Annotated in this window: 175 protein-coding genes, 1 other RNA gene, 1 pseudogene and 1 riboswitch; of the genes and pseudogenes, 128 read left to right on the top strand and 49 right to left on the bottom strand. The window is 69.1% G+C overall.

All coding sequences use genetic code 11. The features are described 5' to 3' along the window. From HYV14_03925 to HYV14_03875, 11 genes are all read left to right on the top strand, one after another. Positions 1-609: serine/threonine-protein phosphatase (locus HYV14_03925; GenBank protein MBI2385145.1), on the top strand; the 609-nt coding region annotated here is incomplete at its 5' end. A gap of 23 nt (positions 610-632) precedes the next feature. After that, entirely contained in the window at positions 633-1,346 is a 714-nt protein-coding gene (locus tag HYV14_03920; GenBank protein ID MBI2385144.1) for an FHA domain-containing protein, read from the top strand. A gap of 15 nt (positions 1,347-1,361) precedes the next feature. Beyond that, entirely contained in the window at positions 1,362-2,837 is a 1,476-nt protein-coding gene (locus tag HYV14_03915) for a trypsin-like peptidase domain-containing protein (protein MBI2385143.1), read from the top strand. A gap of 57 nt (positions 2,838-2,894) precedes the next feature. Next, positions 2,895-4,364 carry a hypothetical protein gene (locus tag HYV14_03910; GenBank protein MBI2385142.1) on the top strand — a complete coding sequence of 490 codons (1,470 nt, stop codon included), beginning with the start codon at positions 2,895-2,897 and terminating at the stop codon, positions 4,362-4,364. Next, positions 4,345-4,842 (top strand): hypothetical protein, encoded by a 498-nt coding sequence (locus tag HYV14_03905; GenBank protein MBI2385141.1) that lies wholly within the window; start codon positions 4,345-4,347, stop codon positions 4,840-4,842. The genes HYV14_03910 and HYV14_03905 overlap by 20 nt, the downstream gene beginning before the upstream one ends. A 110-nt stretch (positions 4,843-4,952) precedes the next feature. After that, positions 4,953-5,492, top strand: a complete 540-nt coding sequence (locus HYV14_03900) for a hypothetical protein (protein MBI2385140.1) — start codon at positions 4,953-4,955, stop codon at positions 5,490-5,492. A gap of 135 nt (positions 5,493-5,627) precedes the next feature. Further along, positions 5,628-7,502, top strand: coding sequence for a 2-oxoacid:acceptor oxidoreductase subunit alpha (locus HYV14_03895; GenBank protein ID MBI2385139.1), 1,875 nt, complete (start codon positions 5,628-5,630; stop codon positions 7,500-7,502). Position 7,503: 1 nt separating this feature from the next. Then, the gene (locus HYV14_03890) at positions 7,504-8,547 is read left to right on the top strand and encodes a 2-oxoacid:ferredoxin oxidoreductase subunit beta (GenBank protein ID MBI2385138.1); all 1,044 of its coding nucleotides are present in this window, start codon (positions 7,504-7,506) and stop codon (positions 8,545-8,547) included. A gap of 13 nt (positions 8,548-8,560) precedes the next feature. Then, positions 8,561-9,718 carry an ADP-forming succinate--CoA ligase subunit beta gene (gene sucC / locus HYV14_03885; GenBank protein MBI2385137.1) on the top strand — a complete coding sequence of 386 codons (1,158 nt, stop codon included), beginning with the start codon at positions 8,561-8,563 and terminating at the stop codon, positions 9,716-9,718. A gap of 1 nt (position 9,719) precedes the next feature. Next, the gene (gene sucD, locus HYV14_03880; GenBank protein MBI2385136.1) at positions 9,720-10,616 is read left to right on the top strand and encodes a succinate--CoA ligase subunit alpha; all 897 of its coding nucleotides are present in this window, start codon (positions 9,720-9,722) and stop codon (positions 10,614-10,616) included. Between the two features lies 1 nt (position 10,617). Beyond that, positions 10,618-11,661, top strand: coding sequence for a 3-deoxy-7-phosphoheptulonate synthase (locus tag HYV14_03875; protein MBI2385135.1), 1,044 nt, complete (start codon positions 10,618-10,620; stop codon positions 11,659-11,661). A 138-nt stretch (positions 11,662-11,799) separates the two neighbouring features. On the opposite strand, the gene pheA is transcribed toward HYV14_03875, so the two are convergent. From pheA to HYV14_03855, 4 genes are read right to left on the bottom strand one after another with little or no spacing between them, the layout of a single operon-like run. Next, positions 11,800-12,618: a prephenate dehydratase gene (gene pheA / locus HYV14_03870; protein MBI2385134.1), complete on the bottom strand. Its 819-nt coding sequence runs from the start codon at positions 12,616-12,618 to the stop codon at positions 11,800-11,802. Beyond that, positions 12,615-13,337, bottom strand: a complete 723-nt coding sequence (locus HYV14_03865; GenBank protein MBI2385133.1) for a prephenate dehydrogenase/arogenate dehydrogenase family protein — start codon at positions 13,335-13,337, stop codon at positions 12,615-12,617. Before HYV14_03865 ends, pheA begins: the two co-directional genes overlap by 4 nt. 2 nt (positions 13,338-13,339) lie before the next feature. Next, on the bottom strand, positions 13,340-14,485 hold the full coding sequence (locus HYV14_03860; GenBank protein MBI2385132.1) for a pyridoxal phosphate-dependent aminotransferase: 1,146 nt from the start codon (positions 14,483-14,485) through the stop codon (positions 13,340-13,342). Then, complete coding sequence (locus HYV14_03855; protein MBI2385131.1) at positions 14,472-14,759, bottom strand: chorismate mutase; 288 nt, start codon at positions 14,757-14,759, stop codon at positions 14,472-14,474. The genes HYV14_03860 and HYV14_03855 overlap by 14 nt, the downstream gene beginning before the upstream one ends. 129 nt (positions 14,760-14,888) lie before the next feature. Between HYV14_03855 and HYV14_03850 the strand changes: the two genes are divergently transcribed. Beyond that, a complete protein-coding gene (locus HYV14_03850) occupies positions 14,889-15,452 on the top strand; it encodes an HAD family hydrolase (GenBank protein ID MBI2385130.1) in 564 nt (187 codons plus the stop codon). A gap of 13 nt (positions 15,453-15,465) precedes the next feature. Here the strand turns inward: HYV14_03850 and HYV14_03845 are convergent, their stop codons facing one another. Both HYV14_03845 and HYV14_03840 read right to left on the bottom strand, forming a co-directional pair. Beyond that, positions 15,466-16,269: a hypothetical protein gene (locus HYV14_03845; GenBank protein ID MBI2385129.1), complete on the bottom strand. Its 804-nt coding sequence runs from the start codon at positions 16,267-16,269 to the stop codon at positions 15,466-15,468. After that, positions 16,263-17,159 (bottom strand): hypothetical protein, encoded by an 897-nt coding sequence (locus HYV14_03840; GenBank protein MBI2385128.1) that lies wholly within the window; start codon positions 17,157-17,159, stop codon positions 16,263-16,265. The genes HYV14_03845 and HYV14_03840 overlap by 7 nt, the downstream gene beginning before the upstream one ends. Positions 17,160-17,326: 167 nt before the next feature. On the opposite strand from HYV14_03840, the gene HYV14_03835 reads away from it, so the two are divergent. Beyond that, entirely contained in the window at positions 17,327-18,229 is a 903-nt protein-coding gene (locus tag HYV14_03835) for a CBS domain-containing protein (GenBank protein ID MBI2385127.1), read from the top strand. Here the strand turns inward: HYV14_03835 and HYV14_03830 are convergent. From HYV14_03830 to HYV14_03820, 3 genes are all read right to left on the bottom strand, one after another. Next, positions 18,226-19,101 carry a DMT family transporter gene (locus HYV14_03830; protein ID MBI2385126.1) on the bottom strand — a complete coding sequence of 292 codons (876 nt, stop codon included), beginning with the start codon at positions 19,099-19,101 and terminating at the stop codon, positions 18,226-18,228. The genes HYV14_03835 and HYV14_03830 overlap by 4 nt on opposite strands. Positions 19,102-19,107: 6 nt before the next feature. Continuing rightward, positions 19,108-19,761, bottom strand: coding sequence for a hypothetical protein (locus HYV14_03825; protein MBI2385125.1), 654 nt, complete (start codon positions 19,759-19,761; stop codon positions 19,108-19,110). Between the two features lie 83 nt (positions 19,762-19,844). Next, on the bottom strand, positions 19,845-22,064 hold the full coding sequence (locus tag HYV14_03820; protein ID MBI2385124.1) for a M48 family metalloprotease: 2,220 nt from the start codon (positions 22,062-22,064) through the stop codon (positions 19,845-19,847). Between the two features lie 236 nt (positions 22,065-22,300). Then, a riboswitch (cyclic di-GMP riboswitch) is annotated at positions 22,301-22,380 on the top strand. A 106-nt stretch (positions 22,381-22,486) separates the two neighbouring features. Here HYV14_03820 and HYV14_03815 point away from each other — a divergent pair. The 10 genes from HYV14_03815 (at position 22,487) to HYV14_03770 (ending at position 33,929) form a co-directional block, all read left to right on the top strand. Then, a complete protein-coding gene (locus tag HYV14_03815) occupies positions 22,487-23,998 on the top strand; it encodes a PorV/PorQ family protein (protein ID MBI2385123.1) in 1,512 nt (503 codons plus the stop codon). Positions 23,999-24,203: 205 nt separating this feature from the next. Further along, the gene (locus tag HYV14_03810) at positions 24,204-26,240 is read left to right on the top strand and encodes a tetratricopeptide repeat protein (protein ID MBI2385122.1); all 2,037 of its coding nucleotides are present in this window, start codon (positions 24,204-24,206) and stop codon (positions 26,238-26,240) included. 24 nt (positions 26,241-26,264) lie between these two features. Beyond that, positions 26,265-28,661 (top strand): hypothetical protein, encoded by a 2,397-nt coding sequence (locus HYV14_03805; GenBank protein MBI2385121.1) that lies wholly within the window; start codon positions 26,265-26,267, stop codon positions 28,659-28,661. Further along, on the top strand, positions 28,645-28,875 hold the full coding sequence (locus HYV14_03800; GenBank protein ID MBI2385120.1) for a flagellar FlbD family protein: 231 nt from the start codon (positions 28,645-28,647) through the stop codon (positions 28,873-28,875). The genes HYV14_03805 and HYV14_03800 overlap by 17 nt, the downstream gene beginning before the upstream one ends. A gap of 15 nt (positions 28,876-28,890) precedes the next feature. Beyond that, the gene (locus HYV14_03795) at positions 28,891-29,712 is read left to right on the top strand and encodes a MotA/TolQ/ExbB proton channel family protein (GenBank protein ID MBI2385119.1); all 822 of its coding nucleotides are present in this window, start codon (positions 28,891-28,893) and stop codon (positions 29,710-29,712) included. 12 nt (positions 29,713-29,724) lie between these two features. Then, positions 29,725-30,504, top strand: coding sequence for a flagellar motor protein MotB (locus HYV14_03790; GenBank protein MBI2385118.1), 780 nt, complete (start codon positions 29,725-29,727; stop codon positions 30,502-30,504). An 11-nt stretch (positions 30,505-30,515) separates the two neighbouring features. Beyond that, positions 30,516-31,223: a hypothetical protein gene (locus HYV14_03785; protein MBI2385117.1), complete on the top strand. Its 708-nt coding sequence runs from the start codon at positions 30,516-30,518 to the stop codon at positions 31,221-31,223. Continuing rightward, positions 31,220-32,404, top strand: coding sequence for an aminotransferase class V-fold PLP-dependent enzyme (locus HYV14_03780; protein ID MBI2385116.1), 1,185 nt, complete (start codon positions 31,220-31,222; stop codon positions 32,402-32,404). Before HYV14_03785 ends, HYV14_03780 begins: the two co-directional genes overlap by 4 nt. Positions 32,405-32,427: 23 nt before the next feature. Further along, the gene (gene mnmA, locus HYV14_03775; protein ID MBI2385115.1) at positions 32,428-33,468 is read left to right on the top strand and encodes a tRNA 2-thiouridine(34) synthase MnmA; all 1,041 of its coding nucleotides are present in this window, start codon (positions 32,428-32,430) and stop codon (positions 33,466-33,468) included. Further along, positions 33,465-33,929 carry a hypothetical protein gene (locus HYV14_03770; protein ID MBI2385114.1) on the top strand — a complete coding sequence of 155 codons (465 nt, stop codon included), beginning with the start codon at positions 33,465-33,467 and terminating at the stop codon, positions 33,927-33,929. The genes mnmA and HYV14_03770 overlap by 4 nt, the downstream gene beginning before the upstream one ends. On the opposite strand, the gene HYV14_03765 is transcribed toward HYV14_03770, so the two are convergent. Both HYV14_03765 and HYV14_03760 read right to left on the bottom strand, forming a co-directional pair. Further along, positions 33,926-35,269: an FAD-dependent oxidoreductase gene (locus tag HYV14_03765; GenBank protein MBI2385113.1), complete on the bottom strand. Its 1,344-nt coding sequence runs from the start codon at positions 35,267-35,269 to the stop codon at positions 33,926-33,928. The two genes, HYV14_03770 and HYV14_03765, sit on opposite strands and share 4 nt — an antisense overlap. Beyond that, positions 35,266-36,669, bottom strand: coding sequence for an MBL fold metallo-hydrolase (locus HYV14_03760; protein MBI2385112.1), 1,404 nt, complete (start codon positions 36,667-36,669; stop codon positions 35,266-35,268). The genes HYV14_03765 and HYV14_03760 overlap by 4 nt, the downstream gene beginning before the upstream one ends. Positions 36,670-36,703: 34 nt before the next feature. Between HYV14_03760 and HYV14_03755 the strand changes: the two genes are divergently transcribed. After that, entirely contained in the window at positions 36,704-39,007 is a 2,304-nt protein-coding gene (locus HYV14_03755) for a PBP1A family penicillin-binding protein (protein MBI2385111.1), read from the top strand. 35 nt (positions 39,008-39,042) lie between these two features. On the opposite strand, the gene alr is transcribed toward HYV14_03755, so the two are convergent. Then, complete coding sequence (gene alr / locus HYV14_03750; protein ID MBI2385110.1) at positions 39,043-40,107, bottom strand: alanine racemase; 1,065 nt, start codon at positions 40,105-40,107, stop codon at positions 39,043-39,045. A gap of 161 nt (positions 40,108-40,268) precedes the next feature. On the opposite strand from alr, the gene hemC reads away from it, so the two are divergent. From hemC to HYV14_03720, 6 genes are all read left to right on the top strand, one after another. Continuing rightward, on the top strand, positions 40,269-41,177 hold the full coding sequence (gene hemC, locus HYV14_03745) for a hydroxymethylbilane synthase (protein MBI2385109.1): 909 nt from the start codon (positions 40,269-40,271) through the stop codon (positions 41,175-41,177). Next, positions 41,174-44,239: a DEAD/DEAH box helicase gene (locus HYV14_03740; GenBank protein ID MBI2385108.1), complete on the top strand. Its 3,066-nt coding sequence runs from the start codon at positions 41,174-41,176 to the stop codon at positions 44,237-44,239. The genes hemC and HYV14_03740 overlap by 4 nt, the downstream gene beginning before the upstream one ends. Positions 44,240-44,309: 70 nt before the next feature. Further along, positions 44,310-45,035 (top strand): hypothetical protein, encoded by a 726-nt coding sequence (locus HYV14_03735; protein ID MBI2385107.1) that lies wholly within the window; start codon positions 44,310-44,312, stop codon positions 45,033-45,035. 35 nt (positions 45,036-45,070) lie between these two features. Further along, positions 45,071-45,892, top strand: a complete 822-nt coding sequence (locus tag HYV14_03730; GenBank protein ID MBI2385106.1) for a peptidylprolyl isomerase — start codon at positions 45,071-45,073, stop codon at positions 45,890-45,892. Next, positions 45,876-46,985, top strand: coding sequence for a peptidylprolyl isomerase (locus HYV14_03725; GenBank protein MBI2385105.1), 1,110 nt, complete (start codon positions 45,876-45,878; stop codon positions 46,983-46,985). The genes HYV14_03730 and HYV14_03725 overlap by 17 nt, the downstream gene beginning before the upstream one ends. Next, positions 46,957-47,892 carry a 4-hydroxythreonine-4-phosphate dehydrogenase PdxA gene (locus HYV14_03720; GenBank protein ID MBI2385104.1) on the top strand — a complete coding sequence of 312 codons (936 nt, stop codon included), beginning with the start codon at positions 46,957-46,959 and terminating at the stop codon, positions 47,890-47,892. The genes HYV14_03725 and HYV14_03720 overlap by 29 nt, the downstream gene beginning before the upstream one ends. Here HYV14_03720 and HYV14_03715 read toward each other — a convergent pair. After that, a complete protein-coding gene (locus tag HYV14_03715; GenBank protein ID MBI2385103.1) occupies positions 47,889-48,275 on the bottom strand; it encodes a hypothetical protein in 387 nt (128 codons plus the stop codon). The genes HYV14_03720 and HYV14_03715 overlap by 4 nt on opposite strands. A 76-nt stretch (positions 48,276-48,351) precedes the next feature. Between HYV14_03715 and HYV14_03710 the strand changes: the two genes are divergently transcribed. The 12 genes from HYV14_03710 (at position 48,352) to HYV14_03655 (ending at position 63,503) form a co-directional block, all read left to right on the top strand. Continuing rightward, a complete protein-coding gene (locus HYV14_03710; GenBank protein ID MBI2385102.1) occupies positions 48,352-50,733 on the top strand; it encodes a protein kinase in 2,382 nt (793 codons plus the stop codon). 140 nt (positions 50,734-50,873) lie between these two features. Next, on the top strand, positions 50,874-53,627 hold the full coding sequence (locus HYV14_03705; GenBank protein ID MBI2385101.1) for a protein kinase: 2,754 nt from the start codon (positions 50,874-50,876) through the stop codon (positions 53,625-53,627). 8 nt (positions 53,628-53,635) lie between these two features. Continuing rightward, positions 53,636-55,930: a protein kinase gene (locus HYV14_03700; GenBank protein ID MBI2385100.1), complete on the top strand. Its 2,295-nt coding sequence runs from the start codon at positions 53,636-53,638 to the stop codon at positions 55,928-55,930. Between the two features lie 5 nt (positions 55,931-55,935). Further along, complete coding sequence (locus HYV14_03695; protein ID MBI2385099.1) at positions 55,936-56,322, top strand: protein kinase; 387 nt, start codon at positions 55,936-55,938, stop codon at positions 56,320-56,322. A 71-nt stretch (positions 56,323-56,393) separates the two neighbouring features. Further along, complete coding sequence (locus HYV14_03690) at positions 56,394-57,587, top strand: N-acetylmuramoyl-L-alanine amidase (protein MBI2385098.1); 1,194 nt, start codon at positions 56,394-56,396, stop codon at positions 57,585-57,587. 47 nt (positions 57,588-57,634) lie between these two features. Further along, positions 57,635-57,992, top strand: a transfer-messenger RNA (tmRNA) gene (gene ssrA / locus HYV14_03685). Positions 57,993-57,997: 5 nt separating this feature from the next. Then, positions 57,998-59,314: a sensor domain-containing diguanylate cyclase gene (locus HYV14_03680; protein MBI2385097.1), complete on the top strand. Its 1,317-nt coding sequence runs from the start codon at positions 57,998-58,000 to the stop codon at positions 59,312-59,314. After that, positions 59,311-60,615 carry a GGDEF domain-containing protein gene (locus HYV14_03675; GenBank protein MBI2385096.1) on the top strand — a complete coding sequence of 435 codons (1,305 nt, stop codon included), beginning with the start codon at positions 59,311-59,313 and terminating at the stop codon, positions 60,613-60,615. The genes HYV14_03680 and HYV14_03675 overlap by 4 nt, the downstream gene beginning before the upstream one ends. Positions 60,616-60,624: 9 nt before the next feature. After that, entirely contained in the window at positions 60,625-61,662 is a 1,038-nt protein-coding gene (gene sppA, locus HYV14_03670; protein MBI2385095.1) for a signal peptide peptidase SppA, read from the top strand. 1 nt (position 61,663) lies between these two features. Further along, positions 61,664-62,239 carry a hypothetical protein gene (locus tag HYV14_03665; protein MBI2385094.1) on the top strand — a complete coding sequence of 192 codons (576 nt, stop codon included), beginning with the start codon at positions 61,664-61,666 and terminating at the stop codon, positions 62,237-62,239. After that, on the top strand, positions 62,239-62,967 hold the full coding sequence (locus tag HYV14_03660; protein ID MBI2385093.1) for an NAD(P)H-hydrate epimerase: 729 nt from the start codon (positions 62,239-62,241) through the stop codon (positions 62,965-62,967). Before HYV14_03665 ends, HYV14_03660 begins: the two co-directional genes overlap by 1 nt. A gap of 86 nt (positions 62,968-63,053) precedes the next feature. Further along, complete coding sequence (locus HYV14_03655) at positions 63,054-63,503, top strand: peptidylprolyl isomerase (GenBank protein MBI2385092.1); 450 nt, start codon at positions 63,054-63,056, stop codon at positions 63,501-63,503. On the opposite strand, the gene HYV14_03650 is transcribed toward HYV14_03655, so the two are convergent. Further along, on the bottom strand, positions 63,500-64,393 hold the full coding sequence (locus HYV14_03650) for an RDD family protein (GenBank protein MBI2385091.1): 894 nt from the start codon (positions 64,391-64,393) through the stop codon (positions 63,500-63,502). The genes HYV14_03655 and HYV14_03650 overlap by 4 nt on opposite strands. Before the next feature lie 43 nt (positions 64,394-64,436). After that, positions 64,437-65,195 (bottom strand): tRNA lysidine(34) synthetase TilS, encoded by a 759-nt coding sequence (tilS, locus tag HYV14_03645; GenBank protein ID MBI2385090.1) that lies wholly within the window; start codon positions 65,193-65,195, stop codon positions 64,437-64,439. A 63-nt stretch (positions 65,196-65,258) separates the two neighbouring features. Between tilS and HYV14_03640 the strand changes: the two genes are divergently transcribed. From HYV14_03640 to HYV14_03625, 4 genes and pseudogenes are all read left to right on the top strand, one after another. Further along, positions 65,259-66,455: a hypothetical protein gene (locus HYV14_03640; protein MBI2385089.1), complete on the top strand. Its 1,197-nt coding sequence runs from the start codon at positions 65,259-65,261 to the stop codon at positions 66,453-66,455. A 21-nt stretch (positions 66,456-66,476) separates the two neighbouring features. Next, complete coding sequence (locus tag HYV14_03635) at positions 66,477-67,979, top strand: hypothetical protein (protein MBI2385088.1); 1,503 nt, start codon at positions 66,477-66,479, stop codon at positions 67,977-67,979. Continuing rightward, positions 67,976-68,185 carry a hypothetical protein gene (locus HYV14_03630; protein MBI2385087.1) on the top strand — a complete coding sequence of 70 codons (210 nt, stop codon included), beginning with the start codon at positions 67,976-67,978 and terminating at the stop codon, positions 68,183-68,185. Before HYV14_03635 ends, HYV14_03630 begins: the two co-directional genes overlap by 4 nt. Before the next feature lie 30 nt (positions 68,186-68,215). Next, positions 68,216-68,701 (top strand): annotated as a pseudogene (locus HYV14_03625) (N-acetyltransferase). A gap of 1,036 nt (positions 68,702-69,737) precedes the next feature. Here HYV14_03625 and HYV14_03620 read toward each other — a convergent pair. Beyond that, a complete protein-coding gene (locus HYV14_03620) occupies positions 69,738-71,312 on the bottom strand; it encodes a hypothetical protein (GenBank protein MBI2385086.1) in 1,575 nt (524 codons plus the stop codon). A 109-nt stretch (positions 71,313-71,421) separates the two neighbouring features. On the opposite strand from HYV14_03620, the gene HYV14_03615 reads away from it, so the two are divergent. The 6 genes from HYV14_03615 to HYV14_03590 all read left to right on the top strand — a co-directional run bounded on the left by HYV14_03615 (position 71,422) and on the right by HYV14_03590 (position 76,122). Continuing rightward, on the top strand, positions 71,422-71,937 hold the full coding sequence (locus HYV14_03615) for a DUF2267 domain-containing protein (protein MBI2385085.1): 516 nt from the start codon (positions 71,422-71,424) through the stop codon (positions 71,935-71,937). A gap of 70 nt (positions 71,938-72,007) precedes the next feature. After that, on the top strand, positions 72,008-72,382 hold the full coding sequence (locus tag HYV14_03610; protein ID MBI2385084.1) for a response regulator: 375 nt from the start codon (positions 72,008-72,010) through the stop codon (positions 72,380-72,382). 7 nt (positions 72,383-72,389) lie between these two features. Next, positions 72,390-73,694 (top strand): FAD-dependent monooxygenase, encoded by a 1,305-nt coding sequence (locus HYV14_03605; GenBank protein ID MBI2385083.1) that lies wholly within the window; start codon positions 72,390-72,392, stop codon positions 73,692-73,694. Then, positions 73,694-74,011, top strand: a complete 318-nt coding sequence (locus HYV14_03600) for a 4Fe-4S dicluster domain-containing protein (GenBank protein MBI2385082.1) — start codon at positions 73,694-73,696, stop codon at positions 74,009-74,011. The genes HYV14_03605 and HYV14_03600 overlap by 1 nt, the downstream gene beginning before the upstream one ends. A gap of 63 nt (positions 74,012-74,074) precedes the next feature. After that, on the top strand, positions 74,075-75,565 hold the full coding sequence (locus tag HYV14_03595; protein ID MBI2385081.1) for a hypothetical protein: 1,491 nt from the start codon (positions 74,075-74,077) through the stop codon (positions 75,563-75,565). Beyond that, a complete protein-coding gene (locus tag HYV14_03590; protein ID MBI2385080.1) occupies positions 75,562-76,122 on the top strand; it encodes a hypothetical protein in 561 nt (186 codons plus the stop codon). The genes HYV14_03595 and HYV14_03590 overlap by 4 nt, the downstream gene beginning before the upstream one ends. A gap of 7 nt (positions 76,123-76,129) precedes the next feature. Here HYV14_03590 and HYV14_03585 read toward each other — a convergent pair whose 3' ends face one another. Genes HYV14_03585 through HYV14_03555 form a run of 7 tightly spaced genes read right to left on the bottom strand, consistent with a single transcriptional unit; the run spans position 76,130 to position 81,274 of the window. Further along, positions 76,130-76,315 carry a hypothetical protein gene (locus HYV14_03585; protein MBI2385079.1) on the bottom strand — a complete coding sequence of 62 codons (186 nt, stop codon included), beginning with the start codon at positions 76,313-76,315 and terminating at the stop codon, positions 76,130-76,132. A 2-nt stretch (positions 76,316-76,317) separates the two neighbouring features. Beyond that, positions 76,318-77,727, bottom strand: a complete 1,410-nt coding sequence (locus tag HYV14_03580; GenBank protein MBI2385078.1) for a BamA/TamA family outer membrane protein — start codon at positions 77,725-77,727, stop codon at positions 76,318-76,320. Between the two features lie 17 nt (positions 77,728-77,744). Further along, positions 77,745-78,776: a tRNA epoxyqueuosine(34) reductase QueG gene (gene queG, locus HYV14_03575; GenBank protein MBI2385077.1), complete on the bottom strand. Its 1,032-nt coding sequence runs from the start codon at positions 78,774-78,776 to the stop codon at positions 77,745-77,747. Further along, positions 78,773-79,243, bottom strand: a complete 471-nt coding sequence (gene greA, locus HYV14_03570) for a transcription elongation factor GreA (GenBank protein MBI2385076.1) — start codon at positions 79,241-79,243, stop codon at positions 78,773-78,775. Before greA ends, queG begins: the two co-directional genes overlap by 4 nt. A gap of 26 nt (positions 79,244-79,269) precedes the next feature. Beyond that, positions 79,270-79,797, bottom strand: a complete 528-nt coding sequence (locus tag HYV14_03565; GenBank protein MBI2385075.1) for a biotin--[acetyl-CoA-carboxylase] ligase — start codon at positions 79,795-79,797, stop codon at positions 79,270-79,272. Between the two features lie 23 nt (positions 79,798-79,820). Next, the gene (gene nadC / locus HYV14_03560) at positions 79,821-80,663 is read right to left on the bottom strand and encodes a carboxylating nicotinate-nucleotide diphosphorylase (GenBank protein ID MBI2385074.1); all 843 of its coding nucleotides are present in this window, start codon (positions 80,661-80,663) and stop codon (positions 79,821-79,823) included. Beyond that, positions 80,660-81,274 (bottom strand): DUF502 domain-containing protein, encoded by a 615-nt coding sequence (locus HYV14_03555; protein ID MBI2385073.1) that lies wholly within the window; start codon positions 81,272-81,274, stop codon positions 80,660-80,662. Before HYV14_03555 ends, nadC begins: the two co-directional genes overlap by 4 nt. Before the next feature lie 40 nt (positions 81,275-81,314). On the opposite strand from HYV14_03555, the gene HYV14_03550 reads away from it, so the two are divergent. Continuing rightward, positions 81,315-82,631 (top strand): ammonium transporter, encoded by a 1,317-nt coding sequence (locus HYV14_03550; protein MBI2385072.1) that lies wholly within the window; start codon positions 81,315-81,317, stop codon positions 82,629-82,631. Positions 82,632-82,979: 348 nt separating this feature from the next. Here the strand turns inward: HYV14_03550 and uvrB are convergent, their stop codons facing one another. The 5 genes from uvrB to glgX are packed head-to-tail and all read right to left on the bottom strand — an operon-like array spanning position 82,980 to position 92,338. Then, entirely contained in the window at positions 82,980-84,995 is a 2,016-nt protein-coding gene (uvrB, locus tag HYV14_03545) for an excinuclease ABC subunit UvrB (GenBank protein MBI2385071.1), read from the bottom strand. 9 nt (positions 84,996-85,004) lie between these two features. Further along, positions 85,005-85,433 carry a hypothetical protein gene (locus HYV14_03540; protein ID MBI2385070.1) on the bottom strand — a complete coding sequence of 143 codons (429 nt, stop codon included), beginning with the start codon at positions 85,431-85,433 and terminating at the stop codon, positions 85,005-85,007. A gap of 35 nt (positions 85,434-85,468) precedes the next feature. Continuing rightward, complete coding sequence (gene treZ / locus HYV14_03535) at positions 85,469-87,367, bottom strand: malto-oligosyltrehalose trehalohydrolase (GenBank protein MBI2385069.1); 1,899 nt, start codon at positions 87,365-87,367, stop codon at positions 85,469-85,471. Further along, positions 87,357-90,173, bottom strand: a complete 2,817-nt coding sequence (treY, locus tag HYV14_03530) for a malto-oligosyltrehalose synthase (protein ID MBI2385068.1) — start codon at positions 90,171-90,173, stop codon at positions 87,357-87,359. Before treY ends, treZ begins: the two co-directional genes overlap by 11 nt. Then, entirely contained in the window at positions 90,170-92,338 is a 2,169-nt protein-coding gene (glgX, locus tag HYV14_03525) for a glycogen debranching protein GlgX (protein ID MBI2385067.1), read from the bottom strand. The genes treY and glgX overlap by 4 nt, the downstream gene beginning before the upstream one ends. Positions 92,339-92,685: 347 nt before the next feature. Between glgX and HYV14_03520 the strand changes: the two genes are divergently transcribed. Together HYV14_03520 and HYV14_03515 are read left to right on the top strand one after the other, a co-directional pair. Next, positions 92,686-92,910 carry a hypothetical protein gene (locus tag HYV14_03520; protein ID MBI2385066.1) on the top strand — a complete coding sequence of 75 codons (225 nt, stop codon included), beginning with the start codon at positions 92,686-92,688 and terminating at the stop codon, positions 92,908-92,910. A 75-nt stretch (positions 92,911-92,985) separates the two neighbouring features. Then, positions 92,986-94,383: a DEAD/DEAH box helicase gene (locus tag HYV14_03515; GenBank protein ID MBI2385065.1), complete on the top strand. Its 1,398-nt coding sequence runs from the start codon at positions 92,986-92,988 to the stop codon at positions 94,381-94,383. On the opposite strand, the gene HYV14_03510 is transcribed toward HYV14_03515, so the two are convergent. Beyond that, entirely contained in the window at positions 94,377-94,697 is a 321-nt protein-coding gene (locus HYV14_03510; GenBank protein ID MBI2385064.1) for a hypothetical protein, read from the bottom strand. The two genes, HYV14_03515 and HYV14_03510, sit on opposite strands and share 7 nt — an antisense overlap. Before the next feature lie 86 nt (positions 94,698-94,783). Continuing rightward, a complete protein-coding gene (locus tag HYV14_03505) occupies positions 94,784-95,575 on the bottom strand; it encodes a hypothetical protein (GenBank protein MBI2385063.1) in 792 nt (263 codons plus the stop codon). A gap of 72 nt (positions 95,576-95,647) precedes the next feature. Here HYV14_03505 and HYV14_03500 point away from each other — a divergent pair, with 72 nt between their 5' ends. The 7 genes from HYV14_03500 (at position 95,648) to HYV14_03470 (ending at position 103,786) form a co-directional block, all read left to right on the top strand. Then, positions 95,648-96,577: an aldo/keto reductase gene (locus HYV14_03500; protein ID MBI2385062.1), complete on the top strand. Its 930-nt coding sequence runs from the start codon at positions 95,648-95,650 to the stop codon at positions 96,575-96,577. Further along, on the top strand, positions 96,562-97,752 hold the full coding sequence (locus tag HYV14_03495; GenBank protein MBI2385061.1) for an MFS transporter: 1,191 nt from the start codon (positions 96,562-96,564) through the stop codon (positions 97,750-97,752). The genes HYV14_03500 and HYV14_03495 overlap by 16 nt, the downstream gene beginning before the upstream one ends. 94 nt (positions 97,753-97,846) lie before the next feature. Next, positions 97,847-98,173 carry a hypothetical protein gene (locus HYV14_03490; GenBank protein ID MBI2385060.1) on the top strand — a complete coding sequence of 109 codons (327 nt, stop codon included), beginning with the start codon at positions 97,847-97,849 and terminating at the stop codon, positions 98,171-98,173. A 47-nt stretch (positions 98,174-98,220) separates the two neighbouring features. Beyond that, positions 98,221-101,340 carry a hypothetical protein gene (locus tag HYV14_03485; protein MBI2385059.1) on the top strand — a complete coding sequence of 1,040 codons (3,120 nt, stop codon included), beginning with the start codon at positions 98,221-98,223 and terminating at the stop codon, positions 101,338-101,340. Positions 101,341-101,589: 249 nt separating this feature from the next. Next, the gene (locus tag HYV14_03480) at positions 101,590-102,243 is read left to right on the top strand and encodes a hypothetical protein (GenBank protein MBI2385058.1); all 654 of its coding nucleotides are present in this window, start codon (positions 101,590-101,592) and stop codon (positions 102,241-102,243) included. Further along, positions 102,240-103,373 carry a CCA tRNA nucleotidyltransferase gene (locus tag HYV14_03475; GenBank protein MBI2385057.1) on the top strand — a complete coding sequence of 378 codons (1,134 nt, stop codon included), beginning with the start codon at positions 102,240-102,242 and terminating at the stop codon, positions 103,371-103,373. Before HYV14_03480 ends, HYV14_03475 begins: the two co-directional genes overlap by 4 nt. Before the next feature lie 266 nt (positions 103,374-103,639). Beyond that, positions 103,640-103,786, top strand: a complete 147-nt coding sequence (locus HYV14_03470) for a hypothetical protein (GenBank protein MBI2385056.1) — start codon at positions 103,640-103,642, stop codon at positions 103,784-103,786. Between the two features lie 40 nt (positions 103,787-103,826). On the opposite strand, the gene HYV14_03465 is transcribed toward HYV14_03470, so the two are convergent. From HYV14_03465 to HYV14_03455, 3 genes are all read right to left on the bottom strand, one after another. Next, complete coding sequence (locus tag HYV14_03465) at positions 103,827-104,936, bottom strand: galactose oxidase (GenBank protein ID MBI2385055.1); 1,110 nt, start codon at positions 104,934-104,936, stop codon at positions 103,827-103,829. Positions 104,937-105,112: 176 nt separating this feature from the next. Further along, the gene (locus tag HYV14_03460) at positions 105,113-106,045 is read right to left on the bottom strand and encodes a hypothetical protein (GenBank protein ID MBI2385054.1); all 933 of its coding nucleotides are present in this window, start codon (positions 106,043-106,045) and stop codon (positions 105,113-105,115) included. Between the two features lie 273 nt (positions 106,046-106,318). After that, positions 106,319-106,498, bottom strand: coding sequence for a hypothetical protein (locus HYV14_03455; GenBank protein MBI2385053.1), 180 nt, complete (start codon positions 106,496-106,498; stop codon positions 106,319-106,321). Positions 106,499-106,778: 280 nt separating this feature from the next. On the opposite strand from HYV14_03455, the gene trpS reads away from it, so the two are divergent. The 37 genes from trpS (at position 106,779) to HYV14_03270 (ending at position 150,163) form a co-directional block, all read left to right on the top strand. After that, positions 106,779-107,879, top strand: coding sequence for a tryptophan--tRNA ligase (gene trpS, locus HYV14_03450; GenBank protein MBI2385052.1), 1,101 nt, complete (start codon positions 106,779-106,781; stop codon positions 107,877-107,879). Further along, on the top strand, positions 107,880-108,737 hold the full coding sequence (locus tag HYV14_03445; GenBank protein ID MBI2385051.1) for a segregation/condensation protein A: 858 nt from the start codon (positions 107,880-107,882) through the stop codon (positions 108,735-108,737). Then, positions 108,724-109,635, top strand: a complete 912-nt coding sequence (gene scpB, locus HYV14_03440; GenBank protein MBI2385050.1) for an SMC-Scp complex subunit ScpB — start codon at positions 108,724-108,726, stop codon at positions 109,633-109,635. The genes HYV14_03445 and scpB overlap by 14 nt, the downstream gene beginning before the upstream one ends. Before the next feature lies 1 nt (position 109,636). Continuing rightward, complete coding sequence (locus tag HYV14_03435) at positions 109,637-111,079, top strand: glycogen synthase (protein MBI2385049.1); 1,443 nt, start codon at positions 109,637-109,639, stop codon at positions 111,077-111,079. After that, complete coding sequence (locus tag HYV14_03430; GenBank protein ID MBI2385048.1) at positions 111,076-112,662, top strand: hypothetical protein; 1,587 nt, start codon at positions 111,076-111,078, stop codon at positions 112,660-112,662. The genes HYV14_03435 and HYV14_03430 overlap by 4 nt, the downstream gene beginning before the upstream one ends. 26 nt (positions 112,663-112,688) lie before the next feature. Beyond that, positions 112,689-113,930, top strand: a complete 1,242-nt coding sequence (locus HYV14_03425) for a hypothetical protein (protein ID MBI2385047.1) — start codon at positions 112,689-112,691, stop codon at positions 113,928-113,930. Positions 113,931-113,957: 27 nt separating this feature from the next. Beyond that, a complete protein-coding gene (locus tag HYV14_03420; protein ID MBI2385046.1) occupies positions 113,958-114,710 on the top strand; it encodes a hypothetical protein in 753 nt (250 codons plus the stop codon). Continuing rightward, on the top strand, positions 114,692-115,798 hold the full coding sequence (locus tag HYV14_03415) for a peptidoglycan DD-metalloendopeptidase family protein (GenBank protein ID MBI2385045.1): 1,107 nt from the start codon (positions 114,692-114,694) through the stop codon (positions 115,796-115,798). Before HYV14_03420 ends, HYV14_03415 begins: the two co-directional genes overlap by 19 nt. A 9-nt stretch (positions 115,799-115,807) precedes the next feature. After that, positions 115,808-117,085, top strand: a complete 1,278-nt coding sequence (locus HYV14_03410; protein MBI2385044.1) for a S41 family peptidase — start codon at positions 115,808-115,810, stop codon at positions 117,083-117,085. Then, positions 117,082-118,071: a tRNA (adenosine(37)-N6)-threonylcarbamoyltransferase complex transferase subunit TsaD gene (gene tsaD, locus HYV14_03405; GenBank protein ID MBI2385043.1), complete on the top strand. Its 990-nt coding sequence runs from the start codon at positions 117,082-117,084 to the stop codon at positions 118,069-118,071. The genes HYV14_03410 and tsaD overlap by 4 nt, the downstream gene beginning before the upstream one ends. After that, complete coding sequence (locus HYV14_03400) at positions 118,068-119,624, top strand: DUF2723 domain-containing protein (GenBank protein ID MBI2385042.1); 1,557 nt, start codon at positions 118,068-118,070, stop codon at positions 119,622-119,624. The genes tsaD and HYV14_03400 overlap by 4 nt, the downstream gene beginning before the upstream one ends. Before the next feature lie 71 nt (positions 119,625-119,695). After that, a complete protein-coding gene (locus HYV14_03395) occupies positions 119,696-121,051 on the top strand; it encodes a hypothetical protein (protein ID MBI2385041.1) in 1,356 nt (451 codons plus the stop codon). A gap of 55 nt (positions 121,052-121,106) precedes the next feature. Further along, complete coding sequence (locus HYV14_03390) at positions 121,107-122,912, top strand: hypothetical protein (protein MBI2385040.1); 1,806 nt, start codon at positions 121,107-121,109, stop codon at positions 122,910-122,912. Positions 122,913-122,990: 78 nt separating this feature from the next. After that, positions 122,991-126,410, top strand: a complete 3,420-nt coding sequence (locus HYV14_03385) for a hypothetical protein (protein ID MBI2385039.1) — start codon at positions 122,991-122,993, stop codon at positions 126,408-126,410. Beyond that, on the top strand, positions 126,407-127,390 hold the full coding sequence (locus HYV14_03380) for a PorV/PorQ family protein (protein MBI2385038.1): 984 nt from the start codon (positions 126,407-126,409) through the stop codon (positions 127,388-127,390). Before HYV14_03385 ends, HYV14_03380 begins: the two co-directional genes overlap by 4 nt. A gap of 59 nt (positions 127,391-127,449) precedes the next feature. Next, a complete protein-coding gene (locus HYV14_03375) occupies positions 127,450-127,632 on the top strand; it encodes a hypothetical protein (GenBank protein ID MBI2385037.1) in 183 nt (60 codons plus the stop codon). A 32-nt stretch (positions 127,633-127,664) separates the two neighbouring features. Next, positions 127,665-127,886: a hypothetical protein gene (locus tag HYV14_03370; protein MBI2385036.1), complete on the top strand. Its 222-nt coding sequence runs from the start codon at positions 127,665-127,667 to the stop codon at positions 127,884-127,886. A gap of 59 nt (positions 127,887-127,945) precedes the next feature. Continuing rightward, complete coding sequence (locus tag HYV14_03365; GenBank protein ID MBI2385035.1) at positions 127,946-128,386, top strand: pilus assembly protein; 441 nt, start codon at positions 127,946-127,948, stop codon at positions 128,384-128,386. A gap of 13 nt (positions 128,387-128,399) precedes the next feature. Next, positions 128,400-129,155, top strand: a complete 756-nt coding sequence (gene cpaB / locus HYV14_03360) for a Flp pilus assembly protein CpaB (protein MBI2385034.1) — start codon at positions 128,400-128,402, stop codon at positions 129,153-129,155. Between the two features lie 34 nt (positions 129,156-129,189). Continuing rightward, positions 129,190-129,933, top strand: a complete 744-nt coding sequence (locus tag HYV14_03355; GenBank protein MBI2385033.1) for a type II and III secretion system protein — start codon at positions 129,190-129,192, stop codon at positions 129,931-129,933. Between the two features lie 15 nt (positions 129,934-129,948). Further along, positions 129,949-132,285: a Flp pilus assembly complex ATPase component TadA gene (gene tadA / locus HYV14_03350; GenBank protein MBI2385032.1), complete on the top strand. Its 2,337-nt coding sequence runs from the start codon at positions 129,949-129,951 to the stop codon at positions 132,283-132,285. Between the two features lies 1 nt (position 132,286). Further along, the gene (locus HYV14_03345) at positions 132,287-133,822 is read left to right on the top strand and encodes a type II secretion system F family protein (GenBank protein ID MBI2385031.1); all 1,536 of its coding nucleotides are present in this window, start codon (positions 132,287-132,289) and stop codon (positions 133,820-133,822) included. 1 nt (position 133,823) lies between these two features. Then, complete coding sequence (locus HYV14_03340; GenBank protein ID MBI2385030.1) at positions 133,824-134,732, top strand: type II secretion system F family protein; 909 nt, start codon at positions 133,824-133,826, stop codon at positions 134,730-134,732. Next, on the top strand, positions 134,732-136,075 hold the full coding sequence (locus HYV14_03335; protein MBI2385029.1) for a tetratricopeptide repeat protein: 1,344 nt from the start codon (positions 134,732-134,734) through the stop codon (positions 136,073-136,075). The genes HYV14_03340 and HYV14_03335 overlap by 1 nt, the downstream gene beginning before the upstream one ends. Positions 136,076-136,109: 34 nt before the next feature. After that, positions 136,110-137,231, top strand: coding sequence for a hypothetical protein (locus HYV14_03330; protein ID MBI2385028.1), 1,122 nt, complete (start codon positions 136,110-136,112; stop codon positions 137,229-137,231). A gap of 872 nt (positions 137,232-138,103) precedes the next feature. After that, positions 138,104-138,532 carry a hypothetical protein gene (locus tag HYV14_03325; protein ID MBI2385027.1) on the top strand — a complete coding sequence of 143 codons (429 nt, stop codon included), beginning with the start codon at positions 138,104-138,106 and terminating at the stop codon, positions 138,530-138,532. 6 nt (positions 138,533-138,538) lie between these two features. Next, positions 138,539-139,336 carry a response regulator transcription factor gene (locus tag HYV14_03320; protein MBI2385026.1) on the top strand — a complete coding sequence of 266 codons (798 nt, stop codon included), beginning with the start codon at positions 138,539-138,541 and terminating at the stop codon, positions 139,334-139,336. A 1-nt stretch (position 139,337) separates the two neighbouring features. Continuing rightward, on the top strand, positions 139,338-139,724 hold the full coding sequence (locus HYV14_03315) for a response regulator transcription factor (protein MBI2385025.1): 387 nt from the start codon (positions 139,338-139,340) through the stop codon (positions 139,722-139,724). A gap of 70 nt (positions 139,725-139,794) precedes the next feature. Continuing rightward, a complete protein-coding gene (locus HYV14_03310) occupies positions 139,795-141,675 on the top strand; it encodes a HAMP domain-containing protein (protein ID MBI2385024.1) in 1,881 nt (626 codons plus the stop codon). A gap of 13 nt (positions 141,676-141,688) precedes the next feature. After that, on the top strand, positions 141,689-142,795 hold the full coding sequence (locus HYV14_03305; protein MBI2385023.1) for a response regulator: 1,107 nt from the start codon (positions 141,689-141,691) through the stop codon (positions 142,793-142,795). A gap of 78 nt (positions 142,796-142,873) precedes the next feature. After that, on the top strand, positions 142,874-143,554 hold the full coding sequence (locus HYV14_03300; protein MBI2385022.1) for a response regulator transcription factor: 681 nt from the start codon (positions 142,874-142,876) through the stop codon (positions 143,552-143,554). Between the two features lie 16 nt (positions 143,555-143,570). Further along, a complete protein-coding gene (locus tag HYV14_03295; protein MBI2385021.1) occupies positions 143,571-144,641 on the top strand; it encodes a DUF2332 family protein in 1,071 nt (356 codons plus the stop codon). Between the two features lie 56 nt (positions 144,642-144,697). Next, on the top strand, positions 144,698-145,813 hold the full coding sequence (locus tag HYV14_03290) for a hypothetical protein (protein ID MBI2385020.1): 1,116 nt from the start codon (positions 144,698-144,700) through the stop codon (positions 145,811-145,813). Beyond that, on the top strand, positions 145,810-146,304 hold the full coding sequence (locus HYV14_03285) for a pilus assembly protein (protein MBI2385019.1): 495 nt from the start codon (positions 145,810-145,812) through the stop codon (positions 146,302-146,304). Before HYV14_03290 ends, HYV14_03285 begins: the two co-directional genes overlap by 4 nt. Before the next feature lie 65 nt (positions 146,305-146,369). After that, on the top strand, positions 146,370-147,998 hold the full coding sequence (locus tag HYV14_03280; GenBank protein MBI2385018.1) for an AAA family ATPase: 1,629 nt from the start codon (positions 146,370-146,372) through the stop codon (positions 147,996-147,998). 147 nt (positions 147,999-148,145) lie between these two features. Then, positions 148,146-149,651, top strand: coding sequence for a hypothetical protein (locus HYV14_03275; GenBank protein ID MBI2385017.1), 1,506 nt, complete (start codon positions 148,146-148,148; stop codon positions 149,649-149,651). Then, the gene (locus tag HYV14_03270; protein MBI2385016.1) at positions 149,648-150,163 is read left to right on the top strand and encodes a hypothetical protein; all 516 of its coding nucleotides are present in this window, start codon (positions 149,648-149,650) and stop codon (positions 150,161-150,163) included. The genes HYV14_03275 and HYV14_03270 overlap by 4 nt, the downstream gene beginning before the upstream one ends. On the opposite strand, the gene HYV14_03265 is transcribed toward HYV14_03270, so the two are convergent. After that, on the bottom strand, positions 150,153-150,635 hold the full coding sequence (locus HYV14_03265; GenBank protein ID MBI2385015.1) for a hypothetical protein: 483 nt from the start codon (positions 150,633-150,635) through the stop codon (positions 150,153-150,155). The genes HYV14_03270 and HYV14_03265 overlap by 11 nt on opposite strands. A gap of 2 nt (positions 150,636-150,637) precedes the next feature. Next, a complete protein-coding gene (locus HYV14_03260; GenBank protein MBI2385014.1) occupies positions 150,638-151,288 on the bottom strand; it encodes a hypothetical protein in 651 nt (216 codons plus the stop codon). A 253-nt stretch (positions 151,289-151,541) separates the two neighbouring features. Here HYV14_03260 and HYV14_03255 point away from each other — a divergent pair, with 253 nt between their 5' ends. The 21 genes from HYV14_03255 (at position 151,542) to HYV14_03155 (ending at position 185,723) form a co-directional block, all read left to right on the top strand. Further along, entirely contained in the window at positions 151,542-153,512 is a 1,971-nt protein-coding gene (locus tag HYV14_03255; protein ID MBI2385013.1) for a protein kinase, read from the top strand. A gap of 154 nt (positions 153,513-153,666) precedes the next feature. After that, positions 153,667-154,674 carry a hypothetical protein gene (locus HYV14_03250; GenBank protein ID MBI2385012.1) on the top strand — a complete coding sequence of 336 codons (1,008 nt, stop codon included), beginning with the start codon at positions 153,667-153,669 and terminating at the stop codon, positions 154,672-154,674. Between the two features lie 39 nt (positions 154,675-154,713). Beyond that, positions 154,714-156,240: a hypothetical protein gene (locus tag HYV14_03245; GenBank protein ID MBI2385011.1), complete on the top strand. Its 1,527-nt coding sequence runs from the start codon at positions 154,714-154,716 to the stop codon at positions 156,238-156,240. A 190-nt stretch (positions 156,241-156,430) separates the two neighbouring features. Then, the gene (locus HYV14_03240) at positions 156,431-157,612 is read left to right on the top strand and encodes an ankyrin repeat domain-containing protein (GenBank protein MBI2385010.1); all 1,182 of its coding nucleotides are present in this window, start codon (positions 156,431-156,433) and stop codon (positions 157,610-157,612) included. 64 nt (positions 157,613-157,676) lie between these two features. After that, positions 157,677-159,368, top strand: coding sequence for a tetratricopeptide repeat protein (locus HYV14_03235; GenBank protein MBI2385009.1), 1,692 nt, complete (start codon positions 157,677-157,679; stop codon positions 159,366-159,368). Beyond that, positions 159,365-159,715 (top strand): hypothetical protein, encoded by a 351-nt coding sequence (locus HYV14_03230; protein ID MBI2385008.1) that lies wholly within the window; start codon positions 159,365-159,367, stop codon positions 159,713-159,715. The genes HYV14_03235 and HYV14_03230 overlap by 4 nt, the downstream gene beginning before the upstream one ends. A gap of 38 nt (positions 159,716-159,753) precedes the next feature. Continuing rightward, a complete protein-coding gene (locus HYV14_03225; protein MBI2385007.1) occupies positions 159,754-160,182 on the top strand; it encodes a hypothetical protein in 429 nt (142 codons plus the stop codon). Positions 160,183-160,357: 175 nt separating this feature from the next. Further along, positions 160,358-160,519 carry a hypothetical protein gene (locus tag HYV14_03220; GenBank protein ID MBI2385006.1) on the top strand — a complete coding sequence of 54 codons (162 nt, stop codon included), beginning with the start codon at positions 160,358-160,360 and terminating at the stop codon, positions 160,517-160,519. A 565-nt stretch (positions 160,520-161,084) separates the two neighbouring features. Next, positions 161,085-161,579 (top strand): hypothetical protein, encoded by a 495-nt coding sequence (locus HYV14_03215; GenBank protein MBI2385005.1) that lies wholly within the window; start codon positions 161,085-161,087, stop codon positions 161,577-161,579. A gap of 343 nt (positions 161,580-161,922) precedes the next feature. Then, positions 161,923-163,431, top strand: a complete 1,509-nt coding sequence (locus HYV14_03210; GenBank protein MBI2385004.1) for a hypothetical protein — start codon at positions 161,923-161,925, stop codon at positions 163,429-163,431. Between the two features lie 19 nt (positions 163,432-163,450). Beyond that, a complete protein-coding gene (locus HYV14_03205; protein ID MBI2385003.1) occupies positions 163,451-165,028 on the top strand; it encodes a hypothetical protein in 1,578 nt (525 codons plus the stop codon). A gap of 93 nt (positions 165,029-165,121) precedes the next feature. Further along, complete coding sequence (locus tag HYV14_03200) at positions 165,122-166,918, top strand: hypothetical protein (protein MBI2385002.1); 1,797 nt, start codon at positions 165,122-165,124, stop codon at positions 166,916-166,918. A 22-nt stretch (positions 166,919-166,940) separates the two neighbouring features. Next, positions 166,941-169,325: a hypothetical protein gene (locus HYV14_03195; GenBank protein MBI2385001.1), complete on the top strand. Its 2,385-nt coding sequence runs from the start codon at positions 166,941-166,943 to the stop codon at positions 169,323-169,325. Between the two features lie 73 nt (positions 169,326-169,398). Then, positions 169,399-172,014: a hypothetical protein gene (locus HYV14_03190; GenBank protein ID MBI2385000.1), complete on the top strand. Its 2,616-nt coding sequence runs from the start codon at positions 169,399-169,401 to the stop codon at positions 172,012-172,014. A gap of 124 nt (positions 172,015-172,138) precedes the next feature. Next, a complete protein-coding gene (locus HYV14_03185; GenBank protein ID MBI2384999.1) occupies positions 172,139-180,496 on the top strand; it encodes a hypothetical protein in 8,358 nt (2,785 codons plus the stop codon). Positions 180,497-180,549: 53 nt separating this feature from the next. Continuing rightward, entirely contained in the window at positions 180,550-180,945 is a 396-nt protein-coding gene (locus tag HYV14_03180; protein ID MBI2384998.1) for a peptide chain release factor-like protein, read from the top strand. Further along, positions 180,945-181,544, top strand: a complete 600-nt coding sequence (gene ysxC, locus HYV14_03175) for a ribosome biogenesis GTP-binding protein YsxC (protein MBI2384997.1) — start codon at positions 180,945-180,947, stop codon at positions 181,542-181,544. Before HYV14_03180 ends, ysxC begins: the two co-directional genes overlap by 1 nt. Positions 181,545-181,653: 109 nt before the next feature. Further along, entirely contained in the window at positions 181,654-183,720 is a 2,067-nt protein-coding gene (locus tag HYV14_03170; protein MBI2384996.1) for a S9 family peptidase, read from the top strand. Between the two features lie 34 nt (positions 183,721-183,754). Continuing rightward, entirely contained in the window at positions 183,755-184,777 is a 1,023-nt protein-coding gene (locus tag HYV14_03165) for an NAD-binding protein (protein ID MBI2384995.1), read from the top strand. Positions 184,778-184,836: 59 nt separating this feature from the next. Beyond that, positions 184,837-185,574, top strand: coding sequence for a hypothetical protein (locus HYV14_03160; GenBank protein MBI2384994.1), 738 nt, complete (start codon positions 184,837-184,839; stop codon positions 185,572-185,574). Next, positions 185,571-185,723, top strand: coding sequence for a hypothetical protein (locus HYV14_03155; protein ID MBI2384993.1), 153 nt, complete (start codon positions 185,571-185,573; stop codon positions 185,721-185,723). The genes HYV14_03160 and HYV14_03155 overlap by 4 nt, the downstream gene beginning before the upstream one ends. A 144-nt stretch (positions 185,724-185,867) precedes the next feature. Here HYV14_03155 and HYV14_03150 read toward each other — a convergent pair whose 3' ends face one another. After that, a complete protein-coding gene (locus HYV14_03150; GenBank protein ID MBI2384992.1) occupies positions 185,868-187,097 on the bottom strand; it encodes a hypothetical protein in 1,230 nt (409 codons plus the stop codon). 137 nt (positions 187,098-187,234) lie between these two features. Here HYV14_03150 and HYV14_03145 point away from each other — a divergent pair, with 137 nt between their 5' ends. The 5 genes from HYV14_03145 to HYV14_03125 all read left to right on the top strand — a co-directional run bounded on the left by HYV14_03145 (position 187,235) and on the right by HYV14_03125 (position 210,403). Beyond that, entirely contained in the window at positions 187,235-188,137 is a 903-nt protein-coding gene (locus HYV14_03145; GenBank protein MBI2384991.1) for a transposase, read from the top strand. A gap of 141 nt (positions 188,138-188,278) precedes the next feature. Further along, the gene (locus HYV14_03140; GenBank protein MBI2384990.1) at positions 188,279-205,219 is read left to right on the top strand and encodes a hypothetical protein; all 16,941 of its coding nucleotides are present in this window, start codon (positions 188,279-188,281) and stop codon (positions 205,217-205,219) included. Between the two features lie 347 nt (positions 205,220-205,566). Beyond that, positions 205,567-206,820 carry a hypothetical protein gene (locus HYV14_03135; protein ID MBI2384989.1) on the top strand — a complete coding sequence of 418 codons (1,254 nt, stop codon included), beginning with the start codon at positions 205,567-205,569 and terminating at the stop codon, positions 206,818-206,820. Positions 206,821-206,879: 59 nt separating this feature from the next. Beyond that, positions 206,880-209,036, top strand: coding sequence for a HAMP domain-containing protein (locus HYV14_03130; protein MBI2384988.1), 2,157 nt, complete (start codon positions 206,880-206,882; stop codon positions 209,034-209,036). Then, positions 209,033-210,403: a LysM peptidoglycan-binding domain-containing protein gene (locus HYV14_03125; protein ID MBI2384987.1), complete on the top strand. Its 1,371-nt coding sequence runs from the start codon at positions 209,033-209,035 to the stop codon at positions 210,401-210,403. Before HYV14_03130 ends, HYV14_03125 begins: the two co-directional genes overlap by 4 nt. 59 nt (positions 210,404-210,462) lie before the next feature. Here the strand turns inward: HYV14_03125 and HYV14_03120 are convergent, their stop codons facing one another. Together HYV14_03120 and HYV14_03115 are read right to left on the bottom strand one after the other, a co-directional pair. Continuing rightward, on the bottom strand, positions 210,463-212,124 hold the full coding sequence (locus HYV14_03120) for a hypothetical protein (GenBank protein MBI2384986.1): 1,662 nt from the start codon (positions 212,122-212,124) through the stop codon (positions 210,463-210,465). Further along, the gene (locus HYV14_03115; protein MBI2384985.1) at positions 212,121-212,570 is read right to left on the bottom strand and encodes a hypothetical protein; all 450 of its coding nucleotides are present in this window, start codon (positions 212,568-212,570) and stop codon (positions 212,121-212,123) included. The genes HYV14_03120 and HYV14_03115 overlap by 4 nt, the downstream gene beginning before the upstream one ends. A 144-nt stretch (positions 212,571-212,714) precedes the next feature. Between HYV14_03115 and HYV14_03110 the strand changes: the two genes are divergently transcribed. Then, entirely contained in the window at positions 212,715-214,022 is a 1,308-nt protein-coding gene (locus tag HYV14_03110) for a Glu/Leu/Phe/Val dehydrogenase (protein MBI2384984.1), read from the top strand. A gap of 55 nt (positions 214,023-214,077) precedes the next feature. Next, entirely contained in the window at positions 214,078-215,913 is a 1,836-nt protein-coding gene (locus HYV14_03105; GenBank protein MBI2384983.1) for a glycerate kinase, read from the top strand. A gap of 57 nt (positions 215,914-215,970) precedes the next feature. On the opposite strand, the gene HYV14_03100 is transcribed toward HYV14_03105, so the two are convergent. From HYV14_03100 to HYV14_03055, 10 genes are read right to left on the bottom strand one after another with little or no spacing between them, the layout of a single operon-like run. Then, complete coding sequence (locus HYV14_03100; GenBank protein ID MBI2384982.1) at positions 215,971-217,305, bottom strand: PDZ domain-containing protein; 1,335 nt, start codon at positions 217,303-217,305, stop codon at positions 215,971-215,973. Further along, entirely contained in the window at positions 217,302-219,479 is a 2,178-nt protein-coding gene (locus tag HYV14_03095; protein ID MBI2384981.1) for a hypothetical protein, read from the bottom strand. Before HYV14_03095 ends, HYV14_03100 begins: the two co-directional genes overlap by 4 nt. A 29-nt stretch (positions 219,480-219,508) precedes the next feature. Continuing rightward, entirely contained in the window at positions 219,509-220,093 is a 585-nt protein-coding gene (locus HYV14_03090; protein ID MBI2384980.1) for a hypothetical protein, read from the bottom strand. Positions 220,094-220,111: 18 nt separating this feature from the next. Then, complete coding sequence (locus HYV14_03085; GenBank protein MBI2384979.1) at positions 220,112-220,981, bottom strand: pantoate--beta-alanine ligase; 870 nt, start codon at positions 220,979-220,981, stop codon at positions 220,112-220,114. Beyond that, positions 220,915-221,793 (bottom strand): alpha/beta hydrolase, encoded by an 879-nt coding sequence (locus HYV14_03080; GenBank protein ID MBI2384978.1) that lies wholly within the window; start codon positions 221,791-221,793, stop codon positions 220,915-220,917. The genes HYV14_03085 and HYV14_03080 overlap by 67 nt, the downstream gene beginning before the upstream one ends. Then, positions 221,790-222,638 carry a 3-methyl-2-oxobutanoate hydroxymethyltransferase gene (panB, locus tag HYV14_03075; protein MBI2384977.1) on the bottom strand — a complete coding sequence of 283 codons (849 nt, stop codon included), beginning with the start codon at positions 222,636-222,638 and terminating at the stop codon, positions 221,790-221,792. The genes HYV14_03080 and panB overlap by 4 nt, the downstream gene beginning before the upstream one ends. Next, positions 222,628-223,125 carry a 2-amino-4-hydroxy-6-hydroxymethyldihydropteridine diphosphokinase gene (gene folK, locus HYV14_03070; GenBank protein ID MBI2384976.1) on the bottom strand — a complete coding sequence of 166 codons (498 nt, stop codon included), beginning with the start codon at positions 223,123-223,125 and terminating at the stop codon, positions 222,628-222,630. Before folK ends, panB begins: the two co-directional genes overlap by 11 nt. Next, complete coding sequence (locus tag HYV14_03065; GenBank protein MBI2384975.1) at positions 223,122-223,391, bottom strand: hypothetical protein; 270 nt, start codon at positions 223,389-223,391, stop codon at positions 223,122-223,124. The genes folK and HYV14_03065 overlap by 4 nt, the downstream gene beginning before the upstream one ends. Then, positions 223,388-224,080, bottom strand: a complete 693-nt coding sequence (gene dapB, locus HYV14_03060) for a 4-hydroxy-tetrahydrodipicolinate reductase (GenBank protein MBI2384974.1) — start codon at positions 224,078-224,080, stop codon at positions 223,388-223,390. Before dapB ends, HYV14_03065 begins: the two co-directional genes overlap by 4 nt. Positions 224,081-224,090: 10 nt before the next feature. Continuing rightward, entirely contained in the window at positions 224,091-225,437 is a 1,347-nt protein-coding gene (locus HYV14_03055) for a PAS domain S-box protein (protein MBI2384973.1), read from the bottom strand. A 124-nt stretch (positions 225,438-225,561) separates the two neighbouring features. On the opposite strand from HYV14_03055, the gene HYV14_03050 reads away from it, so the two are divergent. After that, positions 225,562-226,179: a superoxide dismutase gene (locus tag HYV14_03050; GenBank protein ID MBI2384972.1), complete on the top strand. Its 618-nt coding sequence runs from the start codon at positions 225,562-225,564 to the stop codon at positions 226,177-226,179. Between the two features lie 63 nt (positions 226,180-226,242). On the opposite strand, the gene HYV14_03045 is transcribed toward HYV14_03050, so the two are convergent. Continuing rightward, on the bottom strand, positions 226,243-227,034 hold the full coding sequence (locus HYV14_03045) for a hypothetical protein (protein MBI2384971.1): 792 nt from the start codon (positions 227,032-227,034) through the stop codon (positions 226,243-226,245). Positions 227,035-227,381 lie beyond the last annotated feature (347 nt).

Raw genomic sequence — 227,381 nt, 5'->3', positions numbered from 1 at the left:
ATCCCGGAGGGGGGCACCCCGGGGCTGACCCCGCGCTCCCGCCAGCTCGAGTTCTTCGTGAAGTCCGCCAACGAGATGATCTACGAGAAGGGCCGCGCCTTCCCGAAGGACGCGGGCATGGGCACGACAGTCGTGGCCGCCGTCGTCGACGCCAAATCCTTGACCGTCGCCCACGTCGGCGACAGCCGCCTCTACCTCTGGCGACGGGGCGAGCTGACCCAGCTCACCGAGGACCATTCGCTCGTCGGCGAGCAGGTCAAGCGCGGCCAGATCACGGCCGACCAGGCGGCGCGCTCGCCGCAGCAGAACATCCTGACCCGGGCCCTCGGCGCGGAGAAGGGCGTGCAGGTCGACGTCGCGGACCACCCGCTGCTGCCGGGGGACGTCGTGCTGCTCGCGACGGACGGCCTCTCCAAGATGGTCGTCGACGCGGACGTCGCCGCGGTGATCGCCGAGTCGCAGGACCCGCAGAAGATCGTCGAGACGCTGATCGCCAAGTCCCGGGCCGCGGGCGGCGTGGACAACATCGCGGTCGTGGTCGCCAAAGTCCCCGCCGAGGGCGGTGGCGGCGCGGTCAAGAATCTGGTGTCGCGCCTGTTCGGGCGCTGAGCTTTCACGAAAGGGAGATATTGATGCCGAAGCTGCTGCTGAAGTTCAACGCGGCCGTCATTAAGGAAGTCGCCATGGAGAAGGAGTCCGTCTCCATCGGCCGGAAGCCCGACAACGACATCGTCATCGACAACCCGGCGATCTCGGGCCATCACTGCAAGCTCACGATGGAAGGCGGCGGCTACTACGTCGAGGACCTCGAGTCCACCAACGGGACCTTCGTCAACGAGAAGCGCATCAAGAAGTCCGGCCTGCATCACAACGACGTCGTGGGCCTGGCCAAGCACGCGGTCGTCTTCCTGAACGAGGCCGAGGTGGCCGATGCCGGCGCGCCGAGCCCTTCCTCCGACGCGACGATGGTCCTCACCCCGCAGAAGCAGGCGGAGCTGGTCGCCGCCTCCTCCGCCGCGGCCAAGCCCGCCGGCGCGGAGAGGTCCGCGTGGCTGCGCGTCATCAAGGGCGCCGTGGACGCGGGCGAGTACGAACTCAAGGGGATGTCCACCTACATCGGCAAGTCCGACCGCGTGCAGGTCCAGATCAAAGGCTCGGGCCTGTTCGGCTCGGCCCCCGAGGTCGCGGCCTCCGTGCACCGCAAGCCCGAGGGCTACATGCTCGTCGCCGTCACCGAGGGCTACCCGGTCGTCAACGGCGCGAAGGTCGCCGGCTCCGTCGTCCTGAAGGAAGGCGACATGATCGACTGCGGCTCGACGACGATGGTCTTCGAGCTCCGCGACTGACGCGGGGCCGCGCCCATGAAGAGGCTCCAGGCGGTGTTGGCGCTCCTTCTTGCTGCGTCGATTCCGCTCCGGGCTGAGACCACGACCGATCCTCTCTGGTATCTACTTTCGACATACGCGCTGACCCCAGACGCCAAAGCGGTCGAATCTGCGAACGACGGCTCCGGAGACGCGAAGGGGCTGGCCTCCCTTCAGTCCGATCTTCTTCTCCTGTCCGATGGGCTAGAGTCCTTCCGCGACGAAGAACAAGCCAAGGAGACCCTCGCCCGTCTCGAGCCGCGCATGTCCCCGGAGTTAAAGCCCTTTTTCCGGGATCGATCATCGGGCCTCGACGCGCTCTACCGCACTTTGGCGGTCGCCGACTACACCTGGGCCGGGCGCTTTCAGGAGTCGTCCTGCGTTCCCTCCGAGAAACGAGCGTCGCTTCTGTCCAACCAGGATGGGCTGTTCTCCACTGCAGCCGGGGAAGCTTCACCTTGGCTGGTTTCCTTATTGGGACCAACCGCGGCCGGCAAAACCGCGGCTCAGGCGCTTGACCAAGCCTCGGCCAAGACGAGGCTTGCGCCGGCCGATTATGAGAAGAAGCGCGCCCGGGCCCGCAAGTTGACCTTGGCGCTCGCCTCGGAAAAGGCGGACGGCGCCGTGCGCGCCAGGCTCTATTGTGCCCGTGCCTCAATCTATGAAGAACTTGCCGCCCATCACCGCGCGATGGAATCGGGTCTGGTTCAGGCGGCACGTTCAGTCGCAAGCCGGCCTGAGGAGAGCGTTTTCGTCGTGGCGTGGAAGGATCATCGCGCCGCCGGGACTTTGCTCCAGACGAAGTCCGGGCCTGTTCTTCTCACCGATGCCTCCGTAGTCGCCGACACCGACCGCCCGTTCCTCTTCGCCTATTCCGGAAGCACCCGGCCAGTCGAGATAAAGGCCGTCGTCATCCGCCGCCAACCGTACCTCCGTTTGGCGGTTCTCGCTTTTTCCGAGGATCAGTCTCGTCCGGGACTCGCCTTGGCGGAGGCCGCTCCCGAGAAAGACGAACTCGTCACCGTGCTCGGCCATACGACGGTCGCGGGACTGTGGACCAAGACCTCCGGCCTCGTCACCAAAACCGGGGAGAGCAGCTTCCAGACCGACGCCGCGATTTCGCCCGAGTTGACGGGAGGTCCGGTCCTCAACGAGGCGGGTGGAGTCGCGGGCTTGCTCGTCCTGCGCCCGGCCGATACAGAGGAAGGCCGATGGCCGGTTGCCATACCGGCGCCTGTGCTCGCGCACTGGCTTAATACCCCCGAATCGGAAGCGACGGGAATCTCCCAGACTGAAGTCATCGAGGACGCCGGTACCGCCGCCGTCCTGAGTCGGACTCGTTCCGGCGCGTTGACGGAAGCCGGCCTTGGAGCCTGGAACATCCCCAGCCTGCCTCCGCCGCCGCGCGTCCCGAACGGCGTCTGCGTGCAGAACTGCGGCGGTTCGTCGTCTTACTCGGGAGGGACCGCATAAGATTCCAGCGGCGCCGGGGAACTCGGCCGCGCTCTCGGCGAAGCTATTGTTCCGCTCGTGAAGACCGTCGTATTCCAAGGCATTCCCGCGTTGTTCCGAAAGATTGGGACAGCGTTCTCGAAATCGAAGACCTCGCCGGCGGCGACGCGCAGCCGTACCGAGGCCCGCGAACTCCCGAAAGTGCAGCCGAAACCCAAAGAGCCTCCCACGCTCAGTAATCTGACCCTTGAGGCCACGCCCTTGGCCGTTGCTCCGGGCGATGAGGTGACCTTGACGGCGTTCGTGACTCTCAGCGAAGGAGAGGCCTCTAAGGAGGGCATCCTCGTCGGCTTCAAGGCGACGCCTGCGACCTTGCTTCGATTCAAGGGCAAGCCGGAAGCCAGGACGAACGCGGCGGGCAAGGCGACGATCGCCGCGATCGTTCGCCGGGATCGTGGGGTCAGGACGGTCAAGACCGGGGACACGAAGGCCGTGAGAGGAAAGTCCGACAGCGCGCAGAACGAATTGGACGCCGAAGTCCGCGCCATGAGCACCGAATCCTTTGAAGCAGCGGAATCCGATGTTGAGGCAAAGACGGACGAGAAGATCGACCTCGAGGCGCAGGCGACTGTCCGAAAATCGCTGACGGCAACGGCCTCCGTCGTCTTGTCGAATGCGCCGGCTATGCCCGAGTGCAAGTTTAGCCCGGTCTCGATTCCGGAAACAGTCGATGAAGATTCGTTTACGCTGAGCTTGCGTCTTACCTGCACCGATATCGAGGGTCAACCCGGAGTCAGACTCGATGGGCATGAATTGACTCTTACCCTCGGACAAGATCCGCAATATACGGCCACGCTTCGAACCGATGCCAAGGGCATCGCAACTGCGATCTTTCTGGCCGGTGATGCGGATCAATCACCATCGACCCCGTCCGTCGAGCGGGCGTCCGATTCCCATATCATTAATGCCGCCAATCCCGGCCCGGCCGTGCTTGACCGAGCGGAAAAGGCCGCCGTAAATCCTGAGACACAGAAGTATATTGTGAAAGGCCTAAGGGCATCGCGTTTTCCTGTCGTCGGGAAAATTGCACTTGCTGCAACTGGGATCGTTCTCGTTGGCGATGCCACTTTCAGTGCTTGGGTTGATTGGAAGGTAAGCAAGGATCAGGAGAAATATGAGAAAGGGAAAGCGGATTTCGCGGACCGGAGCTCCGGACCGGAATCCAGAGGAAACGAGGTTAGCATCCATATTCAGATGTATTCTCAGTCCGGAAAGGGAACTCGTCGATTTGAAGAGAAGAAAAATAATGTTAGTCGGGCGGTTGCCCAGGAAATGTTGACTCGGGTTAGAAAGCAAGCACAAAACAATCTTTCTCCAAAGGAGATGTTTGGCTTTTGGGGTTCACTCTCAGGTGCAAGCAGATATTTGGCGTTAATCGGACCCGGCATCATCGGGCGAAGCAAATCGTTCCCTTTTGGCGAGAAGGGGGAACACCGAATTGATGTTGAGATCAAAGGTAGGTATCCATATGAAGGGGCAAATGAGTAGTCCCGGTCCTCAGAATGCCAGCGCCGTCATCCGCTGGTTCGAGTCTGCGACTCCGATCTGTGGAGCCAATTTCGCTAAGAACGACATTCCCTCCGAATGGAAACCGCATCTCATATTTGCGGAGCCGATTTCGGAGATCGAATATCGTAAACACTTTACGGCCCACATGACGGTAAGGCTGGACCAATTCAACCTGGCCGAGGCGTCGAAAGGCTCGATTGAATCTGCCCAGGCTATAGGCAAGAAACTCATCGCATGGATGGGCCGGATCCCCGGGGTTCAGATATGGGATCTCGCGGCGGGCTTCGTTTCCCAGGAAGGTGCGAGCCCCGAAGTTGTAGGACACTGGATGTTTCGCTATCGAGTGAATGAATCTTGGGGCGTCTACAATGTGTGGATATTGCCGAGGGGAGCAGAGTCTGCGCTACTGATTGCGGCTATCGACGAACGGTATGAATCGCGGGCAATCACAGCGTAATCGACAATAACGACGCCCCGGAGGACCCCCTTCGCCTAGGGCCTCTTGCCGGGCCCCCGCTTACCCGTCCGTCCCTCCTTCGCGCGCCGCCTTCGGGCTATTCTACGGTCATGAAGCGCCTGTTGCTCGCCGGCCTGCTCGTCCTGCCTCTCGCGCTGTCGCGCACCGGCGCCCGCGCCGACCAGGACGACGCCTACGGCAGCCTCGTCAGCCTGGCCGACTCGGCGGCGAGCGACCGGGGCCCCGAGGCGGGCGCCGTCCCGCCCGACGCCCCCTCGATCGAGGAAGCCTCCTCCGCCCCGGCCCCATCCGTCGAAGGCCCCGCTCCCGAGGCCGCGCCGGCCCGGGGCGAGAAGCCCGCGAAGCCGGCTCCCGCTCCCGCCGCCAGGCGCGAGGCCCCTACTAAGGAAGACGACGCCCCGGCCGTGGCGGTCCCCGCCGCGGCGGCGCCCCGCGTGTGGACCCGCGTCTTCGCGTCCCTGCTGCCTCCCATGCGGCGCGCGTCCTCCTTCGAGGTCGCCCTGTCCACCTCTCCCCGGGGCGCCCGCCCCGAGACGGCCCGTCCGTCCACGCGCGCCTCCGCCGCTGGCTCCGCCCAGGGCCTCCTCGAGCTCGTCGCGGCGGCCACCGCCCCCAGCCTCCGGCCGTAATAATCGTCGTTTCGCGCGGCCCGCGGCGGGCGTCAAAAAGAATTGACTTAGATCAATACTCCGGTTGCCCTCCGGGGACTATAATAGGCGAAGCGGAGCCGCGTGGCCGCTACTTCGTCCGTCGGAGAATCCGAGATGAGCGACACCTCCACCCAGCCGAAGCCTTCCCACCTCCCGATCGAGGAGATCGAGTCCGCCGTGATCCGTTTCGCCGGGGACTCCGGTGACGGGATCCAGCTGACCGGCATGCAGTTCACCACCACCACCGCCTTCGCGGGCAACGACCTGTCCACCTTCCCCGACTTCCCCGCCGAGATCCGCGCCCCCGTGGGCACGACCGCCGGCGTCTCGGGCTTCCAGATCCAATTCTCGTCGCGCCAGGTGCTCACCCCCGGCGACGCGCCCGACGTGTTCGTGGCGATGAACCCGGCCGCGATGAAGGCCAACGTCAAGGACGTCAAGAAAGGCGGCATGATCATCGTCAACAAGGACACCTTCAACGCGGCCAACCTGAAGAAGGCCGGCTACGAGGAAGGCAAGAACCCGCTCGAGGACGGCAGCCTGTCCGACTTCCGCGTGATCCCCGTCGAGCTCGGCCGCCTGACGCGCAACGCCCTCGAGGGCATGGGCCTGTCGGCGACGGAGACCGAGCGCTGCAAGAACTTCTTCGCGCTCGGCATGATGTACTGGCTCTACGACCGCCCGATGGAGTCGACGCTGAAGTGGATCGAGGCCAAGTTCAAGAAGAACCCCAAGTTCGTCGAGGCCAACCACAAGGCGCTCCACGCCGGCAACGCGTACGCCGAGACCGCGGAGATCTTCGGCCACCACTTCCGCGTGCGCAAGGCGCCGATCAAGCCCGGCGTGTACCGCAACATCACCGGCAACGAGGCGACCGCGCTCGGCTTCGTCGCCGCCTCGAGCGTCTCGGGCCTGCCGCTGTGGCTCGGCTCGTACCCGATCACGCCCGCCTCCGACGTGCTCCACGAGCTGTCGAAGCACAAGAACTTCGGCGTGAAGACCTTCCAGGCCGAGGACGAGATCGCCGCGATCGGCAGCGCCATCGGCGCCGCGTTCGCAGGCAACCTCGCGCTGACGACCACGTCGGGCCCCGGAGTCGCGCTGAAGACCGAGGCGATCGGCCTGGCCGTCATGACCGAGCTGCCCGTCGTGATCCTGAACGTGCAGCGCGGCGGCCCGTCCACCGGCCTGCCGACGAAGACTGAGCAGGCCGACCTGTTCCAGGCCCTGTACGGCCGCAACGGCGAGAGCCCGGTGCCCGTGCTGGCGGCCGCGACCCCCGGCGACTGCTTCCTGATGGCCTTCGAGGCCTGCCGCCTCGCGGTCAAGTACATGACCCCGGTGTTCCTCCTCACCGACGGCTACCTCGCCAACGGCTCCGAGCCGTGGCTGATCCCGGACGCCGCGTCGCTGACCAAGTTCGGCCGGGAGCCGCTCCCCGCGCTCGGGGACTTCAAGCTGTACAAGCGCGACCCCGAGACGATGGCGCGGTCCTGGCCGATCCCCGGCGTGCCCGGCTACGAGCATCGCCTGGGCGGCATCGAGAAGCAGGACATCACGGGAAACATCTCCTACGATCCCGACAACCACGAGCGGATGGTCCGCCTGCGCGCCGCGAAGGTCAACAAGATCGCCCAGGACATCCCTCCGACCGAGATCCTCGGCGAGAAGAAGGGCAAGGTGCTGCTCGTCGGCTGGGGAGGGACCTACGGGGCCATCACGGCCGCGGTGCAGAACCTCCAGAAGCAGGGCAAGAGCGTCTCCTCCGTCCACATCCGCCACCTCAATCCGCTGCCGCCGGACCTCGGCGACATCATGGCGGGCTTCGAGCGCGTGATCGTGCCCGAGCTGAACATGGGCCAGCTGCTCAAGGTGCTGCGCGCGAAATACCTCGTCCCGGCGACGGGGCTCAACAAGATCAAGGGCCAGCCGTTCAAGGTCTCCGAGATCGAAGCCGGCGTCGAAGCGATCCTCAAGGGAGGCGAATAACATGCCGGCCGAATCAGACAACGAGATGGAGATGCTTCCCGCGGCGGGCCCCATCGTGCAGACCGCCAAGGACTTCAAGTCCGACCAGATGGTCCGCTGGTGCCCCGGCTGCGGCGACTTCGCGATCCTCGCGACCGTCCAGAAGATGCTCCCGACCTTGAACATCCCGAAGGAGAAGTACGTGTTCGTCTCGGGCATCGGCTGCTCGTCGCGCTTCCCGTACTACATGAACACCTACGGCTTCCACACGATCCACGGCCGCGCGCCGACGATCGCGACCGGCATCAAGTGCTCGAACCCCGAGATGCAGGTCTGGGTGGTGACCGGCGACGGCGACGGCCTGTCGATCGGAGGCAACCATCTCATCCACGCGCTGAGGCGCAACGTCGACATCAAGATCCTCCTGTTCAACAACAGGATCTACGGCCTGACCAAAGGCCAGTACTCGCCCACCTCCGAGCTCGGCAAGAAGACGAAGTCCTCGCCGATGGGCTCGATCGACGCTCCGATCAACCCGATCGCGCTGGCGCTCGCCTCCGAGGCGACCTTCGTCGCCCGCGCCGTCGACACGGACCTCCCGTTCCTCGGCGAGGTCCTGACCCGCGCCGCGCACCACAAGGGTTCCGTGTTCATCGAGATCTTCCAGAACTGCATCGTCTTCAACGACGGCGCGTTCGAGTCGGTGGCCGCGAAGGACATCCGCGACGAGAAGATGATGAAGGTGGCCCACGGCAAGCCGATGATCTTCGGCGCGAAGAAGGACAAGGGCATCGTCCTCAACGGCCTCGAGCCCGAGGTCGTCACCTTCGACCCGGCGAACCCGCCCAAGAACCTGCTCATCCACGACGAGAAGGCGCCGTCCGCGACGCTCGCCAACTTCCTCGCGCACATGGCCGAGCCGGTCCCGCAGGGCGTGTTCCGCGACGTCGAGCGGCCGATGCTCCATGAGCTGATGAACGGGCAGATCGACCAGGCCAGGAAGGAGAAGCCGGCCGATCTCCAGAAGCTGCTGACGGGCCCCGAGACCTGGACCGTCGCGGCGTGATAGAGGGAGAGCCATGAAACTTCTCGAGCATGAAGGAAAAGAGATCCTCAAGGCGCGCGGCGTGCCCGTGCCCCCGTTCGGCGGACTCATCAAGACCACGGCCCAGGTGCAGGCGGCGCTCAAGCGCGCCGGCAAGGCCCCGTGGGTCGTCAAGGCTCAGGTCCTGGCCGGCGGGCGCGGCAAGGCCGGCGGCATCAAGCTCGCCAAATCCCCGAAGGAGGCCAAGGACCTCTCCAAGGCCATGATCGGGATGAACCTGATCACGCACCAGACGCACGGCCAGGCGATCAAGGTCAAGGAGCTGCTCATCGAGGGCGGCGTCAAGATCGAGCGCGAGCTCTACTTCTCCATCGTCATGGACCGCAAGAACGCGGGCCCGACCATCATCGCCTCCGCGCAGGGCGGCATGGAGATCGAGACGCTCGCCGAGGAGCACCCCGAGGCGATCATCCGCATGCCCGTGGACCCCAACGTCGGCTTGCGCGACTTCGCGGCCCGCCGCCTCGCCTTCCAGCTCGACATCCCCGCGACCCACACCTCGGCCTTCGTCCGCGTGACGAAGACCTTGGTCAAGGCGTTCATCGAGCTCGACTGCTCGATGCTCGAGATCAACCCTCTGATCCTGACTCCTAAGGACGTGATGGCGCTCGACTGCAAGATGACGACGGACGACAACGCGTTCTTCCGTCATCCCGAGCTCGCGAAGTTCAAGGACCACGAGGCCTCCGCCCTGGAGAACGAGGCGAAGGCCGCCGACATCTCCTACGTCGGCCTCGACGGCACGATCGGCTGCATGGTCAACGGGGCGGGCCTCGCCATGGGCACGATGGACACCATCGCGCTCGCGGGCGGCAGCCCGGCGAACTTCCTCGACGTCGGCGGCGGGGCCAACGAGGAGCGCGTCAGCAAGGCGCTCAACATCATCCTGAAGGACAAGAAGGTCAAGGCGATCCTGATCAACATCTTCGGCGGCATCGTGAAGTGCGACATGATCGCGGCCGGCGTCGTCTCCGCGCTGAAGAAGATCAAGCTGAAAGTCCCGCTCGTCGTGCGCCTGCAGGGCACGAACGTCGAGGCCGGCAAGGAGATCCTCAAGAAGTCGGGCCTGCCGATCATCGCGGCCGACGACCTCTGGGACGCGGCGCAGAAAGCGGTGGAGGCCGCGAAATAAAATGGCCATCATCCTCGACAAAGACTCGAAGATCCTCGTGCAGGGCTTCACCGGCTCGCAGGGCACCTTCCACGCGAAGCAGTGCCTCGACTACGGCACGCAGATCGTCGCCGGCGTCACCCCCGGCCGCGGCGGCCAGACCCATCTCGACCGCCCCGTCTTCAACACGGTGCACGACGCGGTCCGCAACACGGGCGCGTTCGTCTCCCTGATCTTCGTCCCGGCCCCCTACGCCGCGGACTCGATCATGGAGGCCGTGGACGGCGGCTGCTCGACGGTCATCTGCATCACCGAGGGCATTCCGGTCCTGGACATGGCGAAGGTCAAGCGCTACATCCAGCAGGTGGAGCGCTCGGGCCGCGAGATCACCCTCATCGGGCCGAACTGCCCCGGCGTGATCACCCCCGGCCAGTGCAAGGCCGGCATCATGCCCGCCTTCATCCACAAGCCCGGCGGCATCGGCGTGGTGTCCCGCTCCGGGACCCTGACGTACGAGGCCGTCGACCAGCTCACCAAGCGCGGCTTCGGCCAGTCCACGGTCGTCGGCATCGGCGGAGACCCGATCAACGGCTCCAGCTTCTCCGACATCCTCGCCAAGTTCGAGGAGGACGAGGCCACCGACGCCGTCGTCATGATCGGCGAGATCGGCGGCTCGGCCGAGGAGGACGCGGCGCGCTTCTTCAAGGACAAGATGACCAAGCCCGTGTTCGGCTTCATCGCCGGCAAAGCCGCTCCCGAGGGCCGCCGCATGGGCCATGCGGGCGCGATCGTCGAGGGCGGGGCCGGCACGCACGCCTCGAAGATCAAGGCCATGCGCGAGGCCGGCATCACCGTCGTCGAGAACCTCTCCGGCATCGGCGAGGCCGTCGCGAAGTCCCGCAAGCCGCTGGCCGCCTAAGCTGGACAAGAAAAGGCTCGTCGACGCCAACGTCGCGGGGCACACGCTCCTGCCGCCTCCGCGCGAGGTGACGGGCCAGCTTCCCGCCTCCGAGGCGAGCCTCGAGACCGTCGCGGCCGGCCGCCGCGCGATCCTCGACATATTGGACGGGAAAGACGACCGTCTGCTGATGGTGGTCGGTCCATGCTCCATACACGATCCCAAGGCCGCCCTCGAGTACGCCGGCCGCCTAAAGGTTCTCGCCGACAAGGTCTCCGACCGCTTTCTCCTGTGCATGCGCGTCTACTTCGAGAAGCCGCGCACGACGATCGGCTGGAAGGGGCTCATCAACGACCCCGACATGAACGACTCTTTCCATATCGAGGCCGGGCTGAAGCTCGCGCGGCGCCTGCTGCTCAAGATCACCGAGCTCGGCCTGCCGACGGCCACCGAGGCGCTCGATCCGATCACCCCGCAGTACCTCGCCGACCTCGTCTGCTGGTACGCGATCGGGGCGCGCACGATCGAGTCGCAGACGCACCGCGAGATGGCCAGCGGCCTCTCCACGCCCATCGGCTTCAAGAACGGGACCGACGGCAACATCCAGGTCGCGCTCGACGCGATGAAGTCCGCGCTGATGCCGCACCACTTCCTCGGCGTGGACCCTGACGGCCGGATCTCCGTCTACCGAACGAAGGGCAATCGCTATGGCCACGTCGTCCTGCGCGGCGGCAAGTCGCCCAACTACGACGAGTCGAGCATCGCCCTGGTCCGCAAGGCCCTGCATGCGGCCAAGCTGCCCGAGCGGATAATGGTCGACTGCAGCCACGGCAACTCGAGCAAGGACCACCGCCGCCAGCCTGCCGTGTTCGCCGACTGCCTCGCGCAGCGCGCGCGCGGCGAGAACAGCCTCATCGGCGTCATGATCGAGAGCAACCTGAACGAGGGCAATCAGCCGATCCCGCGCGACCTCAAGCGCCTGGAGCACGGCGTGTCCGTGACGGACAAGTGCCTCGGCTGGGAGGCGACCGAGAAGATGATCCTCGCCGCCTACGAGTCGCGCTGACCGTTCGGCGAGTCGTGACTATCCCCAAGATTCACAGGCAAGCGGCCAAGAACTGTCGTCAACGACAGTTGCGGTCCAGGGTCCTTCGCCGCCCAGACTCCGCCAGGGCCCGGCTCTTCAACTGCTGCCGATACCCGGTCAGCGCGCGCCGAGCGGATAGCTGCCGAGGATCTTGATGTCCGCGGCGTCGGCGCCGAGCTCGGACAGCGCCTTCTTGACGGGCGCGTCCTCCATGCCGCCCACCAGGTCGACGAGGAAGACGTAGGCGAACGGGTCCGTCGCGACGGGCCGCGACTCGAGCTTGGTCAGGTTGACCCCGTTGTCGGCGAAGCGCTTCAGGCAGCCGAGCAAGGAGCCCGGGCGGTGCGCGGCCTTGAAGGCCACGCTCGTCTTCTCCATCTTGAGGCCGGGGGGGACCTTGTCCCGGCGCGCGAACACGCCGAAGCGCGTGATATTGTTGCTGGCCGACTGGATTTTCTCGGCGAGCACCTCGAGGCCGTAGATGGCGCCGCAGCGCCTGGGAGCGATCGCCGCCTCGCCCGGCCTCCCGTGCCCCGCGATCAGCTCGGCGGAGCCGGCCGTGTCGTACTCGGGGACCGCCTTGAAGCCGTGCGAGTTGAGGAACTCGCGGCATTGGGCCAGCGCGATCGGGTGGGAGTACACGCTCCAGACGTCGGCGAGCTTCACCCCCGGCTTGGCGAGCAGGCAGTGGTCGATCGGCAGGTAGACTTCGTCGATGATGAAGATGTCGTGCGCGAGGAAGAGGTCCAGGTTGACCCCGACCGGGCCCGCGATGCTGTTCTCGAGCGGAAGGATCCCGTACTCGGCGCGGCCGGAGTCCACGGCCTCGACGACCTGCTCGCTGTACGGGAAGCCGTCGGGCTCTCCCTCCGGAAAGCGCTTGAGCGCGGCCTCCTCCGAGTAGGCGCCGCGCACGCCCTGGAAGGCGATCCTCACCGGCGGACCCTCGCGTCGACGCGGCGCAGCGCGGCGAGGAAGCGGCGGCGCATCGCGGGCGCGTAGGCGTTGTAGCGGTTCATGTCGCGGAAGAGCTGGGCGGTGTCGTTCTGCACGGTCTGCAGGATGCGCAGGAGCCTCTTGTAGCCCTCGGTGTCGATGCCCGTGGGCCGGGCGCCGTAGTCGAGCAGGCCCCGGCCGATGAAATGGGTCAGCACCAGCGAGGTCGCCATCCGCCGGTCGTGCTCTCGCGGCGTCATCTCGACGAGCTCGAGCCCCTTGCGCTCGAACGCCCGCTTGACGCGGGCGTAGCGCTCGGCGCCGATGCGCACCTTGCACACCGCGATCTGCCGCCCGCGCAGGGACTCGGCGGCGCTGTCGGGGCCGAAGTTGGGGTGCGTCCCGAGGATCTCGACCGAGCGCGGCAGGAGCCGCTTCATCGCGCGCACGGGATGCTCCTTGACCGAGCAGACGTCGACGACCAGCGCGTCCGCGCGCAGCAGGCCGCGGATGCGCCTCAAGAGCGGCTCGAACGCCGCGATCGGCACGCAGGGGACGACCACTTCCTGGCGGCAGACCTCCGCCAGCGGAGCGGGCTCGGCGCCGAGGGCGCGGACCCGGCGGGACACGCGCCGCTTGTCGTAGACCTTGATCTCGTGCTCGCGGGCGAAGTGGCGCGTGAGCAGCGCTCCCAGGCGGCCGAAGCCGATGATCCCGATCCTCACAGCGCGGCCTCGATGCGGGCGAAGGCCTCGCGGAGCACGGGCTCGGGCGAGGTGAAGCTGAAGCGCAGGAAGCCCTCCATGCCGCAGGCCGAGCCCGGGACGACGGACACGCCGGCCTTCTCGAGCAGGTGCTCCGCGAGCGCCGCCGAGTCCTTGAAGCGCTTCCCGAGCAGGCGGCGCGCGTCGGCGAACACGAACAGGCCGCCGCGGGGCTTCACGCAGTCGAAGCGGCGAGAGGCCAGCGCGTAAGCGAGGTCCCGCCTCTTCTGGAAGACCGCGCGGCGGCGGTCGAGCTCGCCGGGTCCGAGGCCGAGCGCCGCGATCGCCCCGCGCTGCGCGAAGGTGCAGACGTTGCCGGTGACGTGCCCGTGCAGGCGCCGCGCCGCGCGCGCGATCGCGGGCGGCGCGGCCAGGAAGCCCACGCGGAAGCCGGTCATCGAGAAGCTCTTCGAGAAGGTCTGCACGGTGATCGTGCGGCCCGCCGCTCCCAGGGCCGCGACGCTCGCGTGCGCGGCGCCGTCGTAGACGAAGTCCTCGTACGCCTCGTCCGAGACTATCAGGAAATCGCGCTTGGCCGCCAGGCGCGCGAGGGCGCGCAGGGCCGCCGCGGGGTACACCGCGCCGGTCGGGTTGTTGGGCGAGTTGATGATGATCGCGCGGGTGCGGCGGGTGACCGCGCGCGCGACGGCGTCGAGATCGAGCTGGTGCGCCCGGGTCTCGACGAAGACCGGCTCGGCCCCCGCGAGGCGCACCGACTCGGGGAAGGTCACCCAATACGGGCGCGGGATCAGCACCTCGTCGCCGGGCCCGCAGATCGCCTGCAGCGCCTCGTACACGGCCTGCTTGGCGCCGTTCGTGACGACGACGTCCTCCGGCGCGACGGCGATGCCGTCGACCGCCCGGAGCTTGCGCGCGATCAGCTCGCGCAGCTCGGGCAGGCCGGCGGCGTCGCTGTAGCGCGTCTCGCCGCGGGCGAGGGCGCGGCGCGTGGCCTCGCGCACCGCGGGGGGGACGGGAAGGTCGGGCTCGCCCTCGAGGAGGCTCAGGACCTCCCGCCCTTGGGAGCGCAGCCGCGCCGCGGCGACGGAGAGGCGGAGCGTCGCCGATTCGGCGACCGCCTCCGCCCTCTTAGAAAGCCTCATGATACTGCGTCTCTTTGGAGTTCATCATGATCAGGCGGAACAGCACCTCGACGAACTCGTCGTTGAGCTTCTTCTTCCGGCCGAGCTTCTTGACCCGGTCGACCAGGGCCTGCTCGCGCTTGCGGTCGTAGATGGGGACGTCGAGCACCTTCTTGATGCGGGCCAGCCGGATCACCAGCTCGCGCCGCTCGCCGAGCAGGGCGATGATGCCGTTGTCGGCCGCGTCGATGCCGGTGCGGATCTCGTTCAAGTCGCTCTTGATGTCGCGCTTCATGCCGTCATTCTATTACATTGGCCGGCTCCGGGCGGGGACGCGGGAGGCAAGAAAATGTCACCGCACGGCAATGACGGCGCGCCCGATCCCGGCGCTATAATCGCGCTCAGGAGATCCAAGGAGCGCGACATGAACGATCGAGCGGTTTTTTTCGAGAAGGACGGGACTCTTGTCGAGGACGTGCGTCACGGGGCGGATCCCGCGAAGCTGAAGCTCCTGCCGGGCGCGACGGAGGCGCTCGCGCGCCTGAGGGAGGCGGGCTACCGTCTGTTCATCGTCTCGAACGAGCCCGGCGTCGCCCGCGGCAAGTTCCGCGAGGAGGCGCTGGCGCCCGTGGTGCGCCGGCTCGAGGAACTGCTGGCGGAGGAGGGGGCCGCGTTCGAGGGCTTCTACTACTGCCCTCACGACCCCGAGGGCCGCGTGCGGGCCTACGCCGTCGAGTGCCGCTGCCGCAAGCCGTCCCCGGGGCTCATCGAGGACGCCTGCCGCGAGCACGACATCGACCCGCTGCGCTCGTGGATGATCGGCGACGTCCTCGACGACGTCGAGGCCGGGCGGCGCGCGGGCTGCCGGACGGTCATGATCGACAACGGACACGAGACCGCCTGGCGCCGCGGCCCGAACCGGGCGCCGCACCTGACCGTGAAGAACATCGCGAAGGCGGCGGAACTGATCCTGCTCAGCCCCGCCTGAGCGGCCGCGGGCCTCAATCCGGCGGCGGCAGATCCTCCGGCGGGGGCGGCAGGCCGCGCGGAGGCGCGGGAGCGACGTCGCCCGCCGGAGGAGGCGTCGCGGCGGCGCCCGGCTTCACCGCGTCGAGCCTTCGGCCGTCGTAGTCGAAGAGGGCGACGGACCCGTTCTCCAGTTCGACGGCGATCGTCGGCGGCGCGTCCGGCGCGGCGCTCGAGAATCGGACCTTGCGCGCGCCCCTCCCGAGCAGACGCAGGTAGGAGGGCGGCTGCCTCGTCTTGTCGTAGAGGACGGCCTGGGCGTCGGGGCCCGACACCTCCACGAGACGGCGGCCGTCCGGGCTCGCCCAGGCGTTCGCCGCGCCGGCCGGCGCGGCGGCGGGCGCGGCGTACCCGGCCCGCCGCACCGCCTCGTACGGGAAATAGCCGTCGTCGAGGTAGACGTAGCGGACGCCGCCGGGGCCGGGCCACCACCAGAACCCGTCGTGCCAGTAGACCCAGCGGGAATAGCCGGCGTCCCACGTCCACCAGTAGCCGCCGAAGGGCCGCAGCCAGTAGTAGCCCGCGCCGAACGGATAGCCGTACCAATGCACGCGCCCGTCGAAATGGTGGAAGTGCCGCCGGGCGGGAGCCGGGACGGCCCCTTCGCGGCGGCGGATCGTGACCGGGCCGGACGCCGGGGCGGCGGCCGAGGGGCGGATCGGACGCCGCTCGTCGTCGCTCGGCGCGGCGCCCGTCTCGCGCTTCGGCCCGATCCCGACGGCGCCGAGCAGCGCCGTCAAAGCGAGCAGGGCCAGAGGGCGGGCTTCCGGTCTCACCATCGCAGGCTCCAACGGGCGGCGATCGTGAGGAGGTCCAGCCGCGAGGAAACGGAGGTCAGGCCCAGGTCCCGGCCCGATCTCGTCGCGCCGTAGGTCCGGCTCACGAGCCCCGTCCAGCCCGCCTCGAGCCCGAACACGCCCGGGCCGGCGAACTCCCAATCGAAGTCGATGCCGAGGCGCGCGGCGGCCGCGAACGCCCAGGCGGCCTCGTCCACGAGGCGGCGGGTCTCGTCGGTGTCGGTGTCGGACCACGCGAAGCCGGGGATCGGAGCGGCCTCGATCCTCGTCCAGGAGCGGCTCGCGCCGGCGCCGGCCAGGATATAGGGCCTCGCGGCGCCTCGATCGAGCAGGTGCCACCGGGCGACCGTCAGCATCAGGAGGTTGTCTCCGAGGACGGACGCGTTCGCGAGGGGAAGGAGGCCGGGCGAGTCCGTCGCCGCGCGGTGGAGATAGTCGAGGTCGAGCCCCGCCGAGAGCCGGCTCGTGTACGACCTCAGGTAGCGCACGCCGAACAGCGGTCCGACGTCGCCGTCGCTCGCCCTGCCGCCGCCGACGGCGGCGAAGTCCACGTCGCTGAGAGGCGCGGCGAGCCCCAAGCCGAACGAGAAGAGGTTCTTCTCGTCGGAGCGCCAGGGCTCCGGCGGGAAGGCGCTCGCCGGGGCCCTCGGCTTCTCCGGAGGAGGGGCCGCCGTCTCGTATTCGACGCTGCGCACCAGGTCGGCGTCGACGCGGCGCGGGCCGGCCGGAGTCTGGATCACGAGCTCCCGGGCGGTGGCGCTGATCACCGTCCCCTCGATCGTCGCGCCGTCCTTGAGGCGCACGACGGCCGCCCCGGCCGGCGCCGCCGTCGAGGCGAGGAGGATTAGGAGGAGCATGCGGGCCGCCTTCATGCGCCTAGTGTAGCGCCGCGGCCCGCGGGAGCCAATTGCGCGGGCGTCTAGGCCGCGTACAGCGTCTCTGACGGCCCGGGTTCGTCCTTCGGGGAAAAAAGGGTTACAGCGCGTTCATGGCTCCCGCCCCGGCGCGGCGTTTATACTGTACGCGAGCAGGGGGGCGCATGAAGATCAGGGAGATGATGACCGTCGACGTCGCGACGCTCGATCCGGAGGATACCATCGAGCAGGCGGCGCGCGTGATGCGCGACGCGAACGTGGGCTTCGCTCCGGTCGTCTCGAACCGGATGGTCCTCGGGGTGCTGACCGACCGGGACATCGTCCTGCGCGCGGCGGCCAAGGGCTACCACATGCGCCTGGCGAAGGTCCTGGACATCCTGACCCCCGGGGCGGTCCATTGCGCCGAGGACGACGACGTCCAGGACGCGGCCAATCTCATGGCGGAGAACCACGTCCGCCGCCTCATCGTGGTGAAGCCCGACAACACGCTCGCCGGGGTCGTCTCGCTCGCCGACATCGCCGAGCACGCGGGCGAGACGGCCAAGGTCGTCGGGGACATCCTGAGGTCGGCTCCGCCGACGGAGGCCGAGACCTCCCTGCGCGGCGCCGGCGTCAGCGAGACGGGCGAGACGCCGGCGGTCCGGACCGGGCCGCTCGGCTCGCTCGTACGCGGGGAGCTCTCCTCCATCGAGACCTACAAGCTGGCCCTCCGGAAGGTGGGCGGCGAGCCCGCGGGCGACGAGCTGCGGCGCATCGAGCGGGAGCACGAGGAGGCCGTCGATCTCCTGCTCGAGAGGCTGCGGCTGAGCGGCGAGCCGGAGCCGAAGAGCTCCGGCCTGCGCGGGAGATGGTCGAAGGCCTTCGAGACGGCCGCGCTGATCGTCGGCCGCAAGGCGGCGCTCCGGGCCTTGAAGCAGGAGGAGGCTCACGGCCTCCACGGCTATGAGAAGGCGCTCGAGGACGAGAGCCTCGATCCCGAGGTGAAGGAGCTGATCCGCGCCCGCCTCCTGCCGCGGGCGCGGTCGCACATCCCCGCGCTCGACCGCCTGCTCGCGGAATCCCGCTAGGCTTCGGCCAGGTCCTCGCGCGGTCCCGGCCTTCCCCGGGGGGAGCGGAGCAGGACGACGACGCCCGTCGCGATGAGCGCGAAGGCCGCGCCGAGCCGCGGCGAGAGCGGCTCGCCGAACAGCCAGAAGGCGCCGACCGCGGCCAGGATCGGCTCGACCAGCTTGGCGCAGCTGAGCGCGAGCACGCCGTAGGCGTTGAGCAGGTAGGTGAACAGGCCGTGGCCGCCGAGGCTGACCGCGAAGGCCAAGGTCGCGAGCGCCGCCCAGGTGGACGCGGGCCAGCCCGACCAGGCGCCGCCCCGCGCCGCGCCCGCGGCGAGGAACAGGAGCGCGGCGGTCGCGTAGGCCGCGAACAGGAAGCTGACCGTGTCGAGGCCGCGCCGGACGCGCCGGCCGGCGAGCACCCAGGCGGAGAAGAACATCGCCGAGAGCAGCGCGGAGAGGTCTCCCGCGAGGCCCGACCCGCCCATGCGCAGCGAGCCGCCGAACAGCAGGACGACGCCCGCCGCCGCGAGCGCGAAGGCGCCGAGCTCCCGGCGCCCGAGGGGCTCCTTGAAGAGAAGCCACGCCCCGAGCCCCGTCCACACCGGATGCGTCGAGAAGGCGAGCATGAGGTGGGCCACGCTCGTGTGCGACACGGCCCAGGTGAAGGTCCACAGATGGAGGAAGAACAAAGTCCCGGCGATCGCGATGGACCGGCTCACGGGAACGGTCATGGTCTTGCGGCGGCTCCAGGCCCACGGAGCCAGGACGGCGCAGGCGAGGAACAGGCGCCAGAAGCCGATGGCCTCGATCGGCGCGCGCGCGCCGCGGATCAGCAGGGCGGGAAGGGACAGGCACACCACCGCGATGACGAGAAGGAGGGGACGCACGGGGCGTTATTTGCCCTGGCTCTTCAGGTACTTCTGGACTTCGGGGTTGTCGACCCCGCCGGGCACGCCCTTGAGCATGTCGGCCATGTCGCCGCCGCCCTTGCCCGCCTGGGGGTCGGCGACGCCGGTCATCCCGGACGGGGCGCCGGTCGGCTTCGGCGACGCGCCCTTGAAGGAGCTGAAGCTCTTGGTGCCCTGGAGCTTGGGCATGTTGAACGCCTTCTTGCCGCCCTTCTGGGCGGCGGTCTTCGGAGCGGCCTCCGCGGCGGGCATGGACGCCGCGGAGGGCGGCGCGGGGGGCGGGGCCGCGGGCGGCGGCGCGGCCGCCTTGTCCTGGTAATAGCTGTTGTTCGTCCCGCCCTTCACGAAGTCGAGGGAGGAGCCGCCGCCGGGCGCCGGCGTCATCGTCATGCCGCCCGCGACGGGCAGCGACGACTGCGCCGGGTTGCCCGCCGCGGGCGGAGCGACGATGGTCACGGTCTGGGAGACGTTGACCTTCTCCTCGCCCTTCTCGCGCCGCTCGAACGTGACCGAGCTGTCGGGAGGCCGCGCGGTCTTCACCTCGTTCATGCGCATGTACAGCACGCCGAGGAGAGGCAGGATCAGGGAGGCGGCGCCGCCGGCCAGCAGCCAGAGGGTGCGCTTGCGGCGAGCGTCCATAACCTCCTGCTCGGGTGTGGGCATGTCTCCCCGAGTGTATCAGGCCCGTTATGGCTTGTCCAGGGGTTGTGACCGGCTTGCGGCTATCGGGGCTTCTCGATCATCCGGCCCAAGGTCTGGACGCGTTCCAGCGGGTCGGGGTGGGACAGCAGCAGCCGGTACAGCCAGCTGCCCTCGCGGTGCGGCATCTTATCGTCCTCGAGGCCGAGCAGCGCGAACTTGCGCAGGCCCGTGGCCAGGCCGCGAGGGTCGCCGGTGAGCTTCGCCGCGCCGGCGTCCGCCATGCGTTCGTTGGCCCGGGTCAGCCCCATGGCCCCGATCATCCAGAGCAGGGGCGTCCAATAGCCCAGCGCCATCTGCCACAGCGTGACCGCGCCGCCGGAGAGGAGCTGGAGGCAGGCGATGGAGGCGAACAGGGTCAGCATGTGGCGGTACTTCACGTGGCTGAGCTCGTGCGCCAGCACGCCGCTCATCTCGCGGACGGTCATGAGGCGCGTGATGTAGCCCTTGACCGCCACCACGGAGAGGAGCTGGACGCCGCCCGCGGCGAAGGCGTTGGGGTCGCCGGTGCTCGCGCCGGCGTACACGCGCGGCATCGGCACCTTCGCCCGCCGCGCGAGGTCCCGGACCGTCTCGACGTACGGGCCCGAGGAGACGCGCTTGACCCGCATGAAGAGGGCCGCGGCGAAGCCCGACAGGACGATCATCGGCGCCATGGTCATGAGCGAGCCCGTCAACGAGGCGCCCGCCGCCGCGAGGGCCGCGGGCACCGACAGCTTGAGCAGCGAGAGCAGAGCGAGGCTGCCCAGGACCAGGGCCCCGCCCCACCACGCGGCCTGGACGCGGGCGCGGCGGATCTCCCTCTCGGGGGTCGTGGCCTCCCCGGGGATCCGGTCGAGGCGCCAGCGCGTCAGGAGCTCCCGGACGGAGAACCCGGCGGCCGCCGGCGAGGCGCCCTTCGCCGTCATGCGCGTCAGGAAGCGGCGGCTGAGCCGGTAGGCGGCGACGGCGGCGAACAGCAGGGGGAAGGCGAGGAGGTCGGTGACGCCGCCGGTCAGGGAGATGAAGCGCATCATCGGGGAGAAGAGCATGGGCAGGAGCATGAGGCTGAACGGGATCTCCACGGGGAACTCCGGCGCGATCCGGACCTTGTTCCGCAGGCCCCAGGCCGTGTGCCCGGCGCCGTAGACGACGGGCAGGGCGGCCATGAAGGCGAGCGCTCCCAGCAGGGGGGCCAGGCTGACGAGCCCGGCGCCCTTGACCGCGGCACCCAAGAACGCGGCGGTCAGATCGAGCCCCGTCAGTCCGAGGGCGGTCACGGCCGCGGCGCCGGCGAACACGCCGAGGAGGCCGTCGGCGTAGCGCGTCAGCGGCGCGTGCGCCGGGTCGCCTCCGCGGGCCAGGGCGATCCGCGTCGCGACGAGGGCGGGGATCATCACGCCGCCCAGGCCCGCCAGGACCCAGAGGCCGACGGCCGGCGTGAAGCCGAACACCGCGGGAAGGAGCAGGCGCGCCGCATGGTCGGCGGCGAAGGTCGCGACGGCCGCCGTGACCGTCACGAGCGGCGCCGGGAGACGGCGCGACAGCGAACCGACGGAGGAAAGGGCGCGGTCCAGGACTCGGCCCAGGGCGAGCTTCGCCTCCTTGGCCTTGGTACGGAAAAAAGCGGGCTTGGGCTTGACGGGCGCGGGCGCCTGCGCGGAGGGAGGACCGTTCATCCGGTCCGGCCCGGCGCCGCCGGCTTTCGCAAGGACGGGGCTCGGGGACGAAGGCGCGGCCGGGACCGCGGCCTCGGAGGCCGGCGCGGGAAGGCCCTCGCTCCAAGCCCGGTCCGCGGTGGCCTTGAGATCCTCCTCCCGGGCCGCGCCGCCGGTCTCGATCCTCTCGAGCGCGATGGACACCTTGAGGACGCGATCGATGAGCTTCTGCTCGGCCGCGCGCTCCTTGAGGCCGGCGGTCCGCCGCTCGAGCTCCTTCGCGCTCGGTACGGCGGCCTTGAGCCGGACGGGGGACGGCGCCGCGGCGGCCGCGCGGACCGGCGCGGCGGGACGCGGCGCGGGGTCGATCGACGGCGCCGCCAAGGCCGGCGAGAGGGCCGGCGCGGAGAGCGGGGCGCCCGTGAGCGGGAGCGAGGCTCCGGACGGGAGGGCCGCCGAGGGGATGAGTGAGACCGCTCCGGCGGACGGCCCCGGCCGCGCGACGCGCACCGTCTGAGCGAAGGCTTCCTGGCCGGGGCAGGACAGGACGAGAACGGCGGCCATGACCGCGGCCGCGCTCCTGGTCAGCGCCCGAACTCGTGTCATCCTCGAAGGATAGGCTTCTCAATGACGGCATAAAAGGGTCCTTCGACCTAAAAGAAGGGGGCCATTCGACGACGGAGGGCGGGACCCTATAGTAAGTACGCTCATTCGCGGGTCTTGACAAAAGAAACAATTCCGTTACACTTCTGATGTAGCATCCTGTTTCGCGCTTCCGGACCGTTTTTGGATCAAGGGGGTTGGAGATCCAGCGGGCGGTCCGGTGCCCGTAGGCGCCCAACAGGCGATAACGGCAAACCCATCGCAAGGTGGGGGCGCAAAGCCATGACTCCCGGTCTTGGGGGAGTGTCAGGCTACCGAATAGTATGCCCGCTAAAATTGCGAGGGGCTGGTCCCCTGTGCGCTGCGCGCGCGCGTCGGTGCTTGTACAGACCTTGGCGCGCGCTTGCGTTTTTATGGGCCTCGTCTTGAGCGCCTCCGCCCAGTCCGGCGGCACCCCCGGCGCCTTCCTGAGCTACGGCGTCGGCGGCCGCGCCCTGGCGATGGGCGGCGCCTACTACGCGATCTCGGACGACGCGAGCGCCGCCTACTGGAACCCGGCCGGCCTGGCCCAGCTGCAGCGCAAAGAAGTCACCACGATGCAGGCGACGCTCTTCCAGCAGACCAAGCTCACGTACTTCAGCATGGCGTACCCCACCAAGAGCGGCTCGACCTTCGCTCTGAGCATGACCCAGCTCGCCAACCCCGGCTTCGAGCAGGTGGACCTGAAGCTCAACCCGAACACCAACGAGCCCGAGACGATCACGTCCGGCGGCTCCTTCGCCGACTCGCAGTCGGCCATGGGACTGTCCTGGGGCAAGGGCGTGACCGAGACCGTCAGCTTCGGCATGGGCGTCAAGCAGGTGACGCGCAAGCTCGGCGGGTCCTCGGACAACTTCAAGACGCTCGACATCGGCGCGATGAAGACGATGGGCTCGGCCTACCGCCTCGGCTTCGGCATGCAGAACGTCTTCGCGATGCGCACCGGCGACACCGACGACAAGCTGCCGGTCGTCATCAAGCTCGGCAACTCCCTGCGCCTGTTCAAGGAGCGCCTGACGCTCGCCGCCGACGTCAATAAGGTGCTCAACGGCGACACCGACATGCGCTTCGGCGGCGAGTACTGGGTGTCGCGCTGGTTCGCCTTCCGATTCGGCCTCCTCGGGCTGCCTAAGATACAGGAAACGGACTTCGGGTTCGGGTTGAACTTCAAGAGCTTCGCCCTGGACGTGGCGCAGGGCATCCACGACCTCGGCTCGTCGACCCGGTTCTCGATCACCTTCCGCTTCGGCCAGTCGCGCGGCGACCGCTCCACGGCGCAGGTCAAGAACTTCATCAAGCAGGGCATGGACGCCTTCCAGGAAGGCAACTTCGCCCTCGCGGCGCAGAAGTTCAACCAGGCCCAGGACGCGGCTCCGGGCAACAAGCAGGTCGCGACGATGATCGCGCGCCTGAACAACGTCACCGCCTTCGTGCCCCAGGCGAGCGGCGGCGAGGAGTACGTGACCTTCATCCGCCGCGGCGCCATCGCCTACGTGGACGGCCGCGACCTGAAGGTCTCCGTCAACTCCCTGCGCTACGCCTTCAACAAGAACCCCCGCGACGAGAAGCTCCTCGGCCTGCTGAACATGGTCGAGCGGGAGGCCGGCGCCGCCGATCCGACCCGCCGCCTCGAGGGCCCCGAGCAGTTCACGTTCATCGACCAGAAGGTCTTCGACGCCCGCCAGTCCATCTACGACGGCAAGTACGACGCCGCCGTCCGCCGCGCCCAGGACGTCCTCGACCTCGAGCCCAACAACGTGACGGCGCTCGAGATCATGGGCTCGGCGTTCTTCCTGATGGAGCAGAAGGACAAGGCGGTGGCGGTCTGGAAGCGCGTGCTCGAGATCGATCCGAACAACCGCTCCGTCCGCGAGTTCCTCCAGTCCATCCGGCAGTAACGGGAAACGGATGGAACCACAAAGACACCAAGACACAAAGAAAAACGAAAGATATGGTAACGGCATACGGCCTTTGCCGTTGAACTTCTCTTCCGTTGCCGTTCTTGGTGACTTGGTGTCTTTGTGGTTTATCCGTTCCGTTCGTAAATTCCGTTTGTTTTTATGCCTTGAATCTGTAACAGGCCCCCCTTACACTCATCATCGAATGCGTGCGTCTCTCCTCGCCGCGCTGCTCGCGCTGCTGTCGTCGGCTCCATTGCCGGCGGCGGCCGGCGTCGTGTCGCCCAACCTGGGCCTGCTCCAGGAGCAGAACCACATCAAGGCCGACGCGGAGACGAAGATCCAGCGCGACGTGCTCGACCCGATCCTCGGCAAGGGCAAGGCCGCCCCCTTCGTCGACGTGGAGATGGAGGTCAAGCTCGAGAGCGAGGAGTCGATGCGCTCGGGCATGGGCGTGTCGGAGAAGTACAAGGAGAAGGCCCCCGGCCCGAAGGGCGGCATGCAGACGACCTTCGTGCTGCCCGGCATCCCGAAGCCGAAGACGATCACGCAGGGCCCGGAGAGCCCGGACCGGCCCGAGGCGAGCCAGGCTCAGCAGGCGCAGCAGATGAAGGGCGTGCAGGAGGAGCGCTTCGCGGTCAAGCCCGTGTTCAAGCGCCTGCAGGTCACCGTGATCCACGACGACACCGTGCTCGACCCGGTCAAGGACGCGGCGCGCCTGTCGCAGGTGCGCGAGCGGATCGTCGACGCGATGGGCCAGTACCAGCTCACGCAGGACCGGGTCGTCTTCCGGCCGACGAAGTTCGACAAGCCGCCGCTCGTCGACTGGCGCGAGGACTTCAAGAAGCCGTCCGTCTATCTGCCCCTGCTTTATGCTCTCCTCCTCCTGCTGTTCCTGTGGTTCCTGTTCGGGCCGCTGAGCCGGTTCTTCCGGCAGTACGTCGCCGCGCTGCGCGAGGCGAAGAAGGGCGAGTTCGAGGTGCTCAACAAGGCCGAGGACAAGGGCAAGGACGGGGAGGACGAGAACGACGACACGCTGGAAGAGCTCACCAAGGGCGAGCTCGATATCATGCTGGGACGCAAGCCGCCAGAGCCGCCGCCTGCGACGCCGGAGGAGGACGAGGACGCCATGAAGAAGTTCGAGCCGTTCACGTACATCACCGAGGAGAACTTCAAGCGCCTCGCCAACCTCTTCCTCGTCCGCCAGGACGAGCCGTGGCTCGTCACCGTCGTGCTCAGCTACCTGAAGCCGGAGATCGCGCGCGCGACCCTGACTTTGCTGCCGGTCGAGCTCCAGGCCAAGATCGCCATCGAGTCCCTCAAGCTCCGCCAGGTCACCCGCGAGCAGCTGATGGCCATCGACGCGGACGTGAAGGAGTCGGTGGATTTCGTCGTCGGCGGCATGGAGCGGCTCACCCAGATGCTCGACGAGGCGGACACGCTCACGCGCGCGAACATCCTCGAGTACCTGAAGAACGAGAAGCCCGACGTGTACCAGCGCGTGCGCAAGTTCATCCTGACCTTCGAGGACGTCGTCGGCTTCCCGGACCGGGACATGCAGACGATCGTGCGCGAGCTGAAGACCGAGTCGATGGCCAAGGCCCTCCAGGGCGCGGCGCCGGACATCGTCAACAAGTTCCTGTCGAACATGTCGGCGGGCGCGGCCTCCCTGCTCAAGGAGTCCATCGAGTACGCGGCGGGCCTGACCCCGGCCCAGATCGAGGAGGAGCGCTCCAAGATCATGGACGTCGTCAAGGTCCTCGAGAAGGGGGGCAAGGTCAACGTGCGGCAGAGCCGCGGCGACGCCTTCTCCGGCTTCCACGAGGAGGTGGCCAGCGACAGCGGCGAGAAGTACGCGCCGCGCACGCGCGCGGCCGAGCAGGCCGTGGCGACCTTGCTGGGCTCCGGCGGCGGACCGGCGGGCCTTCCGGCGGCCGCGCCGCAGGCGGCCCTGCCCGCCCCGGCGCCGGCGGCCTCTCCGGCGCAGGCGGAGGCGGCCAAGCCCTATCTCGACGCCGGCATCCAGTACCACGACGCCGGGCGCTTTCAGGAGGCCGCGCAGTATCTCGAGTACGCGCTGGCCCAGGACGGGTCGCTGTGGCAGGGACGGCAGTACCTGGCCAACTGCTACGTGCAGCTCGGCCGCAACAAGGACGCGATCGCGCAATTCGAGCAGGTCCTGCTGGTGAACCCCGATCCGGGGCTGCGCCAGTGGGTGGACGGGATGAAGGGTTCGGCTTGACGAGCATCTTAAGGAGAGAACATCATGGCGCCTGACGACAAGTTTCCGCCGCCGCCGCCCCTGCCTCCGGGCAAGGGAGGCGCGCCCATGCCTCCGCCGCTGCCCGCCGCGGCCGGAAAGCCCCCGTCGCCCCCGCCGCTTCCTTCGCGGTCCGGCGCGCCGGCTCTTCCCGCCATGCCCGCCCTTCCCTCGTTCGGCGCTCCGACGAGCGCTCCGCCCGCGCCGCCTTCGTTCGGCGCCGCGCCGGCCCAGGCCGCCGCGCCCGACCGCTCCAAGGAGGCCGAGGCGAAGCTCGAGCGGATGAAGGACGAGTTCGAGGACAAGCTCGAGGCCCTCGAGAAGAAGCTCAGCGAGGAGCGCGAGAAGGCCCTGCTGATCCAGCTGAGGAGCCAGGAGGAGACGGTCACCGCCGCCAAGGTGGAGGTCTCCCTCAAGGAGCTCCAGGACAAGCTCCGCCGCGACCGCCGCGACCAGGAGAACGAGGAGAGCAAGCTCAAGCTCGAGCGCCGCGCCCAGGAACTCGAGGCGCGCCTCGCTCAGGAGCGCGAGACGTGGGTGACCACGCTGAAGAGCCAGCTCGCCTCCCGCGAGACGCAGGACAAGGAGGTCGAGACGCACTTCGCCGTGCGGCTTCAGGAGATGGAGCGCCGCTGGCTCGAGGAGAAGGCGCAGTGGCAGAAGACCGCGCTCGCCAAGGACGACGAGGTGCGCACGCTTCGCGCCCTCGCCGAGAAGCTCCGCGGCGCGGACACGGAGCTGGCGAAGGCCGTCGGCGCGCAGAAGCTCCTCGAGGAGCGCCTGACCGAGGTCCTGCAGGAGCGCGCGGAGGCCGTCTCCCGCCTTCAGGGCGCCACCGACCGCGAGAAGGAGGCCATCCAGCTCCGCGCCGACCTCACTCTCACGCGTCAGCAGGGCGCCCTGATGCAGGAGCGCCTCGAGCGCGACATCGCCATGCTCCGGCAGAGCAGCCGCGAGCGCGAGGAGCGCCTGATGGCCGACCAGGAGCGCCTTCAGCGCGACCTCGGCACGGTGAAGCAGAACCTCGAGGCCCAGCACGACGCCAACCTGCGCCGCGCGAAAGCCGAGAACGAGGCCGAGCTCTTCAAGTACAAGGACGTCGCCGAGAAGTCCACGGCGGAGTTGCAGCGCCTGCGGGCCGTCGCCGGGGCGCTCGAGCGCCAGGGCGCGTCCGCCCGCGCGCAGCTCGACGAGCTGCGCCGCGCCGCCGCGAGCTGGGAGAAGACCCAGGAGCGGTACAAGGCCGAGTTCGTCGTCCTCCAGCGCAAGTGGGTCGAGCGGGAGAAGGAGGTCCGCGCCGAGGCCACGCAGGCGTCCCTGCAGATGGTCGAGTCCGAGAAGACGCGCCTGCGCATCCAGGCGCAGGACGAGCTCAACCAGCGCGCGGCGAAGATCGCCGACCAGCTGCGGCTCGAGAACGAGTCCGAGCAGAAGCGCCTCGAGTCGCGCCTGCGCGCGGACCTCGAGCGCGAGCTCGCGGAGCGCCGTCAGGCCCTGACCGCCGAGTCCGACGGCGCGCGCGCCCTGGCCGACCAGGAGCTTTCGCGCCTGCGGCGCGAGCTCCAGCAGAAGGACGCCTCGTGGGGCGAGCGCCTGCTCGCCAAGGAGTCGGAGCTGATCACGCAGCGCAGCCGCGCCGACGAGATGAGCGGCCGCCTGTCCCGGGAGGAGGAGGCCCGGGGCGCGGCGCTGCGCGACAAGCTCGAGCTCGAGAAGCAGCTCGAGGGCCTGCGCGAGCAGCTCGGCGCCCAGCAGGCGTCCCTGCGCGCCATGCAGGACCGCCTCGCCTCGACCGAGTCGGACAAGAGCCGGCTCGAGACGGAGAAGACCGAGCTCGAGCGCCTGTCCACCGCCCAGGCGGCGCAGGTGCACGGCTCCCAGGAGGCCCTGGAGGCGACGCGCCTCCAGCTCGCCCGGGAGACGCAGGCCGCGAAGATCCTGCAGAACGCGCGGGAGCAGGCCGAGAAGTCGCTCGCCGCGCAGCGGGCGGAACTGACGCGCAGCCTGCACGCCCAGAAGGTCGAGTTCGACCGGCTCCTGCAGACGGAGAAGGAGCGGGCCGATGCGGCGGTCGCGAAGGCGGCGCAGGACCGGGACGCGGCCGTCTCGGCCGCCCGGGCCGACGCGCAGGCCGCGGCTCACGCCGCGGTCGCGGAGGCGCAGGCCCGCCTCGACCGCGAGGCCTCCGAGCTCCGTGAGGCCTTGAACGCCGAGGCGGCGGCCGCTCGCGCGGCGTCCGCGGCGGCGGCGGAGTCCGCCCGGCGCGCGGCCGAGCTGGAGACCGGGCTGGCCTCGGCGCGGGCCGAGTCCTCGGACCTGGCGGCCAAGCTCGAGGAGTGCCGCAAGGAGTCGTGGACCAAGAAGCTGTTCAAGAAGGAGGGCGACGGTGATCAAGCTCCATAAGCTCAACGGCCTCGAACTCGTCGTCAACGCCGAGCTCATCGAGACGCTCGAGCCGGGCCCCGAGACCGTCGTGCATCTCGCGACGGGCAACAAGCTCACCGTCACCGAAAAGGCTGACGAGATCATCGCGAAAGTGGTGGAATACAGAAAGGCCGTCAATTCCGCGGGGAAGCCCGTCAACCCCATCGCGGGCTACGAGCGGCAGAAGAGTTAAGGAGCCGAACTTTCAATGGATATCGCAACGATCGCGGGCATCTTCACCTTCTTCGGCCTGACCGTCTTCATGATCTTCCACAGCGAGGGCGTGGCCGGCTTCAAGCCGTTCATGAACCTCGAGGCGGTGTTCATCGTCATGGGCGGCACGGTCTGCGCCACCTTGGTCAACTACCCGCTCTCCCAGGTCATCGGCGTCGGCAAGATCATCAAGAAGACTCTGATGTCCCACGGCGACGACGACACCTCGGAGATCGTCGTGACCTTCGTCAACCTCTCGCAGAAGGCGAAGAAGGAGGGCTTCCTCGCGCTCCAGGGCGACCTCAAGGGCATCAAGAACGACTTCCTGCGCCGCGGCGTCCAGCTCGTCGTCGACGGCGCGGACCACGAGTTCATCCGCAACATGCTGGAGACCGAGATCGGCTTCATCCGGGAGAGGCATAAGGGAGGCGCCGAGATCCTGAACGCGCTCGGCACCTACGCGCCCGCCTTCGGCATCATCGGCACCGTGCTCGGCATGATCATGATGCTGTCCTCGATCGACGACGTCGCCCAGGTGCCGCGCCGCATGGCGCTCGCGCTGTCCGCGGCCTTCTTCGGCCTCGGCTCGGGCTACCTGATCTTCCTGCCGATGGGCGGCAAGCTGCGCGCCCGCTCCGAGGAGGAGCTGCTGATCAAGGAGATCGTCATCCGCGGCGTCCTGCTCCTGCAGAGCGGCGCGACCCCGTCCGTCGTCGAGGCCAACCTCAAGGCCTACCTGCCGCCTTCCCAGCGGCTCATCGTCAAGGGGCCGCCGGCCCCGGGGGCCCCGGGCGCCCCGGCCGCGCCGGCCGCCTAAGGAGAAGATTCGATGCCCATGCGCGCCCCGAAGGGGTTCATCGACATCAGCGACCCGAAGGTGTGCCAGGTCGGCCATCCCGCGCCGCCCTGGATGGCGAGCTACGCCGACCTGATGACCGAGCTCGTCTGCTTCTTCGTCATCCTTTACGCTCTCTCGGCGGCCTTGAACAAGGACGTGCAGAAGGCCGCGGCGGACGTCAAGGAGATGATGGACAAGGGCGAGATGAAGGGCGAGGTGAAGATCGACAAGGACGGGCTCAAGATCTCCATCGAGGAGCAGGGAGGCGCGGGCTTCTTCGGCGTCGGGGCGGCCGAACCGACCCCCGAGATCGACGAGAAGCTCGCGCTGCTGACGCCGGCTTTGGCCAAGCTCGCGCTCAGCCACGAGATCCTCGTGGAAGGCCACACCGACGGCCAGGCCATCCACAACGACTATTTCGACTCCAACTGGGAGCTGTCCACCGCGCGCGCGACGAGCGTCGCGCGCCTGCTCATCGAGAAGTACAAGATGCCCGCCGAGCACCTCGGCGCCGTGGGCTACGGCGGCAACCGTCCGATCGCCGCGAACGACACGCCGGAGGGGCGCGCCAAGAACCGCCGCGTCGTGATCTTCGTGAAGAGCACCTCGCTCAAGAAGGACCCCAAGGAGGCCGGCCCCGAGACGGCGGTCCTCGATAAAAAAGCGGTTCCGCCCATCGCGCCGCTCACGGTCCCGGCGGAGGTCCTCCGCAACACCGAGAATCCCGAATCTCCGTCGGCGGCGCCTCCCGCCAAGGGGGGCGCGGAATGATAGAATACGGCATGCTCAACCGCCGCTTCATCGCCGCCGGGCTCCTCGCGCTGCTGTTCTCCGCGTGCGGCCCCTCGAACAAGAACGTCGTCGTCGAGGACTTCGCCGAGGGCCGCATCGTGGACCTGTCCATCACCGAGAAGCTGACCGGCACCTCCGAGTTCCTCCTTTTCTCCACCGCCAAGAAGACCCAGTTCCTGGACGGCTACATCCAGGGCGTCATCACCGACTACCAGGACAACCCGGTGCAGGGCGTCGTCGTGCGCGCCGTCGCCTCCGGCGAGAACACTTTGGAGGAGGGCGAGGCGCGGCCCTCGGGCTTCGCGACGAGCTCCTTCGACCCGGGCGTCTCCGACACGAACGGCTTCTACCGCATCCGCTTCAGCCTGCCCATCCTCGGCAAGAAGGTGGACATCCGCGGCCGCATGCTGTACAACCCGGGCTGGGAGCAGGAGCGCGACAACCTCGGCAAGGCCTACGAGCCGCAGACCAAGCAGAGCCAGTACCGCCTCTACTACGACCGCAAGAGCGGCCGCATCATCTTCTCCGAAGGCGTGCGCAAGACGGTCGTCTCGGCCGTGACCTCCAAGGGAGCGCCGAAGGCTCCCGCCCTGCCCGGCACCGAGGCGCCCAAGCCCGTCGAGAAGGCGAAGCCCGCCGGCGAGCCGGCCGCGGGCGGCGCCGACGATCTCTTCAAAGGATTCGGCTTCGGACAGTGACGGTCTACCTCGACCACAGTCCGACCACCTACCTCGACCATAACGCGACGACGCCCGTCCGTCCCGAGGTCGTGGACGCGATGCTCCCCTGGCTGCGCGAGGGCTACGGCAACCCGAACTCGGTATACTCGCTCGGCCAGCGCGCGAGGGCCGCGGTGGAACGCGCGCGAGAACAGGTCGCGGCTCTCCTCGGCGCCGCCGACTCCTCCGAGATCGTCTTCACCTCCGGCGGCTCGGAGTCCGACGTGCTGGCCATCGCCGGCGGCGCGTGGCAGGCCCACGACGAGACCAAGGGCAAGCGCCGCAAGGTCGTCACCTCGAAGATCGAGCACGACGCGGTCCGCCTGCTGGCCGGCCAGCTGCGCCGCCGCGGCCTCGACGTGCTCGAGGCGGGCTGCGGCGCCGACGGCGTCGTGGACGCGGCCGGGATGAAGGCCATGCTCGACGACGCGACCGCGGTGTTCAGCCTGATGCACGCCAACAACGAGACCGGCGCCCTGCAGCCGGTGGCCGAGCTCGCCGCCTCCGCCCGGGCGGCCGGCGCCTTGGTCCACACGGACGCGGTGCAGTCGCTGGGCAAGATCGGTATCGACGCCAAGGCGCTCGGCGTCGACCTGCTCGCGGTCTCCGGCCACAAGGTCAACGCGCCCAAGGGCGTCGGGGCGCTGTACGTCCGGCGCGGGGTGCGCCTCGCTCCGCTCGTGACCGGCCACCAGGAGAAGAACCGCCGCGGCGGCACCGAGAACACGGCCTCGATCGTCGGCTTCGGCGTCGCCTGCGAGCTCGCGGCGCGCGAGCTGTCCGCCGCCGCCTCCCACGCCCTCGCCCTGCGCCGCCGCATCGAGGCGGGCGCGCTCCTCATCAAGGGCGCGCGCCTCAACGGTCCTCACGAGCTCCGCCTCCCGAACACCGTCCACCTCAGCTTCGACGGGATCGACGGTCACCACCTCGTCGTCGCGCTCGACCTCGAGGGCATCTGCGTCTCGAGCGGACCCGCCTGCTCCTCCGGCGCCTCGACCCCGTCCCACGTCCTGACCGCCATGGGCGTCCCACCCGAGGTCGCGACCGGCTCCATCCGGGTGTCCGTCGGCTGGGGCAGCACCGACGCCGACGCGGACCGCCTGCTCGCCGCCCTGCCCAAGGCCGTCGAGAAGCTCCGCGCCGTGGGGGCCCCCGCGTGAGCCGCCGGCGCGTGCTCGTCGCGATGAGCGGAGGCGTGGACTCCTCCGTCGCCGCCGCCTTCGTCCGCGAGCGCGGCGACGAGGCCGTGGGCGTCACGATGAAGATACTCGCGCGCACCGAGACCGGGTTCGGCTGCTGCGGCTCCCCGGCCGACGTCGACGACGCCAAGCGCGTGGCCGAGCGCCTGGGGATCGTCCACTACGTCTCCGACATGGCCGACATATTCGCCTCGAAGGTCATCCGCCCCTATCTCGACGCCTACCTCGGCGGCACGACCCCGAACCCGTGCGTGGAGTGCAACCGCTCGCTCAAGTTCGGCCATCTCCTCGCGCTGTCCGAGGCCTGGGGCTGCGACGCGGTCGCGACGGGGCATTACGCGCGCGTCGAGAACGGGCGGCTGATGAAGGCGCTCGACCCGGCGAAGGATCAGAGCTACTTCCTGTACTCCCTCGACGCGAAGGCGCTGTCGCGGGCGGAGTTCCCCGTCGGGTCTTTGACCAAGGACGCGGTCCGGGCGAAGGCGCGGGAGCTGGGACTGAAGACGGCCGATAAGGCCGAGAGCATGGAGACCTGCTTCGTGCCGAACCGCGACGTGCGGGGCTTCGTCGCCGCGCACGCGGACGCGACGGAACCGGGCATCGCCGCGGGGCCGATCCGCGACCGCGACGGGCGGGAGCTCGGACGCCATACCGGCTTGGCCTCGTACACGGTCGGTCAGCGCTCGGGGCTGGGGCTGAACGGCCCGGAGCCTCGCTACGTCGTTCGAATCGACGCCGCTTCGAACTCCGTCATCGTGGGCGGCGTCGACGAATTACAGTCTAGGGGCATCACGGTGGGAGCGCTGACTTTCAACGGCGAACGGAATGGGGGAACCTTCCGGGCGCATGTTCGAATACGGCATCGGCATACGCCCGCCGCGGCCTCGATCGAGCTTATGGATGACGGAACGGCAAAAATACATTTCGATGAGCCCCAGCGCGCGCCCGCTCCGGGACAATCTGCGGTGATCTACTCGGGCGACATGGTCGTCGGCGGCGGGACCATACTGCGAGGTGACCTGTGAAAAAGCTCCTGTTGACGGCGTTCGCGGCGATGCTGACGGCGGGCTGCGCGGGCATGTTCGGCGGCCGGGACGAGGCGGCGGACGATTTCGCCAAGGAGACCAGCGCCAACGAGGCGAAGGTCAAGGAAGACCGCGTGCGCTCGAGCCTCGCCCAGCTCGAGGCGCGGCTGTCGGACTACACGAAGACCGAGAAGAAGATCCCGGTCAAGCTCGAGAAGCTCGTGCCGAAGTACCTCGCCGAGATACCCTCGCTCGACCTCCCCGTCTGCGGGCGCGAGTCGAGCAAGGTCGAGGTGTACGGGCCCGAGATCCTGCGCGACGGGCAGGTGGACGGGTCCCGCCTGCGCGGCACCGGCCGCTGGGGCTACGTCTTCACCGACGACCGCATCGTGATCTTCGTGGACTGCCTCAAGCCCTCGCTGCGCGGCGTGCCCTGGTACCAGGAAAGAGGAGTCTACTAGGAGTAGCGGCGGCGGAACTCGGCTTCGTCGCCGATCGGCGTGAGGCCCGCGGCGCGCCGCGCGAGATGCGCGGCCATCCCCGCGCCGAGGTACGACAGCGCGTGGAGCTCGCGCAGCAAAGGCTTCGTGCGCAGGAACTTCTTGAGCCCCGGCGAGGGGCTGGGCCACTCCGGGATCTCCCCGACGGGCCTGCCGTCCAAGGTCAGCAGGTGGGTCCGGCACGGCCCGCCCGCGCCGATCTTCCGGCAGGCGGCGTCGACCGCGGTCTCGGCCATCACGCGGTAGTCCGACATCTTGCCGCCGCCGATCGTGAGGAAGCCCGCCACGCCGTCGCGCGTCTCGTGGTCGAAGACCTCGAAGTCGCGCGACAGCTGCTTCTCCGCGCCGGGCTGGCCCAGGATCGGGCGCGAGCCGACGGTGGTCGCGTCGTGCTTCTCCGGCCAGGACGCGAAGTAGCGCTTCACCGAGCGCGTCAGGTAGCCGATCTCCTCGTCCGTCGTGCGCGTCTGGTCCGGATCGAGCGGCCCGGGGATGTCGGTCGGCCCCACCCAGGTGCCGAGGGGGGAGGGCACGACGAAGACGTAGCGCGAGCGGTCCTCCGCCTCCAACAGAAGCCCCGCCGGAGTCAGCGCTTTTTCACGATAGATGAGGTGGGTCCCCTTCATCAGGCGCAGGGGCATGCGCACGCCGGCGAGGGTGGAGACCTTGTCGATCCAGGGGCCCGCGGCGTTGATCGTGATCTTGCCGCGCAGCTCGCGGCCGCCGGCGTTCACGCCGGCCACGCGCGAGCCGTCCTTGAGCACCGAGGTCACGGGCGTGTCGAGCATCACCTCGGCGCCGGCGGCCTTCGCCGACTCGAGCGTCCTGCGCGCGAGCGCCTCCGCGTCCACCCACCACTCGTCGAAGACCAGCGCGCCGCGCAGGCCCTCGGGTGCCAGGCCCGGGACGACGCGCAGGGTCGCCTCGGGGCTCAGGCGCATGTGCGGGCGGCCGTACTTCATCGGCTGGAAGCGGTCGTACTGCTCGAACAAGGTCTCGACCGTCTCGAGCCCGCGGCTGTGTCCTTTATAGACCGGCCAGACGATCGGCAGTCGGGTGAGCAGGTCGCCGGCGGTGCGCACGATGTGGCCGGAGTCCCAGCAGGAGGAATGCGTGGTGAGGCGGTCGTAGAGCAGGTAGCGCACGCCGCCGTGGATCAGGTGCGTGGAGGCGGAGGTGGTCCCGCCGCCGGGCCGGCCGCGCTCGAGAAGGCATACCCGCAGTCCCCTGAGAGCCGCGTCGCGGGCCACGCCCGCGCCGGTGACGCCGCCGCCGATGACGATGAGGTCGAATCCGCTCATTGCAGGTCGTACTCCTGGCCGTAATCAGGGCACTCGACGCGCGTGATGCCCTCGGCGCGCAGGAGCTCCGCGAGCGCGGCGCGGTCGGAGGGGTCGCCGTGGACCAGGAAGATCTTTCGCGGGCGCGGGTCGAGCGACTTCATGAACCACATCAGGTCCGACTGGTCCGCGTGAGCGGAGAACGTGTGCAGGGTCTCGATCCGGGCCCACACCGCGTGCTCGAGGCCGAAGATCTTGACCTTCTTGGCGCCGTCCTGAAGCCGGCGGCCGAGCGTGCCCTGGGCCTGGTAGCCGACCATGAGGACGGTGGTCGTGTCCTTGTCGAGGTTGTTGCGCAGATGATGGAGGATTCGCCCGCCCTCGCACATGCCCGAGGCCGACAGGATGATCATCGGGCCTTTCTCGTCGTTGAGCGCCTGGGACTCGAGCGCGGTGCGCACGTAGCGGATCGCCTTGAAGTCGAACGGGTCGCCTTCGCGCGCCACGTAGTCCTTGAACTCGGGGGAGAACGAGAAGCCGTCGAGGTGGCGGCTGAAGATCTCGGTGATGTTGAGCGCCATCGGGCTGTCGACGTAGACGGGGATCATCGGGATCTGGCCGCGGCGGATCATCTTCTCCAGGACGAAGACGATCTCCTGTGTGCGCTCGAGCGCGAAGCTCGGGATCAGGATCTTCCCTTTCTCGGCGACGGCCCGATCGACGACCGCCTTGACCAGCGACTCGACGCGGTCGACGGGGTCGTGGTTGCGGTCGCCGTAGGTGCTCTCGATGAGCAGGTAGTCCACGGTCTTGGGGACGTCGGGCGGGTCCATCAGCAGGCTCTTGCGGCGGCCCAGGTCGCCGGTGAAGAACACCCGGCGCACGCCCTTGGCGGTCCTCGCCTCGACCTCGATCATCGCCGAGCCGAGGACGTGCCCCGCGTTGTGGAAGCGGAAGCGGACCTTGTCGCTCAGCTCGACCCAGGTCATGTACGGCCGCGGAGTCAGCAGGGCCAGGCAGGCGTCGACGTCGGCCTCGGCGTACAGCGGCTCGATGGTCTCCTTGCTGCCCTCGCGCGCGCGGATCTTGTTGAAGAACTGCGCGTCGGACTCCTGCAGGCGCGCCGAGTCGCGGAGCATGATCGCGGCGATCTCGAGCGTGGCCTCCGTGCAGTAGATCAGGCCCGCGAACCCGCGCTTGACCAGGAGCGGCAGGCTCCCGCAATGGTCGACGTGCGCGTGCGAGAGCAGGACGGCGTCGACCTCCGCCGGGGAGAAGGGAATGTCCCGGTTCTTGGCGAGGGCCTCCTTGCGGTGCCCCTGGAACAGGCCGCAGTCGAGGAGGATCTCGAGGCCCTCGGCCTCGAGCAGATGCCGCGAGCCGGTCACCTCGCCGACGCCTCCGTGGAAGCCGATCTTCATAGCCAGAGTGTACGAAATGGTAGAATCGGGTTTCATGACCCGTGTCCGTTTCTACCTCCTCGCGGCCGTCGCGTTCCTCTCCGTCGGAGCCGGCTCCGTCGCCCTGCGCAAGCTCCTCGAGGGGATGCCCCCGATCCACACGCTCGAGGACTACACCCCCTCGCTGACCACTCGCGTCTACGACTCCAAGGGCACCGTGATCTCCGAGCTGTCCATCGAGAAGCGCGCCTTGCTGCCGCTGTCGAAGATCCCCGTGGACCTCCAGAACGCGGTCATCGCCGTCGAGGACGACGCCTTCTTCAAGCACTGGGGCATCTCTCCGAAGGGCATCCTGCGCTCCTCGGTGCGCAACCTCATCGCGCGCCGCGTGGTGCAGGGCGCCTCCACGATCACCCAGCAGCTCGCCAAGCAGATCTTCCTCAAGCCCGAGCGGAAGTTCACCCGCAAGATCCGCGAGGTCCTGCTCGCGCTGGAGATAGAGCGCAATTTCTCCAAGCCCGAGATCCTCCAGCTCTACCTCAACCAGGTGTATTTCGGCGAGGGCGCCTACGGGGCCCAGGCCGCGGCCCGCAACTACTTCGGCAAGGAGGTCTCGGAGATGACCTTGGCCGACTGCGCTCTGCTCGCCGGCCTCATCCGGGCGCCCCGGGCCAACTCCCCGTTCTTCAAGCCGGAGAACGCGCGCAAGCGCCGCTCCGTCGTGCTTCAGCGCATGCTCGACGAGAAGCTCGTCACCCTGGCCGAGGCGAACGCGGCCAACGCCCAGCCGATCCCGCTGGTCAAGCCGCTCGGATTCGACTCCCAGGCGCCGTTCTTCGTCGAGCACGTGCGGCGGCGCATCGAGCGTAAATACGGGACCGCGGCCGTCTGGCGCGGCGGCATGAAGGTGTACACGACGCTCGACCTCGACATGCAGAAGAAGGCCGAGGAGATCATGGAGCGGGCCCTGACCGAGTTCGACGCCAAGGCCCAGGTCGAGCACGAGAAGAAGCTCAAGGAGCTTCTCGCCGCCGGAGAGCCGCTGCCGCCCGAGATATCGACGGCGCCGCTCGCCAAGATCCAGGGCGCCTTCGTCGTCATCGACATCAAGACCGGCGCCGTGCGCGCGATGATCGGCGGGCGCGAGTCTCACTTCAACCGCGTCACCCAGGCCAAGCGCCAGCCCGGCTCCACCTTCAAGCCTTTCGTGTGGGCCGCCGCGCTCGGTTCCGGCATGTCCGCCGCCTCGATGATCGACGACACCCCGCTCGCGTTCTACTTCGACGGCCGCGACTGGCGCCTCCTCGAGGGCGCGACCGACCAGTACTCGATCAACCTCGCCACGCAGCCGTTCGCGGCCTCGCCCGACTTCAAGATCTGGGTCCCCAACAACTACGACGGCAAGTTTTTAGGCCGCATCACTTTGCGCAAGGCCCTCTCCCAGTCGCGCAACATCTCCTCGATCAACCTCATCACCCAGGTCGGCCCGCCGCTCGTCGTCGAGTTGGCCAAGCGCGCCGGCATCCGCTCCGAGCTCGAGCCGGCGCCCGCTCTCGGCCTCGGCGCCTCGGTCGTGACCCCGCTCGAGATGACCTCCGCCTTCGGCACCTTCGCCAACGGCGGCATCGCCGTCACGCCGTACACTCTCGAGCGGGCCGAGGACGCCAGCGGCCGGCAGCTCGAGAGCCACCTTCCCGCCGAGAAGGAGGCGATGACTCCCCAGCTCGCCTACCTCGTGACGAACCTGCTCAAGGGCGTCGTGCGCGGCGGCACCGGCGCCTACGCCAGCCGCCTCGGCCGCCCGCTCGGCGGCAAGACCGGCACCTCCAACGACAACCGCGACGCCTGGTTCATCGGCTTCACCCCCGACCTCGTCGCGGGCGCGTGGATGGGCTACGACGACTTCACCTCGCTCGGCCGCAAGGACTGGACCGGCGGTTCGACCGTCGTGCCGTGGTGGACCGAGATCATGGGCGAGATCCTGAAGGACTACCCCAAGCGCGACTTCCCGGCGCCGTCGGGCGTCGTCTTCGCGACGATCGACAAGACGCAGGGCCTCCTGTATCAGCCCGCCTGCCCGAAGGAGAACAAGCTCCTCGAGGCGTTCGCGAAGGGGACCGAGCCGACGGAATACTGCGACCCCAACCGCGTCGGCCCGGCGGTCATCGAGGTCTCCACCGACGCCTTGGGCGCGACCGCCATGCCGGACGGCGGCTACGGCACGGTCAGGCCGTCCAGCGGCGCCTTCGCCCCGTCGCCGGCGCCGAGCGACGACCCGGACGCGCCCGCGCCGCTTCCCACCGACGGCGAGCTCGAGCCCGCGCCGGCGTTCGGCGAGGACAACGACGACCTGCAGTAGGCCGGGCGGCTACCCTTGAGGATAGTCGCGAGGGGCTAGGTGTAGACGCGCGGAGCGCGCGCGGCCGTGCGGCGGATGGGGAGCTCGACCGCGTCGCCGGGCTTGAGGCCGGGAAGCCCGGTCGCGTCGACGAGGGTGTGCGAGATGCCGCAGCGGCCGACGAACGGCAGGTTCACGCCGTTGCGCTTTCCCCAGAACGACTGGCTCGCGCCCAACCCGATCAGGCGCTCGGCGGGCTGCATGGTGAGGCCGTCGGCGTAGCCGACCGGCAGGGCGGCGACGGTCATGCGGCGCGGCACGAGGTACTCGCTCGCGTAGCCGATCGAGGCGCCCTTGGCCGCCTCGCGCACGGAGATCACGCGCGCGAAGAAGCGCCACGGCATCTTGAGCGCGGCCGGCTTGGTCTTCGAGCGGTTGATGCCGTAGAGCAGGTTCCCCACGCAGGCCAGGTCGAAGCGGCGGTGGGGGAAGTCCATGAACACGGTCGAGTTCGCCGCGCGCAGGCGCAGCCCCGGGTCCAGGCGTTTGTACGGCGCCGTCAGGCGTTCGAAGGCGCCGAGCTTCTCCTCGGCTTCGACGGCGTTCTTGCCGGGCACGTAGCCGAGGTGCGCGGAGATGCCGTCCACGGTCAGGCCGCGGAGCTTGGCCAGCGCCGTCATGAGCGCGGGCAGCTCCTTCGGGGGCAGCCCCCAGCGCGCGAGGCCGAACTCCAGGTCCACCTGGAGACGGAGCTTCCCGCCTTTGGCGGCGCGGTGGAGCGCCTTGGCCTGGGCGAGGGACTCGATGACCGGGATCACGCCGAGCTTGAGGGCCTGGGCGGAGTCCTCGGGCAGCAGCGGCGCGAGCATCTGGATCGGCGCCTTGATGCCGGCGGCGCGCAGCTGCGCGGCCTCGCTCAGGTCGCGCACGCCGAGGCGCTCGGCTCCGGCCTTGAGGACCGTTCTGGAGACCTCGACGGCGCCGTGGCCGTAGCCGTCGGCCTTCACCGCGGCGACGAAGCCCGCGCCCCTGGGCAGCTGGGACTTGATCCACGCGGCGTTGCCGGCGATCACGCCGAGGTCGATCTCGACCCATTTCATCAAGGAGGGGGAGGGCATCACGGCTATCTTATAAAAAAACGGCCGGCTGACCCCCGCCGTCCACAAGCGACCCGAAAACTGTTGTTGACAACAGTTTTGGGGCAGGAAGTGTGGACGATGGGGATGGCTTCCGCGGAGACGGGGCCGATTCGGGGGGACTTAGAAATAAGTAGAATGAGCCTATGGCGACGACACTCAAAATGGGCACGCGCGGCTCACCCCTCGCGCTCGCGCAGTCGAGCGCCGCGGCGCGGCAGCTGGAGAAGCTCAATCCCGGCCTGACGGTCGAGACGGTCGTCATCAAGACCAGCGGCGACCTGTTCGGCGCGCCGTCGCCGGAGAAAGCCAAGCTCCTGCCCCAGGGCGCCAAAGGCCTGTGGATCAAGGAGCTGGAGGAGGCCCTGCTCGACGGGCGCGTGGACTTCGCCACCCACAGCTGCAAGGACCTTCCCGCGGTGCTCGCCCCCGGGCTGTCGATCTCGGCCTACCCCGAGCGCGAGGACCCGCGCGACGCCTTCGTCTCGCGTCCCGGCCTGGACTGGGCCGAGGTCAAGGCGGGGACGCGGATCGCGACCTCGTCGCTGCGGCGGCAGCTGATGCTGAGCGCCGCCAAGCCCGGCGTCTGCCTGCTCGCCCTGCGCGGCAACGTGGACACGCGCCTGCGCAAGCTGTCGGAGGGCGAGTACGACGCGATGGTCATCGCGCTCGCCGGCCTGCGCCGCATCGGCCGCGCGGACGTCCCGCACGAGGCGATGGACATCAAGATCATGCTGCCCGCTCCCGCGCAGGGCGCCCTCGCCCTCGAGGTGAAGACGGACCGCAAAGACGTCGCCCAGATCGTGGCCACGCTCGACCACGCGGCGACGCGGCGCTGCGTGGAGTACGAGCGCGCGTTCCTCGCCGCCGTCGGCGGCGGCTGCGGCTCGCCCGTGGCGGCGCACGCGCGGCTCCAGTCCGGCGGCGTCCTGCTCGAGGCGTTCTACGCGCACGAGGGCGAAAAGGCCGGCAAGCGCGTGGCGGGGCTGTGCTCCGACCCGGCCCGGCGTGAGGCGTTCGTGACGGACCTCGCCGCCCAAGCCAAGGCCCGGTGAAGAAGGTCGTCGGCGCGCCCGGCTCCGGGGCGCGCGCCTACCTCGCCCGGCTCATCCTTCAAGGCGAGCCGCCGGCCGGCGTCGAGGCGCCGAAGGGTCCCCTCGTCCTCGTCCTGCCCGACGCCGACGCCGTCGAGGACGTCGCCGACGCGGTCAAGGCCCTCGCGCCGCTGTTCGGCGGCAAGTCCGAGGCCGTCGCCGTGTTCGGCGACGACGCGCGCGAGCGCCTGGCCTCGCTCGAGCTCCTGCGCGGCGGCGCGCGCCTCGTGCTCGCCACGCCGGAGGGCCTCGGCGCGCCGGCGCCGGGACGCTCCGACTTCTCCGCCCGCACCGTGCGCTTCCGCGCCGGGGACCTGAGCCCGCGCGACAGCGCGATCGACGCCCTCGTCGCCGCCGGCTATCAGCGCGTCGAGTTCGTCGAGAGCCCCGGCGAGTTCGCCGTGCGCGGCGCCGTGCTCGACTTCCACGCGCTCGAGCCCGCGGTCGCCTACCGCGTGCTGTACGACGAGGACCGCGTGGCCTCGATCCGGCCGTTCGATCCGATCTCGCAGGAGCCGCAGGCCGTGATCGCCCAGGCGGTCGCCACGCCCGCCGAGGAGCCTCAGGAGGGCGCCCGCGTCGTGGACTGGCTGACGGAAGGGGCGCTGTGGCTGATCGGCGAGGGCGTCTCGGTCGAGGTCCCCGAGGGGACGCCCAGCCTCGGTCTCGCGCGCGGCGCCGCGACCGGCCCCGACGAGAAGGATTTCGGCGCCCGCGCCGTCGGCCCCTTCGGCGGCGACCCGAAGAACGCGTGGGCGGAGATGAAGCGCGACGCGGCGCGCGCGCAGAAGGTGGTCTTGTTCAGCCTCAACCACGGCGAGGACGCCCGCCTTCAGGAGATACTGTCCGAGGAGATTCCCGGCGTGCCGGTCCAGTTCCTGATCGGGCCGCTGCGCGAGGGGGTCCGGCGCCCCCTGTCCGAGCTGGCGGTGTACGCGACCTCCCAGATCTTCGAGCGCGACTGGCGCGGCGTCGGGCGCTGGAAGCGCTTCGCGGCCAAGGGCGCGGGCACGACGCGCTGGCGGGAGCTCAAGAACGGGGACTTCGTCGTCCACCAGGACTACGGCGTGGCGCGCTACCAGGGCCTCGAGCCGATCTCGGTGCCGGGCCACGGTCCGCAGGACTGCGTCAAGCTCGAGTACCGCGGCTCGGACCGCCTGTTCGTCCCGCTGACCGAGTTCGACCGCGTGCAGAAGTACGCCGGCGCCGAGGGCAAGCGCCCGCGGCTGTCTTCCTTGGATACTCGGACATGGGAAGAGGTCAAGAAGCAGGTCGCCGAGGGCGTCCGCGACCTCGCCGAGGAGCTGCTGCGCATGCAGGCCCGCCGCGCGGCGAAGCCCGGCTATGAGTTCCCGGGAGAGTCCATCATGGAGCGGGAGTTCGCGGACGGCTTCCCTTATGAGCCGACCGAGGACCAGGCCCGCGCGATCAAGGAGACCCTCGAGGACATGATGACGCCGCGGCCGATGGACCGCCTCGTCGTCGGCGACGTCGGCTTCGGCAAGACCGAGGTCGCGATGCGCGCCGCGTTCAAGTGCGCGATGGGCCTCAAGCAGTGCGCGGTGCTGGCGCCGACGACCGTCCTCGCCGACCAGCACTTCCGCACCTTCTCTCGCCGCATGGCCGGCTTCCCGGTGCGGCTGGCGATGATGACGCGCTTCCAGACCAAGGCCGAGCAGAAGGAGATATTGAAGGACCTCGCCGCGGGCAAGGTGGACGTGGTCATCGGCACCTCGCGCCTGCTCCAGAAGGACGTGCGCTTCCACGACATCGGCCTCATCGTCATCGACGAGGAGCACCGCTTCGGCGTCAGCGACAAGGAGAAGCTCAAGAAGATCCGCGAGAACGTCGACGTCCTGGCCCTGTCGGCCACTCCGATCCCCCGCTCCCTGCACCAATCCATGACGGGCCTGCGCCAGATCTCCTTGATCCAGAGCGCCCCGGCCGGCCGCCAGCCGATCGTGACCCGCGTCGGTCCCTGGGACGAGCGTGTGATCTCGACGGCCATCGCCGAGGAGCTCGCGCGCGGCGGCCAGGTGTACTACGTCCACAACCGCGTGCGCACCATGGCCGACACGCTCGAGCAGATCAAGACGCTGTCCGGCGGGGCGCGCGTCGCGATGGTCCACGGCCAGATGAAGGGCCCCGACATCGAGAAGGCGATGTGGGACCTGGCGCAGCGCAAGAGCGACGTCCTCGTCGCCTCGACCATCATCGAGTCCGGCCTCGACATCCCGAGCGTGAACACCCTATTAGTGGAGGACGCGCAGGACTTCGGTCTCGCCCAGCTGTACCAGCTGCGCGGCCGCATCGGGCGCGAGAAGAGCCGCGCGTTCTGCTACCTGTTCCATCCGCCCGACGCGGAGATGAAGGACCTGCCCGAGGACGCGATCAAGCGCCTGGACGCGCTGAAGGAGTTCGGGGCATTGGGAGCGGGCATCAAATTGGCCCTCCGGGACCTCGAGATCAGAGGCGCGGGGGACCTCCTGGGCGCCAAACAGCACGGCTTCATGAACGCCGTCGGCGCCGACTATTACGCGCAGCTGCTGGAGAGCGAGGTCTCGCGGCTGCGCGGCAAGCGGCTCGAGGAGGACGACCGGCCGGTCGAGGTGGACCTGCGCCTGCCGGCCTACATCCCGCAGGACTACCTGCCCGGCGAGATCGAGCGCCTGAAGATATATAAAAGAGCGCTTCGGGCGACGCCCGAAGAGGCCAAGGGCATCCTGGAGGAGCTCGAGCGCCTCTCCGGCCCCGCCCCGAAGCCGGTCGTGAACCTCTTCGCGATGCTGACCTTGCGCGCCGAGGCCCGCCGCGCCAAGGTGGCCGAGATCTCCGAGAAGGACGGCGCCGTCGAGCTGCGCTGGCGCGCCGACGCCCCTCCGCATCCCGACGCGCCCGCGCGCTGGCTCAAGGCCTTCGGCAAGCGCGTGTCGTTCATCCCCTCGTTCGAGGGGGACGCCGTGCGCCTGACGCTCGGCGAGCAGACCGCGATCGACGCCGTGCGCGCCTTCTTGAAGACGTAGCCCTGTCAAGGGGCGCCCCCTTGACAGACTATATCTCCGGGCTTATACTCCCGACGTCTCCCGGAGGCCCATGAAACCCCTCGCCCTCGCCGTTCTCTCCGTGCTCGTTTCCCTGCCCGGCGTCCTTCAAGCTCAGGTCACGAAGGACGCCTCGGACAGCCTCAAGGAGCTGAAGAAAAAATACGCGGCCGGCGGCCAAAAGCCCGACGCCCCTCCCGCCGCCGAGGCCCCTCCGAAGCCGGAGGATCCCGGGCTCAGAAACGGCTCCGTTCTCACCGGCAGGCCCATGCTGTACGCCCGCTACGCGAAAGGCCCGAACGGCTACTCGCTCAAGGAACTGACGGAGAACATGAACTGGACGGAAAAGAACCTCAGCGGCCTCGTGGACTACATCCACCCGTGGAAAAAGGGAGAGGTCGCGCCGGTCGGCCAGGAGAACGAGGAGGCCCATAAGTCCCTCGCGTCCGAGAGCGCCGCGGCGACCGAGCTGATCGCCGAGGCCGATGCCGCGCTGGCGAAGGGCATCCCGCGCGACCCCAAGGACCCGCGCGATCCGAGGCCGCGGAGATTCATCGGCTACGTCAGCCGAGCGTCGTACGCCCACCGCACCCCGACGCCGGCTCAGCGCCTGGAGGCCGTCGCGGGCGCCCAGACCAACGTGCTCGGGCACGCCGCCGCCCTGATCGCGTACAAGCGGCTCAACCCGCCGGACGCGGAGGGCGAGGCGAACACCGAGAGGTGGCTCGAGGGCGCCCGCAAGAGCCTGGCGGCCGCGGAGAAGAGCGCGCGCGAATAGCGACGTCTTTTGCGTCTAAATGATAAGATGGGTCCGTGGCTAAGCGGACCCGTTTTATCCTGCTCCTGGCTTTCTTCGCCGCCGCCTGCCGCGGCGAAAAGGACCCCGTCGTCGCGCGCGTGGGCAAGCTCAAGATCACCCAGAGCGAGTTCCAGCGCAAGATCGGCGAGGTGTCCCAGGGCTACCAGGACTACGTTTTGTCGCCGAGCGGCCGGCGACAATTCCTGGACGTCCTGATCCGCGAGAAGCTCGTGCTCGCCGCCGCCCAGCAGTCGGACGTGCCGCGCTCGGCGGAGTTCCGCGCCCAGCTCGAGAAGCTGCGTAAAGAGGAGGAGGAGCGCGTCCGCGAGGGCGGCGACTACCTCCTGACCTCGATGTGGATCGAGGACCTGCGCAAGCGCGGCGAGCTGAAGGTGGACGAGAGCGACGTCCGCGACTACCTGATCAAGCATCCCGTCGAGGTGGACATGCGCCACGTCCTGCTCGGCACGCCCGAGGCCGCCGCCGCCGTGGCCAAGCGCCTGCGCGGGGGGGCCAACTTCGTGAAGGTCGCCAAGGAGGAGTCGCTCGACGCCGCGACCGCCTCGGACGGCGGCAAGCTCCCGACCTCGCTGTACGGCGAGGTGATCCCCGAGCTCGAGGAGGTCGTCTTCCGCATGCGCGTCGGCGAGATCGGCGGCCCGCTGAAGAGCAAGTTCGGCTACCACGTCATGCGCAAGGACGGCGAGAAGAAGGTCTCCCTCGAGGAAGGCCGCGCCCGCGTGGCGCGCCTGCTCGAGAAGCAGAAGCTCGACGCGCACCTGCAGGCGATCCAGACGAAATTCCCGGTGGAGGTCGTTGATGAACAGTTCAGGTAGGACTTTCCTGTCTTTCGCCTTGCTGCTGAGCGCCTTCGTCCCGTCGGCCGGCGCCAAGCTCCTCGAAGACACCGTCGCGGTCGTCAACGGCAAGCCGATCCTCCTCTCCGAGTTCCAGAAGGAAGCCGCCACCGCCCAGGAATTCTGGACCAAGACCAACCCCGCCGCGATGGCCGACCCGGCCAACCTGCGCAAGCTCAAGGAGAGCACGCTCGAGCAGCTCATCGACCGCGAGCTCCTGATCCAGGAAGGCGCGCGTCTTAAGATCAAGGTCCGCGAGCGCGAGATCGACAACGCCGTCGACGAGATCAAGGCGCGCTTCAAGAAGGACGAGCGCGGCAACAACCTCTCCGAGGCCGAAGCCGAGGCCGCGTTCCAGGAGCAGCTCAAGGGCGAGGGCCTCGACTGGGGCAAGTTCCGCGAGCGCCTGTCCCACCAGATCCTGGCGCGCAAGACGATCGACGAGGCCGTGAAGGCCCGGATGGTCCCGCCCACCGAGGAGGAGACCAAGGCCTACTTCGCCAAGATCCTGACCTACCTCGACAGCAAGAGCACCGGCGCGCCCGCGGGCATGGGCGAGGAAGAGGGCATGGCCCTGCGCGAGGTCGCCGGCCAGGTCAAGGCCCTCAGCTCCGAGCGCGTGCGCGTGCAGCGCGTCCTCATCCGCCTGTCGCCGGGCGCCTCGGACAACGAGAAGAAGAGGGCGCAGAAGACCGCGGAGGCGGTGAAGAAGCGGCTCGACGCCGGCGAGGACTTCGCCACGGTGGCCAAGGAGGATTCCGAGGACCCCGAGAGCGCGGCGCGCGGCGGAGACCTCGGCTACGTCCTGCGCGGCGTGGCCCCGCCCGAGCTCGAGAAGGCGGCCTTCGTCCTCGGCGTGGGAGACACGAGCGGCCCGATCTACACCGAGTCGGGCTACAACGTCATCCGCGTCACCGAGAAGCGCGCGGCGGAGAAGCCCGAGTACGAGAAGTTCAAGGACGAGCTCGCGAACTTCCTCGGCGGCGCTTCCTTCCAGAAGAAGGTCGAGGACTTCGTGAAGGGCCTGCGCGACAAGGCCACGATTGAGCGCAATCTTCCCGCGACCCTCTAAGACCATCGCCTTCACCTGCGGCGATCCCGCGGGCGTCGGTCCCCGGGGCGCCTTGGCCTCTCTGCGCGCCGGGGCCCTCCCGGCCGGGGTGACGCCGGTCCTCGTCGGCGAGGCCTCCGTCTGGCGCCGGGCCGGCTGGCGCCCGTCCGACGGCCCCATCCGCGACACCTCCCTCGGCCTGCCCGCCCCTCGCGCGGGCCGTCCGACCCCGGCCGGCGGCAGGATCTCGGCCGCGTCCTTCGAGGAGGCGCTCCGGCTCGTCGCCCGGGGGCTCGCGGGAGGCGTCGTCACCGCCCCGATCTCGAAGACCTCCTGGTCCCAGGCCGGCTACCCGTGGCGGGACCACACCGAGCGCCTCGCCGACTTCGCGGGCAAGCCCGACGCGCAGATGGTCCTCGGCGTGCCCTCGCGCGGGCTATGGTGCGCGATCGCTACCCGTCATATCGCCCTGAAGGGAGTGCCGCGGGCGCTGAACGCGCGCGCGATCGCCGCGTGCGCCGAGACCCTCGGGGAGGCCCTGCGTCAGCTCGGGAAAAGGAAGCCCCGCATCGCCCTCTGCGCCCTCAATCCTCACGCGGGGGAGCACGGCCTGATCGGGACCGAGGAGCAGGAGCTGCTCGCCCCGCTCGCCGCTCGCCTCGATATCGACGGTCCGCTGCCCGCCGACTCGGCGTGGCGCCTGCACGTCGAAGGGGCCTACGACGGGCTCGTCTGCCTGTACCACGATCAGGCGCTGATCCCGCTCAAGGCGCTGGGGGGGCTGGCGGGCGTCAACTGGACCGTCGGGATCCCGTTCGTGCGGACCTCTCCCGCCCACGGCACCGCCTACGAGGCGGCGGCCGCGGGTCGCACGGACCCCGCGGCCGCCATCGAGTCGGCCCGGCTCGCGGCGCGGCTGCTGTCCTAGCCTTTCTTCGCCGTCATGCCTGAAACGAACTTGCGGCCGGCCAGTTGCCTCTCTTCGCTGCTGAGGTAGAGCGCGTCGTAGTTCGTCTTGGGGATGCTGACGCTGTTGAAGTCCGCCTTGAGCTTGCGGATGAAGGTGCGCGTCGCGATGAACGCGGCGATGCCGTTCTTCTTCTTTTGAGAAGCCAGGATATCGAGGCTGAACTCCTCGAGGTCCCCCGTGTAGCTGGTCGTGATGGGACCTTCCGCGTCGAGGGCGACGATGTCGGCCGACTCCGGGTTGACGCCGATCGAGCGCAGGAATTGTGCGGTCTCCGGGGTCATGGCGGACGCGCCGACGGCGAAGAATATGACGGCGAAGGCGGCAAGGGCGAGGGGCTTCATGTTCGATACCTCCAACACGCTCGCAGTATACCCCCGCCACCTTGACAAATCAAGGGGGGGCGATTACACTGGCGACATGAGTGCCCGGGCCTCCGTCCTCGCCGCCGCACTGCTGGCGATGCACTGCTTCGTGTCGACCGGCGTCAACGCGGAGGACCCCGACAAGCCCGAGCTGACCGTGGAAGAGCAGGATGCGATCGGCATGGTCGGCCCTAACATCCCCGGCTATCCCGACATCCTGTCCGATCCCGTCAGGCTCGCCGCGGCCCTCGAGGCGCAAAAGGGTCAGCAGCCGCGTATCCCGCCGGCGACCTTCGACCTCGCCAGCACCGCTTTGCTTCGCCTCGCGGAAAAGAACGGCATGGTGAAGCCGGATCCGAAAGTCACCCCAGCGCCGGTCAACGGCGACGTCCCGGCGAGGGCGGTCCCGACCGCGCCGGAACGCTATTATCGCGCCGTGGCGGCACATTCGCCCAACCGGCCGGAAGTTCACGTGGAACTGGGACAGTACTCCTATCAGCGGAAGGATTACGGCACCGCTCTCGGCGACTACGAAAATGCGATCAAGCTCGATCCGGCGAACGAGAAGGCCTGGCTCGGCTACGGCCACTCGGCCAACGAGCTCGGCGACTACCGACTCGCTTCGATGGCCGCCAAGCAGCTTTTGGCGCGGGATCCAGGCAACAAGGAAGCCCTGGGGCTGTATGCCTTTGCGACCGGCCGGGCTCCGACGGTGAACCTTCCTTCATCCATTTTTCAGGGTGGCGCGGGGGCCGCGGGCCTTCCGGATGCCGCCGCTGGCCTGCCTCCGCCCGCATCCGGCGGGGTCGCCGCCGGCGGCTACAACGCCCCGTCCCGGACGCCCGAGCAGGTCGCCGCGGCGGCGCGCGCGCAGGCGGCGGCGGCCGGCCCCGGCGCGGCGCAGCGCTCCGTCGCGATCACGAAGGACGCGGAGGCCGCGCTGCGCGTGAAGGACTACCCCACCGCCCATCAGCTCGCCAGCCAGGCGATCGGGATCTACGCGGACAACGTCAAGGCCCTCAACTTCCGCGCGATCGCCTCGAACCGGCTGCACCGCTACAACGACGCCGTGACCGACGCGAGCGCGGCGCTGGCCTTGGCCCCGGGCAACGCGGCCGTGCTCCAGACCCGCTCGTGGGCGTTCGCCAAGCAGGGGCTCTTCCAGGAGGCGCTCAAGGACGCCGAGGACACCTTGGCGCGCGATCCGTCGAACCCCTACGCCTACCAGAACAAGGCCATGGCGCTCGCGGGGATGAAGGACCGCGCCGGCGCCCTGGACGCGCTGCGCCGCTCGGCCGCGCTCGACCCGCGCTTTCAGAATCTGCTCGAGCGCGCCCTGCAGCTGCCCGAGGACCAGGACATGAGCCTGCTGTTCGACGACCAGTACACGGCCGCGGCGGCCGCCGCGCCCCCGCCTCCGCCCCGGACCGGCAAGCGCTTCGCGCGCCTGGCCATGCTCTCCGGCATGGGCGGCATCCTCATCGCCCTCGGGATCCTCCACGTCGTGTCGGCGAGCTGGCGCGAGAAGGTCCACATGACGATCCGCCGGGTGCTCGCGCCCTCGGAGGCGGTGGGCAGCGAGGAGGCGGCCGAGGCCGCTCCCGCCGGGGTCAACCCGGGCGCGGCCTTCTGGCTCCAGTACGAGCTCGTAAAGGAGATCGGCCTCGGCGGCATGGGGGTCGTCTACGAGGCGCTGGACCGCTCCCTCGAGCGGCGCGTCGCGGTCAAGAAGATGCGCGACGAGATCCGCATCGACCCGCACGAGCGCCGCCGCTTCGTCAACGAGGCCAAGCTCGTCGCCCAGCTGCGCCATCCGAACATCGTGGACATCTACGCGATCGTCGAGGAGGGGGCCGAGGTCTACCTCGTGTTCGAGTTCGTCTCGGGACGCACGCTCGGCGACCAGCTCAAGAGCGAGGGCCCGATGAGCCTCGAGGCGGCCCGCGGCGTACTGCACCACGTGGCCGAGGCCGTCGAGCACGCGCACGCCGCCCAAATCGTGCACCGCGACCTCAAGCCGTCGAATATCATGATCACCGACGACGGGCGCGTCAAGGTCATGGACTTCGGCGTCGCGCGCCAGGCCAAGGACGCGATCACGAAGATGTCGATGACCAACACCGTCGTCGGCACCCCGCCCTACATGGCGCCCGAGCAGCAGCAGGGCACCGTGCGCCGGGAGTCGGACGTGTACGCCCTCGGGGTCTGCCTGTACGAGATGCTGACCGGCCACCTGCCCTTCACGGGCGGGGGGGCGGCCATGCTGCTCAACAAGCTCAACGGCAAGCACATCCCGCCGAGCCAGCGCAATCCGGCCCTCCCGGAAGGGATGGACGCGGTCCTCGCCAAGGCGCTGACCCCCGATCCGGACAAGCGCTACCATACGCCGACGGAGCTCGTCGCCGCCCTGGACGCGGTCATCGCCTCACGCGTGTGATTTAACGCGTTTTACGAGGTAATCTCGACCCGTTTAAAGCTCGGTAAAACCGGGCGCTTCGCCTTGACAGGATTCGGAGGCCCCCTTACACTGACGGTATGCGAATCCCTCCGCTTTCTCTATTGGCTGCCCTTTTCTGGGTGGCGTCACTTTGCCCCGGCGCGCGTGCCGAATGCGGCGTTTGCGAGCAGCCGTACCACGATCACGCCAACAACAAAGTCCAGTGCGTGCCGATCCCGAACTGCAAGCCGACTGGCGTCGATGCCACCGGTACCGGCACGGGCACCGCTTCGGAGACGCCCGTGCAGGCGGCGATAGGCACCGGGAAGAAAGTGGTTGCCGGCTTCGGCGGCTCCGTCCAGACCCAGGCTGTTCAGGGCGCACAGGGCGGGACGGCCGCGACGGGGTTCGCGCAAGGCCTTACCGCGGGCGGCGGCGATGCGCTCGTGGGCGGCGACGGCGGCGACTTCAACGCCGCCGTGATGCTCACGCCCGAGGATGCGCTGAACCGGCTTCATGCGCGCCAGCAGATGTGGCAGAGCCAGTACGGGACCACGATGAACGGCAAGTACGAGGTCCTCATCCGGAGCGCGGCGCGCGATCTCGAGACGTGGACCCAGAAGCAGGGAGAGAACGGGATCGATCAGGGCACGTACATGCGGGCGATGGGCTTGCTGAACAGCCAGATCGGCCTGGCGTATTGGGCGGAGGTGCCCGGCATCGAGCCCGCGCAGCGCCAGGCCGAGATCGACCGGATCAGCGCGCGCGTCGGCCGTTTCCATGACGAGCTGCCGGCCGACGTGATGGAGGTCGTGCACAAGGCTTACGACGAGGGCGTCAAGGCGGCTTCGAACGTCCCGACGACGAAGCCCGGCCAGCCGAACACGCCGGGCACGAACCCGAACGCGGGCGGCGGCTTCCCCGGAGGCGGGCTGCCGACGCGCCCGATGATCGATCAGATGCTGCGGACCGACCCCAAGAGCCCCTCGAACTGGGTCTGGAGCGCGCGCGAATCGCTGTCGAAGGGAGACAAGGCCGCCGGCCTGAGCGCCCTGGACAACGCGATCAAGGCGGGCGGCAACGCGGAGTCGTTCGCCCTGCGCGGCGGCCTGCGCCTCGACGACAAGGACTTCAACGGCGCCTACCAGGACGCGAAGAAGGCGCTCGAGCTGAATCCGGGCGACAAGAACGCGCTGGGGATCTTGAAGTCCGCCGAGGGCCGCACCTCTCCCGGCGTGGCCTCGGGCCCCGGCGGCTCGGGCGCGGCCGGCGGCGCGTACGCGAACCGGGCCCCCGCGGGCTTCGCGGCGGGCGGCTTCGACACGGGGCGGCCGCGCGAGATCGCGGGCATGACCAGCCCCGCGGTCCTGTCCTCGAACCAGAAGCTCGACGAGGCGCGCCGCGCCTTGAACATGGGCGACCTGCAGGCGGCGCTCGCTTTGGCCCAGCGCGCGCTCGAGTTGAACCCGGCCAACTCCGCGGCCCACAACCTCATGTCCTACGTCTACTCGCGCCTGCGCGATTATCCCCGCGCGATCGCCTCGGCGAGCGCGGGCCTCGCGCTGGAGCCGCGCAACGCCGTCTTGCTCAACAACAAGGCCTACGCGCAGAACCACGCGAAGCGCTACCGCGACGGCCTCGAGACCTCGACCCACGCCATCGAGGCCGACTCGCGCAACGCGTACTCCTACGCCAACCGCGCCTACTCCTACGGCGGCCTCGGCGACAAGCAGGCGATGCTCGCCGACATCGACCAGGCCGCCGCCCTCGACCCCGCCTTCAAGGGGGCCGCGGCGCAGGCGTCCGAGCTCCAGCTCCCCTCGAACGCCGACATCCTGTTCATGTTTCCGGGGGAGGACCCGGCCGCGGCCGTCCCCGCGGGGCCCGCGCGGGGCAAGAGCTTCGGCGTCGTGGTCGGCGCGGGGATCCTCGGCGGCCTGCTGCTGGCGCTGGGGCTGCTGTCGACCGTGCTGGCCCCGCTCAAGGACTCGGTCGTGTCGGCGTTCACGAAGGCCACCCGCCGCGGGCCGTCCGTCCACGCGCTCGAGGAGGACTCGACTCCCGCCTCGGCGTCCCCGGCGGAGGCGTCGGGCGTGATCCGCGGCCAGTACGAGATCGTCCGCCAGATCGGCGCGGGCGGCATGGGCATGGTCTACGAAGGGACCGACCGTTCGCTCGGCCGGCGCGTGGCGATCAAGAAGATGCGCGACGAGCTGCGCGTCAACCCGCGCGAGCGCGAGCGGTTCGTCATCGAGGCGAAGACCGTGGCCTCCCTGCGCCACCCGAACATCGTGGACATATACGCGATCGCCGAGGAGGGCGACGACGTCTACCTCGTGTTCGAGTACGTCGACGGCAAGACCATCCACGACCTCGTGCAGTCGCAGGGCCGGCTCAACCGCGCGGACGCGGTGCGGGCGACCTCCGCGATGGGCGAGGCGCTGACCTACGCGCACGCGCACGGCGTGATCCACCGCGACATGAAGCCCTCGAACAAGGTGATGGACTTCGGCATCGCGCGCATGGCCAAGGACGCGCTGACGCGCTACTCGATGACGAACACCGTCGTCGGCACGCCGCCGTACATGGCGCCGGAGCAGGAGCAGGGCGTGGTGCGCAAGGAGTCCGACGTGTACGCGCTGGCGATCTGCTCCTACGAGATGCTGACCGGCAAGCTGCCCTTCATCGGCGTCGCCGCGGGCATGCTGATGAACAAGATCAACATGAGCTACATCCTGCCCTCGCGCGCCATCGCCGGCCTGCCCGCGTCGATCGACGAGGTCTTCCTGAAGGCCTTCCAGGCCGATCCCGACCAGCGCTACCGCACCCCGAAGGAGTTCGCCGACGCCCTCGAGGCTGCCTTCGGCGGAGCCCGCTCATCGCGTCCCGTATGAGGAACCCCATGAACATCACTATCCGATCAGCCGTCCTGCTGCTCCTCGCCGTCGGGGCCGGAGCTTCGCCGCGGCGAAGCAAGCCGCTCACCAAGGAACAGGTCGTGACCGAGGCGCTCCGGCGGTATCAGCAAGTGCACGATGATTTCGCCAAAAGATATCCGAAAAACCCCGAGTGGCTCGTGCAGCTCGACACGGCCCGCGACTATTTCAAGGAGCAGTCTGACGGGTACTTGAAGCAGAGCCTCCCCTACCGTCAGGAGGAGCTGCGGCGTTTGCAGAGGGTCATCGAAGTGCAGATCCGCGGCGAGCAGGCGACGATCGCGGCGTATCGCGACGCCGCGAGGAGAGGCTTGAGCCGGGAGCAGACGACGCAGGCGGTCATGGCAGTGCAGCAGGACACCAAGGAGAAGATCCAGATCGCCGCGATGCCGGAGATGCCCCAGGGTCAGATTCCCCAGGCTCCGATCCCCCAGGGTCAGATCCCCCAGGCTCAGACCCCCCAGGGTCAGGGCCTCGGTCAGTCCTTGCAAGCCGGCGTGCAGGCGCACGCCGAGGGCAGCGTGAACGGGGCCGCGGCGCTGGTGAACCCGGGCCTTGGCGGGGGTTCCGGCAATTGGTGGTCCACCCGAGTCGAGTGGGCCAACCGAGTCGAGGCCTCGAGCCTGGTCGTGAACCTCGGAGTGGCCTCCATCGAGTGCGCGCAGCACTCCGAGAAGTGCGCCCCGCCGAAGCCGCTGCCGCCTATTCCGGCGGAGCCGGTCATGCCTCTCCCCGGCCCCTCTCCCGTCACGCCGGCGCAGCCTTTGCCGAACGACCCGGACCAGGGCGAAGAGGAGCCTCCTGTTCCGATCGTCCTGCCGCCGAACTGGCACGAGGACGCGGCGGCGACGGCGAGCGGGCCCGGCGCCACCACCGGAATGATCACGGGAGGAGTGTTGGCCGAGCGGCGCGGCGACTATTCGCTGGCCCTGTCGTTGGCGAAGACGGCTCTGAGCAGCGATCCTGCCAATAAGGACGCGCTCGCCCTGCTCCATTCCGTGAAAGGCCGCGGCGCGGCGGCCGACTCCAGCGAGGCCGGCATGAAGACCGCCTCCGCGGGAGCGGCGGCGCTCGCGCCGTCCGGCTTCGAGGCGGGCGGCGTCGGCGGGGGAGGTCCGCCGTCCGGCTTGTTCGGCGCGGCGATCTCGCCCGGCGCCTCGCGACTCGCCACCGAGCACGCCAAGAGCGGGGTGGAGAACGCGCTGAAGCTCCGCGATCCGCAGAGCGCGCTCGACATCGTGAACAAGGCCCTGAGCCAGGATCCCGAGAATCCCACCTTGCTCAATATCCGGTCGCATGTCCATGGACATCTCGGGCGCTGGGAGGACGCGCTCAAGGACGCCTCCGCGGGCCTGACGAGCGCGGCCCGCATGGGGGCGGCGAACAACCCCGCTTTGCTCAGCTCCTTGGCCCGAGCCCAGAACCGGACCCATCGCTACAAGGAGGCGCTCGCGACGTCGGAGCGGCTGATCGCGGACGACCCGCGCAGCGCGTGGGGGTACGCCAACCGGGCGCACGCGCGCGGCGGCCTGGGCGACAAGGCGGCCATGATGGCGGACGTCGAGATGGCCGCGAGGCTCGATCCCCGCTTCCAGCAGGCCGCGGCCGAGGCCGCCGCGCTCACGCTCCCGTCGGCCTCCGACGTGCTGTTCCTGTTCCCGGGCGAGAGCGGCAAACGCCCCGCCCCGGCGCCCGCTCCGGCGGGGCGCGGCAAGAGCTTCGGCGTCGTGGTCGGCGCCGGGATCGTCGGCGGCCTGCTCCTCGCGCTGGGCCTGCTGTCGACCGTGCTGGCGCCCCTGAAGAACACCGTCGTCTCCGTCTTCACCAGGGCGAAGCGGACCGGGCCGGCGGCGACGCCGGCCGTCGCGACGGCGCAGCCCGCCTCCGCCGCCGGGAACGTAGGGTTGATCCGCGGCCAGTACGAGATCTCGCGGCAGATCGGCCAAGGCGGCATGGGCACGGTCTACGAGGGGACCGACCGCTCGCTCGGGCGGCGCGTGGCGATCAAGAAGATGCGCGACGAGCTGCGCGTCAACGCGCGCGAGCGCGACCGCTTCATCATCGAGGCGAAGACCGTGGCCTCGCTGCACCATCCGAACATCGTCGACATCTACGCGATCGCCGAGGAAGGGGAGGACGTGTATCTCGTGTTCGAGTACGTCGACGGCAAGACCGTGCACGACCTGGTGCAGGTCAAGGGCCGCCTCGACGCGGCCGAGGCGGTGCGCGCGACCCGGGCGATGGGCGAGGCGCTGACCTAAAGGTGATGGACTTCGGCATCGCGCGCATGGCCAAGGACGCGCTGACGCGCTACTCGATGACGAACACCGTCGTCGGCACGCCGCCGTACATGGCGCCGGAGCAGGAGCAGGGCGTGGTGCGCAAGGAGTCCGACGTGTACTCGCTCGCGGTGTGCGCCTACGAGATGCTGACGGGGAAGATGCCGTTCATCGGCATCGGCGCGGGCATGCTGATGAACAAGATCAACATGAGCTACATCCCGCCCTCGCGCGCCATCGCGGGGCTGCCGGAGGCGCTCGACGACGTCTTCCTCAAGGCCTTCCAGGCCGACCCGGACCGGCGCTACCGCACCCCGCTCGAGTTCGCGACGGCGCTCTCGGACGCGGCGGGCGCGGGCTCCAGAACGGCCTAGGTCCATCGGTCCGCCCTCGGGTGGGCCCTATGACCTTGCTCGGGCCTCGCGAAGGGGGTATCCTCCGCTCAATGGCCCGATTCCTCTCCGCCATCCTCCCGGCCGCGGCGCTCCTGCTCTGCGTCCGGCCGGCGCGGGCTCTCGGCGGCCCGCATGAGGACGTCAGGCGCCTCCTTCAGGAGAACGCTCGCGCCTTCGGGCTCGAATCCGGCGCGGCCGCGCCCGACATGATCCATGTCTCGACGCCGACCCCGGAAGGGCTGCTGCGGGACGACGAGCAGGTCAATTTCGATTACGCCGACATGGTCGACCGGATGGAGAAGATGAGCCGGACGGTGATCGGCCGCGGGAAGAAGAAGAGGCGCGTCGACACGGGGGTCACCCCGGCCGACCGCGTCGACCGCGGAGAGATCAAGTACATCGTCCTGCACGCCTCGGGCGGGGCCACCGGCAAGCCCGGCGCCTGCGAGGGCACCGTCTCCTGGCTGCTCAGCCAGAAGACGGCCGCGCACTTCATGGTCTGCCGCGACGGCCGCGTGATCCGCATGGTCAAGATCGAGAACATCGCCAACCACGTGAAGAACTCCGCCATCGACGCCGCGTCGGTCGGCATCGAGACGGAGTCCGGGCAGCCCGGCGCGAACCCCTTCATCGCCGCGGACTGGGAGCCGCAGTCGTACTGGCGCATGTACGCGTCCATGGCCTGGCTGATCCGGGCGATCGCCAAGGAGACCGGCTTGCCGCGCGACCGCGCGCACGTCCTCACGCACGCGGAGGCCGACCTGGGCCTGCCCCGCGCGCACCAGGACCCCGGCCCGTACTTCGAGGGCGCGGCCTACCCCGTGTTCGACGCGCGTTTCCCGGGCCAAGCCGTGACGCCCCGGGAGTTCCTGATGCGCCTCGTCGCCGACGACCTCCCGCCGCAGATCTGGATGGTGGCCGCGGCGGGCGCGGGCGATCAAGTCGAGGTCAAGGACACGAACTCGCTGGGCCTCGCGCACATCCGCGTCTGGAAGCTCGACGCCGCGGGCAAGCCCGGGACCTTGGTCCAGGAGTGGTCGGCCCCGGTGACCGGGATGCCGCCCGTCTCGCTCAAGGTCGCCGTGCCGGCGGCGCCGGGCGCCTACCGCGTCGTCGCGCGCGACCTCGTCGGCAACACGAGCGCCGGCCTGGTCAAGGTGCCCGAGACCGGCCCCGGCGACGCTCCGGTCGCGGGCACGGTCATGTTCAGCTCTCTCGACGCGCCCCTGGCCTCGGCCGAATAGTCCCCCGGTCTTGCCTAAGTCCCCTTCCCCTGTTATACTAGCTTGTCGGGGGTGATCTAGCTTCGACAAATGTCGTTGAGCCGTCGGTCGCAGGCAGGGGTTGGTCAGGGCCCCTTAAAAACCGGACCAAACAACAACTGCCAACACTCAGTTGGCCTGGGCCACTGCCTAAACCGCAGTGAGCACACGCCGGTCCACGACGCCTGCTGGTGGGTCGCCGGTGTAATGAGCAGGATGCGGTCCTTCCCTGTTATTCCGTGGGCGGGGGGCCTAAGACCGAACGGGGTTAGCCCAGGGAGCACGCGTCCATCGGTTTTCCTTGGGCGAAATTGAGGATGGGCTAAGCCTGTAGTGACCTCGGTCGGCGCCGTTTGGACGCGGGTGCAAATCCCGCCACCTCCACCATTTTCATGGGCGACTCGCGTTCCAGAGCCGTGACGTTGATGGGGTCGTACGGGCTCTTCGCGGGGCTGACCTTGCTCGTCGTCGCCCGCCCCGAGCTCGGCCCTTCGGCCGTTCCGGCCTTCGGGCTTTGTTTGCTCTGGTCCGATCTGCGCCAGGACGGCGAGTCCCCGGTCGTCCTCACCTTCCTCGCCACCCTCGTCGCCGCCGTGCTGATGGTCCGCTCGGCCGAGCAGCGGCCGCTGATCGCGGCGGGCCTCGGCGGCCTGTGGCTGCTGGCCGGGGCGCAGGCCGCTCACCGGGGCCGGCAGTTCTCCGACGAGCGCGGGATCCTGCTCGAGCAGATGGGGCTGCAGGACCAGATCCGCGACGACGAACGCGACCTGAAGTACTACCGCTCCTACGAGGAGACGGTCGGCGTGGACACGCGCCTGCGCCGCGACCTGTCCGACGCGGCGAAGAGCCTGTCGGGCACCCTCGACGGGCGCGAGGTGCAGACGCGCCTGATCACCATCCTGTCCGACCGCTTCCCGGCCGCGCGCGTCTCGGTCGTCGGCGGCGCCGGCGAAGACCCGCCCCTGCTCGCCGCGCAGCGCCGCCGGGGGCCCGTCCTGATCAAGGACGCCAAGCAGGAGGCGCAGGTCGTCCCCGGCGCGCGCTTCGTCTCCGGCATCGCGATCCCGCTCAAGGTCATGCGTCAGGCCGCCGGCTTCGTCAAGCTCGAGAGCGACGCGGCGGGGGCCTTCGGCCCCGACGAGGTCCGCACCGCCGACCTGTTCGCGACGATGGCCTCCCTCTCGCTCGAGAACATCCGGCTCTACGAGAGCGTGCACCGGCAGGCGACGCACGACGCGCTGACCCAGCTGCACAGCCACCGCGCCTTCCAGCAGCGGCTCCAGGAGGAGGTCCTGCGCTCGGGCCGCTCCCAGACGCCTCTGTCCCTGATCATGCTCGACGTGGATCATTTCAAGCGCTACAACGACACGTTCGGCCATCAGGCGGGCGACCAGCTGCTGCGCACCTTGTCCGCGATCCTCTCGTCGTTCGCGAGGCCCGTGGACTTCGCCGCGCGCTACGGCGGCGAGGAGTTCGCCCTGATCCTTCCCAATTACGTGCGCTCGGAGGCCGTCTCGGTCGCCGAGCGCATCCGCCAGCGCGTCGCCGAGGAGCCCTTCGTCTTCAACGGCGCGCCGACGCGCGCCACGATGAGCCTCGGGGTGGCGGCCTTCCCGACCGACGCGACCACGGCTTCTCAGATCGTCCGCGTGGCCGACGAGCGCCTGTACAAGGCCAAGCACGGCGGGCGCAACCAGGTGGTCGGATGAGGCCGGACTGGGCGGCCGCCGCCGTCGCCGTGCTGCCCCCGCTCGCGCTGTGGGCGGCCTACCCCCGGCGTCCCGCCGCGGCCGCTTTCCTGTTCGCCGTGTCCCTCGCGGCCGGAGCCGCTCTGCTCGCGTCGGCCCTCGAGGGCGCGCGCGCCGGCGCCGCGCTGACCGCGGCGTGGGCGATCGCCGGCACGGCGTTCGCGTGGCAGCTCGCCCGGCGGCGCGAGGCCGAACGGAACTCCCTCGCCGAGCGCCTGGCGGGCGTCCGCGCCCAGCGCGCGCGCATGGCCGAGGAGCTCCGCGGCCTCAAGGCCCGCGGGCTCGACGCCGAGCTCGCGCACCGGGAGGCGTCGGCCCTGTACGGCATGGTCAAGAGCCTGTCCGAGGCGATGTCGTGGGAGGAGGCGCGGCCCCGCGTGGAAGGCGCGCTCGAGCAGTACTTCGGCCCGCGCGTCGAGTACGCGCTGTACGTCGCGGGCCTGCGCGGCGAGGGCGAGATCCGGCCCCTGGCCGTGCGCGGCCTGCGCGCCTCGCCCGGCGCCGCCTGGGCGACCCTCGAGCGCCTGCTGCAGGAGCAGGGCGCGGCCGCGGCCTCGCCGCGCGCCTTCGAGAAGCCCGAGCGCGCCGTCGGAGTGCCGATCCGAGAGGGAAACGAGATATTGGGCTACTTGTACGCGCGCGTCCCGGAAGGATCGTCCTCCGAGGCGTGGCTGGCGAAGACGCAGTCCTTCGTCTCCGAGCTCGGCGTGGCCTTCAGGCGCGTCAAGCTGTTCCAGGAGGTCGAGCGCCTCTCCGAGATCGACGGCCTCACCGGCGTGCGGCGCCGGGGCGCCTTCGACAAGAAGATCTCCGAGGAGCTCGTCCGGGCCAAGACCTTCAAGACCACCTTCGGACTGATGCTCCTCGACATCGACCATTTCAAGAGCTTGAACGACCGCTACGGCCATCCCTTCGGCGACCAGGTCTTGAAGCGTCTCGGGGCGGTCCTCAACTCGCTCGTCTACGACACCGACTTCGTGGCGCGCTACGGCGGCGAGGAGTTTGCTATCGTCCTGCCCCGGGCCGAGCCGGCCGGCGCCCTGCGCAAGGCCGAGGCGATCCGGGCGGCGATCGAGGCCGAGCTGTTCTCGGTCGGCTTCGAGGAGCTGAGGGTGACGATCTCGATCGGGGTGTCACACTTCCCGCGCGACGCGTCGACGCCCGAGGAGTTGATCGCCAGGGCCGACTCGGCTTTGTACTCGGCCAAGGCGAACGGACGCAACAGGGTCGTCGACAGCGACGCCCTGCGCCGCACGAACTAAGGAGCTTTCATGGACCCGATCCCCGAGAATCCCGGCGCGCCCCTCGAGCCGCACCAGCTCAGCCCGCGCCGGGTCAAGCGCCGCCTGATCGCCGCGCTGATCGTCCTGCACGCCGCCTCGCTGTTGGCGGCGGTCGTCCTCGTCGTGCGCGCCCGCAGCGACGCGCCGAAGGCCCGCGACGGCGGCGCGAAGAGCCTGCTGAACCTGAAGCCGAAGGACACCGTCGGCTGGGTCTCGATCCGCGGGCCGATCATGGCCTCGGAGTCGGGCAAGCCCTGGGAGCGCGGCGCCGAGCAGTGGGCGCGCCGCATCGAGCAGCTCGCCGAGACGAAGGGCGTGAAGGCCATCGTCCTCGACATCAACTCTCCCGGCGGCAGCGTCGGCGCCGTGCAGGAGATCTACATGCGCATACTCCGCGTGAAGAAGGAGAAGAAGATCCCCTTCGTGGCGCTGTTCGGCGACGTCTCCGCCTCCGGCGGCTACTACCTCGGCGCGGCCTGCGACAAGATCGTCGCGCATCCCGGGACGCTCACGGGCTCGATCGGCGTGATCTTCTCCGTCTCGAACCTGGAGGGGCTGTTCCAGAAGGTCGGCTACAAGCAGGACCCGATCAAGTCCGGCAAGCACAAGGACATCGGCTCGCCCGCGCGCCCGATGACTCCGGAAGAGCGGCAGATCCTCCAGTCCCTCATCGACGACGCCTACGGGCAGTTCGTGCAGGCCGTCGCCGACGGGCGCAAGATGACGGTCGAGCAGGTCAAGCCGCTCGCCGACGGGCGCATCTACTCCGGCAACCAGGCCAAGGAGCTCGGCCTCGTCGACGTGCTCGGCGACTCCCTCGACGCGACCAAGCTCGCGGCCGAGCTCGGCGGCATCAAGGACGAGAAGCCGAAGGTGCGCCGCGACACGGAGAAGCTCAACGACATCTTCGAGCTGCTCGAGACGCGCGCGCGCCTGACCTTCGGGCTCGGCGCCGCGGGCGTGACGGTCGACGCGGGCCGCGCGATCCCTCGCGGCCTGCTCTACGCCTGGTCCGGGGGCTGGTAGGATGGACGCCGTCGAGCTCGTCTACGACTATTTCGAGGACCGGGCGCACGCCTCGGCCCTGATCCGCCAGCGGCGCCCCGCGGCGCTGGGCCTGCTCGCCCTCCTGCTCGGCGCGGCCAGCCTGTACGTCGCGCACGCGCTCGCCGGCCGCACGAGCTTCCCGTTCGGCTGGCCCGGCCTCGCGCTGGCGCTGCTGTGGCATTCGGTCATGACCTTCACGGCGACCGCGCTGCTGCATCTCATCCTCGAGCTCGGCGGAGCGCACGGCGACGCCCGCGCCCTGTTCGTCCACCTCGGCCTGTCCGAGCTCGCGTGGCTGACGGCGGTGCCGCTCGTGCTCGTCTGCCAGTCGGCGTTCTCGAACCCCGCCTGGAGCCTGCGCCTCGTCTTCTTCTTCGTCGGGCTGTGGTCCCTGTCCTACAAGGCGCGGGGCATCCGCGACGAGTACGGCATCAGCGGCGGACGGGCGTGGCTGACCTTGGGCCTGCCCTACCTCGCGTGCGTGCTCGTCGTCCTCCTGATGGCCTTCCTCGCGACGCTCGGCTGGGTGCTCGCCGCGCTGCGCTCCTGGGGCTGATGAAGGAGCCCATTCCCGACGTCTGGGAAGGCCTGCCCGTCGTCGGCGCCGCGGCGATGCGCGAGCTCGACCTCGCCGCGACGCAGAAGCACGGCCTCAAGGCCCTCGACCTGATGGAGAACGCCGGCAGGGCCGTCGCCGCCGAGTGCGCGGCCTTCCTCGCCGAGAAGGGCCTGTCGGTCGAGCAGGCGAAGATCGTCGTCTGCTGCGGCCGCGGCGCCAACGGCGGGGACGGCCTCGTCGCGGCGCGCTATCTGGCCGAGGGGGGAGCCACGGTGGCGGCGTTCCTCTGCCCTCCCAAGAACGACGGCGCGGGGAAATACCCGGAGCTCGTCAGCGTCAACCTCGCGCGCGCCCAGGCCGCCGGCGTCACTATCACCTCCGCCGGCCCCGGCTCGGGGCTCGACAAGGCGCTGGCTTGGTGCCATCTCGTGATCGACGCTTTGCTCGGGACCGGCGCCACCGGCAAGCCCGCCGGCGCCATCCATCACATGATCCGCGAGATGACGGCCGCCAAGAAGCCGGTCGTCGCCGTCGACATCCCCTCGGGCATCCACCCCGACACCGGCTATCACAGCGGCGTGTACGTCGTCGCGGACATGACCTTGACCTTGGGCCTGCCCAAGCGCGGCCTGCTCGCTCCGCACGCGAAGGCCTCGGTCGGCGTCCTCAAGGTCCTCGACATCGGCTACCCGGCGGCTCTGCTCAAGGGCCGCGCCGCCAAGTGACGCGGCTGGCGCTCGCGGCGCTGCTGCTCGCCGCCGGCTGCAAGCCGGCCGGGCCGTTCGCGGTCCTGGAGACCTCGAAGGGCCGCATGGTCGCGCGCCTGTACCCGGACCGCGCTCCGAAGACGATCGCGCATCTGCGCGCGCTGGCCGGGCGCCCTAAGCCTTTTTACAACGGCCTGATCTTCCACCGCGTGGCGCCGGGCTTCCTGATCCAGACCGGCGATCCGATCGGGACCGGGCAGGGCGACCCGAACCTCCCGGTTCCCGACGAGATCCGTCCCGGCGACCGCTTCGACAAGCCCGGCCTGCTCGGCATGGCGAGCTGGGGGCCGGGGACTTCCCAGACCCAGTTCTTCATCACGCTCGGGCCCGCGCCCGACCTCGACGGCCTGCACACGATGTTCGGCGAGCTCGTCGAGGGCCTCGAGGTCGCGAACGCGATCGCGGCGGTGCCGCGCGAGACGAAGGACGGGATCGACCGGCCCTACGACCCGCCGGTGCTGAAGTCCTTCAAGATCGTCCTCTCCCGGCCCTAGTACTCCGGCCAGCGCTTGCCCTTCGAGTCCTGGTGCGTGCAGTCCACGAAGACCTGTCCCCAGCAGACCGCCTTCGGGTCCGCGACGTAGCCCCAGCCGCCGGTGTCCTTGAGCTTGGAGGCGTCGATCTCGGAGCCGTACTCCGTCTTGCCGGTGCAGACCTCGGCGCCGTAGAGGGTCACCGCGTCGGTCTCCGGATGGTCGGCGACCTTGGTCTTCGGCATCGACGGGACGTACTTGGGGTCGACGAGCGCGTCGAGCGTCGCGGGGTAGGAGCCCTCCGTGTCGCCGTAATAGATCGAGGCCGCGGAGCGCAGCGCGCCGAGGTTGCCCTTCGTCGCGCCCTCTCCGGACTTGACCTTCAGGGACTTGAACTTGCCGAAGCCGCCGACCGCGCCGAGCGACAAGGCGCCGATCGAGCCGATGAACATGAAGACGGCGAGCACGCCGAGGCAGGCGAACGCGGCCTTGCGCCCCGCGCCGACGCCCTCGACGTAGACGACGCGCGTGCCCGCGATGTAGTCGTGCAGGGCGCGCTTGTCCGAGAGGCCGGCGACGAAGTAGCCGATCATGACGACCATGGCGCTGAGCCATTCCGCCAGCGTGCGCCCGATCGCGCGGCCGACGCTTACGGGCCTGCCGTCGACGGTGACGACCTTGATGCCGGCCGCCATCTTGCCCGGCGTCTGGCCGCCCTGCGAGGTGAAGATGACCTTGTAGACGAAGCCGACGAGGTAGCCGAGGCCGTGGATCGGGAGGAAGAAGCACAGCCCGAGGATCAAGGTATCGACGGCGAGGGCGCCGCCGCGGACCCAGAAGCCGGCGCGCGCGGGTTCGGAGGCGGAGGGTGCGGCGGGCTGATCGGCCGGGGCGGCTTGGTTCTCTTCCATGTGTCCTTAAATAGCAGACCTGTCGGGTTTACGCAAGGCGGCGTCAGCCGCGCCCGGTCGCGGCCCGGACCTTGGCCGCGATCGCGGCCAGGCGGCCCTTGACCCCGGGCGCGCGCTTCTCGAGGAGGGGCAGGACCTCGCGACGCACCCAGTTGCGCGTGAACTTCGGGTCGGCGTTGGTCGCGTCCTCCCGCCAGTCGAGCCCATGCATGTCGAGATAGAGCCGCACCTCGGCGCGGGTCAGCGGCAGGAGGGGGCGGATCAGCTCGACGCCGGCGCGCAGCGGCCGCCGCGCCGGGATGCCGCCGAGCCCCTCCAGGCTCGTGCCGCGCAGGAGATGGAGGAGCACGGTCTCCGCCTGGTCGTCGAGCTGGTGGCCGGTGGCGACGGCGGTGAAGCGCCCGCGCCGCGCCTTCTCGCCGAGCGCGCGGTAGCGCGCCTTGCGGCCCGCCTCCTCGAGCCCGAGGCCGCGCTCGGCCGCGAGCGCCCGCACCGGCGCGTGGACGACCATGACCGGGAGGCCGAGCGTCGCGCCCAGCCTCTCGACGAAGCGGGCGTCGGCGTCGGCGGCGCGTCCGCGCAGGCCGTGATGGACGTGCACCAAAGTCACGGCCAGGCCTTTCTTGCGGGCCTGGACCGAGAGCCAATGCGCCAGGCACACCGAATCCGGGCCGCCCGACACCGCGGCCAGCACTTTCCGCCCCGGCGTCAGGAAGCGCTGCTCGGCCTCGAAGGCCACGAGCTTGGACCAGACGCGGGCGGCGAATTCCTTGCGTTTCAGGGGGGTATCTCCGACGAGCAAGATGCCTTATTCCTATTGACAAATCAAGGCCCGGGGGCTACCCTGGGGACAGAGGCCCCCCTCATGCCCTCCCCTCTGATCGCCGCGGCGTTGTTGACGGCCATGCTCTCGGCCGCGGCCCCCGCGCACGCCGGCGAAGCCCCGCCCGCGGCCTCCGACGCCGACGGCGTGTCCGCCTTCCTGCTTCGCTCGGACGCCGGCGCGCGGAGCTTCGTCTCCGACGCGGCGAACGCGGAAGCCCTCGACGCCGCGGCCCGCTCGTGGGCGGCCAAGTCCGACGCGCGCCGCGTCTCCGCGCTCGCGTCCGTCGCCCGGCCCGGCTCGAGCGGGGAATCGCGCCTGCTCCAGGCCCTGTCGAAGTGGACCGGGGCGGGGCGCATCCCCGCCGCGCGCGAGAAAGAGGCCGCGATCGCCCTCCTCGAAGACGCCGCCTCGAAGGCGGGGGCGCTCCTCTCCGATCCCCGCGTCCGTCAGGAGGTCGACGCGGCCGTCTCCGCCTCCGATCAGACCGGCGCCCCGGGCCCCGGCTCGCGGGCGGCCATCGAGCGCGCCCGCGCGCTGCGGGAGCGGGGCGTCCGCTCGGGTTCCGGCGTCTTCGGCCCCGAGCGGAACCCCGGCGCCGCCGGCGGCTCGTCCTCCGGCGCCGGCGCCCGGAGCCGGGACGGGAACGTCCGCGGCCTCTCGGGCGGAACGGCCTCGACGGGCGAGGCCAGCCCCGTCGGGACGTCGGCCGCGGCCTTCCGGCCTCCGGTGCCCGCCCGGCTCCGGCCGGCGAGCGTCGTGCCTCCTCCGACCCCCGCCGACCTGACGCCCGCCGACCGGGTGATCAACGGGGTGCTGTCGGTCGTCAACCAGGAGTCCTACTCGCGGAAGGGCACGATCAACCGCGAATCCGCCGAAGGCACGCAGGCGGCTATCTGCAAGTTCCTGATCAAGGCGAAATACGACCCCGACGAGGCTTGGGGGCAGGCGCTGGCCGCGCGCAACGCCCCCGGAGCCGACCCCGGCGACCTCGACCTGCGCAACGCGGAGCACTATCTCTACTCCTATTCGACCACCGCCAAGCCCAACGGCTGGGGCGACAGCACGCCGGTCCAACTGCTCATGGCCGTGGGCTGGACGCCGTTCAAGACCGTGACCAAGCACGTGCGCCCCACGAGCAAGCCGTCCCTCGAAGAGGCGAAGTGGGGCATCAAGGGCGCGTGGCACGGCCAGCACCCGCCCGATTGGCGCAAGACGTGCGAAGGAGCCAAGTCTTAGCCGATAAGAGTCCCGGAGACCATGATGAAACCCCTCGCCTCCGTCCTGACCGTCGCGATCGCGCTCGCGGCCGCGAGCCCCGCGAGCGCGCAGACCACGAGCTCTCCCGTGGACGCCCTCGCCAAGAGGCTCGCCGAGGACCCCGCCGCGCGCGCCGAGGCGGCCGGAAGCCTCGCGGCCTTCGTTCTCGATCCGGACTCGACCGGCAAGAGCTTCGTCGGCGCCGGCGTGAACCGCGACGCGCTGGGCGCCGTCGCGCGCGAGTGGGCCGCCAAAGAGGACGCCGGCCGCCTCGCCGCCTTGGTCTTCCTGACCGCTCCGAACTCCGCCGGCGAGGCCCGCCTTCGCACGGCGTTGACGAGCTGGACGGGCGCCTCCCAGATCAAGAAGGAGTCCGAAAAAACCTCCACGCTCGCGTTCCTCACTGACGCTTCCGAGAAGGCCTCGTTGGTCTTGGCCGACCAGGGCATCCGACGTGAGATCGAGGCTTCGATCGCGGCCGGCGACCGGACCGTCGCGATGGTTCCCGGCGCGGGCGCGGCGATCGAGCGGGCCCGCCGGCTGCGGGAGCGGCGCGGCACCGGGAACGCCGCCGTGTTCGGCCCCGATCGCGAAGTCCAGAGCCTCGAGGCCGGCGGCCCCCGGAGCGGTTCCATCGACGGATCCGCCTCCGCGGCCGGAACGGTCTCGGCCGGCGGCATGACCGGCGGCACGGCCGGCGCGCGCGGCGCTCCCGGCACGGTCGCTCCCGGGGTCCAGCTCCCCCAGTCCCAGGGCCGGCCCGACGGCATCGTCGTCCCGGCACCGGACGCGGGCGGAAGCCCCGTCGCGGCGAACGCGTCCGGCGGCCAGGCGGGGCAGGGCGGAACTCCCAACGACGGGCGCGTCGTGCCGGCCAAGCCCATGAGCGCGTGGGAGCGGGTCAAGGACTCCGTGCGGCATCCGCTGTCCGACGCCTACGGCTTCACCTTCGAGGGCTCCGAGCCCCAGCCGGTCTCCTTCCGCGATCATGCCCCGGCGCTCGCCTACGTCAAGAAGGCGAAGGCCGGCGCGTTCACGAAGGTCACGCTGTACGGCCACGGCGCGCCCGGCCTCATGACGGTCGGCGAGTGGAGCGGCGACGCGGCCGAGATCGCCTTCCGGTTCAAGGGCAAGATGGCCCGAGGTGCGACCCTCGACATCAAGGGCTGCAACACCTCGTCGATCGGCGGCGCAAGCGTCAATCCGGGCCGCGGGATCTCGGGGTTGACCCGGCGCGTCCTCTATTTCAGCGTCCCGTACCTGTCGGAGGGCCGCGACCCCGGGATGCGCGAGCAGCTCGAGAACGACTGGGATTCGGACCTGGCGCGCGACACGAGCCGAGGCCTGCCCGGCGTGAAGGTGTGCGGCCTGCGCACCTTCGGCCTCGTCGGCGACCGCATACCGCTCGTGGGCTCCCTGCTGGGACGCCGCGAGGCGACCAACAGCAGCGCGATCCTAGGCTCCAAGGCCTGCTTCATCGACGGCAAGGAGGTCGGGTCGTGAACAAGCATGTGATCTTCGCCGTGCTCGAGATCGCCGCCCTCTTCGGGACGCCTTTGGCCGCGATGGCCGGGGGCTGGGCGCTGCGCCGGCGCTACCGGGAGAAGGAGCCTCGCCTCGCGTTCCACGCGGGAACGGTGCTCCTGGGCGGCGGCCTCCTTCTCCTGCTGTGGGTGCTCGCCCTCGTCTTCATGATGCGCTACTGGTAGGCCCCGGCGGCTCATCTGCTAGACTTGGTCATGGCCGTTCTCCGCCCCGCGACCGACGCCGACCTTCCCGCGATCACCGGGATCTACAACCAGGCTGTCCTGCGCGCGACCGGCACCTTCGACACCGAGCCGAAGACCCTCGAGCAGCAGCGCGCCTGGTTCGCGGCGCACGGCGCCGGGCACCCGGTGATCGTCGCCGAGGAGGGCGGCAAGGTCGTCGGCTGGGCCTCCCTGTCGCCCTACTCCGACCGCTGCGCCTACGCCCGCACCGCCGAGGTCTCCGTGTACATCGACGAGGGCGCGCGCGGCCGCGGCCGCGGAGGCGCCCTGCTCGACGCGGTCCTCGCCGCCGGCGGGAAGGCCGGCCTCAAGCAGGTGCTCGCGCGCGTCACCGAGGGCAACGAGGCGAGCCTGCGCCTGCACGCCAAGCGCGGCTTCCTCGAGGCCGGGCGCCTGCGCCAGGTCGGGGAGAAGTTCGGCAAGGTCCTCGACGTCCATCTCCTTCAGAGGTCCCTGGCCCTGCTGCTGATCCTGGCCGCGGCGCTCCCGCTACACGCCGGCGTCGACGAGAGCATCCGCGAGTCCGTCGTGCGCCTGACGGCCGGCGACATCGCGGGCGCGCGGGCCAAGGCCGAGGAGGCCGTCGCCGCCGCTCCGCGCGACGCGCGGGCCCAGGAGCAGCTAGGCAACGTGGCCCTCGCCGGCCTCGACCCGAAGACGGCGGAGGCCGCCGCCGAGCGCGCGCTGGCCGCCGGCGAGACCGTGTCCCGCCGCGTGCTGCGGGCCAACGCCAGGCTCACGGGCGGGAACATCGAGGGCGGCCTCGCCGACGCCGAGCGGGCCGTGGCCCTGGCTCCCGGCAGCGGGCCCGCGCGCCTGTCCTTGGCCGTCGCGCTGGAGCTGCTCGGCCGCCCCAAGGCCGAGGTCGCGGCGGAGTACCGCCGCGCCACCGAGCTCGACCCGACGCAGGCGCCGGAGGTCGACGCGGCCCTGCGCCGCCTGAACCCGCCCGCCGCCGCCCCGGCGGGCGCGCGCCTGGGGCCGATCCTCGTCATCCTCGCGGTGTCCGCCCTGTTCGGCTGGATCTTCGGCAAGGCCTCGAAGGCGGGCGAGGAGGGCCCGGCCCCGGAGGAGCCCTCCGCGTCGCCGCTCCTTCCCGGGAACGGCCGTCTCTCGGCCCGCCAGGCGCTCGCGGCCGTGGACGCCGCGGCCAGGTCCGGCGCGCCCGATTCCCTCGCGCTCGCCGAGGCGCTGTACCGCCGCCTCACGGGCCGCCCCGCCTTCCCGCGCGGCACCGACCGCGCTCTGGGCCGCTACCTGCCCGCGTCCGAGTCGGCGAAGGGACTGCCCGCCGGCATCGACGCCTTCTTCGCGCGCGCCCTCGACCCCGAGCCCTCGCGCCGCTTCGCCACCTCCGCCGAGCTCGTCGGCGCCTTCCGCTCCCTCGTCGACCCTCCCGTATTGTAACGGTGCCAGGCCTCCCATTATCCCATTACTCCCATCGATCCATACTCATGGAGTAATGGGATAATGGGAGGCCTGGCACCGCTTCCTAACGCGGGGGGAAGGGGCGGGGGTAGGAGGGGACGGTCTGCCACTTCGAGCGGTCGAGCGGCGCGCGCAGGAAGTAGTCCACGACGCCGCCGACGGGTTCGCGGCCGAACTTGCGGCTCGAGGGGATCTGGGGCAGGCGCACGAACAGCACCGCGAGCAGGTCCTCGCGGATCTCGTTCTCGAGCGGGGAATATTCGCGGCCTGACGGCTCGGCGCCGAACGCGCCGGCCAAAGTCAGCAGGTCGCCGCCGACGGCGCTGAAGGACGCGCGGGGGAAGCTGCGCGTCGGCTCCTCGCGCAGGGAGCGGTAGATCTGCTCGCCGGCCTCCTTGTCCTTCAACCCCACGGCTTTGGAGATCATCTTGGCGACGAGAGTCGGCGTCTTTCCCGTCTCGGGGAACTTCCAGCCCTGCTCGCGGACCGGGTCGGAGATCAGCGCCGTGCAGTTCTTGCTCGTCTTGTCGTACTTGAGCTCCTGCGAGTAGTACTTCGCGTACTGCGCCGTGAAGGCCTCCTGGAACTTCGCCGGGACGCGCGCGTCCTTCATGACCATGACGAGCACGTAGGACGGCCGGTACCAGCTCTGGCCGCTGTTCAGGTCGGTCATGTACTTGTCCATCGGCACCATGCTCGCCACGATCCCCTTCTCGCTGACGGTGTTCATGTCGTAGAAATTGTCGAAGATCCAGTCGGCCATGCTCCCGCCGGGCCCGTAGCGGCCGGTGAAGAGGCTCGAGTGTCCCGCGAGGGCCTCGTCGTCGTCGCCCTGCGCGCCGTTGAGCATGAAGCCCATGACGGGCAGCCCTTCCCAGGCGCGGCCCGCGCCGGGACGCTCCCAGAGGAGCAAGGTCTGGAAACCCTTCTTGGCGCCGCCCTTGTCCGCGGAGACGAGCGCGTCGACGTCCGCCGCGTTCTTGACGTCGGCTTCCTTCAGGCTCGCGGCGTCGATGCGGTAGTCCTCGGGCCAGATCGTGCGCGCGACGAGGACCTTCACGCCGTCCTTCTCGATCAGCTCGCCGCGCACGCGCACGGTGCGGCCGCGCAGGTAGGCGAGGCTCGACGCGTCATAATAGGAGCGGTTCGACTCGATCTTGTCCGTGAGCGCGAACGGCACGACCGTGCCGTCCCGCAGCCGCGCGGTGAGCCCGTCGGCCGACAAGGTCACGCCCTCGTGCATCTCGCGCGAGCCGAGCCAGACCAGCCCCGCGGGCCCGGTCTTGGGGAAGGCCAGCTCGTCGTCCAGGAAGTACCACTTACCCTCGACCGGGCCGTTGCAGGCGGCGCAGCGGCCGGTGCCGAGGTCGAAGTCCGCCTCGGGGTACAATCCCAGGAAGCCGCTGGTGAGGCGGCGTACGGACTCCGCCGGGGCCGAGGTCGCAGCGGGGGCCTCCGCGGCGACGGGAACGAACACGGGGCGCGGAAGGACCGGGGCGGCCTGACGCCAGCTTCCCGCGACGGGCGCGGCGACGCCGGCTCCGAACAGTCGCGAGCCGTCGAAGACCGCGTCGGGGGCCGCGGACGCGCCGACGGCCAGGGAGAGGATCAGCGCGACGAGCCCGGTCATCATCTTCACCCGGTTATTATAGCCCAACCTCGCCCCGGTTCATCCTAAAGTTACCTTTCCTCCATGGCATCCCGTCGCTCCCGGGGGTATCTTGTATCCAGGGGCGGAGGGGGCTACCATGAGACGACACACGCCGGACGCGTTCGACACCGCCGTGCAGAAGGGGAACATCTGGCTCAAGGACATCGAGACGGCCGGGAAGATGCGCAGCCGCTTCCAGGCGTATGCCGCGTTGCGCTCGGTGCTGCACGCCCTGCGCGACTGCCTGCCTCCCGCCGAGGCGGTCAAGTTCTCGGCGCAGATGCCGCTGATGATCAAGGGCGTTTTCTTCGACGGCTGGAAGGTGACTCCGAAGCCTCGGCGCATGAGCCGCGCCGAGTTCTACGACCGCATCCGCGGCGGTCTCAAGGAAGCGACGGGGGTGGAGCCCGCGACGGCGCTGAAAGCCGTTCTCTTCACGCTCAACTGCCACATCAGCCCGAAGGTGCTCGACACGATCGAGCCCGTGCTTCCCCGCGAGGTCCATGCCGCCGTGCACGCCGCGTTCACGGAGGCCAGCGCGGAAGAATCCGGCCTGGCGGTCGCCGCCAACGACATCCAGGCGCCGGAGCTCGGCGGGCCGTTCGGCGAGTAGTCCGGCCCGACAGCGCTCGCCATCGAGGCCACCCATGGACTTCCTTCGCACGAATTGATAAATTCGGCCCATGGCCAAAAAAGTCCTCGTTATCGACGATGAACCCGAGATGCTCGCGCTCGTGAAGTACACGCTCGAGCACGGCGGCTTCGAGGTGCACACCTGCGACAACGGGCGGCACGCCTGGGACGAGATCGCCAAGGTCAAGCCCGACGTCCTCGTCCTCGACGTCATGCTGCCCGGCATCGACGGCTACTCGCTGCAGCTCAAGATCGCGGCCGAGCCCACGACGAAGGACCTCCCCATCGTCGTCCTCACGGCGCTCGAGCCCTCGAAGACCCTTTTCCAGAAGTTCCCGCAGGTCGTCGGCTTCATGACCAAGCCTTTCAAGACGGAAGAGCTCCTGAAGACGGTCCAGGACGCCTCCGCGAAAGTCGCGGGGTGAGGATCACATGGCCGAAGAACCCGCTTATGACGCGATCGTCGTAGGAGCCGGACCGGCGGGTCTTTCCGCGGCCATCGTGATGGCCCGCGCGGGCCTGAAGGTCGTCGTCCTCGAGCGCGGCGAGTACCCCGGCGCCAAGAACGTGCAGGGCGCGGTGCTGTACTCGAAGATGCTGCACGAGATCGTCCCCGAGTTCTGGAAGGCCGCCGACGCCCCCGTCGAGCGCCCGATCGTCGAGCAGAAGACTTGCATCACGACCGACGACTCCTTCGTCACGGTCGGCTACCGTTCCAAGAAGTTCCTCGAGGGCATCCCGAACTGCTACACGAGCATCCGCACGCACTTCGACCAGTGGTACGCGAAGAAGGCCGAGGAGGCCGGCGCCGAGGTGTTCTGCGGCGTCATGGTCGTCGGCGTCGTCAAGGACGCCTCCGGCAAGATCGCCGGCATCAAGACCTCCGACGGCGACGAGCTCACCGCCAACGTGGTCATCGCCTGCGACGGCGTCAACTCGATCATCGCGCAGAAGGCGGGCTTCATCGACGAGCTCAAGTCCTCGGAAGTCGCGCTCGGCGCCAAGGAAGTCATCGCTTTGCCCTCCTCCGTCATCGAGGACCGCTTCCAGCTCAACCCCGGCGAAGGGGCCACGATGGAGATGTTCGGCTCGGTGTCGCTGGGCATGCTCGGCTACGCGTTCCTGTACACGAACAAGGAGTCGCTCGCGCTCGGCGTCGGCTGCAAGCTGTCCGACTACCAGCGCACGGGCCTGCGGCCCTCCGACCACCTCGAGCACGTCAAGGCGCACCCGCTGGTCAAGAAGCTGATCTCCGGCGGCAAGCTGCTCGAGTACTCCGCGCACCTCATACCCGAGGGCGGCTACAAGTCGATGCCCCCGCTCGCCGCCGACGGCTTCCTCGTCGCGGGCGACGCGGCGCAGATGACGAACCCCGCCTATCGCGAGGGCTCCAACCTCGCGATGACCGCCGGCAAGCTCGCGGCCGAGACCGTCATCGAGGCCAAGAAGAAGGGCGACTACACGAAGGCGACGTTGTCGGCGTACGTGGACAAGCTCAAGGCGTCGTACGTCCTTCCCGACATGGAGGACGTCCAGGACCTCGAGGAGCACGTCGAGAACTCCCCGGGCTTCCTCGAGTTCTACCCGAAGCTCGCCTGCGAGCTGGCCCAGCTGCGCTTCTCGGCCGACGGCGTGCCCAAGCGCACGCACCTGAAGACGGCGCTCGGGATGATCCGCGAGCGCGGCTTCGTGCGCGTCGCGAAGGACCTGTTCCCTCTGCGGAAGGTGGCGATCTGATGGACATCAAGGATATCAAGGTGGAGACGGGCGTCGAGGCGAAGCTCGGCACGCTCGAGTGGAAGAAGCAGCCCGAGGCGAACATCCTCCTGAAGAACTCCGGCGCGGACGCGCCGTGCGTGACGAAGTGCAAGGACAAGCCCTGCACGACCGTCTGCCCCGCCAAGGTCTACGAGTGGGAGTCCTCCCACAACAAGGTCATCGTCAACTACGAGAACTGCATCGAGTGCGGCGCCTGCCGCATGCTCTGCCCGTTCGACAACATCACCTGCGAGTGGCCCGGCGGCGGCCAGGGCGTCAAGTACAAGTACGGCTGACGCCCGCTTAGCCCTGGCATAACCGTCGACGGGGGGTTATACTGCCCCTGAGGCGACCCCCTCATGCCCCGAGGCCTCAAAACCGCCTTTTTCGTCCTGTTCCTGGCCGCCGCCGTCCGGGCGAGCGCCGGTCCCGACGACCCGTTCGACGCCCGGGTCCCGGGCGCCCTTCAGCCGGGGCAGCGGGAATTCCTCCTCGCCCTCGACCAGGGGCGCTACGCGCTCAAGGACGGCCGCCTCGTCGATTCCCGTCCCGCCGATCCCGCGCGGCCCGTGCTCACGAACGCCCGGGTCGCCGAGCTACTGGCGGGTCCGTCCGGCGGGACGATCCCCGGCGGCTCGTCCCCGAGCGCGGCCGGCGACGCGGCCTATCAGCGCGCGCTTTCGCGCGTTCCCAAAGGCGCTCCCGCTCGGATGGATTTCGACGGCGGAGCCGCGCGCTCCGGCGACATCCGCGGGCCTCCCTCCGGCGGGGCGGCGTCCGGCGCGGCGGCCGATCCGGCCGTCCTTCAAACCCGGCTTCTCGCGCGTCTCGTGTTCAAGGGAACGAAGCCCGAGCGCGAGGCGCTCGGCGAGGCGGTCGGTCTGATCCTGAAGTCGAAGACGGGGCGGGAGCTCGCGGCGGAGTTCGTGAGGGAGCGCGCCGCCGCCGAGGTGACGATGGACGACCTCGACCACAACTCGGGGGAGACCGACACCGCCCTGGATCCGCCGAAGGTCACGCTCAGCCGCGAGTACCTCGCCCAGGATCCCGATCACACGCGCGTCGCGATGGCGGGCACCTTGGCGCACGAGCTGTTCGGCCACGCGTTCGAGATCCAGCGCAGCAAGAGGGCGGGCTTCCCCGAGGTCGCGCACGACCACTACCGGGGCGACGAGCTCGGCTCGCGGTTGATCGACTGGCTGGTGCAGACCGAGCTGGCGGGCAAGGTCGTCGACGGCTCCCCGAAGGATTTCCTGGACGACCCCGAGGGCTATTATCGCGAGCTCCTGACGCGCGATCCCTACTATATCCTCACCTTCAGCCCGAAGGAGATGAAGAACCCGGTGACGACTTTGCGCGGACGCGGGAAGCTGATCGACGCCGACGCGGCCAAGACCGAGGCGGAGATCAAGGAGAACGAGACCTGGCGGCCGGTCGTCGCGCACTTCATCAAGGTCCACCGCGTCGCCAAGGAGCGCCTGGCCCCGGCCGAGAAGAAGCTCGACGATTATCTCAAGTGGGCCAAGGGGCACCAGGAGAAGCTCGCCGCGAGCAGCAAGGCCCTCGAGGAGCAGATCAAGGAATGGTCGTCGCCGGCCGGCGCGAAGGAGAAGAAGGAGCTGATCGCCGCGGCCGGCTCGCCGTACCTCGGGGCGCTCGAGGCCCGGTTGACCGCCCGCGCCCGCGCGCTGAGGCGCCTGCGCGCCGGGCGGGGCCCCGCCGGGATCGTCGAGCTGCCGCCTCTCGTCATCACGGCGCCCAAGCCGGGAGGCGGGCCGCCGATCGACATGGAGGAGCTGGGCCGCCTATACGCGGAAGACCTGGAGAAGAACCCGAGGCACTGGAAATGAACCGAACGATCCGGACGGCGGCGTTGATCCTGATGACGGCGGCCGGACCGGCCGCGGGGGGGACCGTGAAGACGAAGACGCCGGCTCAGACGGTCGCCGCGGCGCTGAGCTTCACGCCGCCCAAAGGCTGGACCCCGGTCGAGTACGCCAACGCCGGCGGCGCCGATCCCGTGGTCCGGTACGAGAATCTGGCCGACGCCGTGCAGGTCCGCCTGTTCGGCGCGCCCGGATCGGATTACCCGACGCCGGCGGATTTCCTGGCCGGCCCTGCGGCGTCCGAGCAGGGCGCCGCTCCCGCCGCGGGCGGCACGGCGCTCGTCGCGGGGAAGAAGCTCGCGCTCCATCGCCGCCGCTTCCCGATCGAGCCGGCCGACCCGCACCGGCCGTCGCCGGGCAAGTCGATCATGGGGACCGAGACGTTCTGCGTGCTGCCGCTCAAGGACGGGCGCTTCGCCGTCCTCGCCTACCGGCGCGCCAGCCCGATCCCCGACCTCCAGCGGAAGGGCGAGAAGGCCTGGGAGGCCTTCCTCAAGTCGGTCCGCCCCAAGGCCAAGTGACGCGCGGCTAGTGGTTGCCGTGGTGGCCGGTGTGGTTGCTGTGGCCGGCTTTCTTCCGCTTGCGCGCGTGGTGCTGATGGCGGAGCATCAGGAAGCAGACGCCGGCGATCGCGGCGAAGACCAGGACGAGCAGGACGGCGGTCATGACCGGGTGCGACTGCTTGACCATCATCGGGACCGTGATCGGGTTCATGCTCAGAAGGAGTAGTTGATGTCCATGAAGACCGCCAAGCCGTCGCGGCCCACGCCGAAGTCGATGGAGCCGACGACCTGCGGCTTGGCGACCGCTCGGACCGCGGCGCCGACGACGGGGCGGGCGTAGCGGGCGGCGGCGCGGCCGGGGTTGTCGAACGCCTCGCCCATGCCGATGAAGGGGGCGAGCTGGAGCTCGGTCGTCACGCCGGCGGTCTTCGCCTCGTAGACCTTGAAGCGCTGCTCGACGTTGACCGCGGCCATGCCGCGGTCGATGTAGCGGCCGTCTCCGTAGGCGCGAAGGCTGTACTTGCCTCCGAGGCGGGACTGGACCCAGAACGGGGCGGGCGGTCCCAGCAGCTGCTCGTACTTGGCCTGGATCGCGAAGACCTTCTCCTTGTCCGACTCCCAGGGCCGGAACCAGCGGGCGTCGAGGCCGTAGCGGCTGTAATCGTACTGGCTCTCGAAGCCCCGGATCGCGTACTCGGCGAACGACTTGACCAGGACGCCGCGGCCCGTCGTGACGCCGTGGTCGCGGGTGTCGTAATCGAGGCTGAAGCGGTTCTCGTTGATCTGCTGATAGCGGCGGGAGAGCTGGCCGGGGAAGGAGAGGGCGAAATCGGGCAGGTTCGGCAGCGAGCCCTCGGTGAAGCGTCCGGACTGGTAGTGCTTGGAGTAGCGGACGCGCCAAGGGGAGCCGTTAGCGAGGGGCACGCCGCCGCCGATCCTGTACTGCGTGTATTCCTCGCGGTAGTTCGACTCGGCCGTCTTGGAGGAGTCGGGGCCGAAGCCGAAGAAGCGCTGGCCCGCGTCCACGTTGTACTGCAGGCGGGCGTAGATGTCGAAATCGGTGCCGAGGAAGCTGCCGTCCTCGTATTCCCCGAGGGCCTCGCGCTCGAATCTCGAGTAGGAGGCGCGCGCGATGAACGTCGCGTCCTCCTGGGGGTAATAGTAGAAGCGGTAGGTCGGGATGACCTGGAAGTTCTTGTTGTAGGTCAGCGAGGGGGCGTGGATCTGCTGGATGCGGTCGTCGGTCTCCCCCTGCAGGACCCAGATCGGCATGACGCCGATCGTGACGCCGCGGTTGGGGTCCGTGTCCATGATGGGCAGGCGGATGAACATGCCCCGGCGCAGGGGCTTGATCATCCAGCGGACGATCCGGGGCGTCTCGTCCTGCTTGGGGGCCTGCTGGACGGCGACGGGGAAGTCCCGTCCGGGGATGGGGGCCTGGGACTGCTCGTCGCCGGGGGTCTCTTTGAAGGAGCGCGGGTCGACGACCTTCGTGGGCTTCTTGACCCGCGGCTTCTTCGAAGGCTTCCGGGCGATCCGCTGGGCGGGACGCGCGTCCGCCGCGCTCGCGACGAACGGGGCGCAGGCCAGCAGCAGCGCGAGGCTCGAGACTCGGAGGATCACCGCGCGGATTTTATCATTTACGCCGCTCCGGACAAACGCGCCAGGCTCCAGCGCGCCTGCTCGGCGAGCACGGGATCGGGCCCGGCCGCGTGCTCCTCGAGGATCGGTCGGTAGCGCTCGAGGCGGGAATTGCCCATCGCCAGCAGCGCGTTGCGCGTCAGGCGCTTGCGCACCGCCCGGACGACGGGCAGGCCCTTCAGGCGGGCGCGCAGGCCCGCCGAGGCGGGCCCGGCGAGCTCCTCCAGCGGGAGCTCGGTCGCGATCTTCGCCGGGGGCAGCGCGCGCGCCGGCTTCTCGAAGCGGTTCCAGGGGCAGACCTCCTGGCAGACGTCGCAGCCGTACACCCAGTCGCCGATGCCCTCGCGGAACGGCTCGGGGATCGCGCCTTTGGCCTCGATCGTGAAATAGGCGATGCATCTGGATGCATCCAGCACGCGCGCTTTCGGGAAGGCGTCCGTGGGGCAGGCCTCGAGGCATTTCGTGCAGGTGCCGCAGCGGTCGGTTCCGGGGGAGTCGGACGGGAGGTCGACGTTCATCGCCAGTCCGGCGATGAGGAAGTAGGAGCCGATGTCGGCGCCGAGCAGCAAGGTGTTCTTGCCCTGCCAGCCGAGCCCCGCCGCGGCCGCGTAGGACCGCTCGAGGATGGGGCTCATGTCGCAGAACGCGACGCCGCGGGCGCCGGGGACCGCCGCGGAGAGCCAGTCCCGGACCTCGTTCATGCGCCCGCGCAGGACCTCGTGGTAGTCCTTGCGCGCGGCGTAGCGCGCGAGGCGGCCGTGGCCTTCCCTCGGGGCGGGGCGGGAGCCGGGCTCGCCGTAGGAGAAGCCGCACATGAGGACGGACTTCGCGTCCTTCATCCACGCGCGGATGTCGCGGCGCGAGTCCGCGTTGCGCGCCATGTAGTCCATCTCGCCGTGCATGCCGGCGGCGAGCCAGGCGTCGTAGGCGGGGCCGTCGCCGGAGGCGGCCGCGGCGGCGATCCCGGCGAGGTCCGCGCCGGCCGCGCGCGCGCGCCTCTTGAGCTCGGCCGCGAGTTCCGCGGGGCTCAGGGGGTGCGGGTGACCTTGAGGATTTTGAACGTGCGCGGGCCGTTGGGGAGCTGGATCTCGACCGTCTCCTTGGACTTCCTCCCGAGCAGGCCGGCGCCGAGGGGCGACTGGACGGAGATCCTGCCTTCGTTCGGGTCGGACTCGTCCTCGCCGACGAAGGCGTACTCGACCTTGTCCCCGTCGGAGTCCTCGAGCTCCACGGTCGTGCCGATCGCGACGGTGTCCTTGGGGATGTCCATCTCCTCGATGATCTTGGCGCTCTGGAGCTTGTCCTGGATCTGGCCGATGCGGCCCATGACCTCGCCCATCTTCTCCTTGGCGGAGTGGTACTCGGCGTTCTCCTTGAGGTCGCCCTTCTCGCGGGCCTCGCCGATGTCGAGCGAGAGCTGGGTCTTCTGCTTCATGAGCGCCTTGAGGTCTTCCTGAAGCTTGCGATGTCCGGCGCGGGTCAAATAGGTTTCGGCCATATCGTCTCCAAAGGGGGGATGTGTAATTATACGAAATTGCCCGCCCGGCGGGCGCGGGAAAGGGCGGTCATCGCGGTCTTCAGCGCCGCCTCGACTCCGACGGGGCGGCCGGCGAGGGCGCGGAGGCTCACGGAGCGCGCCAGCGGCGGCGCGTTGTCGACGTTGACGCCGAAGCCGACGATGAGCCAATCGAGCCGGCCGCCGCTTCCCGACGCCTCGCACAGGATCCCGGCGACCTTGCGTCCCTTGCCGTCGGCGCAGAGCGCGTAGACGTCGTTCGGCGGCTTCACGCTCGTCGCCGCGCCGAACTCCCGAAGGGCCGCGGCCAGCGCCTCGCCGCAGGCGAGCGAGAGCTCGGCGAGCCGCTCGGGCGGGAACTCCGGGCGCAGCAGCCAGGAGGCGTACAGGCCGCCCGGCGCGGAGCGCCAGCGGCGGCCCATGCGGCCGCGGCCCTTGGCCTGGCGCAGGGCCCATACCAAGGTCCCGTCGGGGGCGCCGGCTTCGGCGAGGCGGCGCGCCTCGCTCTGAGTCGAGTCGACGCGCTCAAGGCGCACGAGACGCCTGACGCCCGGGAGCCTCATCCCAGGTCGAGGCCGAGGTCGAGCGCGGGAGCGCTGTGCGTCAAGCGGCCGATCGAGATGCGGTCCGGGCCCAGCTTCGCCAGCGCGCGCAGCTCGGAGAGGCCGACGCCGCCCGACACCTCGATCTTCACGCGCGGGGCCAGGGACCGGATCCGGCGGATCTCCCGGCGCAGCCGCGGGCCGCGCATGTTGTCGAGGAGGACCACCTCGGGCCTCAGCGCCAGCGCCCGCGCGACCTGGGCGGGGGTGTCGCACTCGACGATCAGCGGCATCCGCGGGTACGCGCGGCGCAGCCGCGCGGCGCCGGCCTCGAGGCCTCCGCCCAGGTAATGGTTGTCCTTCACCATCGCCGCGTCGTAGAGGCCGAGGCGGTGGTTCAGCCCTCCGCCGCAGGCGACCGCGTACTTGTCGAGGGCCCGCCACCCGGGCAAGGTCTTGCGCGTGTCGAGGATGCGCGCGCGCGTCCCGCGGACCCGGTCGACGAAGCGGCGGGTCATGGTCGCCACGCCCGACATCCTTTGCAGGAAATTGAGAGCCGTGCGCTCGGCCGTGAGCAGGCCGCGGCCTCCCTTCACCGCCATGACCGCCTGGCCGGGGCGCACCCGGGCGCCGTCCCGCGCGAGGAAGGTCACGCGGCAAAGAGGCTCGCAGGCCTTGAAGGCGGCCGCCGCGACCTCGAGGCCGCAGACGACGCCGGCCTCGCGGCTGACGACGCGCACGGAGAAGCGGGTGGCCGGAGGGACGAAGAAGCGGGTCGTGACGTCGCCGGCGCGGCCGAGGTCCTCGCGAAGGGCGGCGCGGAGCAGCGCGCGCCAGGCGGCGGGGGGAAGGCGCCTCATTCCGCCCGCCTCCGGGGGCGCTCCGGGTGGACGGCGCCCGCCGAGAGGACCACCTGGATGCCCTGCTGCACGCTCAGGTGGCTCGGGAGGACGCTCTCGGCCGGGACGAAGACCACGTCGCCGATGTAGACGTGGTTCGTCGGGATGTACACGGCGATCAGCTTCTTCTGGGAACCGTCCGGCAGGTCGAGGATCGTCTCGCCGGTGGCGAAGCCCATGCTGTAGACGCCGGGGCGGGGGAACTCGACCATGACCACGCTCTTGAAGGAGGCCTTGCTCGCGGGCGAGAAGGCCTCGGTCATCTGCTTGATCGTGCCGTACACCCACTTGAACACGGGGATCCGCGCGAGGAACTCCTCGGCGACCAGGAACAGGCGCTCGCCGACGACGTGGGAGGCCAGCACGCCGGCCCCGAGGATCAGGAGGAGCGCGGCGATGAGGCCGAGGCCGGGAACGCGGAAGCCGAGGGCGGCGTCGAGCAAGGGGGCCAAGGTCAGGTCCACCGTGCTGACGAAGGTCCACACGACGAGCACGGAGAGGCCGATCGGGATCAAGGTGAAGAATCCCGAGATGAAGTACCGCCGCAGCCGCGCCTGGATTTTCTGTCTCAACCGCCCTATGGTATCATACCGCCCGTTCTCGGGAGGAGCGATGCAGAAATACAAGAAAGAATGGGTCGTCTCGCTCGGGCTGCTGCTCCTCGCGGCGGCCGCCGGTCTGGCGTTCGGCTCGCACCCCGCGGCCGCTCCCGACGGCGCCAAGCCCATCGTGGCGGGCGACGTCGCCTGGATGCTCACGGCCACGGCGCTCGTCCTGCTGATGACCCCCGGCCTCTCGTTCTTCTACGGCGGCATGGTCCAGCGCAAGAACGTGATCTCGACGATGCTCCAGAGCTTCATCGCGATGGGCGTGGTCAGCATCCTCTGGGTCGCGGTCGGCTTCAGCCTGTCCTTCGGCGACTCGGTCGGAGGCTTCGTCGGGAACCCGCTGACCTATTTCATGTTCCGCGGCGTCGGCGGCGCGACCCATCCCGACCTGGCGCCCACGATCCCGCTGGCGCTCTTCGCCCTGTTCCAGCTCAAGTTCGCGATCATCACGCCCGCGCTGATCACCGGCTCCTTCGCCGAGCGCGTGCGCTTCATGAGCTACCTGATCTTCATCGTGCTCTTCACCGTCCTCATCTACTGCCCGGTCGCGCACTGGACCTGGCATCCGAACGGCTTCCTGCGCCAGTGGGGCGTGCTCGACTTCGCGGGCGGCACCGTCGTGCACATGACCGCCGGCTTCGCCGCGCTCGCCGGCGCGATCTTCATGGGCCCGCGCAAGCAGCACGCGCCGGGGACGAGCCACGTTCCCGCGAACATCCCCTTCGTCCTGCTCGGCACCGGCATGCTGTGGTTCGGCTGGTTCGGCTTCAACGCGGGCTCCGCGCTGGCCGCCAACGAGACCGCCGTGCTGGCCTTCATGACCACCAACACCGCGTCGGCGTCCGCGATGCTGGCCTGGGTGCTCTTCGACGCCGTGCGCGGCCGCCGGCCGTCGGCGCTCGGCGCCTCGGTCGGCGCGGTCGTCGGCCTCGTCGCGATCACCCCCGCCGCCGGCTACGTCAGCGTCGGTCAGAGCCTCGCGATCGGCGCGGTCGCGAGCATCGTCAGCAACCTGGCCGTGCACCGCAAGGCGCGCACGAACCTCGACGACACCCTCGACGTGTTCCCGTGCCACGGCGTGGGCGGCATCGTCGGCATGATCGCGACGGGCGTGCTCGCCGACAAGGTCGGCCTCATCCACGGCGACCCGACGATCTTCCTGCGCCACCTGGCCTCGGTCCTGATCGTCGGCGTCTATTCGTTCGGCGGCTCCTGGCTCATCTACAAGGCCTGCGACGCGGCGATCACGCTGCGCGTCCGCCCCGAGCAGGAAGAGGCCGGCCTCGACGTCAGCCAGCACGCCGAAAGCTACACCGCCTGAACGGCGGAACGGCTTAAACCACAAAGACACCAAGACACGAAGAAAAACGGAGGGAAGGTTAACGGCAACGCCGTTACCATTCAGCCGTTCTTCGTGCCTTGGTGTCTTTGTGGTTCATCCGTTCGTTTATTTATCAACTTATGTATTGACAGAAATCAGATAAGCTGATAAAAGATATTAGGTTTAAACGGAGTGGCCGCACGGAGCGAGCATGATCCCCAAGCTTCTGATGCCGTGGCTGTTCTTGCGCCGCAGATCCCGCTGGACGCCGTTCGCGAAGGTGCGCCGGGACTAGATGCTATTAGGCCTTCCGCTGATGCATCTGTGCCGGGCCGCTTGCGGCCCGGCCTAGCGCTTCTTCTTCGCGCGGCCGGAGGAGGGGCGGCTGGCCGACATGCCCTTCAGCTCGAAGAGCTGGTCGCGCAGCTGGACGGCGGCCTCGAAGTCGAGCGCGTCGGCCGCGGCGCGCATGCGCTTCTCGACCTCCTCGATGATCGTCGGCAGGTCCTTCGCCGTCAGCGGCCTCTCGGCGTCGCGCAGGAGCATCAGGCCCTCGCGCTTGGCGGCGCTCTGGAACTCCTCGAGCTGCTCGATCGCCTTGACGATGGTCTTGGGCTTGATGCCGTGCTCCAGGTTGTAGGCGAGCTGCTTGGTCCGGCGCCGGTCCATCTCGTCGAGGGCGCGCTTCATCGAGCCGGTGACCGCGTCGGCGTAGAGGATCACCTGCCCGCCGACGTTGCGCGCGGCGCGCCCCGAGATCTGGATCAAAGTCGTCTCGCTGCGGAGGAAGCCCTCGTGGTCGGCGCCTAATATCGCGACGAGCGACACCTCGGGGAGGTCGAGGCCCTCGCGCAGGAGGTTGATGCCGACCAATACGTCGAAGACTCCCGCCCGGAGGTCCTGCAATATCTGGATGCGCTCGAGGGAGTCGATGTCGGAGTGCAGGTAGCGGACCTTGACGCCCTTGGTGGTCAGGAAGGAGGCCAGGTCCTCGGCGGTGCGCTTGGTGAGCGTCGTGATGAGCGCGCGCTCCTTCTTCGCGGCGCGGTCGCGCAGGCGGACGATCAGGTCGTCGAGCTGGCCCTCCGAGGGACGGATGATCGTCTCCGGGTCGACGAGCCCCGTCGGGCGCACGACCATCTCGACGATCTCGCCCTTCGTCTTCTTGAGCTCGTAGGGGCCGGGGGTGGCGGACACGAACACGGTCTGGCCGGCGAGTCCTTCGAACTCCGCGAACTTGAGCGGCCGGTTGTCGAGCGCGGAGGGCAGGCGCCAGCCGAAGTCGATGAGGGTCTGCTTGCGCGCGCGGTCGCCCTCGTACATGCCGCCGATCTGCGGGACCGCCACGTGCGACTCGTCGACGATCAGCAGATAATCCTTCGGGAAGAAGTCGATGAGGCAGTAGGGCCGCTCGCCCGCGGGACGGCCGGAGAGGTGGCGGGAGTAGTTCTCGATGCCGTGGCAAAAGCCCATCTCGCGCAGCATCTCCAAGTCGTACCGGGCCTTCTGCTCCAGGCGCTGGGCCTCGAGGAGCTTGCCCCGGCTCTTGAAGAAGGCGCTGCGGTCGGCCAGCTCCGCCTCGATGGCCGCGATCGCGCGCTCGCGCTCCGGGCCGCCGGTCACGAAGTGCTTGGCGGGATACACCCACTCGCGCTGGAGGTCCTTGATCTTGACGCCGGTCAGGGGGTCGAACTCGATCAGGGAGGTCACGCCCTCGTCCCCGAGCGTGGCGCGCAGCGCGGTCTCCATGTACGCGGGGAAGATGTCCACGATCCCGCCCTTCATCCGGAACTTGCCGCGCACGAACTCCATCTCGTTGCGCTCGTAATGCACCTCGACGAGTTGCTTGACCAGCTCGTCGCGCGTCACCTTCCAGCCCACCTCGAGCGGCACCGTGCGGTTCTGGTAGGCCTCGGGGGAGCCGATGTTGTAGATGCAGGACACCGAGGCGACGACGAGCACGTCCTTGCGCGCGAGCAAGGAGCTCGTGCACTTCAGCCGGAGCCGGTCGATGCGGTCGTTGACCGAGGAGTCCTTCTCGATATAGGTGTCGCTCGAGGGGACGTACGCCTCGGGCTGGTAGTAGTCGTAGTAGGAGATGAAGAACTCGACCGCGTTGTCGGGGAAGAAGGACTTGAACTCGGCGTAGAGCTGGGCGGCGAGGACCTTGTTGGGGGAGAGCACCAAGGTCGGCCGGTTCAGCTGGGCGACGACGTTGGCCATCGCGAAGGTCTTGCCCGAGCCGGTGACGCCGAGCAAGGTCTGCGCGGGGGCCCCTTCCTTGATGCGCGAGACGAGGGTCGAGATCGCGTCGGGCTGGTCGCCGGCGGGCTTGAACGAGGAGCGGAGGCGGAACGAGGACACCGGCGAGCCTCAGCGCTCGCCGAGCGGTCCCCGGATCTTGACCAAGGTGCGTTGGGGGTCGAGGATGTTGGCCTCGAGCCGGAAGCGGTCCGCGTCTCCGATGACGGCCAAAGTGCTGATGTCCATCGTCGCCTTCAGCTTCTCGCGGAGCTGGGCGCCGTCGGGCGCGGCGGCGAGGAGCGTCTCGAGGTCGTTGGCGTAGGTCTCATGCGTGCGGCGGTACTCCATCTGCAGGTCGTAGAGCCTCATCAGGCCCTCGTGCGAATGGAAGCGCATCTCCGCCAGCGCGAGCTCGGGTTGGAGGACGAGCTTCTTGTAGACGGCCGAGCCGGCCGCGGCGACCGCCAAGACGAGCGCGACCATGACCATGGCGCGCGTGTCCTTGAGCGCGGCTTTCAGTCTCGCGAGCGGGGTCGTCGGCGGCGTGTTCTCTTCCATGGCCACGTTCATTATGGAACGCGCGGCGGTTCCTGTCAAGGCTGCGCCTCCTCGCGGGCGGCTCCCCGCAGCAAGGTCGCGCAGGCGGCCGGAAGTCGCCAGCGCCCTTCCCGGTCGACGGGGGAGGACGCGCCCGCGCCGCCGTAGGCCGGCAGCTCGCTCGACCAATGCGTCTCCCACGCCCCGCCTCCGGGAGGCGCGAGCAGGGGCTCGGGCGCGGGCGCGAGGTCCAGGCCGCCGCCGAGGTTCACGACGAGAAGCCGGTCGTCGCCGCGCGCGCCCCAGAACCGCACCGCGAAGGCCTCCGCGCCCAGCACGGCTCCCGCGAGGCCGCCGCTCCCCTGCGACCGGAACGGCTCCTCGCGCCGCAGCCTCAGGAGGTCGCGATGCAGGGCCAGCGCCGCCGCGTTCCCGGTCCTCTCCGCGTCGTCGAGCTTGCAGCGCTCGAAGGTGGAAGGGTCCCCCGGGTCCTCCAGCGCGGCCTGGACCTCCGGCGCGGCCATGCTCGGGAACCGGGCGAGGAAGGCCTTGCGCCCTTCGCGCACCGCCGCGCCCAGCGTCCCCGCGTGGTCGGCGAAATAGAGGAACGGCGCCGACGAGTCGAACTCCTGGCCCTGGAACAGCAAAGGGGTCTGCGGGCCGAGCAGCAGCACCGCCGTCATCGCCCGGCGGCGGCCGGGGTCGGCGAGAGCGCCGAGCCGGCGCCCGCCGAGGGACGTCGAGACCTGGTCGTGGTTCTCGAGGTAATGGATGAAGGCCGACGGCGGCAGGTCGGCGGCCGGGGTGCCGCGGCGCTTGCCGTGCCACTTGAAGAACTGTCCCTGGTAGAGGAAGCCGCGCATCAGGCACGAGATGAACTCCTGGGGCGCGCCGAGATAGCCCGAGTAGTAGGCCTCGCGCCTGCCCGTGAGGGCCACGCGGGCCGAATGATGGAAGTCGTCGTTCCACAGGGCGTCGAGCCCGCAGCCGCCCGCGGCCGCGGGCCGGGCGAGCCGCGCCTCCTGGTCCTCGTTCTCGGCGAACACGACGATCGGCCGGCGCCCGGCCGCGGCGCGGGCGGCGCGCGCGGCCTCGGCGAGCACGTGCACGGGAGAGGAGTCCCGTATCGCGTGCGTCGCGTCGAGCCTCAGGCCGTCGAGATGGTACTCGGAGATCCAGTACGCGGCGTTCGACGCGAAGTACTCCCGCACCGGCCCGCTGTCCGCGCCGTCGAAGTTGATCGCGGGGCCCCAATCGGTCGCCTCGTCCTTCGTGTAGCGGGAGGAGAAGCGCCCGAGATAGTTGCCGTCGGGGCCGAAGTGGTTGTACACGACGTCCAGGATGACGGCCAAGCCGCGGCCGTGGGCCCGGTCCACGAAGGCCCGGAAGTCGTCGGGCGAGCCGTAGAGCCGCGTCGGCGCGTAGAGGTTCACCCCGTCGTAGCCCCAGCCGAAGCGCCCGGGGAAATCGGCGACGGGCATCACCTCGATGACGGTGACCCCCAGGTCGGCGAGGCCCTGGAGCCGCCGCGAGGCGGCCTCCCAGGTGCCCTCGCGCGTGAAAGTCCCGACGTGCAGCTCGTAGAGCACGCGGCCCTCGCGGCGCGGCCCGCGCCAGGAGGCGTCCCGCCAGGGATACGCGCCGGGGTCCACGACCTGCGAGGGGCCGTGCGGCCCTCGCGGCTGGAAGCGGGACGCCGGGTCCGGGAAGGGCCCTTCGCCGTCGAGCCGGAAGCGGTACAGCGTCCCGGGCCGCGCGTCCGGGGCGGAGCCGGAGAAGCAGCCCCCGTCCTCCGCCTCGAGCTCCGGCCCCGGCGTCTCGCCGCCGGCGTCGTCCTCGAAAACGACGCGGACGCGGCGGCGCTCCGGGGCCCACACCCGGAAATGCACGCCGCGCCCCGGGGAGTACTCGGCTCCCGCGGCGAGGCGTCGCGCCGGGCTCGTCCTAGTCCTCATGGCCTCCCACCAGCATGGCCGCGCCGATCACCGGGAAAAGCTCCTGCGCGGGGATCGCGAGGCCGCCGCGCGCGAGGACCGGCCTGACCCGCCGATGGGTGTAGGCGTCGCGCAGCGAGCCGGCGCGGAAGGAGCGGGGCAGCGCGACGAAGGTCCCGTGCCAGGCGCCGGGCTCCTCCGGCAGGCGGTCGAAGAAGCGCGCGCCCGCGGCGATCAGGACGCGCCCGCCGCGGCGGCGCAGGAACGCGACGACGTGCTTCTCGCGGGGCCCGCGGACCTTCAGCGGCTCGTAGGCGCCCTTCAGGAAGAGATCCGGCGCGCGGCGGCGCAGACGCAGCCCTTCGCGCAGGAGGAACATCTTGACGCGGCCGTCGTCCATGCGCGCCGCGAGCTCGCGCACGACCTCGACGCGGGGCCGGCCCTCCGCGAGGAGCCGGCGCAGCCCGGCGAGCGCCGCGGCCCGGCGCTCGAAGTCGACGGGAAGGCGGTTGTCGGGGTCGGTCAGCCGGTAGTTCCAGAGCTCGTCGCCCTGATAGACGTCGACGGGCCCCGGAGAGGCGAGCCTCAGCGTGAGCGCCGAGAGGGCGCTGCGCTTGCCGAGCGCCGAGATCCGCCGCTGGAACGGGGAAAAGACCTTCAGGAAGGCGTTGTCCTCGCCGCGGCTCAGGATGTTCCGCAGGAAGCGGTCCACGGCCTCCTCGTATTCGCCGTCGGGCCGGAGCCAGTCGGTGCGCCGCTTGGCCTCGCGGACCGACTTCTTGACGTAGGCGCGGACGCGCTCGGCGAAGTCGGCCCCGTCGGCGCGGCGCTCGTCGTCGGGCCAGCAGCCGAGCAAGGTCTGATAGATGAAGTACTCGGTGTCGCGGTCGGGCTCGAGCGCGCCGTCGAGCAAGGTCTTGTGCCTCTCGTTGTGGCCCGCCCAGCGCGCGGCTTCCGTCTTCCACGCCGCCGGGACCTCGCTGAGCGCGTCGATGCGCAGCCGCACGTCCTCGCTGCGCTTGGCGTCGTGCGTGGTCGCCGCGGCGAGCGAGCCGGGCCAGCGCCGGGCGCGCTCCTGGTTCAGGCGGTGGAACTCCGGCGCGGATTCCCCGAAGCGCCTGGGATCGCCTCCGACCTCGTTCAAGGAGACCAGCCTGTGGTCGATGTAGAACGCGGTGTCCTCGAGGCCTTTCGCCATGACGGGAGCCGTCAGCTGCTGGAAGCGCAGGACGAAGTCCCGGAACGCCGCCCTCCGTTCCGGGTCGGCGCGCGGCTCGGCTCTCAGGAGCAGGACGTCCTCGAGGAGGTCGAAGACGCCGGAGCCCAGGTCCGGCGCCGCCCCGCGCGCCCGGGCCAGGGCCGCGGCGATGTAGCGCCGGTCGCTTTCCGAAGGAAATCGCGCCCGCGGCGCGATGTAGGTGCGGTAGACCGGGAAGCAGGCGATCGCCTCGCGCACCGCGGCCGTGAGGCTGCGCTTCGTGAAGTCCCGGTACGCTCGATTCGACTCCGCGAGCTCCGACAGGCGGTGGCCGAGGGCCTCGATCTCTCCGGCGAGGTAAGTCTCGAGGAAGAGGCGCTTGGCCGCGTAGACGAGGGCCGCGACGTCCTTCCTCCGTCCGATGAAGTGCTCGTAGGCGGCGTCCATCGCCGCCTCGCCGGCGCGGTCGACGAACAGGCCGTTGAGCGAGTTCAGGAAGTCGTAGCCGACCGTCCCCCGCACGCGCCAGTCGTCGCGCAGCGGCTCGCGCCGGTCGAGTATCTTCTCGGCGACGACGAAGAGCGGCGCGGCCTCGCGGAACTCCTCCTCGGAGAGGGCCGCGGCGGCCTCCTCCGGCGGGATGCCGGCGCGCTCGAGACGGCGGCGCAGCCAGCCCTCTTGCAGCCGCGCGAAATAGCCGGGCGGGTCGTACAGGCCGTCCGGATGGTCGATGCGCAGCCCCTGGACCTTGCCCTCCTCGAGCAGCCTGAACACGAGGCGGTGGAAGAGCTCGAAGACCTCGGGCTTCTCCGAGCGCACGGCCGCGAGGTCGTTGAAGTTGAAGAAGCGCCGGTAATTGATCTCGTCGGAGGCGGCGCGCCAGTGCGCGAGCCGGTAGACCTGGAGATCGAGCAGGCCCTCGAGGAGGTCGAAGCTCGCCGGCACGCCCTTCCTCCCGTTGAACGCGGCGAGGCAGCGCGCCGCGCGCCGGGACGCGGCCGGCCCGACGGCGCCGGCTCGCTCGTACAGGTACGACAAGGAGGACGGCGCGAGCGGGAAGCTCAGGTTCCGGTAGGCGATCGAGAAGCGGCCGTCGGCGTGGACCAGCCGGATGAGCCCCTCCTCGAGGACTTTCCCGAAATAATCCTCGAGCACCGGCAGCAGGATCCGCCCCCGCAAGGCCGCCTTGGGCGGGTCCCAGTCGATGTCGAAGAAACCCGCGAAGCGCGACCGCCGGCCGTGCTCGAGGACGTCCCGCCAGTACGGGTTCTCCGCGATGCCCATGTGGTTGGGGACGATGTCGGCGACGTGCCCCAGCCCCGCCTCGGACAGCCGCGCGCACAGGGCGTCGAAGTCGCGCTCCGACCCGAGGCCCGGGTCGAGGGCAGTCGGATCCGTGACGGCGTAGCCGTTGGCGCTACCCGCCGCGGTCTTGAAGTAGGGGGAGAAGTAGAGCGCGTGGATCCCGAGGTCTCGGAGGTAGCCGGTCAACTCGGCGGCGCGGCGAAAGCCGGTCCGCGGCGTCAGCTGCAGCCGGTACACCGAGGCCGGCATGTAAGCCGCGGCGAGCTCCGCGCGCAGGATTCGTCGGGCGGCCTCGCGGGCGCCGGCCGCCGTGACGGCGGTCACGCCGGGGCGCCTTCGCGCGGCGCCGACAGGCGGAACACCGCGAGCGAGCGGCCCTCGATGCGATAGGGCTCCTGGGGCGGCGAGGACAGGGGGACGGGCGGATCGACGGCGGTGTCGAGCACCCGCTCCCAGACCCCGGGCCGCTCCGACGGCCGCTCCTTGAACTCGGCCGGGGCGGGGTCGGAGTTGATGAGGATGAGCAAGGTGTCGCCGCGCGCCCGGGTGCCCTCGTCGTCCACTTCGTCGATGCCGCCCTCTCCGAGGCGCACGCCGAGCGTGCGGATCGCGGGGTCGTCCCAAGCCTCCGGCGTCATCTCCTTGCCCGAGGGCTCGAACCAGAAGATGTCCTTGAGGCCGTGCAGGCCGCGTCCCGTGAAGAAGGTCCGGCGGCGCAGGACGGGCTGCGCGGCCCGCAGCTCGAGCAGGCCGCGCACGAAGGCGGCGAAACGCTCGCCGGCGGCGTCGAGCGTCCAGCTCGTCCAGCTCAGCTCGTTGTCCTGGGCGTAGGCGTTGTTGTTGCCCCGCTGGGTGCGGCTCAGCTCGTCGCCGCCGAGGATCATCGGGACTCCCTGCGACAGGAGCAAGGTCGCCATGAGGTTGCGCTTCTGACGCTCGCGCAGCGCGAGCACCGCGGGGTCGTCCGTGGGCCCCTCCGCGCCGCAGTTCCAGCTCTTGTTGTCGTCGGTCCCGTCCTTGTCGCCGTCCTTGTTGGCCTCGTTGTGCTTGCCGTCGTAGCTCACGAGGTCCTGCAAAGTGAAGCCGTCGTGGCAGGTGATGAAGTTGACGCTGGCGCAGGGCTTGCGGCCGCTGTGCTCGTACAGGTCGCTGCTTCCCGCGAGCCGCGTGGCGAACTCCGCCATGCGCGTCGACCGGTCCTTCCAGAGGGCGCGGACGGCGTCCCGGTAGCGCCCGTTCCACTCCGCCCAGCCGAGGGGGAAGTTGCCGACCTGGTAGCCGCCCTCGCCGAGGTCCCAGGGCTCGGCGATGAGCTTCACGCGCGACAGCACCGGGTCCTGGTGGATGATGTCGAAGAACGCGCTCAGGTGGTCGACCTCGTACAGCTCCCGCGCGAGGGCGGAGGCCAGGTCGAAGCGGAAGCCGTCGACGCGCATCTCCGTCGTCCAGTAGCGCAGGCTGTCCATGATGAGCTGCAGGACGCGCGGCTCCCTCATGTTCAGCGAGTTGCCGCAGCCCGAGAAGTCGGTGTAGTAGCGCGGGTCCTCGGCCAGGCGGTAGTAGGCCGCGTTGTCGATGCCGCGCAGGCTCAGCGTCGGCCCGAGCTGGCTGCCCTCCGCGGTGTGGTTGTACACGACGTCGAGGATCACCTCGATGCCCGCCGCGTGCAGGGAGCGCACCATCTCCTTGAACTCGACGACCGCGTTCGACGGGTCGACGGCGTAGGCGCTGTGCGGGGCGAAATAGCTCAAGGTGTTGTAGCCCCAGTAGTTCGTCAGCCCCTTCTCGAGCAGGTGCCGGTCGCGCAGGAAGTGCTGCACCGGAAGCAGCTCGAGGGAGGTGATCCCGAGCGAGCGGAGATGCTCGACGACCGGCTTCGAGCCGACGCCCGCGTACGTGCCCCTCACGGCCTCCGGCAGGCCGGGATGGAGCTTGGTCAGGCCTTTCACGTGCGCCTCGTAGATCACCGTCTTGTGCCAGGGGATGCGGGGCGGCGCGTCGCCGCGCCAGTCGAAGACGTCGTCGGCCACGGCGCTGAGCATGCCGTACGGCGCGGAGTCGCGCGGGTCGTTGGAGAGGTCCGCCTTGGGGTCTCCGATGCGGTAGCCGAACAGCGAGTCGTCCCACGACAGGTCCCGGCCCACCGCCTTGCCGTAGGGGTCGAACAGGATCTTGCTCGGGTTGAAGCGGTGCCCGGCGGCCGGCTCGTAGGGGCCGTGGACGCGGTAGCCGTACAGCTGGCCGGGCTTGAGCCCTCGGCGATAGCCGTGCCAGACCATGTCGGTCTGCTCGGGCAGCGGGAAGCAGTCCGTCTCCTTCGTCGCGTCCGGCGAGTCGAAGAGGCAGACCTCGACGCGGGCGGCGTTCCGGGAGAAAAGGGCGAAATTGACGCCGGCTCCGTCGTAGCTGGCGCCCAGCGGGTACGGCCTGCCCGGCGCGATCGGCTTCAGGGCGGCGCTCGGGCGCGGGGGCGCGGCGGCGTTGGTCATGGCGCGATTATAAGAACCGGCCGCGGCCGGGAGCCATGGACGCCGTGTGACCGTTTTTTCGCCGAGCTACGCCCGCGGCAGCGGGCGCCGCGCTCCCTCGAAGCCCTTCCAGGGGTCCTTCTTCAGGCGCGGCAGGACGGTGCGCACGTCGAACCGGTCCGACCGCATCGAAGGCGTCAGCTCGGACCAGGCTAGCGGCGTCGCGACCGGGGCGCCGGGGCGCGCGCGGCGAATAGGCGCCGACGGCGGTCGCGCCGCGCTCGTTGCGCAGGTAGTCGATGAACAGCCGCCCGCGCCGGGCCGCCTTGTTGAGCCTGGTCGTGTAGAGGTCCGGAGCGTCGGCGGCCATGAGCTCCGCGAACGCCTTGCAGAACGCCTTCGCCGCGGGCCACGTCGCGCCCGGCTCCAGCGGCACCGCGACGTGCAGGCCCTTGCCCCCGGTCGTCTTCAGGAAGGCGGCGAGCCCCAGGGTCTCCAGGCGCGCGCGCTTCCTCCTCCGCGGTCCGCGGCCGCCCGCCCTTGTGCCGCCGGGTGGAATGCTCCATGGCTCCTCCGTGCGCTTTTATCGATGATAGCCGGCGCCGGGGCGCAGGTTCCATGGACGCCGCGAAAAGCCTTCATGACGGCGCTTTATGTAGACTGTAGGCGTGAAATCATTCGACGACCTGAAGCTGTCCGCTCCCCTGGCCCGCGCGATCGCGGAGCTCGGCTACTCGGCCCCGACGGACATCCAGAAGGAGGCGCTGCCGATCCTGCTCGGCGTCCCCACCGACTTCATCGGCCAGGCGGCCACCGGGACCGGCAAGACCGCGGCGTTCGGCATCCCGCTGCTCGAGCAGGTCGACGCGGCCAAGAAGCACGTCCAGGGCCTGATCCTGTGCCCGACGCGCGAGCTCGCCGTCCAGGTCTCCGGCCAGATCAACCTCTTCGGCAAGCACAAGGGCGTCAAGGCGGTCCCGATCTACGGCGGCGCGAGCTACGCCGCCCAGCTCGACGGCCTGAAGCACGGCGCGGCGATCGTCGTCGGCACGCCGGGCCGGATCATCGACCTCATCGACCGGGGCGCGCTCAGGCTCGCGGGCGTGAAGACGGTCGTCCTCGACGAGGCCGACGAGATGATCTCGATGGGCTTCAAGGAGGATCTGGAGAAGATCCTCAAGGCGACGCCGCGGGAGACCGGCCACATCTGGCTGTTCTCCGCGACGATGAGCCCGGGCGTGCGGCGCGTGGCCGACGCCTACCTGCGCAAGCCCAAGCAGGTGCAGATCAACCGCGGCGAGATGCTGTCGACCACCGTCGAGCAGGTCTACTACCTCGCGCGCGAGTCGGACAAGGTGGACCTGATCGTCAAGATCATCGAGTCCGCCGACGAGTTCTACGGCCTCGTGTTCTGCCAGACCAAGGCCCTGGTCATGGACGTCCAGCAGGCCCTGACGGTCCGCGGCTACAAGGTGGACTCCCTGCACGGCGACAAGTCCCAGCACGACCGCGACCGCACGATGAACGCCTTCCGCGAGAAGAAGCTGACCCTGCTCGTCTGCACCGACGTGGCCTCGCGCGGCCTCGACGTGAAGGAGCTCACGCACGTCATCAACTTCTCCATCCCGCGCGAGATGGACGTGTACGTCCACCGCATCGGCCGCACCGCGCGCAGCGGTAAGGCGGGCCTGGCGATCAGCCTCGTCAGCCCGAGCAACCGGCACATGATCAGCCGCATCGAGCACATGACCAAGAGCCGGATGAAGGAGGGGAAGATCCCCACCCGCCAGGAGATCGGCGCCCGGAAGGTGGCCAAGATCCTGACCGCCTTCCAGGAGAAGGACAAGTACTTCCGCGCCGCCGAGTTCCTCGGCCCCGACTGGGAGCTGGCCACGGACGAGATGGATCTCAAGGAGATCATCGCCCGCTTCCTGTGCCTGCTCACGCCGGAGACCTTCGAGGACGCCAAGCCCGCCGCCCCGCTTCCTTCAATAGCGGCCAAGCCCCCGTCCCCGTACCACCGCAAGCCCGATCACAAAGGGCAATACAAGAAGCGGCCTCACTGAGCCGGCATCGTCGGAGCGGGGGCCGTCTCGACGCCGAGCGCCTTCATCACCTCGTCCGCGTCCTTGTACTCGACGTTGTTCTTGAGCTTCTTGTTGATGCAGGCCTTCTCCGACTTGGGGAACTCGTCGGGCATCTCTTTCTTGCACGCCTCCTTGATCGCCTTGCCCTTCGCGGGGTAGGTCACGTGCATCTCAAGGTGCTGCTTCAGCTTCACCGTGTCGCTGAAGACGCAGGCCTTGTCTTCCTTCGCGGACGCGGACCCGGCCGCCGCCAGCAGTCCGAGGACGAGCATCGAGCCGATCATCGTTTTCATTTTTCCTCCTGAGTTGAGCGACGACGGAGGCTATCAAAGGGGCCTCGGGGCCGCCATGCACGCGGGGTAAAGGTCTCGTGATGGGTTCAGGGGTTGTCGAGCTTGAGGGTGAGGCACTTGGTCCCGCCGCCGGCCTTCATGAACTCGCCGAGCCCGAAGGCGGCGCTGCCCAGCCCGGCGCCGGCCAGCTTCCGCTCGAAGCTCTTGAGCGCGCAGGAGGAGACCGCGACGCCGTCGATCAGCATGCAGTTCGCGGCGAAGTCCTCGGCCTCCTCGAGGCTCAAGGCGACGCGCTTCTCCGACGGCGCGAGCGCCTCGATGGCCGCGCGGCCGTCGCGGCTGAAGGCCTGCGGGTAATACAGCACGACGTCGCCCAGCGGCGCGAAGCAGGTATCCAGGTGATAGAACCGCGGGTCGACCAGCTCGAGCGACAGCGGGCTCACTCCGAGCAGGTCCCGCACCTCGGCGTGGCTCTCGAGGGAGGTGCGCTGCCCGTAGCCGATGCACAGCGTGCCGCGGAAGAAGAGCGCGTCGCCCTCGCCTTCGAAATGGTTCTTGACGGCGAGGGTCTCGAAGCCGTGGCCCTCGAACCAGGCCTTGAAATGAGCGGTCTCGGGCCGTCGCTGCGCCGGGCGGAACGAGGGCAGGACGACCTTCTTCCCGAACACGAGGCCGCCGTTGGCGGTGAAGACGAAATCCGGAAGGCCCCGGGGCTGGTCCACCAGCTCGACGTCGACCCCCGAGCGGCGGTAGAGGTCGTAGAGGCGCCGCCACTGGCTCAGCGCGCGCCGGGAGCGGGCCTGGTTCCCGATATGCATCCACGGATTGATCTCGTAGGCGATCTCGAAATGGTCCGGGCGGGACATCAATACTCGCATGGGCCGAGGCTATCAAAGCGGCCGCCGGGCGCCCATGCCCGCCCGGTAAAGCTTTCTTGATAGAATGCCCGCGTGCGGATGAATCCCCTCGGCCGGTCCGGTCTCCAGGTGTCCGCGCTCTCGCTGGGCACGATGAACTTCGGCGCGGACTGGCACGGGGTGGGGGCGATCGACGACAAGACCGCGTCATCCTTGATCGACCTCGCGCTCGAGCGGGGCGTCAACCTCATCGACACCGCCGACATCTACGGCCGCGGCGCGGCGGAGGAGATGCTCGGCCGGATACTCAGGAAGCGGCGCAGCCGCTTCTTGATCGCGACCAAGGTGCTCGGCCGGATGGACGAGGGCGACCCGTCTACGGGCGGCCTCTCCGCGCGCTGGATCAAGAAAGCCCTCGACGCCAGCCTGAAGCGCCTGAAGACCGATCACGTCGATCTCTACATGCCGCACGGGTGGGACCGCGAGGTCCCCCTCGAGGAGAGCCTCCGGGCGCTGGAGGCGGCGGCTGAGGCCGGCAAGGTCCGCGTCCTCGGCTGCTCGAACTTCTCCGGCGAGCAGCTGGTCTCCGCGCGCGGGCGCTTCGCCTTCGACCAGGTGCAGTACAGCCTCGCCGCGCGCTTCGCGGAGAACGACCTCGTGCCGGTCGCGGAGCGCGACGGGGTCTCGCTGGTCTCGTGGAGCCCGCTCGCGGGGGGGCTGCTCAGCGGCAAGTACGCGTCGGCGGCCGCGTCCGGACGCCGCGCGGGCGCGGACGCCTTTCCTTACGTGGAGCCGCAGCGCGGCGCGGCCCTGGTCAAGGTCCTCCAGGCGGTCGCCGCGCTCGAGCGCTCGACCTGCGCGCAGGCGGCCCTCGGCTGGATCATGGGCAAGCCGTTCGTCGCGAGCGCGACGCTCGGCGCGCGCACGCCGGCCCAGCTGGCCGAGCTCCTGGACTCGAAGCCTCTTTCGCCGCGCGCGGCGGCCCTGCTCGACCGCGCCTCGGAGCTATGTTCACGGCCCTGAGCCACCGGAACTTCCGGCTCTTCTTCTTCGGCCAGTTCGTCTCCCTGGTCGGATCCTGGATGCAGAACACCGCGCAGGCCTGGCTCGTCTATCGCCTCACGAGGGACCCGCTGATGCTCGGGCTCGTCGCGCTGGTCGGCCAGCTTCCGGTGCTCGTCCTCGGCTTCTACGCGGGCTTCGCGGTGGACCACGCCGACCACCTGCGCCTCGTCAAGCGCACCCAGCTCCTGGCCATGGTCCAGGCCTCGCTGCTGGCGCTCCTGACCTGGGGCGGGCGCATCGAAGTCTGGCACGTGTTCCTGCTCTCGTTCGGGCTCGGCGTGGTCAACGCGTTCGACATGCCCGCGCGCCAGGTCCTGATCGGCGAGCTGGTGCCCGTCGACCACCGGCACAACGCGATCATGCTCAACTCGACCGTCGTCAACGCCTCGCGCATCGTGGGCCCGGCGCTCGCGGGGCTGGCCATCGCCTACGCGGGCGAGGCGGGCTGCTTCGGGATCAACGCGCTCAGCTACGTGGCGGTCCTGTTCGCGCTGAAGGCGATCCGCGGCGTGCGCCAGCCGCCGCCTCCGGAGCCGCGCGGCGGGCCGTGGCAGGAGATCGGCGACGGCATGGCCTACGCCTTCGGCCGCGAGCCGATCCGGCTCGTGCTGATGGCCCTCACGGTCGTGGGCATCGTGGGCCTCCCGGTCTACACCTTGATGCCGGTCTTCGCCGAGGACGTCCTCCATTCGGGCGCGAAGGGCCTCGGCATCCTGTCCTCGTTCTCGGGCGTCGGGGCGATGATCGGGGCCCTGGCCCTGGCGCGGCGCCGGGGCGCGGAGGGCGTGGGCGCGGCGATCGTCTCGGGCTCGGCCGGCCTGGCCGTCGCGCTGGCCTGCATGGCCTGGTCGACCCATTTCTGGCTGTCCTGCCTGTTTATGGCGATGATCGGCTGGTTCGCCATCCGCGTGCTGGCCGGGGCCAACACGGCGCTCCAGGAGCTGTCGGACGACCGGCATCGCGGCCGCGTCATGAGCTTCTACTCCATGATCTTCATCGGCCTCTCGCCGCTGGGGAGCTTCGTCGCGGGCGGCCTCGCCTCCCGGTTCGGCGCGGCCTGGACCACCACGGGCATGGCCCTGGGCATGGCCGCGCTCGCCGCGGGCTACGGCCGGCGCATGAGGCGGATATAGGCCTTATGGCCCAATTCGAGATGGGTCCTTGGGCTCTCACCGCCGGGCCCCGTCGGCCCGTGCGCCGGGGCGGCCGGGCGGCTACAATGTCGATATGAGTTCCATGGAGATGTACGTCAAGTTCATGTTCACCCTCACGGTCGGCCTCGTGGGCGTCGGCATGGTGCTCAAGACCCTCCTCGAGACGATCCTCCACGAGTGGGACGCGGTCGGCGAGATACGGGCCGGCTGGCGTTCGATGTTCCACGCCCGCCCTTACGCGGATTCGGTGCGCGCCGAGGACATCCTGATGGAGATCGAGCGCGATCACGTCAAGCGCCGCACCCCCGCGCACGAGCTCGACCGGCGCCGCGAGGCGCTGCGCGACCTGCGCGAAGCCGAAAGCCGCCTGTCCTCTCCCGCCGTCGCCGAAGTCGCGTAAGCCCGGACCTCGCTGGCGCGGCCGCGACGCTTTCGGTACACTGAGTCATGAGCCTTGAAACACGCGTGTCCGCGTGGCGCTTCCAGCGCCGCCGGGCCCTCGCTCTCGAAGCCGCGGCCCGCGTCCTGGGCTGGGGGCTCGCCGCCGCGGCGGCCATGGCCGCGGCCGACCGCCTCCTTCCCCTGCCGCAGCCGCTGCGCCTCGCGGCCTGGCTGGCGGGGGCCGCGGCGCTCGCCGTCCACGCCTGGCGCGGCCTGATCGCCCCCTGGCGCGCGGTCGATTGGGAGTCGGTCTTCGCCGACGCCGCCCGCCGCTGGCCCGAGACGCGGGCGATGCTCTCCCCGGCCTGGGCGCTGCGCTCCGAGAGCGGCGGCCGGGACGTGTCCGCCGAGCTGCGGCGCGAGCATCTCGCGAGGGCCGACGCGCTGGCGGCGGGGCTCCCGGAGTCGCCGCTGTACTCCTGGACGCCGTCGCGCGCGGCTCGCGCCGGCGCGGCCGCCGGCGCGGCGGCGACGCTGGCCCTGTGCCTGGCCGCCGGGGCGCGCGGCTCCTGGACGCGCGTGCTGGCGCCCTGGCGCGACGCGCCGCTCGACCGCCTCGTCGTCCTCCTTCCCGGCGACGCGAGCGTGGATCAGGGAGCGTCGGCCGTCCTGACCGCGCGCCTGACGCCCGAAGGCTCGGCCGCGGGCCTGCGCGGCGCGGACCTCGCGCTCGAGACCCGCGGCGAGGGCGGAACCTGGAGGGCGGCGTCGTGGGACGCCGTGGACGCGGTCTCCGGCTCGTTCGAGACGGGCGCCCTGGCCGGGCCGCTCGAGTATCGCGCCCGGAGCCGGGGCCTCGTCACCTCCGCGCGGCGCCTGCGGGCCGTGCCGGCCCCGCGCCTCGAGGACGCCAAGGCGGTCGTCCACGGCGCCCGCGGCGAGCGGACCTTCGTCCTCGGCGTGGACGCTCCGGTGCGCGCCCGGCGCGGCGACTGGGTGACGGTGCAGGGCGGCTCCGCCGCCCCGCTCGCGTCGGCCGCGCTGCGGCTGTCCGCGCTCCCGGCGCCGCTGCCGATGCGGGAGGACCGCGGCACGTGGTCGGCCGGGTTCCTGGCTCAGGAGGACGCGACCCTGTCCTTGGCCCTCGTCTCGGCGGACGGCCGGAGCGATCCCTCGCCGCCCGTCTACGCGCTGAGCGTCCTCGGCGACGGCAAGCCGACGGTCGAGCTCCTGTCGCCCCAGGTCCCGCTGCAGGCCGGGCCGCGGGACACGGTGACGATCGCCTACTCCGCGCGCGACGACGGCGCCCTGACGCGCCTGGAGCTCGTCGTCGCCCCCAGGGGCGCGGCGATCCGCCGGCGGGCGCTGCCGATCGACCGCGGCTCCTCGGAGACGCTCGGCGACGCCGTCCTCGCGCTGCGCGACCTCGCCCCGGGCGGCGCGGTCGAGTTCTGGCTCGAGGCGTCCGACGACGCGTCGCCTCCCCAGACCGCGCGCTCCGAGAAAGGCTCGGTCGACGTCGTCGACGTCGACGCGGAGCACGCCGAGGCGCTCGCGGCGCGCGAGCGGGCTCTCGCCGCGCTCGATCGCGCCGCCGCCGCGGCAGAGGCGGCCGCGAAGGCCGCCGCCTCCGGCGACGAGGACGCCGCGCGCGAGGCGGCCCGTCCCGTGAACGGCCTGTGGTCGGCCGCCGCGGGCGCCCTGATGGCGTGGAACGACGCGATGCGCGACGACCCGCGCGCCAACCCCGGCCTCGCCGACCAGGCCGCGGCCGCCGCCGAGAGCCTGGCCGCCGCGGGCATGGAAGGCCTTCCCAAGGCCGAGGCCGCGCTCAAGGAGCGCGACCTTCCCCGGGCCGCCCGCGAGCAGTCCGCGCTGGCCGAGCAGGCGCGCGCCGCGTCCTCCGCCCTGCGCGCGGGCGCGAGCGTGCAGAACACCCAGGACATGTCCGACCGCGCCTTCGACGCCGAGCGCGAGGGCCGCGCGCTGGAAGACTCCATCGAGCGCCTCAAGGAGAAGCTGTCCCCGGCCGAGGCGGCCGACCTGCAGAAGGCGCTGTCCTCCGTGGACGCGGCCCTCGAGGAGCTGCGGCGGTCCATCGAATCCCTTCCGGTCGCCTCCGAGGAGACGGCCAAGGTCCGCGAGCTCCCGCTCGAGGGCGCGCGCGAGGCGGCGTCCGCCCTGCGCCGCGCCCTGCAGAGCGGCGACGCCGCCGGCGCCGCGAAGGCGGCCAAGGATCTGGCGGAGAAGCTGTCCCGCGTCGCGAAGGGCCTGCGCGAGTCGGGCAAGCGCGCCGCCCAGTCCCAGGCGGGAAAGGCCAAGGAGTCGGCCGGACGCGTGGCGCAGGCCTGGCGCGAGGCCGTGGCGCGCCAGGAGAAGGCCGTCGAGGCCGCGCGCCGCCGCGAGAACGCGCGCCTCGCGGCGACGGTGCGGGCGCAGAAGGAGCTGCTCCTCCAGACGCAGGACGCGATCGACACGGCGCTGGCGTCCGCGCCCGCGGCCGAGGCGGAGCGCGCGGCCCGCGCGGCGCGGGAGCGCCTCAAGGCGGGCCGGGCGGACGAGGCGGTCCGGCTCATGCGCGCCGCCGCCGGCCAGTCCCGCCAGGCGTCCCTGTCCGACCGGGCGCGCGCCGCGGCGCACGAGGCGTCCGCGAAGGCCCTCGACGACGCCGCCTCGGCGCTCGAACGCGGCGTCGGCGGCCCCGCCCTCGACCCGGCCGCGACGCGCGAGGCGGCCGACATCCAGGCGGCGGCGCGGGAGTCGGCCGCGCGCCTGCGCCGCGTGGTCTCCGACGCGGCCGGCGTCCTCGGCGTCATGCCCGGCGGCCCGGCGCGCCGCATCGACGACGCGATGTCCGAGCAGGAGGCGTCCGAGGGCCTGCGGCGCGGCGAGGCCGCGCTGGCGATCCTCCAGGACGACGACGGCGCCTCCGAGGACGAACCCGGCGGCGGCACGGGCGGCGGCGGCGACCCCCTGAGCCGGCCCTTCGACATCCCCGGCGGCGCCGTGCGCTCCGCGCCGCGCGGCGCGCGCGGCAGCGCGACCGGCCGCGTGCGCCTGCCCTCCGCCGACGAGTACCGGCCCCCGCGCGAGCTGCGCGAGGAGCTCGAGCGCTCCCTGCGCGAGCCCCGCCCCGCCGCCCACGACTCCGCGATCAAGGAATACTTCCGTCGATTGACCCGATAGGGGGGACGGTGTCAGGTTCGCAAATTCGTCGAATTCTCACTCGGGCGGGGCGGAGAGTCGACGTCCGTCGGGGACGGGCGGGATTGGCCCCGCCCTCCGGGATAGACGCGACAATGACGGACATGGTCGCGTCAATCCCAAGCCCCTCCGGACGTCGACTCTCCGCCCCGTTCCCGAATTCAACGAATTTGCGAACCTGACACCAGGCGCGGGCGTCACCTGGCGTAGTGCGTTAGCTATAATCAGGGCATGTCATTCCAAGGGACCATCGAGGCGAACTGTCCGAACTGCACGGACGGGTTCGACGCTCCGATCTGGAGCTTCGTGCACGGCGGCAAGGACCCGATCCTGCGGGACCAGGCCAAGGCGATGGAGTGCAACCTCCTGCTCTGCCCGTCGTGCGGCGCGGCCTTCCTGCCCGAGGCGGCGTGGATCTACTACGAGCCGGATGACGAGATCCTCGCCTTCGTGTTCCCCCTGACGTTCAAGGCCGAGGAGGCGAAGTGGCGCGAGAAGATGTCGGCCGACTTCGCCGCGATGCGCGGCGCGCTCGGGGACCATCTGCCGGTCGGCCACGAGCCCGAGGTGTTCTTCGGTCCCGAGGGTCTCGCGCAGCTCCTCGAGTTCGAGGACTGGCGCCGCGACGAGCGCGACGTCATGGCGTTCTTCGCGAAAGACCTCAAGCTCGGCGTCTACCGGGCGAGCCCGTCGTGGGCGCGCGAGAACGCCGCCCCGTCCTGGCTCCCGTACGAGGGCAGGAAGCCGACGCGGGAGTCGGTCATCGCGGGGATCAAGAGGATCCTCGCGGCCAACGACCGCCTCACGGCGTGGGCCGATTACCTCGCGAAGCTGGAGAAGGACCCGTCGGCGGGCCTGCCGCCCGCCGCGCTGGCGGCGGATTGAGCGGAGCCATCACGCGGGTCGCCGTCCCCGGCGAGGCGGCGAAGATCCTGGCGCCGCTGGCCGCGGAGGCGCGCCGCCGCGCGACGCCGCTGTACGCCGTCGGCGGCCCGGTCCGCGACTGGCTGCTGCGCCGCCCGAACTTCGACCTCGACCTGACCGTCGCCGGCGATCCCGATCCCATCGCCTCCGCCGCGGCCCGCCTGCTCGGCGGGACCGTCGAGGCGTTCGGCCGCTTCGGCACGCGCCGCGTCGTGTCGGCGGGGCGGTTCCGCGTGGACGTGGCGACGACGCGCGCCGAGACCTATCCCGAGCCGGCGAGCCTGCCCGTCGTCGACGCGGTCCGCGTCCCCATCGAGCGCGACCTGTTCCGCCGCGATTTCACGGTCAACGCCTTGGCCGTGCGCCTGGACGACGGCTCGCGTTCCTTGACCGATCCGTACGGCGGGCTGCGCGACCTCAAGGACCGCGTCCTGCGCGTGCTCCATCCCGCGAGCTTCCACGACGACCCGACGCGCGTGTTCCGCGCCGCGCGCTTCCTCGCCCGGCTCAAGTACCGTGCGGCCCCGGGCATGGTCGACGAGGCCCAGGACGCGCTGGCCGCGGGCCACGCCGCCAAGCTCTCGCCGCACCGCCTGCTCCACGAGCTCGTCTCCCTGCTGGGCGAGAGGGACCCCCGTCCGGCGTTCGCGCTCCTCAAGTCCTGGGGCTACCTGGACCTGATCCATCCCGACCTGCCGTGCGCGCTCGCCTTGCCCGCCGGGGTCGAGCCGCGCCTGGCGGCGCTGGCGCTGGCTCTGGGCGCGGAGAAGGGACGGGCGTTCGTCGACGCCTTCCCTCATCCCCACCACCTCCGAACGATCCTGCACGAGGCGCTGGCCCTGGCGTTCTCGGACAAGTCGCCGCGGACCGCGCCCGAGCCTCCGGTCGCCGCCGCCGTGCGCCGCTTCCTTCCGAAGGCGCCGCCGGCGGCGCTGAAGCCCTGCTTCCTGACGGGAGCCGACCTCATCGCGCTCGGCCACAAGCCCGGCCCCGAGTTCCACAAGCTGCTGGACGGGGCCGCGAAGCTGCAGCGCGCGGGGAAGCTCAAGACCCGCGCTGCCGCGCTCGCCTGGCTTCGTCCTCGGGGTTGATGGCGACGGCCGCCGGACGTGTTGCCCTTTTCGTTTTTTGCTTTTAAGCAGCGGGAACCGTAATAAAGGCCTTAAAGCGCGTCGTTCCGGCCTCCTGCTGCTTAAAAGCAACGAACCGGAAAGAGGACGGGTCCGATTGGCCGGTGTCGTCTTGATCCGTCGCGGGCGCCGGGAGAGCGCGCGCGGGGCTGGGCTTGGGGAAATCCACCGGCCAGCCTTGATGCGCCAGGATGCGACCCAGCTCCCGGTCGTCTTGGATGAGTGCCGTGAGAACCATGACGCCGCCGCACTTGACGCACAGCACGGGGCTGACCTCGAAGACTTTCTTCAGGCATGCCGCCCACGCGCGCGCCGAGGCGCGGACGGCCTGGCGCGCCGCTCGCTCGACCTTTCCCAACACCGTCACCAAGTAGCTAGATCGGCACCGCGGCGGCGCGAAGGATCAGGAGCCCCTCACGGCGTCGGGGGTCCCGGATCGTATTGCTCGTTCGCCGAGAAAACCGTCGCCCCGCCGCTTCCTCCCATCACATACACCCTGCCCGCGACGGACGCTCCGGCCGCGTTGTTGCGCGCTGTCGGCATGGGCGCCCGGGTCGTCCAAGCATCCGCCGACGGATCATACTCCTCGTTCACGTCCAGTCCACCCGACGAATTGGCTCCGCCGACGATATACACCTTGCCGCGCGCGACGGCTCCGGACCGAACGTTCCTGGCCGTAGGAGTCGGCGCCCGGGTCACCCAGGTGTCGGTTGCCGGGCTGTATCTCTCGTTGACGTTCAAGAAACCCGAATTGTTGCCTCCGTCGATCGCATAGATAGCGCCGTTGACCGCGGCCGCAACCAAGGTGCTGCGGGGCGTCGGCATAGGCGTCGCTGCGGCCCATGCGTCGGTCGCCGGGTCATAAACCTCGTTCGTCGCGACGATCCCGGATAAGGTGTTTCCGCCCAAAGCGTAGATCTTGCCGCCCGCCGCCGCCGCCGCCAGATCCTGCCGGCCCGTAGGCATGGGGGCCTTGGTCGTCCAGGCGTTTGCGGCCACGTCGTATTCGAAGTTCGTGTTCAAACCGACGAGAAAGGCGGTGCCGCCTCCCATGGCGTAGATCTTGTTTCCCACCGCCGCCGCGGACAGGGCGAGCCTCACGTCGGGCATGGGAGCCTTGGTCGTCCATGAGTTCGTCGCCCGGTCGTACTCCTCGTTCACGTTCGTGACGGTGAGAGAGTTCCCCGTCGGGCCGCCGATCACGTAGATCTTTCCTCCGACGACAGCCACCCCCGCTTGGTGCCTCGGTGTGATCATCGGAGCCTTGGTCGTCCAAGAATCCCCCGCCGCGCGCCCGGCAGCATGCGTTTCTTTGAGGGCAAGGCCTGCTCTCGATGCCTTTTGCTCGAGGTTCGAGAAGGCGCGCGAAAGCGCGTCGGCCGAGCGCTCGATCGAGGTGTTGGAGATATCATCGATAGGGGCGGGCATCTCGACGGCCCGCGCCGTGGAAAGTGCGAAGGCAAAGATTCCGCCACTCAAAGTGCGGGCGAGCAAATTGCGAATCGGGTGGGCTGATGCGTTCATGTTGTCTCCTGGAAACGCGAAGCTGAGCGAACTATGGGAAGATATTAGAACCCCAGTACGCGGAGACCAATCGCCGAAGAGCAATGTTATTATGTGGGAATTATGAGTAAGCGCCGACGCGAAGAGCATGGATGAGAGACGCGGGAGGCCGGAAAAAACGCGCGGTGAACGATCGGTCAGCGCTTCTCGGGCGCCGTCTCCATGAGCACGGCCGCAAACCGGGGATTGCCTTTGATCCCTTCAAGCCAAAGGCGCAACGGCTTGTCGACGACGGACAGCTTCATCTTGGGCAGGATCTGGAACCAGTCCGCCTCGCTGTCCTTGCGCGCGTAGACGGACTCGAAGGTCCACCGAGCACCCTCCTTAGAAAGGAGGCGCAGCAGACGGATATCGAAGTCCGTCTCGACCGGCTCCGCCTTGACCTGACCGGCCGCGAGGTCCGCCAGATTGCCGCGTATGAACTCCGTTTCATCCGGCGGCCCGCGCAATCCGTTGAGTTCGGGAACGGCCGGGGCACGCGAAGAAGTCGACAGGGCATAGGTCGCGCTCGAATATGCGAGGCCGAGTTCGCTCGATGAAGCCTCGAGGCAGCCCCCGCCGCGCACGCGTTCGAGGGCGGTCAGGATTTGACGACGGGCACGCGCTTGCACGCGAGGGTCGTAGGCGAGAAAGGTTCTGAAGCGTGACTCGACCCAGACGAGTCGGACGTAGCCGCGAAGATAATCCTGAGGTGCGGCGGCAAAGTGTCTCTTGACGCAGGCGATGATGAGCGGAGCGCGGGTCTCCCGGTCAATGCGGTCGGCCTCACGTTCGAGGTCGCCCTTCGCGAGAGACGGTCCGCCGTGGGCCCGCATCGCTTCCTCGGCGATCGCTGCCTCTAGCAGACGCATGAAGGCGGCCTTGCGGGAGGTCAAGGCGCCCTCTCCATAGCAGGCCTGGGCGGCCTGGTAATCCGAGAGGTCCTTCTCCGAAACGACGGGGCGCCCGTCGAGCAGTGCGACGGCCGTGTCCCTCGGCGAGGGCGCGGCCGCAGCGTGTCTCCCTGCGAAGAGCAACGACGCCCACACGATCGCCGCCGTTCGTATCATTGATTTGTGCGCTCCGCTCATGCGATCAGGTCGATGAAAGGATATATTACGCTCCGGTGGCGCGGCATCACATAACCGGAGAGTAACCTTCGGATGTTGGAATTATGGAGGGAGCGTACGCGCGGAGGCCGAACGATTTTTGAGGCGGTAGGCGCGGATGGGAAGGAAATGTAGTCCCCGGGACGAGACGGGGGCTACGAGATGGGGACAAACGAGGCGGCGGAGAAGGGGGGCTAAACCCTGGTTGAGCGGAGCCCGTCGGTTTCGTCAACGCGGCGGCCAGCAGAAGCCGCCTCATGGAACGACTTCGAATTCGACGGGGGGAGACTCGGCGTCGACTTTCGCGGAGATCGCGGTCTCGTCGAACACGAAGCGGAGGCGGTATTTTCCAGGCCGGTCGAAGGCCTCGTCCATATTGAGCTCGCGGAAACGGCCGCCGGCATCGTCGGGACGACCGGCGGGCGAGAGGGGCACACCTTCATACGATCAAGCTACCCCTTTTGTTCCGGCAGTCCGCGACGGCAGACCCCTGATCCATCCACCAAAAGGCCAGATCGCTCGATTTGGGCGAGCGGGAACGCCAGGTCGACCGATTCAGCCTAATCAGGCCCCCTTTCGGGAGTCGGCCGAAAGCGCTTCTGAACATACCGTTCCAACGCACGGTTCGTGATGCCTCAAGCGGACTAATCGGCCCGGCCCCGGCGCAATTTATATCTGGAATTACCCGTCGGGAAACGCTAGAATCGACGACGGAATGAAGCGCGCGGATGTCGTCTTTTCCGGCATGCGTCCCACCGGCCGTCTCCACCTGGGGAATTACTGGGGGGCGCTGAATAATTGGGTCGGCCTGCAGACTCAATACTCCTGCTTTTTCTCCGTCGTCGACTGGCACATGCTGACGACCGGCTACGACGACACCTCCAAGCTCCAGGAGAACTGCCGCGAGATGGTCCTCGACTGGCTCGCCGCCGGCCTCGACCCCGCGAAGTGCGTGATCTTCAAGCAGTCCGACGTCCCCGAGCACGCGGAGCTCGCGCTGATGCTGTCGATGGTGACGCCGCTCGGCTGGCTCGAGAACAACCCGACCTGGAAGGAGCAGCTCCAGGAGCTGGCGAAGACGAAGCATCAGATCGTCATCGATACGGGCGATGCCGACCCGAAAACCAGAAGATTGGTCGTGACGAGATCCGAGACGGTCGAAGTCGGCGGCAATGAGGCGCTGAGGACTTACGGTTTCCTCGGCTACCCCGTGCTGCAGGCCGCGGACATCCTCCTGTACCACGGCACGAAGGTCCCCGTCGGCCAGGACCAGCTGCCCCACGTCGAGCTGTCGCGCGAGATCGCGCGCAAGTTCAACCACGTCTTCGGCGAGGTCTTCGCCGAGCCCCAGCCGCTGCTGACGCCGACGCCGAAGGTCCCCGGCCTCGACTCGCGCAAGATGTCGAAGTCGTACGGCAACGCGATCGACATCTACGAGACCGAGAAGTCGCTCGAGAAGAAGATCAAGTCGGCCTACACCGACCCGAACCGCAAGACCGCGACCGACCCCGGCCACCCGCTCCCGTGCGTCGAGAACCCCCCGGGCTGCTCGGTGTACGCGCTGCACAAGCTCTACGCGGACACGGACTTCTACATGAGGCGCGGCGACGAATGCCGCGCGGGCCAGCTCGGCTGCGGCGCCTGCAAGAAAGACCTGCTGAGCGAGATGTCGGGCCCGTTCGCCGAGTTCCGGAAGCGTCGCGAGTCCTTCACCTCCGCTCAGGTCGACGCCGTCCTGATGCAGGGCGCTGAGAAGGCGCGCGCCGTCGCCAAGACGACGATGGTCGAAGTCCGCCGCGCGATGAGGCTCCGCTAAATGACCGAGAAGGCCTACGAAGTGTCGCTGGAGCTGTTCGAGGGTCCGCTCGACCTGCTGCTGTTCCTCGTCAAGAAGGACGACCTCGACATCCACAACATCCCGATCTCGCACATCACCAAGGAGTACCTCTCCTACCTCGAGCTCATGAAGGACATGAACCTCGACGTGGCGGGGGACTTCCTCGTGATGGCCGCGACCTTGATGGCGGTGAAGTCCCGCGCGCTGCTGCCCAGCGAGCAGAACGCCGAGGGCGACGAGGGCCCGAACCCCGCCGCGGAGCTCGCGCAGAAGCTGCTCGAGTACCAGAAGTTCAAGGAGGCCTCGAGGTTCCTGGCCGACCGCGCCGCCGAGATGGAGGGCGTGTTCTACCGCGGCGCGCCCCACTTCGAGGAGGCCGAGAAGTCCCCCAACGTCTCCCTGTTCGACCTCATGGCGCACCTGAAGGTCATCCTCGAGGGCGCGGAGGACGACTCCCAGGCCGTCGAGGGCGAGGAGTTCCCCATCGAGGAGAAGATGGAGAAGATCCTGTTCCTCCTCCAGGAACGGCCGATGATCCCGTGGGAGGAGCTGTTCGCCGACGAGCGCAAGCGGCGCGGCATCATCGCCTGCTTCCTCGCGATGCTCGAGCTCACCAAGCTGCAGAAGATCTTCATCCGCCAGGACGGCACCTTCGGCAGGATCAGCATCTTCAAGAAGGACGAGAACGCGGTCGAGGAAGCTCCGATCGCGGAGACCCTCATCGCGGAGGCCCTCGCCTCAGCGCCGATAGATCCGCCGCTGGAAAGTCACGCCGAGCCCGAACCCGTGGAGCCGCCGAAGGCGGAGCCCGAAGGAGAGACCGATGTCCAGCCCTGAAGCCGAGAACGCCGACGCCGAAACGACCGACGCCGCCGAAGCCCCGGCCGAGGCGACCGCCGAGTCCATCGCCGCCTCTGCGCCGGACGAAGCGCCCGCGCCGTCTCCCGCCAACGACCCGGCCCTGCTGCGACGCGCGCTCGAGGGCCTGCTGTTCATCACCGACCGCCCGCTGTCGGCCGGCGAGCTGTGCAAGCTCGTCAACGTGCGCGACCAGGACCGCATCGTCGCCTGCGTCGAGGACCTGCGCCGCGAGCTCGAGGAGCGCAACCTCGGCTACCGCCTGATCGCCGTCGCCGAGGGCTGGCAGATGGCGACGCGCCCGGAGCTGGCGCCGTACATGCGCAAGCTCTTCAGCGACCGCGCCACGATGCGGCTGTCGACGGCCGCGCAGGAGACCCTCTCGATCATCTCGTACAAGCAGCCGCTGACGCGCGCCGAGGTCGAGGAGATCCGCGGCGTCGAGGTCATCGCGGCTCTCGAGACCCTGCTCGAGAAGCGCCTGATCAAGGTCGTCGGCCGCAAGGAGACCGTCGGCCGCCCGCTGATGTACGGCACGACGATGGAGTTCCTGCGCCACTTCGGCCTGCGCAGCCTCGAGGATCTCCCGCCCTTGGACCGCTTCGCGCCCGCGGACGCCGCCGCCCCGGCCGCCCCGATCGACACCCCGCACGCCGCCGAGCGCCCCGCGCCCGAAGCGGAGACGATCGGCGAGCAGACGGAGGAGGCGGTCATCGCGGAGGCCTTGTCCGAGCATCCCGCGGAGGAGTCCGTCGCGGAGCAAACCGAAGAGGCCGTGATCGCCGAGGCCCTGTCGGAGCACCCCGCCGAAGCGCCTGAAGCCGCCGCGGAAGAGGCCCCGGAAGAAGAGGAGAAAGAGGGGCTCTGGCCTAAATAAAGTGAAGATCCTCGTCGCGGCCAGCGAAGCGGTTCCCTTCTGCAAGACCGGGGGGCTCGCCGACGTGGTCGGAGCCCTGACGCAGAGGCTCGGCGCCCTCGGCCACGACGTGTGCTTGTTCCTGCCGAAGTACCGCTCGATCCGCGCCGCGTCGCTCGAGGGGGGCATCGCCCACCCGATCAAGGTGCCGATCGCCGGCGGGTCGGTGGACGTGGGCCTGAGCTTCCTGCACCGGCGCGGCGTGTCCGTGTACTTCGTGGATTACCCGCTGTACTTCGACCGCGAGGGCCTGTACGGCAACGCCGGCAAGGACCACGAGGACAACGACCGCCGCTTCGCGTTGTTCTCCCGCGCGGTGCTCGAGGGCGCGAAGGCGATCGGCTTCAAGCCCGACGTGATCCACCTCCACGACTGGCAGACCGGCCTCGTCGCGGCGCACCTGAAGCGCCACTACAAGAACGACCCTCATTTCGCGGGCACGGGCTGCGTGTTCACCATCCACAACATGGCGTACCAGGGGAACTTCCCGCCCGCGGCGCTCGCGGCGGGCGGCTTCGGCCCCGAGGACTGGTCCTCGGAGGGGCTCGAGTACTACGGGCAGGTCAGCTATCTCAAGGGCGGGATCGTGCACGCCGACAAGCTCACGACCGTCAGCGCCGCCTACGCGCGCGAGATCCAGGAGTCGCCGGACCGCGGCTTCGGGATGGAGGGCCTGCTGCAGCGGCGCTCGAAGGACCTCCGCGGCATCCTCAACGGCATCGACCTCGAGGCCTGGGACCCGTCGCGCGACGCCTCCTTGGCCCGCAAGTTCTCGCCGGCCGACGCGGCCGCGGGCAAGGCGGCGTGCAAGGAGGCCCTGCAGCGCGAGTGCGGGCTCGAGCTGCGCGGCGACCGCCCGCTGATCGGCGTCGTGTCCCGCCTCGATTATCAGAAGGGGCTCGACATCGCGCTCGCCGCGCTCGAGCCGCGGCTCGACCGCTGCCAGCTCGTGGTGCTCGGCACCGGCGACCCCTCGCTGACCGAGATGTTCGCGGCGCTCGAGCGCCGGCACAAGGGGTCCGTGCACTTCCACCGGCAGTTCGACGAGCCCTTCGCCCACCGCATCTACGCGGCCTCGGACCTGTTCCTGATGCCGTCGCGCTTCGAGCCCTGCGGCCTCGGTCAGATGATCGCGATGCGGTACGGCGCGGTGCCCGTGGTCTCGCGCACCGGCGGCCTCAACGACACCGTGTTCGAGGAGCCCCGGGGCGGGCGGCCGGCCAACGGCTTCCTCTGCGAGCCCGGCGACGGCGCGGACCTGGCGCGCGCGCTCGACCGCGCGCTGGCCGGGTTCGGCGCCGCGGGCTGGGCCGCGCGCGTGAGCGCCGGCATGGCGGGGGATTTCTCCTGGGACCGCTCGGTCGAGGCGTACCTGGACATCTTCCGCGAGGCCCTGCCCGGGTGAGCGCCACGCGCTCGCGCGGCGCGCTGCTCGCCCTCCTGGCGGCCTCGGCGGCGGCGGTGTGGGCGACGCGCGCGCCGTCGGAGCGCGCGGTCCTGCCCTCCGTCGAAGCCGACGCGTTCGCCGCGCTGACCGGCCGCGCGCCGGCGTCCACGCCGGAGCTGTGGGAGCGGCTGAAGGCGATGGGCGTGGCGGCCGTGGTCCTGCGCGAGGAGACCGCCGCCGAGCTCGCCGCGCGCGGCGAGGCGCTCCACTTCTCCCGCGCCGAGGTCGAGAAATGGCGCGCGCTCGGCCTGGTCGCGCCCGGCGGCGGGCCGTCCCCGGACTCGCTTTGGACCAAGGACCCCAAGGTGATGTCGCGGCTGTCCGGGGCCCTGGCCGCGCGCGGCATCGACGCGTCGACCGTGACCTTGACGGCCTCCGGCGGCCGTTCCCTCGATCTTCCTCCGGGCGTCGACCTGACCCGCGTCCCCGCCGGGTTCGACCCCGAGACCGTGGCCGTCGTCTCGGCCGCGGGCCTCATCCCCGTCGCGGCGTCGACCAGCCCCTGGGCCTCGGTCGCGGGCCAGCGGCTCTGGATTCGGACCTTGCCCGTCTCCTCCCGGCGGCCGGCGCTGCTGCGCGCGGCGAACGGACGCGCGATGCGCCTGCTGGTCCTGCGCCCCGCGCCCGCGGCCGGCCTCGACGCGAACCTCGAGCGCCTGCGCGAGGCGCTGAAGGTCGTCAAGGGCGCGGATCTCCCGGGCGTGATCCCGGCCGCCGCGCCGAAGGACGAGAGCTCCCGCGCGGAGCGCGCGGCGAGGACTTTCCTGTTCTTCGTGATCGGCGTCCTGGGCCCGCTGCTCGCCGCGCGCGCCGGGCTCGCCGCCGAGCGGGCGGCCCGGGGCTGGTTCTCGGCCCGCGTCCCGCTCTCCGCGCCCGTGCCCGAGACCTTGACCGGCCTCGCCGCGGCGCTGGCGGCCGCCTCCGCCGCGGGCCTGCTGGCCTCCGCCGCGCTCGCGCCCGAGCGGCGCGAGGAGCTGGCCCGCGCCTGGACCCTGTGGACCTTGTCCGCGCCGATGATCGTGGGCGCGGCGGCGCTGTTCTCCCCGGAAGGCCCGAGCGCGCGCTCCCGCTGGAACGCCCCGCTGCGCCTGCGCGACCTCGCGACGGCGGTCGTCCTGATCGCGGCGCTGTTCGGCCTGCTGGCGCCGCGCGCGGCCCTGCGCGCCGCCGGCATGTGGGAGTCCGTGGACCGGCTCTCTGCCGCCGCCGACGCGCTCTGGTGGTGGCCGTGGCGCTGGCGCGAGATCCTCATCGGCACGCCGAGCCTGGCGGTCGCCCTGATCCTCATCGGCCGGCGCGAGTCCGGCGCCGAGGCGCCGAAGCTCCTCGGGGACCCGCGCGGCTGGCTGACCTTGGGCCTGCTGGCGCCCGCGGGAGCGGTCGCCGCGATCGGCGCGGGAGGCGTCGCGCCCGCGCTCGCCGTCGCCCACGGAGCCGCGGCCTGCGCGCTCGGCGCGGCGCTCGGCTTCGCGCTGGAGGGCCTCAGGGCCCGCGTCGAGGAATGGGTCCTTGGACCTACGCGTACAGGTCTATTGACCTAAAAACCGCCCCGTGGTAGAATCGGGGCGTGAGACACCTGATCCCCGCCCTCGTCGTGACGGCCGCGGTTTTCTCGACGGCGCGCGCGCAGCCCGCGAAGACCTCGCCCTTCTCCAACAAGTCCTACGGCGATGGCGGCGGCTACAAGCATCCCGACGCGGCGGTCGGCCAGTTCTTCGAGACCAAGCCCCAGGACTCTCCTAAGGAAGCCCCGAAGGAGAAGCCGGAGCCCAAACCGGAACCCAAGCCCGAACCCAAGACCGAGCGTCCGGCTCCTCCGAAGACCGAGGCCAAGGCCCCGTCGGCGCCTTCTCGCCCCCGGCCTCGCCCGTTCGCTCCCGTCGCCGTGAAGACCGAGGCGCCGAAGCCCGCCGAGGCCGCCCGCGTCGAGCCCGCCCCTCGGACCGCGTCGATCGCGTCCGACAAGCCGATCGCGCCGCCCGCCGCTCCGGCCGCCGCCGGCGGCTCCGAGCTCGACTCGGCCAGCGAGGACGCCCGCCGCGACTACGAGGCCCGCCTGTTCGGCGCCGCTCCCGAGCCCCGCCGCCAAGCGCTCGAGGACTCCCGGCCCCCGGCCGCGATCGAGCTCGTCTCGCCCGTGCCCACGGCCGAGGGCATGCTGTTCGTCTCTCTCGAGCTCGACTCCCAGGAGGCCGGCGCCCTGCGCGACGCGGTCGCCGGCCTCGGCTCCGCCGCGGCCTTCCGCCCCGACGCCCGCTTCCAGCCCCTGCCCGGCGCGGGCGGCTCGGTGCGGATCAGCGGCTGGCTGCCGGCGTCCCGCCTCGGCGACGCCATCGGCCGCCCCGGCGTCAGGCGCGTCGAGGTGGAGCGCGGCTCCCGCCCCGCGGCGGACGCCCGCGTCGCCGGCGACTACCTCCTGAAGCTCCGCGTCGGCGACGCCTCCCGGCCCGAGGAGTCCATCGCGGAGAGCGTGCGCGCCCTGACGGCGAAGACCGGCTTCGCGCTCGACCGCGTGCTCGGCTTCGAGACCTCTCCCGCCGGGGGTGCTACCGCCCTCGTGTCCGGCTCGATGCCGGTGTCCCAGCTCGGCCGCGCGCTGGGGCTGCCGGACGTGATCAAGGTCTCCTCCGCCCTGCCCGCCGACAAGCCCGCCTCCGAGGCTCCCGCCGCGCCCGCCAAGAAGGGGGGCTTCCTGAAGTACGTCATGGACCGCAGCCTGTGGCTGGTCCTGATCACCGCCCTGCTCGCGCTGCCCGCCGTCGGGAGCGCGATCAAGAAGGGCCTCGCCGTGTTCGTCCCCTACCGCTGACCCCCCGCATTTCGTAGAATCGCGCGGATGAGTGCCGAAAGCAAGGTTCGACTGGGGTCTTTGTTCGCGCTCGCGGCGGCCGCCGGGCTCGCGGGGGAGACCTTGCTCCTGGCCGAGCGCCACTGCTCCCGCCTGGAGGCCTCGCTGCGCGACGATTTCCGCGTGGTGCTGTTCGCGCGCCCTTCCCTGGAGGAGGCCCGCGCCAAGGTGCTGGAGGAGAAGCTCCGCGCCGCCCCCGAGGTCGCGGAGGTGCGCTTCGTCTCGGCCGACGAGGCCCTGGCGGCCCTCAAGCGCGACGACCCCGAGCTCGCCGAATCGACGGCGCTCGTCGGCGACAACCCCCTGCCCGCGGCCTTCGAGGTCGCCCCGGCGCCCGAGGCGCTGACCCATCTCGGCGCGTGGATCGACGGCGTGCGCCGCCTGGCCGACTGGTCGGACCTGCGCTACAAGTCCGGACAGGTCCAGTCCATCCTGCGCCTGCGCTTCTACGCCTACCTGCTGCGCGTGACGCTGAGCACCTTGCTCTGCCTGATCGCCGCCCTGGCCCTCGGCCTGCTCAGCCTGCCGCCGAGCGCCCATCCCTCGAAGGACAAAGGAAGGCTGGCGCTGTGGTCCGCCGCCGGAGGCGCCGCGGGGATCCTCTTCGCGACGGCGCTCACCTGGCCGCTGCACCGCGACGAGCTCCTGTGGGCCTGGCCGCAGCCGCTCGCCCAGGCCGCCCTGCTCGCGGCCTGCGCGACCCTCGGCTGGTCCCTGTCGCTATGGCGCGCGGAGCCCTGATCCTCGCCGGGCTGCTCGCGCTGGGCGCGGCCCCGGCCCGCGCCCAGCTCAAGGCCAAGCGCGCCGAGCTCTCCCGCATCCAGGTCGAGCTCAAGCAGACCTTGCGCGAGCTCGACGAGCTGCGCGAGGAGGAGAAGGAGCTCGGAGCCGACGTCAAAGGCCTCGAGAGCCGCGACGCGGCGTCGCGCAAGCGCGTCGAGGGGCTTCAGTCCGACATCCGCCGCGCGGAGGCCCGCCGCGCGGACCTGAGGTCGCGCCTCGACGCGGCGAAGAGCGTCGCCGGCTTCTGGTCGGCGGCGATCGCCTCCGAGGCCGCCCGCCACTCCGCCGCGGGGGCCGCGAGCTTCGAGGCGTACGGCACCCGCGAGCTCTGGGCCGAGGAGTTCCGCCGGTCCGCGATCATCGAGAAGGGACGGCATCTGCGGCGCCTCCAGGGCTTCCGCCTCAAGACCGAGGAGGCCGCCGCGGAGACCGCGCGCCGCGCGCGCTCTCTCGACGAGAGCCGCCGGCGCGCCCAGAGCGAGCGCGAGGGCCGCCGCCGCGAGTACGAGGAGAAGAAGGCCGCCCTCGAGGAGACCCAGGTGAAGGTGGCCGCCCGGGCGCGGCGCGCCAAGGAACTCGAGGAGACGGCGAAGGCCATGGCCGCCCTGATCGAGAAGCTCGGCAAGCCGGGCAAGTACCGCAAGACCGGGCCGAAGGCCGACCTGGCGCTGCCCAAGCACTCGCTGCCCTGGCCGGTCGACGGCCGGGTCCTGCGCCCGTTCGGCCGCGAGCGGGACGAGCAGCTCGGCACCTGGACCGTGAGGCAGGGCGTCGTCTTCGCCTCGGCCTCCGGCGCCCCCGTCGGCGCGATCGCGCCGGGCAGCGTGATCTTCGCCGGGCCTTTCCGCTCGTACGGGAAGGTGGTGATCGTCGACCACGGCGGCGGCTTCTTCAGCGTGTACGGCGAGCTCGGCGAGATCGTGAAGGACAAGGGCGACGCGGTGCGGGCGTCCGAGAAGCTGGCGAGCGCCGGCGAGCAGGTCTATCTCGAGATCCGCCGCGGCACGGACGCGCTCGACCCGGCGGATTGGCTGGAAAAGAAATAAACTAGGAGCATGGATATGAAGCGCTACCTGACGGCGGCGGTCGTGGCCGCCGCGCTCGCCGCCCGCCCCGCCTACGCGGCCGGCGCGGACAAGACCTACGAGCAGCTCAAGCTCCTCGTGGACGTGCTCGGCTTCGTCCAGGACAACTACGTCGACGAGCCGGAGGCCCAGAAGCTGATCTACGGCGCGGCCACCGGCATGGTCCGCACGCTCGACCCCTATTCCCAGTTCATGGATCCCGAGATCCATCGCGAGATGAAGACCGAGACCGAGGGCCAGTTCGGCGGCGTCGGCCTGCGCCTGACGTTCAAGGACGACTGGCTCACCGTGCAGACGCCGATGCCGGGCTCGCCGGCCTACCGGCTGGGGGTCCTGCCCAACGACCGCGTCGTGGAGATCGACGGCGCTCCGACGAAGGACATGGGCATGTCCGACGCCCTGCGCACCCTGCGCGGCGCGCCCGGGACCAAGGTGAAGCTCAAGCTCGAGCGCGGGCCGGACGACGACTCCGAGGGGGACTGGAAGACGGTGACCGTCGAGATCACGCGCGAGCTCGTGAAGATCGAGTCCACGCTCGCGATGAAGCTCGACGGGGGCGTCGGCTACCTGCGCATCGCCGAGTTCAGCGCCAAGACCGCGGACGACGTCTCCGACGCGCTCAAGAAGCTCAGGAAGGAGGGGGCCACGAGCCTCGTCGTCGACCTGCGCAACGATCCGGGCGGCCTGCTGTCCGCCGCCGTCGAGGTCGCCTCGATGTTCCTCGGCGAGGGCAAGCTCGTCGTCTACACCCAGGGGCGAAAGGCCGACAGCCGGCAGGATTTCACCGCCGGGGCGAAGGCCCCGTACCCGTCCTTGCCGCTCGTCGTGCTCATCAACGGCGGCTCGGCGTCCGGCTCGGAGATCGTCGCGGGCGCGATGCAGGACCACAAGCGCGCCGTCGTCGTCGGCGAGCGGAGCTTCGGCAAGGCGAGCGTGCAGTCCCTGATCCCCCTGCCCGACGGCTCGGGGCTGCGCCTGACCGTCGCGCGCTACTACACGCCCTCCGGGCGGTCGATCCACCGCGACGAGAAGAACAAGACCGGCGGGATCGTCCCGGACATCGTCGTTCCCGTCACCCCCGAGGCCGAGGCGAAGCTCTACGCCCAATGGGAGATGATCTACGCCAAGGACAAGAAGCCCCGTTCCGCGGTGAAGGCCGAGGAGCTGGTGCGCGACGAGGCGCTCGACCGCGCCGTCGAGCTGCTGAAGGCCCGCGACGTGCTCGGAGCGCTGAAGCGCGAAGGGTGAGGATACTCGGCCTCGAGACCTCCTGCGACGACACCTCGGCCGCCGTGGTCGAGGACGGGCGTCTGCGCTCGAACGTCGTGTCCTCCCAGACGAAGCTCCACGCCCCTTATCGCGGCGTCGTGCCCGAGCTCGCCGCGCGCGCGCATCTCGACAACCTGATGCCCGCGGTCGCCCGGGCGCTCGAGGACGCGGGGCCGGGGAAGCTCGACGCCGTCGCCTACACGCGCGGCCCCGGCCTGATGGGCCCGCTGCTGATCGGCAAGGTCGCGGCGCAGACCTTGGCGCGCCTCATGAACGTCCCGGCCGTGGGCGTCAACCACCTCGAGGGTCACGTGCTCGCCGCCGAGCTCGAGCACAGGCTGCGCTGGCCGGTGCTGGCTCTCGTCGTCTCGGGGGGGCACACCGACCTCGTGCTGGCGAAGGCGCCCGGGAGCTACCGCGTGCTCGGCCGCACGCGGGACGACGCCGCGGGCGAGGCCTACGACAAGGTCGCGCGCCTGTTCGGCCTCGGCTATCCCGGCGGTCCCGAGATCGACAAGCGCGCCGCGAAAGGCGACGCCGCCGCCGTCGCCTTCCCCCGGCCCGCGATGCCCGGCACCTGGGACTTCTCCTTCTCCGGGCTGAAGACCTCGGTGCTCTATCACCTCAAGGGCCGCGTGCCGAAGGGCCGCGAGCTCAACGCCCTGTGCGCGTCCTTCCAGGAGGCCGTGGCGGAGACCCTCGTCGACAAGACCGTCGCGGCCGCGAAGAGGTTCAAGGCGAAGGACATCGTCCTCGGCGGCGGCGTCGCGGCCAACTCGCGGCTGCGCGCGCTGATGAAGGAGCGGGGCGAGGCCGCGGGCTTCGCCGTGCGCCTGCCCGCGCGCGTGCTGTGCACCGACAACGCCGCGATGATCGCCCACGCGGCCTGCCGGCGCCTGTCGTCCGGAGGCTCGGCCTGGACCGGGCCCTGCGATCCGTCCTTGCCGCTGCGCAGCTGGGCATGAGCGCTCTCGTCTTCCTCGCCGCGTTCGGCTTCTACCTCGCCGGCGCGTCGCCTTCGATCGCCCCGCGCGACTCGGCCGACATGGCCGCGGCCGCGCTGACCTTGGGCGTCGCCCACCCGCCGGGATACCCTCTCTATTCCGTTCTGGGCCATCTGTGGCAGACGGTCTTCCCGTGGGGCAATCCCGCTTACGGCCTCGCCGTCCTGTCCTGCCTCGCCGCCGCCGGCGCGGTCTTCTTCCTCTTCCTGAGCGTCCGCCGCCGTCACGGCGTTTGGTCCGGCTTGACCGCGGCGAGCGTCCTCTGCTTCTCCGCCCCGCTGTGGAAGTTCGCGCTGATCCAGGAAAAATATTCTTTGCATGCAAGTATCGTTGCCGTTCTGTTATTTCTGTCCGAAGGTGAAAAGGAGGATTTTTGGCGTAGGGCGCGTTTGTCCGGCTTCATCGCCGGTCTCGGTCTAGTCAATCATCAAAGCCTCTTGTTCTTCTTGCCCGGCTTCCTTCTCCTATGGCGTTCCGAGGCTCGCCGTTGGGGCTCGTCCCTGAGCGCCGTTCTCGCCGCCGCCGTCCCGTGGGCCTTCGCCGGCCTTTCGCTCTACGCTTTTCTGTGGGTCCGCCTCGGCTCCCTCGGCGCCGCCCTCTCCGTCGCGCTCCGTTCCCAATACGGCGCCGGCACCTTGTCGGCCCAGCTCGCCCGCCCGCTCACGCCCGACGGCGCCGTCCGGCTTTTCGGCTGGTCCTTGAAGGCCTGGGCGCTCGCCGTGTCGATCCCGGCCGCCGCCGCGGCCGCGTACGGCGCGGCGGCCTCGTGGCGCGAGGACCGGGACCGCGCGGCCGGGCTCCTGCTGGCGGCCGTTCTGAGCGGTCCGCTCTTCGTCGTCCTCGCGAGCTTCGACATCTCGAACTGGGTCGCGAGATCGGTGCTCGAGCCGGCTTTCCTGGTCCCGGCCCTCGCCGCCGGCGCCTTCGCGGGCGCCGCCGCGTCCCGCCTCGGCCGCTTCGCGCCCGCGGGCCTCGCGCTCGCGGCCGCCGCGCTCCTGCTCCGCTCGCCGGTCCCCGAGCGCCGCGACGATTTCCTGGCGTACGACTACGTCCGAAACCTTCGCCGCGCCGTTCCGCCCGGCGCCAGCCTTCTCGTCTCGGGCGACACCGCTTTGTTCGGCCTGCGCTGGCTCGAGGCGACCTCGCCTCGGGAGCGGGCTCTCGGCCTGGCCGGCGCCGGCCTGACCGACCCGAGGTCCTGGCTCTCGATGTTCTCGACCCATGGCGACGCGTTCGTCGCCGGCCTCGCTCCGGGCGTGCTTCCTTCCGCGGCGCTGACGCCCGAGGGGCTCGTTCAGCGCGCCGCCGGAAAATCCGCGGCACCAGCCCCCGTCGTCCTGCGCCGCTCCGCGTCGTGGCGCCGCGACGAGAGCTACGCGCGCGACGCCAAGCTCTCCTACGCTTTCGCCGCCTGGTCGGCCGCGCGCCTGCTGGAGGCCCGGGGGACGATCCCGCCCGAGACCTTGGACCTGACCGCGGTCTCCCTGGATCCCGAGGATTACCGGCTCGAGTAAGGGCCCGCCCTCCGTCGTGCGTTCATGAGGCCGTAATCATTCCCGCGCGCCCGAAAGCTATAATTCGCGCGATGCGCCCGATCCGCGCGCTGTTGGCCGTCCTATCGGTCCTGGCTCTGCCGGGGACGTCCTTCGCCGCGTTCGAGGACGCGGGCTTCGGGCCGCGGGACATCGCGATGGGCGGGGCGTTCACCGCGGTCGTCGACGATCCGGGCGTGCTCGCCTACAACCCGGCGTCCCTCGGCCAGGCGTCGAGCCTCGAGGCGTCGATGGCCTACCTGCGCCAGTTCCACATCCCCTCCGGCGAGTCGGACCGCGACTCGGCTCGCGCGGGCATCGTCGTCCCTCTCCGCCAGGAGATCCTCAACGGCGCGGTCGGCCTCGACATGCGCTACGACCGCCGCACGGGCGTGGGCGGCGACCGCGCCATCGGCGTCATGTACGGCACGCGCGGACTGCGCGAGACGGAGGGCGGGGGCGTGGACTTCGGCGGCGGCCTCAAGCTCCTGTCGAGCGCCTTCGACTCGGGCGGCGGCTCGGGGAACCATCTGGCCCTCGACATGGGCACGCTGTACCGCTTCAGCGACCGCTACGCGTTCGGCGCGTCGCTCCTCAACTTCGGCAGTCCGAAATTCAAGGCGGACCGCGCCCCGCTGACGCTCAAGATCGGCGCGGCCGAGCAGGTGCGCGGCGTCATCTTCGCCGCCGACCTCACGAAGCGCGAGTCGTCCCAGAGCGGCAACGGCCAGCACACGATGGCCCTCGGCTTCGAGCGCTGGTGGGCCACCGCCCGCGCGGGGCAGTACGCCCTGCGCTCGGGCATGTCCCTCGGCGAGGGCACGCGCACGTGGAGCTGGGGCCTGGGCTGGCGCGCGCAGGGCGCCCGGGTCGACTACTCGATGACGGTCCCGATGACCGGCACCACCCGCTTCGGCCACGGCCTCTCCCTGTCCGTGCGCTTCGGAAGGGCCGATCCGGAGGGGGAGTACGAGAAGCTGCTGTCCCAGGAGCTGCGCTACCGCCGCCAGCTCGGCGAGGCCCTCGAGGCGAGCTCGGTCAAGCAGTGGAAGCTCGCCGAGGAGCTCAACCGCCTGCGCGCCGAGATGTCGGCCCTCGGCAAGGAAGTCGAGCTGAAGCGGGCCTCCGAGGTCGACGCCAAGCGCCGCCTGCGCGAGCTCGAGACCCGCCAGCAGAAGGCCGCGGAGACCTTCGAGAAGGTGAAGGCCGACCGCGAGAGCGCCGCGCGTCAGGTGCGCGTCTCGCTCTTCCAGGAGGACTGGCGCTCCTACCAGCGCGCCAAGCTCTCCGGCGCCGCGGATGCCGTCCTGCTCGAGAAGGTCGGCCGCATCCTGCGCGAGTATCGCGACGCGGGCGTGGACCTGAGCGAGGCCAGCACCGAGCTGCGCCGTCTCCAGCGCGCCAAGTAGCACCGTTCATATTTCCGAAAAGAAACCCCGGCCTTCGGACCCTATACTTCATCCCGTGGGACACCTGCCTCCCGAAGACTTGAGCCGCGAGATCGAGCGTCTCTGGACGCGCCTCGGCTCCGCCTCCGCCGAAGCGGCGACGCCTCCCGTCGCGCCTTCCGCGGCGGGCGCCGAGCTCGCGTGGGAGACGGTGTCCATGCTCAAGACCCAGCAGCGCCGCCGCGAGGCCGCCCTGGCCGAGGCGATCGCCTCGAAGGAGGAGTCCCTGAAGGTCTGGCGTGCGCGCGCCGAAGCCCTTCAGAAGGAAGCCGAGGAGCTCCGCGTCCGCGCCGACGGCAGCGACGAGCTCGTCTACGGCCAGCTGCTCGACGCGCAGCAGCGCCTCGAGCTCGCCGCGCGCGCGCTCGAGCACGAGCGCGAGGAGCGCCGGCGTCTGGAGGCGGCGCTCGAGGAATCGCGCGCCCGCATCACGGCCGAGGTGGAGCGCGCGCGGGAGGCCGAGGCGCGCTGGGCCAAGCGCGAGACGCAGAGCCTCATCGATCTGAAGGACGTCCAGACGGCGGCCGAGCGCCGCCAGCAGGAAGCCGCGAAGGCCGACGAGACGGTGAGCGCGCTCAAGGGCAGCCTCTCCGAGGCGAAGAACGCCCTCGAGAAGACCTTGGCCGAGCTCCTGCTCGAGCGCCACGAGCGGGTCCGCGTGGAAGAGGAGCGGGAGCGTGCGCTCAAGAAGACCGACGAGGTCGAGCGCCATTTCGCCGACCTGCAGAAGCTCTGGGAAGAGGAGCGCGCGCAGTGGCGCGAGCTCTGGGACCGCGAGCGCTCGACCTGGGAGGCCCAGCGCCAGGAGCTCGCCCAGTGGGAAGAGACCTTGCGCCGCGAGCGCGAGGCCTGGCACGGCGAGCTCCAGCAGAAGGAGAAGTCGCATCTCACCTTCACGGACAGTCTTACGGGCAAGATCCGCGAGACGACGGCCGCCGCCGAGGCGGTCGCCAGCCGCATGCGCCAGATCGAGAGCCGCGAGGAGCGCGACCGCGCCGTCGCCGCGCAGGCGGGCGTCGAGGCCGGACGGGCGGCGTCGGTCCGCGCGCGCCGGGTCCGCGCCGCCGCCCTCGCGCTCGCCGCCGCCGCGCTGATCGCGGCCGCCGTCCCGGCCTGGCGCTGGGGCGCCGAGTGGCGCTTCGAGCCCGAGGCGACCGCGCCCGTCGCGGCGCTCAATCCGGCCGCGCTCGCTTTCGACGGGACCTTGCTCTGGGTCGCGGATTGGGGGGGGCGCATCAGCGCCCTCGATCCCGCCGACCCACGCCGCGCCGTCCGCGAGGTCGCCGTGCCCGCCGGCGGGCTGTTCCGCCCGACGGCGGTGGCGTTCGGCGACGGACGGATGTGGACCCTCGATTCGGCCCGCGCTCGCCTGCTCCGCGCCATGGCCTCGCGTCCCGAGGCCGTCGTGGCCGCGGTCCCGTCGCCCGGTCCCGCGCCGACGGCCCTCGCCTTCGACGGCTCCTCGCTCTGGTCCTACGACGCGGCCAACCGCGCGCTGTACCGCCACGCCGCGGACGAGGCGACGTACCAGTCTTTCCCTATAGAGGAGGACGTGGTGCCCAACGCGATGGCCTGGGTCGACGGCCGCCTGTGGCTGCACGACACCAAGTCCCGCCGCATCATGATCTACGCGCTCAAGGACGGACGCTTCGCCCTGAAGGAGAACCACCCGTCCCCCGACCCCGCGACGGTCGGCTTCGCGGTCCTGCCGGGCGAGAAGGGCCGCCGCGTGTGGGCGCTCGTCGGGCCGTCGGCCGAGAGAGCGCAGCCCGCCTTGCTCCGTCTGCGGTTGCATCGAAGAATACCCTTTGCCATCTTTTAACATTCCTTTAATCAGCCGGTAACGACGTTGCGGTACACTCTAGACTCGGAAGACATATCGCCGCAAAGAAACGACAACATGAACAGACACCGGCGCCCCTCGAGCCAGACACGCGCGGCCTTCGTCCTCGTCGCCGCCATCGCGCTCTCGCCGCTCCGCGCCGCGGCGCAGTCGGTCCAGGTCTTCATCAACACCGCGTTCGTCGCCAGCCCCGCGGTGTGCACGACCTACGTCGGCACCCCGACCATCTTCCGCTGCCCGCTCTCCGACCGCCCCGGGACCGGCAACATCTCCAACGAGCCGCATATCGAGTTCGAGGAGAACGGACCGCTGCGCTGCAACGCGCTGGCGCGCCCCTCCGGGACCATCGACGCCAACTTCTGTCAGGACCGCGTGTTCCTGTGCACGCAGATCGGCGTCAACAGCTCCACCGCCGGCGACGTGGCCATCGATGAGATCAGCTTCGAGCTGTTCAAGTTCCAGGACGGCTCCAACCCGCTGGATCCCGCCTCGACGCCGCCCCTGCGCACCTTCTTCATCGACGTCCCCGGCTCCGCGAACCTCGCCGACCCGACGGTCCCCAACGGCGGCGTCGAGGCCGCGTGCGTGATGTGGGACGGCTCGGCCAACATCCAGGGCGAGTTCGGCAAGACCAACGGCCAGTTCGGCTTCCGCGTCTCGGTCAAGACCAACCAGGTCGGCGCCAGCGGCAACATCTCGATCACGGCGACGCGGGCCTATCCGTCCGGCGCGACGCTGGACAACAACCTCGCCGCGGTCTCGCAGAAGCCGATCGCCGTGGACGTGACGAACGTGCACGTCATCCGCTCCTCGCCGACCGTCGTCGGCCAGATCACCGGCGTCGCGGCGCAGCCCTACAACTTCACGTACCGCCTGTCGAAGGACGCGACGATGTACCTGACGATCAACAGCTCGCTTCCTCCTTACGATCAGCTCCGGCGCGTCGTGCCCGGCCTCCCGAAGGTCGGCGAAGGGATGCCCCAGGGCACCTTGCTCAACGGCGATTCCTGGGACGGGCGCGACGAGAACGGCAACATCCTGACGGCGGGCAACTACCTCGCGGTGTTCCAGGCCAACAGCATCGACCAGTACACGAAGTTCACCGGCGTCGGCGCCAACAACTTCGGCGACATCTCCATCGCGACCACGCGCCAGGTGGCGATCGATCCCCTGCAGATCACGGACATCCGCGTTCAGCCCCTCACGGGCGGCTCGACCTCGCTGGCGGTGATGTCCTACCTGCTGACCGAGGCGGCCACCGTCTACATCGACATCTATCCGCCCAACACCCAGTTCTGCGACACCGTCCTCAACAGCGCCGTCGACACCGCGCTGGCGGACGTCAACAACATCCAGGGCGACCCGGCGGGCGCCGACCCCCTGGCGCCGGCCAAGAAGTTCGCCCCGCGCATGGGCGACTGCGCCGGCGGATTCGCCGTGGCTCCCGTCAAGAGCATCTCCGAGGTCAAGACGCTCCGCTCCCAGGTCATCAGCTTCTGGGACGGCCGGGACACGGCGGGCAACCTCGTCGACGACGGCGACTACGTCTTCGTGATCTACGCGGCGCTGCCCTCGCAGCGCGGCGCGCCCTACCGCAGCAGCGCGTTCGACCGGCGCGTGTGGACCTCGATCGCCAAGATCGGCTTCCTGCCGGTGCTCCGCGGCCTCGTCGGCATCACCCAGATCTCCCCGACCTCGACCGTGGTCGGCTCGAGCCCCGCGGTGGCGGGCATCAACCCCTTCACCTTCCGCTATACGCTGACCCGAGACGCGAACGTGTCGATGAAGATCTTCAACGCGAACGGGAACACCTTGGTCAAGACGCTCGTCAACAACGAGACCCGGCCCGGAGCCTTCTCGAACGCCGAGGTCTGGACCGACGGCACGGACGACTCCGGCAACGTGGTCTCCTCGGGCACCTACCTCATCCAGCTGACGGCGAGCGATCCGGCCCAGCCCGCCAAGGTGTCCACGACGACCGCGATGTTCCCGGTCGACCTGTTCCGGATCACCGACGTCGCGGTCACTCCGCTGCTCAGCGGCGCCTCCGACAACGTCGTCCTCAACTACCAGCTTTCCCAGCCCATGTTCGTGGCCTGGAACATCTATCCTCCGGGCTCGGTCATCGTCAACAGCACCGGAGCCTGGCCGCCCTGCGCCTCCCAGACCCCGCCGGCGGCCTGCACGAGCGCGTCGGTCCTGACGCCGGCCGCGCTGCAGGCGGCGCCCGTGGTGACCTTCCGCGGCCTGCGCCCCGGCCGCCTCAAGATCTCCGAGTTCTGGGACGGCCGCGACGTCAACGGCCTGTTCGTCCCGGACGGGAACTACATCTTCACGCTCACGGCGCAGTCGACGACGACGCCCAAGTACTTCGCGTCGGACAAGGTGTTCGGCAACATCACCGTGGCCCGCGGCTCGATCATCTTCACCCAGTTCAACGTGCTCCCCGACACGCCGGAGCTGTTCAACTCGAGCAACTCGATCACCTTGCACCCGTTCACGATCAACTACGCCCTGACCCGGCAGTCGTCGGTGACGATCCAGATCCTCAACACGAACATCCCGGCGTCGGTCGTCCGTACGATCGTGGCCGGCGCGGTCCGCCCCGCCGGCCTCCTCCAGACGGACGTCTGGGACGGCCGCAACGACTCGGGCAACTTCCCTCCGTCCGGGTTCTACCTGGTCCGCGCGGTGGCCGAGGACGTCGCCTCGGTGCTGTCCTCCGGCGCGACCGCGCAGCTGACCATCGCCTTCGACCCGCTGCGCATCTTCGACCTGGCGATCACGCCGCTGCGCGCCGACTCCGGGCCGGCCGTGCTCTCCTATCAGGTGTCGGAGACCATGAAGGTCGCGATCAAGATCTATAAATCCGGCACCATCTTCGACCTCGCCGGGAATCCCACTCCTCCCGAGTCGCAGTCGCTGGTCAAGCGCATCGTCGGCGTCCGCCCCGCCCGCACGCAGATCAACGACTCGTGGGACGGCACCGACTTCAAGTTCTCGCTGCTCAAGGACGGCTCCTATAAGTTCAAGATCGTCGGCTCGACCGACATGGCCGCGATCGACGACAACACCGGGAACGTCCTCAACCCCGCCGCGCTCTCGCTCGACCGCCTGATCGACGAGATCCCGCTGGTGCGCAACGCGTCCCTGTCCCCGGCCGAGGACTTCATCAACAACACCTTCAACTACCCGAACCCGGTCAGCGGCGAGTCGACCACGTTCCAGATCTACTCGCCCTTCCGCGCCGTCGTGAAGATGAAGCTGCACACGATCTCGGGCGAGCTCGTCCTGGACAAGAACTTCGGGGAGGTCCCGCCCTCCTTCCAGGCCGGGCCGGTGTCGTACGTCTGGAGCAAGATCAACCAATCGGGCAACAAGGTCGCGCGCGGTCTTTATTTCGCGGTGATCAGGGTCGAGGAGACCGAAGGCGGCAAGAACATCCTCCAGACGGTCAAAAAGGTGCTGATCCAGTGAGAACGATCTCCCTCGCCCTGTGCGTCCTCGCCCTGCTCGCGGCGTTCGGTCCGGCCACGGAATCCGCGCGCGCCGCCGATTCGAACGTCGGCACCAGCGGCGCCAACTTCCTGAAGATCGGACAGGGCTCGGCCCGCGCGATGGCCCTGGGCGGAGCGTACGTCGCGCTCTCCGAGGGCGCCGACGCGATGTCCTGGAACCCGGCCGGCCTCGCCGTCACCCAGCAGCGCGAGCTCGGCTTCTCCTACCTGCGCTACATCCAGGACGTGGACTCTCCGCTCTACCTCGCCTACGCGCACCCGATGGGTCGGACGACCTGGGGCGCGAACCTTTCCTACATCAGCGTCAGCGGCTTCGACATCCGCGACTCCCAAGGCGTGCCCCAGCCCGGCAGCGAGGTCGGCGTGCGGGACGGCCTGATGTCGGTGGGCCTCGCCCGCTCCTTCTGGTACGAGAAGCTCTTCCTCGGCAGCTCCCTGCGGGTCGTGCACGAGGACATCGCCGGCGCGGTCAAGGACACGGTCGTCGGCGACGTCGGCGTGATCCTGAAGCCGAACCCGACGCTGTCGCTCGGCTTCGCGATGCAGAACTTCGGCTCGGGCGCGGCCAACGTCCCGCGCATCACCCGCGGCGGCGCCGGCGTGCGCCTCGGCGACTTCGTGACCGTGGGCCTCGAGCTGAGCAAGGCCTCCGACAGCGGCGCGCGCATCGGCCTGGGCGGGGAGTTCCAGCTTCCCGAGGAGTACCTCGACGTCGGCCAGCTGTCGTTCCGCCTCGGCTACCGCAACGCCGATTCCCTCGGCCAGAGCTCGGACGAGACCCTGAAGACCCTGCGCCTGGACCGCGCCAGCAACCTGTCCTTCGGCTTCGGCATGTACACGTCCCAGGCCTTCGGCTACGGCGTGTCCCTGGACTACGCCTTCGTTCCTTATGGTGCGCTCGGCACGGTCGACCAGATCTCAGTCAAGTTGAAATTTTAATGGTTTTTTAATGGCCAACGTATTGACACGCTATAGGTCGGGTGTTACACTCAGAACGGATGAAGACACGTTCTTTTCGTCGGATCGTAAAAGGAAAGAATGGCCAAACGGCCATCGAGTACCTGCTCACGACGGTGGCCTTGGTCACCGTTTTCGCGGGGATGTACGGGTTCCTTCAGGGGCAGCTGAAGAAGCTGTTCACGATCGCGGGCGTCAAGATCTTGTCGACTTATCCGAAATAGAATCGACGGAATTCCTGGAAGGGGAGAATTACATGCTCATGAAACTGTCTCAGGTGGGGTCGTGGCTCAAGGCGAAGGCGTCCAATCGCAAGGGTCAGAACACGGTCGAGTATCTCTTGATGCTCACGGTCGTCGTCGGCGTCGTGCTCGTTTCGGGCGCGATGCTCAAGAAGTTCATGCCGACGCTGTTCAACAACATCCAGCAGATGATCACCGGCGCCGCCGGCCAGATGGGCAGCGGCAGCGGGAACTAGTTCGCCGGGCCGGCTCCGGGCCCGCGAGGGCCCGGAGCATAGCCTGGGGGAGAAAGGCCGTGAAAAGGCTTCGAGTCGGGCGGTCGGGCCAGGTCGTCGTCGAGATGCTCCTGATCCTGCCGGTGTTCCTGACGATCATTTTCACGATCATGGAGATCGGATACGTCTCGTTCCAGCTGATCCTTTTGAATCACGCGACGTACGAAGTGGCCCGCATCGGCGGCATGACGACGACGTCGCCTCCGGGACACGGCTGCGGCAAGCTCAACGAAATCATGAAAACGATCATCCAGTCGGCGACGGTCTCCTGCGGGACGGAAAAGACCCTGACCGACCCGCAGTCGCAGCAGGACAATTTCGATCTCATCATCACCGGCAACAACAACATCAAGCTCGTTTTTCCGATCAGCAGCGTGATCCTGGCCAAGCCGAAGGGAACGGGCATGCGCCTGCTTCAGGCGGTCGTCAGGATGCCGATCGAGTCGCCGCTCAAGAAATAGGGAATCGATAAACATGGAAAAGAAAGGCGTGCTGGTCCCGATGCTCCTCGCGATGGGCGCCGCCGTATTCTATCTGATGGTGCTCAGCAGCAAGGAGAGCGCCCTGCGGGGAGCCTACGAGACCGCCAAGGTCCTGTCCGCCCGCGTCGACATCCCCGAGCGCACGGTCCTCAAGGAGGACATGGTCGAGGTCCTCGAGGTGCCGCGCAAGTTCATGCAGCAGGACTCCTTCGAGATCAAGACCCAGGGCGACATGAAGCTCATCGTCAACCTGGTGACGCGCAGCCGCGTGCCGAAGGGAAACCAGCTGACGCAGTCATCCTTGATCTCGCTGTCCCCCGAATCCGGCCTCAGCGTCAAGATCCCTCCCGGCTATCGCGGCGCGATCCTGCCGATCGACCAGGAGATGAAGATCCTGATCAAGCCCGGCGACCGCGTGGACGTGCTCGTCACATTCGACGCGCTCATGAACGACGGCCGCAAGGAGAAGGTCACGGCCACGATCCTTCAGAACGTGCTCGTGATCGCGGTCGGCACCAACCTCGGGCAGGGCATGAACGCGCGTCAGTTCAAGAATCTCGGCGACAAAGAGGAGAAGACCGCCGCCTTCTCGGAGAAGGCCTCCGTCAGCCTCGCGCTCAACCCGAACGAAGCCCAGTACCTGGCCCTGGCCATCAAGCAGGGCGACACGACGGTGATCATGCGCGGTCTCGGCGACGCCGAGATGCACCCGATGGAGATGGCCAGCTTCCGCAAGCTTTTCCGATAGTAAGACCGGACTGACGGCACTAAGTCTCGACACCATGAATCGACAACTGTGGACGGCGGCGGCTCTTGTTTGCGCTCTTGCGGCGAATGCCTCGGCTCAGCCGGAGGACTCGCTGATCGCCGTTTCGGCGGACATCGTCGAGATCTCGGGTTCCGTGCAGCGCGACATCGGTTTCTCGTGGACTCCTTTCGCGGCCGGCATCGGCTTCGCCGAGAAGACGATCCCGGGCATCTACCGTATCGGCGATTTCGCGCGTCAGACCCAGCTCCAGACCCAGCTCAAGATGCTTGAAACCGAAGGCAAGGCCCAGCTCCTCTCGAACCCGAAGGTCGTGGTCCAGGCCCAGTCGCAGGCCAACTTCGTCGTCGGCGGCGAGATCCCGTATCCGTCGGCGAACGGCAACGGCACCGTCACCGCCGACTTCAAGAAGTTCGGCGTGATCCTGAACATCGTCCCGGTCATCAACCCCAATAAGAAGGACACGATCCGCGCCGAGCTGCAGCTCGAGGTGTCCAACGCCGACTTCTCGAAGCCGGTCCAGGTCGGCAACACCTCGGTGCCCTCGATCATCACGCGTCAGATCCAGACGGCCGTCGAGATCAAGAGCGGCGAGACCCTCGTCATCGGCGGCCTGAAGTCCAGCACCAAGAGCGTCGCCAAGACCAGGGTCCCGTTCATCGGCAGCATCCCGATCCTCGGACTGCTCTTCACGACGACGAGCGTCGTCGAGGAGCAGAAGTCGCTCTTCCTCTTCATCACCATGGAGATCGTGAAATGAGGGCGGTGCGCGGCCATGGCTGACACGCCCCGCCCGGACGCGAGCGGCGCCCCGACCTCCTTCAAGGAGCCGGGGCGCGTCGTCGTCTTCACCGGACCCAAGGAAGGCGTGGGCAAGACCACGACCTGCCTCAACCTGGCGCTCGCCTGGGCCGGCAGCCAGAACCGCAAGGTCGTCATCGTGCACATGGACCCCATGTGCCGCAACGACCTGAGCTACGTCCTCGGCGTCAATCCTCCGACCTTGGCCAGCATGGTCCAGCTCGTCGGCGAGAACCCCACCGGCGGCCTGGGCCGCCTGCTGAAGGGCCGCATCCCGATCTCGCAGTGGGGCGTGGGCCTTCTCCCGCTCGCCGCCAACCGCGCCGAGTTCCAGAAGCTCTCCCCGAATATGGTCGTCAAGATCCTCGGCTCGCTGGCCGAGTCCTACGACCTCTTCCTGGACGTGGACCCGTTCTTCCCGATGCAGATCTTCTCGTTCGACCTGGCGGACCTGATCTACTGGGTCTGCCTGCCGCAGCGGTCCCATTTCGAGGCGACCTACTCGCTGTTCAACGAGATCAAGGCCCTGCACTTCGCCCTCGACAAGTTCGAGATCGTCGTCAACCAGGCCAACCTCCCCGGCGCGCTGGCGCCCAAGGAGGTCGACCGCTTCTTCAACGCCATCCAGAAGCGCGTGCTGGCCTACTGCCCGTGGGAAGACCTCATCCCGGAGTACGCCAACACGCAGAAGATCCTCGTCGTGGAGCAGCTCCAGAGCGATTGGGTCAAGTCCCTTCGCATACTTTTAGGGCGTTTGATGGAGGTCAAGCCCTCCGTCAAGCACTGGGAGTCGTCGATGGACTCCGAGGAGTTCGGCTCGTCGGCGGACATCCTCTGGAAGCAGTCGGCCGCCTCCGCCGCGGCCGAAGGCCCGAAGACCGCGGCGAAGGACGTCACGAAATCCGCCGGCCCGGTGCCCGAGTTCTGGGACGAGCTGAAGGGCAAGATGCACAAGCTCGTCGTCGGCGCGATGGAGACGGAGCGCATCCGCATCTCCGACGACCCCAATCAGAACGAGGAGAACCGCGCGAAGGTCTCCCAGATCATCGAGAACCTCCTCCAGCGCGAGCAGAGCCTGGCCCTGTCCCGCGCCCAGCGCGAGCAGTTCACCGGCGAGCTCGTCGACGAGATCCTCGGCCTCGGCCCCCTGCAGGCGCTGCTGCGCGACCCGGGCATCAACGAGATCATGGTCAACGCGTACGACAAGATCTACATCGAGCAGAAGGGCCAGCTCGTGCTGCTGCCGATGCGCTTCCGCAACGACGAGCAGGTCGTCCAGGTCATCAAGCGCATCGTGGCGCCCGTCGGCCGCCGCATCGACGAGTCCGTGCCCCTCGTCGACGCGCGCCTCAAGGACGGCTCGCGCGTCAACGCCATCATAGCGCCCCTGGCCATCTCCGGCCCGACGCTCACGATCCGCCGCTTCTCGGCGAAGCCCTTCACCCATACCCAGCTGATCGGCTTCGGCGCCTGCACCCCCACCTTCATCGAGTTCCTGCGCGCCGCGGTCATCGTCAAGAAGAACATGCTGATCGCTGGCGGCACCGGCACCGGGAAGACCACCTTCCTCAACATGCTCTCGAACTTCATCCCCGATGGAGAACGGATCATCACGGTGGAAGACACGGCCGAGCTGCGCCTGCTCGCCGACCACTGGATCCGCCTCGAGTCGCGCCCGCCGAACATCGAGGGCAAGGGCGAGATCACGATCCGCGACCTGATCAAGAACTGCCTGCGCATGCGCCCCGACCGCATCGTCGTCGGCGAGTGCCGCGGCGGCGAGTCGCTGGACATGCTGCAGGCGATGAACACGGGCCATGAAGGCTCGCTGGCCACCCTCCACGCCAACACGCCGACCGAGTCGATCAGCCGCCTGTCCGCGATGTGCCTGATGTCGGGCATCGACCTGCCGATGAACGTGCTCATCGACATGATCTCGAGCGCCGTGCACATCTTCATCCAGATCACGCGCTTCGCCGACGGGAAGCGCCGGGTCACCTACATCTCGGAGTGCGTGGGCCGCGACGGGCAGCGCGTCCTCACCAAGGACATCTTCCGCTTCATCCAGACCGGCATGGACGACAAGGGCGTCAGCTTCGGCTACTTCACGGCGATGGACTACGTCCCGCACTGCTACGCCGAGATCCAGCTGAAGGGGCTTCCGGTCCCGCCGGAAGCCTTCATGAGCGAGCGGACCAAGAAGAAGAAGGGCCTGCCCAACGCCATCGACGAGCTGCTGAAAGCGGGCATCCCGGTGCCGGACGACGCCGAGGCCGTGGCGACCGGCGGCCACGGCGGAGGGGGACATTAGCATGCCCCGGCTCCTCCCCGCCCTCCTGCTCCTGTGCCTCGCCGCGATCCCGTCCCGCGCGCAGATCTTCAATCGCGAGGAGATCGTGTTCCTCGTCGGCTCCGGCAAGACCGCCGCGGGCCCGAAGGTCGAGGGCGCGATCACGCGCACCCAGGTCTTCTACCATTACTTCAAGCGGGACCGGGACGCGAGCCTCAAGATCCCCAAATGGGTGGACCAGACGCTCGAGGCGATGCTCAAGCGCCCGGTCTGGCAGGACCCCGACGAGGGCATCCTCAACGAGGCGCAGCTGTGGCAGGCGCCGGCGTCCGTCCTGTACGAGTTCTTCGAGCTCGTCCGCAAGAGCCTGCCGCCCTCCGACGGCGGCCAGCTGATGCCGCCGGGCAACCTGATCAAGGACTACGAGGACAAGCGCATCCGCTTCCAGATGTCGCTCGACCGCCTCGTCCGAGCCAAGCTCGGCGACTCCCTCGGCGGGCGCGGCCGTTCCGTCATCGCCCACTTCGAGCTCATCAACAAGCAGTACGACAGCGTCATGGACGGCCTCGTCAACGGCGACACGCAGCGCTACAAGGACGCCGTCATCGCCATGGGCGCGCTGATGAACGGCGCGTTCGAGACGCTGCAGTCGACGCCGCGCGGGTTCAAGTTCCAGCAGGGGGACAACAAGGGCTCCCAGGCGGCGTCGGTCCTGTTCAAGATGATCGGCATCGCGCTGATCATCGCCTGCGCCTGGACCATCGGCTCGCTCAACGAGAAGAAGATCGCGGACGGCTGGGAGCGCTACAAGCTGAAGGCCAAGGAGTGGGCCCACGAGTACGAGCGCCAGTTCATCGTCATCAAGATCCACTACCTGGTCGGCGGTCCGATGGCGCTCGGCTTCCTGATCGGCCTGCTCACCTTCGACCCGTTCGGCTTCATCATCTTCTGCGGGTTCGGCATCTACGCCGGCCTGACCTTGCCCGGCTGGCTCCTGCTCAATATCCGCTTCCGGCGCGGCCAGAAGTGCGAGGCGCAGCTGATGGACGCGATGATCCTGATGTCCAACGGCCTGAAGTCGGGCATCGACCTGATCGGCTGCCTCGAGATGGTGCAGCGCGACTGCCTGCCGCCGATCTCCGAGGAGTTCGGCCTGTGCATCAAGAACTATCAGCTCGGCACCGCGCTCGAGCGGGCGCTCGAGGGCGTGGAGGAGCGCGTGCAGAGCCGCCTGCTCTCCTACATGATCAAGGCGGTCGTCATCCAGCGCAGCGTCGGCGGCAACCTGACCAAGATCTTCGACCGCATCGTCGACAACATCCGCGAGGAGTCCAAGCTGCAGGAGAAGACCGCGGCGATGACGGCCCAGCAGCGCATCCAGGCGATCGTCGTCGGCGTGATGCCCTGGATCATGCTGATCATCATGTTCTTGTTCCAGCCTCAGCCCATGAGGGAGTACTACTTCAGCGGCCTCGGCGTGGCCACGCTCGTCTTCTGCACCATCTGGATCGGCATCGGCATGAAGATCGTCAACAAGCTCGGGGACATCAGCGTCTGATATGACACCCATCGACCCCCTGATGCACTATATCCTGCTCGCGGTCGGTGTGCTGGGCTCCGTCGCCATGTACACGGCCGCCAGCCGCATGTTCGCGCCGCCGGCCGACGCCGAGGAGGGGGACCTCTCCAAGCTCGCCAAGAAGGAGGTCGGCACGAGCTCCGCGTTCTCGAGCCTGAACCCGCAGGGCAGCCTGCTCGAGAAGCTCGACCTGTTCCTGCTCAAGACCTTCCATCTCGACGTCAAGCTCGAGGAGCTGCACATGATGATGGGCCGGCCGACCAAGCCGACGCCCCTCGAGATGCTGCACCTCAAGGAGATGCTCGCGGCGGGCATCATCGTCTTCCTCTACGTCATGCTGGAATCGCCGGTCGCGGCGATGTTCGGCATCATCGGCTTCTTCATCCCCGACTCCCTGTTCCAGGGCAAGATCCGCGCCCGCCAGGCCGACATCATGCGCAACTTCCCGACGATGGTCGACCTGATGGCCCTGACCATCGAGGCCGGCCTCGACTACATGGCGGCCATCGAGCGCATCCTCAAGAACGTCAAGCAGGCCCAGCGCACCGAGCTCGAGAACGAGCTCCAGAAGATGCTCAACGAGGTCCAGCTCGGCTACACGCGCCGCGACGCGCTCAAGCGCCTCGCCATGCGCACCGGCGTGCCCGAGATCCGGTCCTTCGTCGGGCTCATCATCCAGTCCGACGAGCTCGGCACGAGCCTCGTCGAGCTCCTGCGCAACTACGCCGCGGACATGCGCTTCCGCCGCCTCAACAAGGCCGAGAAGCTGGCCGCGCAGGCCGCGACCAAGATGCTCATCCCGCTCTTCATCTTCATCTTCCCGACCGTGTTCATCATGATGCTGGCTCCGATGATGAAGAGCCTCGTCCAGGGAGGCTTGGGCTTCTGATGAGCGCGAAGCTCCTCGCCGTCATGGCCTTGCTCGTCGCGGGAGGCTCGCGCGCCGCCGAGACCCGGGCCCGCGACACCGAGGGGCTGTTCCTCGACATGTCGAAGCTCAACCTCGGGACGATCTCCTCCGAGGACGATAAGAAGAAGTACATCTACACGATCCAGCTCGAGAAGTCGCGCGTGACCCGCAAGACGCTCAAGAGCGTGTACGAGAACGCCTTCGACATGTACAAGAACGGCCAATACGAGGCCGCCAACGACCTCACGCGGAAGATCCTGTCGATCGACCCCGGCTACTCGGACGCGTCGATCCTCAACCGGGCGACGATCGACCTGAAGGGCTCGACGAAGCCCCGGGTCTCCGAGCGCCGCCTCATCGAGGAGCGCTTCGAGGAAGGCATGGCTCTGTACCGTCAAGGCCGCCTCGTGGAGGCCGCCCAGCGCTGGGAGGAGTGCTCCAAGCTCGCCCCCGGCAACCTCAAGTCCCACTACTGGCTGCGCAAGGCGCGCACCGAGATGGCCGAGGAGCACTATCGCAAGGGCCGGCAGGCCTACCGCCAGCACCGCCTGCGCGAGGCTCTCGACCAGTGGTACGCCGCGCTCGTGCTCAACCCCCGCTATCCCCGCCTGACCGTCGAGCTCGCGAAGGTGGAGGCCGAGTCCCGCGAGCAGGACGCCAACGAGAAGCTCCAGGCCGCGCTGAACCTGTACAGCCAGGGCCTCGTCCTCGAGTCCCTCAAGATGCTCGACGCGGTGCTCGAGTCCGGCCCCGGGAACGTGAAGGCCCAGAAGCTCCAGGCCGAGATCCGCGCCGAGGTCGCCAACCAGCACGTCGCCGAGGGCCGCCGCTACTACGAGTCCCGCCAGTACGAGAAGGCGATCTCGGAGTGGAAGCACGCCGTCGAGTACGGCTACGATCCGAAGTCCGCCGACCAGCTCGTCGCCCGCGCGAAGGAGCAGATGCGCCGCGAGGAGAGCGCCAAGAAGCGCGCCGTCGAGGTCGCCAAGCAGCGCGAGGAGGACAAGAAGAAGCAGAAGGAGGAGGAGGCGAAGCTCGCCGAGGAGGCGAAGAAGAAGGAGGAGGAGGAGAAGGCCAAGGCCGCCGCCGCCGGGACCGCGGCGCCTCAGCCCGGCCAGGCCGCGCCGCCGCCCACCGCGACCGCGGAGAGCAACAAGCAGGCCTCCCAGCAGGCCTACCTCGAGGGCGTCATCTACTACCAGAAGGGCGACTACGAGAAGGCCCGCGACAAGTGGCTGCACGCCAAGCAGCTCGACCCGGGCAACTCCGACGCGATCGCCGGCCTCGAGAAGATCGAGAAGCTGTATGGAGCCGGCCAATGAATAGGCTGCTCGTTCGAGCGGCGCGGAGCGCCGCTTGAAGCTCTCCGCGAAATGGTTCCTGTGGTTCACTGGCATCGGCATCTACGTGATGTGCCTGGGCGGGATCTTCTACTACAACCTCTTCAAATGGACCTTCGACGAGAAGCTCAAGCAGGAATCCATCGACATGGTCCGCCTGTACGCGCCGACCCTCATCGAGGGCCTCTCCCGCAACCAGGGCGTGATCTCGATGCCCGAGTTCGACACGGTCAGCCGCTTCTCGAAGGACGACCGCATCGCCGCCCTGCTGTATCTCAATAAATACGGCGAGGTGCGCTGGTTCAAGGACCCGTCGATGATGACCAAGACCTTCGACGACTTCGTCAAGCAGGTGAGCCTGCCGACGGACGCGATCGAGCAGGCCTGGCTCGCCAAGACCCCGATCGTGCGCGCGGTGCCGAACATGCCGCTGTACGACATCGCGATCCCCCTCGCTTTGCGCGGGGAAGTCCTCGGCATCCTCAACATGCAGATCAGCCGCGAGGGCGTGGTCAAGGTCATCAACAAGGCCATGCACAAGTACGCCGTCGGCGCGGTCGGCGTCCTCCTGCTCCTGGGCATCCCCCTCTACTTCTTCCTGCACCATTTCGTGCTCAACCCGATCCTGAACCTGCGCGACGCGATCGAGTCGATCTCGTTCAAGAACCTCGAGCTCAAGTTCCCGGCCCGCAACGACGAGATCGGGGAGCTGGCCGGGGCGATCAACATCTTCCTGTCGAAGGTGAAGGCCGAGATCGCGAACTCGATGGTCAAGGAGAAGCAGCGCGGCCTCGCCGAAGCCCGGTGGTGGGAGTCGATCCTGAAGGCCGTCGTGTCCAAGAGCCACCGCGCGATCGTCGTCGACGAGGACAACAGCGTGCTCTACACCAACTTCCCGATCACCGGCACGGTGACCACCGACGGGAAGCTCCATCTGCTCGACGTCATCGACAGCCAGCAGCAGGACGTGCTGCGCCTCGTCGGCGTCGCCCTCGACCGGCCCAACCAGGTCGTCGAGGCGGACACGATGTTCAAGTCCGAGCCCTGCCACGTGAAGGCCGTCCACCTCGAGGAGGAGGGAGAGCTGCGGCGCACGCTCATCCTCTTCGAGACCAAGACCGTCGGCGCGCGCATCTAGCGTCCTTCCTGGGTCTTGCCGGGCGGCTTCCCGACGCTTATACTCCGTTCATGATCGTCTTCGCGCTCGCGCTCTTGCTCTCGGCGCCCGTTGCCGCCGCTCCCGACGAAGGCGGCGCCCAATGCGTCTCCGATCCGGGATGCCCCTATTCCTGCTGCCGCAAGCGAACTCCGAATTCGCCTTGTTATTGCAGCGCCTGCTGCACGGCGGCTGTGCCCGGCGGATCCGGCGAGGTTTACTGGAGCGACGGCCGCATCGCCATCCTGAAGCAGCGCTCCGTCGAATTCTATCGTCTCCCCAAGGGCGTGACCGCCCTCGTGGGCGTCTCCTCCGCTACCGCGAAGCCCCTGGAGCAGGCGGTGCTCCCTCGAGGACGCCTGTATTTCCGCAGAGGAGCGGCTCGGGCCTCGGTCGCGCCCGCGATAGTCCGCCGCTTCACCGGCGATCTTCTGTCCCCCGGGCACGCCTCCGGTTCGCGCTCGGCTTTTCTGGTCTGCTCGGCGGTCGCTACGGAATTCTGCGGGGGAGTGGATCTGGGCGGGAAAGTGCTTTTCCAGTTGCCGGTCCGCTCGGGATCTCCGGTCGAACCCAAGGGCTTAACGGAGGATGGATCGGAGGCGCTATTCGCCTTGATCGGCGCCGCGCCGCGAGACGATCGGCTATGTTCTGCGTCAGAAGGACGGCACGATGCGGGAGGCCTCCGTCGACGATCCCGACGCCCTGCGCCTGCTCAAAATCTTCGAGGGCCCCGGCGTCCTGCCGGAACCCTAAGCACGTGACGGAAATTCGACCTCCTCGCGTCTAGCCCTTGTCAAACCGTCCCGCTTCTGTTATTCTTGGCGGGCCCACAGACGCTATTAAGGAGATTGGAAATGAGCTATCGAGTGAAGAGAATCGATCCCTATTGGTTCAAGCACCCTATCCTCCCGATCGCCGTTTTCCTCGGAGCCGCGCTGGCTCTCGGCGCCGGCTTCGCGAACAAGCCGCCCGTGGCGATCCTCGGCGCGCTCATCGCCTCCATCGCCATCCTCGCGGCCACCCGGCCCGCGATCACCGGCACCGTGATGCTGCTGGGCTTCCTCGGCGGCCTGGTCACGTTCGTGGTCTCGCCGAACACCCAGAACGCCGCGCTGAGCGCGGTGCAGAAGGCGATGTCGGTGGGCTTCTACACTTTGTTCTACGCGGTGCTGACCGAGGGCGCGCTGCTCCTCCTCGCCGTCGTCTACAACTTCTTCGCCGCGATCAGTTCCCTCGGCGGACTCAGCCTCGAACTCGAGGATGAGGGCGGGACCGAGGAATAGCGCAGAATGAGAACCAGCGTCGTCTACGGCTCGCGTGAGCCGAATCGCGCGGCCGTCATCCTCGAGGCCCTCCAGGCCGCCGGGATGACCGTCACCGTCGCCCAGAAGGCCAAGGAAGTCCAGGGCCTGCTGGCTCACCGGGGCTGCGACCTCCTGATCATCGGCCAGAAGCTCGTCGACGAGGACGGCGTGGACCTCGTCAAGCAGCTGCGCGCCAAAGGCCCGGCGCGCCAGATGCCGATCGTCGCTCTCGTCGAGCACGCCGATCAGCCGGCGGCCGCCGCGACGCCGTCCAAGCACGCCTACGCCCTGTTCGGCCGGTCGGGCCCGTCCTCGGCTCCGGCCAAGGACTCGGCGAAGGACAAGGTGTCCCTGCGCCTCGCGTTCTTCCAGGCCGGCGCCGACGAGTGCCTCTCGCTCAACTGGGACGCCGCGGAGTGCCTCGCCCGCATCAAGGCGGTGCTGCGCCGCACCCAGGTCAACGCCTCCGAAGAGATCATCAACATGGGCGAGATCGAGCTCAACCTCACCAGCTACACTCTGCACATATCGAAAAAGCGGGTGCCGCTGACCTCGAAGGAGCTCGACCTCCTGTACGTCTTCCTGAGCTCCGCCAACCGCGTCCTTTCCCGCCCGTACCTGATCGAGCGCGTCTGGGGCTACAACTATTTCGGTTCGCCGCGGACCGTGGACGTCCACGTACGCCGGCTTCGCGAGAAGCTCGGCGTCGCGGCGAAGTACATCACGACCATCCCCTGCGTCGGCTACAAGCTCGTTCCCCCCGGCGGGGAAATGAGGAGATAACATGGCGAAGCTTCCCAAGCTGCTGATCATCGACGACGACGCCCACCTCCGCGAGAGCCTCGCCGAGGTCCTCGAGCTCGACGGCTTCGAGTGCCACCAGGCCGGCGCGGCCAAGGAGGGCATCGCGGCCGCGGCGAAGATCGAACCCGACGCCGTGATCATGGACATCCAGCTGCCGGACTCCTCCGGCTTCCAGATCTGCCAGGAGCTGCGCAAGCGCTCCAAGATCACCATCCTCATCATGATGACCGGGAGGTTCTTGTCATCGGAGGAAAAGAAGCAGGGCTTCGAGCTCGGAGCCGACGAATACATCACCAAGCCCTTCGACCTGGCGGAGCTGTCGGCCCGCATCAAGCAGCTCCTTTCGCGGAACGCCGCGAAAGGATAAATAAACGTCCTCGGTGCGAAACAAATTCGTCTTCTGGACCCGTCATAATTCGGGTTCGGAACGATAACTCATGGCCTCCACCAGGAACCGCGGCAAGCTCGCCTACAAGATCCTCTTCTGGTTCCTGCTCATTTCCCTGGCGCCGATGATCTTCGTCGGCTGGCACCTCGTCGGGATCACCCAGCAGTCCCTGCGCAAGGAGACGCTGGCGATGCAGGAGTCCCTGGCGGTCGGCTTCTCGGACACGACCTACAAGTACGTCACGACCTTCCGCAACGTGCTGACCGAGACGGCCGGCCTCGAGGACTTCATCTCGATGAACCCGGTCAAGCAGCAGCAGTATCTGAACCGGATCCTGCAGATCCATTTCGCCGTCCTGGAATTGTCGGTCTTGAACGAGAAGGGCGTCGAGGCCCTGCGCATCGGCCGCTTCCTGGGCAACACGCCCGAGATGCGCGATTTCCGGGGGGAGGAGGTCTACGCCGGCGCGATGGGCCCCCGCGGCCAGTTCATCGGGCGGCTCGAGCGCTTCCAGGGCCTTTATCCGACCGTGACCATCTCCGTGCCGATCATGGACCAGAGCGTCCAGCCCGCGAAGGCCGTCGGCGTCATCGTCGCGCGCGTGAGCCTCAACGGCCTCTCGACCATGCTGGCGATGGAGTTCCCGGCCTCCGGAAAAAGTCAGGCGGCCGTCATGACGCGCGACGGGTTCCTTATCGCCCACTCCGACCCGCGCGAGATCTACCGCCCCGACGCCCGCATGCCCCCCGAGGTCGAGAAGGTCCTCACCTCCCAGGACAACGTCAAGGGCGGAGGGGAGATCGGCCTGGAGGGCGGCAGGCGCCTCCTCGGCGCCTTCGCCCTGATCGACAAGCTCGACTGGATCGTCTACGTCCAGCAGCCGGTCGAGGCCGCGTATCAAACCGCCTCCGACATGAAGGCTCAGATCCTGCGAGTGCTCGTTTGGGTCGTCCTCTTCACCGTCCTCCTCTCCCTCGCCGTCGCCGGCCACATCACGCAGCCCATCCGTATTCTAAAGGAGGCCGCCGACCGCCTCGGCAAGGGCCAGTTCGAGGACCTGCCCGAGGTCGTGACCACCAACGACGAGATCGGCGACCTGGCCCAGACCTTCCTCGGCATGAGCGAGTCGCTCAAGGAGAAGACGGGGGAGCTCATCCACGCCAAGCAGGAGCTCGAGAAGTTCACGAAGTTCCTCGAGAAGCGGGTCGACTCCCGCACGCGCGAGCTGAAGGCCGCGCAGGACGAGCTGATCAAGAAGGAGCGCCTGGCCGCGATCGGCCAGATGGCCTCCGTCGTCGGCCACGAGATCCGCAACCCTCTCGCCGTCATCAACAACTCGATCTACTTCATCAAGACCAAGCTCGGCACCGGCGGGGAGCCCGACGCGAAGATCACCAAGCACATCAAGATCATCGAGTCCGAGATCCAGCAGGCCAACGGCATCATCAACGAGATCCTGACCTACTCCCGTCAGCGCGAGCTGCAGCTCGAGAAGGTCCGCATCAACGACTGGCTCGAGGAGCTCCTGTCCGTCTACCCGTTCCCCGCCCATATCCAGGTCGACAAGCATTTTGATCCGGCTAATCCTCATGTGGAGATCGACAAGACCGAGATGCAGCAGGCGGTGCGCAACCTCATCGGCAACGGCATCGAGGTGATGCCCGCGCCGAAGGGCGGCAAGGTCACGATCCGCACCATCATCCCCGAGGCGGGCTGGGTGCGCGTCGACATCGCCGACGCGGGCAGCGGCATCCCCCAGGACGTCCTCGACAAGATATTCGCCCCGTTCTTCACGACGAAGGCGCGCGGCACGGGCCTCGGCCTGGCCGTCGTGCGCAAGGTGGTCGACCACCATAAAGGCAAAGTCGACGTGGAAAGCACCGTGGGCGTGGGCACGACGTTTAAATTGTATATTCCGACGACGGCCTGAGGACCGGGACCATATGAAAGGCAAGATCTTGATCGTCGACGACGACGCGAACATGCGCGAGAGCGTCAACGACAACCTGGAGGTCGAGGGCTACGAGACCGCCCAGGCCTCGAGCGCCGCGGAGGCCGTCGCCCAGGTCAAGAAGACCCAGTTCGACGTCATCCTGATGGACTACAACCTGACGGACGGCACCGGCATCGACGCGATCCAGAAGATCCGCGCCCTCAACTCCGAGAGCCAGATCCTGATGATCACGGCTCACGCCAACCTCGACACGGCGCTCAAGGCGATCCAGGAGTCCGTCGACGATTTCCTCACCAAGCCCGTCAACTTCGACCACCTCAAGCGGGCGATCGCCAAGTCGCTCGAGAAGATGCGCCTCAAGCAGGAGTTGAAGAGCGCCAACGACAAGAACCTCCGCCTGTCGGCGATGAAGTCGAAGTTCATGTCGATGGCCTCGCACGACCTCTCGAACTCCCTGATGACCCTTCAGGTCAGCTTCGAGATGCTCGCGCAGTCGATCAAGCCCGACGACGAGCAGGTCAAGAAGATGCGCTACATCTCCAACGGCATCGGCCAGATCTCCCGCCTCATCGAGGACCTCGTGGACTGGGCCTCCATCGAGCAGGGCAAGTTCCGCCTCGAGACGAACCTCTTCGACGCCGGCTCGCTCGTCGAGGAGACCGCGGTCGGTCCCGCGGCGCGCGCCTCCGTGCGCGGCCTGACCCTCAAGACCGAGCTCCAGCCGGGCCTGCCGACGATCGCCGCGGACAAGAAGCGCCTGTCCCAGGTCCTCAACAACCTTCTCGAGAACGCGATCCGCCACACGCCGAAGGGCGGCGCGGTGACCATGAGCGCCGAGAAGGCCGTGGACAACGCCGTCGAGGTCGTGCGCTTCGCGGTGCGCGACACCGGCGACGGGATCGCGCCCGAGGAGGTCGGCAAGCTGTTCCAGAGCTTCTACCAGGGCGAGAGCGTGTCCGGCGGGGGGCGGCTGGGCCTCGGCTTGTCGATCTCCCGGGAGATCGTCGACAGCCACGGCGGCCGCATCTGGGTCGAGAGCGCCGGCCTGGGCAAGGGCGCCGCGTTCCTGTTCACCGTGCCGGTCAAGAAGGCCTGAGACTCCCCGGGCTTGACCTTTTTGTGAAATCCGTCCATAATTTTCTGCTAAACTAGGCCAACTGTCAGGAGGATCGAAATGGCTTCGAAGGCTGCCCCGAAGAAACGCGTGAAGGTGCTGATCGCCGACGACCAAACTCTTTTCCGTGAAGGCATCAAGGATCTGCTCGAGAACGAGAAGATCATCGAGGTGGTCGGCGAGGCCGCCGACGGCCAGGAAGCCGTCCGCTTGGCGCGCAAGCTCAAGCCCGACGTGATCCTGATGGACATCAAGCTCCCGCACCTCGACGGCGTCGCCGCGACGCGGCTGATCCGCAAGGAATGCCCCAACACGAACGTCCTCATCCTTTCCTCCTACGAGGACGAGGCCCACGTGATGGAGTCGATCCAGGCCGGCGCCAACGGCTACCTCTCGAAGATGCTCCCCGCCGCCGAGCTCGTCAACGCCCTCAAGGCCTTCGCCAACGACGGCGTGATGATCCCGCAGCAGGTGATGGGCAAGCTCCTCCAGGGCCTGCGCCAGATGGCCAGCGGCGACGGCAACTCGCCGGTCGCGCTGACGAAGACCGAGATCCGCGTGCTCGTGTTCCTCGGGACCGGCATGTCGAACAAGGAGATCGCGGCCAAGATGGAGTGCTCGGTCAAGACCATCAAGAACCACCTCAACGCCATTTTCCAGAAGCTCGAGGTCAGCAACCGCACCGAGGCCGTCGTCAAGGGCATCGAGATGGGCCTGATCTCGCCCGAAGACCCCAACTGACCCGCCGATACCGACGGTGACGAAAGAGGAGTTCGTCTCCCAGCTGGAGCGCGGCGCCCTTCAGGCCGGGGCGCTGCCGGTCACGTCGGCCATCCTCCGCTGGACCGCCGAGCAGCTCAAGCGCGGCGACCCCGCTTGGTGGAAGCCGATCGCCAAGGCCTGGGAGAAGCGCGCCTTCGTCGCCTGGACCGAGGCCTGGAGCCTGTACCTCACCTGCCTCCACTTCGAGGCGCTGAGCGACGCGGATTGCCCGCTCGTGCCGTACTTCCCGTCGTGCGGGGGGACCGCGGAGGCCGACCCGTCCGTGGCCCTCGCGCGCTTCCTCGCCGCGCCGCCGCCGTCCTTCTTCGAGAACCTGAAGAGCGGCCAGCGGCGCACCTACATCGCGGGCCGCGCGATCCTGTGGACGGCTCCCGCCATGCTGTTCTTCCAGCGGCGCGACCTGCCGTATTATCTCGTCGAGGTCAACGCCGGCGCCGGCGTCAACCTGGCCGCCGACCTGGTCACCCCGGTGCCGACCTTCGATCCGGCCCTCGTCTCCGCGCGCGTCGGCCTCGAGGCCCGGCCCCTCCAGTCCGAGGACATCTCCGACCGCCGCTGGCTGACCGCGGGCATCTGGCCCGACAACCTCCCCGCGATCGCCGAGCTCGACGCGGCGCTCGACAAGATCGCCCTGCGCACCCGCGAGGAGGCCGCCTTCCTCCAGCTCGCCCCCTGCCCGCCCGAGAAGGCCGCGGCCTTCGTCGCCAAGAACATCCCCTCCGACGACCCCGAGGTCGGCCTGCTGATCTTCAACATGGGCACGACCGTGCGCATGTCCGACGCCGATTACGCCGCCTACACGGCGAGCATGGCCGCGATGCTCAAGGGGTGGGGGGAGCGCGCTCTCTGGGTGGAGGTCGAAACCGTGCGCGGCGAGACCTACTCCATGACCACCCAATTGCGGGTGCACCGGATCCTCGGCGGCCAACTGCGCAGCCTGGTGATGGCCAGCGTCGATTACGAGCACGCCACCCACCAGTACAGCGAAGCCGCCGCCGCCTTCCTCGGCCCCGTCGTCCCCGTCCCGCCCTCTCCCGCTAAGTAACCGATTTTTAACCGTTTCGACATTGAATTTCGACCAAAACCGGTCATAATTCATCCATGAGGCCCTGGAAGTCGCGGGCGGGGCAGATCGTCATCCCGGCGATGCTGCTCTTCCCGACTCTTTTTCTTTTCGTCTATCTCATCTACGAGACGGCGAAGCTGTCCCGCGAGAAGATCAAGCATCAGTTCGCGATGGACGCCGCGGCCTTCGTCGAGGCCACGAACTACTCCGACTTCCTGAACCGCACCGCCTACGTCAACGGCGCCTTCCCGATGCGCATCTTCGAGCAGGGCTACGACGACTTCCCGGCCGAGTGCGAAGGCAAGGTCGAGCACTGCGACAAGATCACCTACGCCGAGATCCTCTACCAGAACGGCATCTTCCCGCGCAGCCGCAGCGGCAAGAAGGAGTTCAAGAACGAGGACGTCTGGGACATCGAGTACGGCGGCAAGGGCGTCGGCAAGAACTCGACGAACCCGCAGATCGACGACCCCGTCGTGCTCTTCTCGCTCGACAACGCCAACAAGTTCTGGCATCCCTGGGACCTCGCTTCCGAGGTGTACAAGCTCTACGTGCAGGTCTTCTCCCTGCTCGGCTCGGTCGAGGACGCCCAGTGGCAGGTCCTCAAGCGCCTGACCAAGGACTCGAACCACAGCTTCCTCCAGAAGTCCTACTGGCTCAACACCGGCGATCCCGCCGTCTACGGCACGGAGCTCGCGCGCAGCTTCGACGTGGCCCTGGTCAACTTCAAGACCGAGGCGCATTGCGTCAAGAACCTGGTCTACCACGGCAATCGCCACCTGGGCGGCACCGGCATCCAGCAGTACCGCGTCTTCGGCACCGATCCGCCCGAGAAACTTCCGGACGGTCCCGGCACGTCCCCCGAGGGCTGCGGCCCGGGCGGCGGCCTTTTTCAGATCCAGACCGTCGACAAGACCTCGATAGACGCCCTGAGCAAGCCGAACGGATCCGAGTACCCGGGCCTGTCGCTGACGCTCAAGTGGCAGATACCGGGCAAGAACTACTTCAACGTGGACTTCGGCAACATGCCCCAGCATTTCCGGAACTCCGCCCCCGAGCTGCACACGACCGTCTCCGTCGGCGCCAACAACCCGAACGCCAAGGTCTGGCCGGAGCCCACGCCCAAGTTCCAGGTGAGGCAGTTCCCGTGAGACGGCTGGGCCGGCGCGGTCAGGCCACCACCGAGACCGTCCTCCTCTTCCCGATCTTCATGTTCTTCCTGTTCGCCTTCGCGAAGGTCTTCGCCCTCTTGATCCTGATGCAGAAGCTCGAGATCGCCTCCTTCTACGCCGCCCGCCGCTGGCAGCTGGAATCCCACCGCAACGCCATTCACGAGGGCTGGGACGAAGGCACCCTCCGCCCGCACATCCAGGAGAAGGTCCTGACCTACCTCGGCTACGGCACCCCCGCCGCCAAGTTCCTCGACCTCGTCGATTTCTGCCGCCAGACCGCCAACTGCCCGAGCAAGCCCGGCGTCACCGTCCAGCGCACCCAGGTCTGGAACGTCGTGACCGTGACCGCCTGCACGAAGCCGCTGCAGATGCCCTTCTACAAGACCACCGGCTTCGTCGTCTGCTCGACGAAGTACGTGCCCAACCGCGACCGTCCGATCGCCTTCGTCCTCCCCGGCATCAGCCCGTAAGGGAACAATTGCTATGATTCACGGGTCGCAGGGCGACGCGCGTCCGACGCGCCCAAGGAGACCGCATGAACTGGGCTAAATTCAAACTGTGGTGGGAGTTCTACTGGATCCACCTCGTCCTCGCCTTCATCGTCCTCGCCGCCGTCCTCCTCCCTCTCTGGTACCTGACCCGCCTCGAGGAGAGCGTCGCCCGCTACATCATCGGGTTCAACGTGATCTCGCTGCCCTCGAGCATCATCAACTCGCTGATCTTCGTCTTCTTCCTTTACACGTTCCAATACGGCGGCCTGTCCGACATCTCCAAGAAGAAGGTCGACCCGACCAAGATCAACGTCAAGTTCAGCGACGTCGTCGGCCTGGCCGAGCCCAAGCGCGAGGCCTGGGAGATCGTCCAGCTCATCAAGGACCGCGCCCTCCTGCGCAAGGTCGGCGGCAAGATCATCCGCGGCATGGTCCTCGCGGGCCCTCCCGGCTGCGGCAAGACCTTGCTCGCCAAGGCCATCGCGACCGAGGCCGGCGTGCCGTTCCTGACCACCTCCGCCTCCGAGTTCATCGAGATCTTCGTCGGCACCGGCGCGGCCCGCGTGCGCAAGATCTTCCGCCGCGCCCGGCTCTACGCCCAGGCCCACGGCGTCTGCATCCTCTTCATCGACGAGATCGAGGTCATCGGCCAGAAGCGGCGCTTCGGCGGCATGATGGACGGGGGCACGTCCGAGTCCAACAGCACCCTCAATCAATTGCTCGTCGAGATGGACGGCCTCAACGAGACCGACGCCGACGTGGTCGTCATCGCGGCGACGAACGCCAGCCTCGACATCCTCGACGAGGCGCTGGTCCGCCCCGGCCGCCTCGACCGCACGATCCGCGTCGACCTCCCGAACCTCAAGGAGCGCCTCGACATCTTCGAGTACTACTCGAAGAAGCTCAAGTGCGACCCGTCCATCGACCTCGCCCGCCTGGCGCGCAAGACCGTCCGCTACTCGCCCGCCTCGATCGAGAACGTCCTGAAGGAGGCCGCCCTGATCGCGACCCGCGAGCGCCGCGAGCTGATCTCCTACAAGGACTGCGTGGCCGCGCTCGACCGCATCGAGCTCGGCATAGCGCATCGCGTGAGCATGACCGCTAAAGAGCGCGAGATGACCGCCTTCCACGAGGCGGGCCACCTCGTGCAGATGTACCTCGAGCACCCGACCCGCGACGTGTTCAAGGCCTCCATCATCGAGCGCGGCGGCGTGCTGGGCGTCGTGCACTCCGTGCCCCGCGGCGAGATCATCCTCGACGACTCCGCCTCGCTGTACGCCAACATCAAGGTCTCCCTCGGCGGCTACCTGGCCGAGAAGATCAAGTACGGCGTCACGACCGAGGGCGTCGGGTCCGACTTCTCCAACGCGATGCGCCACGCGCACTGGATGGTGTGGTCCATCGGCATGGGCGAGAGCGGCTACGTCGGCAACTACGCGACGATGCCCTGGGAGCACATCTCCGAGGACGTCAAGCGCAGCCTCAACGCGGACACCAACAAGATCCTGCGCAACGCGATGGCGGAGACCGAGAAGACGCTGCGCGCCGAGTGGCACATCGTCGAGCGCTTCGCGGGCGAGCTGCTCAAGCGCGAGGAGCTCGACTACGACGAGATCGTGGACATCTTCAAGGAATACGGCAAGCAGCCGCGTCCCTTGCTCGAGTCCATCTAAAGGAAGGCGTCCTCCGTCCTCACCGTCGGGAACTCGCACCGGTGCGAGTTCCCGACGACTGTTTCCGGAAACAGTCCCCGGTCCTGATTGGAACCATTGATTGGAACCATTGTTGACTTTCGACGGATCCGGGGTTATATTCCGAGCATGCTGGTCGGTGCGAGTCTCCTTGCCGTGTTTCTGGCTTCCGCGCAGGCCCAACCGCCGCTTTCGCCCGTTCTAGCGGCGATCTCCGCCGCTGCTGAGAAACAGCCGCTTCCGGACCTGATCAAGGCATTGGACGCCGACGGCAAGACAAAGGCTCTCGCGCGGCTCGACCGTCTGGACCGTGCCGCGCTCGATCCTTCGGGTTTGGCCGAACTCAGTGAGGCCTACCGATTGCTCGGGAGGACGGATCGGGCCCTGGAAGCGGCCCGCCTCCTGTCGGCGAAGAACGGGGAGGCGGCGGGGGCGACCCAGGAGATATTGGCCCTGGCGCAGTCGGGCGATTACAAGAGTGCCCAAGCCTTCGCGGAGGGCGCCCTCAAGAAACATCCCCGCGATCCCAGCCTGCTGGCGGCGTATCATCAGGTCAAGAACCGCAGGGCGGCGGCTCCGGATTGGACGGGCGCTTCCTCAGAGAGCGCCGCGAGGCCTCATGGGCTTGGAAGTTCTCCTCCCGACACGCGTCCTTTCGTACTTGCGATCAAAGCCGGAAAGAGCGGCACGCCTCCCTCGCCGTTCGATGGCGGGTCCTATCTGGCTCCGGGTGCGGAGCGTCCATCCAGCCTTGCGAAGACCTGGGCGGCGTTCTGGGATTTGGGGTCGTACGCGGTCGACCGCGAGTCGGCGGCCGAAAAACGCCGAATGCGCGAATTGCGGGCCGAACTGGACAAGACCGAGACGGGGAGATCCTTGGTACGCGACCTCGGAGGATGGGAGCGCGTCCAGAAGGACGTCGATATGCGCTTCACCTCCACCTGGGACGACGGGCAAGTCGCCTACGCTCGGCCTCTCATGTCTCCGGATGCTCAGGGGCATCGTTATGCGCTGGTCATCAACAAGAAGATGATGTCCGAGCCGGACAGCTTCGTCGTTCCCGTCGTCGCCCACGAACTGAGCCACATTCGTGATTTTGAGCAGCAGGCCGCTCATCACGGGCTTGCCATCCCGAGTGAATTCGCCGCGCACCGGACCCAAATTCAGGTCTACGAGGAGATGAAGGCGAAGATGACTCCGGAGCAGATATCTCATCTCGGCGACACGCGCCGAGGCCGTTATCAGAACTTCATCGCGATACTCTGGGAGGACCACATCCTGCAGAGGTTCAAAACCCCGCAGGAAATGTCCAAAGCTATCGGCTCCAGCGAGTATGATGTGCGCGCGCGGGCGGTATTCAGGGACCTGCTCTCGGGCGCCGTCGGGCCCGGGGGCCCGCAGCTCGATCATCACCTCAACGGGCAGGGCGACGGGCTCTATCGATTCTTCACCGACGAAAAGGATATCGTCGACTTGGTGAAGGAGCGGCAGGCGGCCGGCGATTATCCGACGGACCAGCAGCGCGCGGACACGCAGACGCTGGCCAAGCGCGCCGCTCTGATATCCAGCTCGGACCGGCGCGACGCGGCCTATCGGGCACGGTTCGGGTTCCAGATCAAACAGGGAGACCGATGAAGAAGACCGCCGCGATTGCCGGTGCTGTTTTCGTGTTCATGGCCGCCGTAATCCTCTGGATCGACGCGAATCCCAGGATCGCCGCCGCGCCGTTCGAGCTTAAATCCGGCATCACCATCGATCTCCCTCTCGGGTGGCCCAAGCCCGACGAGGAGTATGGGATAGTCTCGATTTCCGCCGGTCCTGGCGATGGGTATCCGTGGATGCTGTCGCTCCAGGACGCCGGGGCGAAAGCGAAGATGGACGGCGTGATCGAAGAGCTTCGCAAGGGCGACGGGGACCTCGCCGGCGCGATTCGCGAGGTGAAACTGCGAAACGGCATCGTGGCGAAATCCTGGATATTCACTCAATCCATGGTGGAACTAAGCCAGGACAACCGCGTCTATGTTTTTGTTGCGCCCAACGGGCATGTATATTGGGCGATGCTTCCGCTGCCGAAATCGTGGAGAAAGGCGAGGCGCTACGACGCGATCTTTCGCGGTGTCGTGGGGAGCATGCGTTTTAAGTCCTAGGGGACCCGTATTCGCCGCCGTGCTCGAGGTAGGAACGCTCGATCGCCCGCGCGACGCGCACGATGTGGGCCGCTTCCAGCGGGCGCAGCCAGGACAGGATGAGCTGCATCTCCCGGCCCGCCGGAGCCAGCTCCACCGTCGGCTCCTCCGGCGTCTTGTCGGGGACGCCGAGGCGTCTCGGCGGGAAGGCGCGCAGGTCGATGCCCTGCAGGAGCGCCGTGTCCCAGGCCCCGAGGTCCATGTGGGGCGGCTTGCGGTGGAAGAAGACCATCGTGCAGTTGAGGACGGGGCCGTCCGGGATAGCCACGTCGTCGATCTTCTCGAAGCTCAGGAAAGTCGTCTGCTCCAGGGCGCCCTTCATCTCCTCGATGATCTTGATGGAGTTCTCGAGGTAGCCGGGGCCGAAGAAGACCACGGCGCCCTGCGTCATCATCAGGTCGCCGACGTGCGGGGGGAGCTCCTTCGCGGCCATCGTCAGGCCTTCTTGGCGGGGGCCTTCTGCTGCTTCTTCAGCCAGTCCTTCAGCCAGAACTTCATCTCAGCGTCGAAGGTTTTCTTCACTTCCGGAGAATTGATGTCGAGGTCGGTTTTGACGCCGGAGCCGCGGACAATTTTCCCGTTCTCGTCGAATTTTGACTGGGAAAGAACGACCTTTTCGAGCTTCCCATTGAGATCGATCCGGAAATAACGCGTCTGTTTGTCGAGCCCGGATCGTTTGATTCTGACGATGTACGCGCACGTTGCGCGTTTCTCAGCAGCTTCTGGATTTGCGCTCGCCGTATTGTCATAAATCACATAGCACGCGCGTGTCTCAACGTCATTGTCGCTTTGCCCCATCACAACTTCATGCTTCTTCATCGGCATCGCGTTTGGAAGTCCGATGACTGCGGCGAGGACGCTGCTAACATTGCTTTCGACGCCGTTCTGGAGCGTGATATCGATGAGCTTTGCAACCCCGGTCTTGGTGTCTTTGACGGAGTCCTTAAGATCTGACTTGTTGGAAGATTTGTCTTTGTTAACGGACGTTAAACTCTTGGGTTGGGCATTGACAAGGCTCGGCAGGGCCGTAATACTTAGCGCTAGAACGACAGCGGACTTTCTGAAATTCTCGCGGATGGTTCTCATAAAAATAATGGCCTTAGTCTATTGTAACACGTCTCCCTCCGTCGTCAAGACCTGCAAAAGTCAGCAGTTCCGTCGAGCCTTTTACGTCGGACTCTTGTTTTTGGCGGGTCGCGGTGTTTGCTCTGAGGTGCTGCCGAAATCTCCCGCCGTACCTGCGATACGCGTTGACAATGAAGATGCTGAAACGGCTGCGTATACCGCGAATAACGATAACGTAGGAATACTCCAGAATGGCGCGGTCGCATTGGCGGCGTTGAACGAGAAAAAACAGCGGAATCCCGCCGACCCGGCAGTCGCCGCCGAAATCAAGGCGATCGATGATAGAAAGATCGCGATCGTTCAAGCCGCCGACCAATCGGCGACGAAATTCCCGAACAGCGACCGCATCCAGCGCGCCGCCGGCGCCGTGGCCATACAGGCGGGCGACTACAAGAAGGGCCTCGCCTACGCGGACCGCGCGGTGACCCTCGCCGAGGCGAACCCCGGCGACGGCAAGGCGCTGGCCGCCGCCCTGCGCACGCGCGCGACCGGGTCCCTGTGGTCCGGGGATTATCCCAAGGCGGCCGCGGACGCGCAGCGCGTGCTGAAGGTCTTCCCCGACGACAAGGCCGCGCGCTCCATCTACGAGATGTCGAAGGGCCGCGCCAAGAACGCGGTGGTCGGGATCGCGACGACGCAGAGCCGCCCGATGGCGAACGCGCTCGTCGAGAGCTCCCTGCTCGACGACCCGCGTCTTAAGGAAGCGGGCCGGCGCGCGGGAGACCGGGCCGCCGCGATCAAGCGCACCGAGACCGCGATGCGCTTCATCAGCGCCGGCGACGGGACGCGCGCCTTGGCGGCGGCGAACGCCGCCGTCGAGGCGGACCCCGCCCTGGCCGACGGCTACATGATCCGCGGCCTGGCCTACACCATCCTGAAGGAGTTCGCCGCCGCCCTGCGCGAGTTCACCAAGGCCATCGACCTGTGGTCGGCGCAGGGCAAGACGGAGAACCTGCCCGTCGCCTACGGCCGCCGCGCCGAGGCCGGCAACGGGGCGAAGGACTACCCCAACGCCCTGCGCGACGCGGAGAAGGCCGTGCAGGCCGACGCCGGCCTGGGCCTCGCCTACTTCGAGCGAGCGCGCGCGCTGGAGGGCCTGGGCGAGAAGGGGGAGCGCATACTCGCGGACTTCAAGCGCGCCGCGGAGCTCACCCCCGAATACGCGGCCGACTACGCCGCCGCGCGCACGCGCCTGTCGGCCGAGGCCCCCGCGGCGGCGCCGTCGCGCCCGTCGCGCGGCTGGCTGCGCGCCGTGCTGGTCGGCTCCTCGTCGCTCGCCGTGTTCCTGATATTCCTGTATTGGCGTATGTCGCGCCGCGCCCGGCCGGAGGAGCGCATCGGCTTCACCGCCGAGCGCAAGGAGCTCGACTCGCAGTACGACATCACCGCCCCTCTCGGCGAGGGCGGCATGGGCATGGTCTATAAAGGTTGGGACAAGGTCCTCAAGCGCCCGGTCGCCATCAAGAAGCTCCGTACCGAGCTCCAGGCCAGCCCCCGGGAGCGGGAGCGCTTCTTGAAGGAAGCCGAGATGGTGGCGTCCCTCCATCACCCCCACATCGTCGACATCTACACCATCATCCGCCACGCCGAGGACACCTATCTCGTCTTCGAGTACGTCTCGGGGATGACCTTGCACGAGCTGCTCAACGAGAGCTCCGGGCGGCGGCTTCCGCCCGCTCGCGCCCTGGAGGTCCTGCGGCAGGTCGCCGAGGCCGTCGACCATGCCCACTCGCGCCACGTCATCCACCGGGACATGAAGCCCTCGAACGTGATGATGGCCGACGGGGGCTGGGTCAAGGTGATGGACTTCGGCATCGCCCGGCAGGTGCTGGACTCCCTGCTGACCACGACCAAGACCATCGTCGGCACGCCGGTGTACATGTCGCCGGAGCAGGCCATGGGCGTGGTGGTCAAGGAATCCGACGTGTTCGCCCTGGGAGTCACTTTATACGAGCTTTTGACCGGCGCCGTGCCCTTCAAGGGCCCCGGCGAGATGAGCGACAAGATGGAGGGGCGGTTCACGCCTCCCTCGGCCTTGGTCCCGGAGCTGGGCCAGGCGATCGACGCGGTCCTGCGCAAGGCCTTGGATCCCCGCCCCGAGGACCGCTATCGCCGCTGCGGCGATCTTTACCAGGCCGCGGTGAGCGCTTTGAACGGCCAGGTGACTCCCGCGGGACCTCGGTAAAAACTCGGTAAAGAGGACCCCTTTCCTTGACAAAAATTCCGGGGGGGGCTACACTCGAATCAGTCATATGAGCGTTACTTTGAGTCCCATCGCGCCGCGATATGCGGTTTCTGATGCGGATGACCCGTTTAAAAAGTACTGGTGGGCGATCCTCATGGGGATCGTTTTCACCGCCCTTTGGCTTTTGACGCCCATGCTGGGCGAGAAATCCGTGGGTTCGACCGCGATCGACACGGCCAAGCCCAAGGTCGAGGAGAACGTCGAGCAAAGCCTGGCGTCCGACTCGGGCGACGGCATCAATCTGTCGATGGAAGGCACGGGGCACAAGAGGAAGGAGGACGGCGTGCTCGGCTCGTCGCTGTACCAGCCTCCTCCCGAGGAGGCGGTTTCCGCGGCGGCGGCGGGCTCGGCGGTCCTCGGCTCCGCGTCCGGATCGGCGTCGGGAGGCACCTTGGCGGGCGCGCTCAAGAAGGTGAGCGAAGGCTCCGGCGGCTGGGGCGAAAAGGCGCAAAAAGGCTTCAACCTGCCGAAGCTCGCGGGCGGGTCCCTGTCGGGCATGGGCGCGGCGAGCGGGGGCCGGGCCGGCTCCGCGTCGGGCTCGAGCGCGTTCGGCTCGAGCAACGCCAGCATCGGTTTCGCCGGGACCAAGGGCCTGTCCGGGAACGTCGACGTCGAATCCGGCCCCGCCTCCAAGGGGCTGGCCGCCCTCAAGGCCGCCTCCACGCAGGCGCAGCTGGCCGCGGGGAAGAAGAGCCTCGACGACTCGCGCGGCGCGATGAGCGGGGTGTTCGACGGCGCCAAGGGCGGCAGCAAGATCGGCGGCGGCGCCAGCGCCATGGGCGCGGCGTACGCGGCGCTCGACGCCGCTCCCGCCAACTTGAAGGAAGCGGACCCGAAGCTCAACGAGAAGAAGATCGAGCCGCCCTCCGGGGCCGACGTGGCCCAGAGCGACATGGGCGACAGCGAGATCGCCAAGCAGATCGCGATGCAGATGGCGGGCGCCGTCCTCGGCGCGGTGATCGGCGGGCCGGTCGGCCCCATCGTCACCCAGGTGATCATGCAGGCCGTCCAGCGGCAGGCGGACCAGGAAGCGAAGGTCCGCGAGTTGGAAGAGAAGCAGCAGCTGGAGCAAGCCAAGCGCAGGATGGGAGCTCGGACCTAGACGTGCTGGATTTAGCTTAGACGCACCGGAGGAGTTTTTATGGACCCGAAGACCCAGATGCCCGACATCAAGGCCGAAGTCCTCAAGACCGACGACGGCAAGAAGAAAGGAGCCGGTCTTCTCGGCCTTTTCGGAGGCGGCGGCAGCGGCGCCGCCGGAGGTCTGGGCGGCCTGGGCGCGGGCGCGGCGGGCGGAGGCGGCCTGCTCGCCACGAAGGCGGGGATGCTCGCGCTGGTCCTGATGGGCTCGGCGGTGGCCGGCGGCATCGGCCTGGCCGGCTACAAGATGTTCGGCCCCGGCGACGCGGACAGGACCGGAGGGAATCTTTCGCTGTTCGCGCCGAAGCCCCAGCAGTCCTCGTCCGACGGCGTCGCGCCGGTCAACGCGGACGGCTCCTCGGCCTCGCTGAGCATGATGGCGCAGGCCGCGGCCAAGGACAAGGAGCCCGAGGTGTCCGACTCGGCGTCCGCGGCGGCCCCGACCGGCGCCGCCGCCGGCGATCCGGCCAAGGACGCCGCGGCGGCGGACGCCGCGCGGCGCGAGGCCGAAGCCCGGGCCGCCGGCGGAGGCGCCCTCAATTCCGGCGGCGGAGCGGGAGCGGTCGGCTCGATGGGACGCGGCCTCGCCAACGTGAAGAAGCTCGGCGCGCTGTCGGGCGCCTCGAGCGGCGGGGCGTCGACCACGGCGGGCTCCGGCACGGTCGGACGTCTCGGCGACAATCTCGCGAACGCGTCGCGCAACGGCGCGTCCAGCGGCTTCTCGAAGGGCGGTCCCGGGGCCAAGGCCTCCAGCGCGCGCGGCGTGGCCGCGCGCGGCGGACGCGGCGCCCGTGCCCAGGCGCGCAACGTCATGGGAGACCAGGCGAACGGCCGCGCCGGCTCGAGCTTCGCGGCCGGCAGGACCTACGACGGCTCGGCGACGCAGAGCGGCGGCGCGATCGGGCCCGACGGCGGGGCGATCGGCATGGGCGGAGTCGGCGACGGCGCGGCCGCCCAGCCGAAGTCCCTCGCGGCGAACTCGGCGAAGAACGTCAACGAGCAGGAGCCGCCCATCCCCCCGGGTAAGCACATGGTCACGCCCTGGGAAAAGGCGCTCAACAACGCGATGATGGCGGTGGCTCTCGCCGGCATGCTGATGATGGCGGCCAACATGCTGCTGAAGGATCTCGATCCCGTGACGAAACCCGGCACTTTGACGATCGCCAAGGTTCTTTTGGGCTTGGCTATTGCGGCATCGGCCGTGGCGCTGTTCTTCGCCGGCCAGGCGACGTTCGGGCCGGGCGGCCAGAAAACACAGGGCGGTCTGATCATGTTGGCGGCGACCGCCGCAGGCGGTTTGGCGACGTACCTCATGAGTCAGATATGGGGAGATCCGACGAAGGACTCCCTCGCCAAGGCGATGACCGACTCCTCAACGATTGTTAAAGTCATCGGAGGCGGCGCGGCAGTCGCCCTCATCGGTGCGATGATGATTCCCAAGAAATCGATGGACGAGTCGGAGGCGAAGGAAAAAGGCTATCCGACGAGCTACTACGCCCCGGCTCAGCAGCAGAATTATCGGGTGTAGTCGGCGTCGTTGATGGTGCCGTAATCGCGATCGGTCGCAGTCTGACCGGTCGCGATTTCTTTGTATCATCCGATTTGTGAGAATGGCATGTAAGACCCTTTTGTGCGGGCAGATATTCGCCAGCGTCCTTAGCGGGTGTGTCACCGAGCCCGCCCTTTACGGAGCCGCTCGCTGGGGGAACATCCCGAAAATGGAGCGCGAGTTGGCGAAAGGCGTCAGCATCGAGCAGCCGCATCAATCAAACCATTACACACCGCTCATGATCGCGGCGATGGCCGGCCACACCGCCGCTGTCAAATATCTGCTGGATCGCGGGGCGAACATCAACGCGCAGCATGCGGGCGGGGGGGGTACCGCGCTTCATAGCGCGGTCATCAGTCGCAATCCAGAGGTAGTTCGGTTGTTGGTTATGCGCGGCGCGGATGCGATGATTCAGAATGCCAACGGAGCGACGGCCTTGGATAACGCGCGCGATTGGAAGAGCGAAACTATTCCCATGCCTCCTTCGATCATCACCATACTCGAGAAGGCGAGCGCGACTGGAATGGCCACCGCAGTGTCGTCTGCCGTTCGGCCGCTGGATTCAGCTTTCGTAAAATCATCTTTGCAGCCGACCTTTTCCGCAGGTGAAAGTCTCGATGATTACGCCGTCGTCGTAGGCATCGAGAATTACCCCGACCTTCCCGCCGCGACCTACGCCGAACGGGACTCGGCCGCGGTCAAGAGCTTCATCCGCGCCCTGGGCGTGCCCGAGAGGAACATCGTGCTCCTGACAGGGGGCCGCGCGACGAAGACCGGGATGGAGAAGACCATCGAGGCCTGGCTGCCGAACAACGTCTCCGAGAAGTCCCGCGTCTACGTCTACTACTCGGGCCACGGCGCGCCGGACACGAAGACCGGCGACGCCTACCTTGTGCCCTCCGACGGCGATCCGCAGTACCTGGCGCAGACCGGCTACCCGCTCAAGCGGCTCTACGCCAAGCTCGGCGAGCTGAAGGCCAGGAGCGTGCTCGTAGCACTCGACTCGTGTTTTTCGGGCGCAGGCGGCCGGTCGGTGCTGGCGAAGGGAACCCGCCCGTTGGTCGGGAAGGTGGACCTCTCGGTCCAGGCCCAGGGCAAGGTCTCGGTCATCGCGGCCTCGGCCGGCGACCAGATCTCGGGGGCCAATGACGAGGCGGGCTACGGGTTGTTCACCTACAACCTCCTGCAGGGCTTGAACGGCGCCGCCAAGGACGCCCAGGGTCGGGTGACGCTCCAGTCGCTGTACGGCTATCTCAAGCCCCGCGTGCAGGACGACGCGCGCCGCGGCAATCGCGAGCAGACGCCGCAGCTCCAGGCCGTCGGCGAAGACTTTGTCCTGCGCGCCAAGTAAAAATATCGATAGAACGCAGATGCAGGCCCTTGACGGGGAGTCTGGACGGGTTTACGCTATTCCCATGAGGTGCAATGTCCTCAGCCTCCTCATCGTAGCGCTCCTCGCAACCTCTAGCCTCGCCCAAGACGAGATTCCTCCGACTGGACAGCGAATCGCTCAGGCGGTCGAGCAAGAAACGAAAAGGCCCGCTTCGCAACTCATCCGTCTCGACCAATCCTTAACGCAGACCCAAGAGGATAGGAAGCAGGACCGCATCGATGAGAAGCGCTACCAAGAATTCCTGACGAAATTCCGGACGGACCTCGACGCGGCGATGGCCGGAGTTAAACCGACTCCGGCGAACACCGTTCTGCATGCGCGCATCCTATCCCGCCTCGGTGATACGGAACAAGCCCTGGCGGCTTTGGGGCCGACGCTTGCGCATGACCTTGCCAATCCCGCGGTGCGTGTGGCCTTGGGCCAGGTGCGCTACGATCAGAAGGATTACCCCGCCGCCCTCGCCGAAGCGAACGCGATCCTCGCGCGTGATCCCGAGAACAAGGACGCTCTCGCCCTCAAGCATTCCAGCGGGGGCCGCATCGGGCCGGGAGCCGCGGCCCCGAGCGCGGGTGTGCAAGGAATCGGAACTGCCGCCGTCGCGGAGCAGTTTCGCGCGCCGCGCGCGAAGGATTCCCCGAAGGTTCAGGCCCTGGTGCCGAGGATTCGTGAAGCGCGCGACAGCGGCGACCTGCGTACGGCTATGACCTTGGCGCAGGAGCTTATGAGGGTGGAGCCCTCTTCGGAATACGCTCAGGAAATCTACCGGATCGTGACGAAGGACTACGCGCGTTGGCAACGTGTCCAGAAGACCGTCGGCTATATCAACAGCGCCAAAACGGCTTTGAGCGCGGGCCGCGGCGACGAGGCCTTGGATTGGGCGCAAAAGGCCGTTCAGACGGACCCCGCCCCGGAAGTCATGAAGTTCGCGGAAGAAGTGCGGCAGATCGTCGATGACGGGAAGGTCGAGGCGGTGCCGCAAAAACGAAAGGAGCCCGAGCCGGGGAGCGGCGGAATCCCCTTGTGGCCGATGTTCCCCGTCTTCGGGCTCGGCGCGGCGTCTTACGCGGTAGCCAAGAGCCGTAAGACGGTCGAGTCCGAGGACGGCTTCAACGAAGACGACCGCCCGCAGCCGGGCGAGCTCCAGCGCTTCGTGGTGGGCTCGATTCTGGCCGGCCTCGCGGGAGCTGGATTGTATTTGGGCGGGGCCATGGTGGTCAGCGCCGGAGCGCCGCTTGCGGCGCGGTTTATGTCCGGCCCCGGGCAACAGGCGATGCGGCTCGCGCGGTCTGAAGCTGGCGCAATCAACCCCCGCTCGATTCAAGGTGTCGAGGGGGCGGCTCTCCAGGAGAAAGTCGCGGCCGAGGAAGCTGCGGAGATCGTCCGGCAAGTCGTCATCAAGAAAGGTGAGATTCTTAACCGCGTGTGGCATTCTGAATGGACAAAAGGTTCTAAACTTTCTGGCCCCGAGGGATACAGCTACTGCCGCGGCGCGTGTCTGCCGATCAACGCGAGCAGTGCAATTGAAGGGCGAGGACTGAACGTGGGAGTAATAAATAATGCCCGATCCGGCGCGCTCTATCGCGTCACTGACGACGTTGTCGTGACCATCCGTCGATCCATCGGCGGCTACAATGAGGAAATTCTTCTTCGCGGTCCGGAAGACGTCAAGAAGCTGCAACTAATTAGCGCCTCCGTTTCCTCAATTCCTCCATGACCATGAAAAATAAACTTCCAATTAAAGAAATTCAGATTCAGGGCGTATTGACGGGCAATTGGCCGCCAGAGGCGCGAGAGTTCGCCGCTGATCCCAAAATCCATCTCTCGATCAAACGGATTGATATTGCTGTGCACCTCAAGCAACACCCCCAGGCTGCACATGACTATTTGAAGCGATGGGAAATGCCTTGCGCTGCGGACATCCCTGCAATTTGGAGAGAGAAAGAAGGATATCGTGTCGCATGGATGGCATGGGATGGAAAGGCATTCGATGTCCAGAAGTTCTCGAACTTGATCGATGCGGTTGTCGAGCATGTCTCGATGCACAATGGAATCATGGATTGATGCAGGGCAGTCGAGGTCAGCGCGATGAGTCGGCAGCCATGAATAAGACTGAAGACGATGCTGCCGGCGACCGTGGTTCCTGCGAGTCATGTTGCGCCATTTTCCCATACCGATTGATCCATAGCGGCTTCAATGGCTCTGCGTTCGCGTATTGCGATCTGTGTGGGATGTTGGCATTGCTGAGTCATTCCGAAGTACCGCGCGACTTGAAAAAGAACGAGTATGGACCTGTGACGGACGACATGGAAGGCCGGTTGGCTCCCTGCCGTTGCGGCGGCAAGTTCCGCGCAAGTGCTTCTCCGCGTTGCCCGGATTGCTCGAAAGAGTTGTCGCCTGAGCGAGCCGCCGAATGGATCGAAAGGAACGCGCCCGGTACTGCAAAAGGGTGGCGCTGGCAGAGATCTTGGCAGGGAACCTACGCCCTTCTAATTGATGAGAAACTGGTTTGCGACAACTGGCAAGAATGATAGCCGCGTTTTTTTGAGAGACTTTTCGAGGGGAGGGGGACTGCCTCAAAGTGGCCGCTTCGCTTGAGTCCCTTGAGGAGCATTTGAGCGCGGCTGAGAAGATTCGCCTCAAACTCGCGCGTAAAAGAGCCGTGAAGCGCTCGATCTAACGTTCCTTGCGTCTTTAAGGGGTCGCTTGCGCGGTCGCGGCGCTGAAAAAGGCAGAATCTACGAGTGGGATTCGCAGCATGGGGAACTGGAAGTGTACGACCGTCGAGGCCGGCACATCGGAGTTCGCGATCCGAATACTGGGACATGGATTAAATCCGCAGTCCCTGGGAGAACTATAGAACCTTGAATCCCGCGAATAAACACTGCTGCCCCATGATGGGGGCGCGGATCGAAGATGAAGATCATGTCGTCATCTTCAGCGAGAAGTTTATGGAATATAAAATTCCCGTGAGGGACGGCGGAACGAGCGGAATCGTTATGCGCTATTGTCCTTGGTGCGGCAAGAAACTTCCTGAATCGGCTCGTTAAGACCCGCAACCATGTCAATAGGAACACGCCCGCTGGTCGGCAAGGTGGACAAGGCGGTCTAGGCCCAAGGCAAGGTCTCGGTCATCTCGGCCTCGGCCGGCGACCAGATCTCGGGCGCAGCTTCAAGGCGGCGGCGAAGACTTCATCCTGCGCGCCAAGTAGCCGGAGCAGGGCGGTTATTGGACAAAATTGCCTCCGGCAGGGGCGCTCCAGTCAAAGATTGACAGCGCACTTAATCCTATCTGGGGCAATACGGCGTAGAAAATCGTCGTGATCAAGGCTCCCCAAGGGACCAGGATTTTTGAAGGCATCGCCGCCGCGCAGGGCGGCTTGGTCGGAGGGGGCAGTCAGGTGTATTTGGAGCACGGCACAGTACAATTATCATGGATTATTCATTGAACGAATGTCCTTGGGAGCCGATTCATGGATTCCATAGCCCAAGTGAATTCCAAAAATTTGAAAAGTGGATAACTGGACAAATTCAAGAGAGGCAGGCCGAAGAGTTGCCTGTAGAGGTTGAATTCCAAGGCAACTATGGCCCCCAACGATGGTTCAAGCACGTTTCCTCGGGGCAAATCTGGTACCTAGCTCCTCCCGATGCCCCATTCTATGGTGTATTTGAACCGTTGGTATCCAGGCTGCTCGAACGGCTGTGTTACTTGCTCGGTCAAGCGGGGCAGGAGCGATGGGAAAGCGTAATCAATGAGGCAGCATTCGCTTTGCGTGAACCTGATTTTCCCAAGGGTTACCAAAAAGTTCGGTCTCTTTATCAATCCTTAGTGAAAACTGAAAATGGGTTCGCTGATTTAAAAATAAAAACACCAGCAGACCGGCAGTTGCAGGCGCTCCGGAATAAAATCACCCTCTTATTCAATTGAACGCCACTCGCAGAGGCGATGTTTCCTGGGAGGGGCGTTACTTCGGGCGGAGCAAGGGTGTTCCAAATAATGAACATGCGTTTCCTGGAAAATGCGCCGAAGGAAATCGTCGAGGTCAGCGCGATGAGTCGGCAGCCATGAACAAGGCTGAAAACGAGGCGGCCGGTGACCTTGGTTCCTTCCTGTAAATACGCGTTTTAAGCGTATTTTCCCCCCCAAAGTAAAAATACAGTAACGGGGGGTCATTTCCTTGACAAAAATTTGGGACAGGGCTACACTGCCTCAGGCGCAGAAATGCAGATTTCCGGGCCCGTTTTAGGGTCCCATTCGTATGGAGCTGAGTATGGACACGAAAAAGGATTCTTCGGTCTCCGACGTCCCGACCTTCAAGGTTGCGCGAGTCGGCAGCGACCGCAAGCGCAAGGGCGGCGGGTTCTCCTTCCTTCGCGGCGGCGGCTCGCGCGGCGCCTGGAGCGGCGCGACCGGCGGGTCGGGGGCCGCGGGCGGGGCCGGCGGCGCCCTGGGCATGAATTTCTCGAAGGTGATGCTGACCATCCTCATGACCGCGACGGTCGGCTCGGGCGCGGTTTACCTCGGGGCGCGCAGCGCCGCGAACGTCCGTTCCGGCGGCGACAAGAAGCCGCAGATTTTCTCGGGCAAGGACATCAAGATCGAGGGAGATACGTCCAATCTCCCGTCGAACTCCAATACGATTCCGAACTCGCTGGGCTATCTGACGGGCAGCCGTGACGGCCTGACGCCCGAGGAGCGCGCCAAGAAGGAGGCCGAGGCGGCCGCGGCGGCGGAGGCTCAGCGCCTCGCCGACGAAGAGGCGGCCAAGAAGGCCGAGGCGGAGAATGCGGCGGGCAAAGGCGTGGACCCGAACGCCTTGCTGGCGTCGGCCAAGGCCGACGGCGGCGCCGGCGCCAAGGGCAGCGCCTTCGGCAAGAAGTTCGGCTCGCTCAGCTCGAGCATGGGCGGCGGCTCGTCCCTGTCGGGCGGCGCCGGCCTGTCGGGCGGCGTGAACCGGTCGTTCGGCGGGGCGGGGTCCCTCGGCAAGGGCGCTTCCGCCGGCAAGCTCGCGGCGATGAAGGGCACGGCGCGCCCGTCCTATTCCAAGGCGGGCGGGGCCCGGATGGCCTCGAGCAAGACTAAGGGCTTCGCGCGCAAGCAGCTGGCCAACGCGAACGCCTACTCCCGGCGCGCCTCGTCGGCGGGCAAGGGCGAGACCGCCGCCACCGACGCGGGGACCGCTTTCGACAACAACCCGGGCGCGGGCAACGTGATCAGCGGCCCTGGAGTCGGCAAGGGCAGCGGCTCCTCGACCGGGGCCGACAGCACGCCCAATTCCGTCGACAGCGGCGGCCCCACGGGCAACGCGCCGGAGGGGCCGGTCGACTGCGGCCCCAACAATTACCTGACCGCCGATGGCGGCTGTGCTCCCATCAATACGGGCTCGGGCAAAGACGCGAAGCCGGCGCTGACGATGATGGCGAACATCGCGATGGGCCTTCTTCTGTTGATTGGAATAATCTCGACTATTGTTATGGTCGTGAGGGACACCGTCATCGGGGCCGCCATTGGAGAAGCGATGGCCAGCATCATTCTGGTTTTGGGAGTCATAGTTACCGGCTTGGGTGTCGCTATGATGGCCATGGGCGACTATGTCACGGGCGGCATAGCGACTTTGGTCGGCGGAATTACGTCGTACATGGCTTACACCGCTCCGGAGACGCTGACAATCGGCGAAGGGATGGTGGCCGGGTTCGGCGGCGCGGCGCTCACCATGGTGGGCAAGATGCTCGACGCGGGCAATCATAAAGAAAAGGCGCCGGTCGCCGCGCAGCAATGATTCTGGGAGATCACTAGTCATGGCTAATAACGAGGACGTCAACCAGGCCAATCAAGGGGCGCCGGCGGCGGATATCCCGGACCTCAAGAAGAAGGAGAAGGAGCGCAAGAAGGCGGGCGCGGCCTGGGGCGGAGCCAAGCCCGGCGGCGGCTCGTTCTCCGGCGCCACCGGAGGCACGGTCGCGCGTTCGGCGGCGAGCGCGGCGAGCTCCGCGGGCGGCGCGGCGGGCGCGGCGGCCGGGGCGGCCCAGGCGGCCGGGGCGAGCTGGCTGTCCTCGACGATCGCGGCTTTGACGGCGACGGCCATGGGCAAGATGCTGGTGGCGGCCGGCGTGGCGATCTTCCTGGCGGGCGCGGGCCTGTTCGCCTATTCCCTGTTCAACGGCGCCGGCGCCGACGGCGCCGGCGGCATCGGCGACCTGGGATCGATCGCTTCCTCGATGAAGATCCGCAGCGGCGACGTGGACCGGACGGGCTACGTCGCCAGCAACGGCGAGATCATGTTCGATCCGATCAAGGCGGCCGAAGCCAAGAAGGCGGCGGCGGAGGAGAAGGCGCCCGAGGACAAGACGGCCGGCGAGGCGGTCCCTCCGGACGCGATCGCGGACGCCGCCGGCAAGGGCGGCGATTGGAACCGTCCCGGCCTCGAGCATAACCTGAGCGGCGCGAAGCTCTCGTCGAGCCTCGGCGGCGGCTTCGGCGGGAAGAACATCTTCGCCGGCAACAGCGCGGCGCCGAAGTTCAACGACGCCCTGTCGAAGGCCAACATCAAAGGCGGCGAGAAGGGCCGCCTGTCGGCCTCGCGCAGCTCGCGGACCGGCCGCACGGTCAAGGGCGGCAAGGCCAAGTCGATGAAGGCCAACAAGGCGTTCGGCCAGCTTAAGGTGGCGAAGGGCATGTCGGCCCTCGGCGCCGGAACGAGCGCCACGGAAGGCGCGGCCGCGACGGCCGCCAACGCGTTCGACGGCGGCCAGGGGGCGGGCAACGTGGTGGGCTCGCCCACGGCGCCGACCGGGGCCGTGGATTCTCCGAGCACGCCCAACGGCGCGCCCGACATGACGGCGCCGTCCGTGGACACTCCCACCGGCACCTTGATGGACCCGGACAACGCCCAGGCTCTCTCGGGGATCGCGGCGCTGGCCAAGGCCGCCGGCGAGATGAAGAAGAAAGCGGAGCAGATGATGATGATGGGTCTCGCTTTGATCGCCGCCGGAGCCGCCATCATGGCCATGGCATCCGGCCCGTGGGCTCCCATCGTCATCGCGATCGGCTTGATGATAATCGGCATCGGCGTTATGCTCGTCAGCATGAGCAACATGATGAAAAAGCAGGCCGAGATGATGAAGAACATGGCCGAATCGGCGAGCCAGATGCTCGCGGCGCGCACGAGCGACGTCAAGCAGAACGAGATCAACCAGTACTGCATCGACAAAGCGTACGCCGACGGCACTAATCCCAAGGATTGCAACCCGCCCGACAGCGTGACGGAGAATCGCCAGACCATCGAGAACGACAACTCCGCGGTGGAGCGCCACAAGGACATGGTCAAGGAGACCGGCCGGGTCGAAGGGGTGAACGGCAAGCCGACGGGGCAGTGAGGGCTTGATAAAGTTCGGTAAAAGGACGCGGCTCGCATTGACAGCCTAGAGGGTACGCACTACACTATCGGGGCGTAAGAAAAAGAGAAAAATATGTCAACTTTCCTCGAAAAGAACAAGAAAAAGAGCGCCTTGGCGGCGCTGCTTCTCTTCATCAGGACGCGCAAGACCGTGACCGCGCTGCTCCTTCTGGTGGCCTTGGCCTCGTTCTTGTTCGTCAGCCCGTCCAACTTCATCCTGAGCTTCCCGGGCGGCGCCCGGGTGGCCGCGGGCGTGGCTTGGATCGCGGGGAAGGTGGGCGTGGATACCTCGAAGTGGGGGCTGGCCGGAGGCAAGCGCGATTACGGCGACCTGCTGGCGGCGTTCCGGGCGGCCAAGGACGGCGGCGGGAAGGCCGGCTGGGCGGCGTTCATGCGCGGCGGCGAGGCGGCCGACGCGGCCAAGCTCGCCGCGGGCAGCACCGGCTCGCTCGGCTGGGTCAAAGGCAGCGCCAAGGATCTCGAGGCGTCGGGCGGCAGCGGCGCGAACCTGCCCAAGCCCGGCTCGGTGGAGGGCGTCCTCAATCCCGACGACGCCAAGAACGCCGCCGAGGGCAACGCGGTGGCTTTGAACGAGGACGAAGTGACCGGCGAGCGCGAGGGCCTGGTGAAGAGCGCCTTCGCGGGCGGTTTCGGCAGCGGCTTCGGCAGCGGCTTCGGCTCCGGCTCCGGCTTCGGCAGCGGCGGCACGAGCGTCTCCGGCGGCTCCTCGGCCGGCGGCATGCTGTCCGGCGGCTCGTTCGCGGGCTCCGGCTTCTTCGGCAACGGCAAGGGCGCTGCGAGCGGCAAGCTCGGCGACGTGGTCAAGGGCGGCCTCGAGGGGATCAACTCCCAGCCCGGGAAGGGCGTTCAGATCAAGGGCGGGGCCAAGGGCCAGCTGTCCCAGGCTCGGGCGTCCGCGATCAGCACCCGCACGAACAAGGGCCTGGTCGGCACGCACACGATCAGCGGCCAGCGCGCCTTCGTCCAGCTCGCCGCGGGACGCGGCCGGGCGGCGATCTCGGTGGCGCCCAACTGCACCGCGGGCTCCGGCTGCCCCGGCGAATTCGCGACCACGCAGACCGGCGCGGTGTACGACGGCAACACGATCTCCGGCGACCGCACCGACATCCTGACGGCCCCGCAGATCGACGGCTTCGACACGCCGAACCTGCCCGACACGGGCATGGCCGACGACTACATCCGGGACGCGGAGAAGATGGACGCCGACGCGAAGAAGTGCCGCGAGCTCGACGACCTTTATGGCCCGCAGGAGCGGGAATACGACAAGAAGCAGGAAGCCCTCTCGAACAAGTTCGACTCGATGGGCTGCGGCCAGGGCGGCTGCAGCAAGTCGAAGGCGAAGAAATGCAAGGCCCTGGGCAACGAGATGAAGCAGCTGTGCCGGGACTCGATGACCATTCGCTGCAAACACGTCCACGAGTGTCCGCTGACGGCGAAGAACAACTGCTCCGCCGCGGAGTGCGACGGCCCGGCCCGCAACAAGAAGAAGGTCTACGACACCAACGACGGCGTCCGCAGCACGACGATGGACCAGGGCGAGCAGTCCGCGGAATGCACCTATACGAAGAACAACGTCGTGTCGGCCCGCGAGGCGGCCCGCAACGCCGTCGATTCCTACCGCGGAGCGGACTGCGAGAACCTGTATAAGCAGCAGGATTCGCTCACGGGCCAGATGAAGTACATGGGCACGTGCTCGGGCCGCGAGAACCAGGTCGTCAACACCTGCAAGAACTACGCGAACTCGCTGTGCCAGAACTCGAAGGCGTGCTCGGGCGGCGAGTGCACGGGCAATACGGACGAGTGCGTCATCACGGATCTGAAGGGCATCGAGGAATTCATTTCCAAATAAGCGAAGGACCAGGAGAACCATTATGGACCAGCAGCCGAAGATCCCTACTCTCAAGGACGCTCAGAAGCCCCAGGTCAAGATCAAGGGCATGGGCGCCGGCCTGACCCTCTTCGACCGCCTCAAGCAGTTCAAGAAGAAGGACCTGGCCTTCATCCTGGCCGGCCTGGGGACCTTGTTCATGGCCCCGCTGGCGGAGCACTTCATGATGGCGCCCGAGAACGGCGACGCCTCGCTCCAGCAGGGCTGGGGCAAGGGCGGCGGCGCCGGCAACCTCTTCGGCGGCGGCAGCAGCCCCTACGAGAGCGGCAACAACAACATCGCCTCGGGCGGAGCCATCGGCGGCGCCGGCGACATCATCACGCCCTTGAACGTGCGCGACCCCAGCGCCCTCGTGATGGGCCCCGGCGCGGCGCAGCAGCCCAACGCGGGCTCGGCGGCTCCGGCGGCCCCTCCGCCCGCGGCTCCGGCGCGCAGCGAGACGGATTATAAGGACGCCCTCGCCGGCGCGGCTTCCCGCGCGGCCTCGGCGGCCGTCAAGAGGGCGCCTCTTCCCGTTCCGAAGGTCGCCCTCGGCGGCTCGGGCCTGCGCGGCCTCGGCGTGGCCGGCGGCGGCACCAGCGCCTCGGGCAGCCTCGGCCCCATCGGGCCGGCGGCCGGCAGCACGGGCGGCGGCGGCGGCGGCAGCCTGAACCTCGTCCGCAACGCTCCCGGCTTCCGCAGCGCGGCCGGAGCGCGCAGCCCCACCGGCGGGACCGGCCTCGACGGCACGAAGAAGGCCGGCGCGAACGCCGGCGACGCGTTCTCCCGGACGGGCAGCGCCCTCAGCGGCCTGAACGCGGCGGCCAGCGAGCAGATCCCCACCGGCGGCCACGGCTTCGGCGGCGGCGGCCACGGCGGCTCGGGAGCCAACGACAAGCCCTACAGCGGCAGCGGCCCCGGCGGCAGCAAGAGCATCGGCGAGTCCCTGGCCTTCCTCGCGATGAAGCAGCGCCAGGAGGAGGAGCTCAAGCTCGAGTTCGAGAAGCGCAAGCTCAAGGACCCGGAGCTCCTGCTCTACGGCATCCGCAACGACTCGCTCAAGGCCATGGCCGCCGAGATGACGAAGTCCCTGACCAAGGGCATCATCGGCTTCATGGACCCGTCGAACGCGGCCGGGTCCTCGTATTCGTGCAGCGGGACTTTCAACGGCTCCATGACCTCCGTGCCGAAGCCGGCGTGCCCGGAGAAGGGACCGTTCGTCGACTGCGCGCAGGAGACGGCCGCGGGCTTCCAGTGGTTCGAAAAAGGTCCGGCCGCCGCTTACTCATGCAAGAAGGTGGGCGCTACGAAGGACCCGGCGGCTGACCCGAAGACCGAGCAGAGCCCCTCTCCCGGTTTCCCCGGATTGAATGAGGGACAGGTCGGCTCGATCGCGAACCTGGGCACGGTGTGCTCCGATCTCGACACCTTGATCAACGCGACCGGATCTTCCTCCACCGACGACACGCTTCTCAAGAGCATCCGGGCGGAGGCGACCAAATACGCCGCGTTGCGAGACGCGCTGTATCAGGGCCAGAACGCGGTGATGAGCAACGACTGCAAGACGGTCCGAGCCGAGGTGGCCAAGGACTTGGATGCCGTCAAGACCGCCGTTGCCAAGCAGCAGCGGGACGCCCTCGACAAGCTCGCTCTCGCCGAAAAGGGCCTTATTCCCACGCTGAAAAAGGACGCGGAGGGAGTGGAGGAAAAGGACTACGCTAAGGAGTACAATACGGCTAAAGAGGTCGTGGACGCCGCGCGCGCGGACCTCGAAACGGTCAGGACTTTCGCGGGTGAGAAGTTGGCGAAGATCACGCCCACGACTATCTCCTGGTCCACGGCCCTTCAGAACGTCCCTGGAAACAAGGAAAAGCTCGCGAAGATCGAGAAGACGGTCTCGGGTTCCCGGGCCGGCTTGACCACCGCCCTGGATGGTCAGATCGCGGCGCAGGATCTCCTCGACGGCGGCAAGGACAAGGATAATACGAAGGTCCTTCCGCAATTGGGGAACATCATCGGGGTTCCCGACGGCGGGAAGACCCCGATCGCCTTGACCAAGGAAGTGAACTCGAAGTACAAGGACTTGGAAGAAAAGGACCCCAAGGTCAAGATAACCGTCGAGACCGTGGCGGAAAAATACGATCCGACCAAGATCGGCATCGAAAAAGGCGCCGAGGACATCGACACGCGGATAGCCGATGTGAAGGCCAAGGTCGCCGCGGCAAAGGCCAAGGATCCCAAGGTCGATCTGTCGAAAGACGATCCGACCGTGAAGGCGGTGCAGCTCGCGAAGTCGGCCATGCTCGGCACGCGCGCGGCGCAGACGACCTGGCTGGACAACGTGAATGCCATGGTGACGACGGCTCGTTCGACGGTGCCCAATAAGTAGGTCTTTAGACCCAGGCGCGAAAATGTGTACGGAGCTACAATAAAGACAGTCTCATCGTAGGACCGGAGAAGCCATGAAACCCCTGAATCCCATCATGGCCGTCTTGGTGATCGCGTCCGTCGGGGCCTCGCCCCTTCGGACGCTCGCCGCTGACGGCACGAGCGCCCCCGCAGCGGCGACCGAGGACAAGAACCCGCTCAACGCGATGAGCCGGATCCTCTCCGAGAATCCCTCCGCGCGCGCGGACGCCGGCAAGCGCATGGAGGAGTTCCTTCTCGATGCCGACGGCAGCGGCAAGAGCTTCGTCAAGGACGGGGTGGACAGGAAGGCTCTCGGTGCCGTCGCGCGGGAGTGGACGGAAAAGGCCCCGGCCGGCAGCGTCGCCGTGCTTTATTTCGTCGTCGGTCCCGGACTGTCCGCGCCGGGTTGGGCGTTGAAGGACCCCATCCTGTCGAAGACCTTCGCTTCGGGGATGAAGTGGGAGGGCCGTCTGCGCGAGACGCTCGCGGACTGGACCGGCAAGAGCCAGATCGACAAGACGAAGGAGAAGACCCAGGCGGCGGCGTTCCTGACCGAGGCCGCGACGAAGGCCGCCGCCGTGTTCGCCGACCAGCGCACGAAGAAGGAGATCGACGACAGCATCCTCGCGAACGACACCAGCGCTCCGGCGGTGCCGGACACGCGCCGGGGCGCGGGTTCGAGGCTCGACGGCGCGGCGCGACAGTATACTCTGGCCGATCTGTACCTCGACGGGGCGGTGGTCAAGGATGTCTCCGGCCCGCAGGATGCGAACTCTCGTCGGATCTCGATGAAGATCTATACGAAGCGCATGCCCGACGGCACGATGCGCAATGAGATCGGAATCTTCGACATCACCGACACGAACGATATTTTCGGGCAGCGCTTCCCGATCGACAGCGGCAAGCAATCCTTCACGCTCGACGACCGGACGGGGGGGCATAAGAAGTATGAGCTCAGCTTCGGCCAGGCCGACGCGAAAGGCAACCGGACCATCACTTTCGCGAGACCGGGTGACGGCGGCGCGCCTTTGACGACCTCGGTGGCGGAGCTTTTCACCTTGCGCGCCGAGCATGCGGCGACGATGGGGAACATCGTCAAGGTCGGAGGGGAGGAATTCTACACCTTGCCTCAGGGAGGCGCGAGAAGCGCGTTGGCGTTGTTCCCGAAATCGGTCATCGACGCTCGCGGTTCCGGCGACCATCGCGACCTCGTGCCCGCGCTCTACGCCGAAGTCGGCTTGCGCGGGCCCGATGGGCGCAATCAGAACGTCGCGCCCGGCGAGAAAGGCGGGCCGCACCTGGGCAAGGTCGGCGACAAGGAATTCCATCTCGTTTTCAACAAGACGCTCGGGGTCTGGGAAGTCGCGGACGGGCCCGGCGACCTGCCGAAGCCGCCCGCTCCTCCGACGAGCGGCGGCGGCGCCGCCAACCCCGGCGGCGCGAACCCCGGCGGCAACCCCGGCGGCAACCCGTCGAACGACGGCAGCGTGTCCCTCGCCGACCTCGAGACCCTTACGATGAGGGAGTTCGAGGCGAAGCAGGGGAGCTGCAAGAAGAACCCCGATGACATCAAGGATCTCGCGGACTCCCTCAAGGGCAATTACGGGATCCTCACCTGCGAAGACCCGGTTGAAGGCAAGAGTCAGACGGTCCTCGTCCCGAAGAGCGCGGAGGCGCTGGACCAGCGGTTCCGCTACCGGAACTCGAAAGGCCTTCTGCTCAAGCGCGCCCGCTTTTACGACCACTACCTGGTCCTGGTGTTCGACAAGCAGGTGCAGTACCTCGATCTTCTGAAGTTCGAGAAGGACGCCGAGGGCACCGCCTCCTTCGCGATGTCCGGCTACATCGATGAGAAGAAGAACGCGGCGAAGTTCGTCGACGCCAAGGCGTTGTCCGACGCCCTCCGGTATTACATGGGCGTGACGGGCGAGGACGCCGCGGCCGTCGACGAGGTGCCCAAGCGCGTCGCGCGGGTCCTTCCCGGCAAGGCCTATAACCTGTCGGGCGGGATAGCCGGGTCGCCGAAGGCGGTGCTCGTGGTCGTCGCGATCTCGGGCGGCCTCCAGTACAACATCTGGCCCACCATCATCATGCCGGGCAACGAGACCGTCCCCAAGCCCAACCCGTACGAGGACCTCGTCGGTCCGTCCAACGCGATGGGCGGCGACGTGAGCTCGGATAACAAGCCGTTCGACGCCTCCTTCGAAACGGCGGAGAAGCGCAAGGCGGTCCTCATCGGGACGCAGCAGGCGGCCGAGGAGAACGACATCGCCCTGTACGCGACCGAGGACCCCATCAAGAAGGACTCGGACGCGGAGAAGAAGTACTACGTGATGTTCCGATACCGGTCGCCCAGCCCGAAGGACGTGGCGATCTTCCGCCACAAGCAGATCGAGGTGTTCAACAAGGACAACCCCTATCCCGGCGACGGCCTGAAGCTGTCGGGACTGGTCAAGGCGGGGGCCGTGGTGGCCTCCCGCGGGAGCGCGGGCTACAAGTTCGTCTCGGGGACCACGAAGGAGAAGGGCGTGTTCGCCCTGTTCCAGAACAAGCAGGTCAGCGGGACGAACGCGCAGAAGGGCGCCGCCAACTGCGCCGGTCCGCTGATCTGGTGGGGCCTGGCGGACCGCCCGGCCGCCCAGAAGGTCTGCGAGGACGACAAGTTCTGAGCGTCTGAACGGCCCGGGACCTTGGGCCTATGCGGCCCGGGTCCCGGGCCTCCTTTTTTAGCGGGCCTTTGGGCCCTGACAGGAGCCGTTCCCTCTGCTACACTGAGGACAGGTCGCGCCCCTCATGAGACCCCTCGCGCGTCGCGCCGTCACCGTGCTCGTCTGCGCCGCCATGTTCGCGGCGCAATGGCCCGCGGCCGCCTGGGCGGCCGCCGGGGCCGTCGAGCCCAACCCCGTCGAGGCGATGAAGTACCTGCAGGGCCTCGGCGTGTATAAGGACGACGGCGACCCGCTGAAGACCTACCTGATCGCCGACGGCAAGCTCACCCCGATCGGCCGGACCTTGTACCTCTCCCTCAAGAAGCGCTACAACGCCGTCGAGGAGGTCGAGTCGATGAAGCCCGTCTTCGACCGCCTGCGGGGCAACGGGCCCTACACCTCGGCGCGCCAGGATTCCTCGGCGCGGGCCATGCAGCTCTTCACGGACAAGTTCGGGGACCTGGCGTCGGCCCCGGCGGGCAGCGTCGAGGAGTCCTTCCGCATCGGCGCGCTGCGCGAGGCGCTGATGACGGGCGCGGCGGTCAGCGATCCGCCGAAGGCCAACGCCTACCTGCAGGTGGAGACCGAGGACGGCTTCGAGTTCCGCGACAAGGACGGCGTCGCCTTCCGGATGACGAAGAAGCAGGTCACGACCTACAACCGCGAGCTGCAGAAGACGCAGCGGCTGATGAACCTGAACCGGCCCGCCGACGTGGACGCGATCCCGGAGACCGGCCGCTACAACTTCGCGATGCTCAAGTACAGCTACTACCGCCTCAAGAGCCAGGAGGACGAGTACGTCAAGGCGACGCGCATCGACCGCATGATCGCGATCGCCGAGCTGCTGGGCAAGCAGTACCCGACCGACCTGTGGTTCAACGACCCGACCCTCGAGGCGGACCTGATCCGCCAGGCCAAGGCGAAGACGTACGACCACCGGGGCCGGACCTTCAGCCTCTTCGACATCGTCGACGCCAAGTTCCAGCAGCGGCGCGCCTACCTCGAGGGGGCGCGCACGGCGGTGCAGCGCTTCGAGACGGACATGAACCGCTTCAAGGACGCGGCGACGATCACCGACTCGCAGGTGGCGATGATGTCCCTCGACGAGCAGAACGCCCTGCGCTGGCTCAGCCTGACCGTGCTCGAGACGCAGATGTTCCACGTCAAGAACCAGGGCGAGCGCGTCGACCCGACCTCCCCGGACGCGCAGGCGATCATGAAGATCGTCGACGACTCGGACCTGTCGCCGGAGCAGAAGCGCGCGTACAAGGCGCAGGGGCAGCAGATGAAGGCCCGCCTCGACGAGCTGAAGGCGATCCTGAACAGGACCCGGGCGGCGCTCAACAACTCGGACTACGCGGGCAGCCTGGACACGGTCCAGGCCGCGCTCGCCTCGACGCAGAAGGAGCTCGGCGACCTGTCGGTCGACTACGCGATCTATCTCGAGGCCCCGTCCACCGCGTTCCTCGCCAAGGGCCAGACCTTGAAGAAGCACGCGGCGTACAACGTCTTCGGCCACCTCTACAACGGCGTCTCGGCCACCTTGCGCGGCGGCTATAAGCTGACGCCCTGGGGCTCCAAGTACGCCGAGGACATGAGGGCGATCGAGGGGGACGGCAAGAACCCCTCGATGGTGAAGACCTACGGCGACCTCTCGAGGCTGGTGGCCGCCGGCGACTACGCCGAGGCGCGCAAGCGCATCATCGCGATGAACCCGAACGCGGCCCAGTACTCGATGAGCGGCGCGGTGGGCGGCGAGGCGTCCAAGGTCAACGACGCCCTGCGCATCAGCTCCTCCCTGAAGGCCTCCCACGACCGCATCAGCGGGGTCACCGAGATCAACAAGTCGCTCGACGCGGCGGCCACCTTCGTGACCTGGACGGTCAGCATCGCCCTGCTGGCCCCGGTCGCGCGCGCCACCCTCAACGGCGTCGGCAAGCTCAGCGGCATCGGCGGCAACATGATCAACGCGGGCCGGGCGATGGGCGGCGTGCAGGGCCTGGCGGTGCGCGCGGCCGGCCGCGCGCTCATCGTGGTCGGCGAGGTCGCCAAGCACAGCGCGGCGCGCCTCGGGTCCCTCGAGCCGGACGCGGCCCGGGTGCGGGCGGTGGCCGGCGAGAGCTGGGTCGCCAACTACGCCGTGGCCAGCGGCGCCCGCGCGATCAGCGTGGCGACGCGCCAGGCGACCTTCACGGCCATGTCCGCCGGCATCTCCTCCGGCTTCACGGTCGGGACCCATCTCTGGGACGTCGCCGCCGCCAAGATCGGCGGGGTCAACATCGGCGGCTACCAGCTCATCGAGCCCGGGCATTCGATGTTCTCGCCGGACTGGGACGGGGCCGGCAAGGCCGCCTGGGCCGGGTTCAAGGGCGGCGCGTGGTGGGCCAACGAGTCCTTCCACCCCGCGCTCGGCTACATCGGCCTGCCCTCGACCGTGTTCAGCGGCACGCGCCTGGCCGGGGCCATGGAGGTCATCGGCACGCGCGGCGTGGTCGGCTCGGCGTCCCACGGCCTGAAGGTGGCGACCAACGGCGCGGCGGCCGTCGAGGCCGCGGCCGCCTCGGGCAAGATGGGCTTCCTCGAGCGCCTGACCGAGGCCAAGTGGTTCACGGGCAAGCCCGCCCTCGCCTTCGGCCTGAGCATGGCCGACAACGTGGCCAAGTACGCCCTGTTCTCCCAGGCGGCCGGCTTCCTCGGCCAGAAATACGCCTGGTACGTGGAGACCAACGTGCCGATCGCCGTGCCCTTCGTCGGGGTGGTCAACAGCCCCGAGGCGGACGTCGAACGGCGCATCAAGCGCAGCAACCAGGTCGGCCACGCCTGGCTCGAGTCGCCCGCCTGGCTGCTGATCCCGACCCACGCCGCCCACGGCGCCCGCGACGCCGGCCCGTACATGCACACCAAGGAGGGCATGCGCCAGTACGACGCGGCCGGGCGCACGAAGGAGTACGCCAACGCCGCCGAGGGCAGCACCCTGAAGCTCAAGCCGGTCAAGCCCCCGGTGTCCCAGCGCCTGTTCGAGGCGCGCTTCTTCGGCGAGAAGCCGGCGACCGAGTGGATCGTGACGAAGCAGGCGAAGGAGGCGGGCCAGCTGAAGGAGGTCCAGCGCCTGGCCAACGAGGGCGGGATCGTCAACCCGATCGAGCTGATGGCCGTGCGCAACATGAACAGCGGCGAGACCTTCCGCACCCTCCACGTCACGGAGGAGGTCCAGAAGGTCGCCTACGAGGTCGCGACCGAGGGCCTCGTCGCCCAGCCGACGACCTCGATGAAGGCGCTGACCGTCCAGCCCGGCAGGACCGTCGAGGGCTGGGGCAAGATCACCCCCGAGATCCAGATCGAGATCGCCAAGGCCCTGTACCGCGCCGAGGTCAACCTGAGCCGCAAGCTGCCCCCGGAGCTGAGCCTGAAGGTCCGCGAGGTGCTCAAGGACCACCTCCAGGCCAACCTCCCCATCGGCGAGGCGGGCAAGGCCCTGCGCGCCGCGGTGGTGGCCCTGCCGGTCGAGTCCCCGAGGCTCGACGCGGCGCAGAAGGAGGCCATCGAGCTGGTCCTCGCCTGGGAGTCGGCCCCGCGCGACGGCAAGCCGACCTACGCCGAGCTCACGACGACCTTGCGGGCGAACGCGGAGGCCAAGCTCCAGGCCGGCCAGCTCTCGCCCAAGGAGGCCAAGGCCCTCACCGCCCTCTACGACTACATCGTCACCGGCGACAGGCGCTTCAACAGCTTCAACCGGACCGAGGTCGTCAAGTCCCAGTCCGAGGTCGTCCTCAACGCCCTGCGCATCGAGTACGCGAAGCGTCCCGAGATGCTCCTCATCGTCGACAGCTACAGCCGGGAGATCGGCAAGTGGGCCGAGGGCCGCAAGGGCCAGCCGGCCGACGGGCCGGCGGCCGCGAAGGAGTCCAAGCTGTCCATCCTCGTCGACCGCCTGCAGAGCGAGCTGAAGGCGAAGGTGGAGGCCAACCCCGCCCTGTTCGGGCCCTCCGAGCGCGCGGCGCTCGAGTCCTCCCTGCAGTCGGTCAAGAGCTCGGCCTGGGTCGTCCGCGACGCGAAGGGCGGCGCGATCCCGTCCTGGCGCCCGAAGCAGTTCGTGCGCCTGATGCAGTCCTTCCTGGGCGAGGGCAGCCACGCCAAATCCGTCAAATTCACGAGCGAGGAGCTCCTCGAGGCGGCGCGCGCGGAGCACAAGGACAGCCCCAAGATGCTCAGCGCCATCGACGGCATCGAGGCCGACGTCATGGGCTGGGTGAAGGGCCGCGAGACGGCGCTGCAGTCGACGTTGACGGCCAAGGAGCCGGTGAAGGAGGCGGCGAAGCTGGAGGCGGCCGGGATGGGCCCCCTCGTCGAGAAGCTCCAGGGGCGCCTGAACGAGTCGCCCGCCGCCCTGACGCCGAGGGAAGGCGAGGCGCTGAGCGGCCTCGTCGACGCCATCGTGAGCCTCGACCGCCAGGGGCTCCACAACGGCATCCTCAACTCCGGGCGCGGCGGCAACCAGGTCCAGCTCTTCGTCAAGGCGCCCACCAGCCTCGGCAAGACCTTGCTCGCCTACGAAGGCCTGCTGCCGTACCTCGAGGCCGAGGCGGCCGCGACCGGCCGCAAGGTCATGTTCCTGACCTTCAACACCAAGCTCCAGGCGCAGGCCGAGTTCGACTTCCTGGCCTTCAACAAGCTCGGCTCCACGGTCAAGTTCGAGACCTACGAGGGCTTGAAGACGATGATCGCCGAGGGCAAGTCCAAGGGCCAGAACGTCGTCGAGGAGTACCTGCTCCTGCAGGACGAGATGGACGCCGCCGGCCAGCAGCCCGCGCTGACCATCGGCATGGTCTCCGGCCGCGTCTCGCGCCTCAACGGCCAGACCACCGCGATCATGGAGAGCAACGCGGGCCTGGCCTGGAGCATGAGCCGCCTCAACACGATCCGCGTCGAGGCCGCCGAGGTCCAGGCGCAGCGCATCCAGAAGGCGGCCTCGGGCCTCTCCGACGCCCACGTCGAGAAGGGGCGGCTCGGCAAGATCAAGGCGGCCGCCAACGACGTCCTCGAGGCGGTCGGGCAGCTGAAGAAGGCGAAAGGCGCCGCCGAGGTCGGCCTGGCGGAGCAGGCCGTCGAGACCGGCATGGCCAACCTGCGCGGCCTCGTCGAGGCCGGCGGCCTGCCCGCGGCCGAGGCCGAGGCGGCGAGCACCATCCTGGGCGGGCTCACGCGCATGACCGAGGCCCTCGCCGAGCGCCCCGCCGCCAACGCCGCGGTCCGGGAGCTGCGCGCCGGCGAGATGGAGACCGCCTTCGTCAACCAGAGCCGGCTGATGAACCTGACCAACACGACCGAGGGCCTCTCGCGCCTGCCGGCCGAGGCGCGCAAGGCCCGCGTCGCCCTCGAGGCGAAGATCGAGCGCCTGAGCAAGGACATCGCGGCGGCCGAGGCCTCCGGAGGGACCGGCGGCCTGCGCCGCGCGACGGTCCTGCGCGACCAGCTCGAGATGGCCCGCATCGAGAAGTCGATGGTGGAGCGCTTCGACGGCGTGGACGTCTCCTCGCGCCTGATCGGCATCGACGAGCAGATCGCCTCCATCCGCTCGGGGCTGATCCCGGCGGAGCGCCTGTCGGTGAACCCGAAGCTCGCCCGGCTCATGCGCGAGTCGGTCCAGCTCGAGGCCAAGCCGACGCCCGAGTCGGCCGCGCGCAAGGCCGTCGTGGACGGGCGCATCGACCAGCTGATCAAGTCGCTGGGCGCCGGCGACGCCGCGGCGGTGAAGTCGTACCGCGCCGAGATCGGCCGCACGCTGCGCATCGAGAGCCTGGTCGAGAGGACCGAGGCGGCGATCAAGACCGCGAGGGCGTCGAACAAGCCCGTCGAGGGCCTCGAGGCGCGCCTGACCAAGCTCAACGAGGGCCTCCAGTCCTCCAAGGGCGAGCTGCGCAAGCTCGAGGTGAACCTCGGCGCGGTCAAGTCCACGCCGAAGATGGACGGCCTCGTCCGCGAGGCCGAGGCGCTCGAGGCGAGCCTGCCGGCCGACCGCCGCGCGGCGCATCAGGAGTACCGGGCCCTGCTCGACAAGGTGAACGCCCTGACGGAGAAGATGGGCGAGGCGGACGCGGGCGCCCGCCCCTCCCTCGAGGCGGAGCGCGCGACGGCCCGGGGCCGCCTGCGCTCGATCGAGCTGGAGTTGAGCGCCTCGCCGGCCAAGGGCGACCTCGGCGGGACCCTGCGCCGCATCGACATCCTGTCCTCGGAGGCCGGGCGCCTGGAGCGGCAGATCACCGCGGCCGAGGCGAAGGGGGAGAGCGCGGGCGCCCTCAAGTCCGAGCTCAAGGCCGCGCGAAGGGAGGAGACGGCGCTGCGCCGCGAGGCCCGCGCCGAGATCATGAAGCGCTTCGACGACGCCGGCTCGGACATCGTCAAGCTGACGCGCGAGGGCAAGCCCGGCTGGGACGCCCAGGCCAACCGCCTGCTCGAGCGGCGCCGCGCCCTGCAGGAGGCCTACGCGGGCGACGAGAGCGCGATGTACACCGCCTACCGCGAGATGAAGGAGGCGACGCGGCCGATCGGCGAGAACCCGCGGCTGACGGAGAAGCCCTACGAGGTCCCCGGAGGCGAGGGCCTGGAGCCCGGCGCCGCGCTCAAGCGCGCCGACTTCCTCATCGAGCGCGCCCGCCAGGTCGAGACGAAGGCGAAGGGCGGAGGAGCGGGCCGCCTCGAGTCGGAGCTGCTGAAGTCGCGCGCGGAGATCGAGGGCTTGTCGGCGGCGAAGGACTCCCCGGAGTACTTCGCGGCGATGGACCGCATGCGCACGCTCGAGGGCGAGCTGCTGCGCGCCGACAGCTTCCACACCGCCGACGCGATGCTCAAGCAGATCGACGGCGCCGGCTTCCTGGGCTTCCTGCCGAGCCTGCCCAAGTTCCTCTGGCAGGCGGCCACGGGCAAGCTGCCCTCGGCCCCGCCCGAGGGCATGGGCCTGACCCGCTATCACGCCGCCAAGATGCTCAAGGCGCTGGCCAACGACCCGATGATGCCCGCCCATCAGCGCGACAACCTGATGTGGTCCTACGTGGGCTCGATGATCCTGCCCAAGGGCCTGACCGGGCGCGGCTCCTACATCCGCTCCGAGATCATCAACATGGTCCAGGGCTTCCACGACAGCGCCGCCGGCGTGCGCGTGGACAACCGGACGGGCCGCTTCAACGTCGTGCACAACGGCCAGTGGTTCGAGTCCATGGACAACGCCTCCCGCCGCTGGTGGGAGCTCGAGTACGGCACCGACCTGACCTTGCCCTACACGCACAACTCGATGAGCACGATCAAGGACGTCACGACCAACAAGAAGTCCTACTTCATCTCGCTGTCGGGCACCTCGGGCAACAAGTTCGAGGCCCATCTGCGCGCCAACAAGATCTCCGTCGTCGGCGAGGGCTCCGCGATGCCGAAGAACGTCCTGCTGGAGGTCGTCTCCACCCCCGAGCAGAGGCTGGCGCGCGTCACCCGGACCCTGGACATGCAGAAGGCCGCCACCGCCGACCAGGTCGTCCTGCGCGAGACCGACATCATCCCGGCCTCCGCGAAGAAGGGCATCGAGGAGTACATGGCCCAGCGCGGCATGAAGCTCGACGACCCCCAGGTCATCAAGATCAGCGACGTGCCCGGCAAGGCCGCCCAGGACTACCTGCACGGCATCCGCATGACGCAGAAGAACACCGGCCTGATCGTGCTCAGCGTCTCCGACACGCGCGCCCTGCGCAAGGTCGAGGGCGAGCTGAAGAAGGCGGGCGTCAAGCAGAACGAGATCGCCAAGGTGTTCGCCGACACCGAGTACCTGCGCCTGAACGTGCCCGAGGCGAACGTGCTCAAGCAGATGAACATCGAGGGCCTGACGACCGGCCAGGTGAAGGTCCTCATCCTCGACACGCGCGTCGGCGGCCGCGGCCTCGACCTCAACTTCAAGGGCGAGCGCAACTCGACCAAGCCCGGCGCCTTCCGCGGCTACACCACCTTCGACATGCTCGTGCTCGGCCCCGAGGAGATGTCGAGCGTCCACATGGTCCAGGCCATGGGCCGCATCGACACCGGCCGTACCTTGAGCCGCGCGCCGCGGCAGTTCTCCCTGCTCATGGACATCGAGACCGCGAAGGCGGAGTCGGTCTTCCGCAGCATGTTCGAGACCGACCCCTTCTTCATGGAGATGCGCAAGGATCCGACGTACCAGGATTTCGCCCGCCGGAAAGGCGGCCGGATCGACTGGCACTCCCTCAACGACTACATCCTCAGCCGCGCCGGCGACGGCACCGGCGAGGGCCAGCTCCTGGCCCAGCGCGCCGACAAGGCCGTGCGCGAGAACCTGGGCCGCCGCAACCTCGAGGTCGAGGAGAACCTGCTGCGGCAGTCCAACGTCCTCACCGACGCGCCCACGACGCAGAGCAAGAACCCCGCGCTCGACCGCATCCGCTGAGCCGCGGCGCATTCCTCGCGGGCAACTGATTCCGGAAACAGTTAGAATCACTCGTGCCCTCCTGGAACGAAGTCGAAGCGCGCCTGGCCAAGCTCGGCGTGCGCCCCGGCGACCTGACGGAGACGTTCACCCGCTCAGGCGGCGCGGGCGGCCAGAACGTCAACAAGGTGGAGACCGCGGTCTTGTTGGTCCACCGGCCCTCCGGGGTCGCGGTGCGCTGCTCCGACGAGCGCTCCCAGGGCCAGAACCGCCTGATCGCGCGCGCGCGCCTGGCGGACCGCCTGGAGGGCCTGGAGCGCGAGCGCGCCGCCCGCGCGCTGCACGCCTCCGAGAAGGCGCGCCGGGCCAAGCGCGGCCGCTCCCGGAACTCGAAGAAGATCACCGTCGAGGCAAAGCGCCGCCGCTCGAGCGTCAAGCAGGGCCGCGGCTCGTGGCGAGGAGACGACTGATGGCGCACGCGCTCGACGCCGTCCGCTTCCTGCTCGCCGACACCGACCCCGCCAAGCTGGGCGCCAGCCTGGCCGAGGTCGCCTTCGTCGGGCGCTCGAACTCGGGCAAGAGCACGATGATCAACGCCATCTGCCGCAAGGAGCTGGCTCGCGCCTCGAACACTCCCGGCCGCACGCGCACGATCAACGTCTACGAGGCGGCCCCGCAGCGCCGCATCGTCGACCTTCCCGGGTACGGCTTCGCTACGGGCCCGGCCGCCTCGCGGGAGGGGTGGGGGGAGATGATCGAGAGCTATCTCATGGGGAGCAAGACCCTCGTCGCGATCTTCGTGCTCGTGGACGCGAAGCTGGGGCCGACCAAGCTCGACCTGGAGATGCTGGACTGGCTCCAGGCCGAGAGCCTGCCCTGGCGCGTCGTCGCCACCAAGGCGGACCAGGTCAAATCGTCCCGCTCCTTCGTGCGCCGCCGCGAGGTGGCCCAGCTCGTCGGCATGACGCCCGAGGCCCTCGCCTGGGTCAGCTCCCAGGAAGGCACGGGCATCAGCGAGCTGCGCAACGAGGTGGCGCGCCTGATCGGCGTCGCCGGGCAAAAAAGCTGATTTACGGGGATAGATGAAGACTCGTCCCGGGAAGAGTCTTTATCTATCAGAATAGTTCAGGAGAGAGACAGATATGACCATGTTCCGTCTGATCCCCGCCGCCCTCGCCATGCTGCTCCTCGCGTCCGCCGCCCCCGCGGCGGCGCCCGCCGCCGCCGTCGATCCGAACCTGTGGCTCGAGGACATCGAGGGCAAGACCGCCATCGACTGGGTCAAGGAGCGCAACAAGACCTCGCTCGCCGAGCTCGAGGGCGACAAGCGCTTCGAGCCCCTGCGCCAGGAGATGCGCGCGATCCTCAACGCCTCGGACAAGATCGCCTGGCCGACGTGGCGCGGGGGCATGGTCTACAACTTCTGGCAGGACGCCGAGCACGTGCGCGGCCTGTGGCGGCGCACGACCCTCGCCGAGTACCGAAAGAAGGACCCGAAGTGGGAGATCGTCCTCGACTTCGACGCGCTCGGCAAGGCCGAGGGGGAGTCGTGGGTCAACAAGGGCGCCAACTGCCAGGCGCGCCGTCCCGAGCGCTGCCTCCTTAATCTGTCGCGCGGCGGCAAAGACGCCGTCGTCGTGCGCGAGTTCGACGCCTCGCGCTCGACCTGGGTCCCGGGCGGCTTCGTCCTCTCCGAGGCCAAGCACCGCCTCGACTGGCTCGACGACGACACGCTCCTCGTCGGCTCCGACTTCGGCCCCGGCACGCTCACCAAGTCCGGCTACCCGCGCACGCTCCGGCGCTGGGCGCGCGGGACGGCCCTGTCCTCGGCCCCGGTCGTCTTCGAGGGGCTCGAGAGCGACGTGATGGTCGTGCCGTCGTCGTACGAGAACGAGGGCGGCCGCCTCGTGATCGTCCACGTCAGCAAGACCTTCTTCGAGACCGAGTACCACCGCCTGACGGCCGACGGGAAGTTCCGCCGCCTCGCCCTGCCGCTCGACACCGAGATCGAGGACTGGGACGGCAAGCGCTTGTACGTGCGCGTGCTCAAGGACTGGACCGTGGATGGCGCCACGCGCAAGGCGGGGACCTTGATCTCGCTGCCCGACGACGCCTACGACGAGAAAGCCCTCGCCGGGAAGGTCGAGACCGTCTATTTCCCGAACCCGCGCTCCTCTTTGGCCTCGGCGTTCTTCCTCGGCGGGACTTTGCACCTCCTGATCCGCGAGAACGTCGTGACGCGCCTGTACACCGCCGAGCGCGAGGGGGCCGCGTGGAAGCGCGCGCCCGTGCCCCTGCCCGACAACGGGACCATCGGCATCGCCGCCGCCGACCCGTTCCGGCCCGAGCTGTTCGTCACCTACACCTCCTTCCTCGTCCCGTCCACGCTGACCTTGATCCCCAAGCCCGGAGCCGCGGCCGAGGCTCTCAAGAGCCTGCCGCCCCGCTTCGACGCCGCGGGCCTCGAGGCGACCCAGCTCGAGGCGACGAGCGCCGACGGCACCAAGGTCCCCTACTTCCTCGTGCGCCGCAAGGACGCCCCGGTGGACGGCTCGACGCCGACCTTGCTGTACGGCTACGGCGGGTTCCAGGTCGTCTACGGCCCGTTCTACCTCGAGACCCAGGGCAAGGCCTGGCTCGAGCGCGGCGGCGCCTACGCGCTGGCCAACATCCGCGGCGGCGGGGAGTTCGGCCCCGCCTGGCATCAGGCCGCGCTCAAGAAGAACCGGCCCCGCGCCTACGAGGACTTCGAGGCCGTCGCCCAGGACCTCGTCGCGCGCAAGCTCACCAGCCCCCGCCGCCTCGGCATCATGGGCGGCAGCAACGGCGGCCTGCTCGTCGGCGCGGCGATGACGCGCAAGCCCGACCTGTACCGCGCCGTCGTCTGCCAGGTGCCCCTGCTCGACATGACGCGCTACCACAAGCTCCTCGCCGGCCACAGCTGGATGGGCGAGTACGGCGACCCCGAGGGGGAGGAGCGCGAGGCGATCCTGTCCTACTCGCCTTACCAGAACCTCAAGAAGGGCGTCGCCTACCCGCGCGCCTTCTTCGTGACCTCGACGAAGGACGACCGCGTCCACCCCGGCCACGCCCGCAAGATGGTCGCGCGGATGCGAGAGCTCGGCGCCGACCCCCTGTACTACGAGAACATCGAGGGCGGCCACGGCGGCGCCGCCGACCTCGAGCAGCGCGCCAAGCGCACCTCGCTCGAGTACTCCTACCTGTACCGCAGCCTGCTGGACTAGGAGCGAGCCGGAAGCGATAAGGTAGAATGGGCGCGTGAGCAAGCTGAGAGGCGTCCGCGACAGGCTGCTGTTCGTCTTCGCCCTTCTCGTGGCCGTCCTCGCGGCCGGCACCGCCGGCTATCACCTCATCGAGGGCTGGTCCCTGTTCGACTCCCTCTACATGACGGTCATCACGATCGGCACCGTCGGCTACGGCGAGACGCATCCGCTGAGCCACGCCGGACGCGTGTTCACGATGTTCATGATCTTAGGCGGCATCGGATTGTTCACGTACGGCTTCACCGCGATCACCGCGATCGTCGTCGAGGGCGAGCTGGCCAAGGCGTTCAGGAGAATGAGGATGGAACAGAACATCGCGCACCTGACCGATCACTTCATCATCTGCGGGGCGGGGCACACCGGCGGCGTCATCTGCGCCGAGTTGAAGAAGACGGGCCGGGACTTCGTCGTCGTGGACCGCGACCCGGCCGCGATCGCCACGCTCTCCCAGCGCCTCGGCTACGACATCCTCCACATCGTCGGCGACGGCTCCGACGACGCCGTCCTGCGCAGCGCCGGCGTCGAGCGCGCGGCCGGCGTCTTCGCCGTGCTCGCCACCGACCAGGACAACGCCTTCGTCGTGCTGTCGGCCAAGGGCCTCAACCCGAAGGCCAAGGTCCTCGCCTGCCAGAAGTCGCTCGGCGTGCGCGACAAGCTGATGCGCAGCGGCGCCGACGGCGTCGTCGACCCCGAGTTCATCGGGGGACTCAGACTTGCTTCAGAAATGATCCGGCCCGTGACGGTGGGCTTCCTCGACTCGATGCTGCGCAACAAGGACTCCCACTTCCGCTTCGACGAGATCGCCGTGCCCTCGGACTCTCCCGTCATCGGCCACCCCGTGGGCAAGATCAAGGGCGGCGAGGGCGGCTGCCCGCTCGTCGTCGCCGTGGTCGCGGCCGGCTCGGACGACTACGAGCTCAACCCGTCCGTCGACCGCCCCGTGCGCGCCGGCGACCGCCTCGTCATCCTCGGCGAGACCGAGGCCCTCGGCGGCCTGAAGAAGCGCGTCCTGTCCTAGCCGCGCTTCCACTTCGCCGCCGGCCCTTGTGTTTCCAGGTCAAGGGGCTATAATCAGGCATGCGCTTCCGCTCGCGTCCCGCGGCCTTGGCCGCGCTTCTCCTGACCTTCGGCTGCGCGGGCGGCCGCGCTCCCGCGCCGGCGCCCCCGATCGACCCGTGGGAGGCCGCCAACGAAGAGCGTCTCAAGGAGCGGGCGGAGCACGAGGCGGAGGACCGCAAGGAGCTGGTACGTCCCGCCCCCGACTCCTGGCGTCCGGAGAGCCGGGGGCGCGCCCTGAGGCTGACCCTATTCCTGGAGAAAACGACTCTCCGCGCGGGCGAGCCGCTGCGCTACCGCCTGGAGGCGCAGAATATCGGGGAAAAAGAGGTATTCCTGCATGAGGACCCTTCTTTCATAAAGACCGGCTGGTTCTTGGGCTCTGAATACCGACCGCTTCTGACGACGCCCGACGGCGTGGAAACCAAGTTGTCGCCGCCCCTTTGGCTCTGGGGCGGCGGGCCGCTCAAGCCGGCCGAGGAGAAGTACACGGCGATGACGGACGCGGAATTGACGGCCGCCGTGAAGCGGCTGGAGTCGCGCGCCTGGACCGAGAGCAAATTGATCTTGTACCTGCGTCCGGGCGAGACGATCGTCACTCGTCCCGATGACATCGGAGGACGTTTCCGTGTGCTCAAGACGGACGGGGCCTTCGACCGGCCAGGGAAATACCGCCTCCGCTTCGTGTTCGACGAAACCGCGATCTCCGCGAAAGTCCACGCCGAGTCCGCTCCCGTTGCTTTCGAAGTCGTTCCATGAAGCGGTTGCTTCTGGCCGCCGCACTGCTTCCGGCGGCCGTGCGCGCCGAGACGAAGCCGCCGGACGAGGCCAAGGCCTCGATCATGAGGGCCGTTACCGGCGGGATGGCCGCCAGAAAGGCCATGTACGCCGCCATAGAGGCGTGGTGAGTCGCTGCCCGCTCCCGACCCTCCCGTTTGCGGGAGCAGATCGGTCTTTGGGCATAGGGGTTCCATAGCGCCGCCGGTGACGAACACGCCCTGCGCGCGGAGTGAAATGGACCGGGAAGACTCCGGGCGTTGCCCGGCGTGTTCTTACGAGGTGTCGGGGGGATTCATTTTTCCTCCTTGCCTCGGCCCGAAGACCTGCTTCGCCGCCCAGGCGTTGTGGGCCCGGCAGTAAACCCGGATGTTGGCGCCGTCGACGGAGCTGCCGCCGAGCGCGTAGGGGAGCTTATGGTCGAACTCGAGCCAGGCGCGAGACGCGCACCGTGTCCCGTCCGGTGCGGCGTAAGCGCAGCGGCCGCCGTCGCGCTCCCAGGCCTTCTGTTTGACCTCTTCGGGGATGTAGCGGCCGCGCTTCGGGCCGGGCGCCGCGCGAGCGGCCCGGGGCGGCTTGCGCAGGTCCCTGTCGACGCGCGCGAGCAAGGTCTTGAGGGCGAGATTGAAGATCTTGTCGAGTTCCGCCTTGGGGAAACGGTGGCGCAGCACCTCCTTCGCCCGGTCGATCAAGGTTCGCGTCTCGAGCGTCGCGGGAAAGCTGACGAGGAACAGCTCCTCCAACAAGGGTTCTCGCGGCTTGGGCTCGACGGGGACCCCGGCCGCCGCGGGCGGCGCCGGAGGGGATGCTGGTTGGGTGGGAAGGGGTTCCGGAGTCGGAAAAAGATCCGCTGAGATTGCGGCGGGACTGGCGGGCATGGGCGCGACGGAGACGGGCGTGGAGACGGGCGTGGAGACGGGCGCGGAGACGGGCACGGAGACGGGCGTGGAGACGGGCGCGGAGACGGGCACGGAGACGGGCGGGGGAACGGGCGCGGCGGGGGGTGACGCGGCCGCCGACGGCGAACTCAGCCCGGCGGCTTCGGGCGGCGCGCTCAGCGCGCGGATGCGGTCGCGCGGCGCCGGCTTGGGCGCCAGGGCCGCGACGAGGCGCGCGATCTCGTCTTGGGTGCGGCCTTTCGCCCGCCGCAGGACCTCCGCGTGGTTCTCCGCCGTCAGAAGCCCGGCGAGCATGGCGGCTCCGCTCAAATGCAGCTCGCCGCGCTCGATCATCTCAAGCAGGAGGGGGAACTTCTCGCTCTTGCGCGCCACCGCGATCCTGCGTCCGGCCTCCGACGACGAGTAGCCGAGCCTGCGGGTGCAGTAATCGAACAACGTGTGGTAAGCGCCCTTCTGGCTCAGGGAGCGGCGGTCGAATTCGACGAGGTCGAGCAGGAGCTCGACGAGCGAGCGGCGCGCGCCGGCGGCGGCGTTCGCGAGCTCGGCGGTGAGCCTCTCGTCGCTCCACCGCGCGCGCTCGGCGCGGCGTTCCGCGATGGTATTCATTTCGCACCTCCCCGCTTACCATACGATCGAGGCGCCGAAAAGTTGCATGCCCGACCATCGCTCCCATCGATGGGAGCGACTCCTAACCATTAAAAGCCTGGCACTAGTCATGCGAATTATGCTAGTATGTTGCCACTATGGGACGACCTAAACGAATCCAGTACCCCGGCGCCTGCTACCTCGTGATCCTGCAGGGCAACAACCGCCAGGACCTCTTCCTCTCGAACCAGGACCGCCGGCAGTTCCTCGCTTTGCTCAAGCAGTACAAGGAGCGCCACGGCCTCGAGGTGTTCGCCTACAGCCTTCTCGGCAACTCCGTCAATCTCCTCATCGAGACCTCCCAGGCCAACCTCTCCGCCGTGATGCAGGGCTTCAACACCCAGTACACGAAGTACTTCAACGCGGCCCACAACGCCGTCGGACACGTGTTCCAAGGCCGCTACAAGGCCTACATCGTCGACAAGGACACGCACCTGGCCGAGATGACGCGCTACGTCCACCTCGCCTGCGTCCGCGACGCCCTCAAGGACAAGCCTTGGCGCTACCAGTGGTCCTCCTGCGCGGCCTACGTCGAGGCCGAGCACAAGGAGCCCCTCGTCGACTCCGACCTGGTGCTGCGCAAGTTCGGCAACGGCCGTTTGAAGCAGTCCGTCCGGTATCTTCAATACATCAAGGACCGCATGAAGACCGCCGGCGACCAGACCTTGCCCGTCATGGGCGGAGTGGCCATCGGGGGGGAGGCCTTCCTCAGCAAGATCTCCGCCCACAACGAGCGCCCGTCGGCGCCGCGCCCGGTCCCCGTCGAGGCCGCCCGCAAGATCATCGCCGAGGTGGCCGGCCGCCACGGCCTCACCGAGGAGAAGATCCTCGGCCGGGTGCAGTGGCGGGAGGTCTCCGCGGTCCGCCGCGAGGCCATCCACCGGGTCTGGAAGGAGACCCGTATGGGCGTCTCCGAATTGGCGCGCCTGTTCCAGAGAACCCCCAGCGCGATCAGCCAACTGATCCGGTCTCTGGAGACCGGGTCGCCGTCGATGAACTGAAAAAACGTCGATTTTTCGTTAAGAACTTAAAGCCTGGCACTCAGGGGTCCTTAGTCCCAAGGACCCCTGGGCCATAAAATAGGCCCCTTTTAGGCCCCCGAGGGGCTGACAATACGGGGAAGTGGGTATAAGCTATAGGAAGTGACCCCTCGCTCCCTGCGCTTATTGGGACGGAAAATCACGGCGACCGCCCTCGCGGCCGCCCTTGTGCTGTCCGGGTCCGGCCCCATCTACGCTCAGGAGATCCGGGCGATCTCGGGCCAGGCCAAGGCGCCGGGCTACGCCGGTGAAGCCGGCGCGCTGGCGCTGCCGAAAGTCCTCTCCCCGCTCTCTCCCTCGGCGTTCAACGCCTCGCTGACGCCGTCCCTGTCGGCGCTCTCGGCGCCCTCGCTCGCGCCATCGGCCCCGGCGCTCGGCGGTCACGCGCGCGCCTTGCCGGCCCTGGCGAGCCCGTCGATGCTCCCGGCGCCGGCCGTGCCCGCCGCGCCGGTCGCGCGCACCGGCCCGCTCGCGGCGCTCAAGGCCCTCGTCGCCGGCCCGGCTCCAGTCTCTCCTGACCGGCCCGCGGCGCCCGGCGCGGCGAAGACCCCGGCCAAGCCCGCCGACGCCGCCGCGCTCTCCGCCGACGCCGCCGCGCTCCCCTCCGAGGCCACCGCCGGCGACGCGAAGGATTTCGCCGACGCCGCGTTCCGCCGCCTCCACGGCGAGGCCGGCGCCTCGGTCTCCGGCGCCGCCCCCGCCGTCGCCGCCCCCGTCGTCGCCGCCGCTCCCGAGACGAAGAGCTGGAAGCGTCGCCTCGGGCTGGCCGCGGCCTCCCTCGCCGTCGGCGGCGCGCTCGTCCTGCCCAACAAGGGTACGCACGCCGCCGGGGCGCTGCCCCCGGTCGACGCGTCGGGCGCCGGCCTCGCGGCCTTCGGCCAGTACCTGGGCCAGGCGGGGTATTGGATCGGCAACGCGCTGGCGTTCGTGTTCCCGATCCCCGAGGTGTACAAGGCGATCAAGGGCGGCAAGGTCGCGGTGCCGGCGTGGCGCGCGGGCATCCTCGTCACCGCGAGCCTGGCCCTCGGCCTCGTCAACGCGACCGTGGCCGGCATGCCGTTCTGGGGGATACAGAACACCTTCGCCGCCGCCGCCATGCTGCTGGCCTGGCCCGCGGCGAAGTGGGGCAAGAAGGCCGCCGGCGACGCGGGCGTCCTGAGCGGGAAGAAATCGGCCGTCGCGACCGTCGTGACCTCGATCGTCGCCTTGGCCGCGGCCGCGGCGCTGTACTACGGCGCCGTCGCGGTGGTCCCGGCGGCTCTGGCGGCGGCGTTCGGCGCGGCCGCGGTCGCCAACGTGACCTTCGGCATCATGGCCGCCACCGGCGGCGCGTTCTTCCTGCTCTTCTTGCCCGACATCATCTCCATCGTCCGCGGGCGCGCGCCGCGCGGCTTCACCCCCGGGTTCTCTTTGCTGTTCCTGCTCGCCTCCCTCGGCTTCGTGGTGTGGACCGGACACCTGGCCTGGATCGCCGAGCCCGGCTCGCCCCAGGCCGCCCAGTACGGCCTGTACGCCGCCCTCAACGCCGCCTACGTCCTCGTCTCCGGCGCCAGCTGGTGGATCGGCCGCCGCGCGGCGAAGCCCGCCGTCGTCCCGGCCCCGGCTGACGAGGTCCCTCCGGCCGCCGAGCCCGAGGAGGCCGGTCCGTCGCGCGCTCCTCCGTCCCGCTTCGACGGCCTCGCGGCGGCGCAGTCCCGCGCTCACTCCTCCGCCCGGGCCCGGGCGGGCAACGTCCGCCTGATGCGCGTCGGCGTCGACCTCCGGAGCGCCGGCCCGCGCTGGGTCTTCGCCTTCCACGCTCCCGCCAAGAAGCAGATCCTGACCTACGGCCCGGACGGCGTCGAAGCCCGCAGGTTCGGCGGCGCCGAGCGCCCCGCGATGATCCACCCCGAGGAGCTGTCCGCCGTGGAGCTCGAGGCGCGCCTCGCGGCGCTCGCCGTGAAGGAGCCCGGCTTCAAGCCGGTGCGCGCCGAGATCGTCGCGCTCGGCAAGGGCGGCTTCAAGGTCTACGGCTACGACTCGAGGAATGATTCCCGCGAAATGTCCCTCCCGTTGCCGGTCATGGAGGCGACGCCGGCCGCCTCGGAGCAGGTTCCGCCTTCGGCGGAACCGCCGGCGGATTCGCCTTCGGCGAATCCCGAACAGCCTTCGACGACGGCCGCCCCGGAACCCGTCGTCGAGGCGCCCGCCGCGGAGGCGCCCGCCGCGGAGGCGCCCGCAGCGAAGGACGACGGCCAGGTCGACGAGTACGGCCCCGTCCACGACGAGTTCCCAGGCCTGCCGCGCGGGCGGGTCCCGATGGCGGTTCCGCCCGCGGCGGAACTCCCGGCCGTTCAGGAGCAGGCCGCGACGACGGCCGGCGAACCGGCCTTGCCGCGCAGCTGGAAGCGCTTCCCGGCCGAGGCGCGCGAGGCGACGAGCGCGGCGATGCTCGCCGCGAAGGCCGAGGCGCAGTCCCGGGCGCGCGCGCTGGCCCCGGACGCCCGGCTCGTCAGCGTGGCGATCAACCTGTCGGACCCGCGCTCGCATTGGATCTTCATCTTCCGCTCCGACAAGCGCAACGAGGAGCTGACCGTCTGGACGAAGCGCGTCGCCGTGCGCAAGCTCGGCTTCCGGCCGACGAAGGCCCCGACCCTCTGGGACACGCGCCTGGGGTCGGTCGGCCCGCTCGACCGCGCCTACGCCGCGCTCAAGAAGGCGAACCCGCGCTTCCGGCCGGTGCGCGTCGAGGTGGACCCGGCGTGGACCGGGGCCGCCTCCTACCGCTTCCTCGACGCCTTCGGCCGGGCGGCCTTCGTCGGCGCCGACGGCAAGCCCGTCTTCGACGCGCCGGCGCTTCCCGTTTCCGCGGACGCCAAGCCGCCGAAGAGCTTCGAGAGCCTGCCCGAGGACGCCCGCGGCGCCGACGGCAAGTCCCTGCTCGCGCTGAAGGCCCAGGCGCAGGCGCGCGCCCGCGCGCTCGCCCCGGACGCGCGCCTCGTGAAGGCCGCCATCAACCTCGACGACCCCCGCTCGCACTGGATCTTCGTCTTCCGCTCCGACAAGAGCCGCACCGAGCTGACGGTGTGGACGAAGAGGATCGAGACGAAGCGGCTGCGCCCCGGCACGCGCCGGATCCCGACCCTCAACGACGCGCGCCTGGCCAAGGTCGCCCCCGTCGCCGCCGCCTACGCCGCGCTGAAGGCCGCCAAGCCCGGCCTCAAGCCCGTCCGCCTCGAGCTCATCCCGACCTGGAAGGGGGACGCGGACTGGTCCTTTAAGGACTCCCGCGGCCGCGGCACCGCCGTCGCCGCCGCGGCCCAGCCCGCCGCGCCGGCGCCGAAGCCCGAACTGCCGGACGAACGGGGACCTCCCGCGCCGACCGATCCGGCGCCTCCGGAGACGACGCAGCCCGCCCCGGCCCCTCCCGCGACCCCCGCTCCCGAGATCCCCAAGCCGGAGATCCCGAAACCCGAAGAGCCGTCCTTCCCCGGCCCGCGCGTCGCCCCCAAGCACATCCACGAGGACTTCCTCGGCTTCCGCGCCGTCAAGGGCGTCCGCCATGACCCGACCCTCAAGCCCCTCCTGAAGATCGAGAGCATCGATCAGGTCATCGACCGGATCTCGCGCCAGTTCAATATCAAGCGCGAGCGCGTCATCGAGCTCGGGGTCAAGTACCGCCTCAACGAGTTCAGCCCGCTCGAGTCCTGGATCGGCGTCTACGACCGGCTCCAGGCCGCCAACCGCGACCAGTTCAAGCGCTACGACTCGAAGAAGTACTCGGGCTGGAAGAGCTTCCGCGAGCTGGCCGACAAGACCTACGCCCCCGGCTGGAAAGGCGCCCTGCAGCGCGCCCTCGAGTTCCACAAGCACTTCATCGGCGCGGCGGTGCGCTTCCCGTACCACCTGTTCGACATGTTCCTGTTCGGCTACTTCCGCCAGGCGATCTCCTTCGAGTTCCGCCACTCGACCGAGGACTTCATGGCGCTGTCGGACAAGGAGGACTTCGCCGAGCAGTGGCTCGAGTCGTCGATGCGCAAGGACGCGTTCGACGGCGCGGGCATGCTCGCCGGGCTCAAGGCGAAGGCGTGGTTCCGCGGCGTCAACCGCTGGTTCATCGTCCCGCTCGCGGCGCCCCTGACGACCTTCCTCGCGCGCCGCCTGACGCTGGCGATCATGAGCGCGGTCGCGATGGGCCTGCTCGGCGCGTTCGCGCCCGTCCTGCCGCTGTCGTTCGCGCTCACGTCGATCCCGGTGCTCGGCCCGGCCATCGTGGCCGTGCTCAACGGGCTGCCCGTCGCCGTCGCCGCGGTGCCCTTCATCGGCGACGCCCTGGCGCCCGTCGTCGGGGCCGCGGTCGCGGCGCTGGCCAAGGACCTGATCCTCGGCCCGCTGCTCAACACCCTGATCCTGTCGACCTTGCTGACCTTCCCGGCCGCCGCGCGCGAGCGCATCGCGAAGCTTCGCGACGACGCGCCGCTGGCGAGCCTCCCGGTCAAGGGCCTGATCGTCGCCGTGCTCGGCGCGGCGGTCTCCTGGGAGTTCTGGCGGGCCAACCTGAAGTCGTTCCTCGGCCTGGTCACGGTCGGCGCCGAGATCGAAGGCATCATGACCTACGCGGGCGCGATCGACTCGGTCATCGACCCCGGCGTCAAGGCCGTGACGGGCCGCGAGCTCCACCTCTTCCACAACATCGGCGCGGCCGTCGAGCGGCCGGAGGGCGACAGCCCGATCCCGTTCGGCGGCGCCATCACCTGGGGCAACACGCTCCTCTATAAGCTCCAGGCCCTGGCCGGCTTCAACATCTCGGACGCCGTGATGCGCACGACCTTGATGGCCAAGGGCGCGGCGTTCGGGGAGAGCGCCGTCGACCTGCCGCTGGCCATGCTGTCCGCTCAGGGCGCCATCGCCGCCGCGAGCGAGCGGACCCCCGAGCAGGCCAAGGGCCTGCCGTTCGACCCCGACCTGTGGAAGCTGCCGATGGACCAGGTCACGGCGCGGATCAAGGAGCTGGCCGGCGCCGCCGGCGGCCTCGACGCCGAGATCGCGGCGGTCAAGGAGCACCGCACGAAGCTCCTGGCCGAGCTCGGGGACAAGAAGGCGCAGCTCGAGCGCCTGCGGAAGCTGAGCCGGCCCGTGACCGACGCCCAGCGCGCCGAGTACGAGCGCCTGCTCGCCGAGCTCGCGACGAAGTCCGACGAGGTCGAGGTGCGCGAGAAGCTGGCGGAGCGCCGCGACCTCCTGACGCCGCCGAGCGACGCCGACGCCCTGGCCCGCCTCGAGGCGCTGCAGAAGGAGTTCTCGGGCCTGACCCCGCCGCCGGACCGCAACGGCTACTGGGAGGACCTGGCCGCGCAGGACGCGTCGATGAAGGCCCTGTCCCAGCGCCTGGCCGACTACGCCGAGGGCCGCGCCGCCCCGGCGCCGCCCGGCGTCGCCTCCACCTTGAGCGCCGAGACCCGGGACAGGATCGCCAAGCTCGTCGGCGAGATCGAGGTCCTGCGCGTCGAGGCCAAGGGCGAGGTCGCCCAGCGCGACGCCGCCTCCCAGCTGCTCGCCTCGTCGAACCGGGTGCGCAACGCCGCCCTGCGCGAGCGCCGCGACGGCAAGGACATGCTCCGCTTCCACACCGACATGGCCAAGCTGGCCAGCGTGATGGACCTGGCGCTCTCGCTCAACGAGATCAACGCCGCGCAGACCGCGATCAAGCAGATGATGGACCTGCTCGAGGCCAAGCGCGCCAAGATCGCGGCCTCCCGCGCCCAGAACCAGCAGAACCAGGGCGGCGCCGACCAGAACGCGGGCAACACCGCGCAGTGGCGCGACGAGATCAACAAGGACATCGCCTCCGACGACAAGACGCTGAGGGACCTCGCCGACTCGGAGGCCAAGGCGGGCATGGTCGCGACGACCCTCGGCTCCTTCCAGACCGACATGCGCGCCTTCATCGACGGCATCAACGCCCAGGACCGGGGCCAGAGCGCGGACGCGGCGACGGAGTATCAGCGCCGCATCGACCTGCTGCCCCGGATCAAGGAGTGGCGCACGAACGGCGGCAACCCGAACGACCCCGACGCCTTCTCGCTCAAGAAGTTCAACGATAACCTCGCCGAGGTCAACGACAACATCACGAAGGCCCAGGCCGGCCTGAGCCGCATCGGCACCATGCCCCTCGAGTACGCGGGCGTGCTCGTCATCGAGGTCCCGGGCCCGACGGTGTCGGTCAACAACCCCACGCCCGAGCAGACGCGGCAGATCCTGGCCGACCGCAAGGTCTACTGGCAGGGCAAGAAGGCCGACTTCGGCTCCTCGCTCGCGACGGTCGACCGCATGCTCGACGGCGGCAACACCCGCACGGTGATCGACGAGTTCGGCGACCCGCACCCCGAGTCCCTGCCGCGCTGGAAGTCCCAGTCCCAGACGGAGATCTCCGACGCGCGGGCCGCCCTCGGCGCCCATCTGACCCGGCTCGACGCCAACGCCGCCAGCATCAACCGCGTCGCGGGCTCGAACATCCCGATGCTGTCGGGCCTCGGCCTCGTCCAGCTCCAGGACGCGATCAAGAACTACGGCGACAGCCTGAGGGCCGTCCGCTTCCCGGAAGGCGACTCGGTCGCGGGCCACGCGGCGATGATGGACCTGGTCAACTCCGCCAAGCTCACGCCCCACGCGGCGCGCGAGATCATCCGCTGGGCCAAGGCCGACGCGACGGTGACCGCGATCGACGACGCGACCACGAACGTCCTGCCCAAGGCCCGGACGGGCCTGCAGGGCGTGGTGACCATGCTGGACCAGGTCCTCGCCGACGTCGACGCCGACCTCGTCTTCGTCAACACGGGCGCGGGCGGGGGCCAGGCCCTGATCGACCGCAAGACCGCCCTGCTGCGCGACAAGATCATCCCCGCGCTCCAGGGCGCCAAGTCGATGCTCGTCGATACCTTGATCCCGTACCAGCAGAAGTCGATCGACCAGGTCGCCGCGACGGACAGCGACTACTTTAAACTCTACGACTCGAAGAAGACCGTGATCACGGAGGCGGTCAAGCTCAACGACCGCACCATCCCGTGGGCGTTCGCCACCTTCGGCGCGGCGGACGGCAACCAAAACGAGGCGCTCAATAAGATCGGCGAATGGCGGCACAAGCTCCAGAAGAACCTCGACGGCTACGACGACGCCGAAGGCCACCACAAGGGCATCCACGAGTTCCAGGTCGAGATGGCCAACCGGAAGGACGCGAACTTCACCGGGACCGAGGTCGTCTATGGAGAAACCCAGCCCTTCAGCCTGCCCAAGAAGATCGCCCAGTACACCGCCGAGCGCGCCCAGCGCGCCGAGCAGATCAACGTCCAGGACGCCCAGATCAACGAGATCATCGGCAAGATCGAGACGGTCTCCAAGGGCAAGTTCGTCATGTCTCAATACCGCCTGCCGGTCGGCGTGACCCCCGACGCCGCGGGCGTGGCCCGCGTGCAGGCGGCCGTGGACGCCGAGGCGATCCAGAAGCTCGTGGACCGGCTCAAGGCCGTCGCCGACGAGGCGCAGGCGGGGGCGGCCAGCATCGACCTCGGCGGCAGCGGCGGGGACGGCACGGTCCCCTCGGGCACCCAGCCGGCGATCACGGTGTCGGAGAACCAGCAGATCTCCCTGCTCGCGCTCGAGGCGGCCAAGCGCCTCGTGCCCTCCAGCCTCAACCAGCCCGACAGCGCGCCGGCCGCCTACGCGATCGCGCGCCTGCTCTACTCGGACACGGTGATCAAGGCCGCCAATGACGGCCTCACCGTCCAGGTGCCGGCCGCGGAGCGCTTCCTGACCCGGGTCTCGTCGGTGCTCGGCGACGCGATCGCCGACATCCCGAAGGACGAGGCCTACGCCTCCTCCAACGGCACGAGCGAGACCGGCGAGCAGGTCCTCGCCCGCAAGATCCGCGTGTTCTCCTCCATCGACGCGGTCCTGGTCGAGGGCATGGACTTCTTCCGCCTCAAGCAGACCTGGAACCGCGACCGGTTCGGCAGCGTGGACAGCGTGCAGAACTACTACGACTCGCTGCACGACATCTATTCCGGCGGCCAGACGGCCAACGACAACGAGGTCGAGGCGCTGGACACGATGCAGGAGGCCCTGCGCAAGACGATGACCGACCTCGAGGAGAAGCGGGTCAAGATCTCCGCGTGGCTCAGCCAGCTCAACCCGAGGGAGAAGAGCGCGCTCAACAACGTCAGCGAGGACATCTCGAAGATCATGGACAAGACGCGCGCGGTCCTCGAGTCCAACATCGACTGGCACCGCCTGCAGGACCAGCTCGGCCGCTCCCGCGAGATCCTCCAGTCCCAGCTCACCCAGATCGACGACAAGCAGAACGAGCTGGCCGCGATCCTCGCCAAGGACGAGGTCCAGGGCCAGCTGCCGCCCGAGCTCGTCCGCCGCATCGAGGCGCTCCGTCTCGGCCGCGGCGGCTGGGCCAACGACGGCACCAAGACCGACCCGGCGTCCCTCGTCATCCGCAAGTCCGAGTACGGCGCCTTCGTGGACGCCCTCCTCGGCCTGGTCACGCAGGGCGCGCAGAGCTCGGCCATGGAGGTCGCCGCGATCAAGGAGGACCTGCTCCGCAACCCGCAGGGCCTGGCCTCCCTGATCCCCAACTCCAAGGTGCTCGAGTTCGGCGACACCGCCGACGGCTTCTACCTGGTCTACCAGTCGAAGTTCGCGGTGCCGCACGGCCTCGACACGAGCTCGTGGGTGACCCTCGGCAACATCGGCAAGGTGTTCGGCAGCAACGTCAGCGTCTCCGGCTACCAGCTCGCCAGCCCGCCGAGCTCCAACGGCGAGAACGCCCCGTACGGGGACAAGGGCGTCGAGGTCCAGGTCGAGACCCTGCAGGGCAAGAACTGGGTCAACTACCTGAACGTCGACATGCACCGCTTCGCCTTCGACATCCCGGCCGACAACAGCGTCAAGACCGGCGCCGGCGAGAGCCGCATGATGATCTTCGACGACTTCGCCGTCATGCTGTTCGGCGACAAGCTGTACGTCGGCCTCGCGGGCTTCGCCGACGGGGCGGTCACCGACACGAAGGACAAGCCCTACTACTACGGCGGGAACCTGAAGAGCTCGCTGAAGCTGACGGAGGTCATGAAGCTCAATTTCGAGCAGCGGGCCTTGTTCGCCCAGGACCCGCGCAAGTTCCTTCAGGAGGTCAACCTCGACTTCACCGGCTACGACCCCGACCTGAACCGCGACTTCACCATCACGGCCGAGGGCGAGAAGAAGAACTACTTCCGCACCCAGGTCGGCCCGCAGTTCGACCTCAACCGCCTGATGAACCCCGACGGCGGGGGGGATACCTTCACGCTCGACCTGTACTGGGCGAAGACCTCGGGGACCGACGACATCAACCAGCAGCTCGGCGGCGTGAGCATACTGAAAGGGTTCTCGCTCAAGAACGACGAGGGCAAGACCTGGATGCGCATCGACAACCGCCTGACCGGCGAGATGGGCCAGAAGCAGAACGAGATCGGCGACCGCCTGTCGGTGTCCTTCCCGGACCAGGGCCTGGTCGTCTCCGCCGAGGGGAAGATCATCGGCGGCGCTTCGACCTACTTCGGCGAGATCTCGAAGAAGATGAACGACCACTCGAACATCGCGCTGAGCTACGGCTCGCAGTACGTGGGCATGAACAACCGGCTGTCGATCACGATGAACACCTCGTTCACGCTCGCCGAGCTGTGGCAGAAGGTCAGCGACAACTCGGCCCAGAACCTGCGCGGCGGCGAGACCCTCAAGGCCTACAACCGCGAATTAGGGGATTTCTTCGCGGGAGACGAGGCCAAGGCCTCCCGCACCGCGATGGACTTGCAGAAGGTGTTCGAGCAGGACGTCGCGCGCAAGCTCGTCACGCAGGACATCGGCAACCTGACCCGCGAGATCCAGGAGCTGCGCCGCGCAGGCGCGTTCATGGAGAACTCGCGCGTGCGCGGGATGGTCGGCTTCGTCTCGAACTCGGTGTCCAACGACCTGGCCGAGCGCGCGGTCGGCGGCGGCTTCACGGTCGGCACCTACACCGAGATGTCGCTGACCAAGACGCAGAAGCAGCTCATCGAGTCGAAGGCTCAGATCCTGTATCGCGAGGGCCTGCGCCTGCAGGACCGCATGCTCGCGCTGACCAAGGACTGGCAGGCTTCCGTCGTCGAGGTCGCCGAGGCGCAGTGGGCGCTGAAGATCGCGGACTTCGCGGTCAAGAACGCGCCGTCCGAGACCTCCCGCCGCGAGGCGGCCGTGCGCCTCAACGACGCGGAGTCCCGCCTGCACCAGGCCGTCCTGCGCTACAACGCGCTGACGGGCCGCGACCCCCAGAGCCCGCCCCCGTTCCAGGACCTCAACTCCGAGGACCTCCGCCGGATGCTGGGCAACATCCGCCGCCTGATCGCCTCGCCCGACCGTCTCGGCACCATCCTCGGCAGCCTCGACGAGGAGTCGCTGAAGCGGTCGGTCGGTGAGGACCCCTTCAACCTCATCGACTGGATCCCGTGGGTGGACCGGCTGACGGCCGGCTTCGGCGTGCAGTTCCAGGACATGATGGCCAACCAGGCGCTGACCCTCGGCGCCTCGGTCCGCCTGCCGATTTATGATCCGGCCTCGAAGTCGTCTGATAAGGCCTACGCCCTCGAGTCGCAGGCCGTGCAGGCCGAGATGCGCCAGGCCTACGCCGAACGCACGCTCGCGGGGCAGGCGGCCCTCGAGCAGTCCCGCGTCTGGGACGCGAGCGCGCGCGCCGTCGAGCCGAACGTGCCGGCCGCCGCGCGGGCGCTGTCCGACGCGATCCGCGCCTACCGCAACGGCCTGATCCCGCCGGAGAAGCTGAGCGCGGCCTTCTCGAACTGGAACTGGTACATGTCCTCCACGCTCGAGTCGATGTCGCGCGCGGAGCTGCTCCGGGCCCAGGCCGGCGTCGTCGCCCCGTTCGAGCGCCCGACGCGAAGCGGCGCAACGGCGCCGCTTCGTTTATATTCGATCGACGACGCGTTCGCCGCGGCGTCGGCGAACTCCAACAACCTCTTCGAGATCGCCAAGCGCCAGGAGGCCGCGGAGGAGATGGCGCGCGCCGCCGACCACCGCGTGCAGAAGGCCTGGCTCGACGTCAACGTCGGCATGGGCCTGACCGCGCAGGGCGTGGGCTGGCTGCCCTCGATCGGCATCACCGGCATCCCCGTCACCCCCGTGCTCGGCTTCGAGCTCAAGCCCGAGGAGATGCGCGAGCTCCAGGTGAAGGAGCATACCCAGCAGGCCGAGTACTACGACGCCCTCAAGACCCGCGTCGAGTCCGGCCTCGCCGTGCAGTTCTACCAGAACATGGTCGTGCTCCGCTCCGCCGAGTCGCGGCTGGCGGTCTACGACGGCCGCCTGCTGCCCGAGCTCGAGGCCGCCGCGGCCGCGGGCGGGGCGGAGGCCCAGCGCCGCTACGACCAGGCGAAGGTCGCTCGCGAGGCGGCGGCGCTCGACTTCGCGAAGGCGCGCGAGACGATCAACTTCCTGCTCGGGCGGCCGGCGAACGCGCGCGTCGAGGCCGCCATCGACGAGCGGCAGGCCCTCGAGGCCCTGTCCCGCCTGCTGGCCGCCAAGGACCCGGTCGGCACGCAGCGCCGCATCCTGCAAGCGCGGGTCTCCACCGCGAAGGCCGTCGAGGACCTGGTCGACAAGAACCTGAAGGTCGAGCTGCTGCAGCTCGAGCCGGTGAGCCTCGTCGTGCGCTCGCTCGGCCGCCTGATGGGCGCCCTGACCGACGCCCCGATCTACAACACCGAGCTCGCCGCCGCCGCGCGCATCCAGACTTTGACCGAGGAGCGCGAGCGCGACGCCTACGACGGCCGCCGCGACGCCGAGGCCTCCAAGCTCTCCCTGCGCCTCAACGCCGCGCGCGACGAGCTGCGCGCGATCCGGGGGACGGACGCGGCGAGCCTGCTCGAGAAGAGCCGCCTCTCGTCGGTCATCTTCACCCTCCAGGCGGCCCTGCTCTCGCTCGGCGTCGACCCCGACAAGGGCGCCGCCTCCGGCGCGGGCACACTCCCCAAGAGCTGGCCGGAGCTCACGCGGCGCCTGGCCGAGTCCGAGCAGACCCTGACGACCGTGGCGCCCGAGGACCGCATCGACCTGCTCACGCCGGACAACCTGAAGCACCGCTCCGCGGCCTTCATGCGCTACTACTTCGCCAAGCAGACCTTGGGCCACGAGCCGATCGACCGGAACTTCGTCGAGGGCTGGATCGAGCTGCGCCTCTCCGACCCGGGCACGCCGCCCGAGGTCCTGCTGCGGCTCGCGGAGCTGCGCACCGCGAAGGCCGACCGCCTGTACCGCGACGCGCTCGTCGGCGCGGCGGCCCGCGCCGACATCCTGGCCGCCCAGTTCGAGGGCGACGCGCGCCTGCTGCGCTTCATCGACCGCGAGATCCGCGGCCGCGACGCCTCCGTGGCGCCGATGCAGCTCGACGAGGTGCGCGCGTCCTTGGTCTCCCGCCTCGCCGTCCAGCGCCAGCAGCTGGTCGCGCGGCTCGGCCTGCCGCCGGAGACCGCGCTCGACGACCTCCTGCGCCTGGTCCCGGAGGACGCCGTCCCCTCGGCCGACCTGCGCGACCTGGCCGGACGCCTGATCGGCGACATCCGCGCCCGGCAGATCGACTCGATCCGCCGCACCTTGTTCGACGGCGGCACGCCGGCGAGCTGGGGCAACGAGGACGGCATCATGGGCCAGATCAAGGCCAACACGATCGCCGAGCGCATGAGCTACAAGGGCTTCACCCCCGTGGCCACCTTCGGCTACTTCCGCGGCACCCCCATCGGCGGCGGCTTCATCGAGGCGCCCGACCCGCGCGAGATCGAGGCCGGCCTCGAGAAGGTCATGGGCGAGGTCCTGCGCAAGGAGATGCAGTCCTCCGGCCGGCTCCAGGAGCTGACCTTGCGCCTGCACTCGCTGATGGTCCGCGTCGAGGACGGCGCGAAGGGCCTCGAGGCCCGCCGCAAGCTCATCGAGTCCGCGGAACGCGACCTCCGCGCCCGCGCCGAGCTCTCCGGCACCGGCTCCGCCGAGTACAAGGCCGCGCAGGACGCGCTGATCGCGGCCTGGGACGGCTTCGCCCGCCAGATGACGGCCACGAAGGCCGACTTCATCACCTTGGTGACCGAGCTCGAGGCGCTGGGCGAGGGCTCGGCCGGCTCCCTGCGCCCGCTGGCGCAGCCGGACGTCCCCGAGGCCCGCGTCGTGAACGACCCGAAGGACCAGCTGCTCGACTACTGGGCCGGCCGCTACGCCGACCCGTCCTTCGAGGAGGGCCTCGACGCCTTGTTCGCCCGCATGGGCGCGGCCGTGCCCGCCGCGGTGCGCGCGCGCATCCTCAAGGACGCGGCCCTGTACCGCACCGCCCTGGCCGACGCGAAGGCGCTGGACAGCAACGACTATTCCTCCGCCGAGAAGTTCGACCGCCTGATCAAGGTCGACGTCGAGGGCAAGCGCCTCGACCTGCGCGCCGGCCTGCAGGACGCCCTGCGCGGCGTGGGCCTCCTCGACCCGGCCTCCAACCCGGTCGCCGCCGAGTTCCTGGCCTTCATGCGCGGCGACCTCGCGGAGGCCTCGAAGGCCTTCTCGCTCGACCGCGGCCGGAAGGTCGCCGTGGACCGCGCCCTCAGCGAGACCTACTGGCGCGCGCATCAGCCGAGCGACGCCGAGGCGGCGACGTTCGCCCGCCTCGACAAGCTCCACGCCGCCATGGAGGACGCGCGGGACCGGCTGCTGACGAGCTACCTCGCCGACTCCGGCGACGGCGCCGAGAAGTTCGTCCTCAAGGACCTCGAGCTCGACGCCTACCTGAAGGCCCAGGGCGCCTTCGACCGCGAGCTGGCGCGCGCGCTCGGCGCCAAGCCCTCGCCGACGGTCGTCCGCGCGCTCGACGGCCTGTACGGCATCAAGGAGTCGCTCGACCGCGGCGTCGCGCGCGCCAAGCACGGGCGCGGCATGGCCGCGCTCGACGCCCTGATCTCGCTCGAGGAGTCGCGCCTGCGCGCCGCTCGCTGGACGCGCCAGACCCCGGCCCGCATCGATCCGATCGCCGAGGCCCTGTCCCGCCTGAAGGAGACGCGCGAGCGCTGGACCTCGGGCAAGGTCGGCGCCGATTTCCAGGCCCTGTACGCGGTGACCTTCGTCGGCGCCGACGGCCGGCGCACCTGGACCGTCAAGGAGTGGCTGAGCGCCGCCGACGTCGAGGCCTCCCTCGTCCGGGCCGGCCAGACGCCCCGCGGCACGCCCGGCGAGATCGTCGAGCGCCTGAACCCGGCCACGGGCAAGATGGGCTACTACATCGACGTTCCGCGGGTCGGCACCGGCCGCTACGAGGTGATCGGAGGCGCGGACGCCGCCGACGCCGCGCGCCGCGCGGCCGACACGAAGTACGCCGACAACCGCGCCGTCGCCGACCTGCAGGCCTTGATGGGGACGAAGGACGCCGACTTCGTGTCGCTGGGCGGCGCCGGCAAGAAGCCCGAGGCCTGGTCCTTCGCCGCGATCTTCGGCGCGGGCGGCAAGCACTCCGAGGGCCGCGTGTTCTTCTTCGAGGCGCCCGTGAACGGCAAGCCCGCGAAGGCGCTGCACCCGCTCGAGGCGCTGTCCCGTCAGCCCGAGGAAGTCGTCATGAAGCTGTACGCCGGCGACAAGCCCCTGAGCCGCGACCGCTTCCCGAACCTGAGGAGCCTCGAGGCGTCCGAGGAGGCCGCGGCGTTCATGACCTTGACCGTCTCTCCCCAGGGCGCGGAGAGACTCGCCGAGAACGCGCGGCGCCTGGAGGCCTCCGAGCGCCGCCGCGGCTGGATCGAGGTCAAGCTGAACAGCTTCGGCTTCGCGCGGGACGAGAAGGGCCAGGTCGCCCAGCTCTACCGCACGAAGGACGACTTCGAGGCGCAGTGGAAGGCCTACGATAACGCGGAGCGGGACCTGAAGGCCGCCGAGCGCGACTTCGCGACCGCGCAGGCCGAGGAGGCCGCGCGCACGACCGAGGCCGAGGCGGCCAAGTCCTCCGCCGACGGCCAGAGCCGGAGCTATCAGAACGCCCAGCTGCGCCTGCGCGCCGCTCTGCGCCAGGCGATGCTGGCCCAGGGTCTCGACGAGCGCGCGTCGTCGTTCAAGCCCGAGCTCGACCGCCGCGTCGCCGAGCCCAAGCTGAGCAAGCTCCCGACGGCGAAGGACGGCGCCCTGCAGGACGAGATCGGGAAGGCTCACGACGCCTACTCCGGCGAGATCAAGGCGATGGACGCCGCCGCCAAGGCCTTCACCGAGGCGACGTCGAAGCTCAAGCTGGCGCACGCTCGCGCGGTCAACGCCGAGACCGCGCTCAAGGACGCCAAGCTCACCTTGACGCGCGGCGGCGCGCGGGAGAAGCCCGGGACCTGGACTCTGCACCGCTCCGCCGACCTGAACCTCGGCCTCGACGCGGACAAGAAGGTCGTCCGCGTCGCCGCCGCGGCGGCACGCGGGCCCAAGGCCCTCGACGAGGCCGTGGCCGCCGACGGCCGCTCGGCGCCGGTCGAGCGCACCTTGTCCGGCTCCCTGCTCGCCGCCGTCGTCGACGCGGACGGGCGGCTCGTCCGCGACTACGCGAGCGAGCAGTCGGTGGACGACGCCTTCAAGGGCTGGAACCTCATCTCCTACCGCGCCGGCGGCGACAAGATCGGCGCCGACGGCGACGAGGCGATGACCAAGGTCCGCTTCAGCCATTACGAGGAGGCCGGCCTGCCCGTCCTGCTCGGCGAGAACTACCTGATCGAGCGTCTCGACGGCGCGAAGTCGGCCCTGTGGAAGGCGAAGCACTGGTCGTACCTGCCCTTCAACTGGGGCAACATCCTGCTCGAGATCCCGCGCGGCGTCGCCGGCATCCCGGCCGAGTTCGCCGGGCGCAACCCGAGCCAGCACCATTACCTGGGCCGCGCCTACATGTACAAGACCGAGGGCGGCACGACCGAGAACCACGGCTTCTTCCGCAGCGTGCTGGGCGCGGTCGACGTCCTGAACCTGCTGCCCGACCCGGCCGACCGCTTCTTCGACCCGAGCCAGTTCCCGGACAAGGTCCGCATCGACTCCGCCGTGCGGCCGGGAGAGGGCCTGTGGGACAAGAAGATGACCGTCGAGGAGGGGGACGTGATGGCGGGCCGCACCCCGAACCGCGCCGGCGACAAGATCGCGGACCGCGACCTGAAGGTCCATCTCGGACGCCAGTCCCTGCAGCGCCAGGCGACGCACGCCGCCGAGGACCTCGAGGCCGCGCGCGTGCGCACGCTCTCCCGCTTCCACGGCGGCGTCGAGCAGATCACCTTGGAGACCCGGCGCGGCCGCGACGGCTGGTACCAGGAGTCCAAGCGCACCGCCGCCCTCGGCCCCGAGGCCGTCAGCCGCCGCCTCGCCGAGGGGACGATCGCCGCGGACCCGCGCTCCGGCGGCTCCGCGGACGAGAGCCGCGGCGGCGACGTCGTGACCTCGGCGACGCCGGGCCACCTCTTCGTCGACGCGGTCGAGCAGCGCGTGCGCATCCGCCCCGGCGCCGACGCCTTCGGCCGCCAGGCCGACGCGCTCGAGGGCTACGGCGAGCGCGTGGCCGAGCGGGGCCGGACGGTCGAGGCGGACCGCGCCGCCCTCGAGCGGGCCCTGGCGGACGCGACGGCGAAGGTCGACGGGACCTTGGCGGAGCGCGGCCAGGCCCGCGCCGAGCAGGAGACCCTGCGCCGGAGCTGGAGCCGCCTGGCCCAGCGCATCGGCGAGCAGCTCGAGCTCGAGAAGCGCATCGCCTCGCTCGAGGCCGGGATCAAGGCCCTCGAGGGCCGCATCGCCTTCTGGGACCGCTACCTGCGCCTCCTGGAAGAGGCCCGCGCCAACCCGTCGGACCCCAACGACCCCGATCACCCTCGCCCGCCCTACGGCCCGAACCCGATGTTCTGGGCCTGGATGCTGGCCCTGGCCTTCCTCGGCGCGCTGGCCTCGGCGCTGTGGCACTGGCTGCGCCGCTCCTCCCCGCCGCCCTCCGCCCCGGCCGTCTAGCCGCGCGACGGCTTGACGACGAACGGCTGAACCACAAAGACACGAAGTCACGAAGTCACGAAGAACGGCGACGGATAAAGAGTTAACGGCCTTGGCCGTATGCCGTTAACCATCGATCCGTTCTTCTTCGTGACTTCGTGTCTTTGTGGTTCATTCTTCCGCTCCCCCGGCTGAGGCCGCCGTTATCCGCCGGATCCGAGGTGGAATTATGGGAATTGTCCGGCCGCGGCGTTTTTCTGGGCCCTTTGGCCCCGGGCGCCATGGGCCCTAGGTCCTAGGAGAAAAAGACGAAAAAATCGTTCTTTTTTCGGCTGAACTTTCTTCCGGGTTTGTGCTAGACTCGGGCCGTGAAGGCGTTATTCGCGCTGCTCCTATTGGTTTCGCCCTCGTGGGCGGGCGTCGTCATGCCCGTCGAGAGCGGCGTCGCCCCGGCCGGCCCGTCGGCGCCGGCCGTGCCCGTCGCGGCGCCCGGCGGCGGCGCGCTCGGCGCGCCCTCCCTGGGTTCCGGCGCGGGCCTGCGCGGCGCCATCCCGCTGCTGCCGTCTCCGGTCCCCGGTCTTTTCGGTCCCGTGAACCATTTCGTCGGCCAGGCCGACGCCGCGGCCGCCGTCCGGCCCGAGGCCGCCGCGGTCCGCCCCGCGTCCGGCCAGACGACGGCCGTGAAGGGCCGCGCCGCCGACCGGACTCCCGCTCTGCCCGCCAAGACCTCTCCCGGCGCCCCGTCCCTCGCGATCTCCCGCGACCGCGACGCGTCCGCCTCGACGCTCGATGGCGAAGCCTCCTCGTCCCGCGCCTCCCGCGGCGCGGCGGACGCGAACCCTCTCGCCGACGCCTCCTCGCTCGAGCACGCGCGGCCGGAGAAGGCCGCGGGCCTCGGCCGCGCCTTCTTCGATCAGAGCGACGAGAAGGGCCGCGGCGCGCTCGCGGATCCCTCGGCCGCGGCGGGCGACGCTCCCGCCATCGCCGCGGCGATCCCGGAGGGAGGCGTCTTCTCCTTCGGCCGCCGCGCCGGCAGCCGCCTCTCGCCCGCGAGCGCCGAGGCCGCGCTCGGAGCCGGCCACGCCCCGAACCGGAACGCCGTTTATTTCGCGCCGGAAGGCGAGACCCTTCAGGACGCCGTCGCCTCCGTCCCGGGCGCCGCGGCGGCCGGCGGCGCGTCCGCCGTGATGTTCCGCTCCGCCGCGCCGAACGGCCGGCTGCCCGGCGCGTCCACCGAGGCGTCCGCCTCCGCCGTGCCTCTGCCCGTGCTCGGTGCCCCGCGCCCGCTCGCCCTCGAGCTGTCGCCCTCGGGCCTGGTCGTGCGCGTGCGCTCGGCCCTCGAAGGGGCGATGGCTTCCGCGCCCTCCGCGGCCTCCGCTCCCCGCCCCATCCCGCCCGGCCCGTCCACGGCCTTCCTCGAGCGGGGCGCGATGCTCGAGGCCTTCTCCGTCGCCCGCGCCTTCGCCGAGTCCGTCCCCGGCGCGCGGACCTTGGCCGCGCGCTCGCGCGCGGCGTCCCCGGCCGCGCCGCTAGCACCCGCCGCGCAGCCCGCGCCGGTCCCGCTGTGGTGGGCCTGGTTCCTCCTGCCCCTGTTCGTCGCGGCCATCCGCGGCATCCTCTAGGGTTTCCCCGACGAAGTATTGACAGGGCCTGGGCTTACGCCTATCCTTATTAGGAAATCATGGGTTGGCTCCGTTCCGGATTGTTCCGCCGCGTCGCGCTGGTGATGGGGGCTCTGGCCCTCATCCCCGTCTCCGTGCTGTCCTGGAAGATCGTGCAGTCCAACCAGGACGCCGTGCAGGGCGCCGTCCTCGAACTCCACGTGAAGCTCGCGGAGAAGACCGCCGAGCAGGTCGAGGGCTGGGTGGACTCCGTGGACCAGCGCGTCAAGGTCGCCATCGTCGGCCTGCGGGCGCGGATGGACTGGCCCGACAAGCAGGAGCTCACCCGCGCCCTCGTCGAGGCCGGCAGCGGCGTCGCCTCGGTGACCTTGCTGCGCGAGAACGGCGGCGCGATCCTCGAGGCCTTCAGCCCCGTGCTCACCGGCGCCCCGACGGCGCTCGACCCGAAGGCCGCGCGCGCCGCCCTGCGCCGCGCGATCTCCCGCAAGGGCGGCGCCGAGATCCTGCGCGGCCCGGCCGGTCCGATGCTCGTCCTGCACCGGCCGATCCAAGGGGGCGTGTACGCCCGCGTCGTCGTGCCGCTGCGCGAGCTCGCCGAGCGCATCGCGGCCGAGCGCGTCGGCGGCACCGGCTTCGCCGTGCTCGTCGACGGCGAGGGGCGGCCGTTGTCGGGCGCCACGACCCCGCGCGGCCTCCAGCTCGCGACCTTGCCCGATTGGACGATCACCCGCGCGGCGCTCGGCTCCGGCGGCAGCGTCGGTTCGAGCGAGTTCACCGACCCGACGGGCGTGCAGCGCGTCGGCGCCTACGCCCCGATCCCCGTGCTGGGCGGCGCCGTGCTCGTCCTGCAGAGCCGCGAGGAGGCCTATCTCGCCGCCACCGAGGCCCGCCGCACGGCCGGCATCGCCGTCATCGTCACGGTCGTCATCGCCCTGCTCGCGTCCTTCCTCCTTGCCCGCGCCCTGACCGCGCCCCTGCTCGCCTTGACGCGAGCGGCCGAGGCCGTCGCGCGGGGCGACTTCCAGGCGAGCGTCGACATCCACACCGGCGACGAGCTCCAGCACCTGGCCGAGACGTTCAACACGATGACCGCGCGCCTGCGCTCGTACTCCGTCCTGCAGGTCGACCGCCTCATCGCCGAGCAGCGCAAGACCGAGGCGATCATGTTCTCGATCGCGGAAGGCATCGTCATGGCCGACCGCGAGGGCCGCGTCCAGCTCGCCAACCGCCAGGCCCGCGAGATGTTCGGCCTCGCCCCCGACGCCGACATCGAGGGCCGCCCGATCGCCGAGGCCCTTCCGGACGGCCTCCTGCGCGACGCCCTGGTCGCGGTGTCCAAGGAGCCCGGCAAGGGCTTCAAGGAGGCCGACCTTTCCGGCGCGCAGACCCGCAAGTTCCTGCGCGTCGCGGCGAGCTCCGTCGTCACGCCGGGCCGCGGCGCCGAGCTCGGCGTCGTGTTCGCCATCCGGGACGTGACCCTCGAGCGCGAGCTCGAGATGATGAAGGACGACTTCCTCAACTACATCACGCACGACCTGCGCAACCCGCTCGGCTCGGCGATGGGCTTCATCGACATCCTCCTCAAGGGAACGGCCGGGGTGCTGAACGCGGACCAGCAGACGATCGTCTCCTCGGTGCGGCGCTCGACGAGCCGCCTGATGGCGATGATCAACAACATCCTCGACATCGCGAAGATGGAGTCCGGCCGCGCGAAGCTCCAGCTGAAGACCCTCTCGCTGGCGGGCGTCGCGGGCCGCGCCATCGACATCCTGGAGCAGCTCGCGAAGGCCAAGAGGATCTCCGTGCACCTGGTCGCCGTCGAGGAGTTCTCCGTCGAGGGCGACTCCGACATGCTCGAGCGGGTGTTCACGAACCTCCTCGGCAACGCGATCAAGTTCGCGCCCGACGGCGGCGCGATCACGGTCTCGATCACCGACGCGGGAAGCGAGCTGAAGGCCTGCGTCGAGGACAACGGCGACGGCATCCCTCCGGAGCACCTGCAGCGCGTGTTCGAGAAGTTCGAGCAGGTCCCCGGCCAGCGCCGCGGCGGCACCGGCCTGGGCCTGACGATCACCAAGTACTTCGTCGAGGCCCACTTCGGCCGCATCTGGGTCGAGTCCACGCCCGGCCAGGGGGCGCGCTTCTATTTCACCATCAAGAAAGGCCTGACCTTGCAGCCCGACGGCAGCGTGAAGCCCGCGGCCGCCCTCGTATGAGGCTGCTCGCCGCCGTCCTCCTGTTGGCCGCGACCCTGCCGTGCCGCGCCGACGTCGACGACGGCACGACCTATCAGAACGTCGTCGTCAAGCCCGGCGACACGATGTGGGCCATCGCGAACAAATATCTGAAAGACCCGGCCCGTTGGGACGAGATCCTCAAGCACAACAAGCTGCCCACCAAGGACCCCACGGTCGCCCTTCCGGGCATGACCTTGCGCGTGCCGGTCCGCCTCATCAAGGCGCAGCTGCGCGCCGCGCACCTCGTCTACGCGATCAACCGGGTGCTGTACCGGAGCAAGGAGACCGCGAGCTGGAAGACGGGCAAGCTCGCGATGGAGCTGTTCCAGGGCGACACGGTGCGCACGCTCGAGGAGTCGAAGGCGCGCGTGAAGCTCCTCGACCGGGAGCTGCTCAGCCTCGAGCCGAACTCGATGGCCGTCATCAAGCCGCAGGACCGCGACGGCGACCTCGAGCTGAAGGCCGGCTCCGTGTTCGCCGGGCGCGCGCGCGTCGTCACGGCGTCCGCGCTCATCACCCCGCGCACGCGCGACACCCGCTACTCGGCCACCGTCGAGGCCGACCTCACGACGCGCGTCGACGTCTTCAAGGGCGCCGCCGGCGTCGACGCCCAGGGCAGCAGCGTCGAGGTCCCCGCCGGCATGAGCACGCTCGTCCGTCCGGGCCTGGCGCCCGAGGTGCCGAAGGTGATCGTCAACCTTCCCGAGAAGGAGAACCGGGCGTTCGAGTACGCCTCCGCCGTGAAGGTCGGCGGCGGGCCCGCTCCCGAGCCCCGGGGCCCCGCGGGGCTCGCGCCTGTCCCCGAGGCCGACGCCGACAGCCTGCGCGGCGACCTGCAGTCCCTGCGCGTCGGTCTGCCGATCGCCGGCTATCTCGTCCAGGCCGCGACCGACCGGGAGTTCAAGAAGATCGTGCTCGACAAGAAGTTCGAGGCGGAAGAGCGGCTGCGCCCGAACGAGGAAGGCCTCAAGCCGGGCGCCTACTGGTGGCGCATCGCGATCATCGACCTTCTGGGCACCGAGGGCCGCTTCTCCGAGCCGCGCTACTACACCGTCGGCGTCAAGCGCGCGTCGGCGGGCATCACCGCCGACCTTAGAAAAGCGATCGTCATCGCGAGCCCGGCCGAGGAGGCCTACATCGACACCGACAACGTGCGCGTCTCCGGGGTCCTGCGCGACGACCGCCTGCGCGTCGACGTGGGCGGCAAGCCGATGCGCATCGACCAGGACGGGAACTTCGTCGTCACCGTGCCCTTGAAGGACGGGATGAACGAGATCCTCATCACGGTCTCCGACCCCAACGGGAACTCCACTCAGATCTCCCGCCGCGTGACTAGACGCAGATAGGATTTCCTCAGCCGCGTCTGTGCCGGGCCCCTCGGGCCCGGCCGCGGCGCCGCTAGCGTCTAGGGCTCGAGGCGGGCGGCCGGGACGCGCGAGTTCGCGCGCGACAGGATGGGCTTCTGCTGGTCCGCGGGCGCCAGCGCGCCGAGCAGGATCGTCCCGTCGGGGCCGACGAGGGAGGCCGCGGGGCGGCGCCCGGGACGGGCGGGATCCTCCGCGAGCGCGACCACGGCCCAGCCCCAGCGCGCGGGATTGCCGCGCATGAACGAGCGCGGCACGGAAACGGAGACCTCGCCGCGGTCCGCCAGCCACTGGGCCTTGAACGCCGCGGTCTCCTCCGGCTCCCCGCCGCCGCGGGCCCGGTACAGCCGCGCCTCGTCGCCGACGATGGACAGGGCGAGCTCCCAGGCGTCGCGCGCCGGGACGACGGCCCCGCGGCCCTCGAGCAGCGGCACCCGGCCCGCGCCGAGGACTTTGTTGAAGTCCGTGTAGATCTCGTAGATCGGGCGCGGGGGGGCGTTGGAGGCGCGGCCGACCTTCAGGATCAGCCGCACGGCCTCGTCGTTCCACTCGGCGCGCAAGGTCAGGATGCGCCACGGGTCGGCCGCCGAGCCGCCGTCGACGATGGCCGAGGTGGCGCCCGGCGTCAGCGAGGGCAGCAGCGCGACGGTGCCGAGGGGGGCGCGGAACTCGAGCCAGGACGGGCCGCTCAGCGCCCGCACTCCGGTCGGCCGCTCCTTCGGGCCCGCGGCCGCCGCCTCGGCGAGAGATGAGTCGTACAGCGAATCGGGCGCGGGGATCTTCAGGCGCTTGTAGACCGCCAGCAGCGCGGTCCGCAGGGCCGCCGGCATGCCCTCGGCGCCGGTCCCGCGGAAGTGGCGGGCGGCCTGGGCGCGGCGCAGGAGCTCGACTGCGGCGTCGAGGGTCCGGAGGTCGGCCGAGCCGGAGTTCTGGTAGCGTTCCAGTGCCTCGGCCGCCGCGCCGTAGGCGTCCCAGGCGGCGCGGGCGCCCGCGTCGGCGGGCGGCACCCGGGCGGCCTCCTCGTCCCAGGCGGGCCACGCCGCGATGCCCGCCAGGTCGGAGGGCGCTCCGGCCTTGGACAGGGCGAGGTCGCCGACGGTCGCCCAGCCCTGCGGGGGGCGGGGAAGGCCGGCGGCCGCGGCGAGGAACACGGAGGCCGTCGACGCGCTCTCATCGAATAAGGTCGTCGCGCTCGCGGGCACGATGACGGCCCTTCCTCCCGAGACCCAGGCTTCCTCCGGGGCGGCGTAGGGGCCCGCCAGGATCCAGACGGCGCCGCTCTGCCCGAGGGCGGCCGCGAGGCCCGCGTCCAACGCTCCCGCGCCGGGGATGAAGCCCGCCGGGGCGAGGCCCAGGCGCTTCTGCAGGCGCTCGCGCGTCTCCGCGGCGCGCTCGAGCGCGTCCTGGGGGCGCGGCGCCGAGGGGTGCCCGGCGACCACGGTCAGCACGGGATCGCCGTTGACGCGCGCGGCGAGCTCGACGCGGCCCTTCTCGACCCACGGCAGCAGCGCCGCCTTGACCAGCGGCGTCGCCATCGCCGGCGTCACTCCGATCGTGAGCTTGAGGTCCGGGTCGGACCGCATCAGCGCGTCGACCCCGCTCCACTGACGGAAATCCTCGGGCGGGAGCCAAACGACCGCGCCGGGCAAGGCTTGGGCGGAGGCGGAGCCGGCGAGCAGGGCGAGCAGGGCCAGGGCCTTCATTTGACGGTCCTCACCGAGACGCGGCGCCCCTCGGGCCCGTCCGCGGTGCCCGCGCGCTCGTCCACCTTGGGCTCCCCGTCGACGAGGAACAGGTACTTGTGCCGGCCTTCCATCACCGGGATCGACACGGTCCAGACCCCGTCGCCGCCGCGGGTCATCTTAAGGAGGCCGGGCTTCCACGCGTTGAAATCTCCGACCAGCTCGACCGACCTGGCCTTCGGGGCCTTGTGGCGGAACTCGACGGACGTCAGCGCGGGCAGGTTCGCGCCGCTCCGGTCGCGGGGGGTGAAGGTCGTGCCGGTCGGCTTGAGCGGGGCGGGCTCCCAGCCCGAGAGGAAGCGGCGGTAATCGTTGATCGCCGCCACCCAGGTCACGGAGGGCACGCTGATCAAAGCCAGCACCGCCGCGACCGTTCCCCAGAACGCCCACTTGTTGCGCCAGTTCATGCGCGCCGATTCTATCATTTGAAAGGTGCCAGGCCTCCCATTATCCCATTACTCCGTTCAGCGGGCCGGTGTGAGTAATGGGATAATGGGAGGCCTGGCACCGGAATCATTTGACGCGGTGACGTTTTTATGTAGAATCCGGCCATGGACACCAAGATCACCGCCAAGCCGTCCCCCGTCGTGAAGCCCCTCGAGCATGCCGAAGCGCACGAGGCCAATCCCTGGGCCCAGGCCATGGAGCAGCTCGACCGCGCCGGCAAGGCGATGAAGCTCGAGCCCTTCGCGTTGGAACGCCTGCGCCACTGCAAGCGCATCTTGACCGTGTCGGTCCCCGTCAAGATGGACGACGGCTCGGTGAAGGTCTTCGAGGGCTACCGCATCCAGCACAACATGGACCGCGGTCCGGCCAAGGGCGGCATCCGCTACCACCCGTCGGTGTCCCTCGACGAGGTCAAGGCGCTCTCCTTCTGGATGACGATGAAGTGCGCGGTCGTCAACCTCCCCTACGGCGGCGCCAAGGGCGGCGTGATCTGCGACCCGAAGAAGATGTCCCGCGGCGAGCTCGAGCGCATGACGCGCCGCTACACCGCCGAGATCTCCATCATCATCGGCCCGGACAAGGACATCCCCGCTCCCGACGTGAACACCAACGCCGAGGTCATGGCCTGGGTCATGGACACCTACTCGATGACGATCGGCTACTCTTGCCCCGGCGTCGTCACCGGCAAGCCCATCGAGATCGGCGGCTCGCTCGGCCGCAACGAGGCCACCGGCCGCGGCGTGTTCTACGTCACCCGCGAGTTGGCCGCGCGCGAGGGCTTCGACCTGCGCAAGTCCGCCGTCATCGTCCAGGGCTTCGGCAACGTCGGCTCCAACGCCGCGAACATCTTCGCCGAGCACGGCACCAAGGTCGTCGGCATCTCCGACGTCGGCGGCGGCCTGTACGACCCGAAGGGCCTCGACCTCCACGACATCATGGAGTACCGCAAGACGCACGACTCGATCATGGACTACCCGAAGGCCGAGAAGGTCGCCATCGACAAGTTCGTCGAGCTGCCCTGCGACATCCTGATCCCGGCGGCGATGGAGGGCACGATCAACAAGGGCAACGCCGACCGGATCAAGGCCAAGTACATCGTCGAGGGCGCCAACGGCCCGACGACGAACGAGGCCGACGCGATCCTGCACAAGAAGGGCGTCGTCCTCGTCCCCGACATCCTGGCCAACGCCGGCGGCGTGACCGTCTCCTACTTCGAGTGGGTGCAGGACATGCAGGCCTACTTCTGGAGCGAGAAGGACATCAACGCGCGCCTGCAGGACATCATCGTCGGCGCCTTCACCGAGGTCTACGACCTGTCCAAGAAGGAGAAGGTGGACATGCGCATGGGCGCCTTCATGGTCGGCCTGCGCCGCCTCGGCAAGGCCGCGTCGATCCGCGGGATGTATCCGTAAACGTACGGGGCCGCGGATCTCCTTTCTTAATAAACGGCCTGACGCGGTTGCTCGAATGAGGGTACTCGTCGCTCCCAACGCCTTTAAAGGGAGCCTGTCGTGCGTGGACGCAGCGAAGGCCCTGGCCCGCGGCGTCCGCGCCGTTTTCAGGGATGCCGACATCGTCTCCATCCCCGTCGCCGACGGCGGGGACGGGTTGATCGATTCGCTCCGCGAATCGCTGGACGGCCGGATCGTCTCGGCGCCGGTCAAAGGCCCCTTGGGCGAGCGCCGGCGCGCGTCCTACCTCTGGAACCCGGCGAAGAAGCTGGCCGTCATCGAGATGGCCCGCGCCTCGGGCCTGGCCTTGGTCCCGCCCGGCAAGCGCCGCCCGATGGAGGCGACCTCGCGCGGCAGCGGCGACCTGATGCGGGACGCGGTGCGGCGCGGCGCGCGCACGGTCATCGTGGGCCTGGGCGGCACCGCCTCGAGCGACGGCGGGGCGGGCATGGCGCGCGCCCTCGGCGCGCGCCTGCTCGACTGCGAGGGCCGCGAGCTGCCCGACGGCGTGTCGGGCCTGGCGCGCCTGTGCTCGGTCGACGCCCGCGCGGTCCGCTCCCTGATGGCGGGCGTGAAGGTGATCGCGCTGTCCGACGTGACCAACCCGCTCCTCGGCCCCAAGGGCTCGGCGCGGGTGTTCGGCCCGCAGAAGGGGGCCTCATCGGCGCAGGTCGGGCGGATCGAGGCGGCGCTGGCCGTCTGGGCGCGCGCCTTGAACCGCGACCTCGGCGTGTCGGTCGCCGCCGTGCCCGGCGCGGGCGCCGCGGGCGGCCTGGGCGCGGGCCTGCTCGCGTTCGCGGGAGCGGAGCTCGTGCCCGGGGCCGACTGGGTCCTCGAGAAGACGGGCGCGCTCAAGGCGCTCGAGCGCTCCGACCTGGCGCTCACCGCCGAGGGCCGCCTCGACGAGACGAGCCTGTTCGGCAAGGCCCCCGTCGTTTTGGCGCGCGCCGCGAAAGCGGCGCGCGTGCCCTGCGTCGCCGTCGCCGGCCAGGTGTCGCGCGCCGCTTTGCCGTTCAAGAAGGTCGTCTCCTTCGCCGACGCCGGCGCCAAGACCACGGCCGACTCGATGGCTCGCGCCGCCCACTGGGCCGCCAAGGCCGCCGCGATGGCGGTGTCAGGCATCGCGGTATTTTCAGTTTTGGCCCTGCCCGCCCGGGCGAACAAGATCCCCGCGCCGGAATCGTTCGACGCCCAGTACTTCCAGCGCCATCTCGACGACAACCTCGACAAGAACATCTCCGGGCTCAAGGACGCGTTGAAGAGCGAAGCCGTCGGCGGGGACGACGGTTGGAAGGCCGGCTATCTGTGGCGCCTGTGCCGGGCCAAGGTCCGTCTCTCGGAAAAAAAGGAGAAGCGCTCCGACAAGCTCGCTCTCTACGAGTCCGCCAAGTCCGATTGCGAGCGGTCCGTGGCCCTGTCCTCCCGGACCGCCGATGCCCACTTCTGGCTCGGCGTGGCGATCGGGCGCTGGGGTGAGACGAAGGGCCTGATGAAGGCGCTGTTCATCATCAAGCCTCTCAAAAAAGAGATGGCGGAGGTCCTCCGCCTCGACCCGTCGCACGGCGGGGCGCACAACGTGCTCGGCGAGATCCTGTGGCAGGTCCCGGGCTTCGTCGGCGGGGACAAGAAGAAGGCCCTCGAGGAGTTCGAGACGGCGCTCAGGCTGTCGCCGCGCTACACCGCGAACCATCAGCCCCTGGCCGAGGCCTACCTGCACTACGGCCGCAAGGACGACGCCATCCGCGTGCTCAAGCTGGTCGAGGCGACGAAGGACCCCGCCGACCCGGCCGAGTATCCCGAGAACCTCGCCGACGCCAAGAAGCTTCTCGCGGCGCTCGAAGCGGCCAAGTAGCCGCCTGAGCCGACTGTTTCCGGAAACAGTCGGGGGACGCACCGGCGCGAGTTCCCGCTACTGGGCGTTGTAGGCGAGCGGCACCGGCGTCGACTTCCCGCCGGTCCAGCGCATGCCGCGCTTGAGCTTGAGGGGCTGGCTCTTGCCGCGCAGCACGGAGACCTCGACGTCGGACTCCGGCTTGCCGTAGAGGCGGTCGACGGCCTCGGCGAAGTCCATCTTCTCGGCCGGCTTGCCGCCGATCGCGTCGAGGCGGTCTCCGACCTTCAGGCCCGCGCTCTCCGCCGAGCGGCCGGCGATCGCGTGCGTGACCTCGAAGCGGCGGCGTCCGCCGTCCTCGACGGTCTTGACCCACAGGCCGGGGCCCGCGCGCCAGTAGGACGGCGGCTCGTCGATGACGAGCGGCTCGAGGAGCTTCACGCGCAGGCGCGCGTCCGCGTCGAGGACGGGTTCCAGGGCGCGGCGCTTGGCGTCGGGCAGAGGGGCGGCCGCGACGAGGGTGCCGCCGGGGGCGACGCGGGCCATGCGCTGGTCGCCGGAGACGGCGGTGGCGTGGCCGAGGGTGGTGTAGGTCCCGCCGCCGGCGAGGTCGAGGGCGTAGAAGGCGAGGCGGACCGTGCGGGTCTGCCCGTCGTCGACGGCGTCGATGACGCGCGCGCGCAGCTTGGAGCCGGGGGGCACCGCGAGGAAGTCGAGGGAGGCGTCCACGGTGAGGCCGGTCGAGGCCTCGGCGGCGGTCTCGTCGCCCTTCTTGAGGCCGGCGGGCAGGCCCTTGGGAAAGCGGACCCACAGGCCCTGGTCGGCGCGGACCGCGACGGTGAGCGGGCCCACGGCCTTGACCACGGCGCGGCCGTCGGCGACGGCCTGGTTGGAGCGCTCGGCGGCCAGGGTCCTCTCGTGCTCGGACAGGTCCTTGTCGCCGCGGGCGTAGTCGCGGGCCGGCGGCACCACGGCGGTCTCGAGCGTGACGACCTCGAGGCCGCGGCGGACGATGACCGGCAGGCGCGTGCCGGGCGTCCAGGAGCGAAGGGCGGAGGCGGTCTTGGCGCGGGTCGACACGGAGCCGTCGACGCGCAGCACCTGGTCGCCGGCCTTGAGGCCGGCCTTCTCCGCGCGCGAGCCGGGGCGCACGAAGGAGACCAGGAGCGCTCCGTCCTGGGAGGCGAGGTCCGCGCCCAATCCGAACAGGGCGATCTCATCGAGGGCGACCGGAGACGAAGCGGGCGCCTCCTCGCGAGGGGCCGGGGTCGTCTTGGCGGGAGCCGCCTTGGCGGGGGCCGTCTTGGCGGGAGAGGATTTGCGCGCGGGGCGCTTGGAGGCCGGGCGCGTGCTCGCGGCGTTCGCGGGGAACGCCGCGGCGGCGATCAAGACGAGAGAGAGCAGTCGCATCATTTCGCCTCGGCCTCCTTCGATTTTCGCGTCGGTCGCTTCGCGGGCTTCTTCGCGGAAGGCCTGGGCGCGGCCGCGGGGACGGGTGCCGCGGCTTTCGGGGCCGCCGCGGGGGCGGCGGCCTCCAGGGCGGCCTTCTCGGCGGCGCCGGCGGCCTCGAGGCGGCGCGCGCGCTCGGCGCGGACCTCGTCGACGATGGAGGCGAGCGCGCCTTCGGACGGCAGGCGGCGGGCGGCCTCGCTCTCGGACGGGGCCGTGAGGGCCTTCGAGGCCGCGAGCGACAGGGCCGCCGCGCGCTTGGACTCGGCGCCGAAGCAGCTCGCGTTCAGCGCGCCGAGGCGGGAGGTCACCGGGCGCAGGATCTCCAGGCGGCGGGCCGGCGACGTCTCGGCCTCCGCCTTGGCGAGGGACCGGCCGAGCTCGTCGCGCCAGGCGATGTCGCGGGTGAGGCCGGCGAAATCGGTCTTCGCGACGGTCTCCTCCTCGGCGACCTTGCCGCAGCGGGCGCCCGGATCGGCCTCGAGGGCGGCGAGCGCCTCGGACCAGCGCGCGCGGGCGTCGTCGAGGCGGCAGGACCTGCTCTTGGAGCGCGCCTCGGAGGAGGCCTTCAGGAACCAGGCCTGATCGGCGGCGCGCCTCTTGATCGTGGCGCGCAGGGCGTGGAGCTCGGGCAGGTCGCGGTCGCAGCCGGCGGGCAGGCGCTGCGCGAGCTTGATGGCCTCCTCGACGCGGGCGGAGTCGTACCTGCACAGCTGCGGGGCGGAGTCGGCCCGCGCGAGGATCAGGGCCTCGTCGCGCCTCAGCAGGAGCTCGCCGTCGGCTTTAGCCGCCTCGCGGGCCTTGCGCGCCCGCTCGGCCAGGCTCTTGTACTGCGGCTTGACCTTGGCCGGCTCGGCGACCAGGGCCTCGAGCGCGGCGTAGGCCGCTTCGGCGTCCTTCGGGCGGCAGGCGGCGCGCAGGCCCGCGGCCTCGGACTCCTTGAGGAGCGCGAGCTCGAAATCGCGGGCGAGGGGGACCTCGACCCGCTCGGAGAGGGGGAAGCCCGCCGCCGAGGCCAAGGACAGGACCGCGAAAGGACGGGGCTCCGTGATCTTGACGGTCCGCGCGAAGGGGTAAGGTCCGCCGTTCTTCCGCTTGTTCGTGCGCGTCTCGACGGAGGCGAAGCCGCGTTCGGTCTCGACGACGAGGCTCTCGTCGATGTCGGCCGACTCGTTCTCCTTGAGGCCGTCGACCCAATACGCGCCGGAGACGACCGCCTCGTCTCCGAGCTCGTGCTGGCCGAGGCGCGTCGGCTCCTGGCGGTGAAGGCCGGCGGATCGGAGCTTCGCCGCGGCCGAGGCCGGGGCGGCGCGGCCGGCGGCGGCCTCCAGGTCGGACGGCAGGTTGGGGCGCGAGGACATCGCCTTGGCGATGACGCGAAGGTCCTCGAGCTCTTTCTTCACGGAGGCCTTGCCGAGGAGGTCGGCGGCGGCGGCGCGCGCCTTGGCGGCGGCCCAGCGGCGGCGCTCGTTGGAGATCGTGCGGCGCATCTGCGCCTTGAGCTCCTCGGACAGGGCGCCGTGCGCGCTGTCGTAGGCGATGAGGGTCTCCGGGGCCGTCGCGCCGCGGGCCGCGGCCTCGGCCGCGAACAGCGCCGCGGCGTCCTTCTCGGGGCGGGGGCCGGCGAGCAGCTCGTCGAAGATCGTCTTGGCCAGCGCGGCGGGGTTCTCCAGCGCGTCGGCGTGGCGGCGCTCGATCAGGTCCTTGCCCCAGGCGGTGTCGAAGAGATTCGGGCGTCCGGGCGCTCCCGACAGGGAGGCGTTCGCCTGCTTCAGGGCCCATCGCTCCTCGTGGCCGGCCTGCAGCAGGGAGGCGAGCGCGTGGAGGGACGGGGTCGCCGCGCCGTCGAGAGGAAGGGCGCGGCAGGCGCCGAGGCCCAGGTCGGGGCCGGCGGGCTCGGGCTCGCGGCCGAGGGCGTCGGCGGCGGCCGTCAAGGCGAGGCAGGACGAGGCGGCCTGCGAGAGGGCGCCGAACGCCTTCCAGTGGACGGCGGCCAGGCGGCGGGCGCCGGGCTTGCCGTGGAGGACGAGGACGCCTCGCGCGGCGAGGGTCTCGACGCCGGGCTCGCCGAAGGACTCAGTGAGGAGGGCGAGCGGGGCGCTCGGAGCCGGCATGTCGGCGCCGAGCGCAGGGGACACCAGAAGGACCGCGAGTAAAGTGACTTTTTTCAAATATGGTACTTCGCGCACGTCTGGCGCAGGTGGTCGAGGGCCTTGGAGACGTCCTCCGAAGGCGCGTTCTTCTCGACCGCCTCGAGCAAGGTGACGGCCTCGGCCAGGTGCGCGCGGTCGGCGGCGATCATCTTGCGCAGCTCGTCCTGCATGAGCTGGAACTCCCGGGCGAATTCCTGGTGGGCGTCGGTGGTCCGCACGCGCACGGGCACGGCGAGGTTGCCGTGCCTCACCCGGGCGATGCCGGCGGAGATCACGCGCAGGGGGCCCGCGAAGCGGTGCGACCAGAACAAGGTGACGAGGCCGCCGGCCAGCAGGGAGATGGCCGACGCGAGCAGCAGCGGCGCGCGCAGGGCGCCTTTGATCCACTCGATGGAATGGAAGATCTGCCGGGAGGCGATCGAGGACTCCTGGACGCCGCGGAAAACGGAGAACGCGGTCAGGAGGAGACTGGCGGAGATCAACAGGACGACGAATCCCACCATCTGGAGCTGGAGGGGGGCGTCGACCCAGTACTGCTGCCTCTTATAGGAAGGCTTCGAGGGGGGCGTCTTTTCGTGGCCGTGACCTTTTTGCGTCATTGAGTGGTTATAGTAACTTTAGAGTTGGATATTGTCAATCAATCGCGTTTTCCCCAGATAGGCGGCGGCGAGCAGCCGGCCGTCCAGGGCGGAGGCGTACTGCAGCTTCAGGCCGGTGCCGGCCAAAGCGCGGCGCACGGAGGCGCCGACGGTCTCGGGCCGCGAGTTCGGGCGGCGCGCTTCCTTCCTGCCCGCTTCCAGCGCCGCCCGCAGGGCCGGGGCGGCGCGGCGTTCGGCGGGGGACAGGTAGGCGTTGCGGCTCGACATCGCCAGGCCGTCGGCCTCGCGGACTATCGGGACGCGGACGAGTCGCACGGCCATGTCGAGGTCGCGGATCATGGTCTCGAGGATGCGGACCTGCTGCCAGTCCTTTTCTCCAAAATAGGCGCGGTCGGGCCGGACCTGATTGAAGAGCTTGAGCACGACGGTCGCGACGCCGCGGAAATGGCCGGGGCGATACTTCCCGCAGTAGAGGTCGGACAGGCCTTCGACTTCGACGTGAGTGCGAAACCCCTTCGGATACATCTCCTCCGCCGAGGGCGCGTACACGGCGTCGGCGCCCGCCGCGGCGACGAGCTCCCGGTCCGCCGGCAGGGCGCGGGGATACCGGCCGTAGTCCTCGTTCGGGCCGAACTGGAGCGGATTGACGAAGACGGAGACCACGGTCCGGTCGTTCTCGGCGGCCGAGCGCTTCACGAGCGCCGCGTGACCGGCGTGCAGGGCGCCCATCGTCGGCACGAACCCGACGCCGAGGCCTTTGCGCCGCCAGCCGGCGACGAGTCCCGCCAGCGCCTTCTTGGTCCGGACGACGGGGATCAGGGTCAAAGATTCCTCGAGAAGAACCCGACCACTCTCGTGTCGTACTCCATGCCCGCGGCCTCGCGGCATTTGGCGTGCCAGGCCTTGGGGACCATCCACAGCTGCTTGGGCTCGCGCGCGGCGTCGAAGACCTTCTTCACGTCCTCGGGCGTCATCAAGCGGTCGAACTCCCCGCCGATCACGAGCAGGGGGCGCGGCGAGATCCTCGGGGCGGACTCGACGGGGTTGAACTGGTCGATCTCGGGGTTCTTCACGCGCGAGCGCAGGATGAAGAGCGTGATCGCGACCAGCGGATAATACGGGAGCTTCATGTTGTTCCACGCCCAGCGCTTGATCACGGTGCGGTAGTCGGAGAAGGGGCTCTCGACGGCGGCGCAGCGCAGGTCCGGATGCTTCGGCAGGGACGCGACGGTCACGGCCGCCCCCATGGACAGCCCGAACACGCCGATCGAATCGGCGAGGGCCGGCTTGGCCTTCCTCAGCCATTCGATCGCCGCGTCGAAGTCGATCGTCTCCAGGCCGCCGATGGTCGTGATCTCGCCCTCGCTCTCGCCATGGGAGCGGAAGTCGAAGTACATGAGGTTGAAGCCGCCGTTCTCGTTGAGGAAGTAGGTCTGCTTGAGCAGCTCGCCCTTGTTGTCGCCCCAGCCGTGGCACATGACGATGGTGCGCTTGTCGCCCGTGAGCGAGGGGATGAACCAGCCCTTGAGCTCCAGGCCGTCGCGCGTATGAAAGGAGATTTTTTCGTAGCGGAGCCCGAATTGTTCCGGAAAGATCCACATCGGGGACATCGCCGGCGGATGCAGGATGATGCCCGCCCCCCACCAGCACAGGGCGTAGACGGCGGCGGCGAGCAGGATCGCGGCGGCCAGCCAGATCATTTTTGGGAGGTGAAGGAGTGCTCGGGGCCGGGGAAGGACCCGTCGCGGACCTCGCGGCAGTAGTCGCCGATCGCCTTGAGCGACTGCGCGCGCAGGTCGGCGTAGCGCTTGACGAACTTGGTCGGGCCCGCCTCGGTGAGTCCCAGCAGGTCGTCGCTGACCAGCACCTGGCCGTCGCAGTGCGGGCCGGCGCCGATGCCGATGGTCGGGATCTGCAGGCGCTTGGTGATCTCCTTGGCGAGGTCGGCGGGCACGCACTCGAGCACCACGGCGCAGCAGCCGGCGCCCTCGAGTATCCTCGCCTCGGTGAGGATCTTCTCCGCGGCCTCGGGGCTGCGGCCCTGGACCTTGTAGCCGCCGAGGCGGTTGACGGCCTGGGGCGTCAGGCCGAGGTGGCCGAACACGGGGACGTTGATCTTCAGGAACTCCTTGATCGTCGAGGCGACCTCCATCCCGCCTTCGACCTTGACGGCGTGCGCGCCGCCTTCCTTCAAGAGGCGGCCGGCGTTGCGCACGGCCTCCTTGAGGTCGATCTCGTAGGAGAGGTAGGGCATGTCGGCCACGAGCAGGGCGCGGGACAGGCCGCGCTTGACGGCCTTGACGTGGTGGACCATCTCGTCGATGGTGACGGGCAAGGTGCTCTCGTAGCCGAGCTTCGTCATGCCGACCGAGTCGCCGACGAGGATCACGTCCACGCCGGCCTCCTCGGCCAGGCGCGCGGTCGGGAAATCGTAGGCGGTGAGCATGGCGATCTTGACGCCCTTGCGCTTCATGTCGAGGAGCGTGGAGACCGTGACGCTTTTCACGGCGCCGGCGTAGGAGGCGGGCTTCGTTTTATCGGCCATTCCGCCAGAGTCTAACAATTCGAGGGTCCGGCTTCATAGCCGCGAGCAGGGCGGCGACGGTCCGGCGGCCGTCCGGCTTGAAGGACGGGGCGATGTCCCGCAGCGGCGTCAGGGCGAAGGCGCGGCCCGCCGCGGCCGGGTGCGGGACGGTGAGCCAGGGCGTGCGCACGCGCTCCCGCCCGAGGGAGACGAGGTCCACGTCGAGCGCGCGGGCGCCCCAGCGCAGGCCGGGACGCCGCCCGGCGAGAGCCTCGAGCCGCTTGGCCTCGATGAGCAGGCCGGTCGCGGTGCGCGTCGTCTCGAGCGCGACCGCCTGGTTGAGGTAGGGCTTGTCGCTGGGGCCGACCGGGGCGGTCTCGTAGACCCGGGAAGCCCTGAGCACGCGGCAACCCTCGAGGGCGTCCAGCCCCGCGACGGCGCGGCGCAGGGCCGCGGCTCGGTCTCCGAGGTTCGCGCCGAGCAGGAGCAGCGCCCGGCGCGGCTTCACTTGCCCTTGCGCTCGCGGCGCCCGTCGGCGCGCCGCAGGGCCTCGACGATCGCGGCGATCAGGGCCAAGGCGAGGAAGTTGCCGAGCTTCCCTTCGCCCGCGCCGAAGCCGCCTTCGTAGACCATCGCCGTCCACAGCAGCCAGAACACGATGCCGACGGCGGCCTGGCAGGCGACGAACACGACGGCGAGGTGGACCGGATCGAAGCGCGGGGTCTCCGGGCCTTCCTCCTCGAACAGCTCGACCCAGGATCTCCAGAGCCTCATCTCAGCCCCATCAGGTCGAGCATGTCGTACAGGCCCGGCTTCTTGCGCGCGGTCCACAGCGCCGCCTCGAGGGCGCCGAGCGCGAACGCGTCCCGGGACTCGGCGATGTGGGAGAGCGTGAGGCGCTCGAAGGGCCCGGCCAAGGTCAAAGCGTGGTCGCCGACGACGCCGCCGACGCGCACGGAGGCCGTCGGCACCGGGTCGGCCGACGCGCGGCCCTCGTTGACGGCCTGGGCGACGCGCAGGGCCGTGCCGGAGGGGGCGTCCTTCTTGCCGTTGCGGTGCGTCTCGACGATCGCGGCGTCGTAGCCGGGCAGGCGGCGCGCGGCCTCCTCGGCGAGGAGCAGGAGCATGGTCACGCCGCGGCTGAAGTTCGGGGCCATGAACACCGCGGTCTTGCGCGCGGCGGAGGCGACCTGGGCGCGCTGGACGACGGACAGGCCGGTGGTCCCGGTGATGAACGGCACCGCGCTCCGGCCGCACGCGGCGGCGAACCGGACGCAGGAATCGGGGGTGGTGAAGTCGATCACCGCGCCGCAGGCGCCGGCCTCGTCCTCGAACTCGGCGGCCTGGGCGCGGCCGACGCGCGCCAGCAGGTGGAAGCGCGGGTCCGTCGCGGCCAGGGCGGCGACGCGCGAGCCCGTCCTTCCCGAGGCTCCGCAGATCGCGATCTTGAGGGGGGTGGCCATGGTCCGTGGATTATAGGATAACGGGGTCGGCCAGCGGGAGCAGCACCCGCACCGTGGTGCCGATCCCGGGGGAGCTGTCGATCTCGACGCGGCCGCCGGCGTTCTCCGCGATGCGCTGGACCGTGGGCAGGCCGAGGCCCGTGCCCTTGCCCTGGGCCTTCGTCGTGAAGAAGACCTCGAAGACGCGGCTCAGGGTCTCCCGGTCCATGCCCGTGCCCGTGTCGCGGACGCTGAGCATCGCGCAGGGCCTGTCCGGCCCGCCCGGGACGCTGAGCGCGCCGCGCCGCGTGGCGACCGCGACCACGCCCCCGCCGGTCATCGCGTCGCGGGCGTTGATGACCAGGTTCATCAGCGCCTGCTCGATCTGCCCGGGCGCGGCGCGGACCGAGCCGAGGCCGTCCTCGAGGTTCAGGTCGAGGCGGACGGCGGGGCCGGCCGCGCTGCGCAGCATCGCCGCGCAGTCGCGCACGGCGGCGTTGAGGTCCACGGGGACCGCCTCCAGCTTCTGACGGCGGCTGAAGGTCAGGAGCTGGCGGGTCAGGATCGACGCCTGCACGGCGCAGTCCCGGATCTCCTCGGCGTTGCGGCGGGCGTCCGACCCGGGAGGCAGCTCGAGCTCCATGAGCTCGGCGTGGCCGGTGATGGCCCCGACGACGTTCCCGAAATCGTGGACGATGCCGCCGGCGAGAAGGCCGAGCGTCTCCAGCTTCTGCGTCTCCAGGGCCTGCTTCTGGAGCTGGTTGCGCTCGGTGTGGTCGAGGAGGGTTCCGATGACCGCCGGGCGGCCGCCGACCGTCGTCTGCTCTCCCGCGACCTCGACGTCGACGGGGGCGCCGTCCGCGCGCACGCCCCTGAACTGGTAGTTGATGTAGAGGATCTCCCCGGAGACCCGCTTGCGCAGGTTCTCGGCGACCAAAGCGCGGTCGCCCGGGGAGACGAGGTCGTCGACCGAGAGGCGCCCGACGACGTCCTCGGGCCGGTAGCCGAAGATGTTCGCGAAGCGCGCGTTGACGTAGGCGAAGCGCCCGTCCTGGATGACGTAGATCCCGGCCAGGGAGCGCTCGACGAGGGTGCGGAACTTCTCCTCGCTGGCGCTCAGCCGCTCCGCCGTCAGCCGCATGCGCTCGAGCGCGCGGCGGATGAAGATGAAGAAGAGCAGGGCCGTGGCGGCGACGAAGAACCAGCCTTTGAGCGTCTGCAGCCGGGTCAGCGTCGAGACGTCGGCCGGCAGCGAGCCCAGGAGCCGGTCCGAGGCGACGATCCAGACGCCCGCCGCCGCGGCGTAGGTCCCGGCCATGACGCCGGCGGTGCGTTCCGACGGACCGATCCTCTCCGGCAGGAGCTTCTGAGCGGGCACGGTGAATATTATCATAACGACAACGCGCGCCGCGTCAAAGGGCGGCCATCGAACCTTCACGCGGCCGCCGTGGGCCGCGTCGGAGGGTTCCTGCTATCGTGAGGGCGGACGCATGGAGGCCTCGATGAATCACGCATATGCTGTCCGGACGGACCTGCGGCCGAAGCGGCTGACGGGGATCAGCGACGAGCAGATCAGCCAGCACTGGGCGCTGTACGAAGGCTACGTCAAGAACGTCAACCTCCTCAACGACAAGCTCGCCGCCATGCGCGAGAAGAAGAGCTTCGGGCCGGAGTTCGCGGAGCTCAAGCGGCGGCTGGGGTTCGAGTACGACGGGATGATCCTGCATGAGCACTACTTCGGGATCCTGAAGAGCGGGTGCAAGCCCCCGGGCGACGGCGCCGAGACGACGAAGCTGATGAAGGAGTCGTTCGGCGGCTACGCCGCCTGGCTGCGGGAGTTCGCCGCCGTCGGGAACATGCGCGGGGCGGGCTGGGCGATCCTCTATTATGACCCGTCGGCGCACGCGCTGACGAACCACTGGATCGGCGACCACGAGGTCGGCCACCCGGCGGGATTCATCCCGATCCTCGTCATGGACGTTTGGGAGCACGCCTACATGGTGGACGCGGGAGCCGGCGGGCGCGCGGCGTACGTCGAAGCGTTCCTCGCCAACGTGGACTGGCCCCTGGTGGAGCGCAACGTCGAGGACGCCAGCCACAGCGCGGCCGTCCGCTTCTGATAGCGAGTAAGGGGTGCGTTCCCGTCCGGGAACGCACCCCTTTTTCGTCTTGCGGGAACGGCGTCAGGCCGCGACGGCCTCGGCGCGCCGGTCGAGCTCCTTCACGACGCGGACCGCCTCCTCGGGGCGATCGACCGCGAAGACGACCTTGGTCGTCTCGCCGTGCGACGTCCCGTACAGGTAGCGGAGCGCGACGCCCTGCTCCATCAGGCTCCGGGTGAGGCGGTCGATCTCGCCGGGGCGATTGGGCAGGTCCAGGCGGAACACCTTGTCGTCGACGACGTGGAAGCCCTCGCCCTCGAGGGTCTCGCGCAGGCCGCTCTCCTCCTCGAGGAGGAAGCGGAAGGACGCGACGTCCCCCGCGCTCTCGATCAGGAGGCTGTCGATGTTGACGCCCTCCTGCGAGAGCACCTGGGTCAGGCGGCGCACGACGGCCGGCTGGTTGGGCACGACGACGACGTGCTTGTGGGACAGGCGCTCGTGCGCGTCCGGCCGGCCGAGGAACTGGCGGGCCTGCCGGGGGGACAGCGTCCGGCGCTCGCCGCAGTTCGCCGCCGCGTGGTTCGCGAGCTCGACCGTGAAGAACCGGTTCTCGGTCGTCAGGTACCGTCCGTCGGAGAGCTGGACGCGCGCCGCGACCCCGTGCTCGCCCGATCCGTAGCCGGACCAGTCGTACCACCAGAAATCGCCGCTCGGACGGCAGGGCTTCCAGGCGGCTTCGTTCACCGACACCTCGACGGTCTTGACGCCGGGCATCGCGGCGACGCGAAAGGTGTAATCGTTCGACGCGATCGTCTCCGCGTGGCGCGGGTACTCGATCGCGACGACTTTCTTGCTCTTGATGACTTCAGGCATTGGTTCCTCCGTGTTCTCAGTCTGCGGCCCATCGGCCGTTTTCCCGTCACGCAGGATAAGACTTGGGCGGGCGCGAAGTCGATTGAGGCCCGTTGACATTAATAAAAGATCCCGGTGACGCCGGGCGATCCCGGACTCGCGGGTCCGGAAAGCCCTTCGGCCCACGGAGGGCTGGGTCCAACGCTCCTATCATCGCCGGACGGCGGGCGTTACAATTACGGGGATGAGCTCCGTCCGGCGCTCGTTCGCCTCGTCGCTCGCCGTCCTCCTCTGGCTGGAGGCCCTCGGGCCGTCCGCCTGGGCCCAGGTCGCCTCGCGGGCGGCTTCGGCGGCGGCCTCTCCGGGCG

This window comes from Elusimicrobiota bacterium (assembly GCA_016182905.1).
Classification (GTDB): Bacteria; Elusimicrobiota; Elusimicrobia; order UBA1565; family UBA9628; genus GWA2-66-18.
Note: the sequence above shows the minus strand (reverse complement) of the source record. Positions and strands in the feature narration are given on the sequence as shown.

Coding starts and splice junctions, on each gene's coding strand:
- HYV14_03920 (MBI2385144.1), top strand. CDS start 633: ATGCCGAAGCTGCTGCTGAAGTTCAACGCGGCCGTCATTAAGGAAGTC.
- HYV14_03915 (MBI2385143.1), top strand. CDS start 1,362: ATGAAGAGGCTCCAGGCGGTGTTGGCGCTCCTTCTTGCTGCGTCGATT.
- HYV14_03905 (MBI2385141.1), top strand. CDS start 4,345: ATGAAGGGGCAAATGAGTAGTCCCGGTCCTCAGAATGCCAGCGCCGTC.
- HYV14_03900 (MBI2385140.1), top strand. CDS start 4,953: ATGAAGCGCCTGTTGCTCGCCGGCCTGCTCGTCCTGCCTCTCGCGCTG.
- HYV14_03895 (MBI2385139.1), top strand. CDS start 5,628: ATGAGCGACACCTCCACCCAGCCGAAGCCTTCCCACCTCCCGATCGAG.
- HYV14_03890 (MBI2385138.1), top strand. CDS start 7,504: ATGCCGGCCGAATCAGACAACGAGATGGAGATGCTTCCCGCGGCGGGC.
- sucC (MBI2385137.1), top strand. CDS start 8,561: ATGAAACTTCTCGAGCATGAAGGAAAAGAGATCCTCAAGGCGCGCGGC.
- sucD (MBI2385136.1), top strand. CDS start 9,720: ATGGCCATCATCCTCGACAAAGACTCGAAGATCCTCGTGCAGGGCTTC.
- HYV14_03860 (MBI2385132.1), bottom strand. CDS start 14,485: ATGAGGCTTTCTAAGAGGGCGGAGGCGGTCGCCGAATCGGCGACGCTC.
- HYV14_03855 (MBI2385131.1), bottom strand. CDS start 14,759: ATGAAGCGCGACATCAAGAGCGACTTGAACGAGATCCGCACCGGCATC.
- HYV14_03850 (MBI2385130.1), top strand. CDS start 14,889: ATGAACGATCGAGCGGTTTTTTTCGAGAAGGACGGGACTCTTGTCGAG.
- HYV14_03845 (MBI2385129.1), bottom strand. CDS start 16,269: ATGGTGAGACCGGAAGCCCGCCCTCTGGCCCTGCTCGCTTTGACGGCG.
- HYV14_03840 (MBI2385128.1), bottom strand. CDS start 17,159: ATGAAGGCGGCCCGCATGCTCCTCCTAATCCTCCTCGCCTCGACGGCG.
- HYV14_03835 (MBI2385127.1), top strand. CDS start 17,327: ATGAAGATCAGGGAGATGATGACCGTCGACGTCGCGACGCTCGATCCG.
- HYV14_03825 (MBI2385125.1), bottom strand. CDS start 19,761: ATGGACGCTCGCCGCAAGCGCACCCTCTGGCTGCTGGCCGGCGGCGCC.
- HYV14_03820 (MBI2385124.1), bottom strand. CDS start 22,064: ATGACACGAGTTCGGGCGCTGACCAGGAGCGCGGCCGCGGTCATGGCC.
- HYV14_03810 (MBI2385122.1), top strand. CDS start 24,204: ATGCGTGCGTCTCTCCTCGCCGCGCTGCTCGCGCTGCTGTCGTCGGCT.
- HYV14_03805 (MBI2385121.1), top strand. CDS start 26,265: ATGGCGCCTGACGACAAGTTTCCGCCGCCGCCGCCCCTGCCTCCGGGC.
- HYV14_03795 (MBI2385119.1), top strand. CDS start 28,891: ATGGATATCGCAACGATCGCGGGCATCTTCACCTTCTTCGGCCTGACC.
- HYV14_03790 (MBI2385118.1), top strand. CDS start 29,725: ATGCCCATGCGCGCCCCGAAGGGGTTCATCGACATCAGCGACCCGAAG.
- HYV14_03785 (MBI2385117.1), top strand. CDS start 30,516: ATGCTCAACCGCCGCTTCATCGCCGCCGGGCTCCTCGCGCTGCTGTTC.
- mnmA (MBI2385115.1), top strand. CDS start 32,428: ATGAGCGGAGGCGTGGACTCCTCCGTCGCCGCCGCCTTCGTCCGCGAG.
- HYV14_03765 (MBI2385113.1), bottom strand. CDS start 35,269: ATGAGCGGATTCGACCTCATCGTCATCGGCGGCGGCGTCACCGGCGCG.
- HYV14_03760 (MBI2385112.1), bottom strand. CDS start 36,669: ATGAAGATCGGCTTCCACGGAGGCGTCGGCGAGGTGACCGGCTCGCGG.
- HYV14_03755 (MBI2385111.1), top strand. CDS start 36,704: ATGACCCGTGTCCGTTTCTACCTCCTCGCGGCCGTCGCGTTCCTCTCC.
- hemC (MBI2385109.1), top strand. CDS start 40,269: ATGGCGACGACACTCAAAATGGGCACGCGCGGCTCACCCCTCGCGCTC.
- HYV14_03735 (MBI2385107.1), top strand. CDS start 44,310: ATGAAACCCCTCGCCCTCGCCGTTCTCTCCGTGCTCGTTTCCCTGCCC.
- HYV14_03725 (MBI2385105.1), top strand. CDS start 45,876: ATGAACAGTTCAGGTAGGACTTTCCTGTCTTTCGCCTTGCTGCTGAGC.
- HYV14_03715 (MBI2385103.1), bottom strand. CDS start 48,275: ATGAAGCCCCTCGCCCTTGCCGCCTTCGCCGTCATATTCTTCGCCGTC.
- HYV14_03710 (MBI2385102.1), top strand. CDS start 48,352: ATGAGTGCCCGGGCCTCCGTCCTCGCCGCCGCACTGCTGGCGATGCAC.
- HYV14_03700 (MBI2385100.1), top strand. CDS start 53,636: ATGAACATCACTATCCGATCAGCCGTCCTGCTGCTCCTCGCCGTCGGG.
- HYV14_03695 (MBI2385099.1), top strand. CDS start 55,936: ATGGACTTCGGCATCGCGCGCATGGCCAAGGACGCGCTGACGCGCTAC.
- HYV14_03690 (MBI2385098.1), top strand. CDS start 56,394: ATGGCCCGATTCCTCTCCGCCATCCTCCCGGCCGCGGCGCTCCTGCTC.
- HYV14_03680 (MBI2385097.1), top strand. CDS start 57,998: ATGGGCGACTCGCGTTCCAGAGCCGTGACGTTGATGGGGTCGTACGGG.
- HYV14_03675 (MBI2385096.1), top strand. CDS start 59,311: ATGAGGCCGGACTGGGCGGCCGCCGCCGTCGCCGTGCTGCCCCCGCTC.
- sppA (MBI2385095.1), top strand. CDS start 60,625: ATGGACCCGATCCCCGAGAATCCCGGCGCGCCCCTCGAGCCGCACCAG.
- HYV14_03665 (MBI2385094.1), top strand. CDS start 61,664: ATGGACGCCGTCGAGCTCGTCTACGACTATTTCGAGGACCGGGCGCAC.
- HYV14_03660 (MBI2385093.1), top strand. CDS start 62,239: ATGAAGGAGCCCATTCCCGACGTCTGGGAAGGCCTGCCCGTCGTCGGC.
- HYV14_03655 (MBI2385092.1), top strand. CDS start 63,054: ATGGTCGCGCGCCTGTACCCGGACCGCGCTCCGAAGACGATCGCGCAT.
- HYV14_03650 (MBI2385091.1), bottom strand. CDS start 64,393: ATGGAAGAGAACCAAGCCGCCCCGGCCGATCAGCCCGCCGCACCCTCC.
- HYV14_03640 (MBI2385089.1), top strand. CDS start 65,259: ATGCCCTCCCCTCTGATCGCCGCGGCGTTGTTGACGGCCATGCTCTCG.
- HYV14_03635 (MBI2385088.1), top strand. CDS start 66,477: ATGATGAAACCCCTCGCCTCCGTCCTGACCGTCGCGATCGCGCTCGCG.
- HYV14_03615 (MBI2385085.1), top strand. CDS start 71,422: ATGAGACGACACACGCCGGACGCGTTCGACACCGCCGTGCAGAAGGGG.
- HYV14_03610 (MBI2385084.1), top strand. CDS start 72,008: ATGGCCAAAAAAGTCCTCGTTATCGACGATGAACCCGAGATGCTCGCG.
- HYV14_03605 (MBI2385083.1), top strand. CDS start 72,390: ATGGCCGAAGAACCCGCTTATGACGCGATCGTCGTAGGAGCCGGACCG.
- HYV14_03600 (MBI2385082.1), top strand. CDS start 73,694: ATGGACATCAAGGATATCAAGGTGGAGACGGGCGTCGAGGCGAAGCTC.
- HYV14_03595 (MBI2385081.1), top strand. CDS start 74,075: ATGCCCCGAGGCCTCAAAACCGCCTTTTTCGTCCTGTTCCTGGCCGCC.
- HYV14_03590 (MBI2385080.1), top strand. CDS start 75,562: ATGAACCGAACGATCCGGACGGCGGCGTTGATCCTGATGACGGCGGCC.
- HYV14_03585 (MBI2385079.1), bottom strand. CDS start 76,315: ATGAACCCGATCACGGTCCCGATGATGGTCAAGCAGTCGCACCCGGTC.
- greA (MBI2385076.1), bottom strand. CDS start 79,243: ATGGCCGAAACCTATTTGACCCGCGCCGGACATCGCAAGCTTCAGGAA.
- nadC (MBI2385074.1), bottom strand. CDS start 80,663: ATGAGGCGCCTTCCCCCCGCCGCCTGGCGCGCGCTGCTCCGCGCCGCC.
- HYV14_03550 (MBI2385072.1), top strand. CDS start 81,315: ATGCAGAAATACAAGAAAGAATGGGTCGTCTCGCTCGGGCTGCTGCTC.
- HYV14_03540 (MBI2385070.1), bottom strand. CDS start 85,433: ATGGAAGAGAACACGCCGCCGACGACCCCGCTCGCGAGACTGAAAGCC.
- treZ (MBI2385069.1), bottom strand. CDS start 87,367: ATGAGGACTAGGACGAGCCCGGCGCGACGCCTCGCCGCGGGAGCCGAG.
- glgX (MBI2385067.1), bottom strand. CDS start 92,338: ATGACCAACGCCGCCGCGCCCCCGCGCCCGAGCGCCGCCCTGAAGCCG.
- HYV14_03520 (MBI2385066.1), top strand. CDS start 92,686: ATGAGCTCCGCGAACGCCTTGCAGAACGCCTTCGCCGCGGGCCACGTC.
- HYV14_03510 (MBI2385064.1), bottom strand. CDS start 94,697: ATGAAAACGATGATCGGCTCGATGCTCGTCCTCGGACTGCTGGCGGCG.
- HYV14_03505 (MBI2385063.1), bottom strand. CDS start 95,575: ATGCGAGTATTGATGTCCCGCCCGGACCATTTCGAGATCGCCTACGAG.
- HYV14_03495 (MBI2385061.1), top strand. CDS start 96,562: ATGTTCACGGCCCTGAGCCACCGGAACTTCCGGCTCTTCTTCTTCGGC.
- HYV14_03490 (MBI2385060.1), top strand. CDS start 97,847: ATGAGTTCCATGGAGATGTACGTCAAGTTCATGTTCACCCTCACGGTC.
- HYV14_03485 (MBI2385059.1), top strand. CDS start 98,221: ATGAGCCTTGAAACACGCGTGTCCGCGTGGCGCTTCCAGCGCCGCCGG.
- HYV14_03480 (MBI2385058.1), top strand. CDS start 101,590: ATGTCATTCCAAGGGACCATCGAGGCGAACTGTCCGAACTGCACGGAC.
- HYV14_03465 (MBI2385055.1), bottom strand. CDS start 104,936: ATGAACGCATCAGCCCACCCGATTCGCAATTTGCTCGCCCGCACTTTG.
- HYV14_03460 (MBI2385054.1), bottom strand. CDS start 106,045: ATGAGCGGAGCGCACAAATCAATGATACGAACGGCGGCGATCGTGTGG.
- trpS (MBI2385052.1), top strand. CDS start 106,779: ATGAAGCGCGCGGATGTCGTCTTTTCCGGCATGCGTCCCACCGGCCGT.
- HYV14_03445 (MBI2385051.1), top strand. CDS start 107,880: ATGACCGAGAAGGCCTACGAAGTGTCGCTGGAGCTGTTCGAGGGTCCG.
- scpB (MBI2385050.1), top strand. CDS start 108,724: ATGTCCAGCCCTGAAGCCGAGAACGCCGACGCCGAAACGACCGACGCC.
- HYV14_03420 (MBI2385046.1), top strand. CDS start 113,958: ATGAGTGCCGAAAGCAAGGTTCGACTGGGGTCTTTGTTCGCGCTCGCG.
- HYV14_03415 (MBI2385045.1), top strand. CDS start 114,692: ATGGCGCGCGGAGCCCTGATCCTCGCCGGGCTGCTCGCGCTGGGCGCG.
- HYV14_03410 (MBI2385044.1), top strand. CDS start 115,808: ATGGATATGAAGCGCTACCTGACGGCGGCGGTCGTGGCCGCCGCGCTC.
- HYV14_03400 (MBI2385042.1), top strand. CDS start 118,068: ATGAGCGCTCTCGTCTTCCTCGCCGCGTTCGGCTTCTACCTCGCCGGC.
- HYV14_03395 (MBI2385041.1), top strand. CDS start 119,696: ATGCGCCCGATCCGCGCGCTGTTGGCCGTCCTATCGGTCCTGGCTCTG.
- HYV14_03385 (MBI2385039.1), top strand. CDS start 122,991: ATGAACAGACACCGGCGCCCCTCGAGCCAGACACGCGCGGCCTTCGTC.
- HYV14_03375 (MBI2385037.1), top strand. CDS start 127,450: ATGAAGACACGTTCTTTTCGTCGGATCGTAAAAGGAAAGAATGGCCAA.
- HYV14_03370 (MBI2385036.1), top strand. CDS start 127,665: ATGCTCATGAAACTGTCTCAGGTGGGGTCGTGGCTCAAGGCGAAGGCG.
- cpaB (MBI2385034.1), top strand. CDS start 128,400: ATGGAAAAGAAAGGCGTGCTGGTCCCGATGCTCCTCGCGATGGGCGCC.
- HYV14_03355 (MBI2385033.1), top strand. CDS start 129,190: ATGAATCGACAACTGTGGACGGCGGCGGCTCTTGTTTGCGCTCTTGCG.
- tadA (MBI2385032.1), top strand. CDS start 129,949: ATGGCTGACACGCCCCGCCCGGACGCGAGCGGCGCCCCGACCTCCTTC.
- HYV14_03345 (MBI2385031.1), top strand. CDS start 132,287: ATGCCCCGGCTCCTCCCCGCCCTCCTGCTCCTGTGCCTCGCCGCGATC.
- HYV14_03340 (MBI2385030.1), top strand. CDS start 133,824: ATGACACCCATCGACCCCCTGATGCACTATATCCTGCTCGCGGTCGGT.
- HYV14_03335 (MBI2385029.1), top strand. CDS start 134,732: ATGAGCGCGAAGCTCCTCGCCGTCATGGCCTTGCTCGTCGCGGGAGGC.
- HYV14_03325 (MBI2385027.1), top strand. CDS start 138,104: ATGAGCTATCGAGTGAAGAGAATCGATCCCTATTGGTTCAAGCACCCT.
- HYV14_03320 (MBI2385026.1), top strand. CDS start 138,539: ATGAGAACCAGCGTCGTCTACGGCTCGCGTGAGCCGAATCGCGCGGCC.
- HYV14_03315 (MBI2385025.1), top strand. CDS start 139,338: ATGGCGAAGCTTCCCAAGCTGCTGATCATCGACGACGACGCCCACCTC.
- HYV14_03310 (MBI2385024.1), top strand. CDS start 139,795: ATGGCCTCCACCAGGAACCGCGGCAAGCTCGCCTACAAGATCCTCTTC.
- HYV14_03305 (MBI2385023.1), top strand. CDS start 141,689: ATGAAAGGCAAGATCTTGATCGTCGACGACGACGCGAACATGCGCGAG.
- HYV14_03300 (MBI2385022.1), top strand. CDS start 142,874: ATGGCTTCGAAGGCTGCCCCGAAGAAACGCGTGAAGGTGCTGATCGCC.
- HYV14_03290 (MBI2385020.1), top strand. CDS start 144,698: ATGAGGCCCTGGAAGTCGCGGGCGGGGCAGATCGTCATCCCGGCGATG.
- HYV14_03280 (MBI2385018.1), top strand. CDS start 146,370: ATGAACTGGGCTAAATTCAAACTGTGGTGGGAGTTCTACTGGATCCAC.
- HYV14_03275 (MBI2385017.1), top strand. CDS start 148,146: ATGCTGGTCGGTGCGAGTCTCCTTGCCGTGTTTCTGGCTTCCGCGCAG.
- HYV14_03270 (MBI2385016.1), top strand. CDS start 149,648: ATGAAGAAGACCGCCGCGATTGCCGGTGCTGTTTTCGTGTTCATGGCC.
- HYV14_03265 (MBI2385015.1), bottom strand. CDS start 150,635: ATGGCCGCGAAGGAGCTCCCCCCGCACGTCGGCGACCTGATGATGACG.
- HYV14_03260 (MBI2385014.1), bottom strand. CDS start 151,288: ATGAGAACCATCCGCGAGAATTTCAGAAAGTCCGCTGTCGTTCTAGCG.
- HYV14_03250 (MBI2385012.1), top strand. CDS start 153,667: ATGGGGATCGTTTTCACCGCCCTTTGGCTTTTGACGCCCATGCTGGGC.
- HYV14_03245 (MBI2385011.1), top strand. CDS start 154,714: ATGGACCCGAAGACCCAGATGCCCGACATCAAGGCCGAAGTCCTCAAG.
- HYV14_03240 (MBI2385010.1), top strand. CDS start 156,431: ATGGAGCGCGAGTTGGCGAAAGGCGTCAGCATCGAGCAGCCGCATCAA.
- HYV14_03235 (MBI2385009.1), top strand. CDS start 157,677: ATGAGGTGCAATGTCCTCAGCCTCCTCATCGTAGCGCTCCTCGCAACC.
- HYV14_03230 (MBI2385008.1), top strand. CDS start 159,365: ATGACCATGAAAAATAAACTTCCAATTAAAGAAATTCAGATTCAGGGC.
- HYV14_03225 (MBI2385007.1), top strand. CDS start 159,754: ATGAATAAGACTGAAGACGATGCTGCCGGCGACCGTGGTTCCTGCGAG.
- HYV14_03215 (MBI2385005.1), top strand. CDS start 161,085: ATGGATTATTCATTGAACGAATGTCCTTGGGAGCCGATTCATGGATTC.
- HYV14_03210 (MBI2385004.1), top strand. CDS start 161,923: ATGGACACGAAAAAGGATTCTTCGGTCTCCGACGTCCCGACCTTCAAG.
- HYV14_03205 (MBI2385003.1), top strand. CDS start 163,451: ATGGCTAATAACGAGGACGTCAACCAGGCCAATCAAGGGGCGCCGGCG.
- HYV14_03200 (MBI2385002.1), top strand. CDS start 165,122: ATGTCAACTTTCCTCGAAAAGAACAAGAAAAAGAGCGCCTTGGCGGCG.
- HYV14_03195 (MBI2385001.1), top strand. CDS start 166,941: ATGGACCAGCAGCCGAAGATCCCTACTCTCAAGGACGCTCAGAAGCCC.
- HYV14_03190 (MBI2385000.1), top strand. CDS start 169,399: ATGAAACCCCTGAATCCCATCATGGCCGTCTTGGTGATCGCGTCCGTC.
- HYV14_03185 (MBI2384999.1), top strand. CDS start 172,139: ATGAGACCCCTCGCGCGTCGCGCCGTCACCGTGCTCGTCTGCGCCGCC.
- ysxC (MBI2384997.1), top strand. CDS start 180,945: ATGGCGCACGCGCTCGACGCCGTCCGCTTCCTGCTCGCCGACACCGAC.
- HYV14_03170 (MBI2384996.1), top strand. CDS start 181,654: ATGCTGCTCCTCGCGTCCGCCGCCCCCGCGGCGGCGCCCGCCGCCGCC.
- HYV14_03160 (MBI2384994.1), top strand. CDS start 184,837: ATGCGCTTCCGCTCGCGTCCCGCGGCCTTGGCCGCGCTTCTCCTGACC.
- HYV14_03155 (MBI2384993.1), top strand. CDS start 185,571: ATGAAGCGGTTGCTTCTGGCCGCCGCACTGCTTCCGGCGGCCGTGCGC.
- HYV14_03150 (MBI2384992.1), bottom strand. CDS start 187,097: ATGAATACCATCGCGGAACGCCGCGCCGAGCGCGCGCGGTGGAGCGAC.
- HYV14_03145 (MBI2384991.1), top strand. CDS start 187,235: ATGGGACGACCTAAACGAATCCAGTACCCCGGCGCCTGCTACCTCGTG.
- HYV14_03130 (MBI2384988.1), top strand. CDS start 206,880: ATGGGTTGGCTCCGTTCCGGATTGTTCCGCCGCGTCGCGCTGGTGATG.
- HYV14_03125 (MBI2384987.1), top strand. CDS start 209,033: ATGAGGCTGCTCGCCGCCGTCCTCCTGTTGGCCGCGACCCTGCCGTGC.
- HYV14_03120 (MBI2384986.1), bottom strand. CDS start 212,124: ATGAAGGCCCTGGCCCTGCTCGCCCTGCTCGCCGGCTCCGCCTCCGCC.
- HYV14_03115 (MBI2384985.1), bottom strand. CDS start 212,570: ATGAACTGGCGCAACAAGTGGGCGTTCTGGGGAACGGTCGCGGCGGTG.
- HYV14_03110 (MBI2384984.1), top strand. CDS start 212,715: ATGGACACCAAGATCACCGCCAAGCCGTCCCCCGTCGTGAAGCCCCTC.
- HYV14_03105 (MBI2384983.1), top strand. CDS start 214,078: ATGAGGGTACTCGTCGCTCCCAACGCCTTTAAAGGGAGCCTGTCGTGC.
- HYV14_03100 (MBI2384982.1), bottom strand. CDS start 217,305: ATGATGCGACTGCTCTCTCTCGTCTTGATCGCCGCCGCGGCGTTCCCC.
- HYV14_03090 (MBI2384980.1), bottom strand. CDS start 220,093: ATGACGCAAAAAGGTCACGGCCACGAAAAGACGCCCCCCTCGAAGCCT.
- HYV14_03085 (MBI2384979.1), bottom strand. CDS start 220,981: ATGCCGCGAGGCCGCGGGCATGGAGTACGACACGAGAGTGGTCGGGTT.
- HYV14_03080 (MBI2384978.1), bottom strand. CDS start 221,793: ATGATCTGGCTGGCCGCCGCGATCCTGCTCGCCGCCGCCGTCTACGCC.
- panB (MBI2384977.1), bottom strand. CDS start 222,638: ATGGCCGATAAAACGAAGCCCGCCTCCTACGCCGGCGCCGTGAAAAGC.
- HYV14_03065 (MBI2384975.1), bottom strand. CDS start 223,391: ATGAGGCTCTGGAGATCCTGGGTCGAGCTGTTCGAGGAGGAAGGCCCG.
- dapB (MBI2384974.1), bottom strand. CDS start 224,080: ATGGCCACCCCCCTCAAGATCGCGATCTGCGGAGCCTCGGGAAGGACG.
- HYV14_03050 (MBI2384972.1), top strand. CDS start 225,562: ATGAATCACGCATATGCTGTCCGGACGGACCTGCGGCCGAAGCGGCTG.
- HYV14_03045 (MBI2384971.1), bottom strand. CDS start 227,034: ATGCCTGAAGTCATCAAGAGCAAGAAAGTCGTCGCGATCGAGTACCCG.